This window comes from Hymenobacter cellulosilyticus, from assembly GCF_022919215.1.
Classification (GTDB): Bacteria; Bacteroidota; Bacteroidia; order Cytophagales; family Hymenobacteraceae; genus Hymenobacter; species Hymenobacter cellulosilyticus.
This window is the reverse complement of the sequence record NZ_CP095046.1, coordinates 2,634,306-2,861,710: the sequence shown is the minus strand read 5'-3', so window position 1 is coordinate 2,861,710 and position 227,405 is coordinate 2,634,306. Positions and strand designations below refer to the sequence as shown.

The window sequence follows — 227,405 nt, the reverse complement described above, 5'->3', positions numbered from 1 at the left end:
TGAGCGGGAAATTTCCTTTGCGGGCGGCCGCACGGTATACGATAACCTGGACAAGGCCTTGTTCCAGGCCGTTCCCATCTTTGTGGACAGCCGCGGCAACTTCATCTTGCTCGACTGGCACTACATCTACAAGGGCACCATCCGCGACTTTTACCCGCCCGTGTCGGCCCTGCCCGAGTCCCAGCACAAGCTGCAGGTGTACCTGGAAAGCCTGGGTGAGCTGAGCTCGGAGGAGCAGGATACGATTATCAGCGAAGTAGGCCGGCGCGTGCTGCCCAATGAGCTGCGTGAGCTCATGGACTTTGCCTTCCTGGCTCTACACGGTCCCGGCGGTGAGGATGGCGCCATTCAGGGCCTGCTCGAATGGTACGGCATCCCCTACTCCGGCTCCGGCGTGCTGCCTTCGGCGTTCGGGATTGATAAGATTGCCCAGAAAAAGCTGCTCAAGGCTCTGAACCGCCCCACGCCCGACTACCGCGTGCTAACTGCCGAGGAGTGGGACACGGCTGCCAGCCAGCCAGCTATTCTGGACTACCTGGTGCGCGAGCTGGGCTTGCCGCTGGTGTTCAAAGCGCCCCGCCAGGGCTCCAGCATCGGTATTTCCATTCTTCGCGAGGCCAATGCCGAGCAATTTGCCCGCGCCGTGGAGCGCAGCCTGTTCCGCAAAACCGTAACCCGCGAGGAGTGGAACCGCCTGGGCGAGCAAGACAAGATTGCCTGGGTTCAGCACTTGGTCGACATCCGCGACGGTATCGGCCTGCCGGTAGTTTTGGATGCCGAAACCGAGGTTATCTACCACCCCGAAACCCTGCTGAATACGCTCAATGAGCGGCTGCAAACGGCCGAAGCAGTGCGGCTGACTAACGTGGACGGCGAGGCCCAGGTGCTGGTCGAGTCCTTCGTGGCGGGCCGGGAGTTTTCGTGCATCGTAGTGGAAGACCCCTACGGCAACCCGCTGGCCTTGCCGCCGACGGAAATTGTGAAGGGCGAGGAAATGTTCGACTACCGCTCGAAGTACCTGCCCGGCCTCTCCCGCAAAATCACCCCGATTGACTTGCCCGAAGCGGAGATTCAACGCATCCGGGAGGCCTGCGAGGAAATGTTCCGCACCTTTGGCTTCCAGGTCTACGCCCGCATCGACGGGTTCTTGGGCAAAGACAACCAGCTGTTCCTGAACGACCCGAATACCACATCGGGCATGCTGCCGGCCTCGTTCTTCTTCCACCAGGCTGCCGAAATCGGCCTGAACCCTTCCCAGTTCCTCACCTACCTGATCCGCACCTCGCTAGCGGCCCGCCGCCGGGCCGGCATGAAGCCGGTGCACCTCGGGGGCCTGCTCACGCAATTGGACGAGGCCGTGGCGTCGCGCCAGCACGAGGAAAAGCAGCGCACCAAGGTGGCCGTGATTATGGGTGGTTACTCCTCGGAGCGCCACATTTCGGTGGAAAGTGGCCGCAACATCTACGAGAAGCTCAGCTCCTCGGTCAAGTACGAGCCCGTGCCCGTGTTTTTGACCGGCAACAGCCAGGAATTCCGCCTCTACGTGCTGCCCATCAACGTGATGCTCAAGGACAACGCCGACGACATACGGGAGAAAATCGAGTACGCCGAGGCCGGCCACTCGCTGCACCCCGTGCTCGAGCGGATTCGCGAGGAGGCCAGCGCCATTACCAGTACCTACGCCGGGCAGGCTACGGCTCAGCCCCGCCGCCTTTCCTTCGAGGAGCTGGCCCACGAGGTGGATGAGGTCTTTATTGCTCTGCACGGCCGCCCCGGCGAGGATGGGGCCCTGCAGAAGCAACTGGAGCAATTCGGCTTGCCCTACAACGGCTCGGGCGTGGAAAGCAGCAGCATTACCATCAACAAGTTTGAGACGAACCGCCGCCTGCGCGAGGCTGGTTTGCGCGTAGCCGAGCACCGCATGGCTGCCCGCCTGGAGTGGGAAGCCGACGCCGAAAGCTTCTACCGCAGCCTGGAAACCCAGTTTGCTTACCCCTTCATTGCCAAGCCCGCCGACGACGGCTGTTCCTCGGCCGTGAAGAAAATCAAGAACCGCGCGGAGCTCGAAGCCTTCTGCCAGCTCATCTTCCGCGACCAGGAAGACCTCATGCCCGCTCCCGCCACCGTGCTGAACTTGGGCTTCAAGGAAGAATTCCCGCAGAAGGACGCCTTCCTGGTCGAAACCCTGATTTCGCGCGACGGCGCCAAGCACTTCCTGGAAGTAACCGGCGGCCTGCTTACCCACTGGAAAGCTGATGGCACGCTGGAAATTGAGGTATTCGAAGCCTCCGAAGCCCTGGCCAACGGCGAAGTGCTGAGCCTGGAGGAGAAATTCCTGGCCGGCGAAGGTCAGAATATTACCCCGGCCCGCTACGCCCCGGACGTGCAGGAACGGCAGCGCATTTCGGAGGAAGTGAAAGCCGAGCTCAAGCGCGTGGCCGAGGTGCTCAACATCCAGGGCTACGCCCGCATCGACGCCTTCGTGCGGGTGCGCGAAACCGGTGCCGTGGAAGTCATCATCATCGAGGTCAACTCCCTACCCGGCATGACGCCCGCCACCTGCATCTTCCACCAGACGGCCCTCAACGGCTACACGCCCTACGACTTCATCGACCGGATTCTGGAATTTGGCAAGGAGCGCAACGCCAAGCTGACCACCGCCGGCTAGGAATACCAAATCCTTATTAGTAGGTCATGTCGAGCAAAGCGAGACATCTCGCGTGTTTATTCGCAGTAGTATTTAGTCACCATTGCACGCGAGATGTCTCGCTTTGCTCGACATGACGTTCATCCGGATGACGTGCTAAATAAAAAGGCATTATCGTCGTTTCGGCTTTTACCCCTACTTTTCCGCCTCTATTTCGGCGCTTCGCTTTAGTTTTCCTCCAATGTCATTTCTAAAATCAGATACGCCCATCGACGTCGTCAAGCACCTGCTGGTGATTGGGGCCGCCGGGGCGTTGCTGCTGTTCGGCTTCTTTTTCGTCTACCTGCCTATTACTACCAACCACGGCGAAACCATCGTGGTGCCCAAGATTACGGGCATGAAGCAGGAAGCCCTGGAAGACTACCTCGACGAGCGAAACCTGCGCTACTTCGTGGACGACAGCAGCTACAACCCTAATATTCAGCCCTTTACGGTACTAACCCAGGATCCCGCGCCGGGTGAGCGGGTGAAAGAAGACCGCAAAATCTACATCTCGGTGAGCATGAAAAACCCACCGGTGATAAAGATGCCTAAGCTGGTAGACGGCTCCCAGAAAAATGCCCAGATGATTCTGAGCAGCTACGGTCTGATGGTGGGCAAAATCATCAAGGTGCCCGATCTGGCCCAGAATGCCGTGCTCAAGCAGATGGTGAACGGAAAGGAAATTGCCCCCGGCGCCCCCATTGCCAAAGGCACCAGCGTGGACTTGGTGGTGGGCGACGGGCAGGGCAACCAGGAATTCCCGGTGCCTAACGTGGTAAACATGCCCCAGGATGAAGCTGCTACGCTGCTTGTGGGCCAGGGCCTGCAGGTGGGCGAAATCTTCTATCAGCCCGCCGAGGAAGGCCAGCTCGAAGGCACCGTGGTGAAACAGCGCCCCGTACCCTCGCCCGGTGCTACCATCCGCATGGGCCAGCTTGTGGACCTCTGGATTGCCGGCGACGCCCCTATCAAATCGGTTCAGTAACCACCGGCTTCAGATTCACCCTCTAGAAAAGACCTTTTCGGAACAACCGGAAAGGTCTTTTGCTTGTAGGCTCAGTACCTGCCCGGCCCCACCGGCTGGAGCTGTTTCACTGACTTGAAATATTCGGGCCCTTGCCCTCGTTTGGCTTACGTAACTTGCCTATATGACCCGTTCCTTACGTCTTGTATCCTCGCTATTATTCGGCGCCGGCCTGCTGCCCCTGCTGGCTCATGCCCAGGTGCCCGGTGCCCTGTCCGCCGACCCCAGCCGCACCCCGGCTCCGGCTAGCGCGGGGGCGGCCAACCGGCGGGCGGCTCTCAGCCTGCCCTTCTTCGACGACTTTTCGACCCAGCCCGAAGGCGCACCTAGCACCCAGCGTTGGGAGGCCGGTGGGGGCGTACTGGTCAACAACCGCTTCGTGCTGGCCCCACCGTCCCGCGGCGCAGCTACCTTCGACGGGCTCAATGCCAAGGGCCTGCCCCGCGGCAGCTTTTTCAGCGACACCGACACGCTTACCTCCCAGCCCATCGACCTGAGCGGGCTGACGGCGGCCAGCAACGTGTACCTGAGCTTTTTCTGGCAGGCCGGCAATATCGTGTCGGCCCCCACTGCGGCCAGCAGCTCGCGCCCGGTGTTTATCCAGCTGGAATTTCTGGGCAATGGGGGCCCACCGACTGGCGCATTATCTGGACCCAGCGCAGCCAGGGCCAGCGCACCGGCTTCCGCCAGCTTCTGTTCCCGGTTACGGACCCACGTTTTCTGCACGCGGGCTTCAAGTTCCGGTTTCACACCTCCGGCAACCAGTCGAACGTGGACAACGACGACGCCTGGAGCATCGACTACGTGCGCCTGGACCGCAACCGCTCAGCCACCGATTCCACCAACCGCGACATTACCACCAGTCGGCCGCTGGGCAGCCTGCTCAAGCGCTACACTGCCATGCCCGTCTGGCAATACAACGCCAGTTCGGCCCCAGCAATGAGTTGAACGACGTTATCAGCACAACGGTCAACAACCTGGGCCCCGGGCCCGCTAGCACCCCGGTCGACTGGCTGGGTACCCTGCAAGTACTGCCCGGCGGCGCCGTAGCTACTACCGTCAAGACGGGCCGCTCCCTGGACCCCGGCAGCCGGCAGACGCCGGTGGTAGTAGATGCCCGCCCCTGGCCATTCCGCTGACGCCGGAGGAAAAAGTGCTGCGCCACTCCATTTATCTGCTTACCGGCGAGGCAGCCACGGCACTAACTGTTCGCAACGACACCATTTCGCGGGTAACCGAGCTGCGCAACTACTACGCCTACGACGATGGCACCCCGGAGGCTACGCTTAGCATCGAGCGGTTTTCGACCACCGGTCTGCGCTACCGGGCCTACCGCTTCGACCTGAACAAGCCCGACCAGGTCCGCAGCCTGCGCCTATACCCGATTCTGCCCGCGGCGGCCGGCCGGGTGATTACCATCAACGTGTGGGACGACCAGAACGGCAAGCCCACGGCCCAGCCCAAGGCCACCCAGAGCTTCACGATTCCGGCCGCGCTGCCTGCCGGGCAGAGGTTTGTTGAAATCAACTTCCCGGCCCCGGTACCGGTTTCGGGCACGTTCTACGTGGGCTATGGGCACGGACAGTTCGGCAATGCTGTGGTACCCTTCGGCCTGGACCTGAACAACGCTCCTCCGGACGGCTACTTCCTCAAAAACACGTTTGGCGTGTGGGAAAACGCTTCATTTGACTTTTCCAGCGTGGGCGGCGCCCCGGCCGGAGCCATCATGATGCGCCCGGTGATGACCAATAATGCCACCGTAACGGCTACGGCCGATGCTCAGACGGCCGCCGCCTTTTCACTCTACCCTAACCCCAGCACCGGCCTGGTACGAGTGGAGGGCAATTACCAGCGCGCCGCCGTGCTCGATGCCATGGGCCGCACCGTCTGGACCCAGCCCGCGGCCCAGCTCGGTCAGGAAACTCTGAATCTGGAGCAGCTGGCGGGCGGGATATACGTAGTACAGCTTACCTTACCCAACGGACTTTTGGTGAACAAACGCTTGGTACTGGCCCGCTAGACGGCGGAATTCACGTATTCTTCAGTTGAATTGGCTATTGTTGCCGCTCAGTTGCCATTTGTTCCTTATCTACCTTTCTTTTTATGAACGACATCACCCCCGAAGAGCTGAAGCAGCGGCAGGCCGCCGGCGAAACCCCCATTATCCTGGACGTGCGCGAAACCTGGGAAAATGAGGAAGGCCGCATCGAAGGCAGCCAGAATATCCCGCTGGGCTCCCTGCCCGAAAAAATTGCCGACCTGGAAGAGCTTAAAGACCAAGAAATCATCGTGCATTGCAAAGGCGGCGGCCGCTCGGCCTCGGCCAAAGCCCTGCTCACCCAGCACGGTTTCAGCCACGTGCGCAACCTGCTCGGTGGCTACAGCGCCTACAAGGCCCAGTAGTTTAGCTACCCATTCTTGCCAATGCCGGCTCTGCTTTTGCGGGGCCGGCATTTTTTTGCCTCATGCTTACGCAGTTGCGAAACTGAACTAAATTAGATTGCGCACAATTAAACATTATACAATCAAAGCCGTTATACTTGCACAACCCAATGAGCAACGCCCCTTCCGCCCCTTCCGCCGACGCCCTGCTGCAGCTTGATAATCAGCTGTGCTTCCCGCTCTACGCCGTGTCGCGGATGCTGACCAAGGCGTACCAGCCCTACCTGCAGGCCCTCGACCTGACGTATCCGCAGTACCTAGTGTTCTTGCTGCTGTGGGAGCACGAGGAATTGACCGTGAAGGAGTTGGGCGAGCGGCTTTTGCTTGACTCGGGCACGCTTACTCCCCTGCTCAAGCGCATGGAGCAGAAGCAGTGGCTGAGCCGCCGCCGCGACCCGCGCGACGAACGGTCGGTGCTTATTGCCCTGCTTCCGGCCGGGCGGGCCCTGCGCGAGCCGGCCTGCCACATTCCCGAACAGCTGTTTCAGCACCTGGGTATGTCGCAGCCGGAATTCGAAACCCTGCGCACCCAATTACACACGCTTTTAACCCGGCTGGCCTAAGCCTCCGGCTTTCTTTCCCTAACCTCACATTTCTCTGTACCGATGAAAATCGAAAAAATCTTCACTGCGCAAGCCCTGGCCAAAGGCGGCCGCGACGGTCATGTTTCCACCAACAACAACGTGCTGGATGTAGACCTGAGCACGCCCAAGGAAATGGGCGGCCCCGGCAAGGCTGGCGCTACCAACCCGAGCAGCTGTTTGCCGCCGGCTACGCGGCCTGCTTTGAGGGTGCCCTGGGCGTAGCGGCCCGGCAGGCCAAGGTGAAGCTGGAAGGCGTAACAGTAGAAGCTTTCATTGGCTTTGGGAAGGCGGAAGACGGCGGCTACGGCATTTCGGCCGACCTGCACGTGAACATTCCCGGCGTCGAGCAGGCCCAGGCCGAGCAGCTGGTAGAAGCCGCCCACGGCATTTGCCCCTACTCGCGCGCTACCAAAGGCAATATCGAAGTGACCCTGAATACGACGACCAACGCGTAATTCAGGCGTAAAAACCGAGCTGTCATCCGGAGCTGAAGAGAGTCTTCCAAGCCGTGGGCCCTAGTGCCGCGCTGAGGAAGGACTTTTCACCGCTCCGGATGACAGTTTATTGTTTCTATCCGCTCCACTCTGCTGCTATGAAGACCCAAACCATTTTGCTGGCCAGCCGCCCCAGGGCCTGCCCACGGCCGCCCAGTTCCAGTTTGAAACTCGGGAGCTGCCCGCTCCCACTGCCGGCCAGGTGCTGCTCAAAACCCGCTACGTGTCCGTCGACCCTTACATGCGGGGCCGCATGAACGAGGGTAAGTCCTACATTGCGCCCTTCGAGGTGGGTGAGCCAATTGCGGGCGGCGCCGTAGCTGAAGTTATTGAAAGTCAGAACGACGCCCTGCCCGTGGGCAGCGTAGTGGTAGGCAACTTGCCCTGGCAGGAATATAGTCTCTCCGATGGCAAGGGCCTGAACCGGGTACCTACCGACCAGGCGCCGGTCAGCTACTTTCTGGGCCTGCTGGGTATGCCTGGGCTGACGGCTTACTTTGGCCTGCTCGACATCTGCCAGCCCAAGGCTGGCGAAACCGTGGTAGTATCGGGTGCGGCCGGGGCCGTGGGCATGATCGTAGGCCAGCTGGCCAAGATTCAGGGCGCCCGGGTGATTGGCACGGCCGGCTCCGACGAGAAAGTAGCCTACCTGCGGCAGTTGGGCTTCGACGAGGCCATCAACTACAAAACCACACCTGATATTGCCCAGGCCCTGGCCGCGGCAGCCCCGGATGGCGTCGACTGCTACTTCGACAACGTGGGCGGCCCCATTACCGACGCCGTCTACGACTTGCTCAACAAATACGCCCGCATTGCCCTCTGCGGCCAGATTGCCAGCTACAATGACACGGAAACACCCGTGGGCCCGCGCCCCGAGGGCAAGCTGCTAAAGACCAGCGCCAAGTTGCAGGGCTTTATCGTGGGCAACTACTACAACCGCTGGCCCGAAGGCATGCAGAAGCTCACAGAATGGTACAGCCAGGGCAAGCTGCAGTTTGAGGAAACCATTACCGAGGGCTTCGACCAGATTCCGGCGGCTTTTCTGGGCCTATTCAAAGGCGAAAACACCGGTAAAGCCATTGTAAAAACAGCCTAGCCCTGCTCCAATTAAGGTGACGAACGAACTGCGGGGTAGCCCGGCGGTTGTACACTCCGAAACCCAGCTTACCCCTTCAAAACCTCATTTCATGACGAATTCAGCAGATATCTATTGCGTAGCGGCAGAGTGGCTGGTGCAGCCCGGCCACGAAGAAACGGTAGGCCGCCTGTTGCGGGAAGCCGCCCAGGCCGTGCGAGCCAACGAGCCCGGCAACCTGGTGTACACGGCCCACCAGTCGGCCGAGGAGCCGGCGCGCTTCTTCATCTACGAGCAGTACGTCAACCAGGAGGCTCAGCTAGCGCACCGCGAAACGGCCGACTTCAAGCGCATCGTGCTGGGCCAGATTGTGCCGCTGCTGGCCGAGCGCAAAACCACCTTCTACCGGCTGCTGCTGTAACGCTGCGCCCCATCTTTTCCACTCTGTAACAAACGCACCATGAACATTCTGATGGTATTGACTTCCCACGACCAGCTGGGAAACACGGGCCACAAAACCGGCTTCTGGCTGGAAGAGTTTGCCGCGCCCTACTACGTTTTCAAAGACGCCGGCGCCACCCTGACCCTGGCTTCACCGGCCGGCGGCCAGCCACCGCTGGACCCCAAGAGCGACGACCCCAGCGCCCAGACCGAAGCCACCAAGCGCTTCAAAAATGACCCCGCTGCCCAGCAGGTTCTGGCCAATACGGTGCAGCTCAGCACGGTTTCGGCCGCCGACTACGACGCTGTATTCTACCCGGGGGCCACGGTCCGCTCTGGGATTTGGCCGAGGACAAGAAGTCTATCGAACTGATTGAGAGCTTTTACGCCGCCGGCAAGCCCGTAGCGGCCGTGTGCCACGCGCCCGGTGTGCTCCGCCACGTGAAAGCCGCCAACGGGAAGCTCCTGGTGAAAGGCAAGCAGGTAGCGGGCTTTACCAACACCGAGGAAGCCGCCGTGCAGCTCACCGACATCGTGCCTTTCCTGGTGGAAGACATGCTGGTGCAGGCCGGGGCCAACTACTCCAAAGCTGCCGATTGGCACCCCTACGTCGTCACGGAAGGCCACCTGATAACGGGCCAGAACCCGGCCTCTTCCGAGCCGGCTGCCGAAGAGCTGCTCAAGCTGCTGCAGAAGTAACGGCAGCGCTGCTACCCCTAAGCCGCCCCGGCTGCCCTGACTTCAGGCGCAGCCGGGGCGGTTTTTTTATACCGGCTTGCTATTTTACCGCCTGATCATCCATCCTAACCCTCCCATTATGAAAGCAAGCCTGGAACAGAAGGTGAATTTTCTAACCGCTTATTGCCTGGTCAGCACCCTGGCCTTCGGCTTTTTACTGCTGTCTTCTTTTCAGGGTAAAGGCCCAAGTCAGACCCTGGAGGAGCTTACCGTCAAACGAATCAATGTGGTGGGCGAAAACGGCAGCTTGAAGCTGGTAATCAGCAACAAAGAGCGGCAGCACCCGGGACGCATGAATGGCAAAGATTATCCGAAGCGGGAGCGGCAAGCGGGCCTGATCTTCTTTAACGACGAGGGGGATGAATGCGGGGGCCTGGTGTATGCCGGCGAAACCAAGAATGGCGAAACCAACTCGGGCATGTCTTTCACCATGGATCAGTATCATGACGACCAAGTGATTCAAATTCTCAATGCCGAGTCGTATGCCAATGGCAAAAGCAGCATCCGCCGCGGTATCAGCATAAACGACTACCCCGTCGGCTCGAATGTGGACGTGCGGACGGAGAAGATTAAGGCCCTGGAAAAAATCCAGGACAAGGCGGTACGAGAGCAGAAGATAACCGAGCTGCTCGCGCAGGAAGGGTCGAAAAGCCGGGTGTTTCTGGGCCGGACCTCCAGCAATAGCTCCGGCCTTTACTTATACGGCCCCGACGGTAAGGCCAAAATGAAGCTCTACGTAGACGCCGCCGGCAAGCCCCGCCTGGAAACGCTCAACGACAAAGGCGAGGTTACGAGCCATCTGGCTGACTCAAAATAGTAGCCTGAACTTAGCTGGGCACAAGTTCGTCAGAGCCCGATAGGCCCAAAGGGGCGCCCCACTGTCCTAGTTTCAGGCACAGCCGGGGCGGCTCTTTGGGTTCTACCCGCCTTAGTGGGAAACCTAGCCCGCTTTCGTTAGCGTACTACTTCAACCCAGCCTTTAACCTGGGGCTCGGGCACAGCGTGGGGTTTTCGAGCACGTAGTAATACACATCGGCGGCTAATCCGTCGGCGGCCCACTCGTTGGTATAGCTCTGGGTTTGGTAAACCAGCCGGCCCCAGCGGTTGAAAATACGCAGCCGCGTTTCGGCTGGCAGGGCCCGAACCACCCACCGGTCGTTGATACCGTCGGCGTTGGGAGTTATAACATTGGGCAACGATGTGGGCCGGGCCAGGTCAGCGGCGGTTTGCGTGTAGCGTGTTTGGTAGCGGCAGCCAGCCAGCGTACTGATTTGCACGGTATACACGCCTGGGGTGGTAACCGTCAAGACCGGGCCAGTAGCCCCGGTGTTCCACCCAAACGAACTGCCGGGCTCCGCTCCTACGACGCGCAGCGTACGCTCGGGGCCACATACGGTCGAATCGACGACGATACGCACTGGCGCCGGCGCCTCGACCACGGCATCCGGACAGGCGGCGGGCAAGGTGATACGGGCCACAAAACCGTCGTATATCTTGGTAGCCAATGGCCCGAGATTAAAGCCCAGATAGGCAGCGTTGCTGAAAGTGCCCGTTACGAGCAAGTGCCGACTATCCAGGGCATGGATACCCCCGGCAAAATCATCCCCGGCAAACTCGTAGTCTCGACCGTTTCCGTTACCACCAGCGGTGGTTAGCCACTGCCACTGACCGTCTTTTCCGCTGAGCTGACCAACGAATATATCCGGATTCTTGCTGGTGCTATTTACCTCAGGCAAGGTGCCGAAGCGGCTTCTGCCCGCATAGTTATTCATGATAACGACGTCGCCGTTGGGCATTGCAGCCAGCCCGCCATGGCCTAGAGGCCGCCCCGTTCCACCACCAGACGCGGCCCACTGCCACTGCCCATCGTCGGGGCGAAGCCGCCCCACAAAGGAACTGTAACGGCCTAGTCCACGCGGCAGCGTCAGGGCATCAAGCCGAGCAGTGCCCATGTAGCTTCCACTCACCGCCAAGTCCCCGCTCGGCAGCTTTATCAGGCACTGGCCTTGCGCCAAACTATCGGACTGAACTTGCTGTACCCAGTGCCACTGGGCACGGGTAAGGTCGAGGCGGGCTACAAAAGCGCGAGGCACGGTCAAGCCACTGATGGCGGGCAACTTGCCTAAGGAGATGGGAGCTTGCAACGTTCCGGCCACCGCCAGGTCACCATTGGCTAAGGATACGATGTCGGTTACGCCATCTGCTCCAGGCCCACCGGCACTCAGGGCTTGCAGCCATTGCCCGGTATTCAAGTTGAGACGAGCAACGAATAAGTCGAAATTGACCGTAAAGCTGCCGGGGCCGCCGGGCAAAGCAGATGCCAGCAGCGGCAACGAGCCAAGCTGTAGATTACCATTAAACGTGCCGGCCACCACCAGCTCCCGGAGCCTTGCAAGGCCATAGCCATGGGCTGCGCGTGCATGAATGCTCCGCGGGTGGCCACCTGCGCCACCCAGCGCCAGCGCCCAGTGGCCCCATCCAGCCGCCCGACGTAGCCGTCATAGGTGCCCTGGCCAAACAAGGTGGTCAATGAGCCAAATGTGGCCCCACCATAGCCATCCACAAAGGACCCTAGGACAATAACGTCATTATCCGGCAGCACCAGGGTGCGCGTGGCCAAAGTATTGTGCGGACTCTTCACCGTGGCGCTCCACAGCCACTGGTTGGTTTGGGCCGACCGTCTGGCTACGTAGGCATTGGTGTAGCCTTCAGTTCCGACCCGAAGCGTGGGTCCTAACCGCATAGAACCCGATACAGACCCGGTTACTACTACATCCTGATTGGCCGCCAGAGCAGAGCTGTTGATAGTGCCCCAGTATTGCTCTGCCTCCGTGCGAGCCAGCAGTTCCCAACTCTGGGCTGCTGCGGTGGATATACAGGCCACACTAGCCGCTACGGCACATACTGCTCCGCGGAGCCAGTGAGGAAGCCAAACCATAAAGAAGCCGGGTAACTTTGTTTTCATCAGCAGTATGTAAGTCAACCAAATAGATAGAGCCAGGCAAAGCTAACCCGGATAGCAAGACCAAGTGGCTCTACCCTAGTCGTCCGTCCGGGGCATAGCGCAACTGGCCCAGCTCCACCAGCTCCCGCAGTTGCTCGGTAATCTCAGTGGCCTGCCCCGGCGCAAAGTGGGCCAGTACTTCCCGAGGCGTCTGGGCGTGGCCTTGAGCAGCTGCACCAGCTGCTCCCGCAGCCCGGCGGTCGGCGTGGCAGCCTGCTTGGCTTTCTTCTGGGCCAGACAATAGTCGCACACCTTGCAGGCAGCCGCATCCAGCTCCCCGAAGTACTCCAGCAGCAGCTGTTGGCGGCAGCGCCCACCCTGGGCGTAGCGAATCACCGACTCGGTTTTGTGCACGGCCAGTTCCCGGGCCTGGTTGAGCCGCTTCTGGTCCAAGGGCAGCTTCTCGGCATCGTAGCGGCCGGTGGTAAACAGTGCCTGGGGCGACTCGTGCTTGGGCTGGTACTGAATAATGCCCGAGCGGTGCAGGAATACCAGCATTTTGCGCACATCCAGCACGCTTTTCTTCAGGTGCTGGGCCAGGCTGTTCTCCGAAATCCGCTGGAAGCCGACAAACAATTCCCCGCCGTTGAAGCGCAGCAGGCTTTTAATAAGCTGGTCGTGCTGGGCATTGGCTACTTGGAACCGGTACAGGTCGGTGTGGTCGATGGGAATGTGCACCCGGGCCGGGTTATTCACGGCCTCATTTACCTGCACGAAGCCTTCCCGCTCCAGGGTCCGCAGGCTGTTATGCGCGTCCAAGGCCTTGATGCGGTAGGTTTCGGCGAATTGCTGCAGGTCAAAGTCGAAGGCTACCAGCTCGCCGCCGCCTACAGCCGTACGCGAGAAGTTGGCCAGGGCCTGGTACACCCGCCGCACCGTGTCGAGGGGTGGAAAGGCCTGCTGGGTACGGCGGCGCAGCTCGTCGGCATCGTTGGGACCTTGCAGCAGCACGGCAAAGGCATACTTCTCGTCTCGCCCGGCCCGGCCCGCTTCCTGGTAGTAGGCTTCCAGATTATCTGGCGCGTCGAGGTGCACGACCAGGCGCACATCGGGCTTATCAATGCCCATTCCGAAAGCGTTGGTCGCCACGATGCAGCGGATGCGGTTCTGCATCCAGTCCTGCTGGGTACGGGTGCGCTGTTCCGAAGGTAGCCCCGCATGATACGGCGCGGCCTTCATCCCGGCCTGCTGCAGAAACGCAGCCGTGTCTTCGGTTTGGCGGCGGGTGCGGGCATACACGATGCTGGTTTTGTCGGCCCCTACCCCGCGCACCACTTCTTCCAGCCGCCGCAGCTTATCCTCAGTACTCAGCACCGAATACGAGAGGTTGGGCCGGGCAAAGCTCTGCTGAAACACCCGGTGGCTGGCCCCGAAGCGCAGCTTCTCCACAATATCCTGGCGCACTTGCTCGGTGGCCGTGGCTGTAAGCGCAATGCAGGGTACCCCCGGCAGCAACTCCCGTAGCTCGGCAATGCGCAGGTACGGTGGCCGGAAATCGTAGCCCCACTGCGAGAGGCAGTGGGCCTCATCCACGGCCAGCAGACTCACCTTCATCTTCTTGACCCGGGCCTGAAACATGTCGGTCAGAAGCCGCTCCGGACTCACGTAGAGAAACTTTACCGGCCCGTACACGCAGTTGTCCAGGGTCTGGTCAATTTCGGTGTGGCTCATGCCCGCATATACCGCCTCGGCCTTGATGCCGCGCTTGCGCAGGTTTTCTACCTGGTCTTTCATCAACGCAATCAGCGGCGACACGACTACGCACAAGCCCGGCCGGGCCAGAGCCGGCACCTGAAAGCAGATGCTCTTGCCCCCACCCGTCGGCAGCAAGGCCAGCGTATCCTGCCCGGCCAGCACCGAGCGGATAATATCCTCCTGCATGGGCCGAAACGCCGAATGGCCCCAGGTTTGGCGCAAAACCAGCAGAATATCGTCGGTGGGTAGCTGTGACAAGGCCTAAGAATACGAGAGTAGAATAGAACAGCGAAGGTAGGGCCGCCGGGCGGGAAACGGAAGACGCCTGTTGTGATTACCAAGCAGGCAAACAAAAAAGCCCGGCTCCATACGGAACCGGGCTTTCGATATAAGATCCTCCTGTAGCTTAAGCGGCAGCCGACTCGCCGTTCTCACGGTCGTCGATGGCCTTCTTCAGCTTGTTGATAGCCGAGGTGGCGCGCTCTTCGTCCAGACGGTTGATGTTCAAGAGCATCTTGGTCTTTTCCTGACGGGTAATCACCGGATGGTTGAGCAAGCGGATGATTTCCTCTTTCTGCGACGCCGTAGCATAGGCTACTGCGGGAGCGGCAGCTTCAGCGGCCACAGGCTCAGCGGGTACGGCCTTCATGGCCGCGGCTACCTGGGCAGCGGGAGCTTCCTGAGGAGCCGGAACAGCAGCAACCACCTTCGCATCGGTCGTGTTTCCGCCGTAATCCATTTCCTCAGCCGGGGTGGGCTCGTAGCCCGCCGCCCGGATAATCCAGGCCAGGATGTTGCGGTAGGCTTTGCCGATAGCCCGGGTCTGGGCCATGCTCATGATGGCAAACTCCTGGTAGAACTTCTTGCCCTGCTCCTTATTCGAGCAGATAGCGAAGCCCGCACCTACCGTGTGGCCGCTGCGCAAGTCGAACAGCGTCACTTTGGCCTGATATTTCAGTTCCGTCTCGGTGCTCACGTTGATGACGTGGTCCACGATGGGCACGATGCCCAGGCGCGAACCGGCGTACTGCCAGCCTTCCACGTTCACAAACTCCTTGCCCTGCACCGTAGTGCTGAGCTTATTCTCTTTAATGAACTTGGCCAAATCCGTGGCCAAGTGCAACGTCTCGTCGGAGCGAGCAATGTCGTAGCTCTCGACTTTGGTCTTGTTGACCTGGTTCTTGGGTGCTTTCGTGGCTTCGTTCATGGCGGTTTCCATAAGTGTCCTGTAGTACGTTCTGTTGTTCTATTAGTAAACTAAAGTACGGGGTTTTTGGTGCAAAAAACCAGTACTTTTTTAGTAATTTTTATTACTGATTATCAACTACTTGCAAAGTATTTTCAAATACCTCATTTCTAACCATGTTAGCAGAATAGCTAACGTAAGCCATATACTATGTGTTCCCGGTCTTCTAACTATATGCTAAATTCTTTAGTCAGAACCTGACAGACGTTGCTTACTAGCCTGGCAAACAAAAAAGCTCTGCCGGACCAGTAGTCCAACAGAGCTTTTAACGATTTTATTCTGAGCTGGTTATCGAAAGCTTGGGGCTAGCCTTCCCAGATGTTGCCGTCCTTCATCGTGATTTTACGGTCGGCCATTTCGGCCAGCTGGTCGTTGTGGGTCACAATTACGAAGGTTTGCCCGAGCTCTTTGCGCAGCAAAAAGAAAATCTGGTGCAGCTCCTGGGCGTTTTGGGAGTCGAGGTTACCGCTGGGCTCATCGGCAAAGATGATTTCGGGCGAGTTGATCAGAGCCCGGGCTACGGCCGTGCGCTGCTGCTCCCCGCCGCTCATTTCCGAGGGCTTGTGGTCGGCGCGGCGCTCCAGGTTGAGCATGCCGAGCAACTCGCGGGCCCGCACCCGGGTTTCCTTTTCTGAGCGGCCGGCCAGATACGCCGGCAGGCACACGTTTTCCAGGGCCGTAAACTCAGGCAGCAGGTTGTGAAACTGGAAGATGAAGCCGATGTGCCGGTTGCGGAACTTGGCCAGATTGGCCCGGCCCAGGGAGCTGACCGAGGTGCCATCAAACAGCACTTCGCCCGAATCGGGGTTGTCGAGGGTGCCCAGAATGTGCAGCAGCGTACTTTTTCCGGCCCCGAGGAGCCGACAATCGACACGATTTCTGATTTTTCAATCGTTAAATCAATGCCCCGGAGCACTTCCAGCGTGTTGTATTTCTTCCGAACGTTGATGGCCTGCAGCAAGGGAAAGCAGAATTGAATGGGCGCGTATTAAAAACAAATCTACGGAATGTAGGGAGTTGTCGGGTTTCAAGTGCAGATTAGCTACGGGTTACCGACCAGCTCCTCCGGCCTGCTACGCATAAAACGTGGGTAGTGCTGCCTGCGGGCCTAATTTCTTTTTTGCTCACTTCGCGCTTCAGCCCAGTATGGTTGCTTTGTTTGCTTCGCGCCAGTGGCTGTGGGCCGGTCCTGCTCTGATGCTGGGTCTGTTCCTGGCCCTGGCCGCTTCCTGGTGGCACTGGCCCCACTCGCCCACTCCGCTCCCGCCCTCCCCGGCCACCGCCCGGCCCTTGGCGGAGCTGCTGGCCGACGGCCGCTTCCGGGCGTCAGCTGGGTGGCGGGCGACTCAGTAACCGGGGCCGACCTGGAGCCTCTCACGCGGGCTCACGTGACCTGGATAGCCCAGATGCCCTTCGGCTGGCAGGCCGCCGCAACCCAGCCCACAGTGCAGCTTCACACCGGCACCCGCACTGGGCAGCAGCGGCGCCGGGGCCTGTGGGGCGAAACCGACTTTGGCCTCATCTATACCGCGCAACTGGCCCAGCAGCGCGGCATTCAGACGCTGCTCAAGCCCCACCTCTGGGTGCGCGGGCAAGGCGCCTGGCCCGGCAGCATCGAGATGCAGACACCTGCCGACTGGCAGGCCTGGTTTGCCGCCTACTCTACATTTATGCTGCACTACGCCCAGCTAGCCGAGGCTAACCACTTTGCCGGGCTCTGCATTGGTACCGAGTTGGGCAAAACCGTCAGTCACGAGAAAGAGTGGCGTACTCTTATTAAACAGGTGCGCAATGTGTACCACGGTCCGCTGACGTACGCGGCTAACTGGAGCGGGGAGTTTGAACAGGTCCGCTTCTGGGATGCACTGGACTTCATCGGCATTCAGGCGTATTTCCCGTTGAGCAAAACGTCGAGTCCGCCTCAGGCCGAGCTGCTGGCCGCCTGGCAGGCGCACAAAGCGGCTATTGAGCGGGTGCAGCGCAAATACAAAAAGCCGGTGGTCTTCACGGAGGCCGGCTACCGCAACACCGCCGACGCGGCCATCGAGCCCTGGACCTGGCCCGACCGGACGGCCGTGTTTTACACCGCGGACGAGCAAACCCAGGCCGCCTGCTACGCGGCATTGTTTGAGACCTTCTGGCCCCAGCCCTGGTTCAAGGGGCTCTTTATCTGGAAATGGTACCCCGGCCTGCAGCCCGACGGCCCCGCCCGCCGCCACGCCGACTTTACGCCCCAGCACAAGCCCGCCGAGCAGATTATGGCCCAGTGGTACGGCCGGTAGTTCTACTTCTGTCTAAGCCTGGGGCCAGCAGGAGGCTGAGAACAACCGATTGTCCGGCTAACAAATCGGGCTAATGGTGGTTAAAAAGGCGTTTTTCAGCTTCTGCTAGCTGGATTCCCTGGCCATGCTCGCAATGACAGCGAATAATGCCTACTTTCGTGGCCTAGTAGAACACCACCCCGTCAACCCCCATTGAACTGACCCTCTATGAACATTCACGAGTATCAGGGTAAAGAAATCCTCAAAAGCTACGGCGTCCGCGTGCAGGAAGGCATTGTAGCCGACACTGCTGAAGAAGCTGTAGAAGCGGCCAAGAAGCTGACCGCCGACACCGGCACCAGCTGGCACGTGATTAAGGCCCAGATCCACGCGGGTGGCCGCGGCAAAGGGGGCGGGGTGAAACTCGCCAAAAACCTGGAGCAGGTAAAAGACATTGCCGGCCAGATCATCGGCATGCAGCTCGTAACCAAGCAAACCGGTGCCGAAGGCCGCAAAGTGCACAAAGTACTGGTGGCCCAGGACGTGTACTACCCTGGTGCTTCCGAGCCCAAGGAATACTACATGAGCGTACTGCTCGACCGTACTTCCGGCAAAAACGTCATCATCTACACCACCGAGGGTGGCATGGACATCGAGGAAGTAGCCGAGGCGCATCCCGAGAAGATTCACAAGGAAGTAATTGACCCCGCGTGGGTCTGCAGGGCTTCCAGGCCCGCAAAATTGCCTTCAACCTGGGTGTAGAAGGCGAGGCGTTCAAGGAGATGGTAAAGTTCGTAACGGCTCTTTATAAGGCTTACGACGAAACCGACTCCTCGATGTTCGAAATCAACCCCGTGTTGAAGACCTCGGACAACAAGATCCTGGCCGTAGACGCCAAGGTAAGCCTCGACGAAAACGCCCTGTATCGTCACAAAGACTTCGTAGCCCTGCGCGACACCAACGAGGAAGACCCGCTGGAAGTAGAAGCTTCGGCTTCGAACCTGAACTATGTGAAGCTCGACGGCAACGTGGGCTGCATGGTGAACGGCGCTGGTCTGGCCATGGCTACCATGGATATCATCAAGCTGAGCGGTGGCGAGCCCGCCAACTTCCTCGACGTAGGGGCGGAGCCAATGCCCAAACCGTAGAAGCCGGTTTCCGCATCATCCTGAAGGACCCAAACGTGAAGGCCATTCTGATCAACATCTTTGGCGGTATCGTGCGTTGCGACCGGGTAGCCAACGGTGTCGTGGAAGCCTACAAGAACATTGGCGACATCAAAGTGCCAATCATCGTGCGCCTGCAGGGTACCAACGCTGAGGAAGGTGCCCGCATCATCGACGAGAGCGGCCTGAAGGTATTCTCGGCCGTATTGCTGAAAGATGCTGCCCAGAAAGTAAAAGAAGTTCTGGCTTCGCAAGGAGTATAAGGTCAGTTATTTCCGTTGCCGGAAATAACTAAAAAGCCCGCTCGCTAGCTGAGCGGGCTTTTTTATGCTACATAATCATGTGATTATACTATATCATCAACAGGTTGCTAACAAATTATTCCAGTTTATGCAATACAGCCGGGTAAAAACCTACGCCGTTATTTCACGTTAGATTCCTGCCTCTCTCACTGTCTTACCCTTCTGCCTACTTGCCTCAAACTTTTACTCATGATGTATAAGGCCCTGACCGGAGTTGTCCTGCTGGCCGTGTTGTGCGCTAGTTCGCCAGCAGCAGCCCAGCACCCGGTGGTAAAGAATCAGCCGCTGGAGTTTACCACAACTGCCGACCCGACCTCGTATACGTTTCAGTTTAGCGCTCCTGATGAGCCGTATCTGGTGACGCTGCGTGAGAATTACGCTCTGAACGACATCGTAGCGGGCAAAGATACCGACCTCGATAAAGCACGTACGCTCTGCACCTGGGTTCATAACCGTTGGGTACACGATGGACACGTGCGAGCCAAAAAGCCTGACCCGCTTTCTATTTTAAAGGATGCGGATCTGGGCCACAACTTTCAGTGCATTGAATATAGCATTGTGCTTAGCGGGGTACTCACCGCAATGGGCATGCCGGCACGGGCCGTTTACCTCAAGACGGCTGACTCGGAAACCCGCCGTGAAGGCGCCGGGCACGCTATTACCGAGGTCTGGCTGCGGGATCAGCGCAAATGGGCCATGCTTGATGCTCAGTGGGATGCTGTACCTCTCCTGAACAACAAGCCCATCAACGTCATCGAGATGCAGAAAGCGTTGGCTACAGACGACCCCGGACTGCGCATCGAAACGGCTTCCAACACCCGCGCCAAAACCTATTTCAACTGGCTCAGTCCCTACCTATACTACTTCGATACGGTGCTGGACAATCGATTTGGCGTTAAAACCCAGCCCAGCGGCGTTATGCTGGTGCCCGTGGGTGCCAAATTTCCCACCGTCTTTCAGCGCGACACGCCTATCCGCCGCATGCGCTACACCAACTCTGTTACGTCCTTCTACCCTACCCCGTGCAAATGCTCGTGGGCAACGCTGCCAAGCAAACAGCACCCGGGACTACCAGCCTGAACTAGGCTGCTTTCATACGTTTTTCCTAATCGCGCTACAAAAAAGGTCCTGCTGAATACCAGCAGGACCTTTTTTGTAAAATTAAATTAGCAGTCGAGCTATTCGTTATCGGCAGCAACGGGCGCAGCCTGACCGGCTACTTTCAGTTCAACTTCCATATTGCCGCGTGTTCCGACAGAGTATGGGCAAATCTGATGGGCCTTGTTCACGATGTCGAAAGCTTTTTGCTGGTCGATGTCTTTCAAATCCACGTCCAGCACGGCGCTCAGGCCGTAGCCTTCGCCTTCCTGAAACAGCGTTACCGAGCACTGCACCGTGCTTTCGGGCTCAGCTTCACGTTTTCTCGGCCAGCAATGACAATCAGCGCCTGCTGAAAACACGAGGCGTAGCCAGCGGCAAACAACTGCTCGGGATTGGTAGCGCCTTTGCGGCCGCCCAGCCCTTCGGGCACCGACATGTCCATATCAATTACGCTGTCGGAGGAGCGTACATGGCCGCTACGGCCGCCGGTGGCCGTTGCATCGGCCGTATACAAATTCTTTTTCATGGGTAGGTGTTGGTTGACAAGTAATCGGTTGTGTATCTGACTTAACTGACTTGAGTCAAATTTGGTTATACTGCTGCGTAACAGAATTATTGCGCCTACTGGATCAGCAAATGCATTTTGCGTTTGGCAGGGCATGTTTTTCTCTCTACTTTTGCCCCATATCCGCTCCGGACTGGTCGCGTCGTACAACGGATAGTATAAGAGTTTCCGAAGCTCTTGATCTAGGTTCGATTCCTAGCGCGACCACTAAAAAGGCCCTTCACAGTGTGTGAAGGGCCTTTTTCTATTACTGGGATACAGCTTGTGGTATAACCGCAGTCTTTCACATCTTCAGCCGTAGTAGTGTTACCCACTTGTAGTTTTTGAATTACATAGGCCTCATGAGGCTGCTGGCTCTACTTTTTACTCTATTTCGCCTGCGTGTCACTAATGACATGCACCGCAGTTGGCGTGCAGCGTCCATTTCACTTCGAAACTGATGTAGAAGCGGGTGCGCTTCAAGGCCTGCAATATTCCCAACGCCGACGAGTTTACCATTAACATCCAGGCGGCCGTCGCCTAGAAAGGATCAAGGGTACTTCTGACGCTACGAAGCGCGGGACTTTATGCTTGGCAAGCACGAGGCCTAGCGGGCGCTGGGTAGTGCTATGGTGCAACCCAATGTCCAGGAGGCGGTGCCCAATAAACAGGCTCTTCGGCTGGTTACCTTGCTGCGGCGCGACCGACTCACACCAAGCAGCCAGCCTGAACTTGGTTCAGGCTGGCTGCCGGTGCAAGGGCTAGTAGCTGCTACTGCTTGAGCAGTTTGGCCGTGAATTGTGTGGTGCCGTTGCTATAGTGCACCAAGTACTGGCTGCTGGTGAGGTGCTGCATGTCTAGCAAGGTCTGTTGGCTGCCGACCGGGCAAGCAATGGTTGCTACCCGCTGCCCCATCGGGGAATAGACGGTGATTACGGTTTCCTGCGTGGCCACCGGATGCACCAGTAACACCTCGGCCGTAGCTGGATTGGGGTACAGTTGCCAAGTGGTGTTGGTGGTGCGGCGCGTACCGGTCACCACCTGCGCCTCCCCTTTCACCAGCACATTTTTGAGGGTCGCAAACCGGGTCGTGGTAGTCGTGGAGCCACAGCTGAAATACACCCGGAACGTGAGGCGCTGCCCGGGCTGCAACGTCGTACCACTGGCCCCAGCAAAAGCCAGGCGGTAGGCGGCCTGCGTACCCAGCAAAACCGGCGTCGGAAAGCCCGCATTGGCCGTGCTGGGCAGCATGCCGGCGGGGCCTCTGCCACCGCTCACGTCGGCCGAGTCGGTGGCAAAGCTACTGCGCGACCATACGACCGCCATTTTCGTGTTGCTGGTCGAGCCTGTTACATAGGAGGTGAACAACACCGAATCTACCCGCACGGGTGTTGTGCCGCTGGGCGTCACCGTGAACTGTTTATAGAAGGTGCGGCTCAGGTTGCCGCCGGGGCCGCCGAGGGCCGTGGTCCAGCCTCCATCGGCTGTTGGGGCAAACGCTGACCGTAGCGAGTAGAATAGGGCGGAATGGTAGCCGCGGCGGAACCCGAGGAGATAACAAACTTGCGAAACGTAGGCACGCTACTCGTCAGGGCACTGCTGCGCACGGCGGCGCTATCCTGGTTGGAGCGGGTCAAAGGCCACCACAACAGTGGAAACGACTGCGGCAAGGCGGCGGCCTGGGCCGTGCCGTTCAAGGGTAAGCTGACAGTTGCCGCACCCGTGCAGGTCAGGCTGAGGCTGCCAGTGTGGGTGCCCACGCTGGCCGCATTCAGACGCACACTCAGAGTGGTGCTGGCCACAGCGCCGTTGGCGCCGGGTGTCAGGGTCGCGCTTGAGAACCAGGTGTTACCGCCATTGACCGATACCTGGAAGTTCGCGGGGGCCGTGATGACCAGCCCGGCCGTCAGGTTTTCGCCGCTGACGAGGAGGTTCTGCGCCGCCGAGGGCTGATTCCCACCCTGCAGGAACGCCTGGAAACTGCCCGTGGTCAGGATGGTGGGCGTACTCGACACCTGCAGCGTATCGGTCACGTGCGCGGCCAGGCCAGGCTTAGAAGCGCGCACGTAGTAGTAATAGGTGGTGCCAGGCGCGGGGATGGGGTCCGTCGTGCCGAAGTTGATGTTGGTGGCGACGGCCGACGTGGTGGTGTAAACCGGGGCGTAGGTACCGCGGCGCACGTTGCTGCGGAACAGTTGGTACTGCACGCCGCCGATGGGCCAGCTGAGGTTCCACTGCAGGGTGGAAGGCGCCGTCGCCGTGCCTTTCAGGGCTAGGAAATTCGACACGGCAATGGCGGCGGGCGCACTGGTGCAGAAGTTGGGCAACACGCTGCACGGGTTCCAGTTGCCGAGCACGGCGGCGCGGGTGTAGTTCACGGTGTCCGCGTCGGCGAGCTGGATAGACCAGGGCACGCGCTGACTAATGTTGACCAGGTTGCCGCTGAAATCCCGGCTCTTGTACTCGGCGTATTGGATGACGCTGGTCACGGTGCCGGCGTCCCACACCTGCCAGCCCGCGGGCTTGATGGAGTTGCCCATCGTGGTATTAAGCCACACGACTTTGGTGTGGGAGCGGTCCGTGGGCGTCGAGCCGGAGTCGTTCTGCCAGGGGCGGCCGAGCGTGTAGGTCGTCGTGCCCCGGTTTTCGGGGATGATGCAGTTCCGAAACACGAAGCCGTAGGGCTGTCCGGGCTGGGTGTTGGCCGCCGTGATGTAGCCGCCTGGGCCGCCGTCGCGCCGGGTGCGGGCGTAGATGATGCAGTTCTCGAACACACCCCGGCCCGCGCCGAAGATGAAGTCGACTACGCCGTCGATGTAGCAGTCCTTGAAATAATTGCGGTTGCCGGCCTGCGAGTTGAGTTGTACCGTGTCCTGCCCACCCAGAAAGCGGCAGTTCTTGAAGGCTATCCGGTCGCCGGTGGTGTACATGGCCAGGGCCTGCGGGGACTCTCCCAGAAGTTTTCGAAGGTGATATTCACCGCCGTAATGTCCGAGGCATTAATAATGACGGTGGACGTGTTGCCGGGGAACGAAGGTACGTTGGCCAGGTTGAAGGCGATGCGGGTATTGGCCACACTCTCCCCTATCAGCTGCAAAAACGGCTTGTTGGCCGGAATCGTCACCCGCTCCCGGTACGTACCGTTTGTGATGAAGATGGTAAAGGGCGTAGTGCGGCCCGTAGGCGCAGCGTTGATGGCGGCCTGCACCGTGGTGTAATTGCCGGTGCCGTCCTGGGCCACGGTCATGTCAAACACCTGCGCGAAAGATCCGAAGGGAAAGGCAAACAGGAAAAAGCCGACCAGCACCCAGAATTGAGTGGGCAGGACCTGACGAGTAAGGGTACTTTGCATAAGAGGCCAAATGGGTGAGGCACAGGAATAATCCGTTAATAGTACCTCCCACTTGCCCCATCCGATGCCCGTTCTAGCCTTCTTATTTGTGCAATCGTTGCCGGCAACGATGCCGGCGCAGTAGGGCCAGTTCTTGCACAGCAAAACAGTCCGGAGGTAAACGCGGCAATTCAGTTTAGGGAGGGCAATTTCTTAACTGCACCCACTAAACCCGCGTGCCCGAACCATTTTAACACGCTACCGGTTACAAAGCATTAACCCATGCGCATGAGTTAAGGACATTGCTTACCTTTGTCTTCTATGGATACCAAGTCCCTCGTCAAACTAGCCAAATCCCTCAGCGACCCTACCCGTCTTCGCTTGTTGCAGGAAATTGCAAAAGGGGAAATTGCGGTCTGTGCTGACTTGTTTCAACACGTGCCTATCAGCCAGCCCTCGATGTCTCAGCACCTCAAAGCCCTCTCCGAGGCGGGCTTGATTGAGTCGCACAAAGAAGGCCGGAACATGTGCATGTCCATCAATGCGGAAAAGCTTAAGGAGTTGGAAGACTTCCTGCAACTGCTTAAACCAGTCTCTGCTCCCCAGTAAGCAACATCTTGACCCGTTAGCCCCGGCAGCGGGTTTTTCTTTTTTTCGAAACATAATTGATTGCTTATGAATTTATGCTCGATATCTTTGCAGCCGCATCCGGGTAGCCTTCAAGGCGCTTTTTTTTGCCTTATCACATAATCACATAATTATCTGTTTATTAAAAAGGTATTTATTCTCTCCTGCTTCACTCTCAACCACGCCCCGAACCTTCTTCACGGGCTCCTACTTTATGAAAGTATTTTCTCTTCTGGCCGGCACGCTGTTGCTGGCGGGCTGCGCCGAGCAGCAGGCTCCCCAGCAAGCGGTGGCACCCCCGGCCCTGCCGGTGGCCCCGGTGCGCACCGGCACCGAAACTACGTACCAGGATTACCCGGCCTCCATTGAAGGCGTGGTGAACCTAGAGATTCGGCCGCAGGTAACGGGAGTGCTTGAGCGCATCCTCGTCGAGGAAGGCGCGGCGGTGCGCAAAGGCCAGCCGCTGTTTAAAATCAACGACGCGCCCTACCGTGAGCAACTCAACAACGCCCTGGCCGCCCAGCAGGCCGCGGCCGGGGCCGTCACCAGTGCGCAGGTGGAAGTGGACCGGTATGCGCCGCTGGTGCAAAACAAGGTCGTTTCCGAGGTGCAGCTGAAAACGGCCCAGGCGGCCCTCACGGTGGCCCAGGCCAACCTGCAGCGCGCCAAGGCCGCGGTCAGCAGTGCCCGCATCAACCTGGGCTATACCACCATCACGGCACCCGTCAGCGGCTACCTGGGGCGGCTGCAAACCAAACCGGGCAGCTTGGTGGGTCCCACCGATGCCCAGGCCCTGACGCAGCTTTCCGACGTGCACGAGGTGCACACCTACTTCGCTTTGGGCGAAGACGACTTCAGCGCCTTCCGTACCCAGTACGCGGGCCGCACGCTGCAGGAAAAGCTCCGGCACCTGCCGCCCGCCACCCTGGTGCTTTCCGACCAAAGCACTTACCCCACGCGGGGCAAGGTGGACGTGGTGGCCGGGCAGTTTGACCGCACGACGGGCGCCATTACCCTGCGGGCCACGTTTGCCAACGCCGACGGCCTGCTGCGCTCGGGCAACACGGGCACCATCCGGCTGCCCCTGACGCACCCCAACGTGCTGCTGGTGCCGGCCGCGGCCACCGTCGAGTTGCAGGACAAAGTGTTCGTGTACGCGCTCGGCGACAGCAACCGCGTCAGCCGCCGGGCCCTCACCATCGAGGGCAAGAGCGGCGCCAACTACCTGGTGCGCGCGGGCGTGAAAGACGGTGAGAGGATTGTACTGCAGGGCGTGGACCACTTGCAGGAAGGCCAGGTTATTCAGCCGACCCAGCCCAGTGTGGCCGTCGCGCCCGGCCAGTCCCCGGCTTCCTCCGTTCAGAATTAATCCAGCATAGCATGTTCAAAGTATTCATTGAGCGGCCCGTGCTGGCCACGGTCATCTCCATTCTGCTGGTGATAATGGGCGCGCTGGCCTTGTGGAAGCTGCCGCTCCAGCAGTTCCCCGACATTGCGCCCCCCGTGGTACAGGTGACGGCCGTGTATCCCGGCGCCAACGCCGAAACCCTGCTGCGCTCGGTGGCCCCTTCGCTGGAAGAGTCCATCAACGGCGTCGAGCACATGATGTACATGAGCTCGACGGCCAGCAACGACGGCTCGCTGGTTATCAGCGTCAACTTCGAGCTGGGCACCGACCCCGACCAGGCGGCCGTGAACGTGCAGAACCGGGTGGCGCAGGCCACCAGCCAGCTGCCGGCCGAGGTGGTGCAACAGGGCGTGACCGTGGCCAAGCAGCAGAACAGCTTGGTGGTCATCTTGAACCTCTACTCCGAGGACCCCAAGCAATACGACCAGACCTTCCTGACGAACTACGCGCAAATCAACCTGGTGCCGGAGCTGAAACGCATTCCGGGCATTGGGTCGGCCGCGCTGTTTGGGGGCAACCGCGCCTACGCCATGCGCGTCTGGCTGAAGCCGGCCCAGCTGGCCAGCTACAACCTGACGCCGGCCGAGGTAATGGCCGCCATCCAGGCCAACAACCTGGAGGCCGCCCCGGCCGCCTGGGCGAAAGCAGCCAGGAAGCGTTTGAGTACGTCATCAAGTACAAGGGCAAGCGCAGCCAGCCCACGGACTACGAAAACATGGTGCTCCGGGCCAACGCCGACGGCTCGATGCTGCGCCTCAAGGACGTGGCCCGGGTGGAGTTCGGCGCGGCCACCTACAACGGGGACGTGCGCATTGATGGCAAGCCAGGCATCAACGTCGGCATCTTCCAGAGCGCCGGCTCGAACGCCAACGAGCTGCAGATTGCCGTGGCGAAGGCCATGCAGAAGCTGGAAAAAGATTTGCCGAAAGGCGTGAAGCAGCAGATGCTCTACAGCACCAAAACGGCGTTGGATGCCTCCATCGAGCAGGTCGAGCACACCCTGATTGAGGCGTTTGTACTGGTGTTTCTGGTGGTGTTCATCTTCCTGCAGGACTTCCGCTCCACGCTGATTCCGGCCATTGCCGTGCCGGTAGCCATCGTGGGCACGTTCTTCTTCATGCAGCTGGTGGGCTTTAGCATCAACCTGCTCACGCTCTTCGCGCTGGTGTTGGCCATCGGCATCGTGGTCGACGACGCCATTGTGGTGGTCGAGGCCGTGCACAGCAAGCTGGAAGCCGGCGCGCACTCGGTCAAGAAGGCCACGGCCCACGCCATGCGCGAAATTACCGGGGCCATCATTTCCATCACCCTGGTCATGGCCGCCGTGTTCTTACCGGTGGGCTTTATGGACGGCTCGACGGGGGTGTTCTACCGGCAGTTTGCCTTCACGATGGCCATTGCCATCATCATTTCGGCCGTCAACGCACTGACGCTGAGCCCCGCCCTGGCGGCGCTGTTTCTCAAGCACGCGCCGCACGACCACGACGCGGAGCACCCCGCGCCCAGCACGTTCAAGACCCGGTTTTTTGCGGGCTTCAACCGCAGCTTCGAGCGGCTCACCGACCGCTACGTGGGCAGCATCAAGTTTCTGGTGCGCCACAAGTGGGTGGGCCTGAGCGGCCTGGTGCTGGTGGTGGCGCTTACCGGCTGGCTGGCCAAGCGTACGCCCACCGGCTTTATCCCCTCCGAAGACCAGGGCTTTGTCGGCATTTCGATGGCGCTACCGGCGGGCTCGTCGCTCGACCGCACCAACCAGATTGCCGCGCAAATCGAGCAGCAGCTGCAAGCCATGCCGGCCGTGGCCAGCATCAACCTGCTCTCGGGCTTCAACATCCTGACGTCCTCGAACAGCGCCTCGGCCCTTACGGCTTTTGTCATCCTGAAGCCCACTCAGGAGCGCGGGGCGGTGCAGGACATCAATGCCATCATGGCGACGATGCGCGAAAAGGCGGCGACCATCAAAGGGGCCGACACCTTCGTCTTTACCACGCCCACCGTACCGGGCTTCGGCAACGTGGAGGGGCTGGAAATGGTGCTGCAAGACCGTAACGGCGGCCCGCTGCCCAAGCTCGGGCAGGTGGGCCAGGAGTTTATCGGCGAGCTGATGAAGCAGCCGGCCATCGGCATGGCCTTCACCTCGTTCCGGGCCGATTACCCGCAGCTCGAAGCCGAGGTCGACGAGGTAAAAGCCGCCCAGCTGGGCGTGAGCGTGCAGCGCGTGCTGCAAACCATGCAGGCCTACTTCGGCAGCGCCCAGGCCTCGGACTTCAACCGCTTCGGCAAGTATTACCGCGTGATTGTGCAGGCCGACCAGCCCGACCGGGCCGACCTGACGGCCCTGAACGGAGTATCGGTGAAAAACGACCGGGGCGAGATGGTGCCCCTGCGCACCCTAGTGCGGCTCAAGCGGGTGTTCGGGCCCGAAACGGCCTCGCGCTTCAATCTCTTCAATTCCCTGACCATCAACGCCATGCCTAAGCCGGGCTACAGCACCGGCGACGCCATCAAGGCGGTGGAGGCCGTGGCGGAGCGGCACCTTCCGTCGGGCTATACTTACGAGTTTTCGGGCCTGACGCGCGAGGAAATTTCGTCGGGCGGGCAGTCCACCGTGGTGTTTCTGATGTGTATCGTGTTCGTGTACTTCCTGCTGGCGGCGCAGTACGAAAGCTACATCCTGCCTTTCGCGGTGCTGCTGTCGCTGCCGGCGGGCATGGTGGGGGTGTTTGCCGCCATCGGCTTCGCGGGCATCACTAACAACATCTACGTGCAGGTGGCCCTGATTATGCTCATCGGCCTGCTGGCCAAGAACGCCATCCTCATCGTGGAGTTTGCCTTGCAGCGCCGCCGCAGCGGCGAGCCGCTGGTGCGCGCCGCGCTCAACGCCTCGGCCTCGCGCCTGCGCCCCATCCTGATGACCTCGCTGGCCTTCGTGGCCGGCATGCTGCCCATGATGCGGGCGCAAGGACCTTCGGCCCTCGGCAACCATTCCATCAGCATCGCGGCCGCCGGCGGCATGCTCACGGGTGTGGTGCTGGGCTTGTTCCTCATCCCCTTGCTGTTTGTGATTTTTCAACGCTTGAACGAACGCCTCAGCGGAGCGCCCGACCGGGCGGCCCGGGCCTCGCACGAGCCTATGCCGGCCCACGCCGCGGCCCGCTAATTCCCATGACAACCCAACGTACCCAACCCTGGCTCCGGCTCCCGCTGCTGCTGGTCATCCTGCTGCTGGTGGCGGCCTGCCAGGTGTCGAAAGACCTGCCCCTGCCCGCGCTGCCCCTGCCCGCTACCTACCGCACCGCCCCACCGCTGATACGGCCTCCGTGGCCAGCCTGCCGTGGCGGAGCTTCTTCACCGAGCCAGCTTTGCAACAGCTGCTCGACAGCGCCACGGTGCGCAACAACGATTTGCAGCTGGCCCTGCAGAACATTGCCTCGGCACAGACGACCCTCCGGCAGGCCCGCCTGGGCTACCTGCCGGCCGCCACGCTGCAGGCGGGCGTGACCACCAACCGGCCTTCGGGCAACAGCCTGAACGGCATTTCCCTCACCCAGTTTCTGGGCACCAAGCACATTGAGGACTACAACCTGGCGGCGGCCCTAAGCTGGGAAGCCGACATCTGGGGCAAAATCCGCAGCCGCAAGCAGGAGGCCCTGGCCGCCTACCTGCAAAGCCAGGAGGCCCGCAAGGCCGTGCAAACCCAGGTGGTGGCCCAGGTAGCCCAGGGCTACTACAACCTGCTGATGCTCGACACCCAGCTGGAAGTGGCCCGGCGCAACGTGGCCCTCACCGACAGCACCCTGCGCTTCACCCGGCTGCAGTTTAGAGCTGGTCAGGTGACGGCGCTGGCCGTGCAGCAGGTAGAGGTGCAGCGCCTCACGGCCGCCGGCCTCGTCCCGCAGCTGGAGCAGGCTATTACCGTGCAGGAAGATGCGCTGAGTATCTTGGCCGGGCGCCTGCCGGGTGGCATCAGCCGCAGCGGCAACCTGCTGCGGCTGCGAGTGCCGGTGGTGGCGGCGGCAGGGGTGCCGGCCGCCCTGCTGGCCCGGCGGCCCGACGTGCGCAGCGCCGAGCTGGCCCTGGACCGGGCCAACGCCGCGGTGGGCTACACCAAGGCCCAGCTCTACCCCGCGCTGACCATCACCGCTCAGGGCGGCCTCAACGCCTTCCAGCTCAGCAACTGGTTTAGCCTGCCAGCCTCGCTGTTTGGCACGGTCGTCGGGGGGCTCACGCAGCCGCTGTTTCAGCGCGGGGCCCTGCGCGCCCAGTACCAGCAGGCTCAGATTGACCGGGAGCGTACCGTCATCCAGTTCCGGCAGCAGGTGCTGGTGGCGGTGGGTGAGGTATCGGATGCCCTCGGGCAGGTGGAGCGCACCCAAACCCAGCAGGCCCTGGCCACCGAGCGGGTGCGTACGCTGCGCGAGGCTACCAGGAACGCCAACCTGCTCTTCGGCAGCGGCCTGGCCAGCTACCTGGAAGTCATCACGGCCCAAAGCAACGCGCTGCAAAGCGAGTTGGAGCTGGCCTCGCTCAAGCGCACCCAACTCGAAGCCAACGTGGAGCTGTACCGGGCCGTGGGTGGCGGCTGGCAGTAGCCGCCTGCTTACCAGCAGCTATCCGCTCTGTTAACGCGCGCTACTTCGACCCGCGAATGCCAAGCCAAATTCTCCAATTCCCACCCCACTGCTATGGATACCAAGTCCCTTGTCAAGCTAGCCAAGTCGCTGAGCGACCCGAACCGCCTGCGCATGCTGCAGGAAATAGCGCGGGCGCAGCGGCTGGGATGCGCCAATCTGTATGAGTTCGTGCCCATCAGCCAGCCCTCCATGTCTCAGCACGTGAAGGCGCTGGTTGATGCAGGGCTGGTCCATTCGTGTAAAGAGGGTCGCAACATGTACTTGACTATCAATATGGAAAAGCTGCAGGAGTTGGAAAGCTTTCTGCAGTTGCTGAAGATGCCCTAGCGCCACATTTATACTCCATGAAATGAACAACAGAAAAACCTTAAAGCTGGCCGCGGTCATTGATGGGCCAGGATGGAATTTTTCCTCCTGGCGCCACCCCGCCATGCCCGCCGACGCCGGCGAAAACATCGATTTCTTCATTCAACAGGCGCAGCTGGCGGAGCAGGCCAAGTTTGAGACCCTGTTTTTGTACGATGTCAGCCACGTCGGGCCCGGCAACATTCCCTACTACCTGAGCATGTTCGAGGGCGGGACGCTCATGTCGGCTCTCGCCATGAAAACGGAGCGCATAGGCCTCTCCCTGACGGCCTCGACCTCCTACACCGACCCGTATAACCTGGCCCGGCAGGTCTTGTCGCTGGACAAACTCAGCAAGGGACGGGCCTCGCTGAACGCCATCACTTCCAACCCCGGCGGGATGGTCAACTTCAGCCGGGGCCACCTGGGCAAAGCCGACCAGTACCCCATGCACCAGGAATTTCTGGAGATACTGCTGGGTTTGTGGGACACGTACGAGGACGACGCCTTCCCCAGGGATAAGCAAAGCGGCGTGTTTCTAAATCCGCGCAAGATGCACCCCGTCAACTACCGGGGTAAGTACTTCTCGGTGGACGGGCCGCTGAACCTCAGCCGCTCGGTGCAGGGCCGGCCGGTTTTGTACATGGCCGGTAGCTCCCCCACCTTCGTGGACCTGGCCACGTCCTACACCGATGGCGTATTCATGGCGGGCAGCACCTTCGAGGAAACATTATTGCTTGCGAATGCACTGACCGCGAAGCTGGTTGAAAAAGGTCGGCGGCCTGAAGGCTTCGTGCGGGCGGTGTCGCAAAACTCCATCGTGGGCCGCACCGATGCCGAGGCCTACCAGAAGTATCAAGAAATCCGCGCGCTGGGCCCGTACTCGCACACCCCCGTCCCCTTGTTTATGGGCTCGGCCGAGCGAGTCGCCACGGAAATACAGCGGTGGTACGAGGCCGGGGCCATTGACCTGTTCATGGTTCGGCAAGACCATCCCCACGGGCTACAAGACTTTATCGAACTGGTGGTGCCCATTCTGCAGCAGCGTGGCCTCTTCCATACGGAATACGAAGCCGAAATTCTGCGGGGAAATCTTGAGCTACCAAAACCAGCGTTCCGAACCGTTTAAACTGCCCCCTGCTGTTACCAGCGGCCACTTATCTAAAGAAGTATGCCTACGCCCATCAATGAGTCGAGCCGCGCTGAAAAGCCCTCGGTTGCTTATTCCATTTTAGACCTTGCCATCGTCTCCCAAGGCGATACGATAAAGCAGACCCTGAACAATTCGTTGGCGCTGGCGCAGGCCGCCGAAGCCGCCCACTACACCCGCTACTGGCTGGCCGAACATCATAACTCCGATAATATTGGTAGCAACGCGCCTCCCCTGCTCATCGGGTACGTGGCTGAAAATACGACGACCATCCGGGTGGGCTCTGGCGGCATCATGTTGCCTAATCACTCGCCCTTGATTGTGGCCGAGCAATTTGGCACCCTGGCGCGACTCTATCCCGGCCGCATCGATTTGGGGGTGGGCCGGGCGGCGGGTACCGACTCACCGACCGCGAAGGCCATCCGCTCGGATTTCATGCAGGCAGCCCAGGCCTTTCCGCAGGAAATCAGCAAAATCCAGACCTACTTCTCTCCTGCCAACAAGCAGGCCGCCGTGCGGGTCCCGATAGCCGAGGGCACCGAGGTGCCCCTGTACATCTTGGGTTCCAGCACCGATAGCGCCCACTTGGCGGCCAAAATGGGCCTGCCCTACGCGTTTGCCAGCCACTTTGCTTCCACGCACTTACACCAGGCGCTCCGGATTTACCGCGCCGAGTTTCAGCCTTCGGCGGCGCTGAGCCATCCGTATACCATTGTGGCCATCAACGCCTACGTGGCCCATACCGACGAAGAAGCCCAACGACAGTTCACGAGCGTCATCCGGATGTTTGTCGGAATGTTGACGGGGAGAACGAAAGAGCCCATGCAGCCGCCGACAGATATGACCGAAGAACTGCAAGAAATGTGGCAACACCCTTCTGTCTACCAGATGCTCAAGTATTCCTTTGTCGGCAGCAAGCAAACCGTCAAGCAGCAGCTACAAGCATTTCTGGTCGAAACGCGGGCCGATGAGCTCATTACCGCTTCCAGTATGTACGCCCTGGAAGACCGGCTCAAATCCACGCGGCTATTTGCAGAAATTATGCAGGAGCTTAACGAAAACAGGTAAAGCAAGCAGCCGGTGGGTGCCGGGTGCAGGCAGCGTAAACCCGGGATGAAGCTCAAGATTCGTCACACCTGCTTATTTAACTACCAGGCTGCCGCGCAGCATACCCATGCCGCAGGTGAACGGAAAGGTGCCGGCCTGCTGAGGCAACAGCTCCACGAGAGTTGTTTTGAAGGCTGGCAAATCGCGCCGGATGCTGAAATCGGGCATGAGCAATTCTTCCGAACAACTGTTTTCCTCGTCGCGGTAAAAGCTCAGCTGCACCGGCTTGCCGCGCTCTACCTCAATCACGTCGGGCGAGTACCCGCCCTTCACGGTGATGCCGACTTCCCGCACGCCACTGGATGAGGAAACGGCGCTGGCTGTCTGCCGGGCCGAAAAGAAGAAGTACCAGATGACAAACCCCGCCAACGCCAAACCCGTCAGGGTAACGATGATTTCTGTTGTGTCCATACCTAGTTCTTAAGAGGGGAAAAACTGCGCAGGCGAAGCGAGTTGGTCAGCACCGACACCGAGCTCAGGGCCATAGCGCCGGCGGCCAGCATGGGCGAGAGTAGCCAGCCAAAGACCGGGTAGAGCAGGCCGGCGGCAACGGGAATGCCGAGCGTGTTGTAGATGAAGGCGAAAAACAGGTTCTGCTTGATCGTACGAATCGTTTGCCGGCTCAACTCAATAGCCGTGACTACTCCTTGCAGGTCAGAGCGCATCAGGGTGATGCCCGCGGCTTCCATGGCTACGTCGGTCCCGCCACCCATGGCCAAGCCGATGTCGGCCTGAGCCAGCGCGGGCGCGTCGTTGATGCCGTCGCCGACCATGGCTACCACGCGGCCTTCGGCCTGGAGCTCTTTCACTTTACCAGCCTTATCCTGGGGCAGCACCTCGGCGAAGTAGCGCGTAATACCGACCTGGGCGGCGACCTGGGCGGCCGTTTGAGGATTGTCGCCGGTCATCATCACCACTTCGATACCCATGCCCTGCAGCCGCTGGATGGCCGCGGCCGACGTGTCGCGGACTGTATCGGCTACGCCCAGCAGGCCGGCTACCTGACCGGCTACGGCAATATAGAGCACCGTTTTGGCCTGGGCCAGCAAGGCATCCGCCTGCTGGCGCACAGCCGCAGGCAGGACGATACCGGCCTCGTCGAGCAGGCGGAAGTTGCCAATAAGCACAGCTTGCCCGTTCACAGTGGCTGTGGCGCCCCTACCCTCCACGGCTCGAAAGCCGGTGGCAGGAATAGTCTGGGCTTGCTGAGCATCGGCGTAGCGCACCACGGCTTCGGCCAGCGGGTGCTCACTCTGCCGCTCTACTGCCGCCACGATCTGCAGCAACTCGCTAGCGGTTTGTCCAGCGGCTGGCACAAAGTCCGTCACGGCGGGCTCCCCGCGGGTAATGGTGCCCGTTTTGTCGAGGAGCACGGTGTTAACTTGGTATGCCTTTTCCAGCGCCTCCGCATTGCGAATCAGCACACCGTGCTCAGCGCCTTTGCCGGTGCTGACCATGATGGCCGTGGGCGTGGCCAGCCCCAGAGCGCAGGGGCAGGCAATGATGAGCACGGCTACAAAGTTGACCAGGGCCAGCGGCAGACGAGCTTCCACCGGGGCCAGATCAAACCAGAGCACGAAGGTCAGGATGGCAATGCAAACCACGGTGGGCACGAAGATGGCGCTGACTTTATCGGCCAGGCGCTGAATGGGGGCCCGGCTGCCCTGAGCGTCTTCTACCAGCTTCACAATCTGGGAGAGCATGGTATCAGCGCCGACCTTGGTGACGCGGAAGCGGAAGGACCCGGTCTTATTGAGCGTAGCCCCAAAGACTGGGTCCCCGATTTTTTTCTCCACCGGCAGGCTTTCCCCGGTTAGCATGGCCTCGTCCACGGCCGAGTGGCCTTCCTCAAGGATGCCGTCGGTGGCCACCTTCTCGCCGGGCCGCACTACGATGAGGTCATTGAGCTGTACCTGCTCAATGGGCACGTCGATTTCCTGTCCGCCGGGGCGCACGAGGCGGGCCGTTTTGGCCTGCAAGCCCAGCAAGGACTTAATAGCAGCCGACGTCTGCGTCTTCGCCCGCAGCTCCAGCACTTTACCCAGCAGAATTAGGGCAATGATGGTAGCCGTAGTGTCGTAGTACACTTCCGGCATCAGGCCGCGACTTGTGAAAAAGCCCGGAACTACGGTGGCGGCCAGGCTGTACAGAAACGCGGCGCCGGTGCCCACGGCAATGAGGGTATCCATGTTGGCGGCGCGGTGGCGGAAGCCATTCCAAGCCGAGGTGTAAAACTCCCGCCCACTGTAAAGCAGCACGGGCAGCGTAAGCAGCAGCAATCCGTAATTAAGCCATTGCATGTTCACGCGCTGCATCATAGCGGGCCAGAGCATGAGCATACTCAGGGGCATGATAACGATGGCCAAGCCAGTTGCTACCCAAAACCGGCGCTTGAGCTGAGCATAGGCCCGGGCTTTCTGCTCATCGATTTCGGCCTGGCGGTCGGCGGCACTGGTGTCTGGGGCGCGCTCCGTCACGCCGTAACCGGCCTGCACAACGGCCTCTTTCAGCGTGGCCGGGCTGGCCTGAGCAGGTAAATAGTCGACAGTGGCCTTTTCCGTGGCAAAGTTGACCACGGCCCTCTGTACGCCGGGTGTACGGGTCAGGGACTTTTCGACAAAGGAAGCGCACGAGGCGCAGGTCATTCCTTCGATGTCGAGGGTTTCGGTTTTGATTGTAGACTCCATAGGTGATGAAGATTGAGCAACCGGGCAGGTCCTGGGAGTAAGCGACAAGCCCTGGAATCACCCTACAAAGGAACAGTCTGCTGATGCCGAAGTTGGTACGAAATCCGTCCTGGTTCTTGCATAATTTGCACCTAGGCACTGGATTTCGGGTTTACCCAATCCCGCCGCACACTTGCCGAACTTTGCCTTAACCGATTCCGGCATCCGGGTAGTGCTGCTGTAAAAAGCCCTTCACCAGGAGAACTAACGCGGTTTTTGACCTTAAGTCGTAGACTTAGCCAACCCGATTTAGAACCCTTGGTTCGGTACCCTACATGCTTTAGCTAGCCGGGAACTGGCGCTGGTAATGCAGCTTGAGAATCGTGTCTACCTTTTCCTTGGTCAAGGGTTTGCTCACCAAGCCGGCTACAGGCAGCTCGTCCAGCCGATTCAAGTCCTTGGACTGCATGGAGGCCGTGTGCAGCACAATAACCACGGCCTGCTGCTGCGCCAGCGACAAGCCCTGGTACGACTCCAGAAAAGTCATACCGTCCATTCCGGGCATTTTTACATCGAGCAGCACCAATACCGGATTCACCGGTGTAGCCCGGGTTGCTAGCTCGTCCAGCACTTGTAGAGCCTCTGCCCCGTCGTGGGCAGTAAGGTAGTCCTCTGCTACGCCCAGCCCTTTGAGTAATCGTTCATTTAGAATATTGGTCGTGGGGTCATCATCGACAAGCAGAACACTGGAAAGTTTTTGCATAAAAATTAGATTCTAGTCTTACAACCGCCCCGGGGGCAGAGTAGTTCTTCACAAGGCACTTTGCGGGAAAGATAGTGCTCTGCCGCGTATTCGGGGCCAAAATCTCGTTCCCACTGCTAGTGGTTGCCCAAAGCTGTATCTTTACCAGCACTTAGGCGCGATTTTAATTTTTTCTATGGCTACAGATTCTTTATCCCCTACTCCCGGCAGTAGCACTCGCGGCCCGGATCAGGAAGGCCTGGAACAGCAAAATAGCCGGCTACAGAAAGAGCAAGCCGAAAATCAGGCTCAACGGGAAACCGACCAGCACTATCAGCGCAGCCAGGACCGGTTTCGGACGGTGTTCGAGAATTCGCCTCTGGGCCAGAAAATCATTGACCCGAACCTGAAGATTCTGCAAGCCAACCAGGCCCTGGCCACCATGCTCGGGTTGGGAAACGCCGACCAGGTGGTGGGCCGGCGCATTCTGGAGTTTTCCCACCCCGACCACCTGGCCGACTGGACCAAGCTGCAGCAGCGGCTGTGGGCGCACAAGGAGCCCAGCTTTGTGCTCGAAACCTGCCTGGTGCGGCCCGACGGCTCCACTTTCTGGTGCCGGGTTACCTCCGTGCTTTTCCCCGACGACGGAGGCGAGCTGGGTTATACCACCCTGGAGGACATAACCGAGCGTAAGCAGCTGGAAGCGGGGCACAAGCGCCTTTACGATGCGCAGGAAACGATTCTGCAGCTGGCCGCCCACGATTTGAAAAGCCCGCTGTACAATATTGAAATGGTGGTGGACATCCTGCGCGACAACCCAAGCGTGCGCGGCATTGCCCCACCCTCGGCGCAGCAGGATGTGCAGGAGCTACTGACGCTGATTGAGGCGGCCTGCAAAAAAGCCAATACCCTGCTTAAGGATGTACTTTTCCTGGGGCAGTTGGAGTCGACCCGCTCCGAACGACACCGCACTAACCTCGGGACCTTTCTGGAAGAAAGCCTAGTGGTGTTTCGCGTTACGGCCCGGGAAAAGAAAATTGACCTGATTCTGGAGTGCCCGCCGGAGCCCGTGTACGCCGATATTCACGCCGAAAAGTTTGGCCGCATCCTGGACAACCTGCTTTCCAACGCCTTCAAGTTTACCCCGGCCGGCGGCAAGATTCGCGTCACGCTCCGGCAGCACGAGGGCCGCACCCGCCTCACGGTGCACGACACGGGCCTGGGCATTCCTCAGCACTTGCAGCCCCACGTCTTCGAGAAGTTCACCTCAGCGTCCCGGCCCGGCCTCTACGGCGACACCACGACCGGACTGGGCCTGTTCATTACCAAGCAAATTGTGGAGCTGCACGAAGGCCAGATATGGCTGGAAAGCAAGGAAAACGAGGGCACCACTTTCTTCATTGACCTAGCCTAGCCCCACCATCGTGTAAAAGGTCCACTTCTAAAGTAGAAGCGGGCCTTTTACATTTCCTAGCCGGCAACGGCATTTAACCCCTTCACCGGGCTTTTTAGCGCAGCAAGGGAGCTACGCGCGTGCCCAGCAACTCAATGGCCCGCAGCAACTGCGCGTGGGGCAGCGTGGCCACGTCCATCTGAAACGTGACCCGCGTGATACCGCCCAAAGCCTCACTGTGCCGTTGAATCTTGGCCGCTACTTCCTCGGGGCTGCCAACCAGCAGGGCACCCGTCGGGCCGGCTTGGGCATCAAACTGGGGCCGGGTAACGGGCGAACCGCCCCGCTCCCGGGCCCGGCTGCTGAAGGTGCGGGCGTAGCCGGGGTAGAAGCTTTCCACAGCCTCCTCCGTGGTTTCGACCACGTAGCCCAATGAATGCAAACCCACCGGCAGCTGCTCGGGCGTAAAACCAGCGCGGCGGCCGGCCTCCCGGTACAGGTCGACCAGGGGACGGAAGCGGTGGGTTTCGCCTCCGATGATGGCCACCATCAGAGGCAGGCCCAGCGTGCCGGCCCGGGCAAACGACTGAGGCGTGCCGCCCACGCCCAGCCAAATCGGCAGCGGACTCTGAACCGGCCGCGGGTAGATACCCTGGCCCGTCAGCGCGGGCCGGAATTTGCCGCTCCAGCGCAGGCGCTCATTTTCGCGAATGGCCAGCAGCAGCTCCAGCTTTTCGGTGAACAGCGCGTCGTAGTCGTCGAGGTCGAAGCCAAACAGAGGAAACGCCTCGACGGACGAGCCCCGGCCCACCACCATTTCGGCCCGGCCCTGCGAAATCAAATCTAGGGTGGCAAACTGCTGAAACACGCGGACCGGGTCGGCGGCGCTAAGCACGGTTACGGCGCTGGTGAGGCGAATCTGCTTGGTACGGGCCGCGGCGGCGGCCAGAATCACGGCCGGCGCCGAGTCCAGGTATTCGGGGCGGTGGTGCTCCCCGATGCCAAACACGTCCAGCCCGACCTGGTCGGCCAGCTCAATCCGGTCCAGTAGCTGCCCCATGGCCTGGGCCCCGCTGAGCTGGGTCCCGGTACCGTTATCCAGCAGCAGCGCTGCGAAACTGTCGATTCCTATCTGCATCTGTTGTCTTGTATATACTTACCTGATGTATGCGGGCATGCCCCAAGCTCCGCCCCATTTTGTGGACTAATAAGGCAAATTTTACCGCTAATGCGCTAACCCTGCCGGTGGCCGGCAGAAGAGGTGGCGGGAAGATAAGGCAAACCCGGGGCTTATCATTTTCACATCATGTTGCCGAGCTAGGTTTGATGCATTCCCTTCCTAATTAAGCTTTGCTCCCATGAAAAAGTTGGTTTTCGCCCTCGCCGCCCTGTTTTGCTCGTTTGCCGCCCAGGCCCAAACGCCTGTGACCGACGCCCAGCGCGCAGCCAAACCCACCTCGGCCGAGCGTCAGCAGGATGAAGCAAAACGGAAAGACTTAACTGAGCCCAGCCCCGAGCAACTAGCGCCCAAATCCAACCACGGACAGCAGGTGCAGGCCGTAGCGCAGGGCACTACGCTGCGCGGCCCGGCTCGGGGCGCGGCAGTAAGTGCAGTAGCCCGCTCGGGCCGCTCGGCTCAACGGCCGCAGGGTGGGCGGGTAGCACGCGGCACCCGGAGCCATGGCTTGCACGGGGGTAGCAGCGCGCACCAAACTGGCCGCGGTAATGGCAATGGTCACCGTTTGGAGCGCTAATTTTGCATCTCACGCTTTCCTGCCAGCCATACTTCTGACCAAATTAGAAGCTGGCCGGCACTGTTTCGCAGCTCACGCGTGTTTGAGAGCTCAAAATGCAGTAGGTTGCTGTGGGCCTGATGACTTTGCCCCTTTTTCATGACAATTTTGATTCGTTTGCTTTGTATGCTGGTGCTGGTGACGGCCGCTCTGCCCAGTCGGGCTTACCGGCCGGAAGCCCTGTTGCGACAGGGCGACAAGCCGGGGCGCGGTAGCGCCCAGCCCCCGGTAAAAGCCGTGCCCCACTCCCAGCGCCAGAGCAAACCCCAGCGCGTGGAGGGCGGCGCATCGGCCGAGCGGTCCACCGACCACTCGGCCCGCAGCAGTCGACCGGAACGCTCGGCCCGTAGTGCTCGTAGTAGTAGCAGAGGCGCCGAAGGCGGCCACAGTGCCCGCAGCAGTAGCAGCAACGGCGGCAGCCGGGGCGCGGGTGCTGGCCGGAGCCACGGCCGCGGGCACTAAGCACTACTGATTGCGAGCATATGGCTTTTTTATTTGGCTTGCCCCGTTTGCTGGGGTTGCTGCTGACCGCCCAGTTGGGCTTTGGGTTGGCGGCAGCCGGTCAGAGCGTGGGCACCACTAAACCCAAGCCGCGCACGACCACAACGCCCCCAAAGAAAAAAGTACCCGCCCAGCCGGTAGTCGTTAAAACGCCGGTGAAAGTCCTGGTAAAAGCGCCCGTCAAGCCGGTTCCTCCACCACCGCCTCCGCCGCCTCCCGTTCCTCCCAAGGAGGAGCCGCGCGGCAGCGTCCGGGCCGAGCTGAGCTACGGCACCAACTCCTCCTTTTTTGGCCGCACCCAAACCACGCGCTTCCCCTACACGGCCGCCGAGCTGAGCTATACCAGCCGCTACGGCATCTGGGGCTCGGTGGTGAGCTTCAACCTGTTCGACACGCCCAGCTTTATCGACGAAACCGACCTGTCGGTGGGCTGGGACGGCGACCTGACCAAGACAGTGGATGCCTCCCTGAGTTATTCCCACTTTCTGTTTGCCCGCAACAGTCCCCTGGTCAAGTCCAGCACCAACAACTCGATTGACGCCTATGTGGGCTGGGACTGGGGCTACGTGTACTCGCGCCTGAACGCGGCCTACCTGTTTGGGGAAAGCAACGACTTTTTCCTGGTGCTCGACAACTCCCGCTATTTCGAAATCGACAAGGTGTTCACGCCCAAGGCCTACGTGGCTATTGAGCCCCGCCTGAGCGTGGCGGCCGGCACCCAGCACTTCGTGGAAACCAGCATCGAGCAGCAGATTGTGCGTGGCAACAACCCTGGCAACGGCAAGGGTAAGGGCAAAGGAAACGGCAACGGAAATGGCGGAACCGGCAGTGGCGGCGGCAGTGGCAGCGGTGGTACTACCACCATTACCACCACGACCGAAAACCCGGTGACGCGCTTTCGGGTGCTGACCTACGAGCTGCGCGTGCCGGTAACCTACCACCTCGGGGCCGTAGCGGTGCAGGCCGCCTGGCGCTATTCCATTCCGGTTAACTTGCTGCCCGACGACGTGACCCACGCCCGCTCTTATTTCACCACCAGCGTTTCGTATACCCTGTAGTTCGCTGCCTTTTAGTTTGTCATGACGGTTCTTATCGTGGAAGATGAGCGCACCCTGGCCCGCGAGCTGGGCATCTTCCTGCACCAGCAAAACTTTACCTGCACCGTGGCCCGCACGGCCCGCGAGGCCCGCTCCCACCTGGCCGACACGCCCTTCGACTTTGTGCTGCTGGACCTGGGCCTGCCCGATGGCGACGGCCTCGACGTGCTGGCCGAAGCCAAGCAAAACGATTTGACGGCAGCCGTTATCATCCTCACGGCCCGGGGCGCGGTAGAGGACCGGATTGGCGGCCTGGAGCTGGGCGCCGACGATTACCTGGCCAAACCCTTCTCCCTACCCGAGCTGCTGGCCCGCATGCACGCTATTACGCGCCGCCGCTTTGGCTTGCACAAGCCGCTGGTGGGCTGCGGCGACTTCGAGCTGGACCTGCAGGCCCGCCGCCTGCTGCACCAGGGTCAGGAAGTAAGCTTGTCGGTCAAAGAGTTCGACGTGCTGAGCTACCTGGTGCTGCACAAAAACCGGGTGATGACCCGCCTGCAGCTGACGGAGCATATCTGGGGCAACCTGCCCGAAGCCGGCTTCGACTCCAACTACATCGACGCCCACATCAAAAACCTGCGCAAAAAGCTCGGGCAGCTGGCCGACGTGGAATGGCTCGAAACCGTACGCGGCGTGGGCTACCGGGCCCGGCTGTGAGGTATTTATTGGCCAAAATCAGAATAGCTTACACCACACGTCATGCGGCGCACAGCCGAAGCATCTCTACTACCAGAGGAACTAGTTACTTTGGTGATAGAGTGCCTCGGCTGCGCTCCGCATGACGGCCTTTTTTATACCGCTGCCTGCTATTCTAAATCCTTCCTCTTTTGAAGCTTAGCACCAAATTCACCTTATTTAACGGCCTCTCGCGGGTGGTAATTCTGCTGCTGCTGGTGGTGGTGCTGCCGCCGGTAATGAGTCGGCTGGCCCTGGTATCGACGGATAACCGCCTAGCCCAGAAAAAGGAAAAAGTGCTGCGCCTGATTCGCCGCAACGGCATCTCCACCTTTATTGAGGGCGACCAGTCGTCGTATGGTAGCTACAACCTGCTCAAGGAGGAGTTTATTTCGCTCGAGGAAATTCCGCCCGGACCGCGCATCGACGTGATTGAGGACTCGAAGCGGGCCGTGGAAGATGAGATTGTCGAGTACCGGGTGCTGAGCTATTCCTTTGCCCAGGGCCCGAAATACTATCTGCTCGAAATCGGGCGCAGCACGGGCAGCATCGACGAGACGGAGCGCAACTTCCGCACCTACGCCTTCTACATCCTGCTGGCGGCCGTGGCCCTGACTACCCTGGCCGACCTGGCTTTTTTCCGTTACCTGCTCGAGCCGTTTTACGTCATCATCCGGCAGCGGCTCAAGAATGCCCACCACCCGGCCGCCTTCAACTTCACCCCGTCCCGACGACGACCGACGACTTTCGCTACCTCGATGAGAGCCTGCGGGAAATGATGACCACCATTCAGGCCTCCTTTTCCAAGGAACGCAAGTTTATTGCCGACGCCTCCCACGAGCTGCTTACCCCACTGGCCGCCCTGCAGTACCGCTTCGATAACATGCTATCGGACGAAAGCCTGTCGGATGAAAACCTGCTGCGGGTGGTGGAGTCGCAACGCACGGTGCACCGGCTGCGCACCATCATCAAGTCGTTGCTGATGATTTCCAAAATCGAAAACGACCAGTTTCCGCGCACCGAAACCGTCTCCCTGGCCCAGCTGGTAGCCGAGGTCAGTGAGGAAGTGCAGGATCGGCTGGCCGTGCTGAACCTCACCCTGACTCAGGAAGTACAGCCCGACTTTGTGGTGCAGGGCGCCAACCGCGGCCTGCTGTTTACCCTGCTGTTCAACCTGGTCGGCAATGCCATCAAGTACAACCGGGAAGGCGGGCAAATCATGCTGCTGGGGCGGCCCGAGGCCCCAGCCGGATACGTGCTGGAAGTGCGCGACACGGGCCGGGGCATCAGCAAGGAGCAGCTGCCCCGCCTGTTTCACCGCTTCGATAAGGGCAGCACCACCGATCCGGACAGCTACGGGCTGGGGCTGTCCATTGCCCGCACCATTGCCGATCTGCACGGCATCCGCATCGAGGTCAACTCCATCGAAGGGCTGGGCACCTCTTTTTTGCTTTTTTTCCCGGGGTAGTAACTAGCAGCAAAATGCTAAAGAGGGCCTAAAAAGGGCTTTTCGGCTGCTGTAGCAGCTTAAGCGGGGCTGCGCTTATCATATTCGCATCATGTTGGGGTAGTAGCATTGGGCACTAACCTGCGGTATGCAAGTACCGCGCGACCTTCACCTAACACCTGCGCTATGCGTGCCCTGTCCCCTATTTCTACTGCTGCTCCTCACTTTCTCGACAGCGTGGCCTCTTGGTGGAGCCATGCTCTGATTTTGCTTAGCCTGCTGATGATGGCCCGCGCCACCCGCGCCCAACTACCAGAAGCCGAGCAGCTCGCCTTCAACGAATCTGCTGGCGGGGGCGCTACTGCCGCGTATGCCGGCGCCGTATTTGCCTACGACGGTGGCAGCCGGTGTGCTGGCACGGTGGGCCAACTGGTACCGGCCTGGGCCAATGGAGCCCAACCAGGCACGTTCTCAGCTAGTCCGGCGGGCCTGAGCATCGATTCCAAAACGGGCGTAGTTGACCTGGCCCGCAGCCGGGCTGGAGCCTACACCATCACCAACACCTTGGCTGCCGGGGCAGCACCAGTTTGTCGGCCAGCACGTTTCTGGTGCTGCACACGCTGCCTAGCCCCACGCTCCGAGCCAGTGGGCCCACCACCTTTGCCCCCGGAGGCGCCGTAACGCTCACCGCCAGTGGGGCGGCGAAGGCGCGACCTACCAGTTTTTCAACAACGGCCAGCTGATTGCCGACGCTACGAGCAACACCTACACCGCCACAGCCGGCGGCTCCTATACCGTACTGGTTATCAACCCGGGCAGCTGCGTGGCCGCTTCGGGGGCCGTACCCGTTACGGTAACGCCGGCCCCGGCAAAAGCAGCTCCGGAGCTCAGCATTGCGCCTAACCCTACGCCCGCAAGCTTTACTATCCTTACCGGCGCTGGAACTGAGGCCGCCCGGATCTCGGTGCGCAACAGTCGCGGGGAGGAAGTCCAGACCGGAATCGTACCGGCTGGTGTACGCTCCCACAAGGTTGATCTGGGTGGGCTGCCCGCCGGCACTTATATTCTGCAGGTCAGCACGGCCACGGGCAGCGCGACGCGGCGCGTGGTGCGCGAATAGCAGCCGCCCCACAGACCGAAACCGCCGGGTCGTTTAGAGTTGTTCCCGGCAGCCCCGGCCCGACTCTTTTTCCAAGTCCACAGTTCAGGATCTTCACTTCTTTTTCCGGATGGTGTTTCCGTATATTGGAGTTCCGACTTCACCCGATTCCTGGATGGAAATCCTCTACGATACGCCTTCCCTGTCCATCTCTTATGATGAGCTCAACCAGTGGCTTTACGTGGAGTGGAAGGGACAGCACAATGAGGTATCAGCCGTGACGGGTGGCGACTTAGTTTTGCGCTTGCTGCAGCAGTACCCCTGCACCAAGATGCTCAACGACAACAGCCAAGTGACCTCCGACTGGGACAAGGGCGCAGCCTGGGTGGGCGGGCACTATTACGACCAGCTGGCCAGCCAGGGCGTGCGGTTTGTGGCCTGGGTGTATCCACCCCACTGGCGGGCCCGCAAATCGATGGACAAGGCCATGCAGTTTGTCACGCGCCCAATGGTCGTTACCTTCGATGATCTGGCTACGGCCTACGAGTGGCTCCGCACCACCTTCTGAATTTACTACGTATTTACACTTGCCAAAAAGGGCCGGCGCTTGATTGCGTCGGCCCTTTTTGTGGCAAGAATAGTTTACCAGCGTGTTTGTTTGGGCATAGCTCAGAAAGGAAGTACAGAGGGCTTAGGCGGCCTGCTCGCGGGCATCGGCGGGAGCGCCGAGGTGTAAAGCTTGCAGGGCAGTTTGGGTATCTTGCATCAAAGACAGCGCGACGCCGCCGTGCTTTTCAAAAAACGCTTCGATCTGCTCCAGCAGCAGGCTCGGATCATCGGAGTCAAGCTCGGCCACGATTTGAGTCATGGAAGAAATGTTCTCGCAGGTGGTCAGCATGTAGCCGGGCTCGTGCAGCCAGGAATACACAAACAGCGCCGCCCCATCCTGAGCGGTGTAGATATGCTGGTAGCGCACGTCCGTCGGGGGAATGTAGGCACCTTCCCCACTGCGGCTGGAATGGAACAGGGAGTAGCTTGGGACCAATGGCACAAAGCCCAGGTTGTGCAAATATGTGTCTTTCATGGCAGTCGTCTTTTGAAGGTCTACTCGGGGAGGAAAGTAGCTTAGAACGCTTCCAAGATTGCCGTCTTCTGGCCGGATAGAAAGGAAAATTTATTGGCAATTGTGACGCATAACCCAGAGCCATTTCACGACATTATTGACCTCTTATTTTGCCTTATGCTCCTAAACGCCATGATTTTTGGAACGAGTGTTACCAAATTGTGACATGATTTTATCGATAATTCTCTTCCCCATCCTGCCCATTATAGATAAACAAGCGGCCTCTAGCGGCGTATTGCCAACGAGCCAGCTGGTAAAAGCAGGGCTCTATTATATATATAAATTTTTACATGTGGTGGTTTTACGCGCTTCTCTCGGCTAGCTTCGCGGCGCTTACCGCCGTGCTGGCCAAAGTGGGCATCAAAGGCGTCAATTCGGACCTGGCCACGGCCATCCGGACGCTGGTGATTCTGCTCGTGGCCTGGAGCATTGTGGCCGCCAGGGGTACTATGGGGAAGTGGGCAGCCTCACGCCGCGCAACTGGCTCTTCCTTGCCTTGTCGGGCGGGGCCACGGGCTTGTCGTGGATCTTTTACTTCCGGGCCCTGCAGTTGGGACAGGTGTCGCAGGTAGCGCCCGTGGATAAGCTGAGCGTGGCGCTGGCTATCGTGCTGTCGGTAGTTTTCCTGGGCGAGAAACTCACGCCCCACGTGGCCGCAGGGGCCGCCCTGATCATAATCGGCACGCTGGTGTTAATTTGGGGCTAAGCTCGTGGTCAGGTCGTGCGCGATAGTAGCGCAAGCGCCAGGGTATGGTCCGCGGCCAACCCATTCTAGTCCATCCTTCGCTGAGCTCGACCGTATAGCGGGCATCATTCTATCCTTTCTACCCGATGTTGAAACCGTTTCTCTTTGTTCTGGCGCTGGCCTCGTTGCTCACCTCAGCCCTGGCCGCTACCGCCCAGTCCCAACCAGCGGCCCCATCGAAGTCCGATGCTACGAAAGCTAAAACCCGGCAGGGCGGTACAGTCGCCAAATCCAAGGTGGCTGCTGACGGCGAAGTGAAGCACAAGAACAAGGTCGCCAATGGCAGCAAGCTCAAGTCCAAAACCAAGCCCGCGCCGGCCGCTGGCAAAATAGCGGCGGGGGTAGTAGTGGGTGGCAACCTGATGATGCCCGACAAGGACCTCGTGGAAAACGCCCTGAACTCCACCGACCACACCACGCTGGTTTCGGCACTGCGGGCCGGCGGCCTGGTCGAAACCCTCAAGGGCCCGGGCCGGTAACCGTGTTTGCGCCCACCAATGCCGCCTTCGACAAGCTGCCCGCCGGCACGGTCAATACGCTCCTGCTGCCCGAAAACAAGCAGCGCCTCAGCACGATTCTGGCCTACCACGTGGTATCGGGGCGCCTGCTGGCCAGTGACCTGCAGGACGGGCAGCAGCTGACTACCGTGGAAGGCGAAACCCTGACCGTGGGGCGCAATGGCAACGTGGTAGTGGTACGCGACGTGCGCGGCGGCACGGCTACCATAACGATTTCCAACGTGCTTTCCCGCAACGGCGTCACTCACGTAATCGACACGGTGCTAATGCCCACGAAGTAGCCACAAGGCCTATCCACGGCCGGTTTAAACAGCCCTTCTTCAGGCAGGTAGTACCCTTTGGCAAAAGCGGCTGTTATCAGACGGTTATTATTTTTCAGAGAAAAGGCCCGGGAAATATTCCCCGGGCCTTTTTTGTGCCGAAAACCTGCTCGTGCAGCAGCTCAAAAGCTGGGGCTACCGAATGATTTTCGGATATTTGGTTTCCTCTCATTCCGTTCTTTTTCTTTTTTCGCATGAAACACCTCTTCGCATGGGCTGTGGCCGCTGCAATGAGTCTGAGTACGGCCGTTACGGCGCAAGTAATGCCCGCGGCTCCTCCTTCCAACTTGCAGGGGCAGGCACTCAAAGACTGGTTGCGGGCCAACTGGTACGACGGCAAGCGCATCGACCTGGGCTACGACCAGGCCCGCGGCAAAATGTACAACTACGTTGACGTGTTCAACGGCCGGCTGACCTGCGTGTACTCGGGCTATTCGGTCCCCAAAAACATTGACTCGACGGCCACCAGCACCGGCGGTGTGGGTCTGATCAACTGTGAGCACACCATTCCGCAGTCGTGGTTCAACGAGGTGAGCCGGATGAAGTCCGACATTCACCACCTGTTCCCGACCTACACCCAGTGGAACTCGAACCGCAGCAACGACATGTTTGCCGATGTGCCCGACAACCAGACCCAGATCTGGATGCGGAACACGACCAGCCAGAGCACGATTCCGACGAGCAACATCGACGAGTGGAGCGAAGACGGCGGCTCCCTGTTTGAGCCCGCGAAGACCACAAGGGCAACGTGGCCCGCTGTGCCTTCTACTTCTACACCATGCACCAAGGCCAGACCTTTGATGCGGGCAAAGACGTCATTACCGGCCTGGCCGACCTGCAGACCCTGTACCGCTGGCACCTGGCCGACCCGGTGGATGCGCACGAGCGGGAGCGGAACCGCCGCGCGGCCAAAAGCCAGGGCAACTACAACCCTTACATTGCCTACCCCGAACTGGTGGCCCGCGCCTATGGCCTGATTGCCCAGCCGACCTTCGCCTTCACCACGGCTACCGGCTCTACCCTCGAAGGCAACAGTGGCACGAAAACCTACACGGCCACCATTAGCGTCGACCCCGCTCCTACCGCCACCATTTCGGTGCAGGTCAGCGCGGATGCGGCCAACTCCTCGGCCCTGAGCCCCGAAGACTACACCTTTGCCACCCAGACGCTGACTTTCGCGGCGGGTGAAACCTCCAAAACGGTAAGCGTAACGGTAAACGGCGACACCAAGTCGGAAGCCGACGAAGTGGTGCAGCTCAAGCTGAGCGGCCCCAGCACGGGCAGCAGCACCGGCAGTGCCTCCACCCACTCTCTGGTAATCACCAACGACGACGGGGAGCCCACGACGCTGAAGTTTGCCTCGGCTTCCGGCTCCCTCCTCGAGGGCAACACCGGCACCCAGACCTACACCGTGAACGTGACCCTGACCGGCTCGGCCAACGCGGCTGCCGTTACGGTGCCCGTCAGCGTACTGGCCGGCTCTACCAGCGCCAACGCTGCTGACTATACCCTGAACACCACCTCGTTGACGTTTGCCGCGGGTCAGACCAACCAGACCCTGCCCGTTACCATTACCGTAAACGGCGACGTGACGCCCGAGGCCAGCGAAACGGTGTACCTGACGCTGGGCACGCCTTCGGGTGGGGCCATAGTCGGCAACCCCGGCGCCCACGCCTTTATCATCACCAACGACGACCAGAACCCCGGCGGCGCGCCCTGCACGCAGCTGTACTTCTCGGAATACGTGGAGGCCAGCAGCGGCAACAACAAGGTGCTTGAAATCTTCAACCCTTCCCAGTTTACCGTTGAGCTGACCGGCATGCGGGTCGACTTGTTTGCCAACGGCGCCACCACGCCTACCACGCAGGCGCTGTCGGGCAGTATTGCCCCCGGCGACGTGTACGTTATTGCCAACCCCGGCTCTTCGCCGGCCGTGCTGGCCCTGGCCGACCTGACTTCCAACGTTACCTTCTTCAACGGGGACGACGCCATTGCCCTGTTCGACGGCACCGATACGCTGGACGTTATCGGGGTAATCGGGCAGCGGCCAGCTGCTACCGGCTGGGCTATTCCCGGCGGGGGCTCCACTACCGACAACACCCTGGTGCGCAAAGCTACCGTGGCCCAGGGCGAAGCCCGCTGGTCGCGCGGGGCGGCTACCTGGGAAGCCAAGGGTGCCGACGTCGTTTCCAACCTGGGCAGCCACGCCTCGGCCTGCCTGCTCCTGGGTACGAAGGCGGCAGCAGTGGTAACCAACAAGCTGCAAGTGTATCCCACGCCGACCAGCCAGCTGCTGCACGTGCGCCTGCCCGAAGCGGCAGCCCGCACCCAGGCCTCCATTACCGTGTTCAACGCCCTGGGCCAGCAGGTGCTGACCCGTCAGCAGCCGCTCGGTGGCTCCACCGAAGCCACGCTGGACGTGCGCACTCTGCCCGCCGGCCTGTACACGGTGCGGGTAGCACTGGACGGCAAGGTTTACACCAGCCGCGCGGTCGTGCAGCCCTAACCTGCGGCGCACCCCATACGGCAAAAAGCCTGGGCTTCTTTGGAAGCCCAGGCTTTTTTTATTGCCCCTGGTCTGAGGATAACCGACGTTACTCGCAACGGTCGGCTAAATAGCCTGGCTGGTACGATTATGTCGCCGGGCCGTCGTATTTTTGCGGTTAGAACTATAGCTAGGATACTGCCTGAAAGACAAAGTTGTCGACTCGGCTGGTAGCAAGCAGTTTGGTCTACCTGCTTTATGTCGATTCTTACGCCCCGCGAAACACTTTACTTTTCCAACCCAGTTCTGCAGCTTAGCCACGACTCGGGCGGGTATCTGCGGCTGCGCTGGACTAGCACCGGCGGCACGGAAGACGAGCTGCGCAGCACCTACTTGCAGGTACGGCAGGCCATGCGGCATTTCCGGACGGGCAAAACCATGAGCATTCACCAGAACCGGCCCCTGATTCCGGTGCCGGTGCAGCAGTGGCTGGCCGCCGAGTGGATTCCGGGCAGCGTGCGGGAAGCGGGGTATAGTCACTGCGCCATTGTGGAAAGTCACAACCCCATGGCCCGGCTGGCTTCACAGGCCGTGAGCCTGACTGCACCAACGGCTTTGGCGTTTCGCCATTTCCCTACCGAAGCGGCGGCTGATGCCTGGCTGCGGCAAAACGCCTAGCTTTTTCCTGCCCTTAGAACTGCTACAAGAAGTGACTAGGCCTGCAGGTCCTGGTATTCGGGGTGGCGCTCCACGTAGGTTTTCATAAAGGCACAGCTGGTCTTGATGCGTAGCTGCTGGTCGCGGGCATACTGCAGGCCGGCTACAGCCAGGGCTTCGCCCACGCCCTGGCCGCGTAGGTTTTCATCGACGAAGGTGTGGGTGAAGTCAATGACCGTGTCGCTGGGGCGGCTGTAGGCCAGCTCCGACTCGTAGCCCTGCGCGGAGGCGTAAAAGGTCTGGTCTTCTTCGTTGTGGGTGACGGTGACGTTTGGTTTCATACAAGTAAGCTGACAAAGTACGGGTTAATCAGGCTGCATACGCAGGCTACCGCCGCGGGTAGGCAGCGGAAGCCTTGGCCGGAGGCAATAAATGGCCCCTACCTGAAGCGTAGTACCCCCGGCTAGCTCGACGGGTAGCCCCACTTCTTGATTTTGGCGGGGGCCGTAGCCAAATCTGCCGCGGCTGCGTACACAAGGCTAGCGCACCACTTAGGTGCCCACCAACCTAACTACTCTCTTTCCGCCATGCAAAATCATCCCAACGACGGCAGCAACGATAATCCGGACGAGTTCAGCGAGTTCCGCAAGGATAAAATTGACAATAAGGGCCCCGAAAACCATCAGGAAGGCGCCATGCGGGCCGGTGCTACTGCCGAAAACGGTCAGGACGTACCCAATAGCCCCAAGCCCAACACGTTTGCCACGAACACGCCAGCCTACGGCGAATTTGGCGGCGTTTCCAATAACACCGCTCCGGCTATCAATGGCCAGGATGCCTACTCGCACCCGGCCGGCAACAACCCCGGCGGGGTAGCAGCTCCCAACGTGACGGAGTCTGACCAGCGCGGGGCGGCCCCGCAAAACCGGGCCACTGGTACCGTACTTCAGAACCTGGACTCCGACGACCAAGCGCGCCGGGAAGCCAACAAGGAAGACGACCCGCGCTATGGCAGCGGCACCCGCAACTGGGCCACCAATGAGCCGGCCAACCGCAGCACCGGCCCCGAAGATCCGAACGACAGCGCATTGAACTAGCCTCGCGCCTTCCGCGCTTAACGCCACCCTTATGGACAAGCAGAAAAAATCAGCCGCCTCGAATGAACCCCAGACGGACGGCGCTAAAATGAGCCCCGAACAGCAAAAGCACCACGACGAGCTGTATAACTACAAGCGCGACGAAGAAGGCACGCTGGATACGTCTGCCCAACTGGAGCAGGAAACCCTGGGCATTCCCGATGATACCACCGTGCCCGGCGCTACCGGTGACCTGGCCGCTACCGGAGACCAGCAGGACAACATCATTATCGAGTCGAACAACAACTACGACGGCGACAACAACCGCTAACCCGGGAAGCTGCCGGGGCTTAGGCCGCTGGCCGCTTACGCTGCGTTTAGTATTCAAAAAGCCGCTCAGCCATTGGCCGAGCGGCTTTTTTGTGGCCTGATTCAGAGCACAGCAGCGCCGGCCGAACCGGATAAATGGTGCCATGGGCAACGGCCGGCGCGGGTTGCAGTATATATAAGTCCTGCACCTGCTAATCGTGTTTTTGTATGCCTGCACCCCTGCTCGTACTCACCGACTTTACGCCCGCTGCCGATGCCGCCCTACAGTATGCCGCTACTCTTGCGGCCCACCTGCAAGTGCCGTTGGTGCTGCTACACGTAAACCGCAACTCGATTTTTGACCCGGAAACTTTTACCGGCAAGATTCACCACCGCAGTGAAGGCGAAATTGCCGTAGCCCTAAACGAGCGAATTCAGGGTCTGAAAGTGCCGGCCATACCCGCCATGACAACCGGCCGCTCCACTGCCGCTATTCGCGAGATAGTGCAGCAGCACCAGCCCGCCCTGCTGGTGCTGGGCCGCCCCAGCGTGGCTGAGCTGCCCGATGAGCTTGTTAGCACCACTTCCCTGGACCTGCTAAGCGAAATTCAGTATCCGCTGCTCATTGTGCCTACTGCTACAGTGCCTCAGCTGCCGCAGCGCCTGGCCCTGGCCGCCGACAATAACCCGTTTCAGCTGGCAGCTCCCGCCGGCCCGGTCCAACAACTACTTAGCGCGCTGCACACGACTGCCACCATCGTGCACGTGGCCGAACCCGAAGACAACGACTCTTGCCATTCCGCCCTGGGCAGCGTGCAGCGGGCCGGCCTGCTGACCGACGGGCAAAACCCGGTGGCTACGCACGGGGTGCGCAATCTGGACATTCCCCGGGGCATCGAGCAAGCCGTAAAGGATATCCATGCCGACTTGCTGGTGCTTATTGCGCGGCGGCACAACATACTAGGGCGGCTGTTTCACCGCAGCATCACGGCCCAGATGATTCGCCAGACCCAGCTGCCCGTGCTGGTGCTTCCTACCGTATAACCGCGCTTATTCCAGGCGCAATTGTTCTAACCGGGGTTGTCATGCCCTCTTCCTAAGCTATGAGATCAACGGAATCCGACAAGCTTGGCTTTGCCATTGTGGGCCTGGGCAAGTTTGCCACTGAGCAGATCATGCCCAACTTCAAGGCCTGCCAGCACGCCCGCCTCGCGGCCTTGGTGAGCGGCTCGCCCGATAAGGCCCGCAAGCTGGCTGCCCAGTACGACCTGCCCGAAACCAGCGTCTACAGCTACGACAACTTCGATTCCATCAAGGATAATCCGGACGTGGACATTGTGTACATCATCCTGCCCAACTCCCTGCATGCCGAGTTTACCATCCGGGCGGCGGAGGCGGGCAAGCACGTGCTCTGCGAGAAGCCTATGGCCACATCGGTGGAAGACTGCGAGAAGATGATTGCCGCCTGCCAGCAAGCCGACCGGAAGCTGATGATTGCCTACCGGGCCCATTTCGAGCCATTTAACCTGGACGCCATTGAACGCATCCGCAAGGGTGAGCTGGGCACGATCAAGGCTATTACTTCCGACCACGGCCGCCCCGTGAAGCCCACCGAAGACGAGGCCGACGTGTGGCGGGTGGTCAAAAAGCTGGCGGGCGGCGGCTCCCTCATGGACATTGGCATCTACGCCCTGAACGCGGCCCGCTACCTCAGCGGCGAAGAGCCCGTGGAGGTTACGGCCCAGGAGTTCAGCGACAAATCGGACCCGCGCTTTGCCGAGGTCGAAGACAACATTCACTTCACCTTGCGCTTTCCCAGCGGCGTGCTGGCTTCCTGTACCAGTTCCTACAGCTACTCAGAGGTCAAGCGCGGCCGGGTATTCGGCGACAAAGCCTGGCTCGACCTCGACCCGCTGTCGGACTACAAGAAGCACACAATGAAAATCGGGGACGACGAAGGCAAGCAGGAGCCCGAAATCGAGGAAGGCAACCAGTTTGCCGCCGAACTGGACCACATGGCCGAGTGCGTGCTGCACAACAAAACGCCCAAAACACCCGGCGAAGAAGGCCTCAAGGACGTGCGCTACATCATGGCCATTTACGAAGCCGCCAAAACCGGCAAAGCCGTGAAAGTGTAGATTACCAAACCCCGTGTCATTGCGAGGAACGAAGCAATCCGTCCTCTAAAATGTGCTGAGCTTGCTTCCATGAAAAGCCCTTTCCTGTTTACTACGGGGAAGGGCTTTGTGGGTAATGAATGTGTCATACTGCGCAGAGGACGGATTGCTTCGTTCCTCGCAATGACACAAAACTCACCACTTCACCATATCACCATTTCACCGATCCAGCCAGCTTTTGAAGGGGGCGGCCCGCTCACTGCTGACCAGCACCTCAGCGTCGACGGGTGGGGACAGGGTGAGCTTGAGGCGGCCTTTGAAGTAGGCGTGGATTTCGTGGATGGCGGGCAGGCTGGCCAGGAATTTCCGGTTGAGGCGAAAGAACAGCGCCGGGTCGAGGCGCTCCTCCAGGTCGTCGAGGGTGAAGTCGACCACATAGCGCGGGCCGGCGCCCGTGACGAGGTAGGTGTACTTATCTTCGGCGAAAAAGTAGGCTACTTCGGCCGCGGCAATGGTTTTGATGCGCTGCCCGGCCCGCACCAGGAAGCGGGCTTTGTAGCGCGCCTCGCTGGCCCGCAGCTCATCGAGCAGGCGCAGGTAGTCGATGGTGGCGGGCGGGGCCGGGGCCAGGGTGCGGCGCAGGGCTTCGTACTTGCGGAAGGCATCGGCCACGGCCCGGGGCGTGAGCGGCTTGAGCAGGTAATCAATGCTGTTGACGCGGAACGCCTGGATGGCGTACTGATCGAAGGCCGTGGTAAACACCACCGGGCAGGGCACCGCGGTTTGGGCGAATATCTCGAAGCCCAGTCCATCGGCCAGGTGAATGTCGAGAAACAGCAAATCGGGGGCGGCGTGGGTGCTAAGCCAGGCCACCGTGTCGGCCACCGAGTCGAGGCAAGCCACGATGGTGGAGGCCGGGTCGTAGGCCCGGATCAGCTCCACCAGCTTGTCGGCAGCCAGCTGCTCATCTTCTACTATCACGATTCTCATGCGGGTTCAAGCTCCAGCAAGGGCAGCTCCACGGTAAAGGCAGTCGGCCCGTGTTCGATGCGCAGCCGCCGCTCCGACAAAAACTCGTAGCGCTTGGCAATGTTGGCCAGGCCCAGACCCGTGCTTTTTTCCTGGCTGCCCCGGGCCTGCACGTTGTTGGTAACCAGGAGCGTGCCAGCCTCCTGGGCCCGCACGGCCACTATCAGCGGGCGGCTGGCCGCCACCACATTGTGCTTGATGGCGTTTTCGATAAGCATTTGCAGGGCCAGCGGGGGCAGGTAGTGCTGGTGCCACACGGCGGGCACGTCCAGCTCGACCACCAGGCCGGCAGCGAAGCGCTGCTGCAGCAAAAACACGTAGGCCTGCACCATTTCCAGCTCCTCGGCCACGGGTACCAACTCCCGCTCCTGACTGCTGAGCACGTAGCGGTACACCTGGGCAAACTGCTCGACGAACTCCTTGGCCAGGGGCTGGCTCCGGTCAATAAGCACGGAGAGAATGTTGAGGTTGTTGAAGAGAAAATGCGGACTCACCTGCTGGCGCAAGGCCGAAAGCCGGGCCTGGGTACTTTCGCGCTGCAGCCGCTCGGCCCGCACCTCGGCCTGCCGCCAGCGGCCCAGAAACTGCATGCCCAGCTGCGCACCCTGCACGATGCCGAACAGCGTGAGGGCGGCCCCGTTGATGAGCAGGAAAATAGGCAGGGTGTAGTGGCTGCCGGGGTTTTCGAGGTAGCGTAGGCTGTAGAGCTTGAAAATGGTGTAGGGCACGTTCACGATGACCAGGGCCAGCCCCGCGCTACCCAGCACCTGCAGCAGCAGCCGTACGCCTACCCCACTGGCCCAGGGCCGGCGGCGGTCCAGGTAGTCGGATACGGCGGCGGCGGCTTCCCACATCAGAAACACGAGCAGCAGCATCACGACGACGGCACTCCAGGCAAAGCCCGAGGGTTCCAGCACGCTGGCCGCGTAGTACACCATCGTGACGCAGAGCCCGATGAGCAGGGAGCCCAGCACCCGCACGCGCCGGGGCGAAAAAGCAAAGGAAGGCCGCATACATCGGGGCTAGTGCTGCTTATTTCAGAAAATCGTAGGCCTCGACCAGGTCGTACTCCGACGAGTTGGCTAAGATATTCTTTAAAAAGGACGTGTGCCCGTTGCCGTACACCACTAGTACCCGCTCCTGGGGTGAGGGCGCCACCTGCATGAGGTTGGCTACGATGCGGATGTTGCGCTCATAATAATCGGCGACCAGGCGGCTGCCGGCGGGCTCCTGGGGCGTGCCGTAGTGCAGCAGGCGCAGGTACCAGTCGTGGTAGAGGCGGTGCAGGGCCGGGTGGTTGATTTGCCGGAAGTAGGCGTCGAGCGGGGTTTTGAGCAGCACCTGCTCGTCGGCTTTCAGCATGGAATCAACCGATTGCACCTGCCGCTTCAGCCGCTCATCTTGGCCGTGGCGCTGGGCGTAGGCCATCAGCTCGCCAAACTCGAAGCGGCCGGGCGCATCAATGCCGTACACCCGCTCGTGGCCCAGCATCTTGGCCAGCCGGAAGCCTATCTGGTCGATTTCGTTGCGCTTGAGCTGGTAGGTGCCGGCCAGGTATTTCTGGTAGCGCACCTGCACCAGGGAGTCGTAGCGGGTACCGGGCGCCCATTCCAGGCAGATTTTGGTGGGCCGGAAGCGGGCCAGCTTTTCGGCCAGCTTCTGCAATTCCTGCTGGCGCTGGGGCGTGGTCACATCGTCGGCCTGCATGTTGACCAGGTCGGCGCCGGGGTTGCCCATGTGGTAGGAGCCCAGAATCATAACCTGGGCCCGGGCCGGCTTAGCCGCCCGCCGGGGGCCAAAGCTCAGCAGGGCCAGCACGGGCAATAGCAGTAGGAGCAAAAAGACGCGTAAGGGTTTCATAGGGCAGCTGTTGGGGTTAAGAATACCCAAAGCTGCCCCCGCTACGCTCCTACGCCAATGAGCTACCGACCAACCCGCCCGCCTTTCCCGACGGAGCCGGACACCACCCCGACGAAGCCGCCGCTACCAGCGCCAGCCGATGGTGGTGCCGCCGTAGAAATTGCGGCCCGGCGCGGGCTGGTAATAACGGCCCCCGAAGGCGTTCAGGTCGTTGCCGAGGCTGTAGCGCCGGTCCGTAGCATTTTCGACGCCCGCAAATACGTCCAGCTCCAGGTGGGCAAGCAGCGTTTGGCGCCAGCCGCCCCGGGCTGCAAAGGTCCAGTAGCCGGGCGCATAGACGGTGTTGGCATCGTTCAGGGGCAGGCGGGCCTGGTGGCTGAGCGTGGGGCTGAGGTAGAAGCCCAGCGCGGCGCCCGCGTCGAGGCCGGCGCTGAGCGTGTGGGGGGCAGTGCCGGTGAGGCGGTTGCCGCTAAAGTTGTCGGTGTTTTGCTGGTAGTCGTCGAAGCGGAAGTGGTTGTAGGCGTAGCTGCCCCACAGCCGCACCCCGTTGGTGAGCGTGCCAGCGCTGGGCAACGTCTGCGGGTTGCTGTCGGGCCGCCAGAGCCAGCCACTCACGGCCGCTTCTACGCCGCGCTGCCGGGTCGAGCCGGAGTTGGCAAACAGCTGAGCGCCCAGCTCATTGGTGCGCGTCACTATGGTTTGGTTCAGGCCAAAGTCGAAGGCAGCCACGTCGAACTGCAGCCGGTCTTGCAGGGCTTTTCCCCGCACGCCTACCTCGTAGCTCGTGCCCCGCTCGGCCTGCAAACCCGTATTGAGGCTGCCATCGGAAGGTCGGATTTCCTCCTCGGTGGGCGGCGAGAAACCGCTGCTTACACTCGCATAGGCCGAAATCAAGGGTGTAATTTCCTTGAGCAAAGCCACCCGGGGCGAGAGTTCGGGCCGGAAGCGGCGCTCCACTTCGTAGCCGGCGGGGTTGATGGTGCCACCGGCTACGCGGGTAATGTCGTAGGTCAGGCGGTTGTAGCTGGCGCCCACGGTAGCCAGCAAGCCGGCGGGCAACTCCAATTCGGCCTGGGCAAAGGCGAAACCCGTGTTGGTGCGAATATCATCGTCGTAGCGCAGGGCGCCGGTGCTGCCAGCCCGGTTGACGTAGTTGCGGGCGTTTTCCTGGCTGCTTTGCCACTCTCCGCCCCACTCAGGCGTAGCAACCGGCCGGCCAGCACGAGGCGGTAGGTAAAGGCCGTACGGCCGCCCCAGCCCACGGCCGTGTTCCGCTCATAATCTACCAGATACGGAGTGCGAATGACGGTGCCGGTGGTGTAGAGCGTGGTTTTGTTGGTGAAGGCCGGCGTGAAGCGGTACTCGTGCGAGATGCCCAGCAATGCCGTGCGCGAGGCATAGGCCGCCTGCTGCTCCACCGTACCGGGACTGGTAACGACGCCGGCGTTATTCACGGTGCGGGGCCGGGCCTGCCGGGGGTTCTGGTCGAACTGGGCCCGGGTGAGGCCGCCGGGCAGCTGGTAGCTCAGGTCGGTGTAGAGCAGGTGGGCGGCTAGGGTTTGCTTGTCGGAGGGCCGAAACTCTCCGTCCAGGGTAAGCACGTCGCGCAGGGCGGCGCTGTTTTCGCGGTAGCCGTCCAGACTCTGGTGCACGTACTGCGCCCGCAGCGCGCCGGTGGCCGAGCCGGTTTCGGTGAGTGCCGTGTAACGCCGCAAGCCGAAGCTGCCGGCCGTGAAACACACCTGGGCCCGGGACTCGCCGGGTGCAGCCTGGCGGTTCGAGAGCAGAATGGCCCCGCCCGTGCCGGCTCCGTACACGCTGGCCGCCGGGCCTTTGATAACCTCGATGCGCCCGATGGTGGCCGGGTCGAGCAGGTTGAAGGGGGTGCTGCCGCTGGCTTCGGTGAAGGGAATATCGTTGTAGTACACCTTCACGTTGCGCACCCCAAACGGGGAACGAAGGGTGCTACCGCGCACGCTGATCCGGTAGCTGGCCGTGGCCCGCTCTTCTAGCCGCACGCCCGGCAGGGTATTGACGGCCGCCGCCAGGGAGGACTGGTTGAACCGCTCGATACCCGCGGCGTCCAGCACGCTCACGCCACCAGCGGTGCGCCGCAGCGGCAGGTTGGTGCCGTAGCCGACGACAGTCGCCTCGGGCAGCTTCACCACGCGAGTAGTATCGGGAGTATCGGGGGTTTGGGCCCGGGCTGCTACAGACAGCAGGCTTAGGGGGCATAACAGTAAGAATCGGGGGAGCATACGCACAGGGCAAGTCAGTGCTTGTGCAAACGGGAAAGCAGGCGGGATGTTTGCCGCGTTTATCTGCGCAGTACGGTATCTTGGTTTCTGAATCCGCTGCGTTGCTCTATTCTACCTCCCGCTTTTTCTATGTACGCCCTGCGCCGCCACCGCCGCCACTTGCTGTTTCCGCCGGGTTTGCTGGCCCTGGCGTTTTTGTTGTTACTGGGCTGCTGGGTTGTAAATGGCAAGGCACCCCGGTTGAAGCCCTGGGCCGTTGTTGAGCTAGATGTGCCGCCCCTCAGGTACCAATCCACTATCCATAATTGGCAGTGGGAACACAGAGCTTTCCCTTTCAACTCTCTGGCCCAGCGCGAGTTATTTCGCCCGTGGCACATAATCACTTTTACCGGCAATATCTGGCAGGACTATTTTACCCGCCAACAGGCCGAGCACCTTACTCAGCAACTGCACAATAATTCAGATGAGGATCAGGGAGTCCAAATTCACTTTGCGTCCGGCGCCAAGTACTCAACCCTACTCAAAATGTTAGACCGGTGCAGAGACTTGAATTTGCGAAATCACTGGCTGGATATTCATTACACACCCACTACCTTATGCATCGTAACTACTAAACCAAGGGCAACTACTTATGATGGGGAATGGATACCTACATGCCTGGAATATCCGGAACCAGAACAAGGAATTCAACTCAAACCTTTGTCCGTAGGCACTTGGCTCGAAAATTACCTTGCCAAGTTCTTCCTGGCTAGCACCTGGGCCCCGCTGCTCCACCCTTCTTGGCGCCACCCAATGTACTTACTGCTCCTGCTGAGCCTGGCTTCGTTTAGCCGGCTTTTCCGGCAGTGGCGGCAGGCGTAAAATGGCTTCTTTGCCTTTCTAGCTCAACCTGAACCGCAAACCCGTCGTCTAACGGGTATGTCTCTTCTCAAGCCCGGCGCGACTTTTCTACTTTGCTGGGGCTCTTTCGCCGCTTTCGGGCAAGCCAACCGCATCCAGGACCGCAACCACATCGGCTGGTATGTGTACGAGGGCGACCATCAAATCAGTAAGCGCTGGACGCTGCACACCGAGTACCAGTGGCGGCGCACCGAGTTTCTGACCAAGCCCCAGCAGCAGTTGGCCCGCCTGGGCGCAGCCTACCAGCTTCGGCCCCGCCTAAGCGTGGCGGCCGGCTATACCAACCTGATAACCCGCCCCTACGGCGACTTTCCCACCGCCGACACCGGCGTACCCTTTCCCGAGCACCGCAGCTACCAAGACGTGCAGCTCAGCGACACCCTGGGCCGCCTCGGACTAGAGCAGCGCCTGCGGCTGGAACAGCGCTGGCAGGGCCAGTTAGCTGAGGGACAAGGTCGTACCGTGCAAAGCTGGGAATACCAAAACCGCATCCGCTACCAGCTGGCACTTACGCTGCCGCTGCAAGGAACTCGCCTTGACCCGGGCGAGTGGTACCTAATGGCCTTCGACGAGGTATTTCTGAGCTTCGGCCGTAACGTCAGCAAAGTATTCAACCAGAACCGGATTGGGGCGGGCCTGGGCTACCAGGTGCGGGACAATTTCAGCTTGGAGGGCCTGTATCTCTACCAGATAACCCAGCACGCAGAAGACGAGCCCGTTTCGGGTTTGCCCGTGTTTGAGTTCAACCAAGGCTTTCGGCTGGGAATATCCTACGATCTGACCTTGGCGAAGTAGGTTGCCGGGTTGTGCTACCGGGCTAGCCAGCAGGTTGTTTTGTAACCCTGCTACCGTTGAGCCGGTAAAGCTGAGCAGTATTTCCTTAACTATCCCCGTATGAAAATCCTGCTTTCCGGCTGCCTGACGGTAGCTACCCTGTTCTCTATACTCTCGGCCCAGGCCCAAAACGACTATGAGAAGACGGTAAAAGACGGTTTTGCCGTCAATGTGTTCAAGCCGGGAAAGGTAGACGCCACCGAGGCCTACGTGGCCCAGCTCAAGGCGCCGGCGGGCTTTACCGTCACCAAATTCGCTGAGAAAACCGGCAACCCGCGCATGCTAGCCGTAGCCCCCAACGGCGACGTGTACGTGTCGGACCGCACCAAGGGCACCGTGCAGCTGCTGCGCGACACGAACAAGGACGGCAAATCGGACCTGATGAAGGAAGTAGCCAAGCGCCCCGATCTGCACGGGCTGGCCCTGAAAGACGGCAAGCTCTACATCAGCGCCATCCGGGAGCTGTTCGTGGCCGACATCCAGGCCGACGGGACGCTGGGCGAATTGAAAACGCTCTACAAAGACCTGCCCGACGCCGGTCAGCACCCCAACCGCACCCTCAACTTTGCCCCCGATGGTAAGCTCTACCTCTCTGTAGGCAGCACCTGCAACGCCTGCGACGAGCGAAACAAGGAACAGGCCACGTTGCTGGTCGTGAATACGGACGGCTCGGGCCGGCAGGTGTTTGCCAAGGGCCTGCGCAACACCATCGGCTTCGGCTGGCACCCCGGCACCAAGGCCCTCTGGGGCTTCGACCACGGCATCGACTGGCTCGGCGACGAAGACCAGCGCGAGGAGCTTAACGAAATCAAGGAAGGCGCCGACTACGGCTGGCCCTACGTGTACGCCGACGGCAAAATCCCGCCCCACCCCCAGCCCGCCGACATGACGCCCGAGGAGTACGCAGCCAAAACCGTGAAGCCCACCCAGCTCTACGCCGCCCACGCGGCCCCGCTGGGTATGGTCTTTAACAAGGGTGCGCAGTTCCCGAAAGAGTACCGCAACGACGCCTTCGTGACCATGCACGGCTCCTGGAACCGCGCCCAGCCCTCGGGCTACCGCATCGTGCGCGTCAAATTCGACGCCCAGGGCAAGGCCATCCGCATCGAGGATTTCGTAACCGGCTGGCTTGTCAACAACAACAAGGAGCAGTTCGGCCGCGTCTGCGGCATTGCCCAGCACACCGACGGCTCTCTGCTCATTTCCGACGACTCCAACGGCGTGATTTACCGCGTGGCGTATGCCGGCGGCAAGTCGGCAGAGAAAGCCAAGGTGAAGAAAGGGTAAGCTGCTGAGAAAGGAACGTCATTCCGAGCCCAGCGAGGAATCCCGCGTGCTGACGTTGGATTAGTAACTCAACGACTGCACGCGAGATGCTTCGCTGCGCTCTGCATGACGTTCTTTTTACTTAATATCAGCACGCTTTAGGACGTTACTTGTTGGTCTAACCTTCCGCCCGGCCATGTCAACTGCTTCTCTTCGTCGGTACCACCGGCCCCTACAGTTTCCGCCCAGCTTGCTGATTTTAGTACTACTGCTGCTGGGCTGTCAGCAACTAGCGCAGCTGACCAACCAATGGATGCCCCGGTACGCGCTCAGCATCTTTCCTGTTTTCGAGAATAGCGGCAAATATCCTCGCCGTGGTATGCTTGTGTTTCCGTCGTTGCAGGAGCAGCAAAAGTTGCCGCTCCGGACGGTGACCTTTACCGGCAACCTCTGGCTGGACTACTTTGCCGCGCAGGAAGCCCAAGGAATCGTCCGGCGCTTACAGGCGGCCCCGGGAGAAGGTGACGGACTACGAATTCGGTTTGCCCATACGGCCCGGTATAGCTCCCTAATTTGGGCCCTGGACTGCTTTAATCAGGCGAATCTTCGAATGTGGTGGCTGGACATGCGCTACGGATCAACGAGCTTGCTAGTGGCAGGCGCTCATCATGTAACAATGTAGTTTCACCTTCGCCCTGTCATGTTATTCCACCCTGTTCGCCGCTACCACCGGCCCCTGCTGTTTCCGCCCGGCCTGCTAGCGCTGGGGTTTCTGCTGTTGATGGGGTGTCTGGCTGTACGGCCCTGGTATAAGGAGTTACAACCAAAGTATGTAATGCAGGTAACGCTGCCGCCCAAGCCAGTTTCCGATGCCATCATTCCCAGGCATGACGAACCTGAAAAGTCTTCTCCTATAATTCCTGAAGGAGGATTACGATATTATTCTCAATTAGCCCACTTCCGGTCCTGGCAGGACTTTGCCTTCACCGGAGTGACCGAACAGGATGTGGCCACTGCACAAGAAGCACGACAGGCTTTTGAAGCTATGCAACTGGACTCATTGCAAGCGCATGGTATTCGCATCCGTTTTGGAAACCAATCCACCTACGCTAGTGTGATTCGAATGCTGGATTGGGCCAATGCCGCTACACCCAAGTATTTGGTCGACTTTCACCACGGGCCAACTACTTTATATGCTTTTACGGAAGCCTACCGGCCACCTAATAGTTCGGGATTGAAACTGCCCGAATTTTGTCTTTGCAACGATGTACTATACTATCATCCTTCACCACCTTCTTTTGAAACACAAATGCAGAACTGGTTTACCCGCTGGCAACAAGCTTGGCACAAAGCCTTTTCTTCTCCTATCTGGCAGCTACCAATCGTCTTCCTACTGGGAATTACAGCCCTAAACGGCTGGAAAATGGCGCGGCGGTGGCACACTGCGTAGCTTTTGCGTGTTTTGTAGTTTGACTTAGCCGTACTGCATGCCCGCTCTTTCCCCCGACCTGCGCAAAGCCCTTTTCAACTTACCCCAAAAGGAAAAAGACCAGCTCCTGGCCCGCCTCGTGGCCCAGGATGCCGTGCTGACCGAGCAGCTGGCCTTCCGCCTGCTCGAAGGCCCCGAGGCCCTGGAGGACCGCCGCACCCAGCTCCGCACCCAGATTGACGACCCGGTGCGAGGCTACCACCAAACCCCAACGACCTGCTGGTCATCGTGCGCCAGCTGCAGGCCCGCATCGGCTACCACGCCAAGATTACCGAGGACGCCTTCGGGAAGTGGAGCTGACTTTGCGCCTGCTCAACCGGGTTTTTGAGCATCAGCCCCAGCTCGTAAGCCGCCTGCACGGCCCTACTCAGCCCCTGCTCCAGCACCTGGCCAAGCGCACCCACGACGCCCTGCGCCAAACCGAAAAGCTCCACACCGACTACCACCTGGAGCTCACCGAAGCCATTCAAACGCTGCTGCAGCGCCTCTGGCAATCCGGCGCCGCGCCCCTGGCCCGGGAGCTAGGCGTGCCGAAGACGTTCGGGGTGTAGCTAGGCGTAGTTGTTGTTTACTCTGTCATCCTGAGTGCAGCGCAGCGAAGGACCTTCCTCCATGTTCCCACTATGGCTGCTACCAACGTGCCAAAGCCCTTTACCACGCTAGTAGTAAAGGGCTTTGGCACGTCGATTCGACCTTGTCACCAAGGTGAGAAAGGTCCTTCGCTGAGCTTAGGATGACAGACGAAAACTCACCATTTCACTAGTTCACCATTTCACCACCTACTCCAACGCCCGGAACACGATGGGCAGGGTGTAGGCCACTTTCACGGGTTGGCCGCTAATCTTGCCGGGGTTCCACCAGGGCATGATGCGCACCAGGCGCAGGGCTTCCTCATCCAGCCCAAAGCCCAGCCCCTTCACCACCTTGGCGTCGAGGATGTGGCCCTGCTCATCCACCACGAAGCTCACGTGGACCTTGCCCGAGGTGCCGTGGTTGAGAGCCGCCGTGGGGTACTGAATTTTGGCCCGCAGAAACTTGGTAAAAGCCGCTTCACCACCCGGGAAGCTGGGCATTTCCTCAGCCACGTGGTACACCGACGGGGCCGCAGCGGCCGGGGTGGCACCTACGCTGCTGCCACTATCGGTAAGGGCGGCGACCAGCTGATTCTGGGCTCGTAGCTGACCTACTAAAAGCAAAAAACTCGAAAGCAGGAGTAAGAATCGGGCATAGTGGTAGTGGTATATAGCAGACCCACAAAGCTATGCGCCCAGCCAGCAGCGCTGGTAACCCTACAGTTAAGCTTGTGTTGCCGTTGTGTTGGTAACATTGGAAATCCTTTGCCGGCAAAAACCAGTACAGTAAGTCTACCTCCTACGCCAACTGCTTTTTCCGACTCTGTTCTAGCTTTTACCACCATGTCGTACACTCCTTCCCCGAAAATATGCGCGTGCCCCAGCACCTGAGCGAAACGGAGCTGCATCAGGCTCTGGACGAGCTGGACGCCAAGATCAAGACCCTGCGCAACCGTGCCCACGCCACTACGGTCAACTCCGAAAATACTTACCACGAGCACATTGCGGCCCTGGAAGTAAAGCGAGCCAAGCTAGCCGACCTGGTAGGCCCCGCTGGCCGGACAGAGGAGCGGCCCACGAGCACCTGGGACGAAATCCGCCGCGGCATCGACACCCTGCGCGAGGACCTGCGCAACATCATTTAGCCCCACCTTATGAGAATCTTTGTTCCAATGGTGGCCCTGGCTGCTGCCCTGCTTACCGGCTGCACGGCCCAGGAAAGCTTCCAGAATGCCGAAAACTGCGTCAAAGTCCAGGTTGGGATGAGTGAGCAGCAGGTACGCGGCATTATGGGTCCGCCCACCGGGGAGGATATGGCCGGCACCAACGGCAAAACCTGGTCCTACCTCTTTGGTAGCGCCACCGATACCCAGCCCATCCGCATTCAGTTCGACGCCGACGGCAAGGTAAGCTCGGCTACCTGCGCCCCGGAGGCTTCCGGCTCGGAGCGGCCTACCGGTAACTAACGGCCTTTTGTAGAGTAAACCGGCGCGGCCCCGCCTCCTTCGGGAGGCGGGGCCGCCCGCGTTTGGGCTTTTCCATTCGGCCGGGTTTTAGGCAGGTCAGCGGCCGGATTTACCGTTCGCCCAAAACTTGTTCCGTTCGGCTCCGGGAGGCGCTAGGTTTGATCCATCATTCAACCACAGCTACTCTCTACTCCGATGAACGTCTCCGCTACCCTCCGCCCCATCCTGGCCGCCCTCCTGCTGGCCGCCGCTCCGCTGGCCGCCACCCAGGCTGCTCCCGCTCCCAGCTTCGCCGACAACGCCGCGGCCCACCCCAGCTTCACGGTGAAGGTGGTTGGCAAAGGCCAGCCCATGCTGCTGATTCCGGGCCTGACCTGCCCCGGCGTGGTGTGGGACGCCACGGTGGCCCACTACCAGAAGCAGTATCAGTGCCACATCGTGTCCTTGGCGGGCTTTGGGGCCAGCCGGCTGCCGCTAATACCACCAACTTTCTGCAGGGCGTGCGCGACCAGCTGCTGGGCTACATCAAAACCAACAAGCTCAACAAGCCCGTCATTGTGGGCCACAGCTTGGGCGGCTTCATGGGTTTGTGGCTGAGCACCACCCAGCCCGAAGCCGTGGGCCCCCTGGTCATTGTCGATTCGCTGCCGTTTATGTCGGCCATTCAGAACCCCAACCTGACGGCCGAAGCGGCCAAGCCCATGGCCGAGGGCATGCGCCAGCAGATGAGCCAGGGCAAAATGCCGATGCCCGCCCAGCGCCAGATGGTCAGCAGCCTGGTAACCGACTCGGCCCGCGTGACGCAACTGGCCCGCTGGGGTCAGGCCTCCGACCCGGCTACCGTGGCCCAGGCCATGTACGAGATGATGACCACCGACCTGCGCGCCGACCTGGGCCGCATTCAGCAGCCGGCCCTGGTGCTGGGCGCCTGGGCCGCCTACAAGCAGTACGGCTCGACAAAGGAAAGCACCCGCGCCATCTTTGCCCAGCAGTACGCCAAGCTGCCCAACCACCGCATCGAAATGTCGGAAGCCGGCCGCCACTTCCTCATGTACGACGACACCCAGTGGTATCTGGCCCAGGCGGACGCCTTCCTGAAGCAGAACGTAGTGGCCCGCAAGTAGGAAAATTGGCCGGCGCGGCGCATTTTGAGCCACCGATTACCACTGGCCCGCGCCGGCCACCTGCTTGCGTTGCTTTTCCGTCCTCTCAACTACCCACCTTATGTCTGCTCAACTAAACCTGGACGCGCTGCGCCTCGAACTCTCGGTAAAGGCTAAAAACGGCCTGGATTTCATTGTCGCGGCCAGCCTGATCTGGACGGCCATTACCCTGATCTGGATGCTGCCCAACAGCCCCGGCCGCAACGGGCTCTTTACCCTTTGCCTGAGCGGGGTAATGCTGCCCATGGCCCTGCTGTTTTCCAAGGTTTTCCGCACCACCTGGACTATCAAGGACAACCCGATTCAGCCCCTGGGCCTGTGGCTTAACTTCGCCCAGCTTTTCTATTTTCCGATTCTGATTTTTATGTATATCAAACACCCCCAATACTTTATCATGACCTACGGCATCATCACCGGGGCCCATTTCTTTCCCTACGCCTGGTTTTACAACACCAAGTCCTTTGCCATTATGGCCGGCGTTATTGCCCTGGGCTGCATGGTGCTGGGCACCCGCCTGCCGGTAGAAAAGCTCTATTACATTCCGGGCTTCACGGTGGCCAGCCTGCTGCTGCTGGCCGGCTGGCTCTACCTCGACTACCAGAAAAAGCGTCAGCAGGCCCCAGCCCTGGTAGCCGCCGCAGCCTAAGCGGCCAGCTAGACCCGACATTTTTTCCTTAATTCCGCCGCTTATGCTGCCTTTTACCCGTCGTCGGCTCTACTGGGTGCTGCAAGTCACCTGCTGGGGGCTGTACGCCTTGCTGGGCATTACCATTTTCAAGATAATGGGCCAGCTGACGGTAAACTACGTGCTGGCGCAGCTCTGCATCGTGGCCCTCAACATCGGTGCTTCCCATTTGCTGCGGGCCGTTATCCGGCGCGGGGGCTGGCTGCGGCTGCCGGTGCTGGCGGTGGTGCCCCGCCTGCTGGTAGCCAACTTTCTGCTTTCCCTGGTCACGCAGCTGCTCATTTCGGCCATCATGATGTACGTCGTGGGCATGTTCAAGCCGGCAGATTTCAGCTGGGTGGCCCTGTTTCTCTACACGCTGTACGGCAACTTCGTGTTCTGGCTCTGGGCCCTGCTCTACTTCGGCCTGCACTACCTCGACAGCTACAAGCGGGCTGAGGTCGACAAGTGGAAATTGCTAGCGGCCGTGCAGGAAGCCGAAATGCGCATGCTTAAGGCCCAGATCAATCCGCACTTTATGTTCAACGGGCTCAACAACATCCGGGCGCTGGTAACCGAAAACCCGGCCCGGGCCCGCGACATGATAACCCACCTTTCGGACTTGCTGCGCTACTCCATTCAGCTCAACAGCACCGAGAAGGTGACCCTGGCCCGGGAAGTGGAAATCGTGGAGCACTACCTGGCCCTGGAAGCCATGCAGCTGGAAGAGCGGCTGACGTACACGCTCGACGTGGTCCCCGATACCCTGAACGTGCTCATCCCGCCCATGACGCTGCAACTGCTGGTCGAAAACGCCATCAAGCACGGCATTGCGCCCCGGCCCGACGGCGGCACGATTGAGCTGACGGCCCGCCTCAGCGGTGCCCGGCTGCTGGTAACGGTGCGCAACACCGGCCAGTACCAGCCCCGGCCCGGCCACGAGGGCGTGGGCGTGCGCAACGCCCGGGAACGGCTGCAGCTGCTGTTTGGCTCGGCCGCGGGCCTGCTTCTCCACAACGACCCCACGACGCCCGACACCGTGGTGGCCGAGCTGCACCTGCCGGCCGGGCAGCTGCCCCAGCCCGCCGTGGCAGCCACGGCCGCGGTTTCCGCTTAGTATTCACCCGATTCGCTTCTCCCTTACGCCCTTCTTTCCTACCGTTGCCCGTTATGAATGCCCTCTTGGTTGATGATTCCCGCCTGGCCCGCACCGAGCTGCGCCACCTGCTCCAGGCTTTTCCCGACGTCACCATTGTGGGTGAGGCCCGGCACGCGGCCGAAGCCCGGGCGCAGCTAACCCAGTTACAGCCCGACCTGCTGTTTCTCGACATTCACATGCCCGGCGAAACCGGCTTCGAGCTGCTCGAATCCTTGGAAACGGCCCCGCAGGTTATCTTCACCACGGCCTACGACGAGTACGCGCTGCGGGCTTTCGAAGTCAACGCGCTGGATTACCTGCTCAAGCCCATCAGCGAGGCCCGGCTAACGGTGGCCCTGGAAAAGGCCCGCGCCCAGTTCCTGACGCCCGCCGCCGCCGCGGTGCCGGCTGCTTCCGAGCCGGAGCCCGCGCCCCAGCCGCTTTCGGCCAACGACCAGGTGTTTGTTAAGGACGGGGAACGGTGCTGGTTTGTGCGCCTCTCCGACATCAAGCTCTTCGAAATCAACGGCAGCTACACCCAAATCTACTTCGAGCAGCACCGCCCCCTGATTCCGCGGACCCTGCAGCACCTGGAGGCCCGCCTCGACCCAAAAGTTTTTTTCCGGGCCAACCGCCAGCAGATTATCAACCTCAAATGGATTAACAGTATTGAGCCCTGGTTTAGCAACACGCTCAAGATCAAGCTGCGCGAGGGGCCGGAGGTGGAAGTCTCGCGCAAACAGTCGGTGCTGTTCCGGGAGCTACTAAGCCTGTAAGCTGCGCGGCCAAGTCTGGCGTTACGGCCTCGCGTTAGTGCATCTTTTCCTTCTCATTATTAGTATACTAGAGCACAATAATCCAGTCCGGCCGAATGGACTGTTTTCAAGTGCCTCTCTCATGAAAAAACTACTAAACATATGTGCTTTGGGCTTACTTCTTACCGCTGCCGCCTGCTCCCAGGACACGGTGCGGCAGGGCGGTAACCCCAAGAAATACAAAGCCTACAGCGAATCGTCGCGGCGCAATAACGACAAGTCCAAGTTTAAAAAGCGCCGCAGCCCCGGTTTCGGCGTCGACTTGAACGCCCGCAACCCCTACAAGTCCGGGACGGTTACGGCTCCGCGGGACTACAAGTTTGACAAGAATCCCGGCCGGTAGTCTTGCTTTGATTTTGCTTTCGATGCTCACAAAAAAGCCCCGCTGAACCTGTTCAGCGGGGCTTTTTGCTTGCCACGGGCTACTCTACCATAGTAGGGGCCGGCTCCCGGAAGCCCACCCAGGTAAAGCGCTTGATGACGAATTCGGGGTTGGTAAAGGACGCGTTGCCGGCCGGGTTGCCGCCCGTGACGTGGAAGTCGGAGAAGCCCGCGTTTTGGTTCACGTAGATGCTGCCAGTCAGGTTGAAGCTCACCGGCGTGCCGGCCAGGCTCATCTGATCCATAATCTGCTCTTTCACCTGCTCGTCGGTAGTGTAGGCTCCGCAGCTGATGGCCCCGTACTCCCGGGCCAACTGGGCCGCCAGCCGGATGCTTTCCTGGGTATCCTGGGTTTTGATAACCAGCATAATGGGCCCGAACAGCTCCTGACTAAATTGCTCGATGCGGGCCGCCTCCACCTCATGAATGCAAGGCGAGCAAGTGCGCGCATTCTTGTACACAGGGTGGGCTACCGTACCGTGGGGCAGGATGCTGCGGCTGCCGTCCAGGGTAAGCTGCTGCACCCGGGCGTAGGTTTCGGAGTTTTGAATGGCGCCCAGCACGTGGGACCCGACTTTGGGATTGTTGGCCAGGCCCGTTACGGCGGCGGCCAGGGCCTGCACTACGTCCTCGTAGGGCACCAACTCACCGTTTACCCGAACTCCGGCGGCCGGAATAAAGAAATTTTGCGGGGCCGTACACATTTGCCCCGAGTACAAACTCACCGAAAACGCCAGGTTCTGGGCCACCTTGTCTAGGTCGTCGCAGGAGTCGAGGATGATGGAGTTGACGCCGGTTTTCTCGGTAAAGACGGTTTTACCCTTCAGGCTTTCGATGTACTCGCCAAACTGGGCTCCGCCGGTGTAGTCGATGAGCTTTACGGCGCGGTCTTCGGCCAAATCTACCGCAATAAGGCGGTCGGCGGCATCCACGGCCAGCTGGCAGATGTTGGGGTCCAGGTCGTAGGCAACCAGTACTTTCTGCACCTCAGCCACCATAATGGCAATGGGCAGCACGGCCTTGGGATGGGGCTTGACCAGTACCGGGTTGCCCGTCACGAGGGAGGCAAACAGGCCCGGCACCGAGTTCCAGGTCGGAAACGTGGAGCAGCCGATGACCAGCCCGACGCCCTTGGGCACGGCCCGCCAGGTTTTGAGCAAGGCCAGGTTGTACTTGCCCATGGGTTTTTCCCAGCGGGTTTCTTCCGGAAAGCGGGTTTGCTCCTCGTAGCCGGCGGCAATGGCTTCCAGGGCCCGGTCGGCGGCGTGGGGGCCGCTGGCCTGAAAGGCCATCATAAACGCCTGGCCCGTGGTGTGCATGGTGGCGTAGGCAATTTCAAAAAACCGGTCCTTGATGCCGTCCAGGGCCTCGGTGAGCAAGGCCGCGCGCTGGGCCGGCTTGAGCTTGCGCCATTGCTCGAAGCTGGCCTGGGCGCGCTCTACCAGAATTTCGGGCTCAAAAAACGGGTACTCGATGCCCAGGGGCTGCTGCTCATAGGGCGACTCCTCCTGCCCCACCCACTGCTCGGCCCCGGTTTGGAGCAGCTCGGTAAAGCGCCGGTTGCGCAGCCGTTCGAAGGCTTCCCGGCCCAGCCGGTCAGCATCAGCCCCGTAGATTTCGGGGAAGGATTTTCGGGAAAAGCGGCAAAGAACGTCCGGCCGTGCAGGGCCCGGATGGCAGTATCAATGGTATCCTGGTGCTTTTGGGCGGGAAGGGTCATAAAAACTTGGAAAAGAGAAGGAACGAGGATTGAGGGCGTAATTGGCCGGGTTGGTCGAAAAGTAACAGCCAAGCTCGGCAACTACCCCTGCCGGAAGCTAAATTTACGTACGTAACCGCGTACCGTTGAATCCCTGCTTATGCCCCGACTGCTACATATTTTTCTTTTTCTGGCTTTGCTAAGCAGTTCCCGGCCGGTTTGGAGCCAGACGGCGCCGCAGCTGCCGGGCACCCTGGTCTTCAAGCTCCGCCCCGAGTTCAAGGCCTTAGGCACCACCGATCAGATTCTCCTGCCCAAGCTGCAGCAAGCCCTGGAAAAGGTGGGCGCGACCAAGCTGCGCCAGAAATTTCCGCGCACCCTGCCCGCCAGCCCTGAGCTGCCCGGCTCGGTGGATCTGCAGCTGGTGTATCAGGTAAGCTTGAAAACGGGCGTGCCAGTAGCCAAGGCCTGCCGGGCGCTGCTGCAAACCGGCGTGCTGGAATACGCCGAGCCCCTGAACTTCCGCCCCCCGCTCTACCAGCCCAACGACCCGCTGGCCGATTCGACCCGCACCGACGGGCAGTTTTACCTGAAAAACATTCAGGCCTACCGGGCCTGGGATATTACGCAAGGCGACACGAGCATCGTTATCGGCATCACCGACACGGGCACGCGCTACAGCCACGAGGATTTGCGGGGGCAGCTCAAGAGAAACTACGCCGACCCCATCGACGGCCTCGATAACGACAACGACGGCTACGTGGATAACTTCCGGGGCTGGGACGTAGCCGACAACGACAACGACGCCTCTATCAACATGGCCGTGTTTCAGCCCGTGCACGGCATTCTGGTAACGGGCTGCGCCGTGGCCCAGCCCGACAACGGCGTGGGCCTGGCCGGGGTCGGCTTTAAGTGCAAGTACCTGCCGCTCAAGATTTACCCCAACACCACCACGGGCAGCTTCGCCGGCTTCGAGGCCATTGTGTACGCCGCCGACCACGGCTGCCAGGTAATCAACGTGAGCTGGGGCAGCCCGGGCAGCCGCTCCCAGTTTGAGCAGGACGTCATTACCTACGCCGCTGTCAACCGCAACGCCGTAGTAGTGGCGGCGGCCGGCAACACCAACGCGGAGCTGGACTTCTACCCGGCCAGCTACGACCACGTGGTTTCGGTGGCGGCCCTGGCTCCAAATGATGAGAAATCGGGCCCGGCCACGTACAGCAACCACGTGTCGCTGTCGGCCCCCGGCGAGCAGGTGTTGACCATTCTGGGCAATAACGACAGCGACTATTACCCGGTCAACGGCTCCTCGTTTGCTTCCCCGCTGGTGGCTGGCGCGGCGGCCCTGGTGCGCACCCGTTTCCCGCAGTTTACCGCCGACCAGATAGCGGCCCAGCTGCGCCAAACCGCCGACGACGTGTACTCCCTGCCTGGCAACTCGGCCTTGCGCGGCAAGCTCGGTACGGGCCGCCTCAACGTGCACCACGCCGTGCGCTTCACCGACCGGCGCGAGGCCCGCATCATCAGCACCCAAACGGCCCCGGCCCGCCAGGCCTACCAGCCCAACGACACGCTTCAGGTAGCCATAACGGTTCAGAACCTGCTGCAGCCCGTCAGTGGCCTTACCGTCACGCTGACTTCCCTTTCGCCTTACCTCACGGTGCGCCAGGGCACCTTTGCGGCGGGAGCCCTGCCTACGCTGGGCCGTGCGACCAACTCGGCTGCGCCCTTTCGCCTGGCCGTGGCGGCCAATGTGCCCATCAACACCCGGGCCCAGCTGCGCTACCGCCTCACGGCCGACAACGGCTACCAGACCGACCAGTTTTTGACCTTGACGCTTAACCCCGACTATGTCGTGCTCGACGCCGGCGACCTGCACCTCACGCTCACCAGCCGCGGCAACCTGGGCTACGACGGTTTAGGCTCCGATTTGGGGCAAAGCGTGACTTACAAAGGCAGCGCGCCCCTGCTCTACGAAGGCGGCCTGCTGGTGGCGACTTCGCCCACGCGCGTGGCAGACCGGGTGCGCAATGAGCGCAACGAGGCCAACCAGGATTTCTACGCCCTGAGCCAGATTCAGCTGAGCCGCCAGCCGGTGCGCGCTACCCAGGAAGCCTCCGGCGTGTTCCAAGACTCGGTCCCTACCACCAAGCGCCCCGGCTCGGTGGGCCTCCGCATCCGGCAGCGCGGCTACGCCTGGTCCACTGCCGCCGACCGGGACTACGCCATTGTGGAATACCACCTGCAGAATATCACCCCGACACGCTGAAGCCGCTGTACGCGGGGCTGTTTATGGACTGGGACGTGCTGCCCGAAGCCGGCCGCAATGCCGCCGCCTGGGACTCGGTACGGACCTTGGGCTACGCCTACGACCGGGAAAACCCGACGGTGTACGTTGGGGTGAAGCTGCTGCAAGGCGGGACAGCCAGCTGCTACTCCATTAATAACAACGCCGGCGTCGGTACCCCGTGCGCTTGGCCGATGGATTCAGCAGCGCCGAAAAGTTTTTGACCCTGAGTAGCAAAGCCCGGCAAAGCAGCGTGGGCCTCACCACCGGCACCGATGTGTCTCAAGTAGTGGGCGCGGCCCTGGGCCGCCTCGCGCCCGGCGACTCGACCGTGGTGGCCTTCGCCGTGCTGGGGGCTCCTACCCTGCCGGCCTTGCAAGCCGCCGCCGAGGCGGCCGGGCGCCGCTACCGCCTGCTGCTGCCCACCCGCCGGGCCGTGCCCGCAGTGCTGTGGCAGGCCTATCCGAATCCGGCGCACACGAAGCTCCAGCTTGAAGTGCCCGCTGGGCTGGGGCTCCACACCCTGCGGCTCTTTACTAGCGTGGGCCAACTGGTGCGGCAGCAGGCAATAGCAGGCACCCGCCCCGAGCTTGACGTGCGCACGTTGCCAGCGGGTATTTACTTACTGCAGGTTCAGGGCCCGGCCCAGGTTCTTTCCCGCCAGATTGTAGTAGAGTAGCCTACAGCTCGGCTGGCTGAAGTAAGTGGCCCGTTTATCTTTCTACCCCAACGTATTACACAGGTACAAGACCAGTCTTTTTGCTGGGGCTGCTTTCGGGTAGACTCGGATAAAAGACTGGTTTTTAAATTTTTCACCCAACACTTCATCTGTGTTATGAAACTCGGAAAACCCTTTTTTCCCGTCTACTTCTGGGCCTAAATTCAGGTCTGAAGCACGGCCGTTGAAAAGCCCTTGCCCGGACTAGCTGAAATTTTACAACTATATTACCCCCGTTATATATCAGTACGACTAGGCGCCGCACGTATACAGTGCGGCAGTATCACCTTTTCAGAGCGCATCGTTATGGCATCATTTCATGCTGAACTCTATATCAACGGGCAGGCTTACCCCGTGCTGTGGTGTGCCCTGGAGTTCCAACAGCAAATCCAGGAACGGGGCCGGGTGTCGGCCCGGGTGCGCCAGGGTCCGCTGCTTTTGCAGCTCGATGTACCCCAGGATGACGACACGCTGGTAAGCTGGGCCGCCACGCTCCACAAAAAGCTCAGCGGCCACATCATTTTCTACGACACCAGCCAGCGTAGCCCCCACGAGTCCATTCACTTCGAGGAAGCAGAGTGCGTAGGCTACCAGGAAAGCTTCGACGTGCTGCGGGGCGAGGGCGGCTCTTATGCCTGCAGCCTTACCATCACGGCCCCGGAGTTTGTGCTGGGCTCGGGCTCAGCGGGCGGGCCAGCCGCTGTCAGCAGTTTTCTGCCCGCCGCCGCTCCGCCCGTGCCCAGCGCCAATCTGGCGGCCAAGGCCCTGGAAGTGGCCGAAACCAAGGCAGAGCGCTACCAGAAGCGCCTGCGCCTGCTGCAGTCGGGCCGTAACAAGGTCGCCGACATGGACCAGCTCATCAGCTCGGGCGGTCCGGTGGCGGGCCCTGCGGCAGCTCCGGCCAGCAAGGGCCCTCTTGGCCGCCTGGGCTCTTTGCTGACCGGCAACTCAAACAGCGCTGTAGCCGAAGCCGGCGCCAGCCCGCTTGTGGCCGACCGCAACTTGCTGCAGAAGGCCGTCGACCGGCTCACGTTTAATAATGTGGCCGTGGAGCGGGCCCGGCTAAGCCAGCACGCCTACCAGTTTACGACCACCGCCGACCCCAGCGGGTTGCTGCTGCCCACTTTCACAGGGGAAGTACCCGAGGGCTGGGCGGCGCTGCAGGTGTGGGACGACAAGAAAACGGGGTTTGCCGCGGCTCTTTACGACAGCAATTTCGAGCAGCCCAACCGGAAAGTGCTGGCCTTCCGGGGCACCAACCCCACCGAATGGGGCGACATCAAAGCCGACCTGACCCAGGCCCTGGGCATTCCGACCAAGCAGTACGATCAGGCCATTGAGCTGGCCCGCAACCTGAAAGATCAGTACGGGGCCGGTCTGGACATCGTGCAGGATGCCGGCCTGGATATGGCCGGGCACTCGTTGGGCGGCGGCTTGGCGGCAGCGGCCAGCGTGGTTACGGGCGCCAAGGGCTACACTTTCAACGCGGCCGGCCTGCACCCGAATTCCGTGAAGCCCTTTGGCATTACCAAAGAAGCCATGCGGGCCGCTGCCCCGGGTCTTATCGACAACGTGTACTCCAACCGCGACCCGCTCAACGGCCTGCAGAATCATATGGGCGGCCTTATTCCTAAGTCCGTCGGCACGCCGCACGTGCTGTCGAAGGCCGGCTTCCACCCCATTGGCGACGTGGTGGCGGCCATTGAAACCGAGAAGGATGCGGATACGGCCACCATCCAGAAATACACGCGGCCCTGATTCTATGTTTGGCTGGAAACTCTGCTACCTGCCCCTGCTGGCCCTGGTTTTTTCCATCGGCCTTCCCGCAGCCTGTTCCCAGCCTTCCCATCGTTCGTCTTCTGCTTCCACCCCGATGCCTACCAAGTCTCCCGAAACGTATTTCAAAGCACCCGAGCTGCCCGCCGCCCAGGCCATTTACCGCGGCGACGCAGCCGCGTTGCGGCAAGTGGTTACCAGCCAGAAAATCAACCTCGGCTACAGCAGCCCCGATGGTATGACGCTGCTGCTGTTTGCCCTGGCCAACCAGCAGAAAGACTGCGTGCGGACCCTGCTGGACCTGGGTGCCGACCCCAACCAGATTTCGCTGCTCAATGGCAAGGAGAAAGTGCAGCCCGTGGCCCTCGTAGCCGGGGCCGAAGACGAGGAACTGCTCCGGATTCTGCTCGACCACCGCGGCGACCCGAACAGCATTATGGACGGCGAAGCGGCTCTGTTTCACGCCATTCATGCCCGCCAGTTTAAGGCCCTGCACCTGCTCGTGGAGCATAAGGCCGATTTGAACGTGGTCAACAAGATGGGCAACACTCCAATAACCTTATTGGCCACGTTCAACCAATTTGAGCAGGTGGCCTACCTCATCGAGCAAGGTGCCGACTTCCGGAAACCTTCCCCTTCGGGCAATACCGTGGCTTTCCTGGTGCAGGACCACCAGCTTACCGACCTCAACAGCGCCACGTATAAATGGCAGCAGCGGGTGCGCCACATGCTGGAAGAGCGGGGGGTGCAGTTTCCGGTACCCAACCCGGCCGATGCCAACGCCCGGCAGCGCGCCGCCGTAGATACCTACCGGCAACAGTGGCTGAAAACCGAGGAGGGCCGCCGCTGGAAGTCCCGCATTGCGGCAGCTCCCAACAGCACTGAAAACTTCCGGGTGCGCCTAGAGGCCCAAACCGCCTTCCGCACCTGGCTCAGAGCCCAGCTCCCGGCCGATAGTCCTGCTTTGCAGTACGAGCTGGCCCCCGCCCGGGCTGGCGGCATCGAAGGCTTTTAGGCCGCCTTTTGCGCGTTAGTTACCCGCTCTTATCCGTAATTCTTACACCCGAAAGTAGCCGCCGCTGCTTCCAAATTCCTTTCTGCTTATGTCCTTTCACGCTGAGTTAAACCTGGAAGGCCGCACCTACGTGGTACGGCGCTTTGGCTGGTCTATTGGCCAAGGAACTGATGCCGTGGGCCGCCCCGAGGCCAAGGTACAGGGCGGGCGTCTGCAAGTGGAGCTCGACTCCCAGCCCGACGACCTGCTTCACCACTGGGCCCTGGACGACACCAAGAAGATGAACGGCTCCATCAGCGTGTTTCACTCCGACGTGCGGGCCGTGCGCAAAACCATTGCCTTCGAGGAGGCTTTCTGCGTGGGTTTACGCAAGGAGTTCAGCGCGGCCAAGAACGCCCAGAACATGACGATGAGCCTGTCGCTGTCGGCCAACCGGCTCAAGATTGGCTCGGTGGAAATTGACAACAAATGGCCGGTATAGGCTGCTCCGTTCCCTAATCGTACTCCTATGGCTTCTTTCAATGGCAACCTGCACCTGAATGGGCAGCTGTTTCCCGTCACGCAGTGCAGCTACGAGTTTACCCAGAGCGCCGATACCCGGGGCCGGGCCGCGGCCAAGGTGCGCAGCGGCCTTATCACGCTGAGTTTGGTGGTGCCCGAGGGCGAGGAGCTGATCAGCTGGGCTGCCGACCCGCACAAAAAACTGAGCGGGGTACTGGCCTTCAGCGGTATCGACCAGCCTATGGCCCACGAGGAGCTTACTTTTGAGCAGGGCATCTGCGTGTCCTACGAAGAAGTATTTGAGCCCAACGAGCTGAGTGACGACGATTCAGCCTACTACTGCGTCATCCAGATTGCCGCCGGCCAGCTGACGATGGGCATGTCGGCTAAGGACAGTAACTGGGCCCTCACCCGCTGATTCTGGGCTTTGGGCTTACGGCCTACACCGGCACAGGCCGGCTTAGCTGCCTGGCCCGTGTAACAGGCGCGGCCAGCCGTTTAGCCAAAAATTCGTTCTTTTACGAGGCAGGAACATAGTAGCTTGCTATTATATCCCGCCTTATTATCTATTCTCTTACTTTTTAAATTCTTACCCGATGGCCATTGCAATAACCGCAAAGATTACCGTGGAGGGCGGAAAGTCACTTTCTGATTATCACAGTATTGCCATCCGCCAGGAATTGTTTGCGCATCACTCTTTCCAGATTGTGGTGCCCTACGAAGTATTGGAACAAGACCGCACCGACGGGTTTTTCCACCAGGCCCACGAGCTTTACTGCGGTAAAACGGTAACCATTACGCTCACGCCCCAGATTGTGACCACCGCCCCCCGCTGGTGTTCAAGGGCATTATTACCCACATTGCCCTGTCCAACAGCGGCGACTTTGCCAACAGCTTCGTGCTCAGCGGCTACAGCCCCACGTACTTGCTGGAAGACGGCGTGCAGCGCCGCACTTTTCAGAAGCAGGGCCTGCAGGAAATCTTCAACGAGGTGCTTAAGCCCTACCCGCGCAATCTGGTCAGCTTTCAGTCTCCCAAGCCCCAGCACCAGCCGCCGGTGAAGTACGTGGTGCAGTACGGGGAAAGCAACTACACCTTCCTCTCCCGCCTGGCCGACTCCTACGGCGAGTGGTTTTACTACGACGGGGAGTCGATTCGCCTGGGCAAGCCTACCGATTCCCAGGCCCTGCCCTTCACCGTCATCGGCACCGAGGGCTTCTCTATGGCCGTCGAGCTGCGTCCCACCAAGTTTAAGATGGGCCGCTACGACTACCTGGCGCACAAACCCTACCAGGGCACCTCGGAAAGCCAGTCGCTGGGGAAACTCAACCCGTTTGCGGCCTTTGCCCTGCAAAAATCCGACGCCCTGTTTTCCCAGCCCTCCCAGTTTCAGGCCGACCGCCACATCCGGGACCAGGGCCAGCTCGATACGGCTATTAAGGAGTGGAAAGCCAACCAGGTCAGCGGCTTGGTGAGCTTCTACGGCAACGGCGAAAACACCGGCTTCGGGGTAGGCAAAGTCATTGAGGTGCAGGGCGTTTCGCCTACCGGCAAGCACGACTACGGCAAGTACCGCCTCGTGGAAGTAAGCCACACGGTGCAGGCTGACCAGTACCAGAACACGTTTACGGCCCTGCCCGAGGCCGCCGAGTACCCCGCTCCTAACCCCACGTGCAGCCCCCGGCCGGCATGCCCGAGCTGGCCGAGGTAATCGATTTGAACGACCCGCAGAAGCTGGGCCGCATCAAGGCGCGCTACTACTGGCCCGTGGACGAGCCCAAACAGGCCGAAACCGGCTGGCTGCGGGTAACCACGCCCTACGCCGGCGACGGCAAAGGCCAGCTCTTTACGCCCGAAGTCGGCTCCCAGGTACTTATTGCCTACGAGCACAGCCTGGCCGAATTCCCGGTAGTGCTGGGCAACATGTTTCACCCCCAGAACAAGCAGAGCGCCAAGTATTCCAACCCCCAGAATAACCTGAAGGGGATGCAAACGGCCGGCGGCAACAAGTTTGTGATGGCCGATGCCAAGGGGGAACAGCGCATTCTGATTTCCAACTCCAACAACAAGGGCACGGCCGTCGAAGTCGGCTTCAAGGGCGATGGTAGCATCACCATCAAAAGCAATGGCCCGGTTACGGTGCTGGGAAGCACTATTACGTTGGAGGCCGGAGATAAAGGCGAAATCGTGATGCACGCCAAAAACGTCTCCATCGACGCAGAAGAGAATATCTCTCTGACGGCTAAGAAGAACATCGATCTGGATGGCAAAGATCTAGGCTTACAAGTCGGCAACAACATGCAGGCTCAGATCAGCAGTGACTTGAATATGAAAGCGGGTGGTAAAGCCAAGCTCATTTCCTCGGACACAGATGTAATCTAAGCCCCTCCTATGTCGCATCCACTCGAATACGTCATTACCGGGGCTTTAATGAAATGTAGCCAGGGCACGGTACCGATGCCCTTCAAAGCCACGCCCCGCACCAGCAAGATTGCCGGCATGATGGCTGGCAATGCCCTGGACAAAGTTCCTCTGGTTAACATTCCCTCATTTGTCATTTGCCAAAAGCTGACGCAGATGGCAGGTGGTACCCCAACGCCTTGTATGCCCGCGCCTACTATGTGGCAGGATACATATCCTGCTAAAGTTGGTGGAGCCGAGGCGCTGCTGTTTCGCTCCTGCATCAACTGCCCGGTGGGACAAGGCAAGATTGAGTTTCTGACCTCGGGTCAGTTGCCGCTGCCACCTGATGTAAGTCAGGATCTGAAAGAAGTCGAGCAGGATGCCCAGGAATCGCTGGAAGCGGCAGAGAAGGAAAAGAACTCGGTAGGTGAGGCCAGCTTCGCCGAAGGCCTGATTCCGATTTGGGGCTCAGGTCGGGACCTTATTCATGCCGCCCAAACTGGTGACAAGATGGGCGTAGCCCTGAATGCCGCTTTCCTGGTCTGGGACGTGGCCTCCGTAGCAGCTGGGGTATTGAGCTTCGGCACAGCCACGGCAGGCATGATGGCAGGTAAAGCCGGGGTGCGGGCCGCCCTGAAAGCCGGGGGCAAGGTGGCGATGAGCGCGGCCAAGAAAAAGCTTGCTGCCACGGCGGCCAAGGCCCTGGCTCTCAAGAAAGGTATTCCCACCGCCCTGAAGGCGTTTTCCAAGAAAGTGCCCAAGCTCTGCGTCACGGCCTGTTTTCCGGCGGGCACGCCGGTAGCAGTGCAGGATGGATACAAGAATATCGAGGACATCCGGGTCGGTGACTTGGTCTGGGCTTGGCACGAAGAAACGGGTAACCTGGCCCTCAAGCCTGTGACGCAGACGATGTGCCGGGAATCGGATGCCATCATTGAGCTGCGCCTGGGCACCGATACAGTGCAGGCTACCCCCGAGCACCCCTTCTGGGCGAATGGGGCCTGGAAGCAGGCCGGCGAGTTAGTCGAGGGCGACGAGCTGCTGCGCTCGGATGGACAGACCATGCCCGTGCGCGAAGTCACCCACCACACGGAGCAGCCTACGACGGTGTACAACTTCGAGGTGGCCGACTGGCACACTTATCTCGTCAGCTGGTGGATGCTTGTGGTTCATAATACCACCATCTGTTTGAAAGGTACAGCAAAGAAAATAGCCAAGGCCGCCAAAAGTAAGAAGAAAGCTCTGATTCCATCCCCGACGAAGGTAAAGAGTAAGAGATTACAGTACTTAGGAAGAACTCCAGGGAAAAAATCTAGCACAGGTAAGGCCGTTATCAAACGGATGGAAGGAGAGAAAAAAATAAGAGAACTTACGGCTGGAAAGAAAGAAGTACTAGGGCCGGACGGCAATTGGTATGATATAGACAAAACGGATATGGGTCATCTTGATGACGCCGTAAGTTGGTGGAATAGAGAAGGAAGGCAGTATGGAGCAAAATCGAAAGAGGTAAGAGATTGGATGAAGGATGCCAAAAATTACGAACTTGAGCCTAGTAGTATAAACAGAAGCCGAGGTGCTCAATTAACCGAAACTTACTTGCCCCCTCTAAAATAATTCGGATGAAGAAACAGGATGAAATGGACGATGCGCTCTACCAAGAGATAATGCAGTATTGTGAGGAAGGTGATACTGCCGTTGAAGAAGATGAATATGATAGTGCAATACATGCCTTTCAGCAAGCTTTTGATTTAATTCCTGAACCTTACCAGGATTGGGAAGCTTCTACTTGGGTATTATTCTCACTAGGCGAAGCACAATTCTTTAACGAGGACTATATAGCAGCAAAAGAATCTTTAACTGCTGTTATGCATTGCCCAAACGCTATTGGTAACCCGCTGATTCACCTCCGGCTAGGGCAAGCACAATATGAACTCGGTAACTTCTCTAAAGCAAAGGACGAACTGATGCGCGCCTATATGGGACAAGGCGAGGAGATATTTGATGGAGAGGATGAGAAATACTTTAACTTTCTAAAACAAGAGGTAGACTTGTAAAGTCTATTTTTCTATAATAACAAAAAGGCTGGCCTCACTTGTAAAGTGAGGCCAGCCTTTTTGTTATTATAGAAAAATAGACTTTCTGGTGGCTGCTTTGCCGCTGGTACACCTGTGGCCGTCGAGGGCGACTACCGCAACATCGAGGATATCCGCGTAGGCGACCTGGTCTGGGACTGGGCCTGGGACGAGGCGACCCAGGCCATGGACTGGAAATCCGTCACGGAGGTATTTCGAACCCAAGCCGAGGAAATAGCCGAGCTGCACTTCGCCGACGAGCCCGCCCCCTTACGCGTCACGCCGGCCCACTGGCTGTACGCCGAACCGCAGGGCTGGACGGCCGCCGGTGATTTGCAGCCTGGCGACCGTATCCGGCGGCGGCAGGGTGAAGCCGTTGCCGTGGTCAGCACACAGATTCGAGTGCAGGCCGAACCCGTCTACAACTTGGAGGTAGCCGACTGGCACACCTACTTTGCCGGCCCCTGGCAGCTGCTGGCCCACAACAAGTGCGACGCGCTGACCGAGCTGGTCGATATCGGGGCCGGGGTATTCAAAAAGCGTCTCAAGCCCAACCATACCTATGTACGTAACGGCTATGAGTACGCCACCGATGCCTACGGCCGTATTAGGAAAGCTGCCGGAGAGTTGCGCATCGAACCCAAAGCCACACGGGCCCGGACGCAAAATCCGAAAGCGGCCGAACGCATGCAGGGTCTAGCCGGCAAGAACGACGGGCGGCAGGCCGGGGATGCCGGCGGGCACCTGATTGGCGACCAGTTTGGTGGGATCGGCAACAACGCTAACCTGGTGGCCATGAAGCACGAAGGGGTCAATGCCTACCCCAACGGCACCTGGGGCAGTATGGAAAAGGCTTGGGCCGATGCCTTGGCTAGAGGTGAAAAGGTGTATGTAGATATCGAACCTATCTACAAGGATGCTACGGCCAAGCCTCATAGTTTTAGTATCATTGAAATCATTAATGGGGTGTCAAATAAACGTACAATCAACAACTTTTAACTCCACACTTCATGACTGACGAAATCCAAGACCTATTTCAGCACATTGGCCAGTTGGCTGTTGATAGTGTGCCCACGGATGACTGGAATATAGTTACAATAACTATTAGAGCTATTAGGTCTTATGTTGAAGAGAATGGCACATTTACGCACCCAGAAAAACAGCTCACACCCAAAACATTTATAATTATTGACCGGCACCTAGAATATGACGAGCGAATGACTCCTAGCTTTGAGAAGCTGCGTCAGTTGATGTATGAGGAAGCGCCGTTTCGTGGAGCCTGGTACTCAGCCGTGATGACCATCACAGCCGAGGGCAAGTTCGATACCGAGTTTGAGTACGAGCAGAAACCCAAGTTTGATTATATGCCGGTTCCCGAAGCGTTTGCCCAGGACTTCGAGCACTTCCCGCGCAACGAGGAAAGCACCCCGGACTGGCTAAAGGAAATCGTGCAGCAATTCGGCCTGTCCTACCATGAGCCCGAACCGCTAAGCTAGGCTGGCGGCCACGCTTCCCTTCTAAGAAAGCCCCGGCCTTGGCCGGGGCTTTTTGCTGGGGCCGGGCCTAGACAGTCATCAGTTAGCACATGTAGGTTGGGCCCCGGGCAACTGCTGGCCCACAACAAGGGCGACGCGCTGACGGAGCTGGTCGATATCGGGGCCGGGGTGTTCAAAAAGCGCCTCAAGCCCAACACCACCTACGTGCGTAGCGGCTACGAGTACGCCACTGATGCTTACGGCCGCATCCGGAGAGCGAAGGGCAAGTTGCGCATTGAGCCTAAAGCTACCCGCCTACGTGACGAATATATGCAGGGTGTAGTAGGAGTCAAAGATGGCCGCAAAGCCGATGATGTGGGAGGGCACTTGATTGGTGACCAGTTTGGGGGCACCGGAAACAATGCCAACGTGGTGGCGATGGATAAACTCGTTAACAACTACCACAAAGGCAGGTGGGGACAGATGGAAAAGGCCTGGGCCAAAGCGATTAAAGAAGGTAAAACAGTGGAAGTGGATATTGAGGCTATCTATAAGGATGCTAGTGCCCGGCCACATAGCTTCGAAGTGACCGAATGGATTAATGGGGTAGAAAAAACACATACCATTAACAACTTCTAATCAACGCGCAATGACTGACGAAATCCAAGATTTATTTGAGCATATTGGTCAACTGGCTATTGATAGTGTGCCAACTGATGAGTGGGATACTATTAAAATAGAAATAAAAGCAGTGAGAAGCTTTGTGGAGCGAACTGTCATTTACAGCCATCACGAAAAGACTCCTGAGCCAAAGACTTTTGGAATAAAAGACAAGGAATTAGAATATGATACCCGTATCACACCTAGTTTCGAGCGACTGCGGCAACTCATGTATGATGAGGCACCTTTCCGTGGGGCCTGGTATACTGCAGTAATGACCATTACGCCAGATGGCAAGTTTGAAACTGAATTTGATTATGAACAAAAACCGGCGTTTGATTATGAGGCAAGTGCGGAAGAGTACAGTGTAGACTTCGAGCACTTCCCGCGCAACGAGAAAAGTACACCGGAGTGGCTGAAAGAAATTGTGCAGCAGTTCGGCCTGTCCTACCACGAGCCCGAACCGCTAAGCTAAGCTGGAGCTGATTCGTACACGCGTTATTGCCCCTAGCAACTGCTAGCCATAACAAGTATAACGCGCTTCTCTTGAAGAGCTGGAAAAGATTCGCTCCGAAATGGGAAAAGGTATTTTCACAGGTCATCTGTAAATAAAGGCTCGAATGCAGATTCACAAATTCATAGAAGATTCCGATCAGTACAGCGTCCCATTTGATTGGGACGACGACGACAATATCGACTACGTGAGCAACATCGTGGACACGTACTTCGATAAATATCAGCGGGTCGGTGATAACTGGCAGCCAACCTTATTTGGCATAATCGCCCCCCGTGTGAAAGTGGGCGACCTGGGTACGTTAGCGGGAAGTGAGCGTATCGTTTTCAGTCAGCGAGCTGTAGATGCTCTACGACCTCTCTTGGGCACAAGTGTAGAACTGCTGCCTTACCCAACTGAGATAGGAACTTACTATCTCGTTAACGTACTAGACGTAGGGGACTATTTAGATAAGAATAGAACAAAGTGTCGAGAAATCCTGCCTAACGGACTGTGTGCCGGTATCAGTAAATTTGTATTTCAAGCTGATTTGTTACGCGGCAAACACATCTTCAGAATTCCGGATAGTCCAGTGTTTCGATACGTTTCTGATGAATTCATCGCCGCCTGTCGCAAGCATAACCTAACTGGCATTGATATGACAGAAGAGGTGAAGGTCTGGGATTCGGCAATTGTTTAGGGATGATGGAAACCTATCCACTAGTCCAAGCTGTACGCCTTCCCCGGGGTACCGTTGAGGCTGTTGCGCCCTCGCTGGTCATCTCACGATGATTTATTAACTCCAGGTCATCGGCTGGCTCATCTGCCTTGTCAGTCACAATTGCTCATCGTGGATACGAGTCTTTACAACGACGTTGTAGCCCTTGTGTCATAGGAAGCCTTCAAAGCAAAAGGGAAAGCCCCAGAGGAAGCGGGTGCAGTCACGTGAGCCTTCGGCCAAGACAACACGCTCCATCGCTCTGAAGATGTACATTCTGATAAAAAAAAGCCTCCGTGACAGATGTCACGGAGGCTTTTTGCGAGGTTAGCACCAGGTGCTTATACCCACTTATTGTCCAGAACAGCGCCGTTGGCGTTGATCTTGTTGGCCGAAATGGTCAAGCTCAGCGTCATCGAGGTGTTGGTGTCAGCACCACGAGCGTCGAAATGCTCAGCGTAGCTTACGCAGTAGGCTTCCTCGAAAGAAATCTCCTTCAAGGTCGAATCCTGGTCGATACGCTTGAAGATGATTTTACCGCTCTCCCGCTTGTACGGATCCAGCATCCAGCTGGTCAGCGACGCGCTGTCGGTCGAGACGATGGTAACCTTGATGGTACCACCTTGCACTTTGGACGAAGGACGACCTTTGTCGTCGATTGCCTGGTCGAAGGAGTAGCTGCAGCTTACTACTTCACAGTCACCGCTGCCAGCGGCGTTGAAAAATGCACTAAATGATGCCATGATAAAAGGATTAGGGGGTGTGAAAAATGAAGGAATAATAAAGGCACTACAACTTTGGAGAATTTGCAACAGCCATTTCCACAACACAACTCACGCGGCTCTACTGCTGCTTATACTCGGCATTCCAGTCACGGCCCGGCGCATCTGGGTCGTCACCTTTGGTGCCATCCAGGGACACCAAGAAGGTCTTCGCCGGGAAATAGGGCACCATGTGAATGTCGAGCAAAATGCGGTCCTTTTGATTGGGGTCCCGCTCAAACTTCTTGATGGAGAATTTCTCGATGAGCTTACCCGGGCCAGCAATACCATCCAGGAAACGCACGATCTGGCTTTGAATGTCCATGCGCACGTTGTGGTCCCAGTTTTCGAAAGCCCGGCGGTTCAGGAAGTCGATGAGCACCTTGGTGACGTGGTCGAACACGCGCACTACCGAGTAGGTCTGCAGGCCGATATTGTCGCCATTGAACAAGGTCTTGGCCGAGAAGGCCATTACGCGTCCATACTCATTAACCATCGGTACCAGACCGATTTTTTCCATGTTGGCAATCTCACTCTTGCGCAATGGGAAGCGTACGCCATCCACTTCATTGAGTGTACCGTGCTTACGGCCAGCCGTTACTTGGGACGCCAGGGTGCTGTAAATGCGTCCGGCCAGGGCTGAGGATGGGGGCACAAACAAATCTTCCTCCTCGCCTACTTCTTCCAGCTTGCCCCGGCCTACCAGCCAGTTGCAAGCCATAATGACGTTGGACTTATGCGCTTCGGCACCGGTCAGGTTGGCCTCGTCGAATAGCTCAATGACGTCGTCGGGAGAATCATAGTGCTCGAAGTCGGTGACCATCATCACCTTGTTCTTATGCGCGATTTTAGCCCACTTGTCAATGACTTTATTAGAGCCCAGGTAGCCTGGGATTACCAGCAGCGAATAGTTGTCGCGCAAGTCAAGCCGGTCGTAGTTCTGCTCCAGCTCGTCCGAAACGGCGTCAATGAACGTGGTATTATCCAGGTCCTGCAGCTGCTCCTTGTCGGCATTGAGGATGGAGATGTTCTTGATTTCGTTCTGGTCGGTATTGCGGTAAAACAGCGTTACTGAGCGGTACGCCTGCTCCAGATCATGAGTAGCCTCAATGGCCTTCTTCAGGTTATCGGTGAGCTGGTTTTTAGCCGACTCTACCTTTTCCTCGCTTTTCTGCACTGCATCAGCCACCGAATCAGACTCGCTGAGCACGGAGTGCCACAAAGCCAGCCGCTTTTTAAGCTGCTGCCGGTCGGCCTTCTTGCTTTCCTCCGTCAGGAAGATTTTTTTACGAGCTTTCTTCTCCGGATTTAGGTTGGAAGCCCCGTCGATGGTGGTTTCGAGCAGGTCGAAGCCGCCAAACTTGGCCAGGGCCTGCGCATTCTGTTCAAGGCGCGGCGCGAGTTCCCGTTCCCGGGCAGCGCCGGCAGTGGAGGCAATATCTTGGTTTTCGGTGGCCATATGGGTGGTTCCCTACTGAGTATAAAGCGTGAAGAAATCAGCCGCGAGCTAGTCCAGCTCGCTTATCATGGCTTCGATAGCCGCCAGAAACGCCGCTTTGGTTTCGGGGTTTTCCAGCGCTGACTTCAAAATTTTGTTCGACTTAAGCTGGCGCAGCAATTTTTGCAGGTTATCCGCCTCCGTATCGAGGCTTTGCAGGAAATTGCTTTGGTTGATGATGCCCTGCTTACCGAAATCGCCCAGGGTTTCGAATTGGAGTTTCTCGGGGATAATAGAGCCATCCTCTTTCTCGAACTCCACGGCAACTTCGGGCTTGAAGTGCGCAAAGACCGCCTCGGGCGTACGTAAGCCTTCTACAATTTTAGCCCGCAAAGGCGGGTCGGCCGTCAGCTTTTGTACCAGCAAAGTCCGATTCAGGGGAATGTCTGAGATGGACTCCTGTGCGTTGTCAAGCTTGCGCTCTTGTCCGCCGATTCCGTAGTTGAACATAGAAACAGTTTTATGACTAAATGATGAAATATCAATCCGTTAGACGATTTCTATACGGCCTACTTGAGCCGAAAGGTACATTAATTCAGGAAATACAATACTTTAACGCTACTAATTTTGAGCAGCAGCCCAAGTACTGTGGAGTCCTCGTCTAAGGGCTTGCACATTTTCCCTGATATTTACGATTTCCGATATTGAATAGTTCGGGATAGTCGAGTTTCAGTGGTTTTTTAACAGGTTTCTAGCCTGTTAGAAACCATTTGCCGCAATTCGGGCGGCCCCGCCGCGGCGCGTTGCGTATGCCGGTTACAGCCCAGGTTCCGGCCTGAGCGTAGCTATTCATCCTGCCATCCATCTACCCTATTCTTTTTTTTCCGTGTCTTACTCCGACGAACTAAAACGCACCCTGCATATCGCCCAAGCCGTGGCCCACGAATACCGCCACGAGTATTACGCCGCCCCCACGTGCTGACGGCCCTGCTGCACAATGAAATAGGCCTAGCCTCTTGGTTGGCTATTGAGCTCGACAAAGACATTCACTACCTGCGGGAGTGGGCAGAGGTGCGGCTGGAAGGCTTGCCTAAATCGACGAGGCCGCCTGAGATGCCCAGTCAGGATACCCAGCTTAAACCGGTGCTGGAAGTGGCCGACCTAGTGGCCCTGCAACTGGCCAAAGAGCAAACCGACCCGCTGAGCCTGTTGGCGGCGCTGCTGCGCCCGGGTCTGGCCTTTACCGAAGAGCAACTCAAATCCTTGCCCCTGACGCAGCGCGAGGTAATGAGTGCTGCTGAGCCGGAGGCCCAGCAGCCCCTGGCTGTGGGGGCTGACGGACAAACTACCGCCCCCCTTTCCGACCGCGCCGCACCGACTGCCAAGGCTGGGGCACTAGCTACGTACTGCGTAAATAAGACGGAGGAAGCCGCGGCCGGTAAGCTGGACCCCATTGTGGGGCGCGACCGGGAAACGCGGCAGATGGCCGAAATTCTGGGCCGGCGCACCAAGCCCAACGTGCTGCTGGTTGGGGAGCCGGGCGTGGGCAAGTCGGCGCTGGTAGAGGGTTTTGCCCAGCAGATTGTGCAGAAGAAGGTACCAACGCATTTGCAGCAGGTGGTGCTGTTTGAGCTGGATTTGGGCACGTTGGTGGCCGGTGCTTCCTACAAAGGTGAAGTAGAGGACCGGATTAAGAGCGTGCTGACCGAAATCAAGCAGTACACCCGGGCCATTCTGTTTATCGACGAAATTCATGTGCTGCTGGACCCCAAAGGCTCGGCCGGCGCGGGCATTGCCCAGCTACTGAAGCCGGAGCTGGCCCGAGGCGAAATTACCGTTATCGGAGCCACTACGAATGACGAGTACCGCCAGTACATTGAGGCCGACGAAGCCTTCAACCGCCGCTTCGACGTGCTGCGGGTGGAAGAGCCCAGCGTAGTAGTAGCCGAGCGGATGCTGGAAAGCGTGCTGCCCCACTACGCGGCCCACCATGGCCTGCAGATTGGCGAAGGCACGGTGAGTGAGGCCGTGCGCCTGGCCAAGCGCTACATCAAAGACCGGCAGCTGCCCGACTCGGCCATCGACCTGGTAGACCGCACCATGGCCGCCATCCGCATGCTCGACAGCCATGCTGAGGCCGAATTGCAGCAACTACAGCAGGACTTCGAGGCCCTGGCTGCCCGCGGCTCGGAGCTGGAAGAAGCCGATTATATGAAGGAGCTGCGGTGGTTTTTGTACCAGGTGCAGAACCAGGTAAGCCACCTCTGGCTCAACCAACTCGACCAGGAGCAGCAGCCCGATACGCTTGAAACCTCGGAGCCGCTGGAAGCCTACATCCGGGAGCTACTGGCGGCCGTGGTGGCATTGTCGGGCACCAAGAAGGACAGCGTGGAGCGGGCCGACGTGGCGGCTGTGGTGGCCGGCAAAACGGGAATTCCGCTGGGCAAGCTGCAAAGCAACGAGCGGGACAAACTGCTCAACATGGATCAGACGCTGCAGCAGCGCGTGGTGGGTCAGAACCACGCGGTAAAAGCCTTGTGCGAGGCTATTCTGGAGTCGCGCTCCGGCCTGATCAAAGCCGGGCAGCCCATTGGCTCGTTCTTTTTGCTGGGCCCCACCGGCACGGGCAAAACCGAGCTGGCCAAGTCCCTGGCCGACTTTTTATTCAACGACGAGTCCTTCCTGATTCGCTTCGATATGTCGGAGTTCAAGGAGGAGCACTCGGCGGCCCTGCTCTACGGGGCACCTCCCGGTTACGTGGGCTACGAGGAAGGCGGCATGCTGGTCAACAAGATTCGGGAGAAACCCTACTCGGTGGTGCTCTTCGACGAAATCGAAAAGGCCCACAGCTCGGTCTTCGACATCTTCCTGCAGATCTTGGACGAAGGCCGCCTGCACGACCGGCTGGGCCGGGAAGGCGACTTTTCCAACGCCGTTATTCTGTTCACCTCCAACATCGGCAGTGAGCAGATTATCAAGTCGTTTGGCGAAGGCCAAATTCCGGCTACCAACACGCTGATGGAAACCATGAGCCGCCATTTCCGACCCGAATTCCTGGCCCGGCTCACCGAAATAGTGCCCTTCGCCCCGATTTCCGAGGAAAACGTGGTGCAGATTTTCGACATTCACCTGCGGCCCCTGCAGGAGCAGCTGCGCCGGCAAGGCATTACCCTGGAACTGTCTGAGGAGGCCCGTACCCACCTAGCCTTGTCGGGCTTCACGCCGCGCTACGGAGCCCGACCTATCAAGGGCGTTATCCGGCAGCAGCTGCGCCGCCCAATTTCACGCATGATTATTTCCGGCGAAGTGGGCAAAGGCTCGGTCATTGCGCTCAGCAAGCAGGCCGAAGCCGAGGAACTAACCTGGGAAACTACCGCCGCACCAGTAGAGCAGGTATAGCGCCTCATTCGGGTAATCAAACAAAAGGGCCAGCAGTACGCTGGCCCTTTTTAGTTCTTAGCTACTTTGCAGCTACACGTTCTTGATCATCACCTCATAAGGCAGGTTCATGGCCGACTGACTGGCCAGGGTTATCTGCAGGTCTTCGGCCGTTTGCTGCCATTCGGGCCCCGACAGCCGGCTGGAGGCCGATGGCGTCAGCACGACCCGAATGCAGCGCACAAAGCCCGACTCCGGCGTGGTACCGTTGCGGAAACCTTTCTCTACCTGCACCAGCGCCAGCTGACTGCCCAGCTCGGCCCAGCAAGCCGCTTTAATGTCCTCCAGGGTCACGATACGGTTGCGGCTGAGCAGATTTTTGCGCAGCGCGTGCACCCGCTCCTCGGGCCGGGGTCGCTCCTGCCCCCCGATGGTAGTGGTAAGGAGCTGCACTTCGTCGAGATACTGCCCGTCGTAGACCTGCAGACGGCTGCCTGGTGCCAGGCGGTTGGCCGCAGCCCCGTCGCACGACCAGTACTCCAGGAATACACTGTCGTTCACGTCGTGGGGGCGCAGCAGCACGTAGGGCGCGGTGCTTTGGGCGGTGGCGTCGCGGCCCAGGCGCTCTTCCAGCCGGGCCAGGTTCTGGTTTAACTCCCGCAGGGTAGAGGAAATAAAATCGGTGCCGGTGGCCGTAAAGGCCCGGCTTTCATCGCGCAACAATTCTAGCAGCTGTCCTAGGGCCTGTTTGCCGGTACGGGCATCGAAGCGGCCTACGCCGTGCGAGCGAAGCGTGTAGGTGTCGGTTTGGGAGTCCTGCAGGCCGGTTAGGGAAGTAGAGCGGTACACCACGTTGTTGAGGCTATAGACCTCACGCATGGCCAAAAATGGCTCCTCCGAATCGAGCGGGAAGATGTTCAGGGCCTGCTGCAGCCGAAACAGGCGCTTGTGCAGGCGGCGGTTGAGCACCGGAAAGCAGTTGGTGGCGCAGAGCAGGTTCGTCAGCGCCTCGGGCGGCAGAGCGTGGGAAAAGCGCACTTCCAGCCACACCAGCGGCTGCGTCAGCTGGGCCAGGGCCGCAGCCGGCAGTTGCGCAGCCAAGGCGGCCGGGTAAGGCCGCGGCACATACGCCGTCAGGTCGGCGGCCGGCCCACCTCCTACTCGCACAAAGTGTGGCGCATACACGGCCCGGACGTGCTGTTCCACGCGCTGCAGAAAATCGTATTCCTGGTGCAGAAATGTCTCGGTAGCCCCTTCTTCCCGTAGGCCAGGCTCCACGGTGAGTTGGGCCTCGCCCAGACGCCACGACTCACCGGGCAAAAACGAGGTAAACACCTGGCGCTGGGGCTCATTGGCCCAATCCAGGTAAAACCCTAAGCTAGCCAAGGACGTCACTTCCGGGTCCAGCTCCAGGCCAATCCACAGGCGGCGGTGCTCGGTGGGCAGGGCCGTAGCCGCCTGGGCCACTACGCGCTTCTGCAAGCTCGATTCCAGCTGCCAGAGCACGGTGTCGGTGGCTAGGTAACGTACCCGTCCGTGGGTCAGGCTAGTAGTTTGGAGTGGGGAGAAGAATACCGGTTGCGTACTCACCTGCCGGCCGGCGGCGGGCCGCTGGTACACAAACTGCGCGTCGGAGGGCAGAATGGCCTGGGCTTCGCGGGGTAAGGCCTGGGCCACGGCGTGGGCCGGGCGTGGGGCGTCCACCACGTCGGGGTTGAGCAAGCTGGCCAGCCGATCCACTAAGCGGTGCTGGGTGCTGTGAATTTCCTGCCCGATTTTTTCCAGCTCCACGGCGCAGGCTTCCATGAGCATCTGCACCAAAGGGTCAAACCCCTCCATTTCGGCCTCACTGTAGCCCAGAGCTCGGCGGCTTTGTGGGTCAGGCGGGTTTTAATGGCGGATTTGGTGAAATCGTCGGGCGAGGGCGTCATGCGGGCACTGAAAAGAATAACAACTGAATTAGCTAACAGATAAAGGCGCCACAAACAGGCTGGCGCGGAAGGCAAACGGCTCGTTGGTGCGGTGCAGCACGGCCTTGACCGTCACTTCCAGCCGCTTCCGAATCCGCTGGTTTACCCCTTTCATTTCGAAGTCATCCACACCCACCAGCACTTTCACCTGCTCCAGCCGGGGCTCGTGGCTGCGGACGGTTTCCTCTACGGAGCGCTGCACGGCGTCTTTCCAGCGCATGTTGGTCATGGCCTCAAAATCCTGCTCCCAGACCAGGCAGCCGAAGCCCGGGTCGTAGCGCGACTCGCCAAAGTAGGTGGTCAGCATCAGATACAGGTGCTGGGCAATGGACTCCTCCTCCGAGCAGCGCGGCAGAGCCCGGCGCTGCAACAGGGTTTCAAAATCGAGGGGAAGCCGGTAATACTCGTTGCTCATAGCGGACCGAAAACAGCCGCCCACCCCACGGTTAGGGCCGGGGGCAGCTTAGTTGAAAATGCCTTTTTTCAGCTCCTGGTCAATAACCTCGACCATTTTCTCGACGGTTTCCTTCATGTCGCCCGAACTGGGATTCTGCAGAATGGTCAAATACGACTTACGGGCCTGCTCCAGCATTTCGCGGCGGCGCTTGCCACCTACAGCGGCGGCGCGCAGGCGCAGGCAGTCGGCATTGGCAAACGTGACTTTGTCTTCGAGCAAGCTAACCTGCTGCTGGGCATCAAGCAGGTTGCGCTGGAGCTCGGCGCTCCGGCCGCTGCCGCCACCCCCGCCGCCACTGCTGCTCCCGCCACCGCCTCCTCCCCGCCACCGGAAGGCATCGGGGCCGGGCGGTTGGCTGCGGCAGCTTGGTAAGTAGCCAGCAACTGCTTAGTCTGGGCTAGCTCGGCGGCCAACTCTTCCTTACCCGACACGTCAATGCCACGCTTATCGAGGGAAAGGCGCAGGAAATCAATGGTGCTGCGGTTGTTGCGGAACAGGTCGAAGTCACGCAGCACGTTCTGGGCAATGCGCTTATTGGCTACCATCTGCATCCGGGCCGAGTCGCGCCGCAGCTCGTTCAGGGACAGGGCAATGGAGTTCAGGTAATCCTGGGTGCGCTTGTTGAGCTCCCCTATTACCACGTCATTGGTTTCGGCGCGCAGCTCACGGTCAGTGAAGTCGATGCGTTGCAGGTGCTTGGTCAGCGTATCCATCTGGGTCAGCAGCCGCTGCTGCTCATCCTTGGTCTGGGCCAGCTCCTTTTTCAGCCGCGCGTTTTCAGCGGCCGTAGCACCATCCGAAAACAGGAAATACGACGCGGTGACCGGTATAACCAAGGCCAGCAGATACAGCAAGGCAAATTTCCACAGGCGGGTGGTGCGTTCAGCTTGGTTGAGGGGTTTCATGAAAGGACGAGGAAGGTCGGGAAAGGACTGGGGCTAGAAAGGATTCCAGCGGGTAGCGGGCTTCTCGGGCGCCGTGGAAGCTGCCACCGGATTTTCATTGATGAAGGTTTTCCAGCCTTCCTTGTTTTTGCCGATGTACTCGAGCTGGCTGAGCTGGCGGAAAATAGTGGCGACCAGCTGCCACAGCGCGTAGTGCTCCTGCAAACTGCCGTGCACATCCAGCGGGTCGTAGCGGGCGGTGGTGGCTTCCTGCAGGGAGTTGAGCAACGTGGCTGGCAGAATCTCGGACCACTGCTCGAAGTACTTCAGCAGCTCCTCCCGCTCGGCTTCCGTGAGGCAGTACAAGCTGGTTTTGAACTGCTTGGCCAGGCGCATCAGGGTACTGAGCAGCTCTACCGGCGGCTGCGCGGCGGCGGTGAAGTGCAGGCCGATCAGCTCCTGGGCCAGGGCCGTTACGAGCCGCTCGGCCACCAGGTGTACCAGTTCGCTGAGGGTGTTCTTTTTGTCGGGCCGCATGCGCACCTTATGAATCACGCGGAAAGCCTCGGTCTCAATTTCCTGCAGCAGGTGCTCGGTTTGATGCAGCCACTTGAGCAGTGCCGGATGGCTGAGCAGTGCCATGCTGGGCGGAATAAACTGAGCCACTGGCCGCAATACGCTTTCCTCGTACACTAGCTCACCTACTACCAGGTGAAAAGAGCTGACCTGGGTTGAGTTCAGTTGCAGGGCCGGCACTACGCTAAGCTGGTATTCGGGCGTGGTGTAGGGGTGGCGCGGCGGAACCTCCTCAGCGGCCGGTGCCCCCATCGGGATCCGCACGTAGGGGTTTACCGACACGACCACGTGGAAGCGAAGCTGCTCGGTAGCAGTAAGGTTAAACTCGGTCAGCAGCTGAGCCAGGCTGGTGCGATACGTCAGGGGCTCGGTGCCGGTGAGCTCGATGCGGGCGCCCCCGGCCGTGACGGCCCGGCAGTGCGTAAGCCGCGCCGTGACGGCCTGCTGGTGGTCAACGCTGAGCAGGAGCTCGAAGGAGGACAGTCCCTGCGGATCGGCGGGCAGCAAACCGTAGCGGTGGGTGCTCAGGCTCAGGGCTGTAGCATCGCGCAGGTGCTCGGTAGTGAATTGCTCAAGCTCAGTGAAATGCCGACGGGAAATTTTCATTCCGTCAACCCAGTTTACCGGGTAATGCTTGATTTCGGGTAGCATAAGTAAGCCGCGAGAAAGGAGAAAAGAATACAGAAATAGCTATTGGCAGATACTAGGCCGCTGCAAATTAGGCAAGTGCCACCATATTATGCGGCCCCGGGCAGTTCCGACGAGCACTTAGCTCTGCACCGCGACGCGCTTGGCTACAATAATATTTCCCTGTTTAATGAAATTATCCCGGAATGTGTAATCCGGATTGAAGTAGCGCCGCGGCTTCCACCAAGGCTGTTTGGCGTAAAAAATCCAGCCGTAGGAGCGCCCGTCATTGTCCAGGTACTGAATGGCCTGCTCGGGCTTAATAAGGTTGTAATCGGTCAGAAAGATGTGAAACAGGTCGCTGAAGCGCATTTCGTAGGGTGCCTTCGAGGAGAAGTCGTGAAACAGCGACTCCCCGTAGCGCCGCGACATCCAGAAGTGAATCACCATGAAGTTGCTCAGGTCCATGCGCGAGAGGTCGGGGCTGGACGCGCTGGGATTGTAATACCAGAGCTTGTACTGCTTGACCGGAACCTGCCGCCAGGCCTGGTAAGCGGCCAGGAAAAAATAGGGCGTGGCCACCGGAATGGCAGCCGTTACGAAAGCCAGAGACGGCGTGACGGGCGTAAACCAGGGTATCCAGCTCGACAAGGCTAGGCCCAGGCTGGCGGCCAGCCAGGTCAGCCCCGTCAGTAGTGGCCCGTGCCAGTTCGACTCGGGGCTAAACCACGACAGCCAGCGCGGCATAGCCTCTACGTGCGCAAAGCCCAGCAGCAAGGACGCCAGCATCACCAGAAAAAACGTCAGCTTATACGACCAGGGGCTATAAGCCGCGCCCAAGCCAACCACGGCGAAGATGAAGACTACTGCCAGTACATAAAGCAGCGTGCTGATGAAGGTTGGGTTGCCCTGCACGCTGGAGCGGGCATTCGACAAGGCCGTCGTGACAGTGCTGCGGGCCTGAGCCTCAGGATTGGGAGTAAGCATATATCAGCAATATTTGCCGAACTACGGACCAGCGCCGGCCCATGTTCGACAAGAAGTAATAGTTTGGGTACTCGTTCGGATAAGGTAGCAAGTCGGCGCAAACCGCTGTGTTTATCCCCATCCGGGCTATAATCGGATGTAAGTTGTCAGAAAAAATATACTATGCCAAAATCCAGTCCTGAACCGCTCTACCCCAGTGTGCAGCCCCCAGTAGCCCCTGCCCGGCCGGTTTCTACTCTGCAACAGCTGTTTGCGGAGCTGCGCCGCCGCCCCATTGACCTGCGGCTGGAGGTAGTACTGGCCGACCTATTGGCCCACGGTTACCAGTTTGACGATTTTATCGTCCGGCCCGTCAGCCTCTTTGCCCGCCGCTACCGCCGCGACCTGGGCACTACGGCCGAAGAGCAGACTGACCGCTGGAGCTCGCCCAAGACTACCGTCGAGGTGCACCGGGAAGGTCTCTACGATGCCCTGCCGCAGGAGCTGTTTCACCACCCCACCGACCCCACTCCCCGCCCCGGTGTGCAGCCCATGGTGGAGGAAATCCAGATCCAGCGGCGCAAGGAAAAAGCCGCCCGCCGGTTCTTTCTGCCGCTGGAGCAGGAATTTTACCGCTTCCGGGTGCTGCTTGAGCAGGAAGAGCGGCGCTACATGACCAATCTGTCGGCGCAGTGGTACAACGAGGTACTGGCCCGCTTCTGGAACCTGGAAGGCCAGTTGCCCGCCCGGCAGATTACCACCCTGCTGTACCTGCTGCCCCTGGCTCACCGCATCACCGGCGACCTGGAACTCACCCGCCGCTGCTTCGAGAGCGTGCTGGAAACGCCCGTGGTTCTGCGTACGGTGGCTCCCCTACGCTTTGCTACCCCCACGGTGGCCCCGGCTGCCGGAGTAATAGCGGCGGACTAAGCCTGGGCAACCTGGAGCTAGGCCGGCAGTTTGTGCTGGGCGGTATGTACCAGGAAACCCTACCCGCACTGGAAATTAGCTTGCCGGAACTGACGACGGAGGCGTTAGAAGGCTTTCTGTCGGACAGTTGGCAAGCCCGGGCACTGCAGCTGCTCTGTCAGTACTTTATTGCTTTCGAAACCGATGTGGTGCTGCGCTACGAAGTAGCACAGGAAGCGCCAGCCTTTGTATTGGCTGATCCCAATGGTGAGGCGCCCGTGCTAGGCTATACAACGGCCGGCTTGTAAGTTACTTACTGCTGAAAAAGACGAAAGCGGCCCAGTTGACAACCGGGCCGCTTTCGTCTTTTATTTTTGGTGACAAAGCTTTTTTTATAAAGCCAAAGCCAGCCACTCTTCATCCGTCAGGCCGTAATCGGCGGGGTTGGCGCGCAGCAGTTGGTGCCGGTCGAGCAGCTCGGCTACCGGCCGGGGCACCACCAAGTAGTGGCGGGCTATGTTTTCCAGGGCCTGGCGGCCGCGCCGAATCCAAAAAGTACCACGGGCCGGGTGTACCTGAATCGTAGGGTCCACAACCAGGGCGGCCTGTAACCACTCGTCGGCGGGGGCTACGGCCGTATTATGGCTACCGCCAAGCTCCTGGCGCAAGAACTGAACAAAGCGGCTTTGCAGAGCCGCCGGCAGCGAAGAGAATAAGCAAGGTGCGGTGGTATTCATAGTAGAGCAGTCTGTAGAAAAGGCAGGATACTACCCGATACGTAGCGGGCCGCTTTGGGATGCGGAAAAAATCAGGACTATATACATAGAAAGTGGATAATATTCACTGGGTTAAGTGCGAAAAAGAACTTTGTGCTAGGCGCAAAGATGATAGAGACTGGGCATGTCAGGTCTAAAATGGTTAGCCATATCCACTTGACTAACAGATGTTAGCAAGAACGCCAACTTCTGCAACTAATTAAATTAGCAACAGCGGACGTATTCGCTTTAAAATAGTTCCTAGCCAAGTAAAAAAACATTCCGGATTCTCCTCTTTAATATGTTTTTAATCCTACCCTATAAACCGTATTCGATTAAATATCCTGCTTTTTTTCTACCTAATATTTTTAGCTTAAAAATAATATTCGTATTTTTGGATATGCGCAGAACGAAGAAGACCAGCCTTCCTTTTCCTCTCCCCATGCAGCAGTATGCCCGCTGCATTGATGCCACCAGCCGGCCCACCGACCACATTGGCGACTGGCCCGAAACCGGGGCCGTTTATCCGGTTCAGTACCGTCCCAATGCCCGTACGGGCCAGTTGCAGGTGCACGTCCTGGGTTTTTATGCCGAGCGGCCTTACGGAGCCTTTAACTGCCAGCGGTTTGAACCCGTGGCACAGCTGTGGCTCAACTAACGCCCGACCGAATATCTGCTAATCAGCCACCCGAAGGGGTGGCTTTTTTATTGTCGGTGCAGAAGCTACGCCTCTGGGGCAACGCCAACTCGAGCCAGCAAGAATAATCTTTGACAAGGGCCACTATTTTTGCAGGCTTCACTTCTCCCCATTGCCATGCCTGAGCCTACCGACCAGCTTTACACCATTCCGGCGCCCTACCGCCGCATGGAAAACATGCACATCCTGTTCTGGCTGCTCAAGGACATCGGCTGGTGCATGATCTGGAAGCCCTTGGGCCTGACCATGATTTTCCCTACCCTCATTATTGCCGTGCTCATTACCTGGCGCACCCGCGACATCAAGGCCGAGCTGGCGCACAACCTGGCCATTGTTTTCTGGATATCGGCCAACTCTTATTGGATGGTCAGTGAGTTTTTCGGCTTCGACACCGTGCGGGTCTGGGGTAGCCTCACCGGTAAGCACATGGCGCTGCTTCCCTTCCTGACCGGCCTGCTGATTCTACTTTATTATTACCTAGTGCAAAAGCCCCGAGAAAGCCGCACTGCACCAATTGCTGCGCAGTAGTCTTACAGCCGGCATAAGCACGCCGAAGCCCGGCGGCGGTTCGTCCTGCGTGGGATAAACTGCCGCCGGGCTTCATTTATTCCGGAGCCTTAGCCCAGATGTATGGTGCGGCGCAGCTGTAAAAAGGCCAACAGCAGGCCCGCCGCCAGCAGCACCCACACTTCCTCGTCGATGGGCACATTGGTCGTCGTATTGTCAGTGCTTTCGTCAAGGTCGAGGGCGGTATTGGCATTGAGTACCTGCTGCTGCTTGCGGCTCAGAGCTGCTTTCTGGGCGTCATTCTCCAGGGCCAGATATGCCGTGAAGCTCGTCATGATGCCGGTCCGGAAGCTGGCCTGCAGAAACGGCACGCGCTGCTCGTCGCTGACGGCGGGATGAAACGCCTGCCACTGCTGGTAACCATGCAGCAGTAAGCCGGTTTGCCAGCGGCTCCCGGCTGTCCCGGCCGGGGGCACGGCCAACTCAGCCTGATTCAGCACGATGTCGGCCGCGCCATTGTCGGACAGGTAGGCCTGAGGCCGGGCCGCGGAAGGCCAGGCGCGCACCGGGCGGGCAGTGGTTGGCAACTGGGGCTCAGCCACCACGGCCCGCGCATTCTGCCGCAGGGAGTGCGGCTCCAGACTACCATCGGCGGCCAGCAAGTAAAAATGGTTACTCTCCGGGTAGGCGCTGCTTAGCTCAGCCAGGTTGGCTGGCAGGATTGCCTGGTCGAATTTGTCGGTCACTACTACCAGGACCGGGTACGTAGGACCGGGATGCTGTTGGGTATCGAAAAGCACCTGCCGCAGGGCACCTTCCAGGTAAAACCCGCCCTGACTTTCGTGTTGAGCCAGTTCGTTTTCCCACTTGGCAGGGTCCGTCACGGGCTGGGCATAGGCGTCAACGAGGGTAAAGCGGGCCGCGGCAGTAGAGCCTTGCGCCGCCAGCAAACCCTTTACCCGGCGGGCATAGGCAGCTTTCTGGCTGCCGGCCGCTGCCGACACATCCAGCAGAAAGTGGTAGTAGGGCGTGCGGCGTACCAGCGGCAGGCGCTGCTTGGCCGCGGCACTCACGTAGGCAACTTCCTTACCCGGCGTCAGGATGGCCGCCGTCAGCGGGCGGGCCGTGGAGTCGCCGAGGGTAATGCGGCGGTTATCTACGGTCAGCACCAGGGGTTCCTTGTGCAGCAGCTGAATGCCGGTAGTACGCGCCGCTTGCCGCACCACGGGGTACACCCGCAGGCTGATGCGGCCCTGGTCGTCATAGGCCAGTAGGCCCGGGTCCCGGACTTGGGTTTCGTTTACAATCTGAGCGTAGACCCAGGCCGCCGCCTTTTTCTCCGACAGTATGCCCGGCTCCCGCCGCCCGTTGATGTCGAGGTAATACCCACCCACGAAGCAGCCCACTGGCAGCGCCAAGGACGTGCTGTACTCACCGGCCGTTTCGGTAGAGTCGGTATTGGTTACTTGCAGATCAAGCCAGCTTACCCAGGTCTGCTGCCGGGCATCGTACTGGCTGCGGGCGGTGAGGCCGGTCAGGGCTGGGCGCGTGGTAGTGGCCTGGGCTGTAAAGCGCGGGCCTTCCTCTTCCTCCACTGCCGGCTCCGAGCCCAGGAAAACCTGTTCCAGGGAAGCAATTTTATCGTCCGACAAGGTCAGATTGTCGAGGACCAGCCAGTTGAAATACGTGGAAAGGTAGGGCACCTGCCGGCCCATCGAAAAGTCAAATTGCCGCTCCTTGTGCTGCTTGATTACCTTAAGCGTGCTGGCCAGGGTCTGGGCGTCAAGGTCGTACGGCTGGCTGAAATCGGGGCTGTAGCGGTAGGCCAGCGCCTCGTGCAGCGTGCGGCGGTCGTGCACGTAGCGGCCCGTAATAACGAGCGGCAAAGCCAGAGCCCCGGCCACCAGCCCCGCCTGCAGCCAGCGGCGGGAGAAAAACTGCTGCAGATACTCCAGGTCGGTGGCTAGCTCCCGCACGTGCACCACCAGCAGAATCAGGGGCGTGAGCATCAGAAAGCCCAGGCCGATGAGAATGATGGCCAGAATGGACAGGGGCAGATACGGCAGGAAAACCACGAAAAAGTAGAACGTGTAGCTCAGCAACACGCAGCGCCCCAGAAACACCACCAGCCGCGCCCAGCGGTTGGCCTGATCCGGAATGCAAAGCAGAATGCCGTTGAGCACTGCCAGGATGTAAAACCAGGGGTCGTTAAAGTTGCCGAAGATGCCGTCTTCCCGACTATTGGCATTAAACAAGCTACCCCAGAAAAGCCCGTTATTGACCAGCAGACCCACCAGCGGCAGTAGCAGGCTCACCAGCAGCTTCCAGACGAAGTGCAACTCGGCGTCTTCGGCCCGGCGTAGCCCCATGATATACACGCCGCGGACCAGGAAAAATAGGAAACCGAGCACCCCTACACTCAGCACGGCCGATAATGCTACATTCCAGAACCAGCTCGGGGAAATGACCTCCAGGGCCGAGAAAGGCAGCACAAGCACAATATACCACGCCAACGGCCCCACAAAGGCCAGCAGAAAATTGATGGCCACCGGCGGCAGTGGGTCGGTGGGCGTGAGGCGCACGACTAGGGCAAACAAGGCGTAGGCCAGCGTGGGCATCAGGAAAGTGCCCACATAAAGCAGCAGGTCGGTGGGCACCATCCAGCGCGGCACTTCTGGGGCAGAAGCTGGGTATCGTAGTTCAGATACACCACGACAAAAGCCAGATGAGTTGCCAGCGCCAGAATGCTAAACTCGGGTCCTACCGACCGGCCGCGCCAGATCAGAAACAGCGCGTAGCCCAGCGTACTCAGTCCCAGTCCGGCCAGGGCCAGCCCAAACCGCTGCCACAGCGCCACGCTCGGGGCCGGCAGCAGCGACTGTACTACCGCAAACTCGCCGTAGCACAGCACGGCCATTATTATCAGGGCAGTGTATTGAGCAGCAAAAGCCACTTCGGATTTAGCAAGTTGCGCATAGCAGTAGAGCCGATAGGTGTATCTGGATTTTCGACGGGCCAAACGTACATCAAAGAACTTTGCAATACAAAGTATATTTCATCTTCGCTGTTCTAAAGCCTGAATAAGCCTATTGCAGCCCGCCAAAAAGCGTGACGACGTGGCATTTCCCTTCTGCCCGGCCGGCTTATTCTGCGAGTAGCTGCTGAATTAATGCTACGGCTCGTTCGAAGCGCTGCTGCCAACTGCCGCTCAGCTCCACTGTTGGCACGTTGTGGTCGTGCAGGGTTTGCCGGTGCGAAAGGTCAAGGCGGAACTGCTCGGGCGCGGCCAGGCGGGTGCCGTCCTGCACAAAGGGCACGTCGGCGGCCAGATACAGGTACAGGTCGGCGCGCTGGGTGGCGTACACGCCAACGTCTACGGGCAGCTCCTGGCCCCAAGTCAGCCGGGCGTACGACTGGGTGATGTGCACGTCGGTATCGATGACGACAAGGGCGCTGGGCCCCGCTCGGCCTGGGCAATGCGGCGGGTGTGCTCGGCCACCACCAGCTGCAGATCTTCCTCCGTGAAGTGGTTGGAGTCGGCAATCAGGTCACGGGCGGCTTCCAAAACCAGGGAAGCTGCAAAATGCGCGGCCAACTGGGTAGCCAGGGTAGTTTTGCCCGTCGACTCAGCGCCTAGCACTACCACCTTGCGGCAGTAGTAGGGCCTAACGCTGACGGGCAAAAACGACCAGTACCGCTGCCGGTCGGCCCGAATGAGCGAAGCCGACACGGGCACCAGCTGCCGGGCCATATCGAAGGCCACGTGCCGGATGCCCATGCGGGCGGCCACCAGTTCGCCATAGGGCTCTGAGGTAACCACTACCGAGTATCCAGGCAAGAACTGCTGGAACAGGTCGGCCCATACGGTGGCCACGGGCAGAGACGTTTCGGAGGTGTTGGGCAGCTCACTTTCCCGGTATTCGAGCAGCTGCACGTACACGCGGGCTTCGGTGGCGTAGGTTTCCTGAATCCAGGCTTGGCGCAACGGGCCGGGCACGGTTTCCAGGTCACTGGCGCATACCAGCACGGTGAGCCGGTCGCAGTGCCGGAGCGCGAAATGGATGAGCTGCTCGTGCCCGCGGTGAAAAGGCAGAAACTTACCGAAAACGAAGCCCTTAATCATACGTGCGTCATGCAGCGGCCCGCTGGGCTAGAAGATGTACTGGAAGCTGAGGTAATAATTGCGGGGTGCTTGCACAAAATACTTCCGAGTCCCGTCGAGCTCCACACTGCCGTTGTTGAAGTACTTCGTGTCCGTGAGGTTATTGGCGAAGGCCGTGAGCTGGTAGTGGCACGTGCTAAACTGCACCCGGGCATTGAGCAGGGCGTACTCCCCTATCGTGGCCGAGTTGGCAAAATCAATGAAAGAGCGGCTTTGGTAGCGGCCGTTCAGGGTGAAAGCCCAGGGCCCGGCCTGGTACGTGGCCTCCTGGTTGAGAATCAAAGCTGGCGTGAGTACCGGCCGGAATTTCTCGCTTTGCTCCCGGATGCGGCTGTAGTTGAAGGCCGAGTTATTCAGCAGAAAGAAGTGCCGCGACGCCTGCCACCGGGCTGTAGCTTCCAGGCCGGTACGTACGCTGCTTTTCACGTTGTTGGTCAGGGCCAGTCCATTCGGACCGAACTTGCCGTTGAGCACGATTTCGTTCTTGAAATCCATGTAGTAGGCATTTACCCCTAGTTCCAGGCCGGTGCGCCGGTAGCGCAGCCCCAGCTCCTGGTCAAGCACGTACTCGGCCTTGGGGCTGGTGAGCAGGGCCTTGCCGTCGGCATCCGCCAGCAGGTCGTCGCTGCCGCCAAACAGGTCGTTGCGGGTGGGCTCCCGGCCGGTGCGGCCCAGGCTGTAGTAAAGCGTGGCCCGGTCGGTAGCGGCAAAGCTCACTCCGGCTTTGGGATTGAAAAACTGCCAGTCCAGGGTACCCAGCGGCACGGAGCCACTATAGTCGAAGGCGACGGTGCGGCCCTGCACATCGGCAAACAGGGTGAAGCGCTGCACTTCGTACTCCAGCTTGGTAAAGGCGCTGGCCTCCCGCTTGCGGCCGGTATTCTGGTACAGCTGCCCCAACGCCAGCTCACTGCCGGTGTGCCGGCGCTGGTAGGTGTTGGCATGCAGGCCGCTGGTCCAGGTTAGGCGACCCAGCTGCCGGGCGTAGGACGTGTAGGCCCCCAGAAGCTGGACTGGAAAGCGTAGTTGTAGAGCTCGGCTTTGGAGGGCAGGCCCAGAAAGCTGTTGAGGTCGAAGTCGTAGTTGCCCTTCAGAAAGGAGGCGTACACGCTGGTATTCACCACGGTGCCGGCCGTCGGCTGCCAGGTGTTCTGGAACTGCACTAGCCCCTGGTCGAACCGGTCATTCTCGGGCCCATTCACGTTGGCCCGCCGGTTGACGGCCAGCACCGAGTCGGGCACGCCCAGCCAGGCCAGCTGGTTTTGCTGGTGCCCGGCCAGTACGTTGAGCTTCCAGGTAGTCTTGTCGTAAAACAGCCCACCGCTCACGAAGGCCGAGCGGGACGTATTGGCCGAACGGTCCTTGTAGCCGTCGGAATGCAGCTGGGAAGCCCGCACGTACAGGGCCTTGCGGCCGCGCAGGCCGCTGGCATATTCGGCAAAGGCCCGGTAGCTGTTAAAGGAGCCATAGCCCAGTCCCACGGTGGCCGAAGCCGAATCCTGGCGCAATGACGGGGAAAACAGCTGGATGCTGCCCCCGAAGCTGGCCGTTCCGTTTTGAGTCGTGCCCACGCCCCGCTGCACCTGCATCTTGCTGATGGAGTTAAGCAGGTCGGGGTAGTTGGAAAAATACGCGCCCTGATCTTCCGGCTCGTTGAGCGGCACCCCGTTCAGCGTAGTGTTGATGCGGGTCTGGTCGATGCCGCGTAGGCGGAAGTAGGCGTAGCCCTGGGTACTGCCGGCGTCGGAATAGGCGGTAATACCGGGCGTTTCGGCCAGCAGAAAGGACGGTTCCTGCCCCACGCTGCGGCGCTCCAGCTCCCGGCCGCTCAAATCCAGAAAGGTGACGGGCGTGCGACGCTCAGCCTGGTAAGTCACCTGTACTTCGGGCAGGGTCCGGGCCGTATCCGGGGCCGTGGGCTGGGTTTGGGCGCGGCTATTTTGCACTGTTACGACGCTAACTGCCGCCGCTAACCATAATCGTGGGTTCATACTCTTGAATAACTCCAAAGGCCTGATCAGCAGACTTGCCAACCTCAACAGCCCGTCAAATGTAGCGTTCTGGTCCGGCACCCAAACAAAAAGGTCGTTTCCCAGCCTTGGGAAACGACCTTTCGGGGGATTGTCAGGCTTCAGCCTTATGGCTACTTCACCACTACTTCCACCGCCACTTGCTCTTCGGCGGCCAGCTTGGGCACCAGGGCGTGGTAAGTGAGGTTGGGAGCTTCAGTGGTCATGCTCTGACCAAAAGTGACGCGCAGCGTTGGCCGGTTGGTGGCACAATCGCGCTGGTAGGTATAGGTGATGCCCGAGGTGCCGCTAGCCAGGCCTTTTTTACCGATAATCAGGTCGTAGGCGCTAAAGTCAATCAGCGGGTGGCAGGCGCCGGTTACCAGCCGGTCGAAATCGGCCTGGTTGCGGATGACGGTGTAGGTCTGGTTCAGGTTGATTTCTAGTTGGCGGCTCGTATTCTGGCATCCATACTCACTTTCCAGGCTTTTCACGGCTACTGGGGCGCTATTACACGGCTCTGGTTCGACACCACACTTCGTGGCGCAGCTATTCAACAAGCCAGCTCCTAGCAGGAGCCCAATTGAGTAAACAAGTTGTTTCATATAGAAGCTATAGGTGGTTGTATTACCTGGATTCCCTCCTGCCCGGAAAGGTTGCATTCTATTTGGCGAGTACAAAAAAAGGCCGCTTCAGTTGCTGAAGCGGCCTTTTTAAAAGAATCAATTCAGAATTACTTCTGCGACAACTGCGCCTCACCCGACTCTTTCATGCGGATCAGGTTCAGGGCCGAGCCAGCCTTAAACCACTCAATCTGACCCTGGTTGTAGGTGTGGTTCAGATAGATGAGGTCCGTGTCGCCGTCGGTGTGGTGCAGGCGGGCCTGCAGGGGCTGACCAGGGGCAAACGAGGTCAGGCCCAGGATGTCGATGGTGTCGCCTTCCTCAATCAGGTCGTAGTCGGCCTTATTGGCGAAAGTCAGCGCCAGCATACCCTGCTTTTTCAGGTTGGTTTCGTGAATCCGAGCAAAGCTCTTCACGATAACCGCCCGAACGCCCAGGTGCCGGGGCTCCATGGCGGCGTGCTCCCGCGACGAACCTTCACCGTAGTTCTCGTCACCGATTACCACCGTGCCGATACCCATCGACTTGTAGTTACGGGCAACCTGGGGAACCGTGTTGTAGGAGTCACCCTGCGACACGAAATCCCGAACCTTGTTGGCTTCACCATTGAACGCGTTGGTAGCGCCGATGAGCATGTTGTTCGAGATGTTGTCGAGGTGGCCGCGGTACTTCAGCCAGGGGCCAGCCATCGAAATGTGGTCGGTGGTGCACTTACCCTGGGCCTTGATGAGCAGACGCAGACCCATCAGGTCCACGCCTTCCCAGGGCTTGAAGGGCTCGAGCAACTCCAGACGGTCGGAAGCAGGATCAACCAGTACCTGCACACCCGAACCATCAACGGCGGGAGCCTGGTATCCGGCATCCTCTACGGCGTAGCCCTGGGGCGGCATTTCCACGCCGCGGGGCTCGTCGAGCTTCACCTGGTGGCCGTCTTTGGTGGTCAGCGTGTCAACCAGGGGTTGAAGGTCAGGTCACCGGCAATGGCGAAGGCCGTTACGATTTCGGGCGAGGCCACGAAAGCGTGGGTGTTCGGGTTACCGTCGTTGCGCTTGGCGAAGTTGCGGTTGAACGAGGTGATAATCGAGTTCTTGCGCTTGGGGTCGTCGGTGTGACGGGCCCACTGCCCAATGCACGGACCGCAGGCGTTAGCCAGCACCACGCCACCCATCTGGGCGAAGGTGTCGAGCAAACCGTCGCGCTCCACGGTGTAGCGCACCAGCTCCGAGCCGGGCGTTACAGTGAACTCAGCATTTACGGTCAAGCCTTTGGTTACGGCTTGCTCGGCAATGGAAGCGGCGCGGGTGATGTCCTCGTACGAGGAGTTGGTGCACGAGCCGATCAGGCCTACTTCCAGCTTCTCGGGCCAGCCATGCTCACGCACGGCGGCAGCGAACTGCGAAATTGGCCAGGCGGCGTCCGGCGTGAACGGACCGTTCACGTGGGGCTCCAGGGCTGAGAGGTCAATTTCGATCAGCTGATCGTAGTAGGCTTCGGGGTTGGCATACACCTCGTCGTCGGCGCGCAGGTGCTGACGCACACCGTTGGCCAACTCGGCTACCTGGGCACGCTCAGTGCCGCGCAGGTACTCGGCCATCTTCTCATCGTAGCTGAATACCGAAGTCGTAGCCCCGATTTCAGCGCCCATGTTGCAGATGGTGGCTTTGCCGGTAGCCGACATATTCTCGGCACCTTCGCCGAAGTATTCAACGATAGCGCCGGTGCCGCCTTTTACGGTCAGAATGCCGGCTACTTTCAGGATTACGTCTTTGGGAGCCGTCCAGCCGTTGAGCTTGCCAGTCAGCTTCACGCCGATAACCTTAGGGAACTTCAGCTCCCAGGCCATGCCCGCCATTACGTCGACGGCATCAGCACCGCCTACGCCGATGGCCACCATGCCCAGACCGCCGGCGTTGGGCGTGTGGGAGTCGGTGCCGATCATCATACCGCCGGGGAAGGCGTAGTTTTCGAGCACCACCTGGTGAATGATACCAGCGCCGGGCTTCCAGAAGCCGATGCCGTATTTATTGGAAACCGAAGCCAGGAAGTCATATACTTCGCGGTTTTCGTCGTTGGCCACGGCCAAGTCCTCGTTGGCACCGTCGCGGGCCTGGATGAGGTGGTCGCAGTGCACGGTGCTGGGCACGGCAGCCTGGGGCTTGCCAGCCTGCATAAATTGCAACAGGGCCATCTGGGCGGTGGCGTCCTGCATTGCGACACGGTCGGGGGCAAAATCGACGTAGGAAACGCCCCGCTCGAACGACTGAGTTACGTTACCGCCATACAAGTGCGAGTACAGGATTTTCTCGGTCAGCGTGAGCGGGCGGCCAACAGCGGTGCGAGCAGCTTCAATCCGCTGGCCCATACCGGCATACACGGCCTGAATCATTTCTAAGTCAAACGCCATAGTCAGGAAGGGAAAAAGTGAAATAGGTAAGGCTCAAAAGAGCAGGTACGCAAATATAGGCGGCAGTCGTTGCGCTACCCAAAATTTATCTTAGCCGCCTATCTTTAAAACCAAGTTGGCCCGGTCGTAGTTTTGGGCCGAATACCTTTTTCTCCCTTTCTATGTCCTTTCCTATTTCTTTCCGCACCGCTGCCGCCGGTTTTGGCCTGGCGCTAGCCTTGGGTGCCTGCCAGTCCAATTCGAAGCCGGATGATGCGCGGCAAGGTGTACCGGAACCGGATGCCAGCGGCTTACCCGCCGGGCTGAAGCCCGGTACCTGGCGCGGGGTGCTTACCGCCCAGGGCCAGGAAATTCCGTTTCTGTTCGATGTAAGCACCGCCGACAACGGCCAGAAGCCCACTGTGACCCTACGCAACGGCGAGGAGCGCCTCAAGCTCGACGAAATTACCACCGCCGGCGACTCGACTACCATTCGCCTGGGCGTGTTTGACGCTGCGCTAGTAGTGCGGGCCAATGGGGAAGGCAAGCTGAAAGGCACCTGGGTGAAGTACGACGGCAAGGAGCCGTATCGGGTGCCTTTTGCGGCCAGTCGTGCAGCAGCTTCGGAAAGTGACCTTTTTCGCAGTGACTTTAAAGATCTTACCGTTTATGGTGACTTGCTAAAAGGCGCAACTTTTCGCGTCGAGTTTAAAGGCGATGATGGGGAAACCTATCCGGCTGTAGGATTTATTCAGCAGGATACAACCAATGGATCAGCTGTAAAAGGCACCTTCCTGACCACCACCGGCGACTACCGTTATTTGGCTGGCAATATTGTGCAGAAGGAAGTTAATGGGCAGATCAGCGAGCATATCATGCTTTCAACCTTCGACGGCAGCCACGGCTTTCTGTTCGACGGCAAGCTGGCCAAGCCCGGCAATATCAACAGCATCAGCGGCCATTTCTACTCCGGCAAATCGGGCCACGAAACCTGGACGGCCGTGCTAGACCCCAACGCCAAGCTGCCCGACGCCAACACCCTGACCGGCATGAAGCCCGGGCAGAAAAAGCTCGACTTCAAGTTTCCCAGCATCTACGAGGGCGGCAGCATCTCCCCACCGACCCCAAGTACAAGGGCAAGGTAGTGGTGCTGCAAGTGCTAGGCTCGTGGTGCCCCAACTGCATGGACGAAACCAACTTCTTGGCTCCCTGGTACGAAAAGAATAAGGGCCGCGGGGTGGAAATCATTGGCCTGGGCTACGAGCGTACCCCCGACCAAACCCTGGCTTCGCAGAAGCTGCTTAAGATGAAGCAGCGCATGAATGTGGGCTACGACCTGGCCGTGGCCGGCGTGGCCAGCAAGGACTCGGCCAGCAAATCCTTGCCCCAGCTGGCCGGGGTATTGGCCTTCCCCACCACCATTTTCCTGGATAAGAAAGGCGAGGTGCGCAAGGTCCACACCGGCTTCTCGGGCCCCGGCACTGGCAAGTACTACCAGCAGGAAATTGCCGACTTCAACAAGACCATCGACATGCTGCTAAAGGAGTAGCGCGAAGGTGCTGAGGTCCTAATATAGAACCCACGTCATTGCGAGGACGCAGGACGAAGCAATCCGTCCTCTACTAGTGACAAATGTCCTTATACCAGAAAGCCCCTTCCTACACGCCGTAGGAAGGGGCTTTTCACTTTAGAAGGCTCAGCACATTTCAGAGGACGGATTGCTTCGCGTTGCTCGCTATGACTCATCTTTTTCTACTGCTGCTACCGGAGCCGCAGCCTCACTTGAAAATCTCCTTTGGGCCGCAGCGTAATCAGGGGCTGGGTCAGGATAACCGGCTGATTGGGTTCCAGCTCCACCTCGAAGTGGCGCAGCAGCTCCAGGGTTACGAGCTGCATTTCGGTCAGGGCAAACTGCATCCCGATGCACAGGCGCGGCCCGCCGCCGAAAGGCAGATAAGCACCGGGCACCAGCGGCGTTTGGCCCGGGGCAAACCGCTGGGGTTGGAATTCAGTGGGCTGCTGCCAATGCCGGGGCGCATGGTGTAGGCCGTAGATATAGAGCGAAAACAGCGTGCCTTTCGGGATGCGCAGTCCTTGATACTCGTCGTCGGCCAGGGCCACGCGGTCCACCATCCAGGCCGGCGGGTAGAGGCGCATGGCTTCCTGCACGGCCTGCAGGGCCCGGCCCAGGCGGGGCAGTTCCTCGAAGGCGAAAGTAGCCGACGCCTGCCCGGCTCCGCGGGAGGCCAGCACGGCGGCGGTTTCGGCCCGAATGGCTTCGGCTTCAGCGGGGTGCTGGCCCAGCAGGTAGAGCAGCCAGGTCAGGGCGTTGGCGCTGGTTTCGTGGCCGGCAATGAGCAGAATCAGGGCCTCGTCTAGCAGCTGCTCGTCGGTCATGGGCAGGCCGGTGTCCTCGTAGCGCACGTCGAGCAGCATCTGGAGCAGGTCGTCGGGCGGGGTAGTAGCCGCAGGCAGGTCGTTTTCCCGGCGACGGGCGGCAATGTGGCGACTTAGCAACGTGCGCAGCTCCTGAGTGAGTTGGTCGTGGTAGCGAAACCGGCCTCGCAGCCGAAACCACGGATTCAGGTAGGGCTGGCGGATGGTGCGCACGTAGAACGCCTGAATTTCGGTAATCAGGCGGGCTACCCGGTCCAGCTCGGCCCCGGAAAAGTTGGTACTGAACACCGAGCGGGCAATGATGCGGAAGGTCAGCTGGGTCATCAGCTCATGGGCCGGCACGCCCACCACGCCCCGTTGGCCGCCGCCTGCTGGCGCAGCGGGGCCAGGGTTTCAGCTATGATTTGCTGCATCAGTTCCGTGAGGCCCGCCACGCGCTGCCGGTGAAAGCCGGGCTGAATCAGGCGGCGCTGCCGCAGCCAGTCGGCGCCCTCGTTGGTGAGCAGGCCGTGGCCGATGTAGCGGGAAAAGCCTTGCGTAAACTTGGACTTGCTGTAGTTGCGGTGGTTTTTCTGCAGAATGTGGTTGATCAGGCCCGGGTCCTGGGTCAGGATAGAGGGCTGCACCCCGCCAATGTAAAGCCGCACGGTGTCGCCGAACCGGCGCAGGGCCTGGTCCAGAATGGGCAGCGGGTCTTTGGCCAGGGCAAAAGAGCGCAGAATGGATTGCCAGCGCGGCATCTGGGGCAGGCGCGGGGCAGTAGCAGCGGGAGCAGTAGGTTCAGCCATAAGTCATGAGCAAACACCGGGCAACGACCAAAAGTAACCGCCGGGCGGGGTCTGGCGCATGGCGGGCGCTATCTTTTTTGCCGACGACCTCGTAAGCTGGCTAGGGCTCAGCCCCACTCCTACTCTCTTCCGACTCTTTCCAAACCAAACCCCTTACCTTATGTGGATTCAGCAAAAAGCCAATTCTCCTGCCCCCGTCGATGAACTGCAGGGCCGCACCGTCGGACTCAAATTCGAGTGCAACCAGTGCCAGACGGAAGTATTTACTGACCTGATTGGCGTGCCGGCCCCCGACCATCTGGCCAACTCCACCGAAGACGACGGTCAGTTCGAGACAGAGGAAATCAAGTGCCCCGGCTGCGACATGACCCACGAAATCACCGTAAAAAGCACCTTCGACGGCGTGATGTTCGACGTGTCGGACGTGAAGCCCGAAAGCGTAGCCTATCAGGTGAAAAGCTAATTATGAATGCGCTGACGTGCTAATGCTCGTCTTGTCATTGCGAGGAGGTACGACGAAGCTAGTCACGTCCTTTTATCAGAAAGCCTCTTACTACCGCGGTAGTAAGAGGCTTTTTGCATCATAATACTCTGCACATTTCAGAGGACGGATTGCTTCGCAAGCTCGCAATGACACGAGGAGCATTAGCATATTTCCCCCATATCAGCCCTTTACTTTTCCCGCTCAATGGTGTAGTTGATCAGCTGCTCGAGTGAGGTGCGGGAAGGCGACTCGGGGAAGCTGTGCAGGATGCTTAGGGCTTCGTCGCGGTAGCGCTTCATGACGGTAATGGCGTAGTCGAGGCCGCCGGATTTTTTCACGAAGTCGATGACGGCCTGCACCCGGTCGCGGCGGCCTTCGTTGTTTTTCACGTTGAAAATAACCCGGCGCTTGGTCAGCCAGTCGGCCTGCTGCAGGGCGTAAATCAGCGGCAGGGTCATCTTTTTCTCCTTGATGTCGATGCCCACGGGCTTGCCGATTTCGTCGGTGCCAAAGTCGAACAGGTCGTCTTTGATCTGAAAGGCCATGCCTACTTTTTCGCCAAAGAGCCGGGCCCGCTCCACCGTTTCCTTGTCGGAGCCAGCCGAGGCAGCCCCCACGGCGCAGCAGGAGGCAATAAGGGAAGCTGTTTTCTGGCGGATAATGTCGAAGTAGATGTCCTCGGTGATATCGAGGCGGCGGGCTTTCTCAATCTGCAGCAATTCGCCTTCGCTGAGCTCCCGCACGGCGTTGTTGACGATTTTGAGCAGGTTGAAATCGTCGTTTTCCAGGGCCAGGGCCATGCCGCGCGACAACAGGTAGTCGCCCACGAGTACCGCAATCTTGTTTTTCCAGAGGGCATTGATGGAGAAGAAACCCCGGCGGTAGTTGCTTTCATCCACCACGTCGTCGTGCACCAGGGTGGCCGTGTGCAGGAGCTCAATCAGGGCCGCGCCACGGAAAGTAGCTTCGGGCAGCGGGTCGCCGCCGCTGATTTTGGCCGTGAAGAACACGAACATCGGCCGGATCTGCTTGCCCTTGCGCTTGACAATGTAGCCCATGATTTTGTCGAGCAGCAGCACATTGGTTTGCATGGAAGCGCGGAATTTGCGTTCAAATTCCTCCATTTCGGCCGCAATGGGGGCCTGTATGACATCCAGGGTACTTTTCATGCAAGGGCTTGAGCAACTCAAAGCGGCTGAGAAACCGCCGTAGCAGCTCAAAGCGCTGCAATGATACGGGGCCGCACGGCGGTTTCCTAACCAATAGCTATGCTGAAGAGTTTTTGCCAACTGCTTTGCCCGGCTGGCCGGTAGCGCGAACTTCTGCGCCAACTGCTACCTTGCCGCCAAACCCCTTCGCCATGCCGACCTCCGCTCCTATTCTCGTCGAGTTTCTGCTTTCCTCGCCCCATCACGAGCGGCCGTTTGCCGCCGATGCCCGTTTCCGGCCCGATGGGCACCCCAAGCCGGTGGTGGTCTTCGTGCACGGCTTCAAGGGCTTCAAAGACTGGGGCCACTTTAACGTGCTGGCCGACTACTTTGCCGCCCACGGCTTCGTGTTTGTGAAGCTGAACTTGTCGCACAACGGCGTGGTGCCCGGCGGCACCGGCGACCTAGAAGACCTGGAGGCATTTGGCCGCAACAACTTCAGCCTGGAGCTGGGCGACCTGGGCTGCCTGCTCGACTACCTCACCGGCCCGGCCTCGGTGCTGCCCGCCGCCGAAGCGGACCTAAGCCGCATCTATTTGGTGGGCCACAGCCGCGGGGTGGCCTCGTACTGCTGAAAGCTGCCGAAGATGCCCGTGTGAAGGCCGTAGTCGGCTGGGCGCCCATCAGCAGCGTAAACCCGCGCTGGCCCGAAGCCGTGATGCAGCAGTGGAAGCAAGACGGGGTGCAGTTCATTGAAAATGCCCGGACCAAGCAGCGCATGCCGCTTTACTACCAGCTCGTGGAAGATTTCGAAGCCAACCAGCCCCGCCTGGACATTCCCGGCAACGTGCGCGACAAGCTGCGCCAGCCCCTGCTAATTGTGCACGGCGACCAGGACGAAACCCTGCCCGTGCAGATGGCCCACGACCTGAAAAGCTACAAGCCCGACGCCGAGCTAATCATTGTGCCCGGCGCGGGCCACATGTTCGGCGGCAAACACCCCTGGGACGAGAATCAACTGCCAGAGCTAGCTCAGCACGTTGCGGATAAGACCATCGAGTTTTTTCGCGCTCACCAATGAGTACAGCCTACCTACTGCTGGGCAGCAACTTAGGTGACCGGAAGGCTACTTTAGCGGCGGCTGTTGTCCGGCTTGGCAGTTGGGCTGGGAAGGTCACGGCGCAGTCGGGCCTCTATGAAACCGCCGCATGGGGCCTAGAAGAACAACCCGCCTTCCTGAATCAGGCGGTGGAGCTGCACACCGACCTTTCGCCGCTCGATTTGCTGGCCGCTTGTCAGCAGGTCGAGCAGCAGGCTGGCCGGGAGCGGCTCGTGCGTTGGGGAGCCCGCACCCTCGACGTGGACATTCTGCTGTATGATGACCTGATTGTGGAGCTAGCTGAGCTACAAGTGCCCCACCCCCGCCTGCCCGAACGACGTTTTGCTCTGGTCCCACTGGCCGAAATTGCGGCGGAAGTAGTTCATCCGGGGTTCGGCAAGACGGTAACGCAACTCTTGGCAGATTGCCAGGATGAGTTGACCGTGAACAGGATTAACTACTGATTTTTAATTCATACTCTGCTTTGTTCGACTTATTACTGAGTCGATTTGCTACTATTTAAGGATGTACCTAATTCAAATAGCGTGGCTTTTTGGCATCTAAATTCCCTTTACTCTTCTAGCTTACTGCTGTGGAGAACCGACGCGGCTGCATTTCGGGTCATGAAGTATGACGAGCCGGTCGACGTCTTGACGAACTATGACTATGTGCTATTCGACACGAAGTACCTGCCAGTGCTTGGTACCCTAGCCGGGCAGGTTGATAGTAACCCCGTAACGGTGGTCGATACGGTAAGAAAGCAAACCTGGGACAACTATGTAGAAGTTAGTATTCATGTTCCAGTGGACATGCAGACTATCTATGAGGCGCCGGCGGAAGGCCTAGGCATCTACTTGTTCAACCACAGGCACGTCTTCGTTTCAGAAGCTTTAAAGCAGGAATTTGAGAAAATAGATAATCAACGCTTAGCTTTCAGTTTAGGGCTATCCATGTTTGGCTAAGGACCGCAAACAGGGATAGCACCTGCGTGCCAGCACACACTGAACAACTATAGATCTATACGAAAACGGCCTGCTATGAATTAGCAGGCCGTTTTTGTATAGCTAAAGCAGTACTTACACTGCAGCCGAACTGCCAGCCGCTTCCGGGGCAATCTTCTTCACCAAGCCCAGCAATACTTTGCCCGGACCGCACTCCACAAATTCGGTGGCGCCGTCGGCTACCATGCGCTGCACGCTCTGGGTCCACCGCACCGGGGCCGTGAGCTGGCGCACCAGGTTTTGGCGGATTTCGTCTGGGTCGCGGTGCGGGGCGGCATCCACGTTCTGGTACACGGCACAGATACCGGCCGAGAACTGCGTCCGCTCGATGGCCTGTGCCAGCGCCGCTTCCGCCGACTGCATCAGGGGCGAATGGAAGGCGCCGCCTACGGGCAGTGGCAGGGCCCGCTTGGCGCCGGCGGCCTTCAGCTGCTCACAGGCCAGCTCGATACCCCGCTGGGAGCCGGAAATGACCAATTGACCGGGGCAGTTGAAGTTGGCGGCCACCACGACGTTGCCGGCCTCAGTAATTTCCTGGCAAATACGCACCGTCGTCTCGTCGTCGAGGCCGAGAATGGCAGCCATAGTACCGGGCTGCTCCTGACAAGCGGCCTGCATAGCCTGCGCGCGCTGGGCTACCAGCTGCAGAGCATCTTCAAACTTGAGCACCTTGGCCGCTACCAGAGCCGAAAACTCGCCCAGAGAATGACCGGCTACCATATCCGGGCGCAGGTCGGGCAGTACCGTGGCCAGGGCTACCGAATGCAGGAAAATGGCAGGCTGGGTCACGTTGGTTTGGCGCAGGTCTTCATCCGAGCCGGTGAACATGACGTCGGTGAGGCTGAAGCCCAGAATTTCGTTGGCCTGGTCCATCAGCTGGCGGGCGGCGGGCTGCTGCTCGTACAGGTCGCGGCCCATACCGGTGAACTGGCTGCCCTGACCGGGGAAAATAACTGCTTTCATACAAAGGAAGTGAAGGCGGGAATGAGGTAGTAAGGAAAGTTTGGGGTGATTGGGCCGGCAAGATACAGGAATAAAAAAACCCGCTTCCAAGCCTGGAAGCGGGTTTCTCCGTGAAGTTACCTAGGCTAGTGGGTTATTTCCACCCAGCCTTTGTAGGTAATCTTAGTCGAGTTGGCATCGGCAAACTCGACCTCGGCCAAGTAGTAGTACACACCATCGGGTACCTGTACGCCTTTGCCCCGCTCACCCGACGTGGCATTGCCCGTCCAGTTGATATTGGGGTCACCGTCGCCCTCAAATACCTTGACACCCCAACGGTTGAAGGCCTGGAACCGCACTTTGCGCAGCGGCGAGGCTACCCGCGGCCGGAAAGTGTCGTTGATACCGTCCCCGTTCGGAGTGAAGATGTTGGGCAACTCGAAGATGATACAGTTATCGACACAAACCTCCGCGCTGAGTGCACTACGACGGCCACCCAGCACACCTACAGCCTGCACTTTGTAGCACGCAGCCTGCTCGCTAAGCCCGCGGTGGGAATACGACCGTACGGGGCTGCTGGTAGAGTCAATCAGCGTGAAGTCGGTATCTGTTGTGCGCCGGTAGAAGATGCGGTAGTACGCAATGTCCGTGCTGCAGCCTTCCGGGTCCTTTGGATTCAACTCCCAGGTTAGCTGGTTGGTGTAAGTTTCCCCAGGCGCCGGGAAATAGCCGGGCCGGTTCAGCACTTTTGTTTTCAGCTGCTCACAGTCGCTCTGCACCGTTACGACGGGCGGGCATGGCGTTGGAACCAGCAGCACGGTCAGCCGCTGACTCAGGTTCAACAGGGGGTCCGGAAGATTGGGGTCGTTATACGTACCGTTGGTGCGCACGTAATACGAGTAGGTCTCCCCAGGCCGCAACGGAAATTGTGGTTTGTCGCCGCGGTCAATGTAGGTTGTATCCCGCTGCACCGAATCAAGGCGCACAAAGTCGGCACTGCCCGGGTTGCGGCGGTAGATAACCGTGTAGCGGCCCGGCTCCGTGTTTTTCCACGGCACCTTGAAGGACCAGTTTAGCCGTACCTGGTTAGCACTCTCGTTTGGCACTCCGCTCAACCGAACCGTACTAGCCGGCCCGGATCTTTCAACTACCGGATTCGTTGGGTTTGCTAAATCCTTCTGGAAAAACTCCAGCCGGTAAGTAAACGCGTTTTCCAGCGTGTTGCGGCCCCGATCAACAAACACCGTGTCTTTCAAGTCCGAGCTCGTCTTAACAACTTCGGACTGTTGCTGCGTGGCGTTGCGACCAGTGCCACGGTATAGGGTATAGCCAAAGGGAGCCTGGAAGCTACCGGAAGTTTTGGGCTGGGTCCAACGTACTGTTACCTGCCCGGCGGTGCGGTCGGTGATGTCAACGGTGGCATGAGTCAGCACGGCTGGGCGGCCCTGGAGCGTCACGCAGGTTTCCAGTGATGCCAAGCTGGCGCCACCGGCTGGCAAGGGGAACTCCGCGTAGATCCGGTAGCAGTAAGTCCGGCCTCTTTGCAACTGAGAAGTCGCGCCGTTATCAAGATAGGCCTGCAACGAAACGTCGGTCAGCTCGGCAATCTTTACGAACCCTGAGGAAGCCGGAATTCCGGTCTGGCAAGTATCGGTCGGGAAGTTGGAAGGACCTTCCTTGCGGTAAATCAGCAGCTTACTAGCATTCTGACAGGCGTACCGGTCCCAGGTCAGCAAGACGTTATTAATATTCTGCTGTGCCCGCACGTTTTCGGGTCGGGGCCCGACGACTCTAATGCGCAGCACCTTCTCGTCAATAAGCGGGGTTTCGCCAGGCTTGGGCTTATCAGTGGCTTTAAACACCACCAAGTATGGCTGGCTGGATACGTCGCCGCATTCGGGAGTCCAGCGGAAAATACCCTGGGCAATGGGGTTAGGCCCTAAGTTGCTCTGGGAAAATGTAGCGGGGGCTACCCGCCGACCAATCAAACCACTGTAGGCTTCAATAACCACGGGGTCATTGTCGGGGTCGGTAGCAGTTATCTTTTTACGCAATTGCACCCCGGCCACCACGCAGATATCTGCCGGGATATTAACGGTGGGCCGCTTGTTGTTTGTGGGCTGCACCTGAATCTGCATGTCCCGGATAACGTAACCCATCTCCCGAACGCCAAACTCAGTACGCCGCCATTCCCGCACAATTACCGCCACGTTGAAGTCACCCAAGCGGTTGGGCGAGTTCCAGACAAGCTGGCCATCATTGAGGCCGATTCGGAAAATCGCGCCCGAACCGGTAGGCTCGTTTAAATAAGGGACTCTGACGCCGGGGGCAGAAACCTGGTTTGGAAAGACAAAGCCCGTGGTAATTTTATCAATGGGCGTGTTATTGTTGCTGATAGAGTTGTCGATAGAGCCAGCCTGGTAGCTTTCCCGAATCTCATAGGTCAGCGAGTCGCCGTCGGCATCCGAGGCAGCGGGGTTGTGCAGAAATACTTGCTGGAAGCTAGCTTTATCAATAGCCGGGGCATTGAGCACCGGGGAGCGGTTAATGCCCAGGGCGGGGTCAATGGTAATGCGCGTGGCGATGAAGAACGTTTGCTGGTCCGACTCGCTCATATTCTGCACCCCGGTTTTCCGGTTCTCCCCGATATAGCTTACGGTGTAGCTGCGGTCGGCATTATAGGTGTGCTCGAAATAGTAGACGTTCCGGTACGTATCCTCGGTCACCTGAACCCGGCTGAATCGCGGTACCCCGTTTTTGCCGCTACTGGTCCCGTCCCCGAAGAAGATGGTAACCGCGGGCTCGTCTACTTTCGTGGAGCCGAAGTCGGTGTAAGTCACCATCTTAAAGAAGATGCGACGCGGATTGTTGCGCTTATCCCCGAAAGGATAGGTGGTATCACTTTTTGCCTGAATATCACCAGCCCGAATGTGGGATGCCTGGGCCGTGGAGTGCAGCCCAAACAGGCTTAGCACACTGGCCATCAGCACTAGTACCCACTTACCGGCACTCCGCGGTAAAGAAAGGTTCATAGAATGAAACGATTAGTAAGCTGAGATAAAAAAGAAGGTCGAGAAAAGCTTGCTAGAATCCTAACAAAAAACAGGTTACCTGGGTTGCTTCTCTGGTGAGAATCTCTAACGGGTTTAGTCCAAGATTGATTCACCACCCCAGTTAACGCTAATTCGGATTGTTTAGTACATGGTCGGCATGTACCTTTGACCGATACAACCGACCGTTTCAAAACCACCAGTAACTCCTATGAGTTGGATCAGTAAAACGTTTTCCAGTAGCATCGGCCGCAAGATTATCATGTCTATTACCGGCCTGTTTCTGTGCTCTTTTTTGGTTGTTCACCTCATCGGCAACCTGCAGTTGTTCAAGGATGATGGTGGGCAGGCTTTCAATGTCTACTCACACTTCATGGGTACCAACCCGCTGATTCGCACCGTCGAATGGGTACTGGTACTGGGCTTTGGCTTCCACATCTACGAGTCCATTGTGCTGACCCAGCGCAACAAGACGGCCCGGGGTGCCAACTACGTCAGCAACCACGCTGAGCAGAACAGTCCCTGGCAGTCGCGCAACATGGGTTTGCTGGGCACCATCATCCTGATTTTCCTGTTAGTACACTTGTACAACTTCTTCTACCGGGCGCGCTTCGGCGAGCTGGACCCGGATATCAACAACAACGACGACCTCTACACGCTGGTGGCTACTTCCTTCAAGCAGCTCTGGTATGTAATTCTGTACGTTGCAGCCCAGATTGCCCTGGGTTACCACCTGATTCACGGCTTCCGCAGTGCCTTCCAGACTCTGGGTCTGAACCACCGCAAATACACGCCGGCCATTAAGTTCGTGGGCTATGCCTTTTCGGTCATCGTGTCGGCCGGTTTCGCTGCCATGCCCCTGTACTTCTACTTTTTCAAATAAATCCTAACCTCGACCATTCCGATGATTCTGGATTCCAAAATTCCCGAGGGGCCAATAGCCGAGAAGTGGGAAAAGCACAAGTTCAATGTGAAGCTCGTCAACCCCGCTAACAAGCGGAAGTACGACATCATCGTAGTAGGCACCGGCTTGGCCGGAGCTTCCGCCGCGGCCTCGCTGGCGGAACTGGGCTACAACGTGAAAGCCTTCACGTTCCACGACTCCCCCGCCGCGCCCACTCCATTGCGGCGCAGGGTGGTATTAATGCTGCTAAAAACTACCAGAACGACGGTGACTCCATCTACCGCCTGTTTTACGACACCGTAAAGGGTGGCGACTACCGGGCCCGCGAAGCCAACGTATACCGCTTGGCTCAGGTGTCAGTTAATATTATTGACCAGTGCGTAGCCCAGGGCGTGCCCTTTGCCCGTGAGTACGGCGGACTGCTGGCCAACCGCTCCTTCGGTGGTGCCCAGGTAAGCCGCACATTCTACGCTCGCGGCCAGACCGGACAGCAGTTGCTGCTGGGTGCCTACTCGGCCCTGAGCCGGCAGGTGGCTTACGGCAAAGTAAAGCTCTACACCCGTTCCGAAATGCTGGACGTGGTAATCGTTGACGGCAAGGCCCGCGGTATCATTACCCGTAACCTGATTGACGGCAAGATTGAGCAGCACTCGGCTCACGCAGTAGTACTGGCAACGGGTGGCTACGGCAACGTATTCTACCTGAGCACCAACGCCAAGTATTCCAACGCTACGGCTGCCTGGCGCGCCCACAAGAAGGGTGCACTGTTTGCTAACCCCTGCTTCACCCAAATTCACCCTACTTGCATCCCGGTTTCGGGCGACTACCAGTCGAAGCTGACGCTGATGTCGGAGTCGCTGCGTAACGACGGCCGCGTGTGGGTACCCAAGGAAAAGGCCACGGCCGAGCGCCTGCGCAAAGGCGAGATTCGCGTGAGCGACATTGCCGAAGAGGACCGCGACTACTTCCTGGAGCGCAAATACCCCGCTTTCGGTAACCTTGTGCCTCGTGACGTGGCCTCGCGTAACGCTAAACAGATGTGCGACGAAGGTCGTGGCGTGGGCAGCAGCGGCCTGGCCGTGTTCCTGGACTTTGCCGACATCATCAAGCGTACCGGCGTCGACTCTGTAAGCCAGAAGTATGGCAACCTGTTCGACATGTACGCCAAGATTACCGGCGAGAACCCCTACGAGCAGCCGATGCGCATCTACCCGGCCGTTCACTACACTATGGGTGGCCTCTGGGTTGACTATAACCTGCAAACCAACGTGCCCGGTTTGTACGCTACCGGCGAGTGTAACTTCTCTGACCACGGCGCTAACCGTCTCGGTGCTTCGGCCCTGATGCAGGGCTTGGCCGATGGCTACTTTGTAATCCCTTATACCATTGGCGATTACCTGGCCCAGACGCCTCCCACTCCCGTTACGACCCAGCACCCCGCTTTTGCCGAGGCTGAAGCCGAGGTACGGGCTCGTATCCAGAAGCTGCTGAGCATTAACGGTACCCGCACGCCCGACGACTTCCACAAGCAGTTGGGTCACATTATGTGGGAGTACTGCGGCATGGCCCGCAACGCCAAAGGTCTGGCCTTTGCCAAGCAGGAAATCCAGAAGCTGCGCAAGGAGTTCTGGAGCGACCTGAAGCTGGTTGGTACCAGCGACGAGCTAAACCAGGCTCTGGAGAAAGCCGGCCGCGTGGCTGACTTCCTCGAGCTAGGCGAGCTGATGGTGGACGATGCTTTCCACCGCAATGAAAGCTGCGGCGGCCACTTCCGCGAGGAGTATGCCACCGAAGAAGGCGAAGCCAAGCGCGACGACGACAACTTCGCCTACGTAGCCGCCTGGCAGTACACGGGTGACAACCAGCCGGAAGTCCTAATTAAGGAAGACCTGCAGTTCGAAAACGTGAAGCTGACCCAGCGCAGCTACAAGTAGTGAGTACGGGGTTTGGGGCGGCACTTGCCCGCTCCAAACGTTGTTTTCCTATTCTCACTACCCAGTACCCACTACTCAATACTCTTGAAATACCATGGCTGGAAGTAACCCAAATGCCAAACCAATGAATCTCACGCTGAAGGTGTGGCGGCAGAAAAACCGCAATGCCCAAGGCCAAATTGTGGATTACCAGGTAAAGGACATTTCGCCCGAGATGTCGTTCCTGGAAATGCTGGACGTACTCAACGAAGACCTGCTGCGCCGCGGCGACGAACCCGTTGCCTTCGACCACGACTGCCGCGAAGGCATTTGCGGCTCGTGCAACCTGTTCATCAACGGCCGGGCCCACGGTCCCGAAGCTGGTACTACAACCTGCCAGTTGCACATGCGCAAGTTCTCTGATGGCGACACTATTACCATCGAGCCCTGGCGCGCTAGTGCTTTCCCCGTTAACAAGGACCTGAGCGTGGACCGCTCGGCTTTCGACCGGATTATTCAGGCTGGTGGCTACGTGAGCGTAAACACCGGTGGTGTGCCCGACGGCAACGAAATTCCGATTCCGAAGGACATTGCTGACCGTGCTTTCGAAGCGGCTACTTGCATCGCCTGTGGAGCCTGCGTGGCGGCCTGTAAGAATGCCTCGGCTATGCTGTTCGTATCGGCTAAGGTGTCGCAGCTGGCACTGCTGCCCCAGGGCCAGGTAGAGCGCAAAACCCGCGTGGAAAACATGGTAGCCCAGATGGACAAAGAAGGCTTTGGTGCCTGCTCCAACATCGGCTCCTGCGCCGCTGAGTGCCCCGTAGGCATTTCGCTAGAGAATATTGCCATTCTGAACCGCGAGTTCCTGAACGCCAAGGCTACGTCGAACAACCTGTCGTAAGTAGTCGGCTTTTCAGCTACAAAAGAGCGAAACGAGTCCTCGTTTCGCTCTTTTGTTTTTACTACCCACCATTTTCTGGGGTAATGGAGCAACATTCTGCGGTAGTTGAGGCTTACTGCACTAGCTTAGCCGTCTGACGGTCCTTTTGCCCGCCTTCTTCCCTCCTATCCGCTGCATGATTACTATTATTGCCGGCACCAACCGACCGGCCTCCCGCGCCCGCCGCATTGCCAACATCTACGCTGCTCTGCTCGAGGAAATGGGCGCTGATTACCAGATTCTGGACTTGGCCGACTTACCCGGTGACTTCACTATTTCGGCCTTGTATGATAATACGGGTAAGCACGAGGCCTTCAACAAACTCGTGCGGCAGGCAGAATCGGCTGATAAGCTGGTGTTCATCGTACCGGAATACAACTGCTCGATTCCCGGCGTACTGAAGTCGTTTATCGACGGGCTGCCCTACCCCGGCGGTATCCGGGGGAAAAAAGCGGCGCTGGTGGGCTTAAGCGCCGGGACCCAGGGCGGACTACTGGCCTTGAGTCACCTGACCGATATTCTGATGTACCTTGGGACCCTGGTATTACCGTCCCGGGTGCGCTTGCCCAGCCTCGACCAATACCTGCTTAGCAACGGGGAACTGGATAATTCGCTTTACCTGCAGCTGTTGAAAGACCAAGCCGAGCAGTTGGTGGCGTCGTAGAACACTTGCGTGGGCCGGCCAAACCAATTTTTAGTTTGCCGCGTGTATATTTGGCCTTCCTCCTGGTACCTACTCTGACCTGTGGCACGTACGCTGGCTTATCTTCTAACCACCCTGATTCTGTTCCAGACGTTTAGTCGGGAGCTGGTGGTATTGGATTACCAGCTGCATAAGGAACGTATAACGGAGCTGTTCTGCGTCAATAAAGACAAGCCCAAGCTGCAGTGTAACGGCAAATGCCACTTGGCCAAAAAGCTCCGCAAGGCCAATTCTTCCGACAGCAAAACGCCCGCGGGCGGCTTTGCGAAAGTGAAGTACGACGCGGTAATGCCCGTGCGGGCCGTGCTTACGGCCCCGACGGCCTTGCGTGTGGCTCCGGCCCGGTTTGGCCGCGCTATTAGTGCGCCGTATTGCTTTACGCCGGTGCACAGCATTTTTCATCCCCCGTCTTTTCAGGCTTAATTCCGACTGGTTCCGGCTGCTTTAGGTGCGGCCGGGCAGCCTTGCCATTTCTCAGTCCGAGGAGGGCTGGTGCTGCGCGTTTGGTTTTACCCCTGATTTTTTCGAAGATGAAATTTCTCCAGCTTTTCCTTACCCTTTCCGTTTTGTCCTTTTCCTTCAGCAACTGCAAAAAAGATGCGGCTGCCGAACCTCAGGTGGGTAAGCTCGCCATTGAAATGGACCATGTGGTGGGCAATAGCAGCTTAGTACTCAATGCTGCCACTCCCAATTACACGACCCCGAGCGGCGACCGTTTTTCGGTAAGCACCCTACGTTACTACATTTCCAACATTCGCCTGCGTAAGGAAGACGGCTCGGAGTATATTCAGCCCGAGAGCTATTATCTGGTGGATGCCACGCGCCCCGACTCGAAGGTACTGACCCTGGAAAATGTGCCGACGGGTGACTACACGGGTATCACCTTTACCATTGGCGTAGACGCGGCCCGGAATACTGCTGGCGCTCAGAAGGGCGCCCTGGCACCGAGCGACATGTTCTGGAGCTGGAACACCGGCTATATTTTCCTGAAGCTGGAAGGCAAGTCGCCGGAGGCTGATAATGGGGCTTTTACGTACCATATCGGCGGATTTGAGGGTGCCAATAACGCCATCCGGACCGTTTCCCCAGCTTTTCCAACGGGCACCACGCTGCTGATCCGGACCGACCACGCTCCCGAAATGCACATGAAGGTAGACGTGATGAAAATCCTGACCGGCCCCACCGAGGTGCGCTTTGCCACGTTTAGCACGGCCCACATGCCGGGAGCCTCGGCCGTAAAGCTGGCCAACAATTATGCAGCCGGCATGTTCCGCGTCGACCACATCCACGCCAACTAAGGCATCCGATGAGACAACGCATCCCGACGGTGCTGCTGGCCCTGGGGCTGGCGGCACTGCTTGCGGCGGGCTGTCAGTCCGAGGCAGAGGTGGCCCCCGAAACGGTACCGGGCAGCGTATTGCCGGCTAATTTTCCCGCGCCCGTGTACGACTTAAACCAGAATCCGCCCACCAAGCAAGGGTTTGAGCTGGGCCGTACCCTGTTTTACGACCCCCGCCTTTCCCGCGACGGTACCATCTCCTGCGGCAGCTGCCATCAGCAGTTCGCGGCCTTCTCCCACGCCGGCCACGGCCTTAGCCACGGCATCGATGAGCTGCTGGGTACGCGCAATGCCCCGGCCCTGCAGAACCTACGCTGGCAGCGCAACTTCCTCTGGGATGGCGGCTCGAACCACCTTGAAACCATGCCCATAGCGCCGCTGACCGATGCTGTGGAAATGGATGAGACCCTGGAAAACGTAGTCCGTAAGCTCAACGCCGATGCTTCGTACGCGCAACGCTTTGCCGTTGTATTCAATACCAAGCCTATCGACTCTTACCAGCTGCTCAAAGCCTTGGCGCAATTTACAGCGGCCCTAACTTCGGCTAATTCGCGCTACGACCACTACGCGCGCCACGAAAGCGGCGGCACGATGTCGGCCGGGGAACTGCGGGGGCTGCGGCTGCTGACCCAGAAGTGCACGCCCTGTCACGGCACTGAGTTGTTTACCGACAACTCCTACCGCAACAACGGGCTGGACCGGGCCTTTGCTGCCGACTCGGGTCGGGCCCGCATCACCCAGCTGCCCGCCGACCGGGGCAAGTTCAAGGTGCCGTCTTTGCGCAACGTGGCGCGCACGGCTCCTTATATGCACGACGGGCGCTTCCAGACCCTGGAGCAGGTGCTCGACCATTACGACCATGGCGTGCAGCCCTCGGCCACCATCGACCCGCAGCTGCAAACCGGCACCACCTTGGGCATCCCGCTGAGCAGCCAGGAAAAAACGGACCTGCTGGCTTTTCTGCAAACCCTGACGGACGAGCAGTTTCTGACCGACAAGCGGCTGTCGGAAAAACCCTAACGCTCGAGCTGCAGCTTTCTAGCCTCAGCTCTACGCCTCACCATTCGCTATTCATGAAACAGATATATCTAACTCTGGCTCTACTGGGCCTAATGAGTTCGGCGGCCCGCGCCTGCGATATTTGCGGCTGCTTTATGGGCATCACGCCTTATGACAACCAGAGCGGCGTTTCGCTGATGCACCGCTACCGGATTTTTAATGGGTACCAGGCGCTAGGGCAGCGCCACGCGTTTTTTCCCGCCGGGGTCCAGCCGTTTGTGCCCAGCCAGCCCAACCACGACAACGGCTACGAGCACAGCCACCAAGGCGACGCCACCGATTATGAAGCCTACCGGGTACTAGAGCTGCGGGGCAAGTATTTTCTGGCCCAGCGCCTGGAAATTAACGCCTTTGTGCCCTACGTCATGAACACGTCCCAGAGTAACGGCCGGCAGCTCAACACGGCCGGGCTGGGCGACGCCACCGTTTTTGCCGGCTACCACCTGATCCGGGCCATCGAAACGGCGGGCGTCCAGAGCCGGCTTATCGTGGGCGGGGGGGCCAAGCTACCCACCGGCGACTACCGCCGCACCAATCCGCGGGGCAGCGCTACTCCATGCTCAACCAGCCCGGTACCGGCACCACCGACGGCTTTGTGTATCTGAACTACATCGGCAGCTTTCATAACGTGGGCCTGAGTTTGAACACCAGTTACCGCCGCTCCACCCGCAACAGCTTCCAGAATAGCCTGGCACCCAGCACTGCTAGCTTTGCCAACCTGTTTTACCGGTTTGCCCTGGGCTCGAAGTGGCAGGTTTACCCATCGGCTCAGCTCTACTACGAAAAGACCAAGGGCGAAACGCTGGACGGGCAGCTTACCCACGAACACGCCATGAACGACGCTTTGCTGGGTCCCGGCCTCGATATTTACTATCAGAACTTTTCGCTGAACACCAGCGCCCAGTTCCCGGTTTTCACGGCCACCACCGACCACCCCGCCAGTGCCGGCCGCTTGGTAGTGGCTTTGGGCTACAGCTTCAAGCAAACCAAATACCTGCTCAAAAGTCGGCCCCCGGGCGCTTAGCGCAGGTCGCGCAGACGCCGGCCCTGGTCCCGGGCCCACAGTCCGTGCTTGCTCTGTCCTACCATCTGGGCCCCGTAAATGCCACGGTGCCCAGAAAAAAGGTAGCTCACCACGCAGGCCAGCCCGATGTAGATTCCGCCCTGCTGCCCAAATAATTCCAAACCCATCATAATGCACGCCAGGGGAGTATTAGCAGCGCCGGCAAACACGGCCACGAAGCCCATGCCCGCTAGTAAGGGCATGGGCAAAGGCAGCACCGGGAACAAAGCGTTGCCCAAAGCTGCCCCGATGAAAAACAGGGGCGTGACTTCCCCGCCCTTAAAGCCAGCACCCAGCGTCAGGGCCGTCAGCAGCAGCTTCAGGACAAAGGCATAGCTCGGCAGCGGCTCAGCAAAGGCCCGCACGATGACTGGCACTCCTAGTCCTATATAATCTGTAGTGCCCAGGGCCCAAACCAGCAGCGCCACCACGGCTCCCCCCAGCACGGGCCGCAGCGGCTCAAACGCCAGCCACCGTTTACAGAAGCCACTGACCAGATGCGTAGCGCCCACAAACAGCCGGGCCGTAAGTCCGAAGACCAGGCCGGCCCCGGCCGCGCTGCCTAATTCCAGCAACGATAGGTGCTCAGGCGTAGGCAGCTGTGGGTAGGCCGTATGACCCACGCCCCAGGCCCGGGTCACCCAGTCGGCACAGGCGGCAGCCAGGAAGCTGGGCAGAATGGCATCATAGCGCAGCCGGCCCAGCAGAAACACCTCCAGGCCGAAAACCGCGCCGGCCAGCGGCGTGCCAAACACCGAGGCAAAACCGGCGCTGATACCGGCAATGAGCAGCAATGTTCGGTCGCGGGGGCGCAGGCGGAACCAGCGCGTGAGTTGGTCGGCCAATGCCCCGCCCATTTGCACCGCGGTACCTTCGCGCCCGGCCGAGCCGCCAAACAAATGGGTTAGCAGGGTACCCAGCAATACCAGCGGAGCCATGCGCAAAGGCAGCACGGCGCGGGGCGCGTGAATTTCATCCAGCAGCAGGTTGTTGCCCGCTTCCACCGACCGGCCCCAATAGTAGTAGAGCAACCCCACCAGCAAGCCCCCACCGGCAGTCCGGCAATTATCCAGGGATGCGCTTCCCGCCAGGCTGTTACCCAGTCCAGGGCCACCAGAAAACCCGCTGACGCCGTACCAGCCAGAATCCCAATGGCCGCACTAATGAGCAACCAGCGTCCGGTGAACCACAGCAGCACGCGGTACTCTGCCCAGAGGCGGGTCAACATCCGAAAGGGCATGCGGCAAACATCGAAGTGAGTGAAACGAGGCGAAGGTACATAAAGCCCCTGCAGCCCACTTGGTATAGGTACCTCAGCCGGTAATTTACCTGCCCGAAACCATTCCAAGAGCCTCAGGTGTTACGCTAGAAATCAATATCTTGGACTTTTCCTCAACGCTACTGTACCTCGGGTGTTAACTTCTACTCGCTTACGCTGCTGGCTGCTGGCCATGAGCGTCTTTATAGGTGTGCTAACGGCCTGTAATAAGCCGGAAACGGAGGTCGAAGGCGAAGGGCCGGTAGTGACTACGCCCTACCAGCTGGTATTGCCGAAAGGGTTTCCCCAGGACGTCAAAATTCCGGCCTCGAATCCGCTTACGGAAGAAGGCGTGGCCCTGGGCCGGATGCTGTTTTACGAACCCAAACTCTCGCGCAACAACACAATGTCGTGCGGGAGCTGCCACCAGCAGAGCAAGGCCTTTACGGATGGCCGGGCGCTGGCATTGGGGTGGACGGGCCACCCATACCCGCGGGGCCATGTCGCTAGCCAATATCCTCTGGGAGCCGGCGCTCAACTGGGATGGAGCCGCCACCAGCCTGGAGACGCAGGCCCTGACGCCTATCGAAAATCCTGTGGAGCTGCACCAGAGTCTGGCGGTCGGCGTCAGCAAGCTGCAACAAACCGAGCTTTATCCTCCGCTGTTTCGCAATGCGTTTGGTTCGCGCACTATCACCGAGGAAAACGTGCTGAAGGCGTTGGCTCAATTCGAGCGGACTCTGATTTCGGCTAATTCCAAGTACGACAAGTATCTGCGGAACGAAACGGAATTGAACAGCCAGGAAATTGCCGGCAAAGTTCTGTTTTCCAACCACCCCGACCCCACCATTCCCGTGGCCGGAGCCGATTGTATGCACTGCCACAACGAAGGCAACCGGCTGTTCTCATCCACTGACTACACCCGCGGTGCCGCCGCCAGCTTCTTCAACAACGGTCTGGATTCTCAGCCCAAGGATGCGGGCCGGTTTATCATAACTGGCCAGGAGTCGGACCGGGGTAAGATGCGGGCCCCCACCCTGCGCAATATTGCCCTGACGGCCCCGTACATGCACGACGGACGCTTCAAGACGCTAGAGCAGGTCCTGGACCACTACAGCGACCATGTGGCCAAGGACAGCCCCAACCTGGATTTGAACCTGCTCACGGCCACCAACAAGCGCAACGGCACCCAGCTCAGCCTGAGTGCCACCCAGAAAAAGCAGGTCATTGCCTTTCTGCTAACGCTCACCGACTCCACTTTTATTCAGGATAAGCGTTTCTCGGACCCCTTTAAGCCATGATTTCAGCTCTGGAGTTTATAGTAGCCGCAGCTTGCGGCTAACCAGCTGATGCAGAGCAGCATTTCTTTCTTATAAGGGCTCCTTTTCCTGAACTTCCTCACGGCCAAACCGTATTAGCGCCGGGTACTGCCTGCAGTATCAGTATTGCCACGCCGGCAATTCATTCTCTTCCAACCCATGAAAAGCAAATTGCTTATTGCGCTGCTGGCCCTTTGTTCGGCCTGTACAGCTTCATCCCCCACGGCCTCCCGGACTCTGTCACCCGACCGGGAATCGGCGGACCCCACGCATGCTTCCGCCCCCGACTCCTCTACGACGGCAATAGCAGCCGAGTAGCCGGCACTGAATTACGAACTATACGTCAACAAAAAAGCCCCTCTGGAATACCGGAGGGCTTTTTTGTTGGTGGCAGCAGATCTGCTTAGTCCACGTTGTCGTGCAGGAAACGGTTGTCGCCCAGCAGCTCGTTATCATCCGACAGGTTGAAGCGGGAGATATTTCGCTCATTCGAAGGCACCACGTTTTCCAGCTTCACCTGCCGACGCAGATACGCCGGAGTTTCGAGCTGATCCTTGATGGCATCGTTAGTCAGGCCATTGCTCAAGCCTTCCAGGCGCCGACGACGCTCTTCGGCCCGGGCATCCAATGACGGCCGAACTGGCTGTTGCACCGGGACCGGCTGATGAATGACCACGGGCTCGGGAGCCGGGGTAGAAGGCGCCGCAACCGGTGGCACATAGCCCGTATAGGGCGAAGTTTCCAGGTCGAAGGTCACCTTGGGTGGCTCTGGTACGGCAGCCGCTACGGGAGCCGGGGCACTAAAGGAAGGCACAAGCGGTGCGCTGGGCGCTTCCTGCCGGTCCCGGTCGAAGATGTTGATCTGCGGATCGGGTATGGGAGCTGACACCGGCTCCGGCTTTTCCACGGCGTAGCCGGTGGTAATGTTGTGCGCCTCGCGGGCAAAACCAGTGGCAATAACCGTCACGCGGATGCTCTGGCCCAGCGTCGAGTCGATGCCGTGACCAAAGATAACCTCGGCGTCCTGTCCGGCTTTGTGCTGAATGTACTCCGTAATTTCGGTCAGCTCATCCATTTCCAGCTCGGCTTGGTCACCCGACATGATGCTGAGCAGGATTTTCTGCGCTCCGTGAATATCGGTGTTGTTGAGCAGCGGCGAAGCCAGGGCCTCCTCTGCGGCCCGTTGGGCGCGGTTCTCGCCCTCGGTGATGCTGCTACCCATTACGGCGGCGCCCGAGTCCTTCATCACCGTTTTCACGTCTTCAAAGTCCACGTTGACTTCGCTCGTTACGGTAATGATTTCGGCAATCGACTTGGCAGCCGTACTCAGCACGTTATCGGCCTTGGCGAAAGCAGAGCGGATGGGCAGGTTGCCGAAGATTTCGCGCAGCTTATCGTTAAGAATCACCAGAACCGTGTCGCAGTTGTCGCTGAGCTCCTTGATGCCCTGCTCGGCCTGCTGACGCTTTTTCTTGCCCTCAAAGAGGAAAGGTGCCGTCACTATCCCGACAGTCAGGATGCCCAGTTCCTTGGCCACTTTGGCAATAACCGGAGCCGCGCCGGTGCCCGTACCACCACCCATACCGGCCGTGATAAACACCATCTTGGTTCCGTTGCTGAGCAGCTCCCGGATTTGCTCCCGGCTCTCAATAGCCGCCTGCTTGCCCCGCTCGGGGTTGGCGCCGGCTCCTAGGCCCTCGGTCAGGTCCACACCGATCTGCAGCTTATTGGGAACGGTGCTGCTGTGCAGCGCCTGTTTGTCGGTGTTGCAAATCACAAATTCCACGTCCTTAATGCCTTGGCTGAACATGTGGTTCACGGCATTGGAACCGCCCCACCGACACCAATCACCTTGATGATGGAGTTGGATTGCGCTGGAATATCAAATTTATACATGAGTGGTCTGCTTCAATTAACAGTTACCATTTATCATTTATCACTCAACTACTCTGCATCCACAAGCTATTCTGCCCGGTGGAGTGTCAACTGATAATTGTTAAATGTTAAATGATTTAGTACTGCTTGTCGTCGAAATCATCAATCAGCAGGCCTTTGGTCCGGCTGATGATGTCTTGGAAGAACTTGCCAGCTCCCGAGGTTTTCTTCGGCGGAGCAGGTTGGGGGGCGGGAGCAGGCTGAGGAGCAACTGGCGCGGCAGCCCGAACCTCGGGCACCGGACGGTATTGCTGCTCCTCTTCCTCGTACGAACGGCTTACCCGCTCATCAATTGAGCGGTAGCCGGCTAGTACCAGGCCCACGGTGGTAGCATACATCGGCGACTTCACGGCTTCAATCCGGCTTTTACCCAAATGCTCGTTGGGGTAACCAATGCGGGTATCCAGGCCTGTGACGTACTCGGTGAGCTGTACCAGGTTCTGAAGCTGGGAGCCACCGCCGGTCAGCACGATGCCGGCCGCCAGCTTGTCGCCGTGGCCCGTGCGCTGAATCTCGGCGTACACCAGTTCGATGATTTCCTCCATCCGGGCCTCGATGATGTGGGCCAGGTTCTTGAGGCTGATTTCCTTAGGAGCCCGGTCGCGCAGGCCGGGGATGCTCACGATTTCATAATCAGAAGCTTCCTCGGCAATGGCTTTGCCAAATTTCACCTTGAGCTGCTCGGCCTGGTTCTGCATTACGGCGCAACCCTGCTTGATGTCGCTGGTTACAATGTTGCCACCGAAGGGCAGAACTGCGGCGTGACGAATGATGCCGTCCTTGAAGATGGCCAGGTCGGTAGTGCCGCCCCCAATGTCAATCAGGGCCACACCGGCCTCTTTCTCTTCTTCCGACAGCACCGACATGCTCGAAGCCAGAGGCTCGAGGATCAGGTTGTCAATTTCCAGACCGGCCTTGGTAACGCACTTGTTGATGTTGTTAATGGCCGTGCTCTGAGCCGTGATGATGTGAAAGTTGCCCTCCAGGCGCACGCCCGACATGCCCACGGGGTCCATGATGCCCTCCTCGTAGTCCACCTTGTAGTCTTGGGCATTACGTGGATGATTTCGGAGCCGGGCGGGGTCACCAGGCGGTACATATCGTTGGTGAGACGATTTACATCGTCTACGGTGATTTCAGTTTCAGCGGAATTGCGGGTGATGCTACCGTTATGTTGCAGGCTCTTGATGTGTTGGCCGGCAATGCCCACATTCACGACGCCAATATTGATTCCGGACTGTTCTTCGGCTTGCCGAATAGCTTTCCGGATAGCATCCACCGTCTTGTCGATGTTCGACACGATACCGCGCACCACTCCTTCCGACACGGCCTTACCCATGCCCAGGATTTCGAGTTTGCCGAACTCGTTTTTGCGCCCTACCAGGGCGCAAATTTTAGTGGTACCAATGTCGAGGCCGACTACAATCTTATCGTTTTGCATGAGGAAGGAAGGACGAGTGGGGTGCGGTTGGTGCTATGAATTTCTGATGCAAAAAACGCCGTTTCCGGGCGTTTAAGCAAGATTTTGTTACTCACAAATGATTTGGTCTTTGAACTCTACGTTGACGCGGTGGTACGTGTCCCAGCCCAAAACCGGAGGAATTTGACGGTAAAATACCATCAGTTTCGCAAATTTTTCCGAAATATTCTCCGGAAAGCCAAATTCTATTCGTTGATCCCCACCTGCTGGGTGAAGGAAACCTTGCCATTAGGGCCAATAAAAACCTCTGCTACCTGCGCCCGCCAGAACGGATGCTCATCAATATAGCGCAAAAACTCGAGGTATTGGCGCCCGGTGGAATCTTGGAAAAAGCCAGCTTGGAGGGGCCCACCACCCAGCCGGGAAATGGGTACCACGCGGGCTGTAAACAACGAAGACAACGGCAGTTTCTTGCCCTCCGCATCGAGGTAGCTGTCCTGCCGGGTATCGGCGTGTACGAGGCGGGCAATCGGACGGTTTTGGCGCACGTCGGCGTGCAGATTGCCGGCCAGGTCGCGGTATACTTGAGCTTCCCGCACAAAGCTGTGGGCTTTCAGGCGGGCTTCCAGGGCTTTAAGGTCTAGATCGTCGGGGTGGGCGCCAATCAGGTGCTGGTTGCCGTTACGGGTCAACAAAGCCGTTACTTCCCGCTCACTGATGAAGTAATTGTTAAACTCGTTGCCAATGGTCACGATGACTTCGCTCACGGGACGGCTGGCTTGCCGAACTCCGGCAAACACAGCCAGCGCCGAGAGCAGAACAAGGCACCCGGTGGCAAAAATCAGGTTGTTGGCTTTACGCTTCAGCTCCATTCCAGCGAATATCTAAAATATTCCTTAGCCGGGGAACAAGCTGGTCAATATCACCAGCTCCGACGGTGGCTAATACGTCGAAAGTATCGTCTGACTCGGCCGCAGCGAGGACTTCGGCTTTGGTTTGCAACGACTTTTGCGGAGCCGTTATTTGGGACAAAATCAATTCGGAAGTAACGCCTTCCAGCGGCAGCTCCCGGGCCGGGTAAATGTCGAGCATCACGACTTCATCGGCCAAACTCAGGCTCTCGGCAAAACCGGGCGCAAAGTCGCGGGTGCGGGTGAAGAGGTGGGGCTGGAACACAACACGCAGCCGTTTGCCCGGGTACAGAGCCCGTAACGAACGAAGGAAGGCATCTATTTCACGGGGGTGGTGGGCATAGTCGTCGACGTACACCTTCTCACCCTTGGTGACGATGAACTCAAACCGGCGTTTTACGCCCCGATACGCTGCTACGGCCTCTTTCAACTGCTCTTCCCCCACGTGTTGTAGTTGAGCAACCACGCAGGCGGCCAGCATGTTTTCCACGTTGTGGTAGCCGGGCACGGCCAGCTCCAGATTTTGCACGTCGCCGAGAGGACCGTGCAGGTCGAAGCGGAAGCGGTGCCCCTGGGCCGTAATCTGGTCAGCATAGAGTTCCGGGCCCTGCTCGGGTGAGAGGCCGTAGCGAATCACCCGCACGCCTTCGGCTACGGCTTCGGCAATAGTCTGGTCAGCGGTGTGGTTGAGGATAAGCGTGCCACCGGGTTTGATCTGGGCCACAAACTGCCGGAACGAATCCACCAGGGCCTCCTTGTTGCCATAGATGTCGAGGTGGTCGGCATCGGTGCTGGTGACGATGGCAATGTCGGGGTGCAAAGTCAGGAAGCTCCGGTCGTACTCGTCGGCCTCAACTACTACCGGCAGGCTGGCGGCTGATTGCTCATTGTTGGTGGGGGCAGCAACAGGTTGGAGCCCAGGTTAACCGAAATACCACCCAGAAAGGCCGCGCAGGGCACGCCAGCGTGATGAAGCAAGTGGGCCACCATGCTGCTGGTCGTGGTTTTGCCGTGGGTTCCGGCTACGGCAATAGTGTAATGGCCCGCCGTAAGCACGCCCAGCACTTGGCTACGTTTGCGAATATCGTAGCCCTGCTCCCGCAGCCAGGCCCATTCCCGGTGGTCTTTGGGAATGGCGGGCGTGAGGACCACCAAGGTCTGCTCTCGGTTTTCGCGCACCTCGGCCGGAATGCTGTCCACGGCATCGTCGTAGTGCACCTTGATTCCCTCAGCAACCAGGGCTTCGGTCAGGGGCGTTGCGGTTTTGTCGTAGCCACTTACGCGGTGGCCATTGGCCTGAAACCAGCGGGCCAGGGCCGACATACCAATGCCGCCGATACCCAGAAAATAGACGTTCGGAAATGCGGCTACGGGATTCATGCGCGGTCCATGAGGGCTAAGAGTTCATCCACAATGGTCGTGGTAGCGTTGGGGTAAGCCAGCTGACTTACGTTGCGGCGGAGCTGCTGCTGCCGCGCAGGGTCATTGAGCAGGGCCAGAGCCTGGTCGTAGAGCTGCGCGGACGCGTCGGCGTCCGACACGAGTAGAGCGGCATCCTTGTTGACGAGGGCCAGGGCATTTTTAGTTTGGTGGTCTTCGGCAACGTTGGGCGAGGGCACCAGAATGCTGGGCTTGCCGGTGAGGCACAACTCCGACACCGACAGGGCGCCGGCCCGGCTGATAACCACATCGGCGGCGGCGTAGGCCAAATCCATGCGCTGCACGAACTCGAGGGCCTGCAGCTTATCGGCGGCAAACGGGGTGGCTTGCTCAGCGGCTTTAGGGTAGTAGAGCTTGCCGGTTTGCCACAGCAGTTGTATCCCGGCGGCCTGCAGGCGGGTGAGGGCAGCGGCGGTGGCTTCGTTCAGAGTGCGGGCGCCCAGGCTGCCGCCAATGACGAGCAGGGTCTTTTTCTCGGGCGAGAGGCCAAAGAACTGCAGGGCCTCGGCGCGGCTGCCGCTGGCAATTTCGGTGCGCACCGGGTTGCCCGTCAATACGAGCTTGTCGGCGGGAAAGAACTTTTCCATCCCGTCGTAGGCCACGCAGATCTTGTTGACGCGGCGGCTGAGCAGCTTGTTGACCAGACCAGCGTAGGAGTTCTGTTCCTGAATCAGGGCCGGAATGTTGCGCGAAGTGGCGGCCAGTAGCACCGGGGCCGAGGCATAGCCGCCCACGCCCACCACGGCGTCGGGCTTGAACTCCTGCAGCAGCTTGCCAGCCTTGCGCACCGAGCGGAACACTTTCACCGGGAACAGCAAGTTCTGGGGCGTCAGGCGGCGCTGCAACCCGGCAATATCGAGGCCCACAATCTGGTAGCCGGCCTCGGGCACGCGGGTCATTTCCATGCGGCCATTGGCACCCACAAACAGAATTTCGGCGTCGGGCTGGCGGCGGCGCAGCTCATTGGCAATGGCCACGGCCGGAAATATATGCCCACCCGTGCCCCCGCCGCTGATAATTACGCGGTAAGGCCGGGGCTGGGAAGAGGCGCTATATAAAGTCGTTTTGGGCACTCTTGGGAAAGGTGAAATGGTGAACTGATGAAATTGTAAGTTTAATGCTCTGATGGCGCGTATTGAACGACAACTCACCAGTTCACTATCTCACCATTTTACCACTAAGCGTAGGCGGTTTTCTTCGGGATACGGACAGTGTCTTCCGGCTCGCCGGTCATGGGCCGGATTTCCCGCTCCCCACGGCTTACGCTCAGAATAATGCCGATGCTGATACCGGTGAAAATCAGGGAAGTACCGCCCATACTCAGCAAAGGCAGCGGCAGGCCGGTAATCGGGCCCAGCCCCACGGCCACGCCCATGTTGACCATGGCCTGTAAGACCAGGCTAAACGCCAGGCCTGCGGAGAGCAGCCCTCCGAAGGCCCCGTAGCTGTTCATCACCGTCTTCAGCCCCCGGTAGAGAAAGGCCAGGTAGAGAAACAGCACGAAAGCCCCACCGGCCAGGCCGTATTCCTCGATGATGACGGCGTAGATAAAGTCGGAATACGGGTGAGGCAGGATGTTGCGCTCCGTGCTCTGACCCGGCCCTTTGCCGGTGATGCCACCCGTGGCAATGGCAATGTAGCTGTGCTCCAGCTGGAAAGGCACGGGCTTGGTGTCGTCCAGGAAATTCTCGATGCGCGACTTCACCGTTTGCAGGCGCTGACCAGTTGACAAACCAATACCGCCCACCACGGCCCCAATGGCCACCATGACGGCCATCTGCTTGATAGGCACCCGACCAATGAACATGAGCAGCAGGCAGGTAGCAAACAGCAGCAAGGCAGTGGAGGCGTTGGAGAGAATAATCAGGCCGCAGATAACGCCAATCCAGAGCATTACCGGCAGCAGGGTTGTTTTGAAATCTTGCACGTGCTGCTGCCGGCGGCTGAGCATGCTGGCCAGGTGCGAAATCAGGGCTAGCTTGGCTAAGTCGGAAGGCTGCACGGTTTGGTTGATAACCGGAATGGTGAGCCAGCGCGAGGCCCCGTTTACTTCCCCGCCCATAAAGAAGGTGAACAGCAGCAGGGCACCGAAATCAGCAGGGCGTAGAGCGACAGGCGCGAGTAGTAGCGGTAGTCGATGCGGTGGGCCAACCACATGAAAAACAGGCCACGAAGATCAGGCCCGTGTGCTTGATCAGGAAGTACTCCGTGTTGCCGCTCATCTTCTTGTAGGCCAGCGTGCCGGTGGCAGAATATACCACGGCAATGCTAATGAGCGAAAACAGAATCACAATAGCCCACAGAATTGGGTCGCCTTTCAGATTCCGCTGCAGCCAGGTTTTGATCGGGTCCATGATGGTGAAATTGTGAAGTGGTGAAATTGTGAAGTGGTGGGCAACGAAGCGGGAGCAGTCAGAACGACAAACTCACCCTTTCACAATTTCACCATCTCACTGACCGCCTGGGCGAATTGCCGGCCGCGGTCCTCGTAGTTTCTAAACAGGTCGAAGGAGGCGCAGCAGGGCGAGAGCAGCACTACGTCGCCGGGCGCGGCCAGGGCAGCCCCGCGGCGCACGGCCTCAACCATGCTCTGGGTTTCCTCCACGTGGGGTACAATATTGCCGAAGCTGGCTTTGAGCTTTTCGTTGTCGAGACCCAGGCAGATCAGGGCTTTGACCTTTTCCTTCGCCAGGGGCAGCAAACTCGTGTAGTCGTTGCCTTTGTCGGTGCCGCCGGCAATCCAGACGATGGGCTGCTGCATACCGTCGAGGGCAAACCAGGCGGCTTCCACGTTGGTAGCTTTGGAATCGTTGATAAACCGGACGCCGCCTATTTCACCCACGAGCTGCAGGCGGTGGTCGGCATTGCGGAAAGTGGCCAGGCCGCTTTCAATCTGCTGCTCATTCAGGCCCGCCACCCGGGCGCAGAGCACGGCGGCCAGGGTGTTTTGCCGGTTGTGCTGCCCGATGAGCGGGGACCCGGCCGTGCTGATGACTTCGGGCTGCTCGTTCAGCCCCGGGGCCAGATTGGTGTGCAGCTCGGTTTCCGAGGTATAGTAACCGGCCAGCTGGTAGTCGGGGCGGTGGTGCAGGCTGAAGGGCAGCAGGTTGGTTTGGCTGAACACCGAAGTGAATTCCTGCTGAATGACCGGGTCGTCGGCGTTGTAGATGAAAAAGCCGCTGCTGTCCATGTTGCGGGTGATGCGCAGCTTGGCGTGGGCGTATTTTTCCAGGGAGTAGTCGTACCGGTCGAGGTGGTCGGGGGTGATGTTGAGCAGCACGGCCACCCAGGCGCGGAAGTCGTAGGTGTCGTCGAGCTGAAAGCTGCTGAGCTCCACCACGTAATAGTCGTGCTCGTCGGCAATAACCTGTTCGGCCAGGCTGTAGCCCACGTTGCCAGCTAGCCCCACTTTCAGCCCGGCTTCCTTGAGTAGGTGATACGTCAGCAGCGTGGTGGTCGTCTTGCCGTTGGTGCCGGTAATGCAGATGCAGTGGGCCCGGGTGTAGCGGCCGGCCAGCTCGATTTCGGAAATCACCGGAATTTTCTTCTCGCGCAGGGCCTGAATGACGGGCGCCTTTTCCGGGATACCGGGGCTTTTTACCACCTCATCAGCCGTCAGAATCTCGTCCAGGGTGTGGGTGCCTTCCTCGAAACGGATACCGGCTGCCGTCAGCTTCTCCTTATAGATAGGCTGAATCGGGCTTTTGTCGGACACGAAAACGGCGAAGCCTTTGGCCTGGGCCAATAGCGCCGCCCCTACTCCACTTTCCGCAGCTCCGAGAATGACGATTTTTTTAGACATGGCAGGTGAGAAGTCAGAGCTTAGAACTCAGATTATAGAAAGAGTGCCGTTCCAGAAGTCTAGGTTCTAAGCTCTGACTTCTGAGTTCTAAGGTTTAGCGCAGTTTGAGCGTGACGAGGGTGAAAATGGCCAGCATGATGCCGATAATCCAGAAGCGCGACACGATTTTGGACTCGTGGTAGCCCAGCTTCTGGTAGTGGTGGTGCAGCGGCGACATGCGCAGCAGACGGCGGCCTTCGCCGTACTTGCGCTTGGTATACTTAAACCAGCCCACCTGCACCATCACCGACAGGTTCTCAATCAGGAATACGCCGCAGAGCACCGGAATCAGCAGCTCTTTGCGCACAATCAAAGCCAGCACTGCAATGATGCCGCCGATGGCCAAGGAGCCGGTGTCGCCCATGAAAACCTGGGCCGGGTAGCTGTTGTACCACAAAAAGCCCACGCAGGCTCCCACAAAGGCCGTACAGAAGATTACCAACTCCCCGGAATTCGGAATGAACATGATGTCCAGGTAGTCGGCCAGCAGGGCATTGCCGCTCACGAAGGCGAAAATGGCCAGCGTCACCCCGATAATAGCCGACGTACCAGCCGCCAGCCCGTCGAGGCCGTCGGTGATGTTGGCCCCGTTCGATACCGCCGTGATAATCAGAATCACAATCGGGATGTAGAGGAAGCTGTAGAGGCCGTTGAAGAACGGGCCGGCGTAGGCAAACAGGTTGCCGTAGTTGAGCTCGTTGTTTTTGGCAAACGGAATGGTGGTAATCATCAGCTTCACATCCTGGTACACGGTGCTAGCGTCCACGGCCGAGAGCTGACCGTTGGGCAGCAGGTACTGGCGCACGGTCACGTCTTTGCTGAAGAACAGCACCCAACCCACCGTAATGCCCAGGCCAATCTGGCCCAGCACCTTGAAGCGCCCACTGAGGCCTTCCTTGTTTTTCTGGAACACCTTAATATAGTCGTCCAGAAAACCGATGAGGCCCAGCCACACGGTACTGAGCAGCATGAGCACGATGTATATATTGTCGAGCTTGGCAAACAGCAGCACCGGCACCAAGATGGCCAGCAGGATAATCAGGCCGCCCATGGTGGGAGTGCCCTTCTTTTCCATCTGCCCCTGCAGGCCCAGGTCCCGGATACTTTCGCCTACCTGCTTTTTCTGCAGCACCCGGATGAGACGGGCACCGAAGAGTTGGGCAATGATGAGGGAAGTAATAACGGCCATGGCCGCTCGAAACGAAATAAACTGGAAAACGCCCGCGCCTGGCAGGTTGTAGTGCTTGTCGAGAAAGGTAAACAGGTAATAAAGCATTGGCGCGGGGGTCAGCGGGTCTCAGTTGGGGTTATTCCAAGCTGCAAAGGTTTGGCTTTTTTGGGGTTGGGCAACTGTTGCGTTTGTCCGGATTTTCTAGTAATCGGCGGTTAAAGAGCTCTAATGCGCGGCGTTGATTTTTATTTTCCGAGCAAGTCAAACATTTCCTGCAGGACTTTCTTGTCGTCGAAGTCATTCTTGACGCCCTTGATTTCCTGGTAGTTTTCGTGGCCCTTGCCCGCTACCAGCACGATGTCGCCGGGCTGGGCCAAGGCTACGGCCGTTTTGATGGCCTCGCGCCGGTCGGCAATGGTCAGGACTTTGCCTAAATCGGCCACCTGCACGCCGGCCTGCATCTGCTGCAGAATCTCGTTGGGGTCTTCGAAGCGCGGGTTATCCGAGGTCAGCACCACGCGGCTGGAGCCCTTGCAGGCCAGATTGGCCATAATCGGCCGCTTGGCCGCGTCGCGGTTGCCGCCGCAGCCCACCACCGTAATTACCTGCTGGCTGGGCTGGCGAATGTCGGCAATGGTGTCGAGCACGTTTTCCAGGGCGTCGGGCGTGTGGGCGTAGTCCACGATGCCGGTAATGCGGGTTTTCTCGGCCAGAATCGGCTCGAAGCGGCCGGGTGCCGAAGTCAGGCCCGACAGCACGGTCAGCACTTCCATGGGCTCCTCGCCCAGCAGCACGGCCGCGCCATACACGGCCAGAATATTATAAGCGTTGAACACCCCGATGAGGCGAAACTGCACGTCGCGGCCGTCTACGTCGAGGTGGAGGCCATGCACCGCATTTTCCACCAGCCGCGCCCGGTAGGTTGCCGGACCGCGCAAGGAGTAGGTTTCGCGGCGGGCCGCCGTATTTTGCAGCATCACTGGGCCGCGCTTGTCGTCGGCGTTGGTCAGGGCAAAGGCCTTTTTGCCCAGGCTGTCGAAAAAGCCCTTTTTGGCCTTCAGATAGTTGTCGAAGGTGCCGTGGTAGTCGAGGTGGTCGTGGGTCAGGTTGGTAAACACGCCACCGGCAAACTGCAAGCCCGTGACGCGGTGCTGCACCACAGCGTGGGAGCTGACTTCCATAAAGCAATGGGTGCAGCCGGCCTTTACCATCTGGGCCAGCAGCTCGTTGAGGCGGATGGCGTCGGGGGTGGTGTGGGTGGCGGGAATAACCTGCTCGTCAATCTGGTTTTGCACCGTGCTGAGCAGGCCCACGTGGTAGCCCAGCTCCCGAAACAGCTTGTGCAGCACCGTGGCGCAGGTGGTTTTGCCGTTGGTGCCCGTTACGCCCACCAGCTTGAGCTGCCGCGACGGGTGCCCGTAGAAAGCGGCCGCCATGTAGGCCATGGCCTCGGCACTGTCAGCTACCTGCACGTAGGTCGTGGAGGCCACAGTTTCGGTGGGCACTTCTTGACACACCACCACAGACGCGCCCAGCTCTACGGCTTTGGCAATAAACTGGTGCCCGTCGGTCTGGGCGCCGCGCAAGGCAAAGAACACCGCGCCCGGCTGGGCCTGGCGGGAATCCAGCGTGAGGCTGAGCACCGGCGGGTCGTTGGGGCCCACCTGAGCCCGCACCGTGAGGTCCGTCAGCAACGAAGAAAGAGGAACAGCTAAGTTATCGGCAGTATTCAAACGAGGAGGGCGGCTAACAAACCGCTTTTTCGGGTGAGTAAGAGAGGTAAATCCGGCCTCCTGGAAAGGCCCGGCACGCGGCATTAGGCTTTGGGCTTGGCCACTTCAGCGCGCTTGGCTGCTTCCTGAGAAAGGCGGTACTGAGCCAGGCGCTTGGCTTTTAAAGCCTTTATGCGTTTGGCTTCATCCTGGTCGACAGCGGTAATCAACTTGTTTTCGGTAAGCTGGGTGGGCTCGGGCGCCGGCAGGGCCTGGGGCGCCGCGGCCGACTTAGTGCCAATCGGCTCTAGGGCCAGGGTGACCACCGTGCCGCGCCGGATGCCGCTGCCCGCCGCCACCGACTGCTGCCGTACCCGCCCGGTACCCAGGGCCTTGACGCGCAGCCCGCGGTTTTCGAGCAGGAACAGGGCGTCGCGCAGGGTCAGGCCGGTTACGTCGGGCACGCGGCCGGGGCGCACGGCTACTGGCTTCCAGTCCACCGCATTCACGTTGGAGTCAGCCCGGTTGGCCCGCACCCAGTCGTCGCCGGAAGCCTGGGAGTGGTTGCTCACGCCCAGCTTCTGACACACCAGCGTCAGCTCATCTTGCAAACCGGCGCGCACGTACGGTACTTTCGACTTATTGGAAGGCGCCCGGGCCAGCAAAGGCCGCTGGCTGGCCATGTCGCGGGCCATGGCCTTGTCGGCCACCTCCCGGAAAATCGGGGCCGCTACCTGGGCCCCGGACCAGTTGGCACCTTTCGGCGAGTCCACGACCACGATGCAGCTGTACTTGGGCTTGTCGGCGGGGAAATAGCCGCAGAAGCTGGTCGAGTACTGCTTGGTATACTGGCCATTCTTAAACTTCCAGGCCGTACCGGTTTTGCCGGCAATGCTGTAGTCGGGCGTCCGAATAGCGCTGGCCGTGCCTTCCAGCACCACGCCTTCCAGCATCTGACGCAGCTTGCTCAGGGTTTCATCCGAGCAGATTTTGGGAATCAGCACCTTGGTTTCGAAACGCTCCAGCACCTTGTCGGCCTGCTTGATTTCGCGCACAATCATAGGCTGCACCTTCACGCCGTTGTTGGCAATGGCGTTGTAGAAGGCCAGGGTTTGCAGGGGCGCCAGCTTCAGCTCGTAGCCAATGCACATGGTGCTGAGCGAGGTCCGGCTCCACGACCGGTCGTGCGGGTCCTTGATATACGGCCGGGCCTCCCTGCCATCTGAAAGCCCAGGGGCTGGTGAAGGCCGAACTTTTTGAGGTAGTCAGTGTACTTGCTGGGGTTGGGCGAGAAATGGTCGTTGATGAGCTTGGCTACCCCGATGTTGGAGGACTTTTCAATGACTTGCTTCACCGACAGCTGCCCGTAGGCGTGGGTATCGGTCTTGACGGCACCGGCAATACGCATGGAGCCCGTGCGGCCGGTATTTACCGTGTCGTCGAGCGAAAGGCTGGGGTTGTCTTCCAGCAAGGCCATCATCGAGGCTAGCTTAAAGGTAGAGCCCGGCTCGGTACGGCCCTGGTCGGCAATGGCGTAGTTGTAGTCCTCGCGGTATACGCCGTCGGCCACCTTGCCCAGGTTGGCTACCGCCTTGATTTCGCCGGTCTGCACTTCCATCAGAATCACGCAGCCGTACTGGGCGCTGTTGTCCACCAACGACTTGTACAACGCGTTTTCGGCCACGTCCTGAAGGTTTATGTCCAGGGTGGTTTTCACGTCGTAGCCGGGCTGGGGCTTTACTTCGGTGCCGTCGTAGATAGGCTTGTTGCCGCCGGGCAGGCGCTCAAACAATGCTTCCCCGTCTTTGCCGGCCAGGTGGCGGTTATAGGTAAACTCCAGGCCCGCCCCGTTTTTGTCTTCGTTCAAGAAGCCAATGGTGCGCTGAGCCAGGCCGCCAAAGGGCCGGAAGCGTTTGTCGACCTTCTCGAAAATAACGCCGCCTTTGTTTTTGCCGCCCCGGAAAATGGGCCACTTCGCCAGCATCTTCTTTTCCTGGAAGTTGATCTGCCGGGAATTGAGTCGTACGTAGCGGAGCTTGTCGTTTTTGGCGTTTTTCAACCGGCGCTCATATTCATCAGGAGTCCGGTCGCCGAAGAAACGGGAAAGTAGTAAGGACAAGGAGTCAACTCCCCCTTCGAATGTCTTTTTGTCGACTACGCTCGGGTCCCAGGCCACCCGGAAGAAGGGCAGCGAGGTAGCCATAATGCTCTCGTTGTCGGAGTAGATGTTGCCGCGGGTGGCAAACACGGGCTGATACACAATGCGCCGCTCCTGCTCCAGGGCGCGCCATTTCTCACCTTCCTTGAACTGGATGCGCGACACTTTCCACACGATGGCGCAGGAAAACAGGCAAACGCCCAAAAACGCCAGCCGGACCCGGGTTACAATGGATTTTTTAACGCTTCCTTTCATGGCTCTGGCGGGAAGGGTTGGTGGATTTCTTATGCGCGGAGGAAGCAGCAGTCGACTGGGCTCCGGTACCGAGCGAATCAGTCAGGGCCAGTGAGTCGGCCGCCGACATGGCTGCCAGGGAGTCGGCCGTAAGTACAGGCAGAGCGTCCAGCTCGGCTTCGTCGAGGCGGCCGGCGGGCACGGTAATGCGGAACGGTGGCGAAGAGCTTTCCACCAGCCCGTAGGCGGCCACCTTGCGGGCCACTTCACTCTGCTTGCTGGCTTCCATGTAGTCCGACTTCAGGGTGGTGTAGTCGGCGCGCAGGTCTTCGGTTTCGAGCTTGAGTTTCTGAATGCTGCGGTTCATGCGGTAGCCCCAGTGGGTGTTGCCGATGTAAATCAGAATTAGAAACATCACGAACAGCACGTGCGGCAGGTACTGCACCGGCAGCCCTTCGCGGAAGATACTGTCGACGCTGGTGAGCCGGTCGAGCAACGTAAATACGCTCCAAGTGCTACGGGGCGCGGCTTTTTCGCGTTTGGGGGCCTTGGCCACCTTGGGCTTGGGAGCTGGTTCCGGCTCGGGGCCGGTGCGGGGTCGGGCACCACCGGCGGGGCGTCACCTCCCGGGCACGTTGGCGCGGGGCGGTGTATTAGCGACGGGTTTGAGGGTATTGGTAGCCAAAATCTCGGGAGAGGAAAAGGAGGTTGGCGTATCGGCTTTAGAAAGTCAACGGCACGAGGAGGGCGGCGCGGCGCGAAAATCCGGCCAAACTCCGCTTCATTCGTCGCGGCGCACCGCGATGCGCAGCTTGGCCGAGCGGGCTCGGCTGTTGAGGGCTATTTCCTCGGCGGTGGCTTCCACGGGTTTGCGCGTCAGCACCTCGAAAGGGGTATTGGTATGGCCAAACAGGTCTTTTTCGGCTTCCCGAAGAATTTACCCTTAGCCATAAAGTTCTTAACCAGCCGGTCTTCCAGAGAGTGGTACGACATAACGACCAGGCGGCCACCCGGGCGCAGCACCTGGGCCGTTTGCTGCAGCATTTCTTGCAAGGCAGCCATTTCGTCGTTCACCTCGATGCGCAGGGCCTGAAACACCTGGGCCAAGTACTTATTTTCCTTGCCCCGGGGCGTACAAGGCTGAATAGCTTTTTTCAGGGCGGCGATGGTCTGCACTGCCTGCCCGCGCCGCGCCGTAACCAGAGTGTTAGCCAGGGTCCGGGCGTTGGTTACTTCGCCGTACATGCCGAAAATGCGGTGCAGCTCGGCCTCGGAATACTCGTTCACGATGTCGGCGGCGGTGCGGGCGGCCTCAGGGTCCATGCGCATGTCCAGGGGTCCGTCGAAACGGGTGCTGAAGCCGCGCTCCGGCGTGTCAAACTGATGGGACGAGACGCCCAGGTCAGCTAGCAGGCCATCCACGGGCAGGGCGTCGCGCTGCTCAAGCTCGGCGTGCAGGTCACGGAAGTTGGCCCGGATAAAGGTAAACTGGGGCCGGGCCAATTGCTGGGCCTCGTGCTCGGCGTCGGCATCCTGGTCGAAGCTGTAGAGTTGGCCGGTGGTCAGGCGCTCCAAGATCCGGGCCGTGTGGCCGCCGCCGCCGAAAGTCACGTCCACGTAGCGGCCGTCGGGGCGCAGGTCGAGGGCGTCGAGGCACTCGGCCAGCATCACGGGGCGGTGGTAGGCGGTATCGTTTTCGTAGTCGGGGCTCATGCGGCAAGGGGGCCGCTGGCGGGCGGTGTGTCGGTGGATAAAAACTTCTGGGCCAGCTTGGAAAAGCTTTGCTGGTCTTTGATGAGGAACTCGTCGTACTTCTCGGGCTCCCAGATTTCGCAGCGGTTGCCCAGCCCCACGATAATGGCTTCTTTCTCAATGCCGGAGTAGCGCAGCATGGTGCGGGGCAGCATAAAGCGCCCGATGTTGTCGAGCTCCACTTCGGTCATACCGCGGAAGAAGTTGCGCTGAAACTGCCGGTACTCCTCGTTAAACTCATCCAGAGCCATGACCTTGTCGTGAATCACGCGCCACGATTCGCGCGGGTACAGCACCAGGCAGGGCTCAAACCCGCGCACCAGCACCAGCTGGTTGGCCGAGGCCTCGGGCAGATTGGCCTTTACCTTGGCGGGCAGCACCAAGCGCCCTTTCGGGTCCAGCTTGCACTCATATTCGCCAGAGAGAAGGTTCATAGATGCCAGGGGTTGCCGACGAGGCGTGGGAACGGGATGATAGCAAAAGTACGCAATGCCTAGGAAAAGGCAACCACGATTTACCATTTTCTACCACTACGCAAAAACGCGTTTCCCGACCATTTAACAGCGTTTTTTGAAAGTCGGCGGACTGGTGATGCCGCGACTCAGCAGCTCAAAAAGTTTGTTTTGCCAAAATGGCAGATAGATAATACGAGCCTTGCTTCCAGCCAATAGCTCCTGAGGTGGCGCACGATAGGCCCCGATATTCTACACATCGGCCAGTAGATTTTGCACCGACCTCTGCCCTTTCGGTTGTATCTTTGCCCTTGTGAAACGCTCCCTGCGCCACCGGCTCTTCAGCGGCATTATGGCCTTGCTCGTGTTCCTCACCTCGGTGGGGCTCACAGTGCAGTCGCATACCTGCCGAAGCAGTGGGCACAGCACGGCCGCCATTATTTTCAGTGCGCCGGAGCATAAGTGCCCTCCGGGCACCAAGTCCGCTTCGCTGGCCGATCATCAGCTAGCGGGCAAGGCCCGGCTGCAAAAGTCCTGCTGCGAGTTTGGCACTCATTTTCACAAGTTGGAGGCTGCCTCCGTTGGCCACGCCAAGCTCCTGCTGCCAGCGGCAGTGCTGGTTTGGCTGCCCATCAGCTTCAGCAGTTTTACCTTTCCCAGCCCGCAGCTCGCTTCGGCAGCGCCGTGGCACGCCAGCGACTCTTCTCCGCCCCTGCGGGCGGGCCGTACGCTGCTGACGTTTGTGTGTACCTGGCAGGTTTAGAATTTCTTCCGGCGCTCCGGGGAGCGAGACTAGTGTCCCCGGTTTTTCTCCGTGAAGAACTCTAACTACCTGACCTTATGCAGTCTTCCTTAGGGCGACGCTTTACGGCTACGCTCGGCCTGGTGCTGAGCAGCGCCGGCGTTTTCGCCCAATCCAATCCAATTGCGCCCGTGCAGGGCCAGATTACCGATGCCGTGGCCAATTCGCCGCTGCCCGGAGCCGTGGTGCGCTGGCTAGAAGCCGCCGACGCCTCGGCGACAACCGACGCCGCCGGAAAATTCACGCTGGTACGGCCCGCCCGGGGGCGGCCAGTCACCTGATTATCAACTCCCTTGGCTACAAAGCCGACACACTTGCCATTGAGGCCACCAGCCAGGCTTTCGTGCGGGTGGCCCTGCGGCGTTCGGTAGAGCTGGGCGAAGTCAAGATTGAGGAAAGGGCTCCCGCCTATTCCTCCCTTACCCCTACCAACACCCAGGTTATTACCAGCCGCGACCTGACCAAGTCGGCCTGCTGCAACCTGGCCGAGAGCTTCGAAACCAACGCGGCGGTAGAAGTATCGACTACTGATGCCGTATCGGGAGCCAAGCAGATTCAGCTGCTGGGCCTCGACGGCGCTTATTCTTTGCTTACGGTCGACAACCTGCCGGCCCTGCGCGGCCTTTCCACGCCCTACCGCCTCAGCTACCTGTCGGGCACCTGGATTGAGGGCATCGACATTATTAAGGGCATGGGCTCAGTGGTGAATGGCTACGAGAGTATTTCGGGCCAGGTAAACGTGCGCCTGAAAGAGCCCGACAAAGCGGAGCGGCTGCTGTTCAACGCCTATGGCAACGACCTGGGCAAATTTGACCTCAACCTGAACCTGGCTACTCCGCTAAGCAAAAAGCTGAGCACGGCCCTGCTACTGCACTCCGACCACCTCGGCCGCCGCGTCGACCGGAACAAGGACGGCTTTCTGGATTTGCCCCTGGCCACGCAGTACAACGTATTTAATAAGTGGAAGTACAAGTCGGGCAACGGCATTGTGAGTGAGCTGGGCCTGGGCGCCCTGCGCGAAACCCGGGAAGGCGGACAGATCGGTTTCCGGACCGACAAGCCTGGCTCTTTCTACGGCACTACGCTCAGCACTGACCGTTACACTGGCTTTTCCAAGACCTCGTACACTTGGCCCGGCCGCCCCTACCAGAGCTTGGGTTTGCTGCTTAGCGGCACCAGTCACGCCTTCGATTCCAGCTACGGCATCCGCACCTACGACGGCACTCAGCGCACGGGCCTGGCCACGCTGCTGTTTCAGAGCGTGTTGGGCACCACAGCCCACACCTACCGCTTGGGGCTGAGCTACTTGCACGACAACTACGCGGAGGTTTATAAGGATGGCTACCTCTACCCTATTGAAACGCCGGCCCAGCGGTACCAACGCGAGCATCGCAGCCGCAATGAGCGGGTGCCCGGTGCTTTTGCCGAGTATACCTACCAGAATGCCAAGAACCTGACCTTGGTTGGCGGCCTGCGCCTGGACCGCCACAACCTCTACGGCTGGGTGCTTACGCCCCGGCTCAACGTGAAGGTAGATGCCACGGCGAATACGGTGCTGCGCCTGGCGGCCGGCACCGGCTTCCGCACGGCCAACCCCATTGCCGAAAACTCGGGCATGCTGGTCAGCTCCCGCGAGTTTATTATTTCCAACAACCTGCGCCCGGAGCGGGCCTGGAACGTGGGCGGCAGCTTCACCCAATACTTTACCGTAGCCGGCCACCCGGCTACGTTTATCACTGATTACTACCACACCGAATTCCAGAATCAGATAGTGGCGGATGCGTACTCCTTCCCCAACCTGCTGCAAATCGGGAATCTGGAGCCCGGAGGCCGCTCCTTTTCCCGCAGCCTGCAGACCGAGGTGCAGCTCGAGCCCGTGAAAGGCCTGCAAACCAAGCTGGCGTATAAGTATCTGGATGTGCGCACCACCTACGCTGGCGAGCTGCTGCCCAAGGCATTGACGCCCCGCCACCGGCTGTTTGCCAACGTGGGCTACGCTACGGCCTTCGACAAGTGGCGCGCCGACCTGACGGCGCAGTGGTTTGGGCAGCGGCCCCTGGCCCATAACCCCGGCAGCATGGCCCATGAGCACGGCTCAGGGGCTACCACGCTCAATTATGCCCCGCGCTATGCCTTGCTTAATACCCAGGTAACGCGGGCCTTTAAGCGCTGGGAAGTGTATGTGGGGGTAGAAAACCTGACCAACTACCGGCAGCTCGACCCGATTGTGGGCGCCAATATGCCGTTTGGCCCCTCGTTCGACGCCGCTATGATCTGGGGACCTACGTACGGACGGCTGACTTACGCCGGCCTGCGCTTTAAAATTGAGTAGGCTTTGGCAATTCTTCCGGCAAGCTCTTTGTTACCGGAACAGCCAAGCCCAACTTTGCCGCAATCCTTCTTTTCTTATTTTGCTTCGTATGAAAATTCTTAAGTCGTTTTGGCTGGCCGCCGTGCTGCTACTCACCGCCCAGGTTTCCTTTGCCCAAAAAGCTCCTGCCGCGGCTGCAAAAGGCAAAGGCCCCGCCACGGAGGTATTTCAAATTAAAACCTCGGCCGTATGTGACATGTGCAAGACTCGTCTGGAAAAGGCCTTAGCCTACGAGAAAGGCGTGCAGCAAGCCCAGCTTGACGTGCCCAGCAAAGTGCTGACCGTTTCCTACCGTCCCGACAAAACCAGCCCCGCCGCGTTGCGCACCGCTGTGCAGCGCACTGGCTACGATGCCGATGACCAGGTGGCTGAAATCCGGGCCTATGACCGGCTCCCCGACTGCTGCAAGAAAACCAACAGCGTGCACCAGGATGCGGCCCACTAAAAGCGCCTGCGTACATTAACCTGGTCCTTTATGCTCAACAGCCTGCCCCCAAAGGGCAGGCTGTTTTATTTTCTGCCTGGTTTACCGACACCAATACTTTTAGTGCTTTTGCTTAAGCATGAGCACCGGGGGCCAGTTGCACATCAAATTCCAGTACCGCGCTGAAGGCTAAGGGCCGGGTTAGCCGGCGCCGGTTGGTGCCCGAAATTTCCAGGGTAAAGGATTCAGACCGCAGATATTCCAGCAAGTTGGGGTGGCCCTGGGGCTCCATCACAATGCGGGTGGGATGCACATGCCGGCTCGTAAAGGAGGCAATAGACACTTTGCGGCCCCCGGCCGTCAGAAAGCAGCTGCCGCTTTCCAGCGCCGCCAGCGTAGACGTACCGCGTCCAATATTTTGACTGGTTTCCGGGTGCCACTCCAGTCGTATAGAGCGCAGCAGCACGGCTAGTACCCCGGGCCGCGTCAGGCTGCTTAGGCAAGGCAGCGTATTGGGCAGTGTGATTTCGCACAGGTAAATCAAGTCCATACTGGGGTCAATCCGCAGATTAATGGCCCGGGTGTTCAACCCGAAGGCCGACCGAATGGACTTACGCAAATCTTGGTGGTTGGCTATGGTAAGCTCAACACCTAGAACCACGGGCGGCAGGCCCGCACCAGATGTACTGGAGAAACGTTTCATAAAGAATAGGTGTGTAGGCGGGAGCAAGCATGCAGAGAAAACAGAATAACGGGAACCACCTTAGCATATTCAGGGAGCTATTCCAGTAGAATTTATCTAAACCAATTATAGCGAGAGCATTAAAGTAGAGGAACAGCCTTGAAAAGTAGACGGAAGCTGGCCTTTAGAAGGTCCATTATTGTTTTGTTCTTATAATTAATTGCATTAATCAATTTAAACTTTCTATATTCACCAACTTCCTTTCTGAAACTCGTGCTATATGAAGATTAGCTGTCTGCTGCTCGACGATGATCCGCTGGTGCTGGATTTGCTGCAAGCCTACGTAGCCATGACCGATGTGCTGGACGTGAAAGCGTCCTTTACCGATCCGCTGGATGCACACCGCTATCTGATGCACAACGATGTGCAGGTACTGTTTTCGGACGTCACCATGCCGCACCTGAGCGGTCTGGACCTGGTGCGCTCCCTGCAACGCCCGCCCCTGGTAGTATTGATGACTTCCTACCCGCAATACGCCATGGAAGGCTTCAACCTGGACGTAATTGACTTTCTGCTCAAGCCCATTTCCCTCGACCGGTTTTTGAAGGCTGTAAATAAGATTGCCGGCATTCTACGCACGAGTCTGGTCGAAAACGATGGTAATCAGGATATTCTCTCGGGTTGGGGTTCGTTCTTTATTCGCACCGACGCTCAGTTCGTGCGTCTGCACTATCGGGAAGTGCTGTACATCGAAGCGCTGAAAGACTTCACCAAGATCAACACGGCCGATGGCCGCACCCACCTCACGCTGGTCAACCTCAAGAACATTGAAGAGCAGCTGCCGCCGGGTCTGTTTGTGCGTACCCACCGTTCCTACCTGGTTAATACGGCCCGTATTGAGGCCGTCAGCAACTTAGAAGTGCGCGTGGGCGGCCATGCCCTGCCCTTAGGCCAAACCTACCGTGAACGGGTGACCGAGCGTATCGTCAACCGCTCCCTTATCCGGCGACAACAGCCGCAGTAGCTGGCAGAGGCGCCATTTCGGCTGCTTCCGAGGCTGCGACTGGCAGCGTAAAAGTGAAGGTGGTGCCCTGCCCCGGCGCGCTGGTAAAGCTCAGCTGTCCGCCATTGCGCTCCACAAAATCCTTGCAAAGCTGCAGCCCCAGCCCCGTACCCTTTTCCCGGGCCGTCCCCAGGGTAGTAAAAGGCCCGTCCTTACCGAATATCCGTTCTTGGTCGGCCACAGGAATACCAATTCCCGTATCGTGCACGCTAATGCTCCAGTAAAAGCCGTGCAGCGCTGCCGTCAGGATTACTGTCCCGCTTTCCGGCGTAAACTTGATGGCATTGCCAAGCAGGTTGCGCAAAATTAGCCGGGTCATGTTCAAGTCGGCACGCACCAGAGTGGGTACCGGCAGCTGGTTTTGCAGAAAGATGCTTTTGCGCTCAGCATCGGCTAGTAGCAGGGCTACCGCCTCTTCGGCCAGCACATCGAGCCGCAGCCGTTCCGGCCGGATCTTATCATCCTTCATTTGGGCCGCCGACCAGTTCAGCAGGTTGTCGAGCAGCTGCAGGGTGCTGTTGAGCCCCCGGGTAAGCCGGGCCGAGTGCAACGCCAGCCGCTCGGGCGGCAAGGAGCCCATATTCAGCAACGTCAGCAACGAATACAGGGAACTGAGCGGACTACGCAGGTCGTGGGAAATGACGGAAAACAAGGTATCCTTGGTCCGGTTAAGGCGCCCCAACTCCTCTTTTTGGTGGTTGATGGCCGCGTTTTTCCGCTCCAGCAGTCGGTTGATTCGGACCTGCTGCCGCCGCCCCCGGTAGAGCCCCCCACGATAATGAGTAAAAGTAAGCCCCGGCGGCCAGCGCATTGCGCAACAAGGCCTGCCGGCGCATAGTTGCTTCCCGAATCTGCCGGTCTTTGGTCAGCAGTTCAATTTCCCGCTCCTTCTTCTCGGTTTCGTAGCGCATCCGCAGCTCCGCCACCTGGGCCGAACGTTCCTGAGCAAAGACGCTGTCTTGCAGCCCCGAGAAGCGGGTAAGAGCGGCCAATGCCTTCGGGTAGTGTCCCATACGGCGGTATACGGCTGCCAGCGCCCGGTACTGCTGACTTAGCAAAGTCAGGGAACCACTACGGCGGGCCAAGACTAAGGCTTGCTGTAAAGCTTGTTCGGCAGCCGGCTGTTGACCCAGCGAATCGTAGGCGGCGGCCATGAGATAGTACAGCTGCGCGTGTGGTGCCGGCAGGGCCCTAGCTGGCATCAGGCGGGATGCTTCCCGGAAGCTGGGCAGGGCATTTTCGTAGTTGCCCATGGCCTGGTAGATCTTACCAATACTGACCAGACTCTCACTCTGCCGCAGGCTATCCGAAGCTTTTGCTGTGCGCCGGGCCTTACGTAGATAAAATAAGGCCCGACTGTAGGCTTTCTGCTGTAAATACACGCTTCCCATAGCGTTCAGCGCAGCGGCCGCCTGAACTGTGTCCTGGTGTTGCAACCAACCCTGCAAAGCGCGGGAATGGCTGGCCAAGGCCTGCCCCCACTTCTTTTGCTGGGCATACAGCCGTCCCAGCTTGGTCTGCACCTGCGCCTCCCCGGTGCGCGAGCCTAGCCGGGAAAAGGTTTGCAGCGCCTTCCGGTAAACCAGTCGGGCCTGCCCCGTATCCCCCTGGCTCCACAGAACGGAGCCCAGCCACACCTCATCCAACGCTACAGCCGATTGATTCTTTACCTGCTGATCGAGCCGCAACGCTTGCCGGAAGTGGTAGGCGGCCCGGTTAAAAGAGCCCAAGTTATAGTGAGCCGAACCCGTAATGCGGTGACCAAGGGCCTGCTCACCAGCACTTTTGCCTTTGGCGGCTTCTAGTACCTGTAGGCCGTGCCGTAGCTGTACTGCTGCGTCAGCAGAAGCTAAAGATGAGATAGAAGCCCGACTAGGCACTTCGTCATAGGGCCAGGCCTGTGTAGCGGGTGCCGATAGTAATACGGCTACTAGACAGATGAAGCAGACATGGCAAACTTTCGCGTAGAGGTGCAGCAAACGCGTAATGGCTAGGTGGGCGCCTCAACGATAGGTTGAGCTGCTTCAATATAGCCATATTCCGGGTTTAAATTTACTTGTAACCGTATTTTATTAGCAAATACCCTACTAAGGTTAAATTCTCATAGACTGCTCTCAGGCTTCCTTCGTGCGCCATAATCGCCACCACGGCAGATAGGGCTGGTCGTGGTGCTCGTAATGGTAGCCAAAAAAGTAGCAGCTAACAAAAGCCCATAGATGATGCCGCAACTGGGTGCGCGACTTATGCGCATTCTCCGGGGCATGCTCGCCGCGGTGCGGCAAATACGTCCCGAAAAAGAAAAGCTGCACCGTAGCCAAAACTGCCGGGACCATCCAGAAGGCAATGACATTGGGCATGGGGAAGGCCAGCTTCAACAGATTATAGGTCAGCCCCATTAGGGCAATCTGCCACCAGGTTACGTAGTTGAGGGCAAAGCGCAGTAGCCAGGGCAGAAAGCCGGGGTGCCGGCCGTTGTGAAAGTCTGGGTCGGCCTCGGTGCCCACGTGGCGGTGGTGCTGATGATGCTTGGGCAACAGCCGTGGATACCAGTTGAAGGCAAACAGAAAGGCGCAAACCGCACCAAGAGCCGTATTCAACCGCTGGTTTGGGCTAACTACGCCGTGCATAGCATCGTGGGCGGTAATAAACAGGCCGGTGTATAAGTGCATCTGCACCAGAACCAGCAAATAAGGCCAGGGAGTACCCCAGTCGGGACGGTAAAAAGCCAACAGAAACGTAAGCAGCCCGGCCCAGCACCCAACAATAACCAGCGCAATGCCTACGCCCGTGTACCCTAACGGGGCTGGTTTCACCCGCGTGGTTTGAGGAATGGGCTGTAACGCTGTTTGGGGCATAGAAACAAAGAAAGGCAAGGCAAATCAGCCTTGGGAAAAGAGGGTTGACGCAACAAGAAGCAAACGGCCGCCAGAGGCTACTGGTTTGCCTTAGCCAGGTTTACATAGCCAACAGTGCGTCGCGGACGTCTTCCATGAGCCACATGGGCGTGCTGGTAGCCCCACAGATTCCCACCGATTGGCCGGGCTGGAACTGCGTGGGACACAGCTCCTCTACTTTGGAAATAAAGTGCGTATTAGGATTTGTGTCCTTGCAGACCTGGTAAAGCACTTTGCCGTTGCTGCTCTTGGTACCCGACACGAACACGACCTGGTCATACTGCGCAGCAAACTTACGCAGGTCTTTGTCACGGTTGCTTACCTGCCGGCAAATCGTGTCGTTGGGGTTTACGGCGTAGCCACGGTGCTCCAACTCACCCTTGATGCGGTAGAAACTGTCGGTGCTTTTCGTGGTTTGGCTGTAGAGCGTAATATTAGCCGGCAATTCATGGCTCAACAGCTCGTCCAGATTCTCAAACACGACGGCGTTGCCGCTGGTCTGGCCCAGCAGGCCGCGAACCTCCGCATGCCCGTGCTTGCCGTAGATGAAGATTTTCTCCTGCTTGTCGTAGCTGGTCTTGATACGGTTCTGCAGCTTAAGCACGACCGGGCAGGAAGCATCAATCAGAGTCAGGTCGTTTTCCAAAGCCGTCTGATAGGTGCTAGGCGGCTCCCCGTGGGCCCTGATCAGCACTTTTTCCTCGCGCAGCCGGGCAAAGACGTCGTAATCGATAATGCGCAGGCCGCGCTGCTCCAGGCGTTGCACCTCTTCATCGTTGTGCACAATGTCGCCCAGGCAATACAGGTAGCCCTGCTCATCTAGAATATCCTCTGCCATCTGAATGGCATAGATTACGCCGAAACAGAAACCGGAATTGGGGTCAATACGGACGCTCAGGTGGTGCGGCATAGCTCGGTAACCAGGGAAGCGGACGGAATGTTACGGGTGAGCTTCACAGAATAGAAGATACGAAAAACAGGATATACGCGGTTCTGGCAGATCAAAAGTTAATGGCGCTGGTTTTTCTCTGCCGCAAATCACTGTTTTGCCTTATGCTGTGCAGCTCTCTGCTCCATCAACTTAACTTTGAGTCATTTAGTTTTCTTTATACTATACCTTTTACCTTGCATTTTGTTTCACTTTTCAGCTCAAAAAGTTAAACAAAACAAGCGGAATAAATAAAAGAGCCGCGCTACTGAGTAGCGCGGCTCTTCACCAATCTTCGCGATATTGCTCTGCTTAGTGAGCCACGCGGTTTAGCTGCTGGGCTTCCTCGTCGCTGACGTGGCCACGGCTTACCAGGAAGTTGCGCACCGTTTGGAAAGCTTCCGCATCCAGCCCCGATTTGGGGTGTTTCAGCAGGGTTTGGACGAGCAGCTTCCGGTCTTCGTCTACGTGCTGGCTTAGATTCAGAAAGCCAGGCAGGTTGCTTTCCACACTAAAGCGCAGAAAGCGCACCTCGGCATTATGCGGATCGAGAGCTACAGCCTGGTCGAAGGTGCGGCTGGCGGCCTGCACGTAGGTGAGCTTGTTGAACATCGAGGCGTCGCGGGCCCGAATGGCTTCGGCCGCGCCTTTGTAGCCCAGTACGACGGCGTCTTTGTCGTTGTAATCAGCCATGAGCTTATAGAATTTCTCACCGGCCGTTTTATCGGCGGCAGCTTGCTCGTAGTGGCGGCGCAGGGAAGGAAGGTGGTAGGGCGAAGTTTCGGACACAGCGGAAAGAAGGAAAAAAAGCGGGAAAAGAGAGAACAACAGACGTTTCACGCGGGATGGAGTTCGTGGTCAGATAGCCCGGAGGCGATAACGAAAATACGAGCCCATCAACAGTAAAAGTTTCGTGTTGTCGGGCACGCGCACCCGCTCCCCAAGATTCGTGCCGCTGGCAGTTGGCGGATTTTGTGAAATAGCTTCAAGTAGTACACGTAGGCCAGATACACACCCAGGCGCGCCGAGCGCGGCAGTTGCACGATTCCGGCGTAGCCCGCGTCGAAGTCGGCCCGGATATCAGCCTCAATTTCGCGCTTCACGGCGTCATCGAACCGCTCGTAGGTTACGCCGGGAAAGTATACCCGGCCCCGGTCTTCGTAATCGGAGCGGATATCCCGCAGAAAGTTGATCTTCTGGAAGGCGGCACCCAAGCGGCGGGCCGGCTCGCGCAGCTTGTCGAATAAAGCCGTGTCGCCCTCGCAAAAAATGCGCAGGCACATCAGTCCCACCACTTCGGCCGAGCCATAAATATACTCCTCGTACATCGACTGGTGGTAGCTGCGGTCTTCCAGGTCCATTTCCATGCTCTTAAGAAAAGCATCAATAAACTCCCGGTCGATGCCGTAGCGGCGCACCACGAGCTGGAAGGCGTGCAGCACCGGACTCAGACTGAAGCCCATTGCCAGAGCCTCATCGGTCTGGCGCTTAAAATCAGCAAACAGAGCCGCCTTATCATAGTCATGAAACGTGTCCACGATTTCGTCGGCCCAGCGCACGAAGCCATACACGGCGTACACCGGCAGGTGAAACCGCGGGTCGAGCGTGCGGATGCCCAGCGTGAAAGACGTACTGTAGCGCTTGGTAATAAGCTTGCTACAGGCCAGGCTGGTTTGGTCGAAGAGGGCAACGTGGTCCACAGGGGGCGGATTTGGGGTCTGAAAGGAAAAGGTACTAAATCGAAGGGCCTGTTGTCAATTACGTGTGCGGGCAGCTGAGCAGTTTAGTTTATTCGTTAACCAGCTCATAGCCTGTTGGTTTCAGTTTAGCCACGGCGATACGCAGATCCGGCAACGACACTCGACCTGCTTATTTGCGGGCCGCGCCTTGCTCCTTCTCTACCTCGCCGGCCACTACCTGCCCCGAAATCAGCGACGGGGGTACGCCGGGGCCCGGCACGGTCAGCTGACCCGTAAAATACAGGTTGCTAACCTTTTTACTTTTCAGGGTGGGCTTCAGAATGGCCGTTTGCCGCAGGGTATTGGCCAGGCCGTAAGCATTGCCTTTGTAGCTGTGGTAGTCGGCCATAAAGTCGCGGTGAGCATAGCTGCGCTTGTATACTACTGCGTCGCGGATACTCTCGCCCACGTGACGCTCCAGCCGGTCCATAATCAGGTGGTAGTAATGTTCCCGGGTTTCTTCGGGGTCGGCCAGGTCGGGCGCTACCGGTATCAGCAAGAATAGGTTTTCGCAGCCCTCCGGAGCCACCGTGGCGTCGGTCTGAGACGGGGCCGATACGTAGAACAGGGGCTTGCTGGGCCACTGCGGCTGCTCATAAATCTCGTGGGCGTGAAGCTGGAAGTCCTCGTCAAAAAACAGGTTGTGGTGACGCAGCTTGGGCAGGCGCTTGTTGAGGCCCACGTAAAACAGCAGCGACGAGGGGGCCATGGTGCGCTTATTCCAGTAAGCTTCGTCGTAGTGGCGGAATTCGGGCTTTAGTAAGTGCTGCTCGGCGTGGTGGTAGTCGGCTCCGGCCACCACAATGTCGGCGGCCCGGAAGCCGGCGGCCGTTTGCACGCCGATGGCCCGCCCGTTTTCCACCCGTATTTCCTGCACTTCCTGGTTGTATTCGAGCGTTACGCCCTGCTCCTGGGCCAGCTGCACCATGCCGCGCACAATCTGGTGCATCCCGCCTTTGGGGTACCAGGTCCCCAGGGCCAGATCGGCGTAGTTCATCAGGGAGTACAGGGCCGGCGTATTCTCGGAAGTAGCACCCAGAAACAGAATCGGAAACTCGACCAGCTGCAGCAGCTTAGGGTTTTGGAAAAAGCGGCGCACGTGCTTGTGCATGCTCTGCAGCACGTCCATGCGCACCATATCTACCAGCAGCCGGGGTCGGCAAACTCCAGCAACGAGCGGCTCGGCGCATACACCAGCCGGTTGATGCCGACTTCATATTTATACGCGGCCTGCTTGAGAAACTCGTCGAGGCGGGCGGCGCTGCCGGGCTCGTAGTGCTCGAAGAGCTGGCGCAGCTCGGCCATTTTCGCCGGAATATCCACCGCGTCATTCGGCCCAAACACGACCTGGTACGACGGGTCGAGGCGCTCCAGCTCGTAGTAGTCAGACACCTTACGGCCGAAGCGGGCAAAGTACTTCTCAAACACGTCGGGCATCCAGTACCAACTCGGGCCCATATCGAAAGTGAAGCCCTGGGCCTGGAACACCCGGGCCCGGCCGCCGGGCCCTTCATTCTTCTCGAGCACCGTAACGCGGTAGCCGCGCTGGGCCAGGGAGGTAGCCGCTGAAAGGCCGGCAAAGCCCGCGCCGATAACAAGGACGTGTTGGGGAGAAGTAGCGGAAGTCAATACGAGCAGGTAAAAGGTGGTGGCAAGCTACAAACCCGCTCCCAACTTTGTTTTGGCCCGCCCTTCTTCCGCAACAGCCAGGGCAGATTATCGGCGCCGAGAAAACATGATTTGATGTCTACCCTTACCGATTATATACTTTATTAATCAGATTGTTATAAACTCATATCTACCATACCAAAAGTCTGAAAAACCTTAAAACTGGCGTGACTATGGGAATAATAGTCTGCACATTTCCGACACCGAAGGCCGCGCTTTTCTGGCATCGGACACTTATCGAATCCGTTCCGCCCTGCGCTTATCCCCTGCCAGTATGCACCGTCGAAAATTTCTGCACCGCGCAAGTCTGGGCACCGCCGCCGCCTTGCTGGCGCCCCTGTTAGGTGTGGGTCGGGCCCGGGCCGCCGAAGCGGCCCCGCTGTGGGCAGAGCTTCTGGAATACGCCCGCTGGTCGCCAAGTCCGCACAACGTACAGCCCTGGAAACTGCAGGTGGTATCGGCCACGGAGGCCCGGCTCTACTACGACCCGGCCCGCCTGCTACCCCACACCGACCCAACTTCCCGCTTCACGGTAGCGGGCCTGGGCATGTTTATCGAGTGCCTGCGCCTGGCGGCCCTGACCCGGGGTCTGGCCCTCAGCGCCCAGCAGGCCGCCGAGCCCCGACTAAGCTATTCAGCTACCGGCCTGCAGCTGTTTGCCACCCTGCACCTGGCTCCCACTACCACCCCGGCGGCGCTGGACCGGGAACTGATCCGGCAGCGTAAAACTTCCCGCCTGCACTACGACAACCGGGAAATTCCCCTGGCTGTGCAGCACCGGCTGAGCGCCATAGCGGCCACTTACGGTCATACGCTCACCTTCACCAACGAGCCCGCCATGGTCAGCTTTATTTTGGATCTGAACCGCGAAACTCTCTTCACCGACCTCGACGACCCGGCCGTGCGCACCGAGCTGGCCTCCTGGGTCCGCACTTCCGACCAGCAGGCCGCCACCCAGAAAGACGGATTATGGAGTCATTGCATGGGGTTTCCGGGCCGGCTGATGCACAACTTCTTCTTTCATAGTGAGCGGTTTCGCAGCGCTTGGAAACGCCGCATCCTGGGCAAGGTCTACACGCACTCGATGCACGGCACCACCACGGTGGCCTGGCTGCAGGGACCGTTTGGCACCCGCCCCGACTGGGTGCAGGCCGGGGCCCTGCTTCAGCAGCTCTGGCTGGAAATGACCCGGCACAACCTGTACCTGCATCCCTTCGGCTCGGTGATAACCAACCCCGCAGCTTACACCAAGTTCAGCCAGCGCATCGGCCAGGCCCCGGCCACGGAGCCCGCCTGGCTACTTGTGCGCCTGGGTTACAGTCAGGAGCCCCCGCGAAGCTACCGTTTGACCGTCAACGACATTTTACTTCACGCCTAAGCCCATGAAAACGTTTGCTGTTCTGCTAATTGTGCATGCCCTTCGTCTGTGGCGCAACGTGCTGGAGCTGGATTTTACCACAATGAACCTTTTGTTTTTGCCCCACATGGAGGCCATGCGCTGGAACATCGGCAAGATGAAAGCCCTGGCCGTATTCTGGATGGCCAGCCGGCAAGCCCCGGCTTACCAGCGCTTCCTGCGCGACCACCACGCCCGCGGCCCCGCCTGCACGGCCTCATCCCGGATTTATCGTCTCTGCCCATCATGGACAAGGAAAACTACATCAAGCGCTACTCCCTGGGTGAGCGGTGCCTGGGCGGCAAGATTCCCGGCCACGGCATCATTATCGATGAGTCGTCGGGTAGCAGCGGGGTGCCCACCAACTGGGTGCGCGGGCAGGCCGAGCGGCGGGCCAACAAGCGCATGCTCGAATTCGGCCTGAGCCACCTAGTAGGCCAGGGACAGCACTTTCTTATCAATGCCTTTGCCCTGGGGCCCTGGGCCACGGGTATCAACATCACCATGTCGTTTGCCGACTCGACCGTGGTTAAGTCCCTGGGGCCCGACGTGCAGAAGATTACCAACACGCTGCAGTCTTTCGGGCCCGACCAGCAGTACATTATCCTGGGCTACCCGCCGTTTCTGAAGCTGCTCGTCGACTCGGCCCCGCTCGACTGGCACAGCTACAACGTGACCATGATTTACGGCGGAGAAGGCATGAGTGAGCCCATGCGTGACTACCTGCTAGCCAAGGGAATCCGCAAAGTGTACGGCTCGTTTGGAGCCTCCGACCTGGAGCTTAATATTTCCAGTGAGAATGACTTTACCATTGCCCTGCGCAAAGCTGTGCAAAGCCGGCCCGAACTGGCCGCCCGCCTGGTGAAGTACGCCGGGGCTACGCCCGTCATCTTCCAGTTCAACCCCGCCGACTTCTACATCGAGGAAACCGAGGCCGGCGAACTGCTCATTACCCTGTGCCGGCCCTATTACCTGGCCCCAAGATCCGCTACAACATTCACGACCGGGGCCAGGTCATCCGCTTCTCCGAGCTGCGCCGCATTCTGGCCGACTGCGGCCTGACGCCCGACGATATAGCGCCTGGTTACAGTGAGCTGCCCTGTTGCTGCACTACGGCCGGGCCGACATGACGGTAGCTTTCTACGGCTGCAAAATCGCGCCGCCCGATGTGCAGGAGGCCCTGATGAGTACCCCCACCCTGGCTAGTCGGGTGCAGTCCTTCACCATGTTTACGGCCGAAAACGAGCGGGTCGATAAGAGCCTGCAAATCTGTCTGGAACTGGAAGCCGGGCAGTTCCTGGCCGATTCCGAAGCGGCCCGCGCCAGCCAGGATTTTTTCACCGAGCTGCAGCGCATCAACCAGGATTTTCGGGAGTCGTGGCGGATGCTGCCCGAGGTGCAACGGCCGCACCTGGCATTTTACCCGGCCCAGACCGGCCCTTTCGCGGCCCAGGACATGCGCATCAAGCACCGCTATATCCAGGCAGCCCCGAATCCGGCTCCCGCCGCCAAGCCACCTGTGGGGCGCCGGCCCGCTACCCGGCTCGAAGCTCGTCCCAGCACCAAGCGGTTCAACCTGTTTGACTTCTAGTTTGTCTGGAAAAAACGACGGGCCGCCGGCTGGGAGCAGATGCTCCGTGGCTGGCGGCCCGTATTACGCTCAGGCGCAAAGTGTTATTAATCTATTCCTTACACGCCGGGAGCGTACACTTTCAGCGCGTCTTTCAGCTCCTTGCGGGCTATGTGAATCCGGTTCTTCACCGTTCCAATCGGAATCTGCAGCTTCTCAGCAATTTCCAGGTACTTGTAGCCAATGTAGTACATCATGAACGGCGTACGGTAGTCGGCTGAGAGGTTGGAAATAGCCTCGTTGATGTCCGTTACCACGAAGTCAGAAGTGGCTCCGTTGTGGGTGATATAGTTTTCGTCGGTATTGAAATACTGAAAATACTCGGTGCTGTCAATATTGCTATTGCGCTTGGTAATCTTATTGTAGTTGTTAATGAAGGTGTTGCGCATGATGGTGTACAACCACGCCTTCAAATTGGTGCCCGCCTTAAACTTGTCCTTGTTTAGCATGGCTTTGAGCAGAGTTTCCTGGACCAGGTCCTTGGCATCGTCAGCGTCGCGAGTCAGGTTCATGGCCACGGGCTTCAGAGAGTAAGAAATCTTTTGTACTTGATCGGTGAATTCCAAAGAGGTCATACTGTTTAGCTTTTCGTGGCAAAAGGTTAAACAAATATACGGGAACAATTGAATGTCGACTACTCTAGTTAAGAATTTTTCTCAACTGGACTGAAATTCAATGTCGGTACATTAATTCGGCGACCAAGGTACGACCCAGGCACTGAGCAGCCGACCTTTTGAACATAAATTCGGCTTGCCTCCCTTTTCGGAAGGTGAACCCAAATTTTTGCGCGGTGAAAGAACCAAGCTGAAGTGGCTGAAAACAAACGCGCAACCCGGTGGGGGTTGCGCTACAGTTCAGTTAGAAAGCCAAAATTTTATTTTTTACTGGGCCCTTGTAACTCCTCAACCAGAGCCAGAAAGTCGGTCATCAGCCGGGGACTAACGGAGTTGGAAGGCAAAGCCAGCTCCTGGCAGCACATCAGGGGACCGTAGAGAACGAGCATGGCACCAGCGCATAATTCGGCCAGGTGGTTGATGTAAGCTTGCACCTGCCCCGCTCAGGCACGGCCGTCAGCACTGTACAAATGGCGTGGGGCTCATAGGTCTGGCACACGGCTGTCAGCTCCGACTCCGGCAGGTTTTGCCCCAGATACAACACGTGCTGGGTACGGGCCCGCAAGGCGTAGTTCATAAACAGCAGGGCCAGCTCGTGCAGCTCACCCTCGGGTAAAAACAGCACCCAACGCCGGGCGTCTTTGGGATTTACCGGGGGCAGCTGGTCGGTAGCAGCCACAATTTTCTGCCGGATGATATTGGTAACCAGATGTTCCTGAGCAGGGTTGATGCTGCCGGTTTGCCACAAGATGCCGATGCGCTGCAAAAAGGGATATACCACGCGCATTATGGCCTGCTCAAACCCTAGCTGCTGCGCGGCCCCACCGAGCAGCTTGCAGATCTGGGGCTCGTTCATCTCCAGCGTTGCGGCCAGCAGGGAGTTGATCTGCCGGCTGTAGTCGTGCGGGTTTTCGCAGCAGGCAATAACGGCCGAGGCCAGTTCCTGCTCACTTAGCTGGGCTACTTTGGATATACGGTGCCCCTGTCCGCAAAGAGTGGCCACGTTCAACAAACGGCGCAGGTCGTTGTCGCAATACGTCCGGATGTTGGTGTGCGTGCGAACCGGCTGCAGAATGCCGTAGCGCTGCTCCCACATTCGGATGGTATGCGCCTTGATGCCGGAGATATTCTCCAGGTCGCTGATTGAAAATTGTCCCACGATGGCCAGCCCTACGAATTTGATGAGGTAATTACGGTTTTGCCCGACCGCACGGGTGCCGGTTTACGGCGGGCCAGCTCCAGATACTTCGGCGAAACCCACAGCATGCCAAATTCCTCCGAACCGTCGCGGCCGGTGGTTTTGTGGTGCATCTTATGAGCCATGTTCAGGGCGCGCAGGTACTTGTTGCTCGACTTGCGCCAGAACCGAAGCCGCCCATGAATCAGCACGTCGTGCACAAAAAAGTATACCGTGCCGTAGGCCGCAATGCCGATGCCCACCCAGAAAGGCCAGCTTTTCTCATCTGAGCCGTACATAATGCCGCCCATGGAAAGCGCCCCGTAAAACAGGAAGAAAAAGTCGTTGCGCTCAAAATGATGGGGATGCCGCACGTGGTGCGAGCGGTGCAAAAACCACAGCGCACCATGCAGCACATACTTGTGCATAAACCAGGCGACAAACTCCATTCCCAGGAAAGTAGCCGTCGTGACGGCCACGGCTGCCCACGTTGTCATGGAAAAGAATTAAGCAGTGGATGAATCAGGGCTCTTATAGAAGCAGAAAGCAGCAATAAGGCAAAAATGTTCTGACTGTTAGGCCAGAACATTTTTGCAAGTAACCTCTTTTTGACCCGGCCCCAAGACCAATAGGTGCCGAGAAACGACAGAACTTAGTTGTCCCAGGTAATCTTTTCTTTGCTCAGGAAAGCGGCAATACCGCGGCGGCAGTCGAGGGAGCCGCGGGCCTCGGCGTTCATTTGGGCGGCGTAGCGAAGACTGTCCTCAAGGGCCATTTCCGGAATACGGGCCAGCATTTCCTTGGTCAGCTCCATGCTCTGCCCGGAATTCTCGACGCACAGCCGGCGGGCAAATTCATATACCTTTTCGGCCAGTTCCTCTTTGGATACCAGGAAATTGACCAAGCCAAAATCGGCCGCGGCCTGGGCCGAAATAACGTCCCCAGTGAGCAGGAGCTGCTTGGTACGGGCCTCCCCTATTTTGCGCACGAGAAATACGCTCACAATGGCGGGCAGAAAGCCAATTTTTACTTCCGTGTAGCCAAACTTGGCTTCGGGTACGGCAAAGGCAAAGTCGCAGATGGTAGCCAGACCGCAGCCACCAGCCAGCGCGTGGCCCTGCACCTGCCCGATAACCACTTTTTTAAGGGTATAAATCTGGTGAAACAGCTGCATCAGGTGCGTGGAATCAGCCAGGTTATCAGTGTAGCCAAAGCCCTGCAGCTCTTGGATGTAGCCCAGATCGGCGCCGGCACAGAAGGCTGACCCTTCGGCCCGCAGCACGATTACTTTGCATGATTCATCTTCCTCGGCAAACTCAAAAGCCTCCTTAAGCTCCGACACCACGTCGTAGCTAAGGGCATTGCGTTTATCAGGACGATTGAGGGTGATGTAGCCGATGGCGTCGCGCGTTTCGTAGCGAATGTAGCGCAGCGCTTCTAGCTCCTGGGTAGGCATATTATCCATGACGGGGTCGTTGCAAAGCGGTGAAAAGCAGGACTGTACGCTACCAAAGACAAACGGCGCACAACCCGAACAGCACAAGGTTGGTATTCAACCAAACGTAACAAAAATGGTGCTCTAAATAAACTATATAGCGAGGTTGGGCCCTATTCGGTTTCGGTCAGCGCCCCCGATGAGCCGACCAGTGGCCGCGACCGGATGATAAACGCGCCTTGGCTAGTAACGTCATGGGTCTGAAATCCAGCAGCTTGCAGCAAAGAATCCTGCCGGGCAACGTACCAGGATTTGCAGGAAGAATCGAAAATAACCCGAGCCCCGGGCCAAACAGCTGAGCTAACTCGCTGGGCTTCACCCAGGCATTGCGGCGCAGTATAATTACCTGTACCGGAGTAGCCTGCCGGGCCGCATCTATTTGGCCGCTCACGAAGGCCAGCCGCAGGCCGCGCCACACGGCCACCGTTACGTGGGGTGTGGGCTGAGCCGTGGGCACGGGCGCCGGCTGCCAGCCCGTGTGGTAGATTACGCGCCGGGCTTCGCGCTGAATAATACCTGGCACAATGCGGTAAGTCCGCTCCGTTTCTGAAAGCGGCAAGGAGTCGACGGTAACAATATGGGCGGCAGCGCCCTGCCAGAAACCGCACACCGAGCGGCGCGGAATACTGTAGATTATCAGCTCCTCATCGGTGGCAAGGGTGCGGGCGGCCCACACCCGGGTGCCGGCAAACACGGCCATCAGGGTGCAGGCCAGCCCCAGCCACGGCAGCCGCTTGACGGCCAGAAACGTTAGCAGGGCCAGAATCATGGCAAAAATCAGCCAAGCCTGCAGGGGCGTCACGTGCACGTTCTGAATCAGGGCCCCAGGCATGGTGCGACCAATCCAGAAGATGTACTCGTTGAAAAGCCAAATCATTGTTTCGAACAGCTTACCAAGGAGCTTGGGCAGCCAATCGAGCACGGAAACCACCGTTGCGGGCAAAAATAAACCGCCCACTGCCACCAGACCCTTGACCATGAGCAGGCCCAGGCCCACGTACACGGCCAAAGAGGAAATGGGCACGGCCACGAGGTTGGAAGCCAGAAAGCTGAGCGGAAACTGGTGAAAATAAAACAGGCCCAGCGGAAACGTAGCAACCTGCGCGGCCAACGACAGCGCCGTGGCCTGCCAGATCCAGTCGGCCGTCCAGCCGGCGACCTTCCAGGATTTTTGCACCGCCAAGGGCTGCCAGGGCCGGATTCGGGCCGCGGCTTGGTCCTTGAAATCGAGCTTGTCGGCAATGCGGGGCTGCAGGTAGACGATGCTGAGCACCGCCAAAAAGGAAAGTTGAAAACCAACGTCCACCAGCAGGTACGGGTCGTAGCAGAGCAGGCAAAATGCCGCTACGGCCAGCGTGTTGTACATATTGCTTTGCCGCCCCGAGGCCCGGGCCAGAATCACGAAGGTGAACATCACGGCCGCCCGCAGCACGGAAGCCGACAAGCCCGTCAGAAAGGCGTAGCTCCAGATAACAACCAGCCCCACGCCCGCCGACCAAAACCGAAACCCGCGGGTGCCGCCGAAAAGCCGTTGCAGCAGCCACGTCACCAGCGTAAACAGCAAGCCCACCTGCAGACCCGACACGGCCATGATGTGCGTGGTGCCGGTGCTGGCGTAGGCCTGCTTGGTGTCCTGATCCACTTCGTCTTTGATGCCCAGCACCAGGGCCGAGGCCAGGGCGTATTCGCGCTTTTCGCGCACGTACTGCCGGAAAACCCCGTCGAGTACCCGGGCGGCCCGCATGCTGACAGCCTTCAGATACGAAGGCGGCTGCAAGGCCAGCAGTTGGTACTGGTCGGGGTGAATAAACTGCTGGTGGTACACCTGGTGGTAGCTCAAGTAGCGGCGGTAGTCAAACTCGCCGGGGTTGAGCGGGGCTTTGGCCGGCGCCGGGCCACCCCGTACTAGCCATATGTCGCCGTAGCGGGGGCGGCTACGCCCGAGTCGCGCGGCACCGATACCCGGATACCACCCAGCGCCGCCTGCCACTGCCCCCGGATGCGCACGGCCGACACCCGCACGGTAGTGGCATAGGTAGCAGGCCGCACCACGGTATAGTCATCGACTACGGCGCGGTAAAACTCGATGGTGCCTTTGAGCTGACTCAGGTGGTCGGGCCGGCGGTTTTCGGTAGCCTGCTGGGTAAGCGTGAGGCCGGCCACAAACAAAGTAAACAGCGCCAGCCAGCCGGCTGCCTCGGTGGGCCCGGGCGCGGGCTGACGGTTGGCCCAGGTTTGCAAGGCCACAAACAGCAGCGTGAGGCCCACCAGCGGCCCGCGGAAGTCGGGCCACGCGGCCCCGAAGTACAGGTAGGTTAATACGCCGGCGGCAAGGGCCAAAAACAGGCGCACGAAGGCATAGGGAGCCCACTGAATCATAACGGAATAGCCTGAGTAACTAACAATAATGCTCTAGAGCACCAAGTATACTCAAACTTGTCCGTAGTTATTCACCTTTTACCGGAGCACTGGCGAAGCGACGCAGCCAGGTTTGATCAGCCCTATTATTAATATGGTAGTTGTGGCCGGGAGCTACAGCGCTTCGCCCTAGCTTGTCGAGCAACACTACCAGCCGGCCCGATTCGGCAATTAGCAACGGCACCGGCTGCTGGCCCACGGTCACCTCCAAGGCCGCATAGCGCCCGCCCAGCTTCTGCTGCCAGTGTCTACTACTACTGGCTCGACTCAGAATCTTCTGCAGCGTATCTACTTGAGAGGCCGTTAAAGTGTCACGTGAAGCCGTTTTCTGCAGCACCTGATACTCAGACAGCGCCGCCATTGTAGTACCGCCAACAAGCCCGCGCAGCCAGTATCCCGCCTCGATACGCAGGGCTGACTTAGGTTGGAAGGCACTGCCAGACATCAGAGTCAGCAACAGCAGACCGCAGGCTTGAGTTTTCATGTCGTTTACCCTGGCTTGTTCCAGATCATCTTGAAGTGCTCAATGTCGCACTCCGTGAACTGGTCTCCGACCTTGCTGAAGCCGTGCCGCTCATAGAATGGAATAGCCCGCAGCTGAGCATTTAGGTACACGGTAGCTTCGGGGTGCGCAGCCTGCACGTCTTCCAACACTCGTTTGAGGAGCGCGCTGCCCACAGCCTGATTGCGAAAAGCTTCCAACACGGCGAAACGCTCCAGCTTTACGCCGTTGTCGGTGGTGCGCCAGCGGGCGGCTCCGCAAGGCGTGCCGTCAGTAGCCCGGGCCAGGTAGTGCCGGGCGTCGGTGCGGTCGTGCACGTCGTACTCGGCATCGGCGGGCACGCCTTGCTCGTGCACAAATACAGTTTCGCGGATGGTAAAAGCGGCGTCAAGGTCGCGCAGGTCAGAAACGGGCTCGGCGGTAATCATGGGCAGTAAGGCCTGAAGCAGGCAGGAAAGTAGAAGTACAAAGTAACGCGGGCCGGCGCAAAACAAAAGAACCACCCGCAGCGTGGGTGGTTCTTTTTTCAAGGTCAGCCAGATTCCGGCTTACAGTTGCTGCTCATGATTGACGGGCAAATTGCTCATGCCGTCATTCTCGGGCCGGGCGTCGGGGTGACGGGCCGGGTCGGGAGCCTGGGCCGGGTTCGACGAGCGGTAGGGCCGGGCCTCACGCACGGGCCGGTTGGCCTGGTCGCGCTGCTCCTGCACATCGTGCCGGTCGTAAGCCACCACGATTTCCTTTACCAGGCGGTGACGCACCACGTCGTCGGCACTCATTTCCACGAAGCCGATGCCGCGCACGTCCTTGAGGATGTCCAGGGCCTGCATCAAGCCCGACTTCTGCTTGGTGGGCAGGTCAATCTGGCTTCGGTCACCGTTCACCATGACTTTCGCCGTGGGGCCCATGCGGGTCAAAAACATCTTCAGCTGGGAAGGCGTGGTGTTCTGGGCCTCATCCAGCAGCACGAAGGCGTTGTTGAGCGTACGGCCGCGCATGTAGGCCAGCGGGGCAATTTCGATAATCTTGTTTTCCTGGTAGAATTTCAGCTTTTCGGCCGGAATCATGTCTTCCAGGGCGTCGTAAATCGGGCGCAGGTAGGGGTCAACCTTCTCCTTCATGTCGCCGGGCAGGAAACCCAGGCTTTCGCCGGCTTCCACGACGGGACGGGAAATGATGATTTTCTTGACCTCCTTATTTTTCAACGCCCGCACGGCCAAGGCCACCGAAATATAGGTTTTGCCGGTACCGGCCGGCCCAAGGGCAAAAACCAGGTCGTTGCGCATAACGGCATCGACTAATTTCTGCTGGTTCGGGGTTTTGGCCTTGATAACGCCGCCCTTAGCCCCAAACACGATAACGTCGGCTGGGGAAGTCATGGCAATCTGCCGCTCCTCCATCTCGTCATCGGCCGAAGCCAAGTATTGCGCCACGGTTCTGTCAGTGATTTGCCCGAATTGGTGGTAATGCTCAATCAGGGACGACAGGATTTCATTGATCCTGGCAATTACGGGCGTCTGCCCCTGAATCTTAATTTCGTTGCCTCGCGAAATGATTTTGCTGCCGGGAAAGGCCGCGGCCAGCTGGCGGATGTTCTGATTGTCGGGTCCGAGGAAGTCGACAAGAGAGACGTTTTCGAGCGTGATGATTTTCTCGACCAAACTGTAGTTGCTTTTAAGCTGAGAGAGTTAGAGAATGCTGATGGCGAAAGGGGCACTGGTTCCGTCCAAATCGCCTACTTTTGCCGCCCCTAGACAGGGTAAACAATAGTACGAAGAACTGAGAAATTCCGGCATGGGGCTGATTACGTTTCTGTCCGACTTTGGATACCGCGACCATTACGTGGCCGCGGTGAAAGCACGGATTATGCAGCTGGCGCCCACCCAACCGGTTCTGGACATCAGCCACGCTGTTGAACCCTTTAACATCGCGCACGCCTTACACGTTCTCGATTCCGTATTTCGGGACTTCCCGAAGGGCACGGTGCACCTCGTGGGCGTCAACGACCACGGCGGCAGCAAAGGCAGTTGGCAGGCCGCCCTGTTCGAGGATCATTACTTTGTGGCGGCCAATAACGGCCTGTTGGCCCTGCTTACCGACGGCAAGCCCGAGGAACTGGTCCAGATTCCGGCCGAGGCTACCTCCTCTCCCACCCGCGACATCCTGGCCCCGGCCGCCGTGCATTTAGCCAAAGGCGGTCTGATTTCCGACCTAGGGCCCATTGCAACCGACTCCTACCAACTGCTGAACCGGCAGCTGCGCCTGCAGGACAACCGCATTACTGGTCACGTCATTCACGTGGACCACTACGGTAATTTAATTACCAACATCAGCCGCACGGCCCTGGAAGTAATCGGCCGCGGCCGACCCTGCACCATTCACTTTGCCCGCGAAACCGTGCGCGACATTGCCGCCCACTTCCAGGCTGCCGATCCAGGTGATGCCGTCTGCATTTTCAACAGTCAGGACCGGCTTTGCATCGGCGTGAACCAGGGCAATGCCGCCGAACTGCTCGGCCTCTACTTCGACTCCCAAGTGGATATACGCTTCCCCACTGAGGTCTAAGCTCTACTTGGAATAGAACCTAAAAACTGTGTTCCTGGGTCTTAAAACGGCTTTTTGATTTGTTTATTTATTATGTTAAGTAATGTAAGCCATTGTGTCAGTCACTTTTTTCCGCTGCTCTAACGCCCTTTCCGCCATATGCTTACCCGTATTGTGCGCATGACTTTCCAGCCGGAAAAAGTAGCCGATTTCCTGGCCATATTTCGGGACTCGGAAAATAAAATCCGGAATATGCCCGGCTGCCAGCATTTAGAGCTCTGGCAGGATGCCGACATGCCCAACGTGTATTGCACCCACAGCCACTGGAACTCGGCCGACGACCTGAACAACTACCGCCGCTCGGCGCTGTTTGGGCAAGTGTGGCCCACTACCAAGGCCCTGTTTGCCGCCCCACCCCTGGCCTTCTCCGTATACCCTGCGGGCCCGGACTCCACTTCTACTCCCCGGCCCACTAGCTGATGAACCCCGACTACTTCGAATTTTACGGCCTGCCCGAATCCTTTCAGCCCGACGCGGCCACGCTGAAAAGCAAATACTACGCTCTAAGCCGTGAGTACCACCCCGATTTTCACGCCACGGCCACGCCCGAGCGGCAGCAGGAGATTCTGCAGCTGGCCACGCTCAATACTAACGCCTACCGCACCCTCTCCCACCCCGATCAACGCATGGCTTACATTTTGGGCCGGCACGGACTATTGGAGGAAGGCAAGCAGGAGCTGCCCGCTGATTTTCTGATGGAAGTAATGGAGCTGAACGAGCAGCTGATGGAGCTGGAGTTTGAGCCCGACCCAGCCGCTGTACAGCGCCTAGAGCAAGAAACCCAAAATTTGACCGAAACTTTAGACGCAGGCATTGCGCCGGTTCTGGCTGGCTATGAGGGCTTACCAGCCGATGTGAGGCCTCAGGCCCTACAGCAAATCCGCACCTATTATCTGAAAAAGCGGTATTTGTTGCGTATTCACGAAAGTCTCGCTAAGTTTGCAACCCGTTCCTGAGTCGTGGGAACGTGTTCAGCCCGGATGGCGGAATCGGTAGACGCGTCGGTCTCAAACACCGATATCGAAAGATGTGCCGGTTCGACTCCGGCTCCGGGTACCCTGAGGTAGCAATACCTGCCTATTAGCCTGAAAACGGACCATCCTGAGCAATCAGAAGGGTCCGTTTTCAGGCTTTTTGCATTTGTGCGCTATACATAGTTTTTTCAATGCCCCGCCGCTAAATCAGTCCCTATCTCAAAATGGAGGCTACCTAAATTCCCGTTTCGCGGAATATGGCCACCATTAATCGTGTGAGCCAGCCATGTTGAGCCCCTTGAGCAGTAGCTATTAGTGTAGACTTACTGCTCCTCAAAACATTGCGGTCCGACGGCCCCGCCCCCGTACTCCAGCACCACCTGGGGCTTGTAGACAATATGGGTGCAGCCGCTGCTATACTGGACTTTCAAACTGTCGCTCAGGGGGCCGGAGAAGAGGTTGTACGAATACTTGCCCATTCCGCTGCGCTGGTAGCCAATGGTGCACGGCTCGCCGCTGGCAATGGAAATGCACCCGGCCTGGTCGAGCTTGGCTTGCAGGGTCGTTAGGGTTTGCCGAGTCCAGCCGAGTTGGTGCAACAGGGTGTCGGCTTGGGCAGAATCCCATTTAACATCCCAGTTACTGTCGTATATACCGTTAACCTTGAGGTGAAAAATGGGAATGGTACGCTGCCCGTCAAACTCAATGTCAACTGACTGGTGGGCCGGCACGATGGAGTTAATGTAGGCGTTAAGCGCCCAGAGTTCCGGGGCCTTCGCCTCGTAGTGGCGGATGAGGTCAGCTTTGGTGTAGGTAGGGTCAAACGCTCCGAATGCGTGCGCCAGAACAATCAGCCAACATGTGTAGGCCCCTACCATCAGAGCAACAACAACGCCTGTGGTAATTAATAACCTCTTTACAATTACGTTCATCAGTGGAAAGACGGAGCAGTAAGTTAGATGCCGTTAGCTGAAGGCTCTTTTTGGTGAACGGGAGGAATCAATTCGACGCAAGGTGCCCAGTTGGTCCTAGTAACGCGAGGCGGGCGTACGAAACTCATTTTTGAGTTAAGGCTTAGTCAATGGCCCGCAGGAACGCGTTTCACAAACATTCAAATTGGCGCCTATTCCCCGGAAAAGTACCACGTTCAGCCAATAAGGCCCCTGCGCAGCGAAAGTAAAAAACGGCAGCATCATTTGTTAGGGTAGAAGGCCACCAGCAGCCATTTGCCTGCTTGGTATTCAAAGTCAAACTCCGATAGATAGAATCCGGCCTCTACATCAAGTTGGCCAACCTCTACTATTGCCTCAGTTGGGCTAATGACTTGTACAGTAACTGGCTCCTGTTTATTCTGCCTCGAAAACCTTCGAAGCGCCTCGGCATATTCCGTTGCCTTAACCCCTTGCGTCAGGGAGGCAAAGGCAGCATCGGTCATCAATTCTTTGGTAGCGGCAAGCGTCCCAGTTTGCATTTGAGCCAGGAGCAATTTCCAAGCACGTCTTACTTCCTGCTCTTGTCGGACAGGGACCTGCCCAAATGAATAACTACTGGTAAGGAGAACGAGCAGCACTACATAAGCGCATTTTACCATCTTGCATTTACCGAGGTCAACTAACATCACTTAAGCTACAACTTACCACAGTTCACCCAAACAGTGCTTTTCCGCAGTTGGTATCTTTGAGATAGGACCCGATAAATATAGACCTTACTGAGTGCCTACACTTTTCTATAAAGCATCAGACTTAGCCGCATTTTGTACCCTTCCCATGAAATAAAATAAAGCCAGGTATCTTGTGCTCAGCGGTTAACTCTTAGCCTTACTTTATGAGAATGAACGAACTTGTCCGGGTTGGATTGCTTTGCGTTTCGCTGCTTCTGCTGTTGCCGGCTTGCGAAAGTGCTTGCCCGAACCCCGATCCGACTATGAAGGTGGATGGCATCAATCTAATTCTTTATAGCCAGCAAACAGGCGTACTGGCAAACCGCCAAATGGTGCAAGCGAAAGACCTGCTGCTGGGGCTGGAACTGGTACCACCTACTGCATTCGTACCCCAAAGGGGAGGCTTCGCGGCCTGGGCTGATTGTATTTCCGCTTCCCCAATCTTTATCGGCGAGGTAGATTCCCTGGTGGTAACGAGCAGCAATGACTACGACGCTCAGCATCCTGCGGGCACTTCTTTAAATGATTTGGCGCGCATTGGCACCACTGCTTTAAATGATTTTCTGGTGAGCCCCCGAGAAGCCAAGCACATTAACAACCAGTACGTAACCCTTACCGCCCCTCCTGCCCGCGCAGGCAACCAGCAGTTTCAGGTGCGCATACACTTGGTGGGTGGCAAAGCATACAAGACCACTAGTTCTACGGTCAATCTGCAGCCTTAGTAGCTAACCGCCGCAGCAGGTGCCTTTTAGCAAGAGAATACTCATTACCGATAAGATAAAGCATCAGGCTACTCCGAATTTGCTCATAATAGGAAAAACCTGGCTAAGAGGTGGTATTTTGGCAGCTACTCGCCCTGTTGTTTCTTCCATGAGATTTTCCTGCTCGCCGTTCGCGCTTCTGCTGGCAGTACTACTGCTGCCCGCCTGTGGTTCGCAGCATAAGGAAGCCAAGCAGGAAATCAAGACGGTACGCGCCCCCGCCGCTCCTGCTTTCCCCATCGTGCAGGATACTTTGCGCCAAGCCAGCACGGCGCGCAGGGCAACGTCGGGGGCAAGCACCGAGCACCGCTTCCTGTACATTGGACCGTATCAGGATACCGTTTTATTGAATCACGGGCTTACGACTTTTCTTTTGCCGCCCACCAGGCAAAAGCGAGTTTCGAACCCGCTGTTGGCTTTTGCCTGGAACCATGAGAGTACTGCCCGCTCGCCCCAATGGCCAATGGCCGAGCATGTCCCGCTGCAAATCACTGTAGATACTTCTCAATGTATTAAGGCCGTGCAGGAATATGAATGGCCGCGTGATACGCTCAGCCGTTGGTACGACTCCTACCCCGTAATGCTGCGCAACATCCGCAAAGACACGCTTTTCGTTGGTGCCGGCGAGCATGTTTTCCTGCAGCTCGAAGCCAAAGACCAGCACGGCCAGTGGCGCGGCATCGAGCGGTCCTTTATCTACGCTTGCGGGAATGGCTTACAGTCAGTCTTTCTGCCGCCGCAGCACATTGTGCTGACCTCGGTTTTTATTCCTCACGGGGAGGTTGCTACCGAGTTACGGCTAAAGCTGGGGCGCAACTATTCGCCTTCCTTCCGGGGCACAATCAACGCCCATCAGTTTGATAACCCGTATCAGTAGGCGTTGGGCCAGTTGTAGCTACCTTTGATTTTTACAACTATCAGCTATGAAGCCCAACTCGCTCGAAGAATTCTACACTACGTTTAATTCCGGCACTGATGTAGCGCCCGAAGCCTTGCTGCCACCGGATATTCAGCGGGAAGTGGGCCATTTCAACGTCTTCCGCGTGGCCGATCTGATAGCCGGCTACCGGCACCGGCCGCCGATGACGTTTGACCGGCGGGCCTTCTACAAAATCAGCCTGATCCGGGGGCGTAGCCGGGTTGAGAATGCCGATAAAGTAGTAGACATTGCCCGCAACGGCCTGTGGTTTGCCACTTCCCGCGTGCCCTACCGGTGGCGGCCCCAGGACTTAGACCAAACCGGGTACTTCTGCATCTTCACCGACGAGTTTTTGCTGCCCGCCAAGAGCGGCGTGGTGCTGGAGGAACTGCCGATTTTTCAGCCGGGCGCTTATCCGGTGCTGGAAGTAACGGACGCCGATTATGCGGCCATCGAGGGTATTTTTCAAAGAATGACGCTGGAAATCAACTCCACCTATGCCTATAAGTACGACCTGCTGCGCACCTACCTGCTGGAGCTGATTCACTTCGGGCAGAAGCTGCAGCCGGCTCCGGCCCTGGCGCATACGCCCAATGCCGCGGCGCGGGTAACGGCGCTGTTTGCCGAGCTGCTGGAACGACAGTTTCCGCTCGAAACTCCGCAGCAGCAGTTACGACTGCGCACGGCCAAGGACTATGCCGACCACCTGGCCGTCCACGTCAACCACCTCAACCGGGTGCTAAAGGAAACCACGGGCCGCACTACCACTGCCCTGATTGGGAGCCGGGTGGCGCAGGAAGCCAAAATCCTGCTGAAGCAAACCAACTGGAACATCTCCGAAATAGCCGACAGCCTGGGCTTTGCCGACGTAGCCCACTTCTGTAATTTCTTCAAGCGGCAAACCGGTCTGCCCCCCGGCGCTTTTCGCGAATAAGACATTGTTTGAATTATTCAGTAGATGGTTTGACCAGCGCAGCTTGGCCGCCTTCGGCTCCCCTGACCTTTGTGGCGTACTTCACATCCACTAAAGGACTTACTCATGCGTGTTTTCTTAACCGGCGCTACGGGCTTCATCGGCTCGGCCATTGTTCAGGAATTAATAGGTGCCGGCCATCAGGTGCTGGGCCTGGCCCGCTCCGAGGCCGCCGCTCAGGCCCTGGTGGCCGCCGGCGCTACGGCCCACCCCGGCTCCCTCGACGACCTGGATAGCCTCCGGCGCGGGGCTGCCGCCACCGACGGGGTGATTCACACGGCTTTCGTGCACGACTTTTCCGACTACGCCGGGGCCGGAGCCATGGATTTTCGGGCCGTTGAGGCCATTGGAGCCGCTCTGGCGGGTTCAAACCGGCCCTTTGTCATCACCTCCGGCACGGCGCTGCTTCCTCCCAACCGCCTGGCTACCGAGCAGGATGCCGCCGACCCTGCCTCCGCCGGAGCGCCGCGCGTGCCCTCAGAAGAAGCCGTGCTGGCCCTGGCCGCCCAGGGCGTACGCTCGGCCGTAATACGCCTGCCCCCATCGGTGCACGGCCCCGGCGACCATGGCTTCGTGCCGGCCCTCATCCGGGTTGCCCGGGAGCAAGGCGTGTCGGCCTACATCGGCGACGGGCTCAACCGCTGGCCCGCCGTGCATCGGCTCGATGCGGCCCGGCTTTTCCGGCTGGCGCTGGAAAAGGGGGTGGCAGGTTCCCGGTATCATGGGGTTGCGGAAGAAGGCATTCCAATCCGCGAATTGGCCGGGGTAATCGGGCGCCGTCTGAACCTACCGGTAGTAGCCAAAACTCCCGAAGAAGCCGCTGCCCACTTTGGCTGGCTGGCGTATTTTCTGGAACTCAACAGTCCGGCCTCCAGCCTGCTCACCCAGCAGCAGCTCGGCTGGCAACCCCGTGAGGCCGACCTGTTGACGGACCTTGCACAGGGAGACTATTTCCAGGCCTAAGCTCAAACGACCCTTCACCTACTTCTAGGTTTGTAAACCTGCATCGGCCAGTGGCAATTAACGGATTCTTGATTGTAGCGGAACGTTGAAGTAACACGCCAGCGGCAATTTTGCAGCAGAAACTCACTGACGCTGCTCTGCCTCTGACTATGAAAACGTTGCTCCACCGCTGCCTTCTCTTCGTAGCCTCGTCCCTACGCCCGGTGCCGCTGCTACCCGTTGCGGAGGGCGCCACCCCAGCCCTGTTTGTATGACCCGGGCAGCCTGCGTTTCCTTTAGTTACCGGCCCGGCTCGTTTGGGTACCGCAAACTGGCACCCCGACCTACCCCGCTCCAGGTAGCAGCCCCCGACCAACCTAGCCTGCACCAGCTGACGGCCCCAGTCCAAGTCTTTTAAAGCAAGTGGCCTAATACTTATTACCAGCACGTTGTATACCTGAATAGCTACCACAAAAAAAGCCCGAAGCGCTATGCTTCGGGCTTTTTTTTGTACGCGGCCTTACGGCCTTAGTCGAGGATGTAGCGCAGGCCGACCTGGGCGCGCCAGCGGCTATTGAAGTCGGTGTTGTTGACGAAGGTCTGGTTGCCACCGCGGAACTGAAATGCCGGCGTCTCGGGCGTGGCTGCGGGGTACGAGGTTTCGATAAAGCGGTTGTTGGCAAACACCCGGCGTACGCCCCAGTCGGCATTGAGCAGGTTGCCCAGGTTCTGTACATCGAGGCTGAGTTGCAGCGTGTGCTTCTTGTTGCCGGCTTTTACCGAGAAATCCTGGAGCAGCTTGGCGTCGAGTTGGGTGTACCAGGGGCTGATGGCCCCGTTGCGCTCCGTGTACTGCCCGCGGCGGGAGCTCAGGTAGTCGTCCTGCTCAATGTAGGCGTTCAGCTGCGTCCACTGCTGGGCAGCCGTTACGAGCACGTTGTTCTGCGCGTCGCGAATATCGACCAGGTTGATCTGGTCGCGGGAGGCGGGCACAAACAGCAGGTCGTTGCCGGCAATAGCGTCGCGGTTCAGGTCGCCGGCGTAGGTGTAGGAAAAGCGGTTGCCCTGGGCGGCTTCGAAGAAGAAGCTGAGAGTGGTAGCCAGCTTGTCGTCGGCGTAGGCGAAGCGCTTGCCGGCGGCCGCGATGATGCGGTGCTGCAGGCCAAAGTCGCTGTAAGCCAACTGGGGCTCGTTGGTGTTGCCCACCACGGGGTTACGCTGGTAGGCGTCGGCCGCAATTTCGCCGGGGTTGGAGGTTACGTCCTTGGCCTTGGAATAGGTATAAGCCGCCGTCAGATACAGGCCGTTGGCGAAGTCCTTCTTAAGCTGACCCGTCAGGTTGTACTGGTAGCCCTTGTTGGTGTTTTCGAGCACAATCACGCCCGCGTCCAGGAAGCTGAACTGACCGTCGGGGCCGGTAAAGCCGGAGGCAATGCGCGGACCGGAGGCCGGGTAAATCAGGCGGTTGTCGGCCCCGCTCAGGCGCTCAGTGGGCGTGACGAAGTTGTAGTTGCGGTGAATGGCCGCGTTACGGTCCTTGGAGTAAATGGCTTCCAGGGTAGCCACAATGCCGCCGGGCAACTGCTGGTCGATGGCTAGGTTGGAGCGCCACACCTGCGGAAACTTGAAGTTGCGGGCCGTGCCGTTGATCTGGAAAGTATAGCCGGCATCAAACTGCGAGTTGGAAGCCTGGTTGCTAATCCAGACGAAGGGAATACGACCGGTGAAGATACCGGTACCCCGCGCAGCTGGGTGGTGTACTCACTTTTCGTGAGCGAGTAGTTGAAGCCCAGGCGGGGCGAAAACAGCGGCGTAGCCTTCGGAAACTGCGTCACGTCGACCTTGGCCGGCTGGCCGTTGGAGTCGAGCAGCGGGGCGTTGAGAATCTGCTGGTTTTGCGGCACGGTGGTGTCGTAGATGGGCATATCGGCCCGCAAACCCAGCGTCAGCTTGAAGTCCGGCGTCACGTTCCACTCGTCCTGGGCGTAGAGGCCGAGCTGGGCCACGTTCACGTCCACGCCTTTCACCGGCTTTTGGCCGCCGGCCGTAGCCAGGGCATTCAGGTCCACAAAGTCAGTGCTGCCGGGCGTAGTGATTTTGTAAAATTGGTCGATGTCGAGGCCGCCGAAGTAGGGGTAGCCGTAGCGGGCCAGGTTGAAGGCGTTGAAGAAGCTGAACCGCTCGTACGTAACGCCAGCCGTGAGCACGTGGGCCCCGGCGAAGTAGCTCAGGTTGTCGGTAAACTGGGTGATGTTCTGATTCAGCTCGTTGTTGGCCGAAAACTGCTCGGTGCCCACGCTCACGTAGGTCGTGCCGTTCTTGGTGATGTCGATTTGGGGAAACAGCTTGGCATTGGGCAGGTCGCGCACGTCGCGGAAGGCCGAAAAGCTGAGTTGAGCCTTGTTGCTGAATTTCTCCCCGAAGCGCGAATTCAGCTCCCCGACCACCGAGTTCAGGCCGTTGTTGATGGTATAGCCCGAGTTGGAATACTGCAGCGTGTTCACGCTCTGCACCCGCGACGAAGGCGCAATGGCAATGGGGTGCGGACCTTGCTCGCGGAAGCTCTGCAGGAAGTTGTAGCGCACCGAGAAGGTATTCTTGTCGTTGATGTTCCAGTCGAGCTTCAGCAGCAGCTTGTCGCTGGAAGTGCGGTATTTGAAGTCCTGGTAGGAGCCCGGGTCGTAGCCATACACACTCTGCAGGCGCTGACGAATGGCAATCAGGTCACTTTCCAGCACCCGGCTCACTCCGTCGGCCTGGCCGTTGAGGGCGGCGGCAGCCTCGGCCGCATCGCGGGCGGGCCGGAAGGTCAGGCCCGGGTCGTCGCGGCGGGTAATTTCGGCATTGGTAAAGAAGAACAGCTTGTTCTTGATAATCGGGCCGCCCAGGGCAAAGCCGGTTTGGTTGAATTTCAGGTCGGGGTTACGCACGGTCACGTCGCCGACTTTCTCGCCGATAAGCTTCTCGTTGCGCAGAAAGGTGTAGACCGTGCCCTTAAAATCGTTGGTGCCGCTCTTGGTTACGGCATTCACGCCGGCCCCGGTGAAGCCGCCCTGGCGCACGTCGTAGGGCGCCAGGCTTACTTCGAGCTGCTCAATGGCATCGAGCGACACGGGCTGGGAGTTGGTTTGGCCGCCGGGCGTGGGCGCATCCAGGCCGAAGGAGTTGTTGAAGATGGAGCCGTCGAGGGAGAAGTTATTGTAGAGCGTGTTGCGCCCGCCAAAGCTCAGGCCGCTGCTTTGCGGGGTGAGACGGGTGAAGTCTTCCTGGGAGCGGCTGATGGTGGGCAGCGTGCGAATTGCGGCGTTGTTGACGTTGGTGGAAGCCCCGGTGCGGTCCTTGTTGATGATACCGTCGCGGTTGCCTTTTACCACCACTTCGCCCAGGGTGCGGCCTTCCTCGGCCATGTTGACGTTGACCTCAAAGGTTTTGCCCAGGGCCAACTGAATGTTGCCCTGAGAATAGGTAGTGTAGCCCACGAAGGACACTTTGACTTCGTAGGGGCCGCCCACGCGCAGGTTGAGCAAGTCAAACTGCCCGTTGGAGCGGGTGGCCGTGCCGTAGGGCGTGCCGGTGGGCAAGTGGGTAGCTACCACAGTGGCCCCGGGCAGGGGCTCGCCTTTGGCGTCGAGCACCACGCCCTTCATGGCGGCGGTGGTTACGCCCTGGGCGGCGGCAAACTGGCCGTTAGTGAAAAGCACAAAGCCTAACAGCAGCAGTAAGTAGGGTTTCAGATTCATACAAATGGCTTTTTTGTTTATCAGAGGCCTTCCCTCTGAATTTCGCCGCGAAGGTAGAGTCATGATTTAGTGATGTATGCATAACATTTTCCTAATCTGTAAATGGTAATATAAGCATAAAGGAAACTTAATATTGACCCTAGTCACCTTTGCTCCCGCGTGCAGATATTCCCGCGCACCAAAACACTTTCTGAGACTACTCCCCTAGCACTTGAAGCCGTGCCCATCAGCTTGCCGGAAAAGCGCGAATACAAAAAAGCCCTTTGGAGCAATTCCAAAGGGCTTTTCTGATTATTGAGAACCGGGGCGCTATTCCGGGAAGTCGGCCGAGTCGCCGAGGCTGGCCACGCTTTCCAGCTCCTTAAGCAGGTTGGCAAACTTGTCCCGGGCGCCTTTCACGGCCGCTTTGCCCAGGGGCAGGTGCAGGGGCGGATTTTCCTCGCGCACCAGGTCGTACATAATCTGGGCGGCACGCTGCGGGTCGCCGGGCTGCCGGCCGCTGTAGCCCTGAATACCCTTGAGGTTTTCGCCCACCGTGGCCTGGTAATCCTCGATGCCGGTGGTAACGATGTTGGCCGAGCGGCCGGCCCAGTCGGTGCGGAAGCCGCTGGGCTCGATGTTGGTAACCTTGATACCAAGCGGGGCAACTTGCTGGGCCAGGCTTTCGCCAATAGCTTCGAGAGCGAACTTGCTGGCATTATACACGCCCACGCCAGGGAAAGTCTTCAGGCCGCCGATGCTGGTGATGTTGAGCACGTGGCCGCTGCGCCGCTCGCGCAGGTGGGGCAACACGGCCCGCAGCACGTGCAAAGGCCCGAAGACGTTGACGTCGAACTGCCGCTGCACCTCGGCCGCCTCGATTTCCTCGATGCTGCCCAGAGAGCCGTAGCCCGCGTTGTTGACAATAACATCCAGATGACCGAAGTGGGCAATGGCGTCGGCAATACCCTGCTTGACCTGGGCCTCATCGGTTACCTCTACCACGAAGCCGCGGCCGTTTTCGCCAGCCTTTTGGGTGAATTCATCGGCCTGCTCCTGCTGGCGGAAGGTAGCGGCTACTTTGTCGCCTTTTTCGAGCAGCAGCTCGGCCAGCGCCGCGCCGAAACCGGTGCTGACGCCGGTAATAAACCAGTGTTTGGGTGTGGTAGCCATTCGCTAGGGAAATTAAGAGTGGAAAAGCGCCGGCCGAAACCGGCTGGCTGTTTCAACTCCCTTGCCCCTGCTTAGGTTTACCCGAAGGCTTAATTAGAAGAAGCCGGTAGCGCGAAACGGGTTAAAAAAGCCGCGGCCTCCCGGGAAACCGCGGCTTGAATGCAGAACAATGGCGAAGGCCGTTACAACCGAAACGTGAGCACCGGCGGGACGGCGTGCAGGGCTACATTCTCGGCTACATTATGGTGCAGAAAATGACTCAGGCCGGTATGGGCGTGGGTGGGCATCACGACCAGGTCGGCGTGGGTCTGCTGGGCAAAGAGCGGAATGCCCACGCTGGCGTTGGAGGCATCAATTACGTCGGCTTCGCAGTGCTCGAGGCGGTGACGCTCAGTAAAGGACTGAATCTGGGTCAGGGCCTCGCTGTAGTGGTCAATGTCGGGCACCACCTTGAGCAGGTGCAGCGTAGCGTCGGGAAAAATGGCCTGTATCCGCTGCAAATCGGGTACGGCGCGGTCGGCCTCGGCCGAGAAGTCCGATGGAAACACGATGTGCTGCACGTTGAACTGCATTTCGGGATGCTTGACGGTAAGCACCGGGCAGGGCGCCATGCGCACGAGCCGCTCGGTGTTGGAGCCGGCAAAAAAGTGCTGCCAGGCACTGTGTTCCTGGGCGCCCATCACCACTAGGTCAATCTGCCGCTCGGCAATTACGTCGAGCACGGAATTAACCAGGCTGGAGGTGCGCAGCACGTCTTCTACGGGCACGTCGGGGGCCAGGCGCTGCCCTTCGGCTTTGAGCTCGTGCATCTGGTGCTTTATTTTCTGCAGATACTTGAGCATAAACACGTCTTCCAGGCTGCTGCCGCCCATACGGCCCCCGGAAGAGCTGAAGCGGGGCGTGTCGTTGTGCTCTTCCACGTGCAGCAGCGTAACTGCGCCGCCGGTGCGCTGGGCCAGTCGCACAGCCACTTCGAAGGCGTTGTGGGCGGCGGGCGAAAAATCGGTGGGTACCAGAAGGTTTTTCATGGGAATCAGACTTGTAGTGAGCAACGCTTTGATGGGCAACAGTACTCGCAAGTTGGCTTCCGCGCCGGCCCCAAAATTCCCCGGAGGGTGCAGCACAACAACCAGGATAATGTAGCTAATAATTAGAACTATTGCAACAACAAGCTGCTCTATGTTTGGCCTCGGCTGCACTTGAAATTCCCTCTTTTGGTCACCTCCAGGTAAGGGCTGCTTCTGCCGTCCCCGCAGATTCCGGGTATCTTCACGGCTGGCGGTAGCCGCAAACCCGCAGTACAGATTCAGAGTAGGAGTTTTTCCGCCTTCCCGCTTCCCGCCTGCTTCCGAATTTGCTGCTTGCTTCCGAATTTCATGAAGAAACTCTCGTCCAACCTCACCTTTCAGGTTCTTACTGCCATTGCGCTGGGCATAGCGGTGGGGGCGTTGTTTCCCGGCTTTGGAGCCAGCCTCAAGCCCATCGGCGACACGTTTATCAACCTGATTAAGATGCTCATTGCCCCCATCATCTTCCTGACGGTGGTGCTGGGCATTGGCGGCATGGGCGACATGAAAAAGGTGGGCCGGGTGGGCGGCAAGGCCTTGCTGTACTTCGAAATCGTGACAACCCTGGCCCTGGTTATCGGCATCACGGCGGCCAACCTGACCCAGCCCGGCGCGGGCATCGACGCGCGGACCGGAGTGGCTACCCAAACGGCGGCCCAGGCGGCAGAAGCCTCCAAATACACAGCCCAGGCCGGGGAAATGAACTGGGTGGAGTTTTTCACCCATGTGGTACCCCACAGCGTGGTGGGCGCCTTCGCCGAAGGCGACGTGCTGCAGGTACTGCTGTTTGCCGTGCTGTTTGGCGTGGCTCTGGGCCGGATTCCGGAGTCCTACAGCCAGCCCCTGATTGGCACCTTCGAGCGGTTGTCGCACGTAATGTTTGCCGTGCTGGGCCTGGTCATGAAGCTGGCGCCGCTGGGTGCGTTTGGGGGCATGGCCTTCACCATCGGCAAGTACGGCATCAGCACGCTGCTGCCCCTGGGCAAGCTGATGCTGGTGGTGTACCTGACCATGTTTTTGTTCATCTTCGGGGTGCTCAACCTGATCATGCGCTACTACCAGCTGAGCTTGTGGCGCTTTCTAGGCTTTATCAAGGAGGAAATTCTGCTGGTGCTGGGCACGTCCTCCTCGGAATCGGCTTTGCCGCGCATGATTGACAAGCTGGAACGCTACGGCTGCTCCCGCTCGGTGGCCGGCCTGGTCATCCCAACGGGCTATTCCTTCAACCTCGACGGCACGAGCATCTACCTCAGCATTGCCACAATTTTTCTGGCCCAGGCCTTCGGCATCGAGCTTTCCCTCACCCAGGAGCTGACCTTGATTGGCATTCTGATGCTGACCAGCAAGGGCGCGGCCGGCGTCACGGGGTCGGGCTTTATCGTGCTGGCCTCCACGCTGGCGGCTACCAAAGTTATTCCGGTGGAAGGCGTGGCCCTGCTGCTGGGCGTCGACCGATTCATGAGTGAAGCCCGGGCCATTACCAACGTTATCGGCAACGGGGTAGCCACCCTGGTCATTGCCAAAAGTGAGGGCGAATTCGACGAAGCCCGCCACCAGCTGGCTTTGCAGGGTGCAGGGGCCCCGGCCGAGTCGGACCTGGTAGCACAGCACACCACGGCGCCGGCTGACCAGCGCGGGTAGCACCGGCAAACCCGTACTTTTGCAGCTTCCGTTGCGGCCTGTTGCGCCGTGTGTCGTCTCTGCTATGCTTTGTACCTGGCCCCGGCTTCGTCTGCTCCGTGCTGTTTTCCTGCTTACACTCCTGCTAGGTGGCCCCGTTGGCAGCCGGGCCCAGCGGGCACCAGCTCCCACAACCATCCTGTTTGTGGGCAACAGCTTTCTGCACGGCCGCTACAATCCGGTATTCAGCTACAACTCGGGCGCTATTACCATTGAGCGGGTTGGGAAGCAGAAAACCGGGGAATGGGGCGGAATTCCGGCTATTTTCAAGAAGTTTGCCGACCAGGCCGGCCTGCCCTATGAGGTGCATTTTCAGTGCATCAACGGCGAGTCGCTGAAGCTGCACTACGACAGCGCCCAACTCACGCTGCAGCAGCCGCGCTGGCACACAGTGGTGCTGCAGGAGCACAGCATGTGGCCCCTGCCCACCCGGCGCGGCGGCCGGCCCAGCACGTTCCGCGACTATTCGACCCGCATCGAGCAGGCCGTGCACACGGCCAACCCCGCGGCCCGGCTGTACTTCTACCAGACCTGGGCCCGGGCCGACCAGACCTACCTACCCGGCAAAGCCTACTCCGGCCTGCCCCTCGACTCGATGACCCATGACTTGCACCGCGGCTATTACGAAGCAGCCCGCGCTAATGGCCGGTTTGCGGGCGTGGCCCCGGCCGGCGACGCCTGGCTGCGGGCCGTGCAAACCGGCGTGGCCCAGCGCAACCCCTACCAGCCCGAACCCGGCAAGCTCGACCTGTGGGGCGAAGACAACTACCACCCCGGCACGGCCGGGGCCTACCTGAGTGCCTGCGTATTGTTCGGCGAAATCACCGACTATGACCCGCGCCGCCTCGGTTCTCGGGAAGAGGCCGCCGCCGCGCTGGGCCTATTGCCCGAACAGGCCGTGGCTCTGCAGCGCGTGGCGGCCGAGCAAGTGCTGGCAGCTAGGCCCAGGGCTTTTTCTGTGGCGCACGGCCCGCGCAAAGCCCGCAAGAACAAAGTGAAGGTGAAAGCCAAAACCGACGCCTAGCGGCTGAAAGCCACTCATTGACGTTATCCGGCAAAGCCCCGCGGAACCTCTGCGGGGCTTTGCTGTTTATAGGCTACTCTGCGCTAAGAAGGCAGGAAAATCGGGGCCCGGCCGGGGTATTGTAACTGTGCCGTGCATCGCCTTACCTTTGCAGAGTCAATTCTTTCTGACCAAAGGATTGTTTTTATACAGAGGCGTGGAGAGACAGGCTCGACGATACGCCGGCAACCCCCAGTGATGAGCTGGAACGGTGCCAAGTCCTGACCATATAAAAACAAGTTGCCGTGGACACTGCCAACAACTTTTCTGCCTTCTCCGCTGCTTTCGTAGCCCAGCCCCAGTCTGCTCCTGCCGCAGTCTGTTGTTGGCCTCTGGCCGGCGCTGGCTGTTGTTGCTAGTCACGCCCACTTCTCCCCTGCCGGCTGACCAGCCAGTTTCCGCTGTGTTGGTTTTGCTTTGCCGCCCTGGCTTGTAGCCTGCTGCGTCCCCTGCCTTGCTTGGCTTTAACCAAACAGCTCCCGCTGCGTTGCGGCGCGTCTGTCGGGTTGGCCTGTGGGGTTTTCGGCGCTAAGCGTCTTTAGAGCGGCTAAGCTGTCGGCGGCTGTTACCCGTCTGCCGCGCTACTGCGGCCGGGCCCTTCCCTTGTCACACTTCTTTTTCTATTACAACCCCATGGCCCAGCCCCAAAAGCCGATTGGCATTTATTACGAGCACCCCGAATGGTTTAAGCCCCTGTTTGCCGAGCTTGACCGCCGGGGCCTGCCCTACGAGAAAATTGACGCGGCCCACCACCTCTTTGACCCGGCCGAACAGGAGAGCCGCTACTCCCTGGTTGTGAACCGGATGAGCTCTTCCGCCTACCTGCGCGGCCACGGCCAGGGCATCTTCCACACGGCCGGTTTTGCCACTCACCTGGAGCGTATCGGCACCCGTATTATCAACGGCTCGGCCGCTACGGCCATCGAAACCAACAAGGCCCGCCAGCTTTCCTTGTTTGCCTCGCTGGGCTTGAAATATCCGAAGTCCTTCGTGGTCAACCACGCCTCCCGCATTGCCGACGCCGCCCAGCAACTGCAGTTCCCCATTGTGGTGAAAGTCAACATTGGCGGCAGTGGCGCGGGCATTATCCGCTTCGACACGATTGAAGGTATTCACGCTGCCGTCGAAGCCAACCAGATTGATCTGGGCATCGACCAGACGGCCCTGGTGCAGGAGTACGTGACGCCCCGCGGTGGTAACATTCACCGCGTGGAAACCCTCGACGGCAAGTTTCTCTACGCCATGAAGGTGTTTACGACCGGGGAAAGCTTCAACCTGTGCCCGGCCGAAATCTGCCAGATTCCCGAGGAGCAGTCGGCTGAGTTCTGCCTGACCGAAGCACCCAAAAAGGGCATTCAGGTGGAAGCCTTTACGCCCCCAGCGGAGGTAATCGAAGCCGTGGAGCGCATCGTGGCCGCCGCCAAAATCGACGTGGGCGGCATCGAGTACCTGATTGACGACCGGACCGGCGACGTGCTTTTCTACGACATCAACGCCCTGTCCAACTTCGTGGCCGATGCCGTGAACGTGGTCGGCTTCGACCCCTACGCCCGCTTTGTGGACTACCTGGAAACCCAGATCGGGACGACTGCCGCTGCCCAGCCCGTTGCCAAGACTACTGTTTCAAACGCTCAACAGCCGGTTGCGGCTTCTATTCACTAAGTCATGCGGTACGGATATTGGATGCCCGTTTTTGGCGGGTGGCTGCGCAACGTCGAAGACGAGAACATGCGCGCCGACTGGGACTACGTCAAGACGTTGGCCCAGCGCAGTGAGGATTTGGGCTACGACCTGTCGCTCATTGCCGAGCTGAACCTGAACGACATCAAGGGTGAGGAAGCCCCGAGTCTGGATGCCTGGAGCACGGCCGCCGCCCTGGCCGCCGTGACCAAGAAAATCGAGTTGATGGTGGCCGTGCGGCCTACGTTTCACTCGCCGGCTTTGCTGGCCAAGCAGGCCGCCAACATCGACCACATCAGCAACGGCCGCTTGTCGCTGAACGTGGTGTCGTCGTGGTGGCAGGATGAGGCCAAGAAGTACGGTGTGCACTTCGAGCAGCACGACGACCGCTACGCCCGCACCGCCGAGTGGCTGCACGTGGTGGACAACATGTGGAAGCAGGACCACTTCACCTTCGAAGGCAAGTTCTACAAGGTCACCGACTCGATTCTGCAGCCCAAGCCCGTGTCGCGCCCCCGGCCGTTTATCTACGCCGGCGGTGAGTCGGAAGCGGCCAAAAACATGATTGCGGCCCAGTGCGACGGCTACGTGATGCACGGCGACGAGCCTGAGGCCATCGGCCGCCGCATTCAGGACTTGAGCCAGCGCCGCGACAAGCTGGGCTTGCCGCCCATGAAGTTCGGCGTTGCGGCCTACTCGGTGGTGCGCAACACCGATGCCGAGGTCAAGAAGGAGCTGGAGCGCATTACCAACGTGCAGGGCTCGGCCGCCGGCTACAAAAACTACCAGCAGTGGCTGGCCGGCACCCAGCTCGAAAACCAGGTGAGTCTGCAGGACTACTCCGTGTCGAACCGGGGCCTGCGCTCCGGCCTGACCGGCACGCCCGACCAGGTAGCCGAGCGCATTGCCGCCTTCGAAGCCGTGGGCGTGGATCTGTTCCTGCTCCAGTGCAGCCCCCAACTCGAGGAAATGGAGCGTTTCTCGGAAGCCGTGATTCAGGTGCTGGCGTAAGCTGGTTTTCCGGAACGCTCTATCAAGACCACTCCATTAAGAACGTCATGTCGAGCCTGAGCGAGACATCTCGCGTGCTGTAGTAATCCGATTACTGTGGCGGTAGAGATGCTTCGACTGGGCTCAGCATGACGTTCTTTTTTGTGTTGTTGCTTCTACCAACGGCGGCCCGCGAGATGCTTGACCTGGGCTCAGCATGACGCTTCGCGTGAAGTTCTGTTCTCATTTGCGGTTTGCTTCCCGCTTATCTTACCGCCAGTTTCCGCTTAACTCCCTCTATGAAGCTCGATATCCTGATGATTGCGGCCCACCCCGACGACGCCGAAGTAGGCTGCGCGGGTACGCTCATGAAGCACATTGCCAAGGGCCGGCGCGTGGGCGTGGTGGACCTCACGCGCGGGGAACTGGGCACCCGGGCTCGGCCGAGCTGCGGGCCGAGGAAGCCGCCGACGCGGCCCGCATCCTGGGGCTGCACGTGCGCGAAAACCTGGGCATGCGCGACGGATTCTTTCTCAACGACGAGGCCCATCAGCTGCAAGTTATTCAGGTAATTCGCCGCTTTCGGCCTTCCATTATTCTGACCAACCCCAACGTGGACCGCCACCCCGACCACGGCCGGGCCGCCAACCTGGTCCACGACGCGGCGTTTCTCTCGGGGCTGCCCAAGATTGAAACCCGGTATGAGGGTCAGCTGCAGCCGCCCTGGCGGCCTGATCTGATGCTACAGGTAATTCACAACACCTACGTCAAGCCCGACATCGTGGTGGATATTACGGAGTACTGGGAGCGGAAGCTAGAAGCCGTAACGGCGTTTAAAAGCCAGTTTTACCACCCCGACTACGAGGACCCGACCTCGACCTACATTTCCTCGCCCGACTTTCTGAAGATACTCGAAGGCCAGGCCCGCGACTGTGGCAAGTACATTAATGTGCCCTTTGCCGAGGGCTTTACCTGCCGTCGTCTGCTGGGCGTCGACGACCTGTTTCAGCTGCGCTAGCCGGCGCGGCTTGGGCAACTGGGCTATTCTGGGTAAGTTTGAAACTGTCGTGCTCTACCCATTTTAGCCTGATAGTTACGGAATGCATTCTTACTCTCCCGGGCTTCACATCCTGGCAACGTTTCGGGCCCCGGTGGCCCGTCTGACGGATGCCGCCGCCTGCCAGGCCTTCTTCGACCAGCAAATCAGCCATTGGGGGCTCGTAAAAGTGGGCGAAGTTTACCACTCGTTTCCCAACGCCAGCTTTACGGCCGTGGTGGGCCTCACCGAGTCGCACCTGAGCATCCACACCTGGCCCGAGTTCGGACAGGCCACTTTCGACGTGTTTCTGTCGAACTACCAGCGCGACAATTCCGCCACCGTGCGGCAGCTCTACGCCGAAACGCTGCGGTTTTTCGAGGGCGAGGAACTAACGAAAACCGAGGTGGCCCGATGAGTAGCGGACAGGTTACCTCTCTCGAAGCCCGCGTGGCTTGCCCCAGTTGCCTGGCCCAGCTCACGTATTACGACCCGGTCAACAGCATCGTGTTTGGCTGCCCGGAGTGTCACACCCTGTTTCGGCAGCAGGCCAACGGCAGCCCCGAGCGGCTCAAGTCGTTTCAGGATATACCGCGGGAAGCGCCCATCCTGCCGCTGGGCAGCATCGGCACCCTGCCCGACGGGCGGCTCTACCGCGTGATGGGCTACATGCTGCGCAAGGAAGCCGGCTCCCCGGCCCGCTGGCTCGAATTCATGCTCTTCAACCCCGACACCGGCTACGCCCAGCTGGCCGTGTACGAGGGCCACTGGACCTTTATCCAGCCTTCCGCCGAGCAGCACAAGGGCTTGTCCGGCTACTCCGGCAACAACCGCGTGGCCCTGGACGGCGACACGAAGTTTAACATCTACAACAAGTACCAGCCCCGCATCCTGTACGCGGCAGGCGAGTTCGACTGGAACATTCTGGAAGACGAGCGGCTGACCGTAACCGAGTTTGTGGCCCCGCCCCGGATGCTGGTGGAGGAAAAAGTAAAGGGCCAGGCGGTGCACTGGTTCCGGGCCGAGCACCTGGAGCCCCAGCAGGTTGCCCAGGCCTTCGGCCTGACCATGTCCCGGCTGCCCTACCGGGAGGGCGTAGGAGCGGTGCAGCCGATGCCCGGCGGCAACTCTTGGTCCACGCTGAAGAACTTCACGCTGCTGCTGCTGATTCTCACCCTGCTCACCGAACTGGTCATGGTGGGTGTGCGGCCCCGTCGGCAGCTGCTCAGCCAGGAGTTCGTCAGTGAAGTGGGCAGCGCCCCGGGAGCCATGACCGAGGCCACTAGCAAAGTACAGGTTTCCAACTCGTTTGATATCCAGGACGGGCCGGCGGTGCTCGACTTCGCGCTGCACACCTCCGTGAACAATACGTGGCTGGAGCTGCCGGTGAGCCTGGTGAACGAGCAAACCGGTCAGGGCTTTGAGTTTAGCAAGAGCATTGAACACTACTCCGGCGTAGAGGATGGCTACGGCTGGTCGGAAGGCAGCGTGGACGCCGAAGCTACCCTGGATCAGGTACCGCCCGGCCGTTACCACCTCAACCTCTACCCTTCTACCGACTACAACCGGCAGGTCACTTTCTCGGTCACCATCACCGAGAATCCCTGGGTGCCCAGCAACCTGCTGCTGTTCATGCTAGCCCTGCTGATTTACCCCACTATCCTGTATTTCCGCCGTCACCACCACGAACAACAGCGCTGGGACAACAGCAATTTTCCCTCTCCCCACCTGCACTAACCCCTGCTGCCATATGCTCCGCGACCTGCTCAACCTCCGCCTCTACCTTGTGGTAGCCCTGCTGATCTACGGTGGCTACGTGTGGGTTAGCCTCAACGGCATCCGCCTGCTGGGCGACGACAACGAAACCACCGAAAACCTCAACGGCACCGGCAGCCACTCCAGCGGCCGCGTGGGCCGCGCCAACTACTATCATAAATAAGTGAAGAAGTAAACCGGGTCCTGCCTCCTCGCAAGTACTCAGTTACTCACTCATTCACTACTTCACCACTTCACCGCATGGAATACCTCAACTTCAAGCTCATCACGGCCTCCATCGTTTACTCGGTGGTGGGCATCCTGATTCTGGTCATCAGCTTCGTGCTTATCGACAAGCTCACGCCCAAAACGCTCTGGAAGGAAATCGTGGACGAGCACAACAACGCCCTAGCCATTGTGGCGGCGGCCTTTATGCTCTCGGTTGCTTTGATTATCAGCGCCGCCATTCATGGGTAACGAGCCGGTGCTGCCGCCCCGGCGGGCCGCCGCACCACTGCGCCTACTTCCGACCACCTGCCGGCCCTGCTGCTGGGCTCGGTGTTCGTTATTGCCACCTGCGGCCTGATCTACGAGCTGATTGCCGGCACCCTGGCTTCTTACCTGCTCGGCGACTCGGTTACGCAGTTTTCCACTATCATTGGGGCCTACCTGTTCTCGATGGGCATCGGCTCCTGGTTGTCGCGTTACCTCGACGGGGCCCTGCTCAAGTGGTTTATCCGCCTCGAAATCCTGGTGGGGCTGGTGGGCGGTTTCTCGGCGCCCTTGCTCTTCGTGCTCTTCGAGTACGTCAGCTCCTTTCGCTTGATTCTCTACTCGTTAGTGGGATTAACCGGCATTCTGGTGGGTCTGGAAATTCCGCTGCTAATGCGGATTCTGGAAAACCGCTACGAGTTTAAGGACCTGGTTTCCCGGGTTTTCACCTTCGACTACATCGGGGCGTTGCTGGCTTCGCTTATCTTCCCGTTGGTGCTGGTGCCCCAGTTGGGTTTGATTCGCACTTCCCTGTTTTTTGGGGCTCTGAACGTGGTGGTAGCGGCCGTGGCCTTGTACCGCTTCCCCGAAACCCGCCCCTACCGCCGCAGCTTTGCCGGTATCATGGCCGGGGCTCTGGTGCTGCTGGCCGTCGGCTTTGGCTACGCCGAGCGTATCATGACCTACACCGAAACCATGGCGTTTCAGGACCAGGTGATCTACAGCAAAAGCACCGTGTACCAGCGCATTGTGCTTACCCGCAACAACCGGGAGTTGCGCCTTTTTCTCAACGGCAACCTGCAGTTCAGCTCCGCCGACGAGTACCGCTACCACGAAGCCCTGGTGCACCCGGCCATGCAAGCGTTGCCGAAGGCCAAGCGCGTGCTGGTGCTGGGCGGCGGCGACGGGCTGGCCGTGCGCGAGCTGCTCAAGTACCCGCAGCTGCAACAGATTCGCCTCGTCGACCTCGACGCGGGTATGACCCACTTGTTTCAGCACAACCAAATGCTGCTGGCCCTCAATAAAGGCGCGCTGAACAACGCCAAAGTGCAGGTAATCAACGGCGACGCCTACCAGTGGGTGCGCCAAGACACTACCCGCTACGACCTGCTGGTTATCGACTTCCCTGACCCGTCCAACTACTCTATCGGCAAACTCTACAGCACTTCCTTTTATACTGAGCTGCACAAGCTGCTGGCGCCCGGCGGCCTGATGGTGGTGCAGAGTACTTCGCCCTACGTGGCTCAGAAGTCGTTCTGGTGCATCAGCCACACCCTGCAGGCCGCTGGTTTTCACACCATTCCCTACCATACCTACGTGCCTTCCTTCGGGGAGTGGGGTTACGTCCTGGCCGGCCGCAACGGCCACTGGCGCGGCGACGGGAAGCTGCCCCAGGGCCTGCGTTACCTCACGGCCGCTACCCTGAAGGAAATGCTCCACTTCCCGCCCGACATGGCCGAAGTGCCCACCGAAATCAACCAGCTCAACAACCAGGCCCTGGTCCGCTACTTCGAGGACGACTGGGGGCCTTACACGCACTAGGGCCCGGCCGGAAATCATCTTTCCGAGCGAGTTCAGGCAAGCTAACGCTGCATGCCGCAGTCTGCCGGAGCTTTCCGAATGATTCCCTTACGCTTCCAGGCTTCATCAACTCGTTTTCGCACCCACGCTACGTCTGCCGAAGCTTCCGATATTCCTGTTTTGATTCCCGAAACCCGACTTCCGATCTTCGCTATCCAATTTCGAGTTCTCGAAACTCGATTTCCGGTTCTCGCATCTTCATATTGGACGCTTCGGCCTTCTTATCGGACGCTCCACTCTTCATTCCGCTGCTCCTTCTCTTTATTTCCAACCCTGGGAAAGAAGATGGAAGTTTTTCCTAAGCGGTAACGCATCCCTTCTGCTTTCTATTTTCTTACCTGATGTCTGCCGCTAATTCGTCCCACTGCCCGTTTATGCCCGGCCGCCGCGAGTTTCTCGGCCGCGCCGGCCTGGGTGTGGCCGGACTGCTGCTAAGCCCGGGCCTGCTCGAATCCTGCGCCCCCGGCTCCGCGCGGGCTCATATTCGGGGTACCTTGCGCGGAGCCAACCAAGCCACCGGCCACAAGCTTTGGAAACCCAGCCAGCTTCCCGCTCCTACCCGCACCCTGCGCGCCGACGTGGTTATCATCGGGGGCGGCGTGGCTGGCCTTTCGGCTAAGCGGTGGCTGCACCGGCACGGGCAGCACAACGTGTTGCTTCTGGAACTCGATGAGCAGGTGGGCGGCAACTCTGCCGCCGGCCGCAATTCCACTTCGGCCTTTCCCTGGGGCGCCCACTACCTACCCCTGCCCGACCCGCGCAATACTGAGCTGCTGGACTTTCTGCGCGAAACCGGCACTATTACGGGCACCTCGCCCAGCGGCCTGCCGATTTACAACGAGTACCACCTCTGCCACGACCCGGAGGAGCGGCTGCACATCAACGGGCACTGGCAAACCGGCCTCGTGCCGGAAATGGGCGTACCAACCGCTGACAGGGAACAAATAGCCCGTTTCTTTCAGCTCATTGAGGACTTCCGCCAAGCCAAAGGCCACGACGGCCGCGACGCCTTCATGATTCCCGTCGACGCTTCCTCTACGGACGAGCAGTTTCGTCAGCTCGACGCTATTTCCCTGGCCGACTACCTGGCGCAGCACGGCTTCACCTCCGAGTACCTGCGCTGGCACCTCGACTACTGCTGCAAGGACGACTACGGCACCACGGCCCAGCATACCTCGGCCTGGGCTGGTATTCACTACTTTGCTTCGCGCAAGGGTCGGGCTCACAACGCCGAAAGCAGCGACGTGCTGACCTGGCCCCAGGGCAACAACTTTTTGGTTGAACACCTGCGCCAACAGGCTGCTACCGGCATTCTGCCCCACACGCTGGCTTACGCCGTGGAGGAAACCGACGCCGGCGTGAGCGTACTGGCCTACGATGCCCATACCCACGAAACGCTCCGCGTCGAAGCCCGGCAGGCCCTGCTGGCCACGCCCCAGTTTGTAACCCAACGCCTGCTCCCGGATTCGCCCGGCCTCGTGCCGCTGACCTTGCACCGCGCCCCCTGGGTGGTAGCCAACCTCACCATCGACGGCCTGCCCAGGGCCCCGGCGCCCCGCTTAGCTGGGACAACGTCATCTACGGCTCCAAAGCCGTTGGCTACGTGAATGCCAATCAGCAGGACGTGCAGCTCGGCACTCAGCAGAAGGTGATTACCTATTATTGGCCCCTGGCCGAAGAATTACCGCAGGTGGCCCGCCGCAACGCGTACAAAAACACCTACGACCAGTGGCTCACCCAGATTCTGGCCGACCTGGAAAAAGCCCACCGCGGTATCACGGCCCGGGTGCAGCAGGCCGACGTCTGGGTGTGGGGCCACGGCATGGTGGCCCCCACGCCTGGCTCGGTATGGCACCCAAGCCGGCAGCAGGCCGCCCGGCCCCTGCGCAACAAACTGTTTTTTGCCCACACCGACCTGAGCGGTATGTCCATTTTCGAAGAAGGCTTTTACCAGGGCATCCGGGCGGCCCGCCAATTACTCGGCGCGGTATGAGACAAGCCCAACCCTGGATTCGCTCCGCCGCCTTCGACGGGCTCTGGCTGTTGTCGCCGCCCTTCGTGGCACTGCTGCTGGTCTTGCTGCTACCGACTCATTTCCGCACCTCCGCCCAGATGCCTGTGGTGGGCTGGGTAGTGCTGGTCGTGTTCATTGATGTGGCCCACGTCTACAGCACCCTGTTTCGTACCTACTTCGATTCGACCCGGCGGCGGGAGCAGCAGCGCCTACTCTGGCTGGTTCCGCTGGGTTGCTACGCGGCCGGCGTGGCCTTGCACCAGTTGGGCGGACTGGTGTTTTGGCGGGTCCTGGCCTACTTGGCCGTGTTTCACTTTATCCGGCAGCAATACGGTTTTCTGCGCCTCTACCAGCGCCAGGAGCCTACTCAGCCCCACCGCTGGCTCGACACCGTACTGGTCTACTACGCCACTATTTACCCCTTGGTTTACTGGCACTTATCGGCACCGCGCAACTTTACCTGGTTCGTGGAGGGCGACTTTCTGCAGCACGATTGGCCCACCGGCCGGCTTCTGGCTACCCTGCTTTATGTGACCCTGCTGCTGCTGTATCTGGCCAAAGAAACGCGCCAGTGGCTGCTCTACCGCACCTTCAACTGGCCCCGCAACCTGTTACTGGGCGGCACGGCGGTTTCCTGGTATTTCGGCATCGTGTATTTCAACGGCGACCTGGCCTTTACCCTGCTCAACGTGGTGTCGCACGGCATTCCCTACCTGGCCCTGATCTGGATTAGCCGGTCCGCTGCCAACACCGGCACCCATCGTCCCCTGGGCCAGATCTACGCCATTGTCGGCTTTCTGGGGCTGCTCTTTGGCCTGGCTTACCTCGAGGAAGGCATCTGGGACGGACTGGTGTGGCGGGAACACGCCTCGGTGTTCAACTGGTTTCAGCACTTGCCTGCCATCAGCAGCCCGACGCTGCTGGCCTGGCTGGTGCCGCTGCTGGCTTTGCCCCAGGCCACGCACTACGTGCTGGACGGCTTTATCTGGCGGCGTCCGAAACCTGTCACCGCATGAGTGCCTACCGCTACCTTGGCGACCGGCTGGCCCGTCTTACCAATTCGCCCTTGGTTGGGCAGCTATGCCAGGCCGTGCGCGACGAGCGGGGCAAATGCATCCGGGGCCGCAACGGCTCCATGCTGGTTGAGTTTGCTACAGGCCGCGCCGTCGTGCTGGCCCGGCAGCTGCGTAAAATTAGCCTTACCGCAAACGAGCCGCAGTAGCTTACGCCGCGTGCAGTTCGATGAGTACCGCCGTGGAGCCGCCCGCGTCGTCATCCGTCACCAGCAGGGCCTCATACCGACCTGCCCCGAGCGGCCGGCGCACCACGATGCTTTCCACTTTGCCGCGGTAAGGTTGCCCATTGGGCAGCACCAAGTGTGCCATCTGTAGCGCCGTTGCTTTGGTAGTAGCTGATGGAGCGGGCAGTACCCCTACGAAGCTGCCCAGCACCTCGCCGTCGGCAATGGCGTCCGCGGTGTCTTCCACCGAAGCGGTGATAAAGACCTTATTATCAAAAGTACAGGCTCCGGAAAAGCCCGCGTCTTTGCCCTCAATAGTGGGCAGGGCAAAATGCTGTAGCTGCACGGGCGGCACTTCGCGCTGGTGCCGGATGCATTCCAGAGCCGCGGCCAATGGCAGCCGGAACACAATGTTGCCGGCAGCGGCCCCCACCGTGCGCTGAAACAGCAGCAGCTCCGTATCCGTGGCCGCCGCAGCTTCCAAGTTCAGGGTAATGCCTTTGGGCAAAACCTGCCGCAGCGCCGCATACAGCCGGCTTAAGGACACGGGCTGGACCGTAGCCGTGCCGGGGCCAGCGGGCAAGGCCACCCAGAAGCCCTGCTCCCGGGCCGCCGTAGCTCCCGAGCCGCAGGCTAGCAGCGCCGTTTCGGGGCCGGTTGTAATGGCAGTCAGGCACTCCAGATCGGGCTTACGGTCCTTCGGGATGCGGCCCGAGCTGAAGTGGGCCGTTTCAAACAAGGCCAAGGGTGTATTCGGCGCCAATGACTCGGCGGAGCAGCTATACAGAAACGGGGAATCGTCGCCGATAATATAGGCCGTATTACCGACCAGCTCAATGCCCGACGCAGACGGCAAATTGGGCAGTTCATATTGACGAACGATAGTAGCTTTCATGCAGCAGAGAGGCTAAACCAGCCAATGGACGGTGAATTACGAGAAACGAAGCCTGCTTGTATTCGCAGAAAGCTACTGCTTGGTTATCGTGAATTCCACGCGGCGGTTCAGCTTGCGGGTTTCTTCCTTGGCGTTGCTGGCGCGGGGCTTGCTGCCCCCAAAGCCCACGGTCGTAATGCGGCCCTCGGCAACGCCCCGCGTGACGAGGTAGCGCCGCACTTCCTTTACCCGATCTTCTGACAGCTTCTGGTTCAGGTCAGCATTGCCCTGATTGTCGGTGTGTCCTTCCAGGCGAATACTCACCGTGGGGTTGTCAGTAAGGGTGCGGGCCAAGCGGTTGAGTTCGGCGTAGGAAGCCGGCAGCAAGGTGTATTTGCCCTGGGCAAAAATCAGGGTGGGCAGTTCTAGCTTGCCTCCCACCGCGGCCGGCACCAGGGCTATTTCCCGGGTAAGCGTTGCTACCATGCGCACCGTGTCGGTGCCGGTGAGGTAATTCGGGCTGGCAGCCGCCAGCCGGTAGCTACCCGGCGGCAGGGAAAACTGGAAGGAGCCCGAAGCGTCGGTGCGCACGGTGGCGTTAAAGGCAATGTCATTATCGAGACGAATGGCCTTCACTTCGGCCTTTACCGCCGCGCGCGTCTTGGCGTCTATTACCTTACCCGTGAGCAGGGCGCGGCGGGCCACCGCTGGAGCTTCCGGTGCGGCAGGCTTGGTCGTATCGGTGGGCGGAGTGACGCTAGCGGCCGTACGATACAGTTCGGCCGGGCCATTGGTTGTGCGGGAAGCGGCGTAGTACGCCTGCTTGCCATCGGGACTGAGCATAAAGTAGGCGTCAAAACCTGGCCCGTTGAGCGTAGGTCCCAGGTTGCGGGGCTCACTCCACTTCGACCATGTATCGTCCAGGCGGGTACTCACGAAAATATCGGCCCCGCCGTAGCCGGCGTGTCCGTAGGAAGAAAAGTACAGGGTGCGGCCATCGGGAGCCAGCCAGGGGGCAAACTCAAAACCCGGCGAGTTCAGCACCCCGCCCAGGCTCTGGGGCTCCCCCAGGTACCATCGGCCTTGGGCCGGCTCACGTACAGGTCGTTGCCACCAAACGAGTCGCCCCGCTCCAAGGACAGCAGCAGGGTCTTCTGGTCGGCGGCCATAAAAAAGGTTGTTGCAGCCCCGGCCGTATAGTAATTACTGATCGTCAGCGGCTGGGGCCGGTCGGGCTTGCCCTTGGTGCTAGCCGCCCGCGCTATCAACGACACGCCTTCGTCCCGGAAACTTCCGTCGCGCTCATATAGCCCGCGCACCAGCAGCTGACTGCCATCGGCTCCCACCACCGCCATCACGCCATTATTCTGGCGTGTGTTCAGCGCATCCAGCCGCACAGCGGGGCCCCAGGTTTGCCCGTCGGTCGACTGGCTTACCCAGATATCCCCGAATCGGTGTTGCCTTCGGTATTGCCCGCAAATTTGGTCCGGGCGAAGTACAATGTCTTGCCATCGGGCGTCAAGACCGGCTGCAGCTCATTGCCGGGTGTGTTCAGGGCCGTCAGGGCCTCGATGGGGCCAAAGCCGGGCTGGCTGGCATCTAGGTTAAGATGCAGCTTAAACAGACGCCACTGCTGCGTAGCCCGGTTAGCGGGGCGCTGTGCCACAATGGGAGTTCCGTTGAACTTATCGGAGGCGGCAATAGCGGCACACTTATCGTTGCCGCGGTTTACCAGTTCGTAGCTGCCAATGGGGCCGGCCGGCACGAGCTTCCACTGCTGGTAGAAGCTGCCCGTCCAGGGCCGTTGGGCCAAGTGAGCGTTTTCGTCAGGCTTTTCAACCGTGAGGCATTTGTTGCTGTGCTTGGCTTCAAGGCGGTAGTATTCGCCACCAGCCGTGATGCGCACAAAGCGCCACTGCTGGCTGGATGCGTGCGTAAACTCCCACTGCACAGCTGCTACCCCAGCCTCCGCCGACGACCCGGTGATATCCAGGGAACGGCCGCTACCGCGGGCCACTACCCCATACCACGCATTTTCTTCCGGAATAAAAGCAGCTTGCTGGGCAGCCAACGAGCTAGCCAGCAGCAGGAACAGAAACAACAGGAGGCTACGCGGGGAACGAATCATGCACGCAAAAAGGATGAACTGGCGTGCAAGTTAAATGAAATCCGGGGCAGCCCCGGCAGCTGAAGCTCCCGCAAACCTATTCAGGCTCTACTCCGCCGGGAGTAGCAAGTAATTCTGCGGGAGCTTCAGCTTTCTACCACTGGGGCAGATTAGTCATTGGTGTTATTGATATACTTGAAGCGGACAAACCGCTCATTCTCGTAAATGGCAGTAAAATGCCCCCCGAGCTTTTGGAATCGGTTTTCCGCTCAGCTCCCCGGCTCGTTTTGGCGGGCGCAGCAGCAGCAGATGGGAATGCGCCGGGCATCATTGGGGGCACGTGGCAAATAAAGGATAGAATTTTGGACGCCATGATGTGTTGAGTTAGGTGTTGAAATGGAAGAGAAACTTCAAATGGGGACGGAAATCAGAGTGAAGGAAAACATTCGCTACTTCAGCCTACTGGGCTCTTAACAAATATAAAGATGTTATTATTATATTGCATCATATCAAGCTAAATTTTTATTCAATCTGGTTTAAATTCTTAAATCTACTTTGATAAGGAAAAAGATCCTGGACTAACATCTATGCTTTGCAGTGCTACTGCTAAACTGCAATCCATTGTTATTTAGACATTTATGTATAAATAAATGCTAAAACAGGCTGATTGAAGCTGAGTTTACAGTAGCCGTTTTGGTCATATACAGATGGAATCAGAGGTTTTGCGCAACGTTCACTAGACCACAACCGGGTAAACCCAATACCCTAAGCCAACTTCACTTCTACTTCCCTGCTAAGTCAAGCAGTGCCTCACTTAGTAATACAGTTTAAACTTAAACAAATACTATCTACTTTCCAAAAATCAGTGTTATTGATATATTACACTTAATAGTTACAAAAATCATATATCGTGCTTTAGGCAGTGCATTTCAAGATATTGGGGGCTTGAAACTCAGACTAATGCCAAAATAATATACACTTCCTGCCAGATTACAGCCTGGTTTGAAAACCAACAAGGCGCGGCTCTAAGTGAGCCGCGCCTTGCTTGCAAAGGGAAAGAATGGACTATTTCATCCCATACTTTGACCGAAACTTCTGGTTTAAGTACGTCTGCTTGTTGGTCATGTTGAAGGCCCGACCATCGATGAAGGCACGGGTTACGTTGTTGGTGCGCATATCCAGCAAATCACCGCTGCTCACGACCAACGTGGCGCTTTTACCCGCTTCCAGGCTGCCATAGTCTTTATCTACGCCCATAATGCGCGCGGGGCTGAGCGTGACGGCCGTCAGAGCTTGTTCCTTAGTCAGGCCGTGGCCGGCGGCGGTACCGGCAATAAAGGCCAGGTTGCGGGAGCCGGCCGTTTCCTGGTCGCCTTCATAGTCGAGGCAGAACCGCACGCCGGCTTGCTGCAGCAGGCTGGGCAGCTTGTAGGGCAGGTCGTAGTCGTCGCCCGAGCGGCGGGGCAGGGCGTGAATCCGGGATAAAACCACGGCCACGTCGTTTTGCTTGAGGAAATCGAGCATCATCCAGGCGTCGCGGGCCCCGATGACGGTGACCTTCTGCACGCCCAGGCGCTTGGCAAACCGCACGCCCTCGATGATTTCCTTGCCGTAGTCGGCGTGTACAAACAGCGTTTTAGACCCGTCGAACAGGCCGCTGAGGGAGGAGAGACGCAGGTTTTCCTTGCGGCCGGCGGGCAGGGCACGGTAAGCCGAGGCTTCTGAGAGCAGCTGCTCCAACTCGCGCAGCTGCTGCTGCCGGGTTTTTTCGCGCCGGTCCACCATCATCTGGTCTTCCGTCGGGTTGAGCTTGAGCACCATTGGGGGCCAGTTCAGATGCAGGCCGTCATCGGCCTTTACAGCCGCGTCCTGCCAGTTCCAGGCGTCGAGCTGCACGATGCTGCTCTGGCCCGAAAGCATGCCGCCGCGGGGCGTCACCTGGGCCAGCAGCACGCCATTGGTGCGCACGGTCGGGATGATGTCGGAATCGGTGTTGTAGGCAATCAGGGCCCGCACGTTGGGGTTGAGCATACCCACTTCCCGCTCGTCGACGGTGGCCCGGATGGCTTCTACTTCGGTCAGGCCCAGGGTGGTGTTGGGCAGAATCAGGCCGGGGTAGATTTCCTGGCCTTTCACGTCGACCACCTCAAAAGCCGATTTGTCCTGGCTGAAGCCCGACTGGGCCCCGGCGTAGGTGATGCGGCCTTTATCGAAAGCGACGGCAGCGTCGGGAACCACGGTGCCGTTGCCCACGTGCAGGGTGCCGCCCACGAGCAGCACGGGCTTACTCTGGACCGGCGCCGGGGCCGGCACCTGGGCCAGCAGCGGTGTGGCCGTGAGCAGGGTTAGAGAAAGAAATAATGCGGAAAAACGCATGAGAATGCAGTTAAATAAGTTGAAGCAGATGACTTTTCAGCGAAAAAGGCGACCAGCTTAGTTGTCCAGTTCCTTGTCTTCGCCCATCGTGTCGCAGTGGAAGTGCTTGTTAGCCTTGGCCGTGGCACCCTGAGTCGGGGCACCAGCTTTCTTAGCGTCCAACATTTTCTGCACGATGCGCAGCCGCTCCTTTTCTACTTCCTGGCGCATCTTGGCGTCCGATTCCACGTCGAACATCTGGCGGCCATCCACGAAGGTGCGCTCCGCGTGGGCATATACGCTGAGCGGGTGGTCGTTCCAGAGCACTACGTCGGCGTCCTTGCCTTCCTTAATGCTCCCCATGTTCTTGTCGAGGTGGAGCATCTTGGCCGGGTTGATGGTCACCAGCTTCAGGGCTTCCTCTTCCGACAAGCCGCCGTACTTTACCGTTTTGGCTGCTTCCTGGTTGAGGCGGCGGCTCATTTCGGCATCGTCCGAGTTGATGGCCACGTTCAGGCCCGCGTCGTGCATGATGGCGGCATTATACGGAATAGCGTCGCGCACCTCATTTTTGTAAGCCCACCAGTCGGAGAAGGTACTGGCATTCACGCCGTGGGCCTTCATCTTGTCGGCCACTTTATAGCCTTCCAGAATGTGGGTGAAGGTGTTGACCTTGAAGCCCATGCGGTCGGCCACATTGAGCAGCATGTTGATTTCGCTTTGCACGTAGCTGTGGCAGGTAATGAAGCGCTGCTGGTTCAGGATTTCAACCAAGGCTTCGAGCTCCAGGTCGCGGCGCGGGGCCTCCCCTTTCTTCTGCTTGCCCTTGCCCAGCTTGTTCCAGGCCTTCCACTCCTGCTCGTACTCCTTGGCCCGGGTGAAGGCATCCACAAACACCTGCTCCACGCCCATGCGGGTCTGGGGGAAACGCAGCACGTTCATTTCGCCCCAGTTGCTTTGCTTCACGTTTTCGCCCAGGGCAAACTTGATGAAGCCCGGCGCACCCTCAATTTTCATTTGCTCGGCGGTCATGCCCCAGCGCAGCTTTATCAGGGCCGACTGCCCGCCGATGGGGTTGGCCGAGCCGTGCAGCAGCTGCGAAGCCACCACGCCCCCTGCCAGGTCGCGGTACACGTCAATGTCCTCGGCATCTACCACGTCGCTGACCCGCACTTCGCTGGTCACGGCCTGAGTGCCTTCGTTTACGCCCTCACTGATGGCAATGTGGGAGTGCTCGTCGATAATACCGGGCGTGAGGTGCTTGCCGGTGCCGTCGATGCTGCGGCCGCCTTTAGGTACGCTCAGGTTCTTGCCGATCTTGGCAATTTTGCCGTTCTGAAGCAGTACGTCGGTGTTCTCGAGCCTACCGGCGGCCTCGCTGGTCCACACGGTGGCATTCTTAATAACCACCGTTTCCTGCTGAGGCACCTGGGTCCGGCCAAAGGCTACGAAGGGAAACAGGGCCTGGCCAATCTGCACGGGCTCGGGCGCTTTGGCCGAGTCGCGGCGGGCGGCGCGGGTAGCTTCCTCCTGGCGCTGGGCGCTCCACTTCACCTGCGAGGCATCGGCCAGCTGCCCGTCGCCCTGAAACAGGCGGGTTTCGGGCGTGTAGAAGCCGCTGAGGCGAATAGCCGCACCCTTGGTTTTGGGCGTGGGGTTATACACGATGGTAGCCAGTTCGCCATTTACCGACAAAGTGCCGCGCACCGTGTCTTTGGGCGCCACGGCAATGCGCATTTCGGGTGCTTCGGGCTTGCCGGCCACCAGCATTTTCATTTCGGGCTGGCTACCGATTTTGAGCGTGTACACGCCGCGGTAGTCGCTGGGCACGGTGCTGAGCTGGTAGCGCTGGCCCTGCACCCAGTTGTCGAGCAGCACGTTGTCGTCGGCAAACAGGCGGTTGGAGCACACCAGGAAGTTGGCGACCATACCAGCCTTAAGGCTGCCGACCTGGTTTTGCTGCTTGATCAGCTCGGCGGGTGTGGCGGTAAGGGCGCGTAGGGCCTGCTCCTCGGTCAGGCCGTACTGAATGGCCTTTTTCAGGTTGGGCAGAAACTTCTTCTTGTCCTTGAGGTCGGCGGCCGACAGCGCGAAGGGCACACCAGCCTTGGCCAAAATAGCTGCGTTGGCTGGGGCCATTTCCCAGTGCTTGAGCTCCTCGAGCGAAATGCGAGAGGCGTCGTACACGTCATCCACATTATAGGCATCCGGGAAGTTGAGGCTGACAATGAGCGGGGCCTTAGTCGCCTGAATGTCGGCCAGGCGCTGGTACTCGTCACCACGGCCTTTGAGGATGTACTGCACCCCAAACTCGTCCCCTACTTTATCAGCCCGCAGCGCCGACTGCTTGTCGCGCACGTCGAAAATCTGGGGGAGCTGACGCTGCTGGTTGAAGGCCCGGAGTGACAGGTTTTGCTCCTTAGTCGGGTTGCGCTGATTCCAGTCGGCGTCCAGGTAGGTCTGGCGCAGCAGCGCAATGCTGCCCATCAGGGAGCTAGGATAATCCTGGGTGCTGCTGCCCTTGTCGAAAGAAAACGAAGCGGCGGCGCGGTCGGCCAGCACTACCTCCTGCTCTTTGCGGGCCGTATTGAGCGTAACCAGGGCCGCCGTGCCGCGGGCAATACCATCGGCCTGCTGGGTAAGCACAGCCCCGAAGCCCATACGACGGTAGGCATCGGCCTGGTCTTCGTTGACCTTGAAGAGCTCAGCAGCACTGATTTCGGGGTGAATAGCCTGGTTCCAGTCGTAGGCTCCGGCTTTCTGGCTTTCAAACTGCGGTCCGCTGCGCCGGCCCTGCCGCTCGGGTGCCTTCACTTCGGGCACGCCGTAGCTGGCGTACAGGTCCACGAAGCCGGGGTAAATGAAGCGGCCTTTAAGGTCGGTAACCACGGCGCCGACCGGGATTTTCACGCCCGTACCCACTGCCTCCACCCGGCCGTCCCGGATAAGGAGCGTGGCGTCGTTGAGGCGGGTTTTGTAGTCGGTGAAAATGGTGGCGTGGGTGAAGGCGTAGAGCCCGGGCCGCTGGTCGTACACGCCGTTGCGCGGGTACGTGCTGGGCTGGGCATAGGCCGCCGCAGTGCTGAGCAGCAAGCCGCCGGCCAGGCCTAGCTGGCGTAGAGATGGTGACATGGAAAAACGGGGGATGATGATGAAAGAAGCATCGGACTGGAAAGGTAGCGGCAGACTCGCACTTTTCGGCCGTTTTTCCTGAAAAATCCGCAAACACCGGGAGGCGTTAAGCTTAACATTTCCGGGGCAAGCACAGTACGTAGAACTATACTTCGCTCCAAACCTTACCCACCATGCGCAAAGGCACTCAAGTCAGCTGGAAATACGGCACCGGCACGGCCACCGGCAAAATCGAAGAAACCCATAAGGAACCCGTGACGCGCAAGCTCAAGGGCAGCGACATCACCCGCAACGGCACCCCGGAAAACCCGGCCTTTGTTATCGTGCAGGAAAACGGCGACCGGGTTATCAAGCTGCAAAGCGAAGTCTCGTCCGTGAGTTCCAAAGCCAAGAAGTAAGAAGCACCTGGCAGCGCTTGGCCTTTTAGCTGGTGCCGCTTTAAACGCTGGGTTCCTTGTAAACAAAAAGCCCCGTCAGCGGGCTGACGGGGCTTTTTCGTGTAGTAAGCAGGAGCCTAGCGGTTATGCACGTCGGGCTCAATGAATGCTTGCTCTTCCAGTTCAGTAGGCACTACTACGATGCCCTGCTGCAGCTTGGAGTTTTTCTTGCCGTAGATGAAGTAGACCACGAAGCCCAACAGCATCCAGACCATGGCCAGCTTCAGCGTGTTGGCGTCCAGGGCCGCAATCATCAGCAGGCAGATAGCAGCGCCCATAAACGGAACCAGAGGGAAAGCCGGCGACGACAGCGGCGAGCGGAACGGACGGAACTGCGCCGGATCCGATTTGCGCATCAGCCACACGCCGATAGACACCAGCACGAAGGCCAGCAGGGTTCCAAACGAGGTCAGGTCGCCGGCCAGGGAGCCGGGCACGAAGCCGGCAAAGGCGCCCACGAACACCAGCAGGGCCAGGTTCGACTTATAAGGCGTGCGGTACTTGGGGTGCAACTCCGAAAAAGCTTTCGGCATCAGACCGTCGTTGGCCATGGAGAAGAACACGCGGCTCTGGCCCATGAGCATCACCAGAATTACCGACGAGAAGCCGGCCAGAATAGCCACCGTAACGGCCGTGCTCAGCCATTCGAAACCGGGCATGTGCTCCTTAATAGCGTAGGTTACCGAAGCTTCGCCGCCCTTGGCCGGGTCAGCAAACTCGCGCCAGTTGGCTACGCCCGTCAGCACGTGGCCAAACAGGATGTAGAGCACGGTGCATACGGCCAAAGAGCCGAGGATACCAATGGGCATGTCGCGCTTGGGATTCTTGGCTTCCTGGGCCGCGGTACTCACGGCATCGAAGCCAATAAAGGCGAAGAACACGATGGCCGCACCGCCAAGGATACCGCCCCAGCCGTGCTTGTTCCAGGCCGAGTACTCACGAACAATTTCACCGGCCGCGTTTTTCACTGGCTCGGCATTTTCGGGAATCAGGTAGGGCGTGTGGTTGGCGGGCTCAATAAACTGCCAGCCTACAGCAATGAAAATCAGCACAATGGCCACTTTCACCACCACGATAATGGCGTTGAAGGTCGCCGACTCCTGCGTGCCCTTAATCAACAGCAGGCTGAGCACGATGATGATAAACAAGGCGGGCAGGTTGACAAAGCCCTGCTCCATCACGCCATTTACGGCCGCGCTTTCGAAAGGCGAGTGGCACCATTCGTAGGGTATACTCATCCCAAAGACCTGCAAGAGCTTGTTCAGGTATTCGCTCCAGGCAATGGACACGGTTGCGGCTCCCAGGGCGTATTCCATAATCAGGGCCCAGCCGATAACCCAGGCTACAAACTCGCCCATGGTGGTGTAGGCATACGTGTAGGCCGAGCCGGCAATGGGAATCATGGCGGCAAACTCGGCGTAGCACAAGCCCGCAAAAGCGCAGCCAATAGCGGCCACGATGAAGGCCAGCGTTACGCCCGGACCAGCTGCTTGGGCAGCGGCGGCAGCGGTGCGCACAAATAGGCCGGCCCCGATGATGGCGCCCACGCCCAAGGCAACGAGGTTGGCCGCGCCCAGCGTGCGTTTGAGAGCCCCTTCCCCGGAGGAGTTGGCCTCACCGAGCAGGATAGCCAGTGGTTTTTTGGCGAAAATATTTGCCATACAATAGAAAAGAGAGAAGAAAGAAAGGTGAGAGGTATGGAATTTTCAAATTCGGTATCAGGAGCCCGAATATAGGCGATAATCAGCATTCGCCGGTTAAAGAGCCAAGTGCCACCACTTAGTTGCACGGTGCAGCCTCCGAAGCCAGTCCGCAAGCACCAAGCTGATTTCTGCTGCTCGCTTATACATCAGTTCCTGGGCTGAACGACTTAGATCCTCTATCCCAAACCTGCTCGTCCCACGCTTTACCGTGCCTAGCCAGTGGTATGGTGCCACCTTATGTCCCCTGCTTTTCACATCGCCTGACTTTGCACTTTAGGCTAACGGTTTACGCTGATACTTGGATAACTCAAGGCCTTTATTCCAGGCTCTTTTTCAATGGCTTATCGAAATCCGGATTCTAGCTACCGATTTCGGGCTTACGCAGCAGAACAAGATTATTTGACCTCAAAATCATCCTATCTACCAAACCCACGTATAAACGGCGCCTCAGGAAACAGGGCCTTTCACTTTTGGTATGACAATTGAAAGGCGCCGGATATCTCCTGAATTTTCTTTCCTTTCTACCAATTGCACATGAAATCTACCTTCATAGTTCCTCAGCTCCTCGTGGCTTTTGCCTTGCAGGCTCCTTCTTTTGCTGCTCCCATTGCCGCTCCCGTAGCCACCGTGTTTCAGCAGGGTTCGCCCGCGGCACAGTCCGCAGCTATTCTCAACCGCTTCGAGCAAGGCATTACTGGTGGACTGACCACCACCCAGCGGGACCAGATTCGCCAGGCGGCTGAATCGTACGTTCGTGACCGGGGCAGCAACCAAGCTGGTGCTCAAAAGCAGTTTGAGGTAACGCTGCAAAATGTACTGAACCCGAGCATCTACAACGATGTGTACCTAGCCAACCGCAACTACTTTCTTTCGGGACAAGGACAGCGGCCGCAAACGGGTGCCCGCACCAACGTGCAGGAGGCCTCGGCCATTTTAACCCGCTTTGAGCGCGGCATCACCGGGGGCCTGACCACCACCCAGCGGGACCAGATCCGGCAGTCGGCTGAGTCGTATGCCCGCGACCGGGCCGGCGACCAGGCCGGTGCTCAGAAGCAGTTTGAAATAACGCTGCAGAACGTACTAAACCCTAGTATTTACAATGACGTGTATCTGGCCAACCGTGACTACTTTCTCTCGGGCCGCGGGCAGGTGAACCGTACGCCACGGCCCGGTGGAAATGGGGGCAATGGTGGCGGAGCCCGTCAGACGCAATCCACCACTGCGCAGGCCGCGGCCATTCTCAACCGCTTCGAGCAGGGTATCACCGGGGGCCTAACCACCACCCAGCGGGACCAGATCCGGCAGGCCGCTGAGTCGTATGCCCGTGACCGGGTTGGCGACCAGGCGGGCGCCCAAAAGCAGTTTGAGGTAACCTTGCAGAATGTCTTCAATCCCAGCGTGTACAACGACGTGTACCTAGCCAACCGGAATTACTTTTTGTCCGGTCAGGGCCAGCGCCCACAATCAGGTACCCGCACCAACGTGCAGGAAGCCTCGGCCATTCTAACCCGTTTTGAGCGCGGCATTCCCGGGGGCCTGACCACCACCCAGCGGGACCAGATTCGTCAGGCGGCCGAATCGTATGCCCGCGACCGGGCCGGCGACCAGGCGGGCGCCCAAAAGCAGTTTGAGGTAACCCTACAGAATGTCTTCAATCCCAGCGTGTACAACGACGTGTACCTGCCCCGCCGGGCATACTTCCTCTCGGGTCAGGGCCGTTAATAGCGGCATCGCCTGACAGGCCTTTCATTACTCTTGCCAGAGCCCGGTGCATCTTGCGCCGGGCTCTGTTGCGTTTAACTCCAGCCAGGTCAATGCCTCGGCTTCGGACCGTACCCGGCAATGCTCCACCATTATTGGCTGATGCATGACCTTTCCCCAGCGAAGAAACTACTGGGCCATCAACAATTCGCCGGTACCTTCTTTTGCCTTTTGAATAGGGCAAGTTTTGTCAAAACAGAAGATACAACGAACAATATCTATCGACTATAATATTTAATTCACTTATTAATAACGTATTTATAGACACCGAACTACGCGGCCACCTGTTACCCTGTATTGTACCTCAGCTGGCGGCGCCTGATTATTTTCGCACCAAGTAATTAGGTTCTGACCAACCCCAATTTCCCGCTCTCGTTTGTTATATTTGACCTATTCGCCTGCTTTTCGAAGTCCGGCGGCTCACCAACGTTACACCCCATGAGTCCCCTTCCCAGTAGTACCGCGTCGGTACAGATTCAGCAATTCTACGACAAGGGCCTGGCCCACGCCAGCTACGCCATTCGCTGCGGCCGGCAGGTTGCCATCATCGACCCGGCCCGGGACCCGCAGCAGTATTATGATTTCGCCGATGAGCATGAGGCCAATATCGTGGCCATCATTGAAACCCATCCGCACGCTGATTTTGTGTCGTCGCACCTGGAAATCGCACAGGAAACCGACGCTGTTATTTATTGCAGCAAGCTGGTAAAGGCCAGCTACCCCCACCGTCCCTTCGACGACGGCGACCGGATAACACTGGGCAGCGTGGAGCTGCACGCCATCAACACTCCCGGCCACTCGCCCGACAGCATCTCCGTTCTGCTCATCGACGATTTGGCCCAAACCCGGGCCGTCTTTACCGGCGACACGCTCTTCGTGGGCGACGTAGGCCGGCCCGACCTGCGGGAAAACGAGCTGGTAGGCGGCCACAAGCGCGAGGAGCTGGCGGCCCAGATGTACCACAGCACCCGCAACAAGCTCATGACCCTGCCCGCTACCACGCGGGTATACCCCGCCCACGGCCCCGGCAGCCTCTGCGGCAAAACAACCAGCACCGACCTGGACAGCACTATCGGCAAGGAGCTCAAAACCAACTACGCCCTGCAACCCATGAGTGAGCAGGAATTTGTGCGGGTACTGCTCGAGGACCAGCCCTTCGTACCCAAGTACTTCGGCCACGACGTGCAGCTCAACAAGCAAGGTGCCTTGCCCTTCGAGGACAGCGTGCGGGCCGTGCCGCGCGTGCAGCCCAATGCCGCCCTGGAAAACGGCGTGGTAGTTATTGATACCCGCCCCCAGGCCGAGTTTAAACAAGGCCACCTGCCGGGCGCCATCAACCTACAAGATGGCGGCAAGTTTGAAACCTGGCTGGGCTCAGTAGTAGGCCCCACGGAGCCGTTCTACCTCATTGCCGATTCGCAGATTGCCCTGGACACCGTAATTCGCAAGGCGGCCAAAATCGGTTACGAAGCCAATATCAAAGGTGCCCTGCTCACGCCCTCGGTACTGCCCGCTACCAGTCCGGTGGCCGATGTGGAGCACGTGCGGGAGCGGCCCGAGGACTTTACCATCGTCGACATCCGCAACTACACCGAAGCGAAGCAGCCCATTTTTGCCGATGCTTTGGTAATTCCGCTACCTGAGCTGCGGGAACGGGCCAAGGAGGTGCCCACCAGCAAGCCTATTCTCGTGCACTGCGCGGGCGGCTACCGCTCGGCCGCGGGCAGCAGTATTCTGGAAGCGGCCTTGCCGGGCGCCCAGATCTACGATTTGAGCGAGGCCATTACCGATTTCCAGAAGCAGGCCGTTCACTAGTTTTTCTAGCACTTTACACAAGCAGCGTGAAGCAACCCGCCGGGCAACTTCACGCTGCTTTGTTTTTTGACGACACTACCTAGTTTATTACATGCCATTTCCCCGAATTTTATGGCTCTGTACTATACTGCTTGGGGCTTGCTCAACGGAGCAACGGGGCTATAGTGAATCGAAAGCGGCTACTGTTTCTTCCGGGTACTATTCCTACCTCGCCACCACCAGAACACTGAATCAGCAAAATCTGACTCCGAACGGCAACTACTACACCGCCACAACATCATCCGACAGCACCTTTGTCATAGCCTGGGGAAATGCCATGCTAAAGCGGGTGTACAAGATGCCGCTTGACGTTATGCTCGCGGACAGGCTGCAGATAAAGTGGGAAAATCAAGAGTATATGCTCCTGGAATACTTTACCGGCTCGAATGCCTGGCCCACCCTGGCCCTACCGCTTAATGCCCAGGAGCCAGTAGGGGCTTTTGCCAACGGGCTGTGCTTTGACGCTAAACGCAATTTGCTGGTAACAGAGCAAGGATGGGGCGATACAATTCTGACCGTCCATAACCTGAAGACCCAACAAGAGCAGCACCTAATCGAAGAAGGCCGCCCCTGCGACGCCATTTCCTGCCTTGATTCAGCCAGCATCGACGACGGCCTGCTTTACTACAAGTGGACCGTTCAAAACTCCAGTCTCCACGCCATAAGCACGGAGCGGCGGGTGCGCCTAAGCCTATAGAAGTCTTTTGCTTGCGGCGTTGTAGGAAGCGTAAAGCAGGCAGCGGATGGCCAATCGGTGTTTTATATACCTCTGTAAACATGGCTAGAGGCTGGTTTGTATTTCTTGCTATACTGGTGGCAGGTCTGGTGTTTTCCTGCCATCAAAAGCCGCCCCTTCAACCCAAGCGCTACGAGTACTATACCACTTACGTTACTCCGTACGCCCGCCTAGCCCTAACTCCGCGACAGGACAGCAGCGACGTTCTTCCATTCACGTATTACGAGTACACCACCGAGCCTGGTGATAAGCTGGTATTTGAGCTGGTGTACGAGCAGGGCGATAGTACTCACGAAGATGCCGGAGCTGCAGAAACTGCGGTGTTCGAAATACCAGACACGGCCACTTCCTTTCGAATTCGGGACCGGGAGTTTCTGGCCCACCAGGGCTTATGGATTAAAACCTGCTTTTGCTTTGAGCCCACGGCCAACAAGGCCCGAAAGATTGACTCCGGGAATCAGGTTGCGGGCCGGCAGCTGACTCCTTTCACCTGGCTGATTCATTCCGAAATTGTGGGTATTAACTTTACCGACACAATTGATATTCGAACTAAAAACGTCGTCGACAGATTAAAATAGCCCATGCGCGTACTACATACTGCCGACTGGCACCTCGGCCAACGCTTTATCAGCGGCCACGAACGAACCGACGAACACCGCTACTTTCTGGAGTGGCTGGTAGAAGTGGTGCGCGAGCAGCAGGTGGAGGTACTGGTCGTGGCCGGCGACATCTTCGATACTGGCTCGCCGTCCAACCAGGCTCTGGAGCTGTACTACTCGTTTCTGCTGAACATGCGCGGCACTGGCTGCCGCGACATCGTGGTCGTGGGCGGTAACCACGACTCCCCGGCCACCCTCAACGCCCCGGCCCGCCTGCTGCGCCACCTGCGCGTGCACGTAGTGGGGTGCGTACCCGACTGCTTCGACGACCAAGTGCTGGTGCTGGATGACGCCGAGGGCAAACCCGGCCTGGTGGTGTGCGCCGTGCCGTTCCTGCGCGACCGAGACGTGCGTTTGTCGGTGCCGGGCGAGTCGGCCGAGGAGCGTGAGGCTCGTATTAAGCAGGGCATTGCCGACCATTACGCCCGGGTCTCGGAGATTGAGCGGGTGTGGCAGCTTAAGGAAATGGGCCTGCCGGTGCTAGCTACCGGCCACCTCTACGCCGCCGGCGCCGCCCCATCCGATTCGGAGCGGACCATCCATGTGGGCAATCTGGGCCAGGTTACGGCCGACCATTTCCCCCCAATTTTCGACTACGTAGCCCTGGGCCACTTGCACCGTCCCCAGCGCGTGGGCGGCCGGGAACATATTCGCTACAGCGGCTCCCCTATTCCCCTTTCGTTTTCGGAAGTTGACCATCCCAAGGAAATCTTGCTGCTCAATTTTGCCGCGGGCAAGCTCGACACCTTGGAGGCGCTGCCGGTGCCTGGCACGCGGCGGCTGGCCCGCTTTCACGGCGACCTAGCCGAGGTCATTACCGCTCTGACTACCTACGACAACACCGGATTCCAACTGCCGGCCTGGGTAGATGTGGAAGTGCGCTCGGAGCTGACCCAGCTGGAAGTAGCCGAACAACTGCTCAAAACCATTGAGCAGCTCGACCGGAAGCTTATCGAGGTGTTGTCGCGCCGCCACTTCCGGCTGGTCACGCTGCGGGCCCTGGGTGAGGAGGCCGACGAAGCCCCACTCACGCCCAGCCTGCACGATTTTACCGAGCGGGAAGTGTTTGAGCGCCGCCTCGCCGACGAGCCCGAGGACAGCCGCCCGGAATTATTAGGCACCTTCGACGAGTTGCTGGAGTGGATGCACCAAGAGCAGCCCTAACCAGCTACTGCTGCCTTATCTTTACTTACCTGAATTAGCCGTTGCGCCTTTCTGACAACGCTGTTTCCTCATAGTCTGAGGCTTACCCGCATGAAGATTCTCCGCGTCCGTTTTTTCAACCTGAACTCCCTGCGTGGGCAGCATGAAGTCGACTTTGCGGCCTCTCCGCTGTCAGATGCGGGCTTGTTTGCCATTACCGGCCCCACCGGCGCGGGCAAAACCACCATTCTGGACGCCATTACGCTGGCTCTCTACGGCCAGGTGCCCCGCCACGACGGCAGCGGCCCCGAGCAGATAATGAGCCACGGCACCGGGGAAAGCTGGGCCGAAGTAGAGTTTCAGGTAAACGACAAACGCTACCGGGCTAAGTGGGGCCAGTACCGCTCGCGCCGGAAGGCCGACGGTAAACTGCAGCCACCCACCATGGAGCTGAGTGAATACCAGGAACCCGAAAACCCCGAGGATGCGCCTCAGTGGCCGTTTCTGGAAACCTACAAGTCGAAGGTACCGGGCCGGGTGGCCGAGCTCAGCGGCCTGGAGTACCGCCAGTTTCTGCGCTCGGTGCTGCTGGCCCAGGGCGAATTCACCAAGTTTTTGAAGTCCAGCCCCGGCGAGCGGGCCCAGCTGCTGGAAAAGATTACCGACACCCGCAAGTACTCCGATATTTCCCGGGCCGCCTTCGACAAAGCCAAGCAGGAAACCCAGCAGGTGGAAGTGCTGCGCGCGGGCCTGGCGGGCGTGACCCTGCTCAACGCGGAGGAAGTAACCGAGCTGGAATCCGAAGTGGCCGAGTTCAAGACCCAGCTCACAACTGTGACGGCCGAGCAGCAGCGCCTGCAGGAAGCCCAGCTGTGGCTGCGGCGCCTGGCCGACCTCACCGCCCGCCAGCAGCACGGCCAGCAGCGGCTGTTGTCGTTGGCTCAGGAAGCCGAGGCCCTGTCGCCCATCCGGCAGCGGGTCAGCCAACACGAGCAGGCCCTGCCCTTCCGCACGCCCTGGGCCCTTTTGCAGCAGGCCCACACCCAGATTCAGCGGTTGCAGCGCGAAGCCGAGCAGCTGCAAATACAGCTGCCGCGGCTCCAGGAGCAGTTTACCGAAGCCAGCCAGGCCCGGCAGCAGACCCAGCGTCGGCGCGACGAAGCCGCTGAAACGCAGCAATTGCAGGAGCCCAGGCTGCGCGAAGCCGAGAAGCTGGACACGGTGATTCAGCTCGACGAAGCCCAGTTGCTGAAAGACAAGCAGGAGTACGACCAGAACAACGAGCAGTGCAAGCAGCTTAAGGCCAGCGCCGAGCAGGCCGCCGGCCGCCTGCGGGAGCTGCAGGCCCAGATCAAAGATCTGAGCAAGTGGCTGGAAGTGAATGCCAACGTGAGTGAGCTGGCCGAGCTGCTGCCTGAGTTGTCGGCCAACATTCAGGACTGGGAGCACCTCAACGCCGAGCTGGGCCAGCTGCGCCAGCGCCTGCAGGAGCTGCGCCAGCGCCAGCAGCAGGCCGCCACCGCCCTAGCCCAGCACGAGCAAACCACCGCCCTGGCCCAGAAGCAACTCGCCGAGCTTGCCGCTCAGCAGCATACGGCCACTGCCGACCGGAACCGCTGGCTGCGCCGCCTGCGCCACCAGGTGTCGGCGTTGCAGAAAGACCAGCAAACCCAGCAGCAGCACCACGACGATTTGCGCCGCAGCCTGCAGATGCAGCAGCTCGTGTTGTCGCACGAGGGCACGCGGGAGCTGCTGGTGGCCGGGGAGCCGTGCCCGGTGTGCGGCGCCCTGGAGCACCCCTATCTGGCCGGCGTGCTGGGCATCAGCTCCGATTCGGTGCAGCGCGACACCCAGCGCGAGGAAGAGCTGGGCCAGCGCGTGCGTGCCCTGGGCACCCGCTTCAACCGCCTGAACACGTACGTAACCATGCTGGAGCAAACCAGCGGCGACGCCGAGCTGGGCCTGGATGAGCCAATTCAGCTGCTGCCCGAAACCGAGGAAGCCGGCGTGGGTGAGCTGGTGCGCAGCCTGGTAAAGCAGCTGCAGGAGATGGAGCGGCAGCGGAGCGGAATCGAGCTGCAGCTGGCCCAGGCCAGCAGTCAGCAGGCCAGCGCCGCCCAGCAGCAGCAGGCCTACACCCAGGACGCCGACAAGCTCAGCCAGCAGCTGCGCGACGCCGAGGAGCGGGTGCCCACCGTGCGCGGCGTTATTGCCAGCCTGCTGCTCAACTTCGGCCTCGAATTTACGGACCTCAACGGCCGGGCCCTGATGAAGCTGGCCAGTGACCGGGCCGCCGAGTTTAGCCAGAAACAGCAGCAGCAGCACAAGGCTCAGCAGGAATTGGCCGGTATCAGCGCCACGTTTGAGAAAACGGAGGAAGAGCGGGAGCGGCTGCAGATCTGGCTGCGCACCCGCAAGCAGGAGCTGCTGGACAAGCACGCCGCCATTCAGCAGCAGAAGCAGCAGCGCCACGAGCTGTTTGCCGGCTCCAACGTGGGTGCAGCCCGCCGGGAGCTGACTGCCGCTGTGGAAGAAGCTTCCAAACAGCTGGACCAAGCCACCGAAGCCCTGAAAAACCGGGAAACTGCCCTATCGGTAGCTACCGAAAGCTTGCGTAAAAGTGAGCAGGAAGCCCGGCGGCAGCACCAGGAGCACGAGCAGCAGCACGCGGCCCTGGTAGCCGACCTGCAAACGGCCGGCCTGGCTCCCGACCCGGCTGCCCTGGCCACCCTACTGCTGCCCGACACCGAAGTGCGCCGCCTCGCCGACCAGCTCCAGACTCACGAGCAGGCCGTAGCGACCACCCAGCAAAACCTGACCGAAGCCGCCCAGCAGTTTCAACAGGAGCAGCAGCGCAATTTGACCTCGGAGCCCGCCGAAACCGTCAGTGAGCAGTTGCAAAACCTGAATGAGCAGCTGGCCCAGCTCAACCAGCAGCTCGGGCAGCGGCAGCAGCGCCTGCTCGACCACCACCGCGGCCTGGAGCGGCACGCAGCCCTGGCTCAGCAGCTGGAAAAGCAGCAGCAGGAAGCCCGGCGCTGGCGGCAGTTGGCGGAGCTCATCGGCTCGGCCGACGGCAAGAAGTTCAGCGAGTTTGCCCAGGGCCTGACCCTGGCCCGCCTCGTAGATCTGGCCAACCGCCACCTGCACCGCCTCACCGACCGGTACCGCATCACCCGCAACCCCGAAGAGCACCTGGACTTGCTCATTATCGACGAGTATCAGGCCGGCAACAGCCGCTCGATGAACTCCTTATCCGGCGGAGAAAGCTTCTTGGTGAGCCTGGCCCTGGCCCTGGGACTTTCCGAGCTGGCCGGCCGCAAAACCCAGATAAACACGCTCTTTATTGACGAGGGCTTCGGCACGCTCGACCCCGATACGCTGGAAATAGCGCTTTCGGCCCTCGAAACCCTGCAGGGCACGGGCAAAACCATTGGCATCATCTCTCACGTGGAAGCCCTAAAGGAACGCGTCAGCACCCAGATCAATGTGCGCAAAGGAGCCGGTGGCGTCAGCTCGCTGCGAGTGGTAGGCTTCGGGGTAGAAAAGGAATAAGTGTTTATTCGCCGACACTTTCCGGCTGCCCGGCCGCTTTGATTTCGGCCCACGTCCAGTAGCGGCGGGGCTGAATCGAGGCGTAGCCATACCGGAAAAACGCTACCACCGTCTGTTCCAGCACCTCGGGCGTGATGGACGAGGCAAGGATGGGGCGCTGGTCGGGGTCGGCATAGCGCTCCACTTTGGTGAGCGTTTTGCCCGCGAGCCGCAGCAGCGGCCCGGTGTCGGTAATACCGTCGAAGGTCCAGCGGTGCGCACTCGTTTCCTGGGCGCTCAGCTGCGCGGCCAGCTCATTTAGCGGCAGGCGGGGCAGCGTCGGCCTCGATTCCAGATCAATCCAAGTCGTGTATTTGTACTCCAGCTCGTAGCGTTGCCCCTCGTAGATACTCAGCACAATGTCGTAATCTACCGTGGGGCCGAACAAAGCGTAGTACGGCACCGGCTCCGGGGTACGAATTACCAGCAGCCCGATTTCGGGGTAGTGAGCAAGCTGCGTAGCTGAACTATGAATGACGGCCGACGCCTGTTGCACCTGCCGGTATTCCGGTTCCCAGGCTATCCGGCCGCTTTCCGGGTTTTGCAACATTTCGGCAAAGCGCGGCAAAAACCACTCAAATTTTTCCACGCACGCCTCATCTTCCCGCCGCCGCAGCTTGGGCGCACCAAAAGGCGGATAAAAATGCTCTTTTTCTTCGGCGTTAATCCAGCACACCAACTGCAGGGCGTGGTCGGCCAGCGGCCCGGCTCCTATGCCCTCCCGGAAGTCGCCGAGTTGGGCCGTCAGCCGCAGCAATTCTTCGTACTGCAGGGCCAGCTCGGGATGCAGCAAGCTCCAAACGCCCACAAAACCATCCACGTCGAAATGGTTAGCTGTAACGGCCGCGGCGGGCAGGCCGGGGAGCGCAGCCTGGCGTAATGCCCGCAGCACCGAGCCGGCACTGGTATCGTCGCGCAGCGGTACTGGCGTGGGAGCCCCGCGCCAGTGGGCCAGCACCAGCGCTGCCCCGTTGGCCGTACTATCGACCACAATGGTAGGCTGCTGCCGGAGAGTGGTAAAGGGAACAAAGTGGTGGTACATGCGCAAATTCTTTGTTTAAACCAGCTTTTTCAGGGCCTCGGCAGTGCCCAAAGCTAGCAGGTTCTGAGCACCGCCCTACTGCCGGCGCCGCCGGTTGGCAATATGCTCGACCCGGCTGCGGCGTATCCAGTGCAAGTACTTCTGCAGCTCAGGAGCCTGCCGCAAAGCTTCCACTGTGGGGTAGTTGCGGGCCAGTTCCCGGTTGGTCAGCAACAAGTGCACCGTGCTGTGGCAAGGCTGGCACAGCGCCACCGTAGGACCATACCGTCCGCCTTCTTCCCGGGGTACCAAATGGTGGCGCGACACGGCACTTACCTCCCGCTCACACAGTTCACAGCGCTGCTCCCGGCGCGAGGTAAGCTCCACTGACACCGCCCTGCTGCCGGTTTTTTTTCGCCGTCGGGGCATAAGCAAAAGAGAAGCAATAGGTTGCGCACCAAATATCTGGCACGTTTTTTATAAACCGCTAGCGACGAGAAATAAATAAATTTGTTGCACATGCACTCATTTTAATCATATATTTGGTTGCGGGGATGGAGGGCTTACCTTCCTAACGTGCAATTGAACGATTTTATCATCTTTTGACTAGTGAGCTTCATTTGCTCTCAATTTTCCTAACAACGCTGGCTTTTTAGTTCTCAATTAGTACCTCCTAACCTTTTTTCATACACAACATGCGTGACTTTACTCTCAACTCTTCCCTTCGCCTTTCGCATCTGCTCCGGGCAGCCGGCTTGGTGGTAGCCTTGTTGGTACTGACTCCAACAACCTCCCGGGCTCAAACCTGGCTGGTATCGACGGACGCCTACATCAAAATGGGCGTTATGGACAAGTTCGGCCAGCTGGGCACTTACACCGCCCGCTTCGTGGTAACCAACCAGGCCACGGGCAAGGAATACATCCTGCTTAAGCAGATAGAAAAAGGCCAGAACGGCATCGATGTAATGTTCCCTTCCGAGCCCTCCGACCCGGATTATTTCAAGACCGAAGCCGGTGAAGCCGCCAAAGGCACCCCGGGCCGCTACGTTTGGGAATGCCAGGTAAGCGGCAAGAAAGTGGTTGGTGGCCGCTTCACCTTCCCCGAAGTAGGCAACGACATTACCGTCGTCGACCGGCGCTAAGCAGTCCGATACCGTTTCAGAAGCCCGCCGTAGCACCAGCCACGGCGGGCTTTTTCGTGGAACCCTACCTCCCCTGCCGCTAGCTTGCGTATAGCAACCAATCCGGCTCCCGTGCGGGCAGCGGGCTTTTCTTGCGTTCTAACTCTTTCTAGCCATGCCTAAGAAATCCTTCAGCGAGCTAATCAATAGTCCGGGTATGCCGGTGCTGGTCGACTTTTACGCCGACTGGTGCGGGCCCTGCAAAACCATGGCCCCAATTCTGGAACAGGTGGCCGCCCAGCACCAAGGCAAGCTCAAAGTCATTAAGATTGACGTGGACAAGAATCCGGCCGTGGCCCAGCAGTTCCGGGTCCAGGGCATTCCTACCCTTATTCTGTTCCATAAGGGCCAGCCCGTGTGGCGGCAGTCGGGAGTAGTACCGGCCCCGCAGCTCAGCCAAACGGTGCAGTCGTACCTGTAGCCACGCAACCTTTCCCGGCGGCCAAGCCTCTATTAAGGAGTCTTCCGCAGATAATGCAGTACTCTACCCCGTCGGAAAGCGCCACTTGGCGCTTTCTGCATATCGGGCCCGCCGCTTTTGGGCACCGGCCGCCAAACTATCCGGCATGAGCAGGCGTTTGGCGGGCTAGGCTGACTATCTTTGTGTTAGCTTGTGTTCTAATTGCCCCAATGCGTTTAATAAGTACGATTCTTCGATTTAGCCTCTTCCTTCTGCTCGGTGTAGTGCCGGGCCGCCTGCTGGCCCAGCAGCACTTTACCATCAGCGGCTACGTGCGCTCCGGCGCCGACCGCAGTGCGCTGCCCGGCGCCTCGGTGGCCGTGCCCACGCTCGGTACCGGGGCCACTGCCGACGCCGAGGGCTTCTATACCCTCACGCTGCCGGAAGGCCGCTACCAGCTGGCCATTTCCTTTATCGGCTACCAGACCCAGACCCGGGAACTGAACCTGACCAAGACCCAGCGGCTATCCTTCAGCCTGCCCGAGGCCAGCAACCAGCTGGGCGAGGTGGTAATTGAGGGCACCGGCACGCTGGAGCAGAAGCTGCAAACCACTCAGATGAGCGTGGAGCACCTCAACGCCCGCGACGCCAAGCTGCTGCCGGCCCTGTTTGGGGAAGTGGATTTGCTGAAAACCCTGCAGCTCAAGCCCGGCGTGCAAAACGGCGGGGAGGGCACCAGCGGCCTGTTTGTGCGCGGCGGCTCGGCCGACCAGAACCTGTTTCTGCTAGACGACGCGGTGGTGTACAATCCTTCCCACCTGTTTGGTTTGTTCTCGGTGTTCAATGCCGACGCCATCCAGAGCGTGGACCTCTACAAAGGTGGTTTTCCGGCCCAGTACGGCGGGCGGCTGTCTTCGGTAGTCGATGTAAAAACCCGGGACGGCAACCCCGAGAAACTGGGCGTAAGCGGAGGCTTGGGCCTGATTTCGTCGCGCCTGACCGTGGACGGCCCCATCGTGAAGGGCAAGGGCGCTTTCTCGCTGTCGGGACGCCGCACCTACTTCGACGTATTTACCCGGCAGATCAACAAAATCAACAAGGACACGGAGGATTACAACCCCATTCCAGACTACTACTTCTACGATTTCAACGCCAAGGCCAACTACAAGCTGGGCCAGAAGGACGAGGTTTTCCTGACCGGCTACTACGGCCGCGACATTTTCGGCTTCAACAGCACCGGAGGCTTCAACTTCGACTTCACCTGGGGCAATGCCGTGGGGGCGCTGCGTTGGAACCACGTTTTCTCGCCCAAGCTGTTTTTGAACACCACGGTTTCGACCACGCGCTACCAATACCAGATTGCCAACCGTCTCGACCAGTTCGGCTTCAGCCTGTCGTCGGAAATCCAGGACTACGCGGTGCGCTCCGACCTCGACTACCAGGCCAACGACAAGCACACGCTCAAGCTGGGCGTGAGTGCTACAAACCACCGCTTCAACGTGGGGCGGCTATCGGCCAGCAGCACCGACGGCAGCCTGAACATCGGCTCCGAAACCATCTACCGGGGGCAGGAAGCCTCCCTCTACGCCTCCGACAACTTCAAGCCCAGTGACAAGCTGCAGCTGGAGTACGGCCTGCGCCTGACCGGCTTCCGCAGCGGCTCCAACCAGTACGCGGCCCTGGAGCCCCGCGGGGCGGTGCGCTACTCGCTCACGCCCAAAACATCCATCAAGGCCAGTTACGCCATGATGTACCAGTACGTGCACCTGGTCACGAACTCCGGCGCTTCCTTGCCTACCGACATCTGGTACCCGTCGCGCCTGAACGTGAAGCCCCAACGCTCCCAGCAGGCTGCCGGCGGCATCAGCTTTCTGCTGGGCGAAGGCAAATACCTGCTGACCGACGAGGTGTACTACAAATGGGCCCAGAATCAGGTGGACTTCCGCGACGGAGCCCAGCTGTTTGCCAACGATGACCTGGACGCAGAATTTCTGTTTGGCAAGGGCTGGTCGTACGGCAACGAGCTGTATCTGGAAAAAAAGTCGGGGCGTACCACGGGCTGGATTGGCTACTCCCTGGCCTGGACCCAGCGGCAGTTTTTGCCCCAGCGCGGCAGCAGCGGCGTCAACAACGGCAAGGTGTTTTACCCTACCTACGACCGGCGCCACAACCTGACGGTAGTTGGTTTGCACCAGCTCAACGAGCGAATCAACCTGACGGCTTCCTTCGTGTTTACCTCCGGAGCGCCCACCACGCTGCCCCAGGGCCGGTTTTTGCTGCAGGATATTTTCGGCGACAATAGCATGGCCGTGCCGATTTACCCGGACCGCAACACCTACCGCATGGCCCCCTACAACCGCATGGACCTGGGCATGGTGTACAAGCTGCGGCCCAAGCGTGGCGAGTCGGACCTGACGTTCTCGGTGTACAACGCCTACAACCGACGCAACCCCTACTTCATTTACTTCGAACAGGTGCGCAACAAGGAAACCGGGGATGTAACCAACTTCCGCGCCCGGCAGGTTTCGCTGTTTCCGGTCATTCCTTCCGTCACGTATAATTTCAAGTTTTAGGCTCTTCCGTTAGCTCGGCGCTGTTAGTTATTGTATGAACAACTTTTTCTTCCACCTGCATCAGTTTCTGCCCACTCGCCGGCTACGGCCACAGTTGGCTTTGGCCGGGCTGCTGCTCTTGGCCACGGGCTGTAATCTGCAGAAGGATATTGACGTGGAGCTGCCCGCTTTTCCGCCCCAGCTGGTAGTGGAGTGCTACCTGGAGCCCGGGCAGGTTCCGCGCATGACCGTCAGTGAAACCGTCCCGTATCTGAGCAGCCCCACCCCCACCCTGCTCACCGACGTGTCGGTAGTGCTCACGCTGCCTTCGGGCCAGAAAGAAGCTTTCCGTTTTTCACCGGGCCTGGATACGCTAACCAAAAAGCTTTACACCCACCAGGGCAGCCAGCCGCTGGTGGCCAAGCCCGGCGACACGTTTACGCTGGACGTGCAGGACACCCACGGCCGCCACGTAACGGGCCGCGCCACCATGCCGGCCCGGGTAACCATTGATTCGCTGATCTGGAAATTCAACGACAAGCCCACTGAAGAGCGCCGGGCGTATTTGCTGGTCAAGTTTCAGGACCCAGCCGCCACGGCCGACTTCTACCGCCTGCAGATTCACAAGGACAGTATTTCGGATGGCCCCAACCGCGACCTGGAAGTGGATGACCGCCTCACCAACGGACAGTTTACGACCCTGGGTACCAGCTACCGGTACTCCGCCAACGACACGCTGCTGGTCACGCTCTACCACCTCGACCAGCCCTACTACCGCTTCCTGCAGTCGGTAGACGATGCGCAGAACGCCAACGGCAACCCCTTTTCCCAGCCCGCTGCCGTGAAGTCGACGGTAGAGGGCGGCGTAGGCGTATTCACCGTTCTGAGCTACCACCGCCGCCGCATTATTATTCGGTAGGCCAAGACCAGCACGAAAGCCAAAAAGGCCCGCGGAATCAGTTCCGCGGGCCTTTTGCTTGGTACCAAGCCGGCTTTATTGGCGCTCCAACACGGTGCGCAGCAGGGCCGTCAGGCGGGGCTCGGCTTCGGCGGCCACGCGCAGGATGTCGGCTATTTCCACCCGCTTGAGCTTACCCGGCGAGCAGAGGTCGGTGATGACGGAAACGGCCAGCACCGGCAGGCCCATGTGCACAGCGGCAATAACCTCGGGCACGGTGCTCATGCCCACCGCGTCGGCCCCGATGGTGCGCAGGTAGCGGTATTCGGCGGGCGTTTCGAGCATGGGGCCGGGCAGGCTGGCGTACACGCCGCGGCGTACTTTATCGGCGAAGCCCAGCTGCTGAGCCGCTTCCTGGGCCTGGCTGAGCAGCTCGTGGCTATAGGGCTCCAGCATGTCAGGGAAGCGTGGACCCAACTCGTCGAGGTTTTTGCCCACCAGCGGGTTGGTCGGCTGCAGGTTGATGTGGTCCTCAATGAGCATCAGGTCCCCGTAGTTGTAGTCGGGGTGCAGGCCACCCGAGGCGTTGCTCACAAACAGCTTCTGAATGCCCAGCATCTTCATGACCCGCACCGGAAACACTACCTGGGGCATGGAGTAGCCTTCATAATAGTGAAACCGGCCCTGCATCACCAGCACCCGCCTTCCGGCCAGGGTGCCGGCCAGCAGATTGCCCGAGTGGCTTTCTACCGTCGAGACCGGGAAGTGCGGAATCTGGGCGTAGGGCAAGGTAAAGGCCACGTCGATGTCGTGAACCAGGGCCCCAGGCCGGTGCCGAGGATGATGCCGAATTCGGGCTTAAAGTCGCCAATCTGCTGGCGGATATGGGCGGCGGCTTCGTGGAGATTTTGCAAAGCGTAAGAATTACTAGATGGCAGAAAGCAGGAAACAAGGTGGGCTCAAAAGTAGACAAGAAACAAGCGGTTCTGTTTTCAACCCTGCCCGTAAAGTGGTAGCCCTCGAAAGTCTCGAATTGGTAATACTGGCTAGAAGCCCGACTATGTGGAATTAGCAATAGATTTAAGCCCACCTAAACTACGGCAACGAAGATGTCTAGTAAAAGCAATGCATTAGTGCTTATCACAAGCACCTGCCTGGCAGCCTGCAACACGGACGACAATGTGAAGCCGGCCGAAACCAAACTGGCCGTTGCCGATTTCACTCTCCCCCAGAAAACGGAGGAAACAGTAAGCACAACCTTTCAAAATCAGTCCCAGGATGCAACGCGCTACACCTGGGATTTTGGCGACGGTAAAACCAGCCAGGAACAACACCCGTCCCATACCTACGCCACAGCAGGGACTTATTCGGTAAAGCTCAAGGCTTTCGGCGCCACCAAGGCCGATTCTGTTACCAAGAGTATCACAGTTGGTCCCTACGAAATCTTTGCTCATTCACCGGTTCGTTTTGCCGGGATATATAGCTGCAAAGTAGTCTCCGGTTATTTGAACCAGTCGGGCTCCGGCCGGACCCGGCTGCCCGACAAGGACATCACTATTACGCAGCAAGCGCCGAATTTCGTACTCTGGGATTCGTACAAGCTTAGGCATGAGCTTGGACTAGTTTATCATACGCAGTTCCCCGGTGTTGCGGCTCACTCATTTCATGCCCAAATTACTGATAACATGCAACGTGGAAGCGTTACTTCCCGCTTTTATGTGGCGGGAGATAGTGCTACTTTCATGGTATTTGAGGTAAGAAGCAACACTACCTTCTATACCATATACCACGGTAAGCGGCGGCCGTAAGTAGAAAAATGCATTGTTTAGTTCTAGCTAGGCAAAGACCAGCAAGCAAAGGGGCCGACCAATTCAAGTTGGTCGGCCCCTTTGCTTGCTGGTCTTTGCCAAATGGCGGTTACCCTTACTGAATATTCAGCTCGAAGGGCATACGGGCCTGCACGCCGCTCATGGTCGAGAGCTTCTTGTACTGCTCATACACGGGGTACATCGGACCCATTTCCTCCTTGATCAGGTGCATGCGCACTTCGGTGCTGGTGGTGTTGAACACGTTTTCGAGCATGTTCTTCTGCCGGGGTAGGCGCTGCAGCTGGTAGTCGTCTTCTTTCAGATTGGCGCGGCGGGCGGCAATGCGCACGGCATCCTCGAACGAGCCCAGCACATCCACCAGGCCGCGGGCCTTGGCTTCGGTGCCCGACCACACCCGGCCCGAGGCCAGGCGGCGCAGGCGCTCAACCGGCATATGGCGGCCGGCGGCGGCTTTGGTGGTGAAGTCGGTGTAGATACGGTCCACTTCCTGCTGCAACTGCTGCTTCTCAAAGGCGGTGAGCGGACGGGTGATGGTGGGCAAATCGGAGAACTTGCCGGTCGTGACCCGGTCGGTGGTGATGCCGAGCTTGTCGCGCAGCAGGGGCTGGATGTTGGGTAGTACGCCAAACACGCCGATGCTGCCGGTAATGGTATTGGGGTGAGCAACGATGGTGTCGCAGGCCATGGCAATGAAGTAGCCGCCCGAAGCCGCCACGTCGGACATAGAGCACACGATGGGCTTCACTTTCTTGGTCAGCACCACTTCCCGGTAGATAATGTCGGAAGCCAGAGACGAGCCGCCGGGCGAATTCACGCGCAGCACCACGGCCTTCACCTTATCGTCGAGGCGGGCCTTGCGGATGGCTTCGGCAAAGCGGGTGCTACCGATGTTGTCGTTGCCGCCCTTGCCGGTCACGATGTCGCCGTCGGCGTAAATCACGGCAATGCGGTTGCCGCTGCCGTCCTCGTCGGTTTTATCGTCGCCCTCGGCATAGTCGCCCAGGCTCACCAGGCTCAGCTTTTTCTTTACGTCCAGGCCCACTTTGCCCTTCATAAAGTCGAGGGCCTGGTCGTAGTAGCCCAGGTTGGTCACCAACCCGAGGCGCTTGGCATCGTCGGCGTTGTGCACCAGCATCGAGTCGGAAATCAGCTTAAGGCGGGCCTGCGTGATGCCACGGGTCTTGGCCACATTCTGCAGCATGTAGTCGTTGATGGAGTTCAAAAACGAGGACGTCTGCAAACGGGCCGAGTCCGACATTGAGTCGCGGAAGTAAGGCTCCACGGCGCTCTTGAACGAGCCAACCCGGAAGATGTAGGGCTCGATGCCAGCCTTCTCGAACAGGTTTTTGTAGTAGTAGGTCTCCGAGCTCAGCCCGTTGAATTCGAGCGTACCCTGGGGATTGAGGTAGAGCTTATCGGCCACCGAGGTCAAGTAGTAGCTTTTCTCGGAGGCAATGTCGTTGTAGGCCACGATGAACTTGCCCGACTTCTTGAAGTCCAGCAGTTCATTGCGTATTTCCTCGAGCGAGGCCATGCCGGCCTGCACCAGCTCCACGTTCAGGAAAATGCCCTTAATGTCGTCGTCTTTTTTGGCCCGGCGGATGGCCAGCTTCAGCTGCTCCAGCCCGATGTTGTCGGCCTGGGAGCTAAACAAAGCCCCAAACGACTCCCGGCTTTCGCGCTCG

The 227,405-nt window shown here is 59.2% G+C and carries 216 protein-coding genes, 2 tRNA genes, 19 pseudogenes and 1 riboswitch (2 of these 238 cut by a window edge); of the genes and pseudogenes, 142 read left to right on the top strand and 95 right to left on the bottom strand.

All coding sequences use genetic code 11. The features are described from left to right. The 14 genes from MUN79_RS14065 to MUN79_RS14010 form a co-directional block, all read left to right on the top strand. Positions 1-2,668, top strand: the 3' portion of a protein-coding gene (locus MUN79_RS14065; RefSeq protein WP_244678221.1) for a D-alanine--D-alanine ligase family protein. The gene continues 35 nt to the left of window position 1, outside the view; the window shows 2,668 of its 2,703 coding nt (coding positions 36-2,703); the start codon falls outside the window, past its left edge; its stop codon occupies positions 2,666-2,668. A 220-nt stretch (positions 2,669-2,888) separates the two neighbouring features. Then, complete coding sequence (locus tag MUN79_RS14060; protein WP_244678220.1) at positions 2,889-3,674, top strand: PASTA domain-containing protein; 786 nt, start codon at positions 2,889-2,891, stop codon at positions 3,672-3,674. Positions 3,675-3,837: 163 nt separating this feature from the next. Beyond that, positions 3,838-4,656 carry a hypothetical protein gene (locus tag MUN79_RS14055; RefSeq protein ID WP_244678219.1) on the top strand — a complete coding sequence of 273 codons (819 nt, stop codon included), beginning with the start codon at positions 3,838-3,840 and terminating at the stop codon, positions 4,654-4,656. Between the two features lies 1 nt (position 4,657). Continuing rightward, on the top strand, positions 4,658-4,852 hold the full coding sequence (locus MUN79_RS14050) for a hypothetical protein (protein ID WP_244678218.1): 195 nt from the start codon (positions 4,658-4,660) through the stop codon (positions 4,850-4,852). A 14-nt stretch (positions 4,853-4,866) separates the two neighbouring features. Beyond that, positions 4,867-5,733 carry a T9SS type A sorting domain-containing protein gene (locus MUN79_RS14045; RefSeq protein WP_244678217.1) on the top strand — a complete coding sequence of 289 codons (867 nt, stop codon included), beginning with the start codon at positions 4,867-4,869 and terminating at the stop codon, positions 5,731-5,733. An 83-nt stretch (positions 5,734-5,816) separates the two neighbouring features. Continuing rightward, positions 5,817-6,116, top strand: a complete 300-nt coding sequence (locus MUN79_RS14040) for a rhodanese-like domain-containing protein (RefSeq protein ID WP_244678216.1) — start codon at positions 5,817-5,819, stop codon at positions 6,114-6,116. Positions 6,117-6,265: 149 nt separating this feature from the next. Then, positions 6,266-6,718, top strand: a complete 453-nt coding sequence (locus MUN79_RS14035; protein ID WP_244678215.1) for a MarR family winged helix-turn-helix transcriptional regulator — start codon at positions 6,266-6,268, stop codon at positions 6,716-6,718. Positions 6,719-6,760: 42 nt separating this feature from the next. Beyond that, positions 6,761-6,961 (top strand): OsmC family protein, encoded by a 201-nt coding sequence (locus MUN79_RS31020; RefSeq protein WP_311136809.1) that lies wholly within the window; start codon positions 6,761-6,763, stop codon positions 6,959-6,961. Further along, entirely contained in the window at positions 6,913-7,194 is a 282-nt protein-coding gene (locus MUN79_RS31015) for an Ohr family peroxiredoxin (protein WP_311136782.1), read from the top strand. The genes MUN79_RS31020 and MUN79_RS31015 overlap by 49 nt, the downstream gene beginning before the upstream one ends. 109 nt (positions 7,195-7,303) lie before the next feature. After that, positions 7,304-8,329: an NADP-dependent oxidoreductase gene (locus MUN79_RS14025; protein WP_311136744.1), complete on the top strand. Its 1,026-nt coding sequence runs from the start codon at positions 7,304-7,306 to the stop codon at positions 8,327-8,329. Between the two features lie 91 nt (positions 8,330-8,420). Then, on the top strand, positions 8,421-8,729 hold the full coding sequence (locus tag MUN79_RS14020; protein ID WP_244678214.1) for a putative quinol monooxygenase: 309 nt from the start codon (positions 8,421-8,423) through the stop codon (positions 8,727-8,729). A gap of 39 nt (positions 8,730-8,768) precedes the next feature. After that, a complete protein-coding gene (locus tag MUN79_RS32275) occupies positions 8,769-9,122 on the top strand; it encodes a type 1 glutamine amidotransferase family protein (RefSeq protein WP_311136743.1) in 354 nt (117 codons plus the stop codon). Next, a complete protein-coding gene (locus tag MUN79_RS32270) occupies positions 9,092-9,448 on the top strand; it encodes a type 1 glutamine amidotransferase domain-containing protein (protein WP_311136742.1) in 357 nt (118 codons plus the stop codon). Before MUN79_RS32275 ends, MUN79_RS32270 begins: the two co-directional genes overlap by 31 nt. A gap of 118 nt (positions 9,449-9,566) precedes the next feature. Next, a complete protein-coding gene (locus MUN79_RS14010; RefSeq protein WP_244678213.1) occupies positions 9,567-10,304 on the top strand; it encodes a hypothetical protein in 738 nt (245 codons plus the stop codon). A 145-nt stretch (positions 10,305-10,449) separates the two neighbouring features. Here the strand turns inward: MUN79_RS14010 and MUN79_RS14005 are convergent, their stop codons facing one another. The 5 genes and pseudogenes from MUN79_RS14005 to MUN79_RS13985 form a co-directional block, all read right to left on the bottom strand. Further along, a complete protein-coding gene (locus MUN79_RS14005) occupies positions 10,450-11,739 on the bottom strand; it encodes a T9SS type B sorting domain-containing protein (RefSeq protein WP_244678212.1) in 1,290 nt (429 codons plus the stop codon). Next, on the bottom strand, positions 11,736-12,425 hold the full coding sequence (locus tag MUN79_RS14000) for a hypothetical protein (protein ID WP_244678211.1): 690 nt from the start codon (positions 12,423-12,425) through the stop codon (positions 11,736-11,738). The genes MUN79_RS14005 and MUN79_RS14000 overlap by 4 nt, the downstream gene beginning before the upstream one ends. 102 nt (positions 12,426-12,527) lie before the next feature. Further along, positions 12,528-14,444, bottom strand: coding sequence for a RecQ family ATP-dependent DNA helicase (locus MUN79_RS13995; RefSeq protein ID WP_244678210.1), 1,917 nt, complete (start codon positions 14,442-14,444; stop codon positions 12,528-12,530). 148 nt (positions 14,445-14,592) lie between these two features. Then, the gene (locus MUN79_RS13990) at positions 14,593-15,405 is read right to left on the bottom strand and encodes a hypothetical protein (protein WP_244678209.1); all 813 of its coding nucleotides are present in this window, start codon (positions 15,403-15,405) and stop codon (positions 14,593-14,595) included. Positions 15,406-15,737: 332 nt separating this feature from the next. After that, positions 15,738-16,393: pseudogene (locus MUN79_RS13985) on the bottom strand (ABC transporter ATP-binding protein). 185 nt (positions 16,394-16,578) lie between these two features. Between MUN79_RS13985 and MUN79_RS13980 the strand changes: the two are divergent. The 4 genes and pseudogenes from MUN79_RS13980 to MUN79_RS13965 all read left to right on the top strand — a co-directional run bounded on the left by MUN79_RS13980 (position 16,579) and on the right by MUN79_RS13965 (position 20,241). Next, positions 16,579-16,785: a hypothetical protein gene (locus tag MUN79_RS13980; protein ID WP_244678208.1), complete on the top strand. Its 207-nt coding sequence runs from the start codon at positions 16,579-16,581 to the stop codon at positions 16,783-16,785. Next, positions 16,767-17,714: a glycoside hydrolase family 113 gene (locus MUN79_RS13975; RefSeq protein WP_244678207.1), complete on the top strand. Its 948-nt coding sequence runs from the start codon at positions 16,767-16,769 to the stop codon at positions 17,712-17,714. The genes MUN79_RS13980 and MUN79_RS13975 overlap by 19 nt, the downstream gene beginning before the upstream one ends. Positions 17,715-17,921: 207 nt before the next feature. Further along, a pseudogene (gene sucC / locus MUN79_RS13970) lies at positions 17,922-19,122 on the top strand (ADP-forming succinate--CoA ligase subunit beta). A gap of 228 nt (positions 19,123-19,350) precedes the next feature. Further along, positions 19,351-20,241: a transglutaminase-like domain-containing protein gene (locus tag MUN79_RS13965; RefSeq protein WP_244678206.1), complete on the top strand. Its 891-nt coding sequence runs from the start codon at positions 19,351-19,353 to the stop codon at positions 20,239-20,241. A 98-nt stretch (positions 20,242-20,339) separates the two neighbouring features. On the opposite strand, the gene MUN79_RS13960 is transcribed toward MUN79_RS13965, so the two are convergent. After that, positions 20,340-20,555 (bottom strand): OsmC family protein, encoded by a 216-nt coding sequence (locus MUN79_RS13960; RefSeq protein ID WP_244678205.1) that lies wholly within the window; start codon positions 20,553-20,555, stop codon positions 20,340-20,342. Continuing rightward, positions 20,540-20,788 carry an Ohr family peroxiredoxin gene (locus MUN79_RS13955; RefSeq protein WP_244678204.1) on the bottom strand — a complete coding sequence of 83 codons (249 nt, stop codon included), beginning with the start codon at positions 20,786-20,788 and terminating at the stop codon, positions 20,540-20,542. The genes MUN79_RS13960 and MUN79_RS13955 overlap by 16 nt, the downstream gene beginning before the upstream one ends. A 174-nt stretch (positions 20,789-20,962) precedes the next feature. Between MUN79_RS13955 and MUN79_RS13950 the strand changes: the two genes are divergently transcribed. Further along, positions 20,963-21,034 (top strand) — tRNA-Arg (locus MUN79_RS13950). Between the two features lie 543 nt (positions 21,035-21,577). On the opposite strand, the gene MUN79_RS13945 is transcribed toward MUN79_RS13950, so the two are convergent. Genes MUN79_RS13945 through MUN79_RS30075 form a run of 3 tightly spaced genes read right to left on the bottom strand, consistent with a single transcriptional unit; the run spans position 21,578 to position 24,158 of the window. Further along, the gene (locus MUN79_RS13945; protein WP_244678203.1) at positions 21,578-22,216 is read right to left on the bottom strand and encodes a T9SS type A sorting domain-containing protein; all 639 of its coding nucleotides are present in this window, start codon (positions 22,214-22,216) and stop codon (positions 21,578-21,580) included. Between the two features lie 26 nt (positions 22,217-22,242). Then, on the bottom strand, positions 22,243-23,736 hold the full coding sequence (locus MUN79_RS13940) for a pectinesterase family protein (RefSeq protein ID WP_262923041.1): 1,494 nt from the start codon (positions 23,734-23,736) through the stop codon (positions 22,243-22,245). Then, positions 23,712-24,158: a pectinesterase family protein gene (locus MUN79_RS30075; protein WP_262923040.1), complete on the bottom strand. Its 447-nt coding sequence runs from the start codon at positions 24,156-24,158 to the stop codon at positions 23,712-23,714. The genes MUN79_RS13940 and MUN79_RS30075 overlap by 25 nt, the downstream gene beginning before the upstream one ends. A gap of 300 nt (positions 24,159-24,458) precedes the next feature. Between MUN79_RS30075 and MUN79_RS13935 the strand changes: the two genes are divergently transcribed. The 8 genes and pseudogenes from MUN79_RS13935 to MUN79_RS13905 all read left to right on the top strand — a co-directional run bounded on the left by MUN79_RS13935 (position 24,459) and on the right by MUN79_RS13905 (position 33,369). Further along, positions 24,459-24,746, top strand: coding sequence for an ArsR/SmtB family transcription factor (locus MUN79_RS13935; protein ID WP_244678202.1), 288 nt, complete (start codon positions 24,459-24,461; stop codon positions 24,744-24,746). Between the two features lie 232 nt (positions 24,747-24,978). After that, the gene (locus MUN79_RS13930; RefSeq protein WP_244678201.1) at positions 24,979-26,133 is read left to right on the top strand and encodes an efflux RND transporter periplasmic adaptor subunit; all 1,155 of its coding nucleotides are present in this window, start codon (positions 24,979-24,981) and stop codon (positions 26,131-26,133) included. Positions 26,134-26,144: 11 nt separating this feature from the next. Then, a pseudogene (locus MUN79_RS31000) lies at positions 26,145-26,738 on the top strand (efflux RND transporter permease subunit); the annotation flags it as partial. Then, positions 26,711-29,332, top strand: a complete 2,622-nt coding sequence (locus MUN79_RS13925) for an efflux RND transporter permease subunit (RefSeq protein ID WP_311136781.1) — start codon at positions 26,711-26,713, stop codon at positions 29,330-29,332. The pseudogene MUN79_RS31000 and the gene MUN79_RS13925, both read left to right, overlap by 28 nt. Positions 29,333-29,360: 28 nt before the next feature. Next, a complete protein-coding gene (locus tag MUN79_RS13920) occupies positions 29,361-30,764 on the top strand; it encodes a TolC family protein (RefSeq protein WP_311136780.1) in 1,404 nt (467 codons plus the stop codon). 93 nt (positions 30,765-30,857) lie between these two features. Then, on the top strand, positions 30,858-31,133 hold the full coding sequence (locus MUN79_RS13915; RefSeq protein ID WP_244678200.1) for an ArsR/SmtB family transcription factor: 276 nt from the start codon (positions 30,858-30,860) through the stop codon (positions 31,131-31,133). 22 nt (positions 31,134-31,155) lie between these two features. Next, positions 31,156-32,280 carry an LLM class flavin-dependent oxidoreductase gene (locus MUN79_RS13910; RefSeq protein WP_244678199.1) on the top strand — a complete coding sequence of 375 codons (1,125 nt, stop codon included), beginning with the start codon at positions 31,156-31,158 and terminating at the stop codon, positions 32,278-32,280. A gap of 42 nt (positions 32,281-32,322) precedes the next feature. Continuing rightward, positions 32,323-33,369, top strand: a complete 1,047-nt coding sequence (locus MUN79_RS13905) for an LLM class flavin-dependent oxidoreductase (protein WP_244678198.1) — start codon at positions 32,323-32,325, stop codon at positions 33,367-33,369. Positions 33,370-33,441: 72 nt separating this feature from the next. Here MUN79_RS13905 and MUN79_RS13900 read toward each other — a convergent pair whose 3' ends face one another. The 3 genes from MUN79_RS13900 to MUN79_RS13890 all read right to left on the bottom strand — a co-directional run bounded on the left by MUN79_RS13900 (position 33,442) and on the right by MUN79_RS13890 (position 36,837). After that, complete coding sequence (locus MUN79_RS13900) at positions 33,442-33,819, bottom strand: cupredoxin domain-containing protein (protein WP_244678197.1); 378 nt, start codon at positions 33,817-33,819, stop codon at positions 33,442-33,444. Positions 33,820-33,821: 2 nt separating this feature from the next. After that, positions 33,822-36,095, bottom strand: a complete 2,274-nt coding sequence (locus tag MUN79_RS13895) for a heavy metal translocating P-type ATPase (RefSeq protein ID WP_244678196.1) — start codon at positions 36,093-36,095, stop codon at positions 33,822-33,824. A gap of 319 nt (positions 36,096-36,414) precedes the next feature. Further along, the gene (locus MUN79_RS13890) at positions 36,415-36,837 is read right to left on the bottom strand and encodes a response regulator (protein WP_244678195.1); all 423 of its coding nucleotides are present in this window, start codon (positions 36,835-36,837) and stop codon (positions 36,415-36,417) included. Between the two features lie 175 nt (positions 36,838-37,012). On the opposite strand from MUN79_RS13890, the gene MUN79_RS13885 reads away from it, so the two are divergent. Further along, the gene (locus MUN79_RS13885) at positions 37,013-38,230 is read left to right on the top strand and encodes a PAS domain-containing sensor histidine kinase (RefSeq protein ID WP_244678194.1); all 1,218 of its coding nucleotides are present in this window, start codon (positions 37,013-37,015) and stop codon (positions 38,228-38,230) included. 94 nt (positions 38,231-38,324) lie between these two features. Here the strand turns inward: MUN79_RS13885 and MUN79_RS13880 are convergent, their stop codons facing one another. Beyond that, complete coding sequence (locus tag MUN79_RS13880; RefSeq protein WP_244678193.1) at positions 38,325-39,347, bottom strand: LLM class flavin-dependent oxidoreductase; 1,023 nt, start codon at positions 39,345-39,347, stop codon at positions 38,325-38,327. A 220-nt stretch (positions 39,348-39,567) separates the two neighbouring features. On the opposite strand from MUN79_RS13880, the gene MUN79_RS13875 reads away from it, so the two are divergent. The 9 genes from MUN79_RS13875 to MUN79_RS13835 all read left to right on the top strand — a co-directional run bounded on the left by MUN79_RS13875 (position 39,568) and on the right by MUN79_RS13835 (position 45,389). Further along, a complete protein-coding gene (locus MUN79_RS13875; RefSeq protein WP_244678192.1) occupies positions 39,568-39,963 on the top strand; it encodes a hypothetical protein in 396 nt (131 codons plus the stop codon). Positions 39,964-40,101: 138 nt separating this feature from the next. Beyond that, positions 40,102-40,464: a hypothetical protein gene (locus tag MUN79_RS13870; RefSeq protein ID WP_244678191.1), complete on the top strand. Its 363-nt coding sequence runs from the start codon at positions 40,102-40,104 to the stop codon at positions 40,462-40,464. 20 nt (positions 40,465-40,484) lie between these two features. Beyond that, the gene (locus tag MUN79_RS13865) at positions 40,485-41,561 is read left to right on the top strand and encodes a hypothetical protein (RefSeq protein WP_244678190.1); all 1,077 of its coding nucleotides are present in this window, start codon (positions 40,485-40,487) and stop codon (positions 41,559-41,561) included. Between the two features lie 21 nt (positions 41,562-41,582). Then, positions 41,583-42,257: a response regulator transcription factor gene (locus tag MUN79_RS13860; protein WP_244678189.1), complete on the top strand. Its 675-nt coding sequence runs from the start codon at positions 41,583-41,585 to the stop codon at positions 42,255-42,257. Positions 42,258-42,427: 170 nt separating this feature from the next. Then, complete coding sequence (locus tag MUN79_RS13855) at positions 42,428-43,054, top strand: hypothetical protein (RefSeq protein ID WP_244678188.1); 627 nt, start codon at positions 42,428-42,430, stop codon at positions 43,052-43,054. Beyond that, complete coding sequence (locus MUN79_RS13850; RefSeq protein WP_244678187.1) at positions 43,051-43,743, top strand: sensor histidine kinase; 693 nt, start codon at positions 43,051-43,053, stop codon at positions 43,741-43,743. Before MUN79_RS13855 ends, MUN79_RS13850 begins: the two co-directional genes overlap by 4 nt. Positions 43,744-43,908: 165 nt before the next feature. Then, positions 43,909-44,403 carry a hypothetical protein gene (locus MUN79_RS13845; protein ID WP_244678186.1) on the top strand — a complete coding sequence of 165 codons (495 nt, stop codon included), beginning with the start codon at positions 43,909-43,911 and terminating at the stop codon, positions 44,401-44,403. A 142-nt stretch (positions 44,404-44,545) separates the two neighbouring features. After that, the gene (locus tag MUN79_RS13840; RefSeq protein WP_244678185.1) at positions 44,546-44,842 is read left to right on the top strand and encodes a T9SS type A sorting domain-containing protein; all 297 of its coding nucleotides are present in this window, start codon (positions 44,546-44,548) and stop codon (positions 44,840-44,842) included. Positions 44,843-44,951: 109 nt separating this feature from the next. Beyond that, a complete protein-coding gene (locus MUN79_RS13835; protein ID WP_244678184.1) occupies positions 44,952-45,389 on the top strand; it encodes an STAS/SEC14 domain-containing protein in 438 nt (145 codons plus the stop codon). A gap of 123 nt (positions 45,390-45,512) precedes the next feature. Here MUN79_RS13835 and MUN79_RS13830 read toward each other — a convergent pair whose 3' ends face one another. Then, positions 45,513-45,905, bottom strand: a complete 393-nt coding sequence (locus MUN79_RS13830) for a hypothetical protein (protein WP_244678183.1) — start codon at positions 45,903-45,905, stop codon at positions 45,513-45,515. 496 nt (positions 45,906-46,401) lie between these two features. On the opposite strand from MUN79_RS13830, the gene MUN79_RS32265 reads away from it, so the two are divergent. From MUN79_RS32265 to MUN79_RS13800, 6 genes and pseudogenes are all read left to right on the top strand, one after another. Continuing rightward, on the top strand, positions 46,402-46,650 hold the full coding sequence (locus MUN79_RS32265) for an EamA family transporter (RefSeq protein WP_244678182.1): 249 nt from the start codon (positions 46,402-46,404) through the stop codon (positions 46,648-46,650). Between the two features lie 125 nt (positions 46,651-46,775). Continuing rightward, entirely contained in the window at positions 46,776-47,168 is a 393-nt protein-coding gene (locus tag MUN79_RS13820) for a fasciclin domain-containing protein (protein WP_244678181.1), read from the top strand. 2 nt (positions 47,169-47,170) lie between these two features. Next, positions 47,171-47,488 carry a fasciclin domain-containing protein gene (locus tag MUN79_RS13815; protein ID WP_244678180.1) on the top strand — a complete coding sequence of 106 codons (318 nt, stop codon included), beginning with the start codon at positions 47,171-47,173 and terminating at the stop codon, positions 47,486-47,488. 233 nt (positions 47,489-47,721) lie between these two features. Next, positions 47,722-48,419, top strand: a pseudogene (locus MUN79_RS30070) (endonuclease); the annotation flags it as partial. Beyond that, a complete protein-coding gene (locus MUN79_RS13805) occupies positions 48,399-50,033 on the top strand; it encodes a Calx-beta domain-containing protein (protein ID WP_375378256.1) in 1,635 nt (544 codons plus the stop codon). The pseudogene MUN79_RS30070 and the gene MUN79_RS13805, both read left to right, overlap by 21 nt. A gap of 237 nt (positions 50,034-50,270) precedes the next feature. Beyond that, positions 50,271-50,690, top strand: coding sequence for a hypothetical protein (locus tag MUN79_RS13800; RefSeq protein WP_244678178.1), 420 nt, complete (start codon positions 50,271-50,273; stop codon positions 50,688-50,690). A 35-nt stretch (positions 50,691-50,725) separates the two neighbouring features. Here the strand turns inward: MUN79_RS13800 and MUN79_RS13795 are convergent, their stop codons facing one another. Further along, positions 50,726-51,010, bottom strand: a complete 285-nt coding sequence (locus tag MUN79_RS13795; RefSeq protein ID WP_244678177.1) for a GNAT family N-acetyltransferase — start codon at positions 51,008-51,010, stop codon at positions 50,726-50,728. A 246-nt stretch (positions 51,011-51,256) separates the two neighbouring features. Between MUN79_RS13795 and MUN79_RS13790 the strand changes: the two genes are divergently transcribed. From MUN79_RS13790 to MUN79_RS13775, 4 genes are all read left to right on the top strand, one after another. Then, on the top strand, positions 51,257-51,766 hold the full coding sequence (locus MUN79_RS13790) for a hypothetical protein (protein ID WP_244678176.1): 510 nt from the start codon (positions 51,257-51,259) through the stop codon (positions 51,764-51,766). A 31-nt stretch (positions 51,767-51,797) separates the two neighbouring features. After that, on the top strand, positions 51,798-52,076 hold the full coding sequence (locus MUN79_RS13785) for a hypothetical protein (protein ID WP_244678175.1): 279 nt from the start codon (positions 51,798-51,800) through the stop codon (positions 52,074-52,076). Positions 52,077-52,282: 206 nt separating this feature from the next. Then, a complete protein-coding gene (locus MUN79_RS13780) occupies positions 52,283-53,098 on the top strand; it encodes a universal stress protein (RefSeq protein WP_244678174.1) in 816 nt (271 codons plus the stop codon). Positions 53,099-53,157: 59 nt separating this feature from the next. Next, positions 53,158-54,192, top strand: a complete 1,035-nt coding sequence (locus MUN79_RS13775) for a Gfo/Idh/MocA family protein (protein WP_244678173.1) — start codon at positions 53,158-53,160, stop codon at positions 54,190-54,192. Between the two features lie 198 nt (positions 54,193-54,390). Here MUN79_RS13775 and MUN79_RS13770 read toward each other — a convergent pair whose 3' ends face one another. From MUN79_RS13770 to MUN79_RS13750, 5 genes and pseudogenes are all read right to left on the bottom strand, one after another. Next, positions 54,391-55,161, bottom strand: coding sequence for a LytR/AlgR family response regulator transcription factor (locus tag MUN79_RS13770; protein WP_244678172.1), 771 nt, complete (start codon positions 55,159-55,161; stop codon positions 54,391-54,393). Continuing rightward, positions 55,158-56,213 carry a sensor histidine kinase gene (locus MUN79_RS13765; protein ID WP_244678171.1) on the bottom strand — a complete coding sequence of 352 codons (1,056 nt, stop codon included), beginning with the start codon at positions 56,211-56,213 and terminating at the stop codon, positions 55,158-55,160. Before MUN79_RS13765 ends, MUN79_RS13770 begins: the two co-directional genes overlap by 4 nt. 19 nt (positions 56,214-56,232) lie before the next feature. Continuing rightward, the gene (locus tag MUN79_RS13760; protein ID WP_244678170.1) at positions 56,233-57,060 is read right to left on the bottom strand and encodes a DUF5694 domain-containing protein; all 828 of its coding nucleotides are present in this window, start codon (positions 57,058-57,060) and stop codon (positions 56,233-56,235) included. 123 nt (positions 57,061-57,183) lie between these two features. Beyond that, complete coding sequence (locus MUN79_RS13755; RefSeq protein ID WP_244678333.1) at positions 57,184-58,317, bottom strand: TonB-dependent receptor domain-containing protein; 1,134 nt, start codon at positions 58,315-58,317, stop codon at positions 57,184-57,186. 593 nt (positions 58,318-58,910) lie between these two features. Continuing rightward, a pseudogene (locus MUN79_RS13750) lies at positions 58,911-59,318 on the bottom strand (TonB-dependent receptor plug domain-containing protein); the annotation flags it as partial. A gap of 129 nt (positions 59,319-59,447) precedes the next feature. Between MUN79_RS13750 and MUN79_RS13745 the strand changes: the two are divergent. The 7 genes from MUN79_RS13745 (at position 59,448) to MUN79_RS13715 (ending at position 64,358) form a co-directional block, all read left to right on the top strand. Continuing rightward, complete coding sequence (locus MUN79_RS13745) at positions 59,448-60,179, top strand: hypothetical protein (RefSeq protein WP_244678169.1); 732 nt, start codon at positions 59,448-59,450, stop codon at positions 60,177-60,179. A gap of 57 nt (positions 60,180-60,236) precedes the next feature. After that, positions 60,237-61,013 carry a DUF2490 domain-containing protein gene (locus MUN79_RS13740; RefSeq protein WP_244678168.1) on the top strand — a complete coding sequence of 259 codons (777 nt, stop codon included), beginning with the start codon at positions 60,237-60,239 and terminating at the stop codon, positions 61,011-61,013. Between the two features lie 99 nt (positions 61,014-61,112). After that, positions 61,113-62,339: a PQQ-dependent sugar dehydrogenase gene (locus tag MUN79_RS13735; RefSeq protein WP_244678167.1), complete on the top strand. Its 1,227-nt coding sequence runs from the start codon at positions 61,113-61,115 to the stop codon at positions 62,337-62,339. 229 nt (positions 62,340-62,568) lie between these two features. Continuing rightward, positions 62,569-63,000, top strand: coding sequence for a hypothetical protein (locus tag MUN79_RS13730; protein WP_244678166.1), 432 nt, complete (start codon positions 62,569-62,571; stop codon positions 62,998-63,000). A gap of 153 nt (positions 63,001-63,153) precedes the next feature. Further along, positions 63,154-63,768: a hypothetical protein gene (locus MUN79_RS13725; protein WP_244678165.1), complete on the top strand. Its 615-nt coding sequence runs from the start codon at positions 63,154-63,156 to the stop codon at positions 63,766-63,768. 37 nt (positions 63,769-63,805) lie between these two features. Beyond that, entirely contained in the window at positions 63,806-64,135 is a 330-nt protein-coding gene (locus MUN79_RS13720; protein WP_244678164.1) for a hypothetical protein, read from the top strand. After that, positions 64,098-64,358 (top strand): hypothetical protein, encoded by a 261-nt coding sequence (locus MUN79_RS13715; RefSeq protein WP_244678163.1) that lies wholly within the window; start codon positions 64,098-64,100, stop codon positions 64,356-64,358. The genes MUN79_RS13720 and MUN79_RS13715 overlap by 38 nt, the downstream gene beginning before the upstream one ends. A 228-nt stretch (positions 64,359-64,586) precedes the next feature. On the opposite strand, the gene MUN79_RS13710 is transcribed toward MUN79_RS13715, so the two are convergent. Then, positions 64,587-65,003 (bottom strand): energy transducer TonB, encoded by a 417-nt coding sequence (locus tag MUN79_RS13710; protein WP_244678162.1) that lies wholly within the window; start codon positions 65,001-65,003, stop codon positions 64,587-64,589. Between the two features lie 245 nt (positions 65,004-65,248). On the opposite strand from MUN79_RS13710, the gene MUN79_RS13705 reads away from it, so the two are divergent. From MUN79_RS13705 to MUN79_RS13670, 8 genes are all read left to right on the top strand, one after another. Then, positions 65,249-65,524: a sll1863 family stress response protein gene (locus tag MUN79_RS13705; RefSeq protein ID WP_244678161.1), complete on the top strand. Its 276-nt coding sequence runs from the start codon at positions 65,249-65,251 to the stop codon at positions 65,522-65,524. A gap of 9 nt (positions 65,525-65,533) precedes the next feature. Then, on the top strand, positions 65,534-65,845 hold the full coding sequence (locus tag MUN79_RS13700; RefSeq protein ID WP_244678160.1) for an outer membrane protein assembly factor BamE: 312 nt from the start codon (positions 65,534-65,536) through the stop codon (positions 65,843-65,845). Positions 65,846-66,040: 195 nt separating this feature from the next. Continuing rightward, the gene (locus tag MUN79_RS13695) at positions 66,041-66,442 is read left to right on the top strand and encodes an alpha/beta fold hydrolase (RefSeq protein ID WP_244678159.1); all 402 of its coding nucleotides are present in this window, start codon (positions 66,041-66,043) and stop codon (positions 66,440-66,442) included. Next, positions 66,346-66,969, top strand: coding sequence for an alpha/beta fold hydrolase (locus tag MUN79_RS13690; protein ID WP_244678158.1), 624 nt, complete (start codon positions 66,346-66,348; stop codon positions 66,967-66,969). The genes MUN79_RS13695 and MUN79_RS13690 overlap by 97 nt, the downstream gene beginning before the upstream one ends. Positions 66,970-67,069: 100 nt before the next feature. Continuing rightward, a complete protein-coding gene (locus tag MUN79_RS13685) occupies positions 67,070-67,654 on the top strand; it encodes a DUF7010 family protein (RefSeq protein WP_244678157.1) in 585 nt (194 codons plus the stop codon). A 43-nt stretch (positions 67,655-67,697) separates the two neighbouring features. Next, entirely contained in the window at positions 67,698-68,789 is a 1,092-nt protein-coding gene (locus MUN79_RS13680; protein ID WP_244678156.1) for a sensor histidine kinase, read from the top strand. A gap of 53 nt (positions 68,790-68,842) precedes the next feature. Further along, complete coding sequence (locus MUN79_RS13675) at positions 68,843-69,586, top strand: LytR/AlgR family response regulator transcription factor (protein WP_244678155.1); 744 nt, start codon at positions 68,843-68,845, stop codon at positions 69,584-69,586. Between the two features lie 121 nt (positions 69,587-69,707). Continuing rightward, complete coding sequence (locus MUN79_RS13670; RefSeq protein ID WP_244678154.1) at positions 69,708-69,968, top strand: hypothetical protein; 261 nt, start codon at positions 69,708-69,710, stop codon at positions 69,966-69,968. Positions 69,969-70,047: 79 nt separating this feature from the next. Here the strand turns inward: MUN79_RS13670 and MUN79_RS13665 are convergent, their stop codons facing one another. Continuing rightward, positions 70,048-71,574 (bottom strand): aldehyde dehydrogenase family protein, encoded by a 1,527-nt coding sequence (locus tag MUN79_RS13665; RefSeq protein WP_244678332.1) that lies wholly within the window; start codon positions 71,572-71,574, stop codon positions 70,048-70,050. Positions 71,575-71,865: 291 nt separating this feature from the next. Here MUN79_RS13665 and MUN79_RS13660 point away from each other — a divergent pair, with 291 nt between their 5' ends. From MUN79_RS13660 to MUN79_RS13585, 16 genes are all read left to right on the top strand, one after another. After that, positions 71,866-73,974, top strand: a complete 2,109-nt coding sequence (locus MUN79_RS13660; RefSeq protein ID WP_244678153.1) for a S8 family serine peptidase — start codon at positions 71,866-71,868, stop codon at positions 73,972-73,974. A 23-nt stretch (positions 73,975-73,997) separates the two neighbouring features. After that, positions 73,998-74,216, top strand: coding sequence for a hypothetical protein (locus tag MUN79_RS13655; protein WP_244678152.1), 219 nt, complete (start codon positions 73,998-74,000; stop codon positions 74,214-74,216). Continuing rightward, a complete protein-coding gene (locus MUN79_RS13650; protein WP_244678151.1) occupies positions 74,174-74,671 on the top strand; it encodes a T9SS type A sorting domain-containing protein in 498 nt (165 codons plus the stop codon). The genes MUN79_RS13655 and MUN79_RS13650 overlap by 43 nt, the downstream gene beginning before the upstream one ends. A gap of 345 nt (positions 74,672-75,016) precedes the next feature. Further along, positions 75,017-76,468 carry a type VI secretion system tube protein TssD gene (gene tssD / locus MUN79_RS13645; RefSeq protein ID WP_244678150.1) on the top strand — a complete coding sequence of 484 codons (1,452 nt, stop codon included), beginning with the start codon at positions 75,017-75,019 and terminating at the stop codon, positions 76,466-76,468. A gap of 115 nt (positions 76,469-76,583) precedes the next feature. Beyond that, complete coding sequence (locus tag MUN79_RS13640; RefSeq protein ID WP_244678149.1) at positions 76,584-77,501, top strand: ankyrin repeat domain-containing protein; 918 nt, start codon at positions 76,584-76,586, stop codon at positions 77,499-77,501. Positions 77,502-77,589: 88 nt separating this feature from the next. Continuing rightward, positions 77,590-77,982 (top strand): type VI secretion system tube protein TssD, encoded by a 393-nt coding sequence (gene tssD, locus MUN79_RS13635; RefSeq protein WP_244678148.1) that lies wholly within the window; start codon positions 77,590-77,592, stop codon positions 77,980-77,982. A gap of 27 nt (positions 77,983-78,009) precedes the next feature. Continuing rightward, positions 78,010-78,420: a type VI secretion system tube protein TssD gene (gene tssD, locus MUN79_RS13630; protein WP_244678147.1), complete on the top strand. Its 411-nt coding sequence runs from the start codon at positions 78,010-78,012 to the stop codon at positions 78,418-78,420. A 417-nt stretch (positions 78,421-78,837) separates the two neighbouring features. Then, complete coding sequence (locus MUN79_RS13625) at positions 78,838-79,713, top strand: contractile injection system protein, VgrG/Pvc8 family (protein WP_244678146.1); 876 nt, start codon at positions 78,838-78,840, stop codon at positions 79,711-79,713. Next, positions 79,692-80,384, top strand: a complete 693-nt coding sequence (locus MUN79_RS13620) for a phage baseplate assembly protein V (RefSeq protein WP_244678145.1) — start codon at positions 79,692-79,694, stop codon at positions 80,382-80,384. The genes MUN79_RS13625 and MUN79_RS13620 overlap by 22 nt, the downstream gene beginning before the upstream one ends. A gap of 9 nt (positions 80,385-80,393) precedes the next feature. Further along, a complete protein-coding gene (locus MUN79_RS13615; RefSeq protein WP_262923039.1) occupies positions 80,394-82,019 on the top strand; it encodes a polymorphic toxin-type HINT domain-containing protein in 1,626 nt (541 codons plus the stop codon). Positions 82,020-82,024: 5 nt separating this feature from the next. Continuing rightward, complete coding sequence (locus tag MUN79_RS13610) at positions 82,025-82,459, top strand: tetratricopeptide repeat protein (protein WP_244678143.1); 435 nt, start codon at positions 82,025-82,027, stop codon at positions 82,457-82,459. A gap of 114 nt (positions 82,460-82,573) precedes the next feature. Next, on the top strand, positions 82,574-83,476 hold the full coding sequence (locus tag MUN79_RS13605) for a DNA/RNA non-specific endonuclease (RefSeq protein ID WP_244678142.1): 903 nt from the start codon (positions 82,574-82,576) through the stop codon (positions 83,474-83,476). A 218-nt stretch (positions 83,477-83,694) separates the two neighbouring features. Beyond that, the gene (locus tag MUN79_RS32365) at positions 83,695-83,973 is read left to right on the top strand and encodes a hypothetical protein (protein WP_244678141.1); all 279 of its coding nucleotides are present in this window, start codon (positions 83,695-83,697) and stop codon (positions 83,971-83,973) included. A 96-nt stretch (positions 83,974-84,069) separates the two neighbouring features. After that, positions 84,070-84,591: a DNA/RNA non-specific endonuclease gene (locus MUN79_RS13595; protein WP_244678140.1), complete on the top strand. Its 522-nt coding sequence runs from the start codon at positions 84,070-84,072 to the stop codon at positions 84,589-84,591. Between the two features lie 10 nt (positions 84,592-84,601). Beyond that, entirely contained in the window at positions 84,602-85,087 is a 486-nt protein-coding gene (locus MUN79_RS13590) for an immunity protein YezG family protein (protein ID WP_244678139.1), read from the top strand. A gap of 145 nt (positions 85,088-85,232) precedes the next feature. After that, positions 85,233-85,805: an imm11 family protein gene (locus MUN79_RS13585; protein ID WP_244678138.1), complete on the top strand. Its 573-nt coding sequence runs from the start codon at positions 85,233-85,235 to the stop codon at positions 85,803-85,805. 359 nt (positions 85,806-86,164) lie between these two features. On the opposite strand, the gene tssD (MUN79_RS13580) is transcribed toward MUN79_RS13585, so the two are convergent. The 3 genes from tssD (MUN79_RS13580) to MUN79_RS13570 all read right to left on the bottom strand — a co-directional run bounded on the left by tssD (MUN79_RS13580) (position 86,165) and on the right by MUN79_RS13570 (position 88,532). Then, complete coding sequence (gene tssD, locus MUN79_RS13580) at positions 86,165-86,566, bottom strand: type VI secretion system tube protein TssD (RefSeq protein ID WP_100335079.1); 402 nt, start codon at positions 86,564-86,566, stop codon at positions 86,165-86,167. Between the two features lie 100 nt (positions 86,567-86,666). Further along, positions 86,667-88,043 carry a DUF5458 family protein gene (locus tag MUN79_RS13575; protein WP_244678137.1) on the bottom strand — a complete coding sequence of 459 codons (1,377 nt, stop codon included), beginning with the start codon at positions 88,041-88,043 and terminating at the stop codon, positions 86,667-86,669. Between the two features lie 48 nt (positions 88,044-88,091). After that, on the bottom strand, positions 88,092-88,532 hold the full coding sequence (locus MUN79_RS13570) for a hypothetical protein (protein ID WP_244678136.1): 441 nt from the start codon (positions 88,530-88,532) through the stop codon (positions 88,092-88,094). 465 nt (positions 88,533-88,997) lie between these two features. Here MUN79_RS13570 and MUN79_RS13565 point away from each other — a divergent pair, with 465 nt between their 5' ends. Continuing rightward, positions 88,998-91,421, top strand: a complete 2,424-nt coding sequence (locus tag MUN79_RS13565) for an ATP-dependent Clp protease ATP-binding subunit (protein ID WP_311136741.1) — start codon at positions 88,998-89,000, stop codon at positions 91,419-91,421. A gap of 72 nt (positions 91,422-91,493) precedes the next feature. On the opposite strand, the gene MUN79_RS13560 is transcribed toward MUN79_RS13565, so the two are convergent. The 6 genes from MUN79_RS13560 to MUN79_RS13535 all read right to left on the bottom strand — a co-directional run bounded on the left by MUN79_RS13560 (position 91,494) and on the right by MUN79_RS13535 (position 96,901). Further along, on the bottom strand, positions 91,494-93,239 hold the full coding sequence (locus MUN79_RS13560) for a type VI secretion system baseplate subunit TssF (protein WP_244678135.1): 1,746 nt from the start codon (positions 93,237-93,239) through the stop codon (positions 91,494-91,496). A gap of 120 nt (positions 93,240-93,359) precedes the next feature. Continuing rightward, positions 93,360-93,785, bottom strand: a complete 426-nt coding sequence (locus MUN79_RS13555) for a GPW/gp25 family protein (protein WP_244678134.1) — start codon at positions 93,783-93,785, stop codon at positions 93,360-93,362. 48 nt (positions 93,786-93,833) lie between these two features. Beyond that, complete coding sequence (locus tag MUN79_RS13550) at positions 93,834-94,046, bottom strand: hypothetical protein (RefSeq protein WP_244678133.1); 213 nt, start codon at positions 94,044-94,046, stop codon at positions 93,834-93,836. Then, positions 93,983-94,732 (bottom strand): type VI secretion system transmembrane protein TssO, encoded by a 750-nt coding sequence (locus MUN79_RS13545; RefSeq protein WP_244678132.1) that lies wholly within the window; start codon positions 94,730-94,732, stop codon positions 93,983-93,985. Before MUN79_RS13545 ends, MUN79_RS13550 begins: the two co-directional genes overlap by 64 nt. Before the next feature lie 33 nt (positions 94,733-94,765). After that, entirely contained in the window at positions 94,766-95,893 is a 1,128-nt protein-coding gene (locus tag MUN79_RS13540) for a hypothetical protein (RefSeq protein ID WP_244678131.1), read from the bottom strand. Positions 95,894-96,055: 162 nt separating this feature from the next. Continuing rightward, positions 96,056-96,901, bottom strand: a complete 846-nt coding sequence (locus tag MUN79_RS13535; protein WP_244678130.1) for a TssN family type VI secretion system protein — start codon at positions 96,899-96,901, stop codon at positions 96,056-96,058. A gap of 162 nt (positions 96,902-97,063) precedes the next feature. Between MUN79_RS13535 and MUN79_RS13530 the strand changes: the two genes are divergently transcribed. Then, complete coding sequence (locus MUN79_RS13530) at positions 97,064-97,810, top strand: hypothetical protein (RefSeq protein ID WP_244678129.1); 747 nt, start codon at positions 97,064-97,066, stop codon at positions 97,808-97,810. Beyond that, a complete protein-coding gene (locus tag MUN79_RS30060; RefSeq protein ID WP_262923063.1) occupies positions 97,702-98,097 on the top strand; it encodes a type VI secretion system baseplate subunit TssG in 396 nt (131 codons plus the stop codon). The genes MUN79_RS13530 and MUN79_RS30060 overlap by 109 nt, the downstream gene beginning before the upstream one ends. Positions 98,098-98,181: 84 nt before the next feature. Here the strand turns inward: MUN79_RS30060 and MUN79_RS13520 are convergent, their stop codons facing one another. Continuing rightward, positions 98,182-98,526 (bottom strand): hypothetical protein, encoded by a 345-nt coding sequence (locus tag MUN79_RS13520; protein ID WP_244678127.1) that lies wholly within the window; start codon positions 98,524-98,526, stop codon positions 98,182-98,184. 460 nt (positions 98,527-98,986) lie between these two features. On the opposite strand from MUN79_RS13520, the gene MUN79_RS13515 reads away from it, so the two are divergent. Both MUN79_RS13515 and MUN79_RS13510 read left to right on the top strand, forming a co-directional pair. Continuing rightward, positions 98,987-99,202 carry a hypothetical protein gene (locus MUN79_RS13515; RefSeq protein WP_244678126.1) on the top strand — a complete coding sequence of 72 codons (216 nt, stop codon included), beginning with the start codon at positions 98,987-98,989 and terminating at the stop codon, positions 99,200-99,202. A 156-nt stretch (positions 99,203-99,358) separates the two neighbouring features. Continuing rightward, a complete protein-coding gene (locus MUN79_RS13510) occupies positions 99,359-99,769 on the top strand; it encodes a hypothetical protein (protein WP_244678125.1) in 411 nt (136 codons plus the stop codon). An 89-nt stretch (positions 99,770-99,858) separates the two neighbouring features. Here the strand turns inward: MUN79_RS13510 and MUN79_RS13505 are convergent. The 7 genes and pseudogenes from MUN79_RS13505 to MUN79_RS13475 all read right to left on the bottom strand — a co-directional run bounded on the left by MUN79_RS13505 (position 99,859) and on the right by MUN79_RS13475 (position 108,946). Beyond that, positions 99,859-102,724 (bottom strand): annotated as a pseudogene (locus MUN79_RS13505) (MSEP-CTERM sorting domain-containing protein). A gap of 167 nt (positions 102,725-102,891) precedes the next feature. After that, positions 102,892-103,176: an AAA family ATPase gene (locus MUN79_RS30055; protein WP_262923037.1), complete on the bottom strand. Its 285-nt coding sequence runs from the start codon at positions 103,174-103,176 to the stop codon at positions 102,892-102,894. Continuing rightward, the gene (locus MUN79_RS13495) at positions 103,146-103,871 is read right to left on the bottom strand and encodes an AAA family ATPase (protein ID WP_262923036.1); all 726 of its coding nucleotides are present in this window, start codon (positions 103,869-103,871) and stop codon (positions 103,146-103,148) included. Before MUN79_RS13495 ends, MUN79_RS30055 begins: the two co-directional genes overlap by 31 nt. Before the next feature lie 27 nt (positions 103,872-103,898). Next, the gene (locus MUN79_RS13490; protein ID WP_244678331.1) at positions 103,899-104,858 is read right to left on the bottom strand and encodes a TonB-dependent receptor domain-containing protein; all 960 of its coding nucleotides are present in this window, start codon (positions 104,856-104,858) and stop codon (positions 103,899-103,901) included. Between the two features lie 14 nt (positions 104,859-104,872). Further along, positions 104,873-105,856 (bottom strand): TonB-dependent receptor plug domain-containing protein, encoded by a 984-nt coding sequence (locus tag MUN79_RS13485; protein WP_244678122.1) that lies wholly within the window; start codon positions 105,854-105,856, stop codon positions 104,873-104,875. Positions 105,857-106,053: 197 nt separating this feature from the next. Then, positions 106,054-106,413 (bottom strand): hypothetical protein, encoded by a 360-nt coding sequence (locus MUN79_RS13480; RefSeq protein ID WP_244678121.1) that lies wholly within the window; start codon positions 106,411-106,413, stop codon positions 106,054-106,056. A gap of 239 nt (positions 106,414-106,652) precedes the next feature. Continuing rightward, positions 106,653-108,946: pseudogene (locus MUN79_RS13475) on the bottom strand (aconitate hydratase). A 161-nt stretch (positions 108,947-109,107) separates the two neighbouring features. Between MUN79_RS13475 and MUN79_RS13470 the strand changes: the two are divergent. Then, on the top strand, positions 109,108-110,070 hold the full coding sequence (locus MUN79_RS13470; protein ID WP_244678120.1) for a hypothetical protein: 963 nt from the start codon (positions 109,108-109,110) through the stop codon (positions 110,068-110,070). Beyond that, positions 110,070-110,474: a TlpA disulfide reductase family protein gene (locus MUN79_RS13465; protein ID WP_244678119.1), complete on the top strand. Its 405-nt coding sequence runs from the start codon at positions 110,070-110,072 to the stop codon at positions 110,472-110,474. The genes MUN79_RS13470 and MUN79_RS13465 overlap by 1 nt, the downstream gene beginning before the upstream one ends. Before the next feature lie 212 nt (positions 110,475-110,686). Here MUN79_RS13465 and MUN79_RS13460 read toward each other — a convergent pair whose 3' ends face one another. Then, positions 110,687-111,673 carry a cytochrome P450 gene (locus MUN79_RS13460; RefSeq protein WP_262923035.1) on the bottom strand — a complete coding sequence of 329 codons (987 nt, stop codon included), beginning with the start codon at positions 111,671-111,673 and terminating at the stop codon, positions 110,687-110,689. Continuing rightward, a complete protein-coding gene (locus tag MUN79_RS30050) occupies positions 111,646-112,110 on the bottom strand; it encodes a cytochrome P450 (RefSeq protein WP_262923034.1) in 465 nt (154 codons plus the stop codon). Before MUN79_RS30050 ends, MUN79_RS13460 begins: the two co-directional genes overlap by 28 nt. A 160-nt stretch (positions 112,111-112,270) precedes the next feature. On the opposite strand from MUN79_RS30050, the gene MUN79_RS13455 reads away from it, so the two are divergent. Then, entirely contained in the window at positions 112,271-112,573 is a 303-nt protein-coding gene (locus MUN79_RS13455; protein ID WP_244678118.1) for a hypothetical protein, read from the top strand. Positions 112,574-112,782: 209 nt separating this feature from the next. On the opposite strand, the gene MUN79_RS13450 is transcribed toward MUN79_RS13455, so the two are convergent. Beyond that, positions 112,783-113,763, bottom strand: a complete 981-nt coding sequence (locus MUN79_RS13450; protein ID WP_244678117.1) for a polyprenyl synthetase family protein — start codon at positions 113,761-113,763, stop codon at positions 112,783-112,785. Between the two features lie 191 nt (positions 113,764-113,954). Here MUN79_RS13450 and MUN79_RS13445 point away from each other — a divergent pair, with 191 nt between their 5' ends. From MUN79_RS13445 to MUN79_RS13430, 4 genes are all read left to right on the top strand, one after another. Then, positions 113,955-114,377, top strand: coding sequence for an alpha/beta hydrolase family protein (locus tag MUN79_RS13445; protein ID WP_244678116.1), 423 nt, complete (start codon positions 113,955-113,957; stop codon positions 114,375-114,377). A 20-nt stretch (positions 114,378-114,397) separates the two neighbouring features. Next, complete coding sequence (locus tag MUN79_RS13440) at positions 114,398-114,823, top strand: alpha/beta hydrolase family protein (RefSeq protein ID WP_244678115.1); 426 nt, start codon at positions 114,398-114,400, stop codon at positions 114,821-114,823. Then, positions 114,820-115,305: a 2-amino-4-hydroxy-6-hydroxymethyldihydropteridine diphosphokinase gene (gene folK, locus MUN79_RS13435; protein ID WP_244678114.1), complete on the top strand. Its 486-nt coding sequence runs from the start codon at positions 114,820-114,822 to the stop codon at positions 115,303-115,305. Before MUN79_RS13440 ends, folK begins: the two co-directional genes overlap by 4 nt. 159 nt (positions 115,306-115,464) lie before the next feature. Further along, the gene (locus MUN79_RS13430; RefSeq protein ID WP_244678113.1) at positions 115,465-115,803 is read left to right on the top strand and encodes a hypothetical protein; all 339 of its coding nucleotides are present in this window, start codon (positions 115,465-115,467) and stop codon (positions 115,801-115,803) included. A gap of 114 nt (positions 115,804-115,917) precedes the next feature. Here MUN79_RS13430 and fabD read toward each other — a convergent pair whose 3' ends face one another. Both fabD and MUN79_RS13420 read right to left on the bottom strand, forming a co-directional pair. After that, positions 115,918-116,805, bottom strand: a complete 888-nt coding sequence (gene fabD / locus MUN79_RS13425) for an ACP S-malonyltransferase (protein ID WP_244678112.1) — start codon at positions 116,803-116,805, stop codon at positions 115,918-115,920. 125 nt (positions 116,806-116,930) lie between these two features. Continuing rightward, positions 116,931-119,816 (bottom strand): T9SS type B sorting domain-containing protein, encoded by a 2,886-nt coding sequence (locus MUN79_RS13420; RefSeq protein WP_244678111.1) that lies wholly within the window; start codon positions 119,814-119,816, stop codon positions 116,931-116,933. 229 nt (positions 119,817-120,045) lie between these two features. Between MUN79_RS13420 and MUN79_RS13415 the strand changes: the two genes are divergently transcribed. The 9 genes and pseudogenes from MUN79_RS13415 to MUN79_RS13375 all read left to right on the top strand — a co-directional run bounded on the left by MUN79_RS13415 (position 120,046) and on the right by MUN79_RS13375 (position 127,716). Beyond that, complete coding sequence (locus MUN79_RS13415; RefSeq protein WP_244678110.1) at positions 120,046-120,717, top strand: succinate dehydrogenase cytochrome b subunit; 672 nt, start codon at positions 120,046-120,048, stop codon at positions 120,715-120,717. 21 nt (positions 120,718-120,738) lie between these two features. Continuing rightward, positions 120,739-122,672, top strand: a pseudogene (locus MUN79_RS13410) (fumarate reductase/succinate dehydrogenase flavoprotein subunit). 124 nt (positions 122,673-122,796) lie between these two features. Next, entirely contained in the window at positions 122,797-123,552 is a 756-nt protein-coding gene (locus MUN79_RS13405) for a succinate dehydrogenase/fumarate reductase iron-sulfur subunit (protein WP_244678109.1), read from the top strand. Positions 123,553-123,727: 175 nt separating this feature from the next. Then, entirely contained in the window at positions 123,728-124,255 is a 528-nt protein-coding gene (locus MUN79_RS13400; RefSeq protein ID WP_244678108.1) for an NADPH-dependent FMN reductase, read from the top strand. A gap of 81 nt (positions 124,256-124,336) precedes the next feature. Further along, positions 124,337-124,717 (top strand): hypothetical protein, encoded by a 381-nt coding sequence (locus MUN79_RS13395; protein ID WP_244678107.1) that lies wholly within the window; start codon positions 124,337-124,339, stop codon positions 124,715-124,717. A gap of 143 nt (positions 124,718-124,860) precedes the next feature. Then, positions 124,861-125,592, top strand: coding sequence for an MbnP family protein (locus MUN79_RS13390; RefSeq protein WP_244678106.1), 732 nt, complete (start codon positions 124,861-124,863; stop codon positions 125,590-125,592). Between the two features lie 8 nt (positions 125,593-125,600). After that, on the top strand, positions 125,601-126,653 hold the full coding sequence (locus MUN79_RS13385; protein WP_244678105.1) for a cytochrome-c peroxidase: 1,053 nt from the start codon (positions 125,601-125,603) through the stop codon (positions 126,651-126,653). 53 nt (positions 126,654-126,706) lie between these two features. After that, positions 126,707-127,297: a transporter gene (locus MUN79_RS13380; RefSeq protein ID WP_244678104.1), complete on the top strand. Its 591-nt coding sequence runs from the start codon at positions 126,707-126,709 to the stop codon at positions 127,295-127,297. Continuing rightward, the gene (locus MUN79_RS13375; RefSeq protein ID WP_244678103.1) at positions 127,249-127,716 is read left to right on the top strand and encodes a hypothetical protein; all 468 of its coding nucleotides are present in this window, start codon (positions 127,249-127,251) and stop codon (positions 127,714-127,716) included. Before MUN79_RS13380 ends, MUN79_RS13375 begins: the two co-directional genes overlap by 49 nt. Here the strand turns inward: MUN79_RS13375 and MUN79_RS13370 are convergent. Beyond that, positions 127,713-128,792, bottom strand: coding sequence for a chloride channel protein (locus MUN79_RS13370; protein ID WP_244678330.1), 1,080 nt, complete (start codon positions 128,790-128,792; stop codon positions 127,713-127,715). The genes MUN79_RS13375 and MUN79_RS13370 overlap by 4 nt on opposite strands. A gap of 414 nt (positions 128,793-129,206) precedes the next feature. Between MUN79_RS13370 and MUN79_RS13365 the strand changes: the two are divergent. After that, a pseudogene (locus MUN79_RS13365) lies at positions 129,207-130,314 on the top strand (cytochrome-c peroxidase). Between the two features lie 421 nt (positions 130,315-130,735). Here the strand turns inward: MUN79_RS13365 and ftsZ are convergent. The 15 genes and pseudogenes from ftsZ to mraZ all read right to left on the bottom strand — a co-directional run bounded on the left by ftsZ (position 130,736) and on the right by mraZ (position 147,340). Beyond that, positions 130,736-132,228 (bottom strand): annotated as a pseudogene (gene ftsZ / locus MUN79_RS13360) (cell division protein FtsZ). Between the two features lie 116 nt (positions 132,229-132,344). Continuing rightward, a pseudogene (gene ftsA / locus MUN79_RS13355) lies at positions 132,345-133,708 on the bottom strand (cell division protein FtsA). An 87-nt stretch (positions 133,709-133,795) separates the two neighbouring features. Then, positions 133,796-134,559, bottom strand: a pseudogene (locus MUN79_RS13350) (cell division protein FtsQ/DivIB). Continuing rightward, entirely contained in the window at positions 134,543-135,418 is an 876-nt protein-coding gene (locus MUN79_RS30990) for a Mur ligase family protein (RefSeq protein WP_311136740.1), read from the bottom strand. Before MUN79_RS30990 ends, MUN79_RS13350 begins: the two are co-directional and overlap by 17 nt. A 38-nt stretch (positions 135,419-135,456) precedes the next feature. Continuing rightward, entirely contained in the window at positions 135,457-135,978 is a 522-nt protein-coding gene (locus tag MUN79_RS30985) for a Mur ligase domain-containing protein (RefSeq protein WP_311136739.1), read from the bottom strand. Next, positions 135,975-137,111 (bottom strand): undecaprenyldiphospho-muramoylpentapeptide beta-N-acetylglucosaminyltransferase, encoded by a 1,137-nt coding sequence (gene murG, locus MUN79_RS13340; RefSeq protein WP_244678100.1) that lies wholly within the window; start codon positions 137,109-137,111, stop codon positions 135,975-135,977. Before murG ends, MUN79_RS30985 begins: the two co-directional genes overlap by 4 nt. 104 nt (positions 137,112-137,215) lie before the next feature. Next, positions 137,216-138,392, bottom strand: a pseudogene (locus MUN79_RS13335) (FtsW/RodA/SpoVE family cell cycle protein). Between the two features lie 80 nt (positions 138,393-138,472). After that, positions 138,473-139,840: a UDP-N-acetylmuramoyl-L-alanine--D-glutamate ligase gene (gene murD, locus MUN79_RS13330; protein WP_244678099.1), complete on the bottom strand. Its 1,368-nt coding sequence runs from the start codon at positions 139,838-139,840 to the stop codon at positions 138,473-138,475. Between the two features lie 94 nt (positions 139,841-139,934). Beyond that, a complete protein-coding gene (mraY, locus tag MUN79_RS13325) occupies positions 139,935-141,155 on the bottom strand; it encodes a phospho-N-acetylmuramoyl-pentapeptide-transferase (protein WP_244678098.1) in 1,221 nt (406 codons plus the stop codon). A 140-nt stretch (positions 141,156-141,295) separates the two neighbouring features. Beyond that, positions 141,296-142,783, bottom strand: coding sequence for a UDP-N-acetylmuramoyl-L-alanyl-D-glutamate--2,6-diaminopimelate ligase (locus tag MUN79_RS13320; protein WP_375378226.1), 1,488 nt, complete (start codon positions 142,781-142,783; stop codon positions 141,296-141,298). A gap of 83 nt (positions 142,784-142,866) precedes the next feature. Then, the gene (locus MUN79_RS30980; protein ID WP_311136738.1) at positions 142,867-143,913 is read right to left on the bottom strand and encodes a penicillin-binding transpeptidase domain-containing protein; all 1,047 of its coding nucleotides are present in this window, start codon (positions 143,911-143,913) and stop codon (positions 142,867-142,869) included. Further along, complete coding sequence (locus MUN79_RS30975; protein ID WP_311136737.1) at positions 143,892-145,175, bottom strand: peptidoglycan D,D-transpeptidase FtsI family protein; 1,284 nt, start codon at positions 145,173-145,175, stop codon at positions 143,892-143,894. The genes MUN79_RS30980 and MUN79_RS30975 overlap by 22 nt, the downstream gene beginning before the upstream one ends. Further along, positions 145,159-145,710: an FtsL-like putative cell division protein gene (locus MUN79_RS13310; RefSeq protein ID WP_244678097.1), complete on the bottom strand. Its 552-nt coding sequence runs from the start codon at positions 145,708-145,710 to the stop codon at positions 145,159-145,161. The genes MUN79_RS30975 and MUN79_RS13310 overlap by 17 nt, the downstream gene beginning before the upstream one ends. A gap of 225 nt (positions 145,711-145,935) precedes the next feature. Further along, positions 145,936-146,822, bottom strand: a pseudogene (rsmH, locus tag MUN79_RS13305) (16S rRNA (cytosine(1402)-N(4))-methyltransferase RsmH). A 41-nt stretch (positions 146,823-146,863) separates the two neighbouring features. Further along, complete coding sequence (gene mraZ / locus MUN79_RS13300; protein WP_244678096.1) at positions 146,864-147,340, bottom strand: division/cell wall cluster transcriptional repressor MraZ; 477 nt, start codon at positions 147,338-147,340, stop codon at positions 146,864-146,866. Between the two features lie 331 nt (positions 147,341-147,671). Between mraZ and MUN79_RS13295 the strand changes: the two genes are divergently transcribed. The 4 genes from MUN79_RS13295 (at position 147,672) to MUN79_RS13280 (ending at position 150,976) form a co-directional block, all read left to right on the top strand. Further along, on the top strand, positions 147,672-148,121 hold the full coding sequence (locus MUN79_RS13295) for an HYC_CC_PP family protein (protein ID WP_244678095.1): 450 nt from the start codon (positions 147,672-147,674) through the stop codon (positions 148,119-148,121). Between the two features lie 77 nt (positions 148,122-148,198). After that, positions 148,199-148,441, top strand: a complete 243-nt coding sequence (locus tag MUN79_RS13290; RefSeq protein WP_244678094.1) for a hypothetical protein — start codon at positions 148,199-148,201, stop codon at positions 148,439-148,441. Positions 148,442-148,503: 62 nt separating this feature from the next. Further along, entirely contained in the window at positions 148,504-150,492 is a 1,989-nt protein-coding gene (locus MUN79_RS13285) for a TonB-dependent receptor plug domain-containing protein (RefSeq protein ID WP_244678093.1), read from the top strand. A gap of 88 nt (positions 150,493-150,580) precedes the next feature. Further along, positions 150,581-150,976: a heavy-metal-associated domain-containing protein gene (locus tag MUN79_RS13280; RefSeq protein ID WP_244678092.1), complete on the top strand. Its 396-nt coding sequence runs from the start codon at positions 150,581-150,583 to the stop codon at positions 150,974-150,976. A 112-nt stretch (positions 150,977-151,088) separates the two neighbouring features. On the opposite strand, the gene MUN79_RS13275 is transcribed toward MUN79_RS13280, so the two are convergent. Then, the gene (locus MUN79_RS13275; RefSeq protein WP_244678091.1) at positions 151,089-151,658 is read right to left on the bottom strand and encodes a hypothetical protein; all 570 of its coding nucleotides are present in this window, start codon (positions 151,656-151,658) and stop codon (positions 151,089-151,091) included. A gap of 259 nt (positions 151,659-151,917) precedes the next feature. Between MUN79_RS13275 and MUN79_RS13270 the strand changes: the two genes are divergently transcribed. Continuing rightward, positions 151,918-152,661, top strand: coding sequence for a LytR/AlgR family response regulator transcription factor (locus tag MUN79_RS13270; RefSeq protein ID WP_244678090.1), 744 nt, complete (start codon positions 151,918-151,920; stop codon positions 152,659-152,661). On the opposite strand, the gene MUN79_RS13265 is transcribed toward MUN79_RS13270, so the two are convergent. The 7 genes and pseudogenes from MUN79_RS13265 to crtID form a co-directional block, all read right to left on the bottom strand. Further along, positions 152,636-153,382, bottom strand: a complete 747-nt coding sequence (locus MUN79_RS13265; RefSeq protein ID WP_244678089.1) for a sensor histidine kinase — start codon at positions 153,380-153,382, stop codon at positions 152,636-152,638. The genes MUN79_RS13270 and MUN79_RS13265 overlap by 26 nt on opposite strands. Beyond that, positions 153,369-154,430, bottom strand: a complete 1,062-nt coding sequence (locus MUN79_RS13260; RefSeq protein ID WP_244678088.1) for a tetratricopeptide repeat protein — start codon at positions 154,428-154,430, stop codon at positions 153,369-153,371. The genes MUN79_RS13265 and MUN79_RS13260 overlap by 14 nt, the downstream gene beginning before the upstream one ends. A gap of 384 nt (positions 154,431-154,814) precedes the next feature. After that, positions 154,815-155,555, bottom strand: coding sequence for a fatty acid desaturase (locus MUN79_RS13255; protein ID WP_244678087.1), 741 nt, complete (start codon positions 155,553-155,555; stop codon positions 154,815-154,817). A 100-nt stretch (positions 155,556-155,655) separates the two neighbouring features. Next, entirely contained in the window at positions 155,656-156,504 is an 849-nt protein-coding gene (locus MUN79_RS13250; protein ID WP_244678086.1) for a 4-hydroxy-3-methylbut-2-enyl diphosphate reductase, read from the bottom strand. Between the two features lie 330 nt (positions 156,505-156,834). After that, positions 156,835-157,311: a hypothetical protein gene (locus MUN79_RS13245; protein WP_244678085.1), complete on the bottom strand. Its 477-nt coding sequence runs from the start codon at positions 157,309-157,311 to the stop codon at positions 156,835-156,837. Between the two features lie 69 nt (positions 157,312-157,380). Further along, positions 157,381-158,222, bottom strand: a pseudogene (locus MUN79_RS13240) (phytoene/squalene synthase family protein). Between the two features lie 169 nt (positions 158,223-158,391). Continuing rightward, positions 158,392-159,890: pseudogene (gene crtID / locus MUN79_RS13235) on the bottom strand (bifunctional phytoene desaturase/3,4-desaturase). Positions 159,891-160,203: 313 nt separating this feature from the next. On the opposite strand from crtID, the gene MUN79_RS13230 reads away from it, so the two are divergent. From MUN79_RS13230 to MUN79_RS13220, 3 genes are all read left to right on the top strand, one after another. Continuing rightward, positions 160,204-161,307, top strand: a complete 1,104-nt coding sequence (locus MUN79_RS13230; protein WP_244678084.1) for a nitroreductase family protein — start codon at positions 160,204-160,206, stop codon at positions 161,305-161,307. 264 nt (positions 161,308-161,571) lie between these two features. Beyond that, the gene (locus MUN79_RS13225) at positions 161,572-162,387 is read left to right on the top strand and encodes a phenylacetate--CoA ligase family protein (RefSeq protein ID WP_244678083.1); all 816 of its coding nucleotides are present in this window, start codon (positions 161,572-161,574) and stop codon (positions 162,385-162,387) included. 40 nt (positions 162,388-162,427) lie between these two features. Further along, positions 162,428-162,916, top strand: a complete 489-nt coding sequence (locus tag MUN79_RS13220) for a hypothetical protein (RefSeq protein WP_244678082.1) — start codon at positions 162,428-162,430, stop codon at positions 162,914-162,916. Positions 162,917-163,014: 98 nt separating this feature from the next. Here the strand turns inward: MUN79_RS13220 and MUN79_RS13215 are convergent, their stop codons facing one another. From MUN79_RS13215 to MUN79_RS13175, 9 genes are all read right to left on the bottom strand, one after another. Further along, positions 163,015-163,530, bottom strand: a complete 516-nt coding sequence (locus tag MUN79_RS13215; protein WP_244678081.1) for a sigma-70 family RNA polymerase sigma factor — start codon at positions 163,528-163,530, stop codon at positions 163,015-163,017. A gap of 403 nt (positions 163,531-163,933) precedes the next feature. Beyond that, positions 163,934-164,728: a MerR family transcriptional regulator gene (locus tag MUN79_RS13210; protein WP_244678080.1), complete on the bottom strand. Its 795-nt coding sequence runs from the start codon at positions 164,726-164,728 to the stop codon at positions 163,934-163,936. 11 nt (positions 164,729-164,739) lie between these two features. Continuing rightward, a complete protein-coding gene (locus MUN79_RS13205; RefSeq protein WP_244678079.1) occupies positions 164,740-165,243 on the bottom strand; it encodes a sterol desaturase family protein in 504 nt (167 codons plus the stop codon). A gap of 155 nt (positions 165,244-165,398) precedes the next feature. Further along, positions 165,399-166,211 carry an enoyl-CoA hydratase/isomerase family protein gene (locus MUN79_RS13200; RefSeq protein WP_244678078.1) on the bottom strand — a complete coding sequence of 271 codons (813 nt, stop codon included), beginning with the start codon at positions 166,209-166,211 and terminating at the stop codon, positions 165,399-165,401. 157 nt (positions 166,212-166,368) lie between these two features. Continuing rightward, on the bottom strand, positions 166,369-168,231 hold the full coding sequence (locus MUN79_RS13195; protein WP_244678077.1) for a ComEC/Rec2 family competence protein: 1,863 nt from the start codon (positions 168,229-168,231) through the stop codon (positions 166,369-166,371). Then, on the bottom strand, positions 168,147-168,620 hold the full coding sequence (locus tag MUN79_RS13190) for a hypothetical protein (RefSeq protein WP_244678076.1): 474 nt from the start codon (positions 168,618-168,620) through the stop codon (positions 168,147-168,149). Before MUN79_RS13190 ends, MUN79_RS13195 begins: the two co-directional genes overlap by 85 nt. A 67-nt stretch (positions 168,621-168,687) precedes the next feature. Further along, positions 168,688-169,143: a hypothetical protein gene (locus MUN79_RS13185; RefSeq protein WP_244678075.1), complete on the bottom strand. Its 456-nt coding sequence runs from the start codon at positions 169,141-169,143 to the stop codon at positions 168,688-168,690. Positions 169,144-169,148: 5 nt separating this feature from the next. Beyond that, positions 169,149-169,589: a GNAT family N-acetyltransferase gene (locus MUN79_RS13180; protein ID WP_244678074.1), complete on the bottom strand. Its 441-nt coding sequence runs from the start codon at positions 169,587-169,589 to the stop codon at positions 169,149-169,151. Positions 169,590-169,709: 120 nt separating this feature from the next. Then, entirely contained in the window at positions 169,710-170,822 is a 1,113-nt protein-coding gene (locus MUN79_RS13175; protein ID WP_244678073.1) for a PhoH family protein, read from the bottom strand. Positions 170,823-170,955: 133 nt separating this feature from the next. Here MUN79_RS13175 and MUN79_RS13170 point away from each other — a divergent pair, with 133 nt between their 5' ends. The 4 genes from MUN79_RS13170 to MUN79_RS13155 all read left to right on the top strand — a co-directional run bounded on the left by MUN79_RS13170 (position 170,956) and on the right by MUN79_RS13155 (position 172,821). Then, positions 170,956-171,726 carry an SAM hydrolase/SAM-dependent halogenase family protein gene (locus MUN79_RS13170; RefSeq protein WP_244678072.1) on the top strand — a complete coding sequence of 257 codons (771 nt, stop codon included), beginning with the start codon at positions 170,956-170,958 and terminating at the stop codon, positions 171,724-171,726. Positions 171,727-171,864: 138 nt separating this feature from the next. Further along, the gene (locus MUN79_RS13165) at positions 171,865-172,185 is read left to right on the top strand and encodes a putative quinol monooxygenase (RefSeq protein WP_244678071.1); all 321 of its coding nucleotides are present in this window, start codon (positions 171,865-171,867) and stop codon (positions 172,183-172,185) included. After that, positions 172,185-172,721 (top strand): Fe-S protein assembly co-chaperone HscB, encoded by a 537-nt coding sequence (hscB, locus tag MUN79_RS13160; RefSeq protein ID WP_244678070.1) that lies wholly within the window; start codon positions 172,185-172,187, stop codon positions 172,719-172,721. The genes MUN79_RS13165 and hscB overlap by 1 nt, the downstream gene beginning before the upstream one ends. 18 nt (positions 172,722-172,739) lie before the next feature. Continuing rightward, positions 172,740-172,821 (top strand) — tRNA-Leu (locus tag MUN79_RS13155). Between the two features lie 241 nt (positions 172,822-173,062). On the opposite strand, the gene MUN79_RS13150 is transcribed toward MUN79_RS13155, so the two are convergent. After that, positions 173,063-173,671, bottom strand: coding sequence for a hypothetical protein (locus tag MUN79_RS13150; RefSeq protein ID WP_244678069.1), 609 nt, complete (start codon positions 173,669-173,671; stop codon positions 173,063-173,065). A 260-nt stretch (positions 173,672-173,931) separates the two neighbouring features. Beyond that, entirely contained in the window at positions 173,932-174,357 is a 426-nt protein-coding gene (locus MUN79_RS13145) for a hypothetical protein (protein WP_244678068.1), read from the bottom strand. Positions 174,358-174,569: 212 nt separating this feature from the next. Here MUN79_RS13145 and MUN79_RS13140 point away from each other — a divergent pair, with 212 nt between their 5' ends. The 4 genes from MUN79_RS13140 to MUN79_RS13125 all read left to right on the top strand — a co-directional run bounded on the left by MUN79_RS13140 (position 174,570) and on the right by MUN79_RS13125 (position 178,015). Continuing rightward, on the top strand, positions 174,570-175,121 hold the full coding sequence (locus MUN79_RS13140; protein ID WP_244678067.1) for a hypothetical protein: 552 nt from the start codon (positions 174,570-174,572) through the stop codon (positions 175,119-175,121). A 19-nt stretch (positions 175,122-175,140) separates the two neighbouring features. Continuing rightward, complete coding sequence (locus MUN79_RS13135; RefSeq protein ID WP_244678066.1) at positions 175,141-176,037, top strand: hypothetical protein; 897 nt, start codon at positions 175,141-175,143, stop codon at positions 176,035-176,037. A 46-nt stretch (positions 176,038-176,083) separates the two neighbouring features. Then, positions 176,084-177,013: a helix-turn-helix domain-containing protein gene (locus MUN79_RS13130; protein WP_244678065.1), complete on the top strand. Its 930-nt coding sequence runs from the start codon at positions 176,084-176,086 to the stop codon at positions 177,011-177,013. 105 nt (positions 177,014-177,118) lie between these two features. Then, entirely contained in the window at positions 177,119-178,015 is an 897-nt protein-coding gene (locus MUN79_RS13125) for an SDR family oxidoreductase (protein WP_244678064.1), read from the top strand. 507 nt (positions 178,016-178,522) lie between these two features. Here the strand turns inward: MUN79_RS13125 and MUN79_RS13120 are convergent. From MUN79_RS13120 to MUN79_RS13105, 4 genes and pseudogenes are all read right to left on the bottom strand, one after another. Continuing rightward, positions 178,523-179,650: pseudogene (locus MUN79_RS13120) on the bottom strand (outer membrane beta-barrel protein); the annotation flags it as partial. Next, a complete protein-coding gene (locus tag MUN79_RS13115; protein ID WP_511177087.1) occupies positions 179,590-181,641 on the bottom strand; it encodes a TonB-dependent receptor in 2,052 nt (683 codons plus the stop codon). The pseudogene MUN79_RS13120 and the gene MUN79_RS13115, both read right to left, overlap by 61 nt. Before the next feature lie 402 nt (positions 181,642-182,043). Then, a complete protein-coding gene (locus MUN79_RS13110; RefSeq protein WP_244678061.1) occupies positions 182,044-182,886 on the bottom strand; it encodes an oxidoreductase in 843 nt (280 codons plus the stop codon). Between the two features lie 182 nt (positions 182,887-183,068). After that, on the bottom strand, positions 183,069-183,914 hold the full coding sequence (locus MUN79_RS13105) for a universal stress protein (RefSeq protein WP_244678060.1): 846 nt from the start codon (positions 183,912-183,914) through the stop codon (positions 183,069-183,071). Between the two features lie 348 nt (positions 183,915-184,262). On the opposite strand from MUN79_RS13105, the gene MUN79_RS13100 reads away from it, so the two are divergent. The 14 genes and pseudogenes from MUN79_RS13100 to MUN79_RS13035 all read left to right on the top strand — a co-directional run bounded on the left by MUN79_RS13100 (position 184,263) and on the right by MUN79_RS13035 (position 197,466). After that, the gene (locus MUN79_RS13100) at positions 184,263-185,594 is read left to right on the top strand and encodes a dicarboxylate/amino acid:cation symporter (RefSeq protein ID WP_244678059.1); all 1,332 of its coding nucleotides are present in this window, start codon (positions 184,263-184,265) and stop codon (positions 185,592-185,594) included. A gap of 64 nt (positions 185,595-185,658) precedes the next feature. Further along, positions 185,659-186,657: a hypothetical protein gene (locus MUN79_RS13095; protein WP_244678058.1), complete on the top strand. Its 999-nt coding sequence runs from the start codon at positions 185,659-185,661 to the stop codon at positions 186,655-186,657. Positions 186,658-186,838: 181 nt separating this feature from the next. Beyond that, a riboswitch (SAM riboswitch) is annotated at positions 186,839-186,932 on the top strand. 367 nt (positions 186,933-187,299) lie between these two features. Beyond that, positions 187,300-188,358 carry an ATP-grasp domain-containing protein gene (locus MUN79_RS13090; protein ID WP_244678057.1) on the top strand — a complete coding sequence of 353 codons (1,059 nt, stop codon included), beginning with the start codon at positions 187,300-187,302 and terminating at the stop codon, positions 188,356-188,358. A 3-nt stretch (positions 188,359-188,361) separates the two neighbouring features. Beyond that, entirely contained in the window at positions 188,362-189,387 is a 1,026-nt protein-coding gene (locus tag MUN79_RS13085; RefSeq protein WP_244678056.1) for an LLM class flavin-dependent oxidoreductase, read from the top strand. A gap of 278 nt (positions 189,388-189,665) precedes the next feature. Then, positions 189,666-190,384 (top strand): annotated as a pseudogene (gene bshB1, locus MUN79_RS13080) (bacillithiol biosynthesis deacetylase BshB1). A gap of 82 nt (positions 190,385-190,466) precedes the next feature. Continuing rightward, complete coding sequence (locus MUN79_RS13075; protein ID WP_244678055.1) at positions 190,467-190,820, top strand: S-adenosylmethionine decarboxylase family protein; 354 nt, start codon at positions 190,467-190,469, stop codon at positions 190,818-190,820. Continuing rightward, entirely contained in the window at positions 190,817-192,139 is a 1,323-nt protein-coding gene (locus MUN79_RS13070) for a DUF4178 domain-containing protein (RefSeq protein WP_244678054.1), read from the top strand. The genes MUN79_RS13075 and MUN79_RS13070 overlap by 4 nt, the downstream gene beginning before the upstream one ends. 13 nt (positions 192,140-192,152) lie before the next feature. Continuing rightward, positions 192,153-192,341 (top strand): hypothetical protein, encoded by a 189-nt coding sequence (locus tag MUN79_RS13065; protein ID WP_244678053.1) that lies wholly within the window; start codon positions 192,153-192,155, stop codon positions 192,339-192,341. Between the two features lie 77 nt (positions 192,342-192,418). Next, positions 192,419-192,634, top strand: a complete 216-nt coding sequence (locus MUN79_RS13060) for a DUF350 domain-containing protein (protein WP_244678052.1) — start codon at positions 192,419-192,421, stop codon at positions 192,632-192,634. A 54-nt stretch (positions 192,635-192,688) separates the two neighbouring features. After that, positions 192,689-194,191, top strand: a pseudogene (locus MUN79_RS13055) (polyamine aminopropyltransferase); the annotation flags it as partial. Positions 194,192-194,571: 380 nt separating this feature from the next. Further along, complete coding sequence (locus MUN79_RS13050) at positions 194,572-195,837, top strand: FAD-dependent oxidoreductase (protein ID WP_244678050.1); 1,266 nt, start codon at positions 194,572-194,574, stop codon at positions 195,835-195,837. Further along, positions 195,834-196,223 (top strand): FAD-dependent oxidoreductase, encoded by a 390-nt coding sequence (locus MUN79_RS13045; protein WP_244678049.1) that lies wholly within the window; start codon positions 195,834-195,836, stop codon positions 196,221-196,223. The genes MUN79_RS13050 and MUN79_RS13045 overlap by 4 nt, the downstream gene beginning before the upstream one ends. Beyond that, positions 196,220-197,260: a hypothetical protein gene (locus MUN79_RS13040; RefSeq protein ID WP_244678048.1), complete on the top strand. Its 1,041-nt coding sequence runs from the start codon at positions 196,220-196,222 to the stop codon at positions 197,258-197,260. Before MUN79_RS13045 ends, MUN79_RS13040 begins: the two co-directional genes overlap by 4 nt. Beyond that, positions 197,257-197,466 carry a hypothetical protein gene (locus MUN79_RS13035; protein ID WP_244678047.1) on the top strand — a complete coding sequence of 70 codons (210 nt, stop codon included), beginning with the start codon at positions 197,257-197,259 and terminating at the stop codon, positions 197,464-197,466. Before MUN79_RS13040 ends, MUN79_RS13035 begins: the two co-directional genes overlap by 4 nt. Position 197,467: 1 nt before the next feature. On the opposite strand, the gene MUN79_RS13030 is transcribed toward MUN79_RS13035, so the two are convergent. The 6 genes from MUN79_RS13030 to MUN79_RS13005 all read right to left on the bottom strand — a co-directional run bounded on the left by MUN79_RS13030 (position 197,468) and on the right by MUN79_RS13005 (position 205,952). After that, positions 197,468-198,379: a DUF6929 family protein gene (locus MUN79_RS13030; RefSeq protein ID WP_244678046.1), complete on the bottom strand. Its 912-nt coding sequence runs from the start codon at positions 198,377-198,379 to the stop codon at positions 197,468-197,470. Between the two features lie 72 nt (positions 198,380-198,451). Continuing rightward, positions 198,452-199,402: an OmpA family protein gene (locus MUN79_RS13025; RefSeq protein WP_244678045.1), complete on the bottom strand. Its 951-nt coding sequence runs from the start codon at positions 199,400-199,402 to the stop codon at positions 198,452-198,454. Beyond that, positions 199,396-199,755 carry a hypothetical protein gene (locus MUN79_RS13020; protein ID WP_244678044.1) on the bottom strand — a complete coding sequence of 120 codons (360 nt, stop codon included), beginning with the start codon at positions 199,753-199,755 and terminating at the stop codon, positions 199,396-199,398. Before MUN79_RS13020 ends, MUN79_RS13025 begins: the two co-directional genes overlap by 7 nt. Before the next feature lie 35 nt (positions 199,756-199,790). Then, positions 199,791-200,486 carry an RICIN domain-containing protein gene (locus tag MUN79_RS13015; protein WP_244678043.1) on the bottom strand — a complete coding sequence of 232 codons (696 nt, stop codon included), beginning with the start codon at positions 200,484-200,486 and terminating at the stop codon, positions 199,791-199,793. Between the two features lie 1,044 nt (positions 200,487-201,530). Next, the gene (locus MUN79_RS13010; RefSeq protein ID WP_244678042.1) at positions 201,531-202,841 is read right to left on the bottom strand and encodes an amidohydrolase family protein; all 1,311 of its coding nucleotides are present in this window, start codon (positions 202,839-202,841) and stop codon (positions 201,531-201,533) included. A 57-nt stretch (positions 202,842-202,898) separates the two neighbouring features. Then, a complete protein-coding gene (locus MUN79_RS13005) occupies positions 202,899-205,952 on the bottom strand; it encodes an amidohydrolase family protein (RefSeq protein WP_244678041.1) in 3,054 nt (1,017 codons plus the stop codon). A gap of 173 nt (positions 205,953-206,125) precedes the next feature. Here MUN79_RS13005 and MUN79_RS13000 point away from each other — a divergent pair, with 173 nt between their 5' ends. Further along, positions 206,126-206,350 carry a hypervirulence associated TUDOR domain-containing protein gene (locus tag MUN79_RS13000; RefSeq protein ID WP_244678040.1) on the top strand — a complete coding sequence of 75 codons (225 nt, stop codon included), beginning with the start codon at positions 206,126-206,128 and terminating at the stop codon, positions 206,348-206,350. 116 nt (positions 206,351-206,466) lie between these two features. On the opposite strand, the gene MUN79_RS12995 is transcribed toward MUN79_RS13000, so the two are convergent. After that, positions 206,467-208,050, bottom strand: a complete 1,584-nt coding sequence (locus MUN79_RS12995) for an amino acid permease (protein WP_244678039.1) — start codon at positions 208,048-208,050, stop codon at positions 206,467-206,469. Between the two features lie 576 nt (positions 208,051-208,626). On the opposite strand from MUN79_RS12995, the gene MUN79_RS12990 reads away from it, so the two are divergent. The 6 genes from MUN79_RS12990 to MUN79_RS12965 all read left to right on the top strand — a co-directional run bounded on the left by MUN79_RS12990 (position 208,627) and on the right by MUN79_RS12965 (position 217,800). Next, a complete protein-coding gene (locus tag MUN79_RS12990; protein WP_244678038.1) occupies positions 208,627-209,814 on the top strand; it encodes a hypothetical protein in 1,188 nt (395 codons plus the stop codon). Between the two features lie 477 nt (positions 209,815-210,291). Continuing rightward, the gene (locus tag MUN79_RS12985) at positions 210,292-211,668 is read left to right on the top strand and encodes an MBL fold metallo-hydrolase (protein WP_244678037.1); all 1,377 of its coding nucleotides are present in this window, start codon (positions 210,292-210,294) and stop codon (positions 211,666-211,668) included. Between the two features lie 397 nt (positions 211,669-212,065). After that, positions 212,066-212,404 carry a hypothetical protein gene (locus MUN79_RS12980; RefSeq protein WP_244678036.1) on the top strand — a complete coding sequence of 113 codons (339 nt, stop codon included), beginning with the start codon at positions 212,066-212,068 and terminating at the stop codon, positions 212,402-212,404. 80 nt (positions 212,405-212,484) lie between these two features. Beyond that, complete coding sequence (locus MUN79_RS12975) at positions 212,485-213,021, top strand: hypothetical protein (RefSeq protein ID WP_244678035.1); 537 nt, start codon at positions 212,485-212,487, stop codon at positions 213,019-213,021. 3 nt (positions 213,022-213,024) lie between these two features. Then, positions 213,025-214,266 carry an exonuclease SbcCD subunit D C-terminal domain-containing protein gene (locus MUN79_RS12970; protein WP_244678034.1) on the top strand — a complete coding sequence of 414 codons (1,242 nt, stop codon included), beginning with the start codon at positions 213,025-213,027 and terminating at the stop codon, positions 214,264-214,266. A 90-nt stretch (positions 214,267-214,356) separates the two neighbouring features. Further along, on the top strand, positions 214,357-217,800 hold the full coding sequence (locus MUN79_RS12965) for an AAA family ATPase (RefSeq protein WP_244678033.1): 3,444 nt from the start codon (positions 214,357-214,359) through the stop codon (positions 217,798-217,800). Between the two features lie 4 nt (positions 217,801-217,804). Here the strand turns inward: MUN79_RS12965 and MUN79_RS12960 are convergent, their stop codons facing one another. After that, the gene (locus tag MUN79_RS12960) at positions 217,805-218,881 is read right to left on the bottom strand and encodes a DUF6687 family protein (protein WP_244678032.1); all 1,077 of its coding nucleotides are present in this window, start codon (positions 218,879-218,881) and stop codon (positions 217,805-217,807) included. A 75-nt stretch (positions 218,882-218,956) separates the two neighbouring features. Next, the gene (locus tag MUN79_RS12955; RefSeq protein ID WP_244678031.1) at positions 218,957-219,289 is read right to left on the bottom strand and encodes an HNH endonuclease; all 333 of its coding nucleotides are present in this window, start codon (positions 219,287-219,289) and stop codon (positions 218,957-218,959) included. Positions 219,290-219,555: 266 nt separating this feature from the next. On the opposite strand from MUN79_RS12955, the gene MUN79_RS12950 reads away from it, so the two are divergent. The 4 genes from MUN79_RS12950 to MUN79_RS12935 all read left to right on the top strand — a co-directional run bounded on the left by MUN79_RS12950 (position 219,556) and on the right by MUN79_RS12935 (position 223,912). Then, positions 219,556-220,002, top strand: coding sequence for a hypothetical protein (locus MUN79_RS12950; protein WP_244678030.1), 447 nt, complete (start codon positions 219,556-219,558; stop codon positions 220,000-220,002). A 154-nt stretch (positions 220,003-220,156) separates the two neighbouring features. Further along, positions 220,157-220,462, top strand: a complete 306-nt coding sequence (gene trxA, locus MUN79_RS12945) for a thioredoxin (protein ID WP_100334985.1) — start codon at positions 220,157-220,159, stop codon at positions 220,460-220,462. A 263-nt stretch (positions 220,463-220,725) separates the two neighbouring features. Then, positions 220,726-223,014, top strand: coding sequence for a TonB-dependent receptor (locus MUN79_RS12940; protein WP_244678029.1), 2,289 nt, complete (start codon positions 220,726-220,728; stop codon positions 223,012-223,014). Positions 223,015-223,048: 34 nt separating this feature from the next. Then, positions 223,049-223,912: a DUF4249 domain-containing protein gene (locus MUN79_RS12935; RefSeq protein ID WP_244678028.1), complete on the top strand. Its 864-nt coding sequence runs from the start codon at positions 223,049-223,051 to the stop codon at positions 223,910-223,912. A 75-nt stretch (positions 223,913-223,987) separates the two neighbouring features. On the opposite strand, the gene MUN79_RS12930 is transcribed toward MUN79_RS12935, so the two are convergent. Then, on the bottom strand, positions 223,988-224,692 hold the full coding sequence (locus tag MUN79_RS12930) for a purine-nucleoside phosphorylase (protein ID WP_311136735.1): 705 nt from the start codon (positions 224,690-224,692) through the stop codon (positions 223,988-223,990). A 308-nt stretch (positions 224,693-225,000) separates the two neighbouring features. On the opposite strand from MUN79_RS12930, the gene MUN79_RS12925 reads away from it, so the two are divergent. Then, the gene (locus tag MUN79_RS12925; protein WP_244678027.1) at positions 225,001-225,699 is read left to right on the top strand and encodes a PKD domain-containing protein; all 699 of its coding nucleotides are present in this window, start codon (positions 225,001-225,003) and stop codon (positions 225,697-225,699) included. A gap of 115 nt (positions 225,700-225,814) precedes the next feature. Here the strand turns inward: MUN79_RS12925 and sppA are convergent, their stop codons facing one another. After that, positions 225,815-227,405, bottom strand: the 3' portion of a protein-coding gene (sppA, locus tag MUN79_RS12920; protein WP_244678026.1) for a signal peptide peptidase SppA. The gene runs 170 nt beyond the window's last position; 1,591 of the gene's 1,761 nt are visible here — the last part of the coding sequence; the start codon falls outside the window, past its right edge — the gene reads right to left on this strand; its stop codon occupies positions 225,815-225,817.

Bases quoted from the DNA above. Each gene is read 5' to 3' on its own strand.
- MUN79_RS12995 (WP_244678039.1), bottom strand. From the start codon at position 208,050: ATGGCAAATATTTTCGCCAAAAAACCACTGGCTATCCTGCTCGGTGAG.
- MUN79_RS12955 (WP_244678031.1), bottom strand. From the start codon at position 219,289: ATGCCCCGACGGCGAAAAAAAACCGGCAGCAGGGCGGTGTCAGTGGAG.
- MUN79_RS13170 (WP_244678072.1), top strand. From the start codon at position 170,956: ATGGGGCTGATTACGTTTCTGTCCGACTTTGGATACCGCGACCATTAC.
- MUN79_RS13180 (WP_244678074.1), bottom strand. From the start codon at position 169,589: ATGATTACCGCCGAGCCCGTTTCTGACCTGCGCGACCTTGACGCCGCT.
- MUN79_RS13385 (WP_244678105.1), top strand. From the start codon at position 125,601: ATGAGACAACGCATCCCGACGGTGCTGCTGGCCCTGGGGCTGGCGGCA.
- MUN79_RS13050 (WP_244678050.1), top strand. From the start codon at position 194,572: ATGTCTGCCGCTAATTCGTCCCACTGCCCGTTTATGCCCGGCCGCCGC.
- MUN79_RS13670 (WP_244678154.1), top strand. From the start codon at position 69,708: ATGAAAAAACTACTAAACATATGTGCTTTGGGCTTACTTCTTACCGCT.
- mraZ (WP_244678096.1), bottom strand. From the start codon at position 147,340: ATGAACCTTCTCTCTGGCGAATATGAGTGCAAGCTGGACCCGAAAGGG.
- MUN79_RS14010 (WP_244678213.1), top strand. From the start codon at position 9,567: ATGAAAGCAAGCCTGGAACAGAAGGTGAATTTTCTAACCGCTTATTGC.
- MUN79_RS14040 (WP_244678216.1), top strand. From the start codon at position 5,817: ATGAACGACATCACCCCCGAAGAGCTGAAGCAGCGGCAGGCCGCCGGC.
- MUN79_RS13065 (WP_244678053.1), top strand. From the start codon at position 192,153: ATGCTCCGCGACCTGCTCAACCTCCGCCTCTACCTTGTGGTAGCCCTG.
- MUN79_RS13100 (WP_244678059.1), top strand. From the start codon at position 184,263: ATGAAGAAACTCTCGTCCAACCTCACCTTTCAGGTTCTTACTGCCATT.
- MUN79_RS13070 (WP_244678054.1), top strand. From the start codon at position 190,817: ATGAGTAGCGGACAGGTTACCTCTCTCGAAGCCCGCGTGGCTTGCCCC.
- MUN79_RS13660 (WP_244678153.1), top strand. From the start codon at position 71,866: ATGCCCCGACTGCTACATATTTTTCTTTTTCTGGCTTTGCTAAGCAGT.
- MUN79_RS13375 (WP_244678103.1), top strand. From the start codon at position 127,249: ATGCTCAACCAGCCCGGTACCGGCACCACCGACGGCTTTGTGTATCTG.
- MUN79_RS30985 (WP_311136739.1), bottom strand. From the start codon at position 135,978: ATGAATCCCGTAGCCGCATTTCCGAACGTCTATTTTCTGGGTATCGGC.
- MUN79_RS13675 (WP_244678155.1), top strand. From the start codon at position 68,843: ATGAATGCCCTCTTGGTTGATGATTCCCGCCTGGCCCGCACCGAGCTG.
- MUN79_RS13225 (WP_244678083.1), top strand. From the start codon at position 161,572: ATGGACAAGGAAAACTACATCAAGCGCTACTCCCTGGGTGAGCGGTGC.
- MUN79_RS12985 (WP_244678037.1), top strand. From the start codon at position 210,292: ATGAGTCCCCTTCCCAGTAGTACCGCGTCGGTACAGATTCAGCAATTC.
- MUN79_RS12975 (WP_244678035.1), top strand. From the start codon at position 212,485: ATGGCTAGAGGCTGGTTTGTATTTCTTGCTATACTGGTGGCAGGTCTG.
- MUN79_RS13870 (WP_244678191.1), top strand. From the start codon at position 40,102: ATGACAATTTTGATTCGTTTGCTTTGTATGCTGGTGCTGGTGACGGCC.
- trxA (WP_100334985.1), top strand. From the start codon at position 220,157: ATGCCTAAGAAATCCTTCAGCGAGCTAATCAATAGTCCGGGTATGCCG.
- MUN79_RS13215 (WP_244678081.1), bottom strand. From the start codon at position 163,530: ATGACCTCTTTGGAATTCACCGATCAAGTACAAAAGATTTCTTACTCT.
- MUN79_RS13510 (WP_244678125.1), top strand. From the start codon at position 99,359: ATGCCTGAGCCTACCGACCAGCTTTACACCATTCCGGCGCCCTACCGC.
- MUN79_RS13745 (WP_244678169.1), top strand. From the start codon at position 59,448: ATGTACGCCCTGCGCCGCCACCGCCGCCACTTGCTGTTTCCGCCGGGT.
- MUN79_RS13125 (WP_244678064.1), top strand. From the start codon at position 177,119: ATGCGTGTTTTCTTAACCGGCGCTACGGGCTTCATCGGCTCGGCCATT.
- MUN79_RS13040 (WP_244678048.1), top strand. From the start codon at position 196,220: ATGAGACAAGCCCAACCCTGGATTCGCTCCGCCGCCTTCGACGGGCTC.
- MUN79_RS13145 (WP_244678068.1), bottom strand. From the start codon at position 174,357: ATGTTAGTTGACCTCGGTAAATGCAAGATGGTAAAATGCGCTTATGTA.
- MUN79_RS13980 (WP_244678208.1), top strand. From the start codon at position 16,579: ATGGTTGCTTTGTTTGCTTCGCGCCAGTGGCTGTGGGCCGGTCCTGCT.
- MUN79_RS12965 (WP_244678033.1), top strand. From the start codon at position 214,357: ATGAAGATTCTCCGCGTCCGTTTTTTCAACCTGAACTCCCTGCGTGGG.
- MUN79_RS13150 (WP_244678069.1), bottom strand. From the start codon at position 173,671: ATGAACGTAATTGTAAAGAGGTTATTAATTACCACAGGCGTTGTTGTT.
- MUN79_RS13165 (WP_244678071.1), top strand. From the start codon at position 171,865: ATGCTTACCCGTATTGTGCGCATGACTTTCCAGCCGGAAAAAGTAGCC.
- MUN79_RS13555 (WP_244678134.1), bottom strand. From the start codon at position 93,785: ATGAGCAACGAGTATTACCGGCTTCCCCTCGATTTTGAAACCCTGTTG.
- MUN79_RS13455 (WP_244678118.1), top strand. From the start codon at position 112,271: ATGTGGATTCAGCAAAAAGCCAATTCTCCTGCCCCCGTCGATGAACTG.
- MUN79_RS13775 (WP_244678173.1), top strand. From the start codon at position 53,158: ATGAGATCAACGGAATCCGACAAGCTTGGCTTTGCCATTGTGGGCCTG.
- MUN79_RS13765 (WP_244678171.1), bottom strand. From the start codon at position 56,213: ATGCGGCCTTCCTTTGCTTTTTCGCCCCGGCGCGTGCGGGTGCTGGGC.
- MUN79_RS32275 (WP_311136743.1), top strand. From the start codon at position 8,769: ATGAACATTCTGATGGTATTGACTTCCCACGACCAGCTGGGAAACACG.
- MUN79_RS13270 (WP_244678090.1), top strand. From the start codon at position 151,918: ATGAAGATTAGCTGTCTGCTGCTCGACGATGATCCGCTGGTGCTGGAT.
- MUN79_RS13445 (WP_244678116.1), top strand. From the start codon at position 113,955: ATGCCGACCTCCGCTCCTATTCTCGTCGAGTTTCTGCTTTCCTCGCCC.
- tssD (WP_244678147.1), top strand. From the start codon at position 78,010: ATGGCTTCTTTCAATGGCAACCTGCACCTGAATGGGCAGCTGTTTCCC.
- MUN79_RS13845 (WP_244678186.1), top strand. From the start codon at position 43,909: ATGCGTGCCCTGTCCCCTATTTCTACTGCTGCTCCTCACTTTCTCGAC.
- MUN79_RS12960 (WP_244678032.1), bottom strand. From the start codon at position 218,881: ATGTACCACCACTTTGTTCCCTTTACCACTCTCCGGCAGCAGCCTACC.
- MUN79_RS13250 (WP_244678086.1), bottom strand. From the start codon at position 156,504: ATGCCGCACCACCTGAGCGTCCGTATTGACCCCAATTCCGGTTTCTGT.
- MUN79_RS14035 (WP_244678215.1), top strand. From the start codon at position 6,266: ATGAGCAACGCCCCTTCCGCCCCTTCCGCCGACGCCCTGCTGCAGCTT.
- MUN79_RS30050 (WP_262923034.1), bottom strand. From the start codon at position 112,110: ATGGCTGAACCTACTGCTCCCGCTGCTACTGCCCCGCGCCTGCCCCAG.
- MUN79_RS13915 (WP_244678200.1), top strand. From the start codon at position 30,858: ATGGATACCAAGTCCCTTGTCAAGCTAGCCAAGTCGCTGAGCGACCCG.
- MUN79_RS13680 (WP_244678156.1), top strand. From the start codon at position 67,698: ATGCTGCCTTTTACCCGTCGTCGGCTCTACTGGGTGCTGCAAGTCACC.
- MUN79_RS30980 (WP_311136738.1), bottom strand. From the start codon at position 143,913: ATGTGCATTGGCTACGAGCTGAAGCTGGCGCCCCTGCAAACCCTGGCC.
- MUN79_RS13930 (WP_244678201.1), top strand. From the start codon at position 24,979: ATGAAAGTATTTTCTCTTCTGGCCGGCACGCTGTTGCTGGCGGGCTGC.
- MUN79_RS13895 (WP_244678196.1), bottom strand. From the start codon at position 36,095: ATGGAGTCTACAATCAAAACCGAAACCCTCGACATCGAAGGAATGACC.
- MUN79_RS13935 (WP_244678202.1), top strand. From the start codon at position 24,459: ATGGATACCAAGTCCCTCGTCAAACTAGCCAAATCCCTCAGCGACCCT.
- MUN79_RS13255 (WP_244678087.1), bottom strand. From the start codon at position 155,555: ATGCCCCAAACAGCGTTACAGCCCATTCCTCAAACCACGCGGGTGAAA.
- MUN79_RS13110 (WP_244678061.1), bottom strand. From the start codon at position 182,886: ATGGCTACCACACCCAAACACTGGTTTATTACCGGCGTCAGCACCGGT.
- MUN79_RS14055 (WP_244678219.1), top strand. From the start codon at position 3,838: ATGACCCGTTCCTTACGTCTTGTATCCTCGCTATTATTCGGCGCCGGC.
- MUN79_RS14060 (WP_244678220.1), top strand. From the start codon at position 2,889: ATGTCATTTCTAAAATCAGATACGCCCATCGACGTCGTCAAGCACCTG.
- MUN79_RS12950 (WP_244678030.1), top strand. From the start codon at position 219,556: ATGCGTGACTTTACTCTCAACTCTTCCCTTCGCCTTTCGCATCTGCTC.
- folK (WP_244678114.1), top strand. From the start codon at position 114,820: ATGAGTACAGCCTACCTACTGCTGGGCAGCAACTTAGGTGACCGGAAG.
- MUN79_RS13965 (WP_244678206.1), top strand. From the start codon at position 19,351: ATGATGTATAAGGCCCTGACCGGAGTTGTCCTGCTGGCCGTGTTGTGC.
- MUN79_RS13545 (WP_244678132.1), bottom strand. From the start codon at position 94,732: ATGAAACCCCTCAACCAAGCTGAACGCACCACCCGCCTGTGGAAATTT.
- MUN79_RS13520 (WP_244678127.1), bottom strand. From the start codon at position 98,526: ATGAATACCACCGCACCTTGCTTATTCTCTTCGCTGCCGGCGGCTCTG.
- MUN79_RS13115 (WP_511177087.1), bottom strand. From the start codon at position 181,641: ATGAAGGGCGTGGTGCTCGACGCCAAAGGCGAGCCCCTGCCCGGGGCC.
- MUN79_RS13105 (WP_244678060.1), bottom strand. From the start codon at position 183,914: ATGAAAAACCTTCTGGTACCCACCGATTTTTCGCCCGCCGCCCACAAC.
- MUN79_RS13575 (WP_244678137.1), bottom strand. From the start codon at position 88,043: ATGGCCACCGAAAACCAAGATATTGCCTCCACTGCCGGCGCTGCCCGG.
- MUN79_RS13010 (WP_244678042.1), bottom strand. From the start codon at position 202,841: ATGCGTTTTTCCGCATTATTTCTTTCTCTAACCCTGCTCACGGCCACA.
- MUN79_RS13610 (WP_244678143.1), top strand. From the start codon at position 82,025: ATGAAGAAACAGGATGAAATGGACGATGCGCTCTACCAAGAGATAATG.
- MUN79_RS32365 (WP_244678141.1), top strand. From the start codon at position 83,695: ATGACTCCTAGCTTTGAGAAGCTGCGTCAGTTGATGTATGAGGAAGCG.
- MUN79_RS13700 (WP_244678160.1), top strand. From the start codon at position 65,534: ATGAGAATCTTTGTTCCAATGGTGGCCCTGGCTGCTGCCCTGCTTACC.
- MUN79_RS13415 (WP_244678110.1), top strand. From the start codon at position 120,046: ATGAGTTGGATCAGTAAAACGTTTTCCAGTAGCATCGGCCGCAAGATT.
- mraY (WP_244678098.1), bottom strand. From the start codon at position 141,155: ATGCTTTATTACCTGTTTACCTTTCTCGACAAGCACTACAACCTGCCA.
- MUN79_RS14020 (WP_244678214.1), top strand. From the start codon at position 8,421: ATGACGAATTCAGCAGATATCTATTGCGTAGCGGCAGAGTGGCTGGTG.
- MUN79_RS13905 (WP_244678198.1), top strand. From the start codon at position 32,323: ATGCCTACGCCCATCAATGAGTCGAGCCGCGCTGAAAAGCCCTCGGTT.
- MUN79_RS13085 (WP_244678056.1), top strand. From the start codon at position 188,362: ATGCGGTACGGATATTGGATGCCCGTTTTTGGCGGGTGGCTGCGCAAC.
- hscB (WP_244678070.1), top strand. From the start codon at position 172,185: ATGAACCCCGACTACTTCGAATTTTACGGCCTGCCCGAATCCTTTCAG.
- MUN79_RS13570 (WP_244678136.1), bottom strand. From the start codon at position 88,532: ATGTTCAACTACGGAATCGGCGGACAAGAGCGCAAGCTTGACAACGCA.
- MUN79_RS13760 (WP_244678170.1), bottom strand. From the start codon at position 57,060: ATGAAACCCTTACGCGTCTTTTTGCTCCTACTGCTATTGCCCGTGCTG.
- MUN79_RS13835 (WP_244678184.1), top strand. From the start codon at position 44,952: ATGGTGTTTCCGTATATTGGAGTTCCGACTTCACCCGATTCCTGGATG.
- fabD (WP_244678112.1), bottom strand. From the start codon at position 116,805: ATGAAAGCAGTTATTTTCCCCGGTCAGGGCAGCCAGTTCACCGGTATG.
- murD (WP_244678099.1), bottom strand. From the start codon at position 139,840: ATGTCTAAAAAAATCGTCATTCTCGGAGCTGCGGAAAGTGGAGTAGGG.
- MUN79_RS13000 (WP_244678040.1), top strand. From the start codon at position 206,126: ATGCGCAAAGGCACTCAAGTCAGCTGGAAATACGGCACCGGCACGGCC.
- MUN79_RS13585 (WP_244678138.1), top strand. From the start codon at position 85,233: ATGCAGATTCACAAATTCATAGAAGATTCCGATCAGTACAGCGTCCCA.
- MUN79_RS13910 (WP_244678199.1), top strand. From the start codon at position 31,156: ATGAACAACAGAAAAACCTTAAAGCTGGCCGCGGTCATTGATGGGCCA.
- MUN79_RS30075 (WP_262923040.1), bottom strand. From the start codon at position 24,158: ATGCAAAGTACCCTTACTCGTCAGGTCCTGCCCACTCAATTCTGGGTG.
- MUN79_RS14000 (WP_244678211.1), bottom strand. From the start codon at position 12,425: ATGGTTTGGCTTCCTCACTGGCTCCGCGGAGCAGTATGTGCCGTAGCG.
- MUN79_RS13865 (WP_244678190.1), top strand. From the start codon at position 40,485: ATGGCTTTTTTATTTGGCTTGCCCCGTTTGCTGGGGTTGCTGCTGACC.
- MUN79_RS13900 (WP_244678197.1), bottom strand. From the start codon at position 33,819: ATGGACACAACAGAAATCATCGTTACCCTGACGGGTTTGGCGTTGGCG.
- MUN79_RS13705 (WP_244678161.1), top strand. From the start codon at position 65,249: ATGCGCGTGCCCCAGCACCTGAGCGAAACGGAGCTGCATCAGGCTCTG.
- MUN79_RS30975 (WP_311136737.1), bottom strand. From the start codon at position 145,175: ATGAAAGGAAGCGTTAAAAAATCCATTGTAACCCGGGTCCGGCTGGCG.
- MUN79_RS13820 (WP_244678181.1), top strand. From the start codon at position 46,776: ATGTTGAAACCGTTTCTCTTTGTTCTGGCGCTGGCCTCGTTGCTCACC.
- MUN79_RS13470 (WP_244678120.1), top strand. From the start codon at position 109,108: ATGTCCTTTCCTATTTCTTTCCGCACCGCTGCCGCCGGTTTTGGCCTG.
- MUN79_RS12925 (WP_244678027.1), top strand. From the start codon at position 225,001: ATGTCTAGTAAAAGCAATGCATTAGTGCTTATCACAAGCACCTGCCTG.
- MUN79_RS13685 (WP_244678157.1), top strand. From the start codon at position 67,070: ATGTCTGCTCAACTAAACCTGGACGCGCTGCGCCTCGAACTCTCGGTA.
- MUN79_RS13095 (WP_244678058.1), top strand. From the start codon at position 185,659: ATGCTTTGTACCTGGCCCCGGCTTCGTCTGCTCCGTGCTGTTTTCCTG.
- MUN79_RS13830 (WP_244678183.1), bottom strand. From the start codon at position 45,905: ATGAAAGACACATATTTGCACAACCTGGGCTTTGTGCCATTGGTCCCA.
- MUN79_RS13955 (WP_244678204.1), bottom strand. From the start codon at position 20,788: ATGAAAAAGAATTTGTATACGGCCGATGCAACGGCCACCGGCGGCCGT.
- MUN79_RS13290 (WP_244678094.1), top strand. From the start codon at position 148,199: ATGCAGTCTTCCTTAGGGCGACGCTTTACGGCTACGCTCGGCCTGGTG.
- MUN79_RS31020 (WP_311136809.1), top strand. From the start codon at position 6,761: ATGAAAATCGAAAAAATCTTCACTGCGCAAGCCCTGGCCAAAGGCGGC.
- MUN79_RS13140 (WP_244678067.1), top strand. From the start codon at position 174,570: ATGAACGAACTTGTCCGGGTTGGATTGCTTTGCGTTTCGCTGCTTCTG.
- MUN79_RS13515 (WP_244678126.1), top strand. From the start codon at position 98,987: ATGCAGCAGTATGCCCGCTGCATTGATGCCACCAGCCGGCCCACCGAC.
- MUN79_RS13590 (WP_244678139.1), top strand. From the start codon at position 84,602: ATGACTGACGAAATCCAAGATTTATTTGAGCATATTGGTCAACTGGCT.
- MUN79_RS13615 (WP_262923039.1), top strand. From the start codon at position 80,394: ATGTCGCATCCACTCGAATACGTCATTACCGGGGCTTTAATGAAATGT.
- MUN79_RS13860 (WP_244678189.1), top strand. From the start codon at position 41,583: ATGACGGTTCTTATCGTGGAAGATGAGCGCACCCTGGCCCGCGAGCTG.
- MUN79_RS13790 (WP_244678176.1), top strand. From the start codon at position 51,257: ATGCAAAATCATCCCAACGACGGCAGCAACGATAATCCGGACGAGTTC.
- MUN79_RS13795 (WP_244678177.1), bottom strand. From the start codon at position 51,010: ATGAAACCAAACGTCACCGTCACCCACAACGAAGAAGACCAGACCTTT.
- MUN79_RS13785 (WP_244678175.1), top strand. From the start codon at position 51,798: ATGGACAAGCAGAAAAAATCAGCCGCCTCGAATGAACCCCAGACGGAC.
- MUN79_RS13405 (WP_244678109.1), top strand. From the start codon at position 122,797: ATGAATCTCACGCTGAAGGTGTGGCGGCAGAAAAACCGCAATGCCCAA.
- MUN79_RS13035 (WP_244678047.1), top strand. From the start codon at position 197,257: ATGAGTGCCTACCGCTACCTTGGCGACCGGCTGGCCCGTCTTACCAAT.
- tssD (WP_100335079.1), bottom strand. From the start codon at position 86,566: ATGGCATCATTTAGTGCATTTTTCAACGCCGCTGGCAGCGGTGACTGT.
- MUN79_RS13495 (WP_262923036.1), bottom strand. From the start codon at position 103,871: ATGATTAAGGGCTTCGTTTTCGGTAAGTTTCTGCCTTTTCACCGCGGG.
- MUN79_RS13740 (WP_244678168.1), top strand. From the start codon at position 60,237: ATGTCTCTTCTCAAGCCCGGCGCGACTTTTCTACTTTGCTGGGGCTCT.
- MUN79_RS13060 (WP_244678052.1), top strand. From the start codon at position 192,419: ATGGAATACCTCAACTTCAAGCTCATCACGGCCTCCATCGTTTACTCG.
- MUN79_RS12990 (WP_244678038.1), top strand. From the start codon at position 208,627: ATGAAATCTACCTTCATAGTTCCTCAGCTCCTCGTGGCTTTTGCCTTG.
- MUN79_RS13280 (WP_244678092.1), top strand. From the start codon at position 150,581: ATGAAAATTCTTAAGTCGTTTTGGCTGGCCGCCGTGCTGCTACTCACC.
- MUN79_RS13640 (WP_244678149.1), top strand. From the start codon at position 76,584: ATGCCTACCAAGTCTCCCGAAACGTATTTCAAAGCACCCGAGCTGCCC.
- MUN79_RS13530 (WP_244678129.1), top strand. From the start codon at position 97,064: ATGCCAAAATCCAGTCCTGAACCGCTCTACCCCAGTGTGCAGCCCCCA.
- MUN79_RS13780 (WP_244678174.1), top strand. From the start codon at position 52,283: ATGCCTGCACCCCTGCTCGTACTCACCGACTTTACGCCCGCTGCCGAT.
- MUN79_RS13885 (WP_244678194.1), top strand. From the start codon at position 37,013: ATGGCTACAGATTCTTTATCCCCTACTCCCGGCAGTAGCACTCGCGGC.
- MUN79_RS13940 (WP_262923041.1), bottom strand. From the start codon at position 23,736: ATGTACACCACCGGCGACCGGATAGCCTTCAAGAACTGCCGCTTTCTG.
- MUN79_RS13655 (WP_244678152.1), top strand. From the start codon at position 73,998: ATGGACTGGGACGTGCTGCCCGAAGCCGGCCGCAATGCCGCCGCCTGG.
- MUN79_RS13735 (WP_244678167.1), top strand. From the start codon at position 61,113: ATGAAAATCCTGCTTTCCGGCTGCCTGACGGTAGCTACCCTGTTCTCT.
- MUN79_RS13200 (WP_244678078.1), bottom strand. From the start codon at position 166,211: ATGGATAATATGCCTACCCAGGAGCTAGAAGCGCTGCGCTACATTCGC.
- MUN79_RS13400 (WP_244678108.1), top strand. From the start codon at position 123,728: ATGATTACTATTATTGCCGGCACCAACCGACCGGCCTCCCGCGCCCGC.
- tssD (WP_244678148.1), top strand. From the start codon at position 77,590: ATGTCCTTTCACGCTGAGTTAAACCTGGAAGGCCGCACCTACGTGGTA.
- MUN79_RS13430 (WP_244678113.1), top strand. From the start codon at position 115,465: ATGAAGTATGACGAGCCGGTCGACGTCTTGACGAACTATGACTATGTG.
- MUN79_RS13770 (WP_244678172.1), bottom strand. From the start codon at position 55,161: ATGAGAATCGTGATAGTAGAAGATGAGCAGCTGGCTGCCGACAAGCTG.
- MUN79_RS13075 (WP_244678055.1), top strand. From the start codon at position 190,467: ATGCATTCTTACTCTCCCGGGCTTCACATCCTGGCAACGTTTCGGGCC.
- MUN79_RS13620 (WP_244678145.1), top strand. From the start codon at position 79,692: ATGCCCGAGCTGGCCGAGGTAATCGATTTGAACGACCCGCAGAAGCTG.
- MUN79_RS12980 (WP_244678036.1), top strand. From the start codon at position 212,066: ATGCTCCTGGAATACTTTACCGGCTCGAATGCCTGGCCCACCCTGGCC.
- MUN79_RS13380 (WP_244678104.1), top strand. From the start codon at position 126,707: ATGAAACAGATATATCTAACTCTGGCTCTACTGGGCCTAATGAGTTCG.
- MUN79_RS13015 (WP_244678043.1), bottom strand. From the start codon at position 200,486: ATGATTCGTTCCCCGCGTAGCCTCCTGTTGTTTCTGTTCCTGCTGCTG.
- MUN79_RS13560 (WP_244678135.1), bottom strand. From the start codon at position 93,239: ATGGAGGGGTTTGACCCTTTGGTGCAGATGCTCATGGAAGCCTGCGCC.
- MUN79_RS13540 (WP_244678131.1), bottom strand. From the start codon at position 95,893: ATGAAAATTTCCCGTCGGCATTTCACTGAGCTTGAGCAATTCACTACC.
- MUN79_RS13890 (WP_244678195.1), bottom strand. From the start codon at position 36,837: ATGCAAAAACTTTCCAGTGTTCTGCTTGTCGATGATGACCCCACGACC.
- MUN79_RS13695 (WP_244678159.1), top strand. From the start codon at position 66,041: ATGAACGTCTCCGCTACCCTCCGCCCCATCCTGGCCGCCCTCCTGCTG.
- MUN79_RS13535 (WP_244678130.1), bottom strand. From the start codon at position 96,901: ATGCTTACTCCCAATCCTGAGGCTCAGGCCCGCAGCACTGTCACGACG.
- MUN79_RS12970 (WP_244678034.1), top strand. From the start codon at position 213,025: ATGCGCGTACTACATACTGCCGACTGGCACCTCGGCCAACGCTTTATC.
- MUN79_RS13230 (WP_244678084.1), top strand. From the start codon at position 160,204: ATGCACCGTCGAAAATTTCTGCACCGCGCAAGTCTGGGCACCGCCGCC.
- MUN79_RS13005 (WP_244678041.1), bottom strand. From the start codon at position 205,952: ATGTCACCATCTCTACGCCAGCTAGGCCTGGCCGGCGGCTTGCTGCTC.
- MUN79_RS13185 (WP_244678075.1), bottom strand. From the start codon at position 169,143: ATGAAAACTCAAGCCTGCGGTCTGCTGTTGCTGACTCTGATGTCTGGC.
- MUN79_RS13190 (WP_244678076.1), bottom strand. From the start codon at position 168,620: ATGATTCAGTGGGCTCCCTATGCCTTCGTGCGCCTGTTTTTGGCCCTT.
- MUN79_RS13800 (WP_244678178.1), top strand. From the start codon at position 50,271: ATGTCGATTCTTACGCCCCGCGAAACACTTTACTTTTCCAACCCAGTT.
- MUN79_RS13205 (WP_244678079.1), bottom strand. From the start codon at position 165,243: ATGACAACGTGGGCAGCCGTGGCCGTCACGACGGCTACTTTCCTGGGA.
- MUN79_RS13990 (WP_244678209.1), bottom strand. From the start codon at position 15,405: ATGGAAACCGCCATGAACGAAGCCACGAAAGCACCCAAGAACCAGGTC.
- MUN79_RS13130 (WP_244678065.1), top strand. From the start codon at position 176,084: ATGAAGCCCAACTCGCTCGAAGAATTCTACACTACGTTTAATTCCGGC.
- MUN79_RS13875 (WP_244678192.1), top strand. From the start codon at position 39,568: ATGAAAAAGTTGGTTTTCGCCCTCGCCGCCCTGTTTTGCTCGTTTGCC.
- MUN79_RS13420 (WP_244678111.1), bottom strand. From the start codon at position 119,816: ATGAACCTTTCTTTACCGCGGAGTGCCGGTAAGTGGGTACTAGTGCTG.
- tssD (WP_244678150.1), top strand. From the start codon at position 75,017: ATGGCATCATTTCATGCTGAACTCTATATCAACGGGCAGGCTTACCCC.
- MUN79_RS13450 (WP_244678117.1), bottom strand. From the start codon at position 113,763: ATGAAAAGTACCCTGGATGTCATACAGGCCCCCATTGCGGCCGAAATG.
- MUN79_RS13880 (WP_244678193.1), bottom strand. From the start codon at position 39,347: ATGCAGATAGGAATCGACAGTTTCGCAGCGCTGCTGCTGGATAACGGT.
- MUN79_RS13850 (WP_244678187.1), top strand. From the start codon at position 43,051: ATGATGACCACCATTCAGGCCTCCTTTTCCAAGGAACGCAAGTTTATT.
- MUN79_RS12935 (WP_244678028.1), top strand. From the start codon at position 223,049: ATGAACAACTTTTTCTTCCACCTGCATCAGTTTCTGCCCACTCGCCGG.
- MUN79_RS13720 (WP_244678164.1), top strand. From the start codon at position 63,806: ATGCCCGCTCTTTCCCCCGACCTGCGCAAAGCCCTTTTCAACTTACCC.
- MUN79_RS13030 (WP_244678046.1), bottom strand. From the start codon at position 198,379: ATGAAAGCTACTATCGTTCGTCAATATGAACTGCCCAATTTGCCGTCT.
- MUN79_RS13725 (WP_244678165.1), top strand. From the start codon at position 63,154: ATGCAGGTAACGCTGCCGCCCAAGCCAGTTTCCGATGCCATCATTCCC.
- MUN79_RS13275 (WP_244678091.1), bottom strand. From the start codon at position 151,658: ATGAAACGTTTCTCCAGTACATCTGGTGCGGGCCTGCCGCCCGTGGTT.